This is a genomic window from Vibrio pectenicida, from assembly GCA_024347015.1.
GTDB classification, from domain to species: domain Bacteria; phylum Pseudomonadota; class Gammaproteobacteria; order Enterobacterales; family Vibrionaceae; genus Vibrio; species Vibrio pectenicida.
In genome coordinates this window covers 1,614,802-1,845,487 of the sequence record AP024889.1, presented here as the reverse complement: position 1 = coordinate 1,845,487, position 230,686 = coordinate 1,614,802, and the positions used below count along the sequence as shown (strand labels likewise).

The window sequence follows — 230,686 nt, the reverse complement described above, 5'->3', positions numbered from 1 at the left end:
TGAAATTAACCCCACCAGTGGCGCCATCAGCTTAACCGCCGCGGGGGTCTCGGCCTTTGCTAATGACTTTGAGCTTAACCCCAACGTGCACAACTTGGTGGTGACCGCGACTGAAGACGCCGGCCTTGGCAGCGTGCAAACCGCCACCGTCAATGTGGCGCTGACCGAATTAAACCTCGACGACAACGCGCCCGAGTTTGGGCAAGCGAGCTACGCCTTTAGTTACAACGAAAACCGCGTTGACAGCGATGTGCTGGGCTCTGTCTCAGCCAGTGACGCCGATGGCGAAAACGTCACCTACAGCATCAGCACCAACGTCAGCAGCGGCGGCAACGATCTGTTTGAAATCGATGCAACCTCAGGCGCCATCAGTCTCACCGCGGCTGGCGTGAGCGCCTTTGCTAATGACTTTGAGCTTAACCCCAATGTGCACAACTTAGTCGTCACGGCCACTGAAGACGCGGGCCTTGACAGCGTGCAAACCGCCACCGTCAATGTGGCGCTGACTGAATTGAACCTCGACGACAACGCGCCCGAGTTTGGGCAAGCGAACTACGCCTTTAGTTACAATGAAAATTCAACCGACTCGGCGGTGATTGGTACCGTCTCGGCCAGTGACGCCGATGGCGAAAATGTCACCTACAGCATCAGCACCAACGTCAGCAGTGGCGGCAACGCGCTGTTTGAAATTAACCCCACCAGTGGCGCCATCAGTTTAACCGCCGCGGGGGTCTCGGCTTTTGCTAATGACTTTGAGCTTAACCCCAATGTGCACAATTTAGTGGTGACGGCCACTGAAGACGCCGGCCTTGGCAGCGTGCAAACCGCCACCGTCAGTGTGGCGCTGACCGAATTGAACCTCGATGACAACGCGCCCGAGTTTGGGCAAGCGAGTTACGCCTTTAGTTACAATGAAAATTCAACCGACTCGGCGGTGATTGGTACCGTCTCAGCCAGTGACGCCGATGGTGAAAACGTCACCTACAGCATCAGCACCAACGTCAGCAGCGGCGGCAACGATCTGTTTGAAATCGATGCAACCTCAGGCGCCATCAGTCTCACCGCGGCTGGCGTGAGCGCCTTTGCCAACGACTTTGAGCTCAACCCCAACGTGCACAACTTAGTCGTCACCGCGACTGAAGACGCGGGCCTTGGCAGTGTGCAAACCGCCACCGTCAATGTGGCGTTGACCGAGTTGAACCTCGACGACAACGCGCCCGAGTTTGGGCAAGCGAGCTACGCCTTTAGTTACAATGAAAATTCAACCGACTCGGCGGTGATTGGTACCGTCTCAGCCAGTGACGCCGATGGCGAGAATGTCACCTACAGCATCAGCACCAATGTTAGCAGCGGCGGCAACGCGCTGTTTGAAATTAACCCCACCAGTGGCGCCATCAGTTTAACCGCCGCGGGGGTCTCGGCCTTTGCTAACGACTTTGAGCTTAACCCCAACGTGCACAACTTAGTGGTGACCGCGACTGAAGACGCGGGCCTTGGCAGCGTGCAAACCGCCACCGTCAATGTGGCGCTGACCGAATTGAACCTCGACGACAACGCGCCCGAGTTTAATCAGGCGAGCTACGCTTTTAGTTACAATGAAAACCGCGCAGCTACCGATGTGCTGGGCACGGTGTCCGCCAGTGACGCCGATGGCGAGAATGTTACTTACAGCATCAGCACCAATGTCAGCAGTGGCGGCAACGCGCTGTTTGAAATTAACCCCATCAGTGGCGCCATCAGTTTAACCGCCGCGGGGGTCTCGGCCTTTGCTAACGACTTTGAGCTCAACCCCAACGTGCACAACTTAGTGGTGACCGCGACTGAAGATGCGGGCCTTGGCAGCGTGCAAACCGCCACCGTCAATGTGGCGCTGACCGAGTTGAACCTCGACGACAACGCGCCCGAGTTTGGGCAAGCGAGCTACGCCTTTAGTTACAACGAAAACCGCGTTGACAGTGATGTGCTGGGCACGGTGTCCGCCAGTGACGCCGATGGCGAAAACGTCACCTACAGCATCAGCACCAACGTCAGCAGCGGCGGCAACGCGCTGTTTGAGATTGATGAAAATTCGGGTGACATCAGTTTAACCGCGGCTGGCGTGAGCGCCTTTGCCAACGACTTTGAGCTTAACCCCAACGTGCACAACTTAGTGGTGACCGCGACTGAAGACGCGGGCCTTGGCAGCGTGCAAACCGCCACCGTCAATGTGGCGCTGACCGAGTTGAACCTCGATGACAACGCGCCCGAGTTTGGGCAAGCGAGCTACGCCTTTAGTTACAACGAAAACCGCGTTGACAGTGATGTGCTGGGCACGGTGTCCGCCAGTGACGCCGATGGCGAAAACGTCACCTACAGCATCAGCACCAACGTCAGCAGCGGCGGCAACGATCTGTTTGAAATCGATGCAACCTCAGGCGCCATCAGTTTAACCGCGGCTGGCGTGAGCGCCTTTGCCAACGACTTTGAGCTTAACCCCAACGTGCACAACTTAGTGGTGACCGCGACTGAAGACGCGGGCCTTGGCAGCATGCAAACCGCCACCGTCAATGTGGCGCTGACCGAGTTGAACCTCGATGACAACGCGCCCGAGTTTGGGCAAGCGAGTTACGCCTTTAGCTACAACGAGAACCGCGTTGACAGTGATGTGCTGGGCACGGTGTCCGCCAGTGACGCCGATGGCGAAAACGTCACCTACAGCATCAGCACCAACGTCAGCAGCGGCGGCAACGCGCTGTTTGAGATTGATGAAAATTCGGGTGACATCAGTTTAACCGCGGCTGGCGTGAGCGCCTTTGCCAACGACTTTGAGCTTAACCCCAACGTGCACAACTTAGTCGTCACGGCCACTGAAGACGCGGGCCTTGGCAGCGTGCAAACCGCCACCGTCAATGTGGCGTTGACCGAATTGAACCTCGACGATAACGCGCCCGAGTTTGCTCAGGCGAACTACGCCTTTAGTTACAACGAGAACCGCGTTGACAGTGATGTGCTGGGCACGGTGTCCGCCAGTGACGCCGATGGCGAAAACGTCACCTACAGCATCAGCACCAACGTCAGCAGCGGCGGCAACGCGCTGTTTGAGATTGATGAAAATTCGGGTGACATCAGTTTAACCGCGGCTGGCGTGAGCGCCTTTGCCAACGACTTTGAGCTTAACCCCAACGTGCACAACTTAGTCGTCACGGCCACTGAAGACGCGGGCCTTGGCAGCGTGCAAACCGCCACCGTCAATGTGGCGCTGACCGAGTTGAACCTCGACGATAACGCGCCCGAGTTTGGGCAAGCGAACTACGCCTTTAGCTACAACGAGAACCGCGTTGACAGTGATGTGCTGGGCTCTGTCTCAGCCAGTGACGCCGATGGCGAAAACGTCACTTACAGCATCAGCACCAATGTCAGCAGCGGCGGCAACGCGCTGTTTGAAATTAACCCCACCAGTGGCGCCATCAGTTTAACCGCCGCGGGGGTCACAGCGTTTACCAATAATTTTGAGGCTCTTTCAAATATCCATAATATTGTAGTGACAGCAACAGAAGCTACTGGGTTTGGTGCTCAAAAATCTACAGATGTTAACGTTATGTTGTCAGAGGACAACGTTAATGAGTTACCCATTGCCGAAAGTTTTAGTATTGATGCTGACAATTTAATAACAGTGCCTGTTATTTTCGATTCAAATGACGTTGCTTTGGACCGTATTTCGGACGAAGATGATGACTTTAACAGTGTTAAACTGAATGTGATGATCACATCGTTACCAACCTATGGTACTTTGCTTTACACAGAACAATCAGGTGATACTAGAGTGCTGACTGCGTCAGATCTTCACACAATTGGTCAGTCAGTTGATAATGCAAAATTATTGAATCCAGATAACATCAGCTATGTCCCCGGTGCTGGTCCTTCATTTGAAATAGGCTATAGTGGTGATACTGCTAATATTATGCTTAATAATGGTTTTTTCGGTTGGGGTGTTTATGTCAGTGATACAGAAAGACTGATAACTTTAGATAATGGTAATACTGTTGGAGTGAGTATTACTGGTAATAATGGCAAGCCGCTAAAACAGTACACAGGTAACGGTGGACATGTTGGTTGGGGGATTGGTGATACAGATGGTTCAGGTATGAATAAACAAGAAACCCTGATCGTTGATTTGTCAGGTAATCCTCTTGATGTTGTGACATTTGGCTTAGATGGGTTAGGCGGAGCATTTACGGCCAATAGTAACGTTTATGTCGAAGTGACTTATACTTTTGCTGATAATACGACTCACGTTGAGCAATACCAAAAAGATCCAGGCCATACGGGCAACAGTCAAATTTTGTATGATTTTACCTATTCATCACCAAACAACCCTATAGTGTCTATGGAGCTTACATCTACAGGTGGTAGTTGGGAGCTTAGGTATCTTTCAGGAAGCCAACAAATAACAGAAGATGTAACTTTTGATTACATAGCAGTAGATTCTAATTCTTCAGTGAGTAGTGAAGCTACAGTAACTATTGATGTTAATGATTCTCCTCAATACGGAGTGATACCAGCTGATAATGAGATAACTGCACAACTCGGGAATCAAATTTTGTTAGGTGATAGTAGTGATAATGTATTTAAGTGGCTAGACTCTACTTTAGATAGTGGTACTGACGTGATTAAAAACTTTGATCTTGGAACTGATTTGCTTGATTTTAGAGACATCTTAAATGATAACGATGTTGAAGTTGCAGACTTGATTAATAATATTGAACTTTCTGTTGATGAAAATGATGTAGTCTTAACAGTCAGTGATGACGGTACAGATCAAACTGTTATTCTAGAGGGGGTAATATCTTCATTTGAAGCTGCCGGTTTGATTGTCAATGATACTATTGTTAATGAACTCAATACGCTTACTCAAATTTTGAAAGTTGACAGTTGATTTAGCGTCTAGGGCTCTACACATTTACCATTTTTGAATAAAGCGCATAATTTTTTTGTTCGAATGTAACAAAAATCTTGCTTAGAGTTTTTAATATATGGTAGTTTCGCGCGCAATCTCGGATCTGTCTTAACTTTGATACACTGGGGGATACGCGTGGTAAATATTCAGGCTGAGTGTTTATCGCGTAGGGTAGGTATCGACAAGTTCTTTTGTCGATAGACGGGATACTATTGTCGCCAACGCGGCATGTTGATGGGAAACCCAACATTGAACACACATAAAAAACACGCACTAATCAGCTTTGTTCTTCCTCAATGCCCTGTATTACAAAACAGTAGCATTACTGAACCTTGATTGTCTCTCGATAAACTACAGCCCATCTAAACGATGGAATACATTCGCATTGTCGTCATTTGATGGATCTGATGCGAAGAGATCACTGTATCTGTTATTCCGCTCTATGATTATAGAGGATATACAGAATATCGAAGGAGCTAGTTATGAGCACTGCCTTTGAAGTCGATAATTCGTTGAATAATAACAATATCGCAACCCCATTTTTGTCACAAATTCCAGCTGTTAACGGAGTCTATGATCTCACTCTAGATACTATTTTACAGGAGCAAGAGGATCATGAATCTGCGGTACGTTCATATCCTCGTCGTCTGCCTATTGCAATTAGGCAAGCCTATGGCGCACTTGTTGAAGATACCCGAGGACAGATCTTCTTAGATTGTTTAGCGGGTGCTGGTACGCTTGCTCTTGGCTACAACCATCCAGAGATTAATCAAGCACTAAAACATCAGCTTGATTCAGGCCTTCCTTATCAGACTCTGGATATTACTACCCAAGTAAAGACACATTTTATCCAGTCAGTAAAACGCTTTCTTCCTCAAAAATTGGGAGAAAATTGTGTTATTCAGTTCTGTGGCCCTTCAGGTGCCGATGCTGTTGAAGCGGCGATTAAACTGGCTAAACAAACGACGGGTAGAAATACCATGTTTTCTTTCCGTGGTGCATATCATGGGATGACGAATGGTACTATGGGAATGATGGGCAATTTAGATACCAAAGCTCGCCGAACAGGTTTGATGTCTGATGTCCACTTTATGCCATTTCCATATGATTTGCGCTGCCCATTTGGCTTGGGAGGTGATGAGGGTGCGCGAGCTGGCATTCGTTATATTGAACGTTTATTGAGCGATGATGAGGCTGGGATTATGAAGCCTGCAGCTATAATTGTCGAACCTGTTCAAGGTGAAGGTGGCGTTATTCCAGCTCCTGTATTCTGGCTACAAGAGCTTCGTCGAGTTTGTGACGAGCATAATATTCTACTGATTTTTGATGAAATCCAATGTGGAGTTGGTAAATCTGGTTACAACTTTGCTTTTGAAGAGGCAGAGATAGTCCCTGATATTCTGTGTTTATCGAAAGCAATTGGTGGAGGTTTACCCATGTCTTTGCTTGTAATAAATAAAAAATATGATACTTGGCTGCCCGGTGAACATACGGGGACTTTCCGTGGCAATCAATTAGCTATGGTATCAGGATCTAAAGCGCTTGAAATTATTGAACGAGATAACCTTGTTGAGCATGCCAATATTGCAGGTCAATATTTACGTTTAGGCTTGGAACATATCCAAAAGCGTGTCAGTTGTATTGCCGATGTACGCGGTAAAGGTCTAATGTTGGGTGTTGAAATTTGCAAACCAAATCAAGAGCGAAACAAATTTGGTGAACCCGCATCAGATGGAGATCTCACTTTAGCTATTCAGCGAGCTGCACTTGAAAGAGGGTTAATGGTTGAAAAAGGTGGACGCGATGGCTCAGTCATCCGCTTCCTGCCTCCATTAATCATTACTTTTGAACAGATTGACTTTGCTTTGCGTGTTCTTGAGGAAGCTATTCTCGCATCTGGCGGTAAAAATCAGCATACGAAAGAGTTCAATCAAAGCTGGAAGAAATACTTTATTCAGACTGGTTCTGGCGAATTAGAGAATGACGAATTTACTAAAGTCATGAATCATACTAATGCGACGATGAAAAAAGTGTTTGAGAAGGTTAGTGCGCCATATTCTGGTATCGATCCCCAGCGACTTGAGCAAGAGATCAACGCTGTTGATCTTAATAACCAACAATCAACTTTGATTGATGTAATTGGCCATACTGCTGAACTTGTTGCTAAGAATTCAATTTTTACTCAGCACCCCAATTGTATTGCTCACCTTCATACTCCTCCATTAATGTCTTCAGTAGTGGCGGAAACGATCATTGCCTCATTGAATCAGTCTATGGACTCGTGGGATCAGGCTCCAGCTGCAACTTATGTCGAACAGAAAGTGATTAGCTGGCTTTGTGATAAATATGAATTGGGTGAAGAGTCTGATGGTGTTTTCACCAGTGGTGGGACTCAGAGTAATCAAATGGGCTTAATGTTGGCTCGTGACTGGATTGCGGACAAAGTATCTGGCCATTCAGTTCGTCAACTTGGGCTTCCTGATTATGCAGACAAACTGAGAATTATTTGTTCGGATAAATCGCATTTTACCGTACATAAGTCAGCATCTTGGATGGGGCTTGGCGAGCAATCTATTTTGACCGTAGTAACAACTCCAGATGGCACCATGGATATCACCCAACTAGAAAAAGTAGTTTTAGAGGCAAAATCGGATGGCCTGATCCCATTTGCTATTGTGGGTACGGCGGGTACGACTGATCATGGTGCAATTGATGATTTGAATGCTATTGCAGATATAGCTGAAAGTCACCAAATGTGGATGCATGTTGATGGCGCTTATGGAGGGGCTCTTATTTTAAGTAGTCACAAAGAGCGTTTATCGGGTATTGAACGAGCACATTCTGTAAGTGTTGATTTTCATAAACTATTCTATCAAACCATAAGTTGTGGTTCTTTATTGGTTAAAGATAAGGCTAATTTTAAGTACTTACTTCATCATGCTGACTACCTTAATCGAGAGCATGACGAGTTACCAAACTTGGTCGACAAATCAATTGCAACGACGAAACGATTTGATGCGCTGAAAGTATTTATGACTATGCAAAATGTTGGCCCTGACACGCTAGGAGCTATGTATGACCATCTTCTAGAGCAAACTCAGATGGTTGCAGAGTTAATTAACCGAGAAGAAAACTTAGAACTTCTATCTAAGCCATTATTGTCGACCGTGTTATTTAGAGTCAGCAATAAAAGCTCCGCAGATTTAAATGAGTTGAATAAAGTTGTACGACTAGAGGCTTTAACTCGTGGTGTCGCTGTATTAGGTGAAACTATTGTTGATGACAAAGTAGCACTCAAGTTTACGATTCTAAATCCGTGTTTAGTTATGTCCGACTTTGAATCTTTAATTTCAAAAATTAATAAACTAGCTAATGAACTAGTATAACTTAGGTAATAGAAAATTATGGCAATTTTACAGATTGGTGCAGGTGGTGTTGGCTGGGTAGTAGCACACAAAGCAGCGCAAAATAATAAGGTGTTGGGCGATATTACGATTGCCTCACGAACGGTGAGTAAGTGTGAAAAAATCATTGCTTCAATTGATAAGAAAAATAACTTACAAGATCCAAATAAAAAACTTACAGCGCGTACAGTCAATGCAGACGACGTAGATGCTCTCGTTACTTTAATTCAAGAAGTCAATCCAGACTTGGTTATTAATGCTGGTCCTCCTTGGGTTAATATGACGATTATGGAGGCTTGTTATCAAGCAAAGGTGTCTTACCTAGATACATCTGTTGCCGTAGATTTATGTTCTGAAGGGCAGCAAGTACCGCAAGCTTATGATTGGCAGTGGGGTTACCGTGAGAAGTTTGTTGAGGCAGGAATCACTGGGATTTTGGGGGCAGGTTTTGACCCAGGTGTTGTTTCGGTGTTTGCAGCATATGCAATGAAGCATTTGTTTGATGAGATCGATACGATTGATGTTATGGACGTAAATGCTGGCGATCATGGTAAAAAGTTTGCTACTAACTTCGATCCAGAAACTAACATGCTGGAAATTCAAGGTGACTCTTTCTATTGGGAAAATGAACAGTGGAAGCAAGTTCCTTGTCACTCTCGAATGTTAGAGTTTGATTTCCCATTAGTTGGTAAGCATAAAGTTTACTCTATGGCTCATGATGAAGTGAGATCAATGCAAGAGTTCATACCCGCTAAGCGGATTGAGTTCTGGATGGGCTTTGGTGATCAATACCTGAATTATTTTAACTGTATGCGAGATATTGGGTTGCTAAGCCCTGAGCCACTGACCTTACATGATGGAACTAGTGTTCAGCCGTTACATGTTCTAAAAGCACTGCTACCAGATCCGACATCTCTTGCTCCTGGATATATAGGAAAAACGTGTATCGGTACTTGGGTACAAGGCAATAAGGATGGTAAAGAACGTAGCGTGTTCATTTATAACAATGCTGACCACCAAGTAGCGTATGAGGATGTAGAACATCAGGCAATCTCTTATACGACAGGTGTGCCAGCGATTACAGCCGCATTACAGTTTTTCCGTGGTGAATGGGCAGATAAGGGCGTGTTTAATATGGAGCAACTTGATCCTGATCCATTTTTGGAATCCATGCCTGAGATTGGTCTTGATTGGCATGTTCAGGAATTGGAAGTTGGGCAGCCAGATATTCAAATTTTGAAATAATTCCAAGCCCCATTTATTTACCCCAAAGCCGGTAATTAGTTATCGGCTTTATTCGATTCTATGGTAATTAGAAATGCAAAAAAGTGAATTAAAAACACCTTATTTTATTATCAATGAAGCTAAATTGATTGAGAATTTAGAACATGCCAAGAAACTAAAAGAGATATCGGGCGTTAAATTGGTATTGGCTCTTAAATGTTTTTCAACTTGGGGTGTTTTTGACATCATTAAACCATATTTAGATGGCACTACCAGTTCTGGTCCTTATGAAGTAAAGCTCGGACATGAGACATTTGGTGGAGAAACGCATGCTTATAGTGTGGGTTACAGCGAGGATGATGTTCGTGAGGTGGTAGACATTTGTGATAAGCTGATTTTTAATTCGCATAGTCAGTTAGCTGCTTATCATCATATTGTTGAAAGTAAGACGTCAATTGGCCTTCGAATCAATCCAGGTGTTAGTTATGCAGGTCAGGATTTGGCGAATCCAGCAAGGCAGTTTTCTCGTTTAGGTGTGCAGTCGGATCATATAAACCCCGAAGTTTTTAAAAGTATAGATGGCGTAATGTTCCACATGAATTGTGAGAACAAAGACGTGGATGCTTTCATTGGTTTACTAGATTCAGTCTCTAAAACGTTTGGCCAATATCTAGATGAGCTATCTTGGGTTAGTTTAGGCGGGGGGGTATTCTTTACATGGCCGGGTTATGATATTGAAAAGCTAGGTCTAGCTCTTAAAGCTTTTGCACAAAGGCATGATATACAAGTTTATTTAGAGCCAGGTGAGGCGATAATTACCAATACAACTGATTTGGTCGTGACTGTGGTTGATGTTGTTGAGAATGGTATGAAAACGGCTATCGTTGACTCAGCAACAGAAGCACACCGCTTAGATACCCTGATTTACAATGAACCTGCATCTGTTCGGGAAGCTTCAAAGAGTGGTATTTATGAATATGTGATTGGGTCATGTTCATGTCTTGCAGGCGATCAGTTTTGTATTGCCAATTTTGATCAGCCACTTAATGTTGGCCAGCGGTTACACATTATAGATAGTGCTGGATACACCATGGTAAAGCTTAACTGGTTTAATGGCTTGAGAATGCCCTCTGTGTATTGTGAGCGTTCAAATGGTCAGCTCCAAACGCTTAATGAGTTTGATTACTCAGATTTTAAGCGCTCTCTATCACAGTGGAGTGTAAAATAAGCTTAAATATAATGGGTAGCAGTATAGAGCTACCCTAGTTATGATTCAACAATGACACGAATTTCGACACTAAGGGCTTCCAAATCTTTTACCACATCATCGATGATAATATTTTTAGGAATCCTAATAGTAATAGTAGAGGTGAACAAGCTTGAACTTACTCCACCGCCATCTGCAATAAAAACCCGTTGACAATCCATATCCAATATATTGATACCTTGTTTATCAAGCGTATGACTAATTTCGTTGACGATACCAGGTCGGTCGGTAGAGTCTAAACGTAGTTTATAGGTGGTTTCAATATTGTGGTCGTGGTTTTTAGATTCACTAAACTTAACAAGCAGGTCCTTGTTATTACAAAAAGCATTTTTAACTAACTCTTCGTTTTCCTGTGGTAATTCTACTTTTATTACAGCAGCAACTTGATTTTCAATAAAGTTCACTTTACTTACAAGCCACTTTCCGCCCTGTTCATGGGTAATACTAGCGAGCTGCCTGATTGTTGCAGGTGTTGCCTTCCCTGAAAAACTGACGATAAAGATACTGTTCATAAAACCACCTGAGTAACAACCTATCTTATCTATATAGTTTGATTGTAGAAGTCGCTCGCAAGTGGGGGTTGATTTAGATCAATATTTGAAGTCGAATTTATCTTATTTGACAAAAACGCCGTCTAATAAAGATATATATCACACCACTTAACTAGATAAATGATTGATCTGATTTTGGTAAGAATTTTCATGATTTTTCTGGTGATATTTACATTGGAATTGGCAATGTAAATTAATTGTTAAATTTCAATTAAGGATGATGATATGAAGTTGTCGGCACTAGGAAGAGTTTTTATTTCACCACTCTATAATAAGAACTTAGCTGAGAGAAAACTTGAGGTTTTGTCTGTTTCACAAGCATCGGAGCACGGTAAAAGCCGCTCTGCTTCTCTACCATCCTTTAAGTTAGAGATTTTGCCTGAGAGTAGCCATAAACCTATACAGCCAGAATTATTGAACATTACTTCGCCCGATAAATCAGCTTCAAAGAGCCAAGCGTATGAACTTGCGATACGTGATCATCAAGAAACAGCAGCGCTTAAAAAACACGCTGAAAGTAAATCATTAGATGGTATAAAGCGCTTAGTGGTTATCGGTGATAGCCTATCGGATTCACATGGACGTATGAAGTCAAAGACGTTGGGTATTATGCTGTCTTCGAGGCAGTACCATGAAGGGCGCTTTACGAATGGGTTTGTTTGGCCAGATTTTATATCCTCAGATGCCTACTTAAAAAAACATATCAAAGATAAAGATGTGCGCGATAACTTCAAATTATTCAATTATGCAGAGGGTGGGGCAGTCACGGCACGTTATTCAAAGCTGGACCCTACGTTTATTCTTATTTCCCATATGAGTCGGCAAATCCGAAAGCATGAAAAAAAGGAAGGATTTAAGGAAGGAGATATGGTGGTGCTATCGCTCAGTGCTAACGATTATATGACCTTTTCAAAAAGGGATATTAGAAAAGTGTTGAATTGCTACAGAAATCAAATAACAAAATTAGTTGAGCAGAAAGGGGTAAGACATATTCTAGTCACCGGGGTGCCTGATTTATCAAAGACCGCTTTAGCCCAGAGAAAAGGGCAAGATTATCAAGATACGATGTCTAATATTTCTTATGAACATAATACAGCAATGCAAGCTATGTTAAATGAGATGAACGAGAAATATGAAGAAAAGAGAGTAGCAATAAAGTTTTTTGACTTTGGTGGCGAGTTGAGCAAGCTTGTTACAGTGGCTCATAAAGTCGGATATAACACAGTAACAGAAGAGCAAGCTGGTTATGTTGATTTACGGCGCTACTTTGGATTTAAAGGGAGTAGCCAGACATTTGATCCGGCACATCGGCATGTATTTCATGATCAAGTTCATCCTAGCCAAGAAGTTCACCAAATCCTTGCTTCACGTATGTGTGACTTCATTGTCAAAGAATTTGGACAATGAAGTCACAGAGTTTTATCTAATGTTTTATTCTACCTGGTTTAAATGCTCAATGGTTATTTCTTAGATGAATTGAAGGGTAATTTACTATTCAGCTTAACTAGGATACATATCAAAGCTCGCAATATTGGTGGTTTTTATTGAGTCTAAATTGTTGTGGCGTGAGATCAAAATAGGACTTAAATGCTTTAATATAGGAAGAATCATTCTTGTATCCAATGTTGTCTGCAATAACTTGGATGGGTAGCTTTTCGTCTAATAATGGCAGAGAGTATATAAGTCTTAAGTGTTGTCGCCAGCGTGGAAATGAGGTGTTGAACTCCTTAAAAAATAGCCGAGACAAGGTTCGCTCTGAAGCGCCAACTTTATCTCCCCAAATTTTCAGGGACCAGTCTAACGTTGGTTTTTCTGAGAGTTGGTTAAAGATAAATCTTAGCCGTCTATCATGGGGCAATAGCAACTGAAACGTCATCACTTCATCTGTATAAACTTGATCGTGTAATACATCGAGTAATCGAAGTATCTTCTCGTGCATATTTGTATATGAGTATGTTCTACGTATTTTTTGTAGAAGCTCTTTGAGAAAGGGCGTTAGATATAAGGTCCTTAGCCTGTTTTTATAGTTTCTGCTAAACGCAGGGTTGATATAAATGCCAATGAAAGTCGTGTCAGATAAAGCAATAGATTCATGATCTAGAGTAGCCGGTACGAACAAAGCTGAAGTATGAGGCAGCAGGTATTGATAGTTATCGGACTGTGTTTGCAGTAACCCTTTAATCGGAAAAATGATTTGATGCCAATTGTGGCTATGCATTTTGTCTACATATCCTTTGGTCATTTGTATTGTTTTTACCAGCACTGGTGCGTCTGGCTGAGTAGCGATAATTTCGTTGGCCGATTGCTGATATGTCTGTGGCTCATTTTGGCGGTTTGGCATTATAAAATGTCTTTTTGTCTTTATCCCGTCATTGATGAGTGAGGTTAGCATAGTATCACTAACTATCACAGGAGAGGCTATGCATATTCATTTTGTTATCCATGAGTCATTTGAGGGGCCGGGTTATTTTGAGTATTGGTTGTTAAAAAATGGTTTCTCGATGGATTGATAGAAAAATATTTGCAGAAGGACTGTCATTGATATGAGATATCGGGTAGATATATACCAGCAAGAAAAACTACTTTTTAGTGTGAACATCGAACATATAGATAAAAACAAAAGAGAGAGACATTTAGAGTTACTGATAGTGAAGTTTCCTTCAGAAGAAGGGTATCAGTTAAAAGCTTTCTATTCAGATCATGAAATTCGTTATCTTAAAAGTACTGGAGACAGTGTTGAATTGCTTGCTGCATTGCCTGTCTACCAATTGGTTCCACATAGCTGAAATTAGGCAACTTCTTTCGAGGAGACTATGAAAAGTTCAGGGAAAGTAAAATCTGTGCTGACAGGTAAGGCAGTGTCGTTTGCTCATGGTTCAAAAAGCGCAATTGATAAGAAAGTTGTTGATGGGCGTCAATCCGTCTCGTTTTTGGGGCTTAATGGTGATGAGCAAGGAGACTTACGTTTCCACGGTGGAGTAGAAAAGGCTCTCCACATATACCCTACTGAGCATTATAACCAGTGGGTGGAAGAGCTCGGTGAGCGGGATGTTTTTCGCCATATTGGGGCGTTTGGTGAGAACATAAGTTCCGTCGGTGTTACCGAAGAAGACATGTGTCTAGGAGATATAGTACGTATTGGCTCAACGCTTTTAGAGGTTTCTCAGGGCAGAATGCCTTGTTGGAAATTGAACGTACGCTTTGACCAAAACGATATGGCAAAGCGGTTACAAGACTCATTACGAACAGGTTGGTACTTCAGAGTGCTGCAAGAGGGAGATATTGGGCAAGGTGACGACATCATATTGTGCGATAGACCCTATCCAGAATGGTCGCTTGCTAGGATTATGAGTGTAATTTTTGAGGGCTGTCTTGAAACGTCAGAGTTACAAAAATTGGCACAATTACCTTTGGTCGAATCATGGAAAAAATTAGTTGATCGAAGAATAAGTGATGGTGTTGTGGAGGATTGGTCACCTAGGATCGAAGGCCCCTGTGATAAAGATAAATAAAGGTGTTGGTGTAAGCCTGCTTGAAGCGCAACCAAGCTTACAAATAGAAGTTATTTCTAAAAAGTAATCTTCATTTCGACGCCATAAAAAAGATCGTCGTAGCTAGCGCCTGAATCTAGGGCAAATTTAGCAACATCTTGATTACCAAACCAAGGTTTAGTGTTGAATTGGAATTCAGCTGAGCCGCCCCATGCGTTGCTAACCCAACCATGGATGTGGCCAACAGGGTTAAGGAAGAACAAGGTAACGCCACCCATTGTTTCAGAGCCCCAGACTTCACCACCATTGGCGACAATGTCTTGCTCGGCACCAAACATCATCTCGCCTACAACGGCGCCAAAGAAAGGCGTGATAAAAATATCTTGCCATGAAGGTACTTCAGCAAATGCTTCAACGCCGTACTCCCAGAAGAAAGTGGATAATGTAGCAGAGTAGAGGAAAGATTCGAATTCATTAAAACCAGCATGACGAGCTGCTGTGTAGTAAACGCCGCCAAAGTAGGGATGCATGACATAGTTAAGAAAGTGGTCGTCTCTGTCCCATTTTGGCCCTGAAGTGACATTATCTTTCCATTTAGAACCTAGGCCACTTAAATCCCGATCCTCTTCATCCCACTTGGTAATGGATTCAGGGAGTAATGTCATTAAGCCTACTGTCGCAACACTGAGACCCAAAATAGTGTATGTTTGACCTTTAAGATAGCCCCAGTCTTTTTCACTTTGTACCGTGAGATATTTAGGTAATTCAGGCTCCTCAAGTTTTAAATTACTCTCAGTTAGGCCTAAGTTATAGGTGCTAAGGGAGTGGTATGAGTATGAGTTGTCGAAAAGGCTATAATCTTGTGCGTTTTCTGCCGTGTATGAGAGCTCGATAGTCTTAGGAGTTTCGTAGTTATTGGCATTTGTATAAGCAGAAGCCGATAACATCAAAATCGTGATGTATTTTTTGTACACGGATAAACTCCATAGTATCGTTCTTAATATGTCCTAGTTCGCGATTATCTAATAAAGTAACTGGAATGAAAACCGTAACTTGTGCTAATTAAGAAAGTAATACTCTTAGCTACACTCAAACTATGACGGCGGTCGTCTATTATTGTTGTCAACTATGAGTAGAGACTCTGAATTTCGATATCAAAGTCTGTTTGTCTTTAGAACTAACATCAACATCAATAAATGCTACACCGTGAAGTTGGTGGGTTACCAAAGTGATTCAGATTTCCTAAGAAGGAAAATAAATATGTTGAAAATAGCGATGTTAAGTACTGGTGAAGAGGTACTTCATGGGGATATCGTTGATACTAATGCGGCTTGGTTATCTGAGCAATTTTTCAAACATGGCTTTTCTTTGTCGAAGCGTTCCACTGTCGGTGACAGTAAGTCAGCAATGGTTGAAGAGTTGATGATGTTGAGTTTCAACTGTGACATAGTGGTGGTTAATGGTGGACTCGGCCCTACTACGGATGATGTGAGTTCTGAAGCAGCAGCACAGGCAGCAGGAGTCGAATTGGAACTTTATTCACAATGGATGGATAAATTAGAGATTTTTTTTGCAAATCGTGGTGTGGACATGCCTGAGAGTAATCGTAAACAGGCCATGCTACCTAAAGGGGCAGTTATTATCGACAATCCAATCGGTACTGCTTGTGGGTTCTCATTTACCTTTAATGACTGCGACTTTTATTTTACACCGGGCGTTCCAAGCGAGTTTCAACTGATGGTTGAGTCGCAAATTTTACCTCAACTGACTGAGCTTCATAGTGATGTTGTTGGTTATGATTGTAGTAAATTATATACGTTTGGCCTGTCAGAATCTTATTTGTCGGATACGCTAGATAAAATTGATTTGCCAGCAGGATATGTCTTAGGTTATCGCTCTCACTTACCCTATATCGAAGTAAAACTATTTGGGCCGAAAGGAGATGTTGATACTAGGGTTAAGCTTCTTCAAATAATCCATAACTTGATAGAAACTAATGTTGTCAGTGTTGATGAGTCGATGGAAGAGTATGTGGCTCACCTAATTGCCGATAGGGCTCAATCAATTTCTACAGCAGAACAATCTACTTATGGCCATCTTACAAGGTTGTTAAACACCAGTTACGAGGCGGCTTATTATTGTGAACATGGTTGGATTTTGGGAGAAAGTATGGATGTGGGGGACAGTAACAATGATTCTTTGGCGGCCATACTTGCTCTTGCAGGAGCCACTAAAGAGAAATGTCATACTGGTATTGCGCTTGCAACTGGAAAGGTAAAAGAACAAACATTTTCTGTTGCTATTGCCACCAAAGAAGGTGAGTGGGGACAGACATTAACCTTCAATCGTTCCTTCTCTCGAGATGATAAAGTGACATTTATCACCACAGTTGCTGCTGATATGCTTCGACGTTACTTTCTAGGTAAAGATATGTTTCCTAAGTACGGCTCTCTCGTTCGAAACAAAGAAATCTATGTCCCTAGAGAGTTTATCAATAATGTGGAGCCCGATAGCTAGGTCGATAGCTTAATCTGGTAATTCTGTCAAACTGCCACCGTGTAGTATGCAGTAATAAGTGAATGAATATGTTTCTTATTACATGAGTGCTTCGGTAAATCTTTCTTAGAAGAAAATCATCTAAAGCTTAAAGTGATGATTTTAAATAAATGGCAGAAGAGTCCAATAATTGAAACGTGCATTTGTTGTAATAGTGCTTAAAATGAAAGTTCGTCAGGGGTTTTACCTAGGGAGGTTAGCATGTACCAACATTCGAAAATTGTAGTGTGGTATCAAGTTGCAGGCCAAAAAGTTGTGCTAGGAGAATCAGTTAGTGAAGGTGGGCAAGATGTAATCTCGATTTGGCTCAGTGTTCCAGAAGAGGAAAATCAAGGGAATTCATTGGGCTATCGTATGTCTCTATTTGACGATGGTGGGAGAGAAATTGCAAACAAAGCCGTGTCTATGGTGACCGCGGACGAATTTTTAGCACGTATTAATGTTCGAGCTTAACCCAAATCCTTAAATAACTCAGCATGGTATACCGAGTTATTTAAGGGTGAATAACTATGCACTTTTGTCTTTTAGAGTATAAGTGACTTCTTCAATCTCTATATCAGATTTTGCTTTGCAAATACAAGGCAAAATCTCATTATCTTGAGTATATGCCATAGCAAAACCAACGTACTCTACCTCTCCTTTCACCAACTTGCAGCGGCAAGAGCCACAGTGACCATCTCGGCAGTTGTACTCAGGTATTATGCCTGCGTTTTCCATTGTTTCAAGAATGGTATTAGATGGGTTTGATTGGATAGAGGTAATATCGTTGATTTTAATATTGGGCATTAGAGTTCGAAGTCCTTAAAGTCATCAGCTTGAACATCGCTATCGATTTGACCGACTAGATAAGAAGAGATTTCGGCTTCTTGTGGTGCAACCTGCACATTGTCTGATGACAACCATGCATTAATCCATGGAATTGGGTTAGAAGTTGCTTCTGGGTAAGCTGCGCCTAAACCGACGGCTTGCATGCGAATATTAGTGATATACTCTACGTATTGGCAAAGGATGTCTTTATTAAGGCCTATCATAGAACCATCTTTAAACAAGTACTCAGCCCATTCTTTTTCTTGTTCAGCGGCTGCTTTAAACAAGTCGAAGCATTCTTGTCTACATTCTTCCGCGATCTGCATAAATGAGAAGTCATCTTGGCCATTACGCAAGATGTTGATCATATGCTGTGTCCCCGTAAGATGAAGGGCTTCATCACGAGCAATCAGCTTGATAATTTTTGCATTACCTTCCATAAGCTCACGTTCTGCAAAAGCAAAAGAACATGCAAAGCTAACGTAAAATCGAATCGCTTCTAGCGCGTTTACTGACATAAGACAGACGTAGAGCTTTTTCTTTAGATCGTGCAACCTAATTGTGACTTGTTCGCCATTCACAGAATGGGTACCTTCACCATAGCGATGGTAGTCACTCGTTAGTTGAATCAAGTCATCGTAATATTGCGAGATATCTTCAGCTCGCTTAAGGATATGCTCATTCTCAACGATGTCATCGAAAACAATCGCGGGATCGTTGATGATGTTACGGATAATATGAGTGTATGAGCGCGAGTGAATAGTTTCAGAAAACGACCAAGTTTCTATCCAGGTTTCGACTTCTGGCAATGAAACTAAGGGTAGTAAAGCTACATTTGGGCTACGCCCTTGAATCGAATCAAGCAGAGTCTGATATTTTAGATTAGAGATAAAAATATGCTTCTCGTGCTCAGGTAGTTTGTTGTAGTCAATACGGTCACTAGAAACATCCACCTCTTCTGGACGCCAGAAAAAAGAAAGCTGTTTCTCAATGAGTTTTTCAAATATTTCAAATTTTTGTTGGTCATAACGAGCAACGTTAACGGATTGACCTAAGAACATTGGTTCTTTTAATTGGTCATTTTTATTTCGGTTAAAAGTGCTGTAAGCCATGATGTCTCAATCCCTTTTAAGCCCCTCGTTAGAGAGGCAAATAATCTGTTAATTCTTTCTAATCACATAGGTGATTAGAGGTTAGATTTTACAACCACCGCCAGCGCAATCATCATCTTGCTCTTGGATAGCGTCTTTCTGGTCATCACTCGCACCATCACGCGTGTTGTGATAATAAAGTGTCTTTACACCGTATTTGTACGCTGTTAGCAGATCCTGTAGTAATTTTTTCATCGGGACCTTACCTTTATCAAAACGAGTCGGGTCATAGTTAGTGTTTGCAGAGATGGCTTGGTCAACAAACTTCTGCATAATCCCAACTAGGTGCAAATAGCCATCATTAGAACCGATGTCCCACAGCAGTTCATAGTTTTCCTTGTACTTGCTATATTCAGGCACTACTTGTTTTAGGATGCCGTCCTTAGATGCTTTAATGGATACATAGCCTCTAGGTGGCTCAATTCCATTGGTTGCGTTGGAAATCTGAGAAGAGGTTTCTGATGGCATTAAAGCTGTGAGTGTTGAGTTACGAAGTCCATGTAACATGATTTCTTCGCGTAATGTATCCCAATCGTAATGTAGCGGCTCATCACAGACAGAATCGATGTCTTTTTTGTAAGTATCTATTGGTAATAAGCCTTTGGCATAGTTTGTTTCATCAAATGCAGGACACTTACCTTGTTCTTTAGCTAGCTCCACAGAAGCTTTTAATAGGTAATATTGAATTGCTTCAAAAGTGCGGTGAGTCAAACCACTCGCACTACCATCAGAGTACTTGACCCCATTTTTAGCTAAATAGTATGCATAATTGATGACACCGACACCCAGGGTACGTCGATTCATGGTTGATCTTTTTGCTGCTGGCAGAGGATAATTTTGGTAATCAAGTAGGGCATCGAGTGCTCTTACTACCAAATCCGACAGTTCTTCAAAATCATCAAGAGACTGAATTGCGCCAAGGTTAAATGCAGAAAGAGTACACAATGCAATCTCGCCAGATTCATCTTCAACATTAGTTAGTGGCTTAGTCGGTAGTGCAATTTCTAAGCATAAATTAGATTGACGTACTGGAGCGACTTTAGGATCAAAAGGACTATGAGTATTACAGTGATCTACATTTTGGATATAGATACGGCCAGTAGAAGCTCTTTCTTGCATCAAAATAGAGAAGAGTTCAATAGCTTTCACAGTTTCTTTTTTAATCGATGAATCATTTTCATATTGAGTATATAAACGCTCAAATTCATCTTGATCTTCAAAGAATGCGTCGTACAAGTCCGGAACGTCTGAAGGTGAGAATAGGGTAATGTTTCCGCCTTCAACCAGACGCTGATACATGAGCCGGTTTAGTTGAACACCATAGTCCATGTGGCGTACACGGTTTTCTTCTACTCCTCGATTGTTTTTCAATACCATTAAGGCTTGAGATTCACCGTGCCATAGTGGGTAGAAAACAGTTGCTGCACCACCACGAACACCACCTTGAGAACAGCATTTAACCGCGGTTTGGAAGTATTTATAGAACGGAATACAGCCAGTGTGAAAAGCCTCTCCGCGGCGGATCTCTGAGCCTATAGCACGGATACGTCCAGCGTTAACACCGATACCTGCTCGTTGAGAGACATAGCGAACTATGGAGCTTGCTGTGGCATTGATAGAGTCTAAGCTATCGCCACATTCAATTAACACACAGGAGCTAAATTGACGCGTTGGTGTGCGGACACCTGACATAATTGGCGTTGGTAAGGAAATTTTAAATGTCGATGTTGCGTCGTAAAAACGTTTTATGTAGTTAAGACGTGTCGATTGAGGGTATTTTGCAAACAAACACGCCGCTACGAGAATGTAAAGAAACTGAGCACTCTCGTATATTTTACCTGAGACGCGATTTTGAACAAAGTACTTACCTTCAAGCTGTTTAACGGCAGCATAGGAAAAATTTAGGTCACGTTTGTGATCAATGTAAGTATTGAGTTCATCCAATTCTGCTTTGGTATAGTCTTGCAAAATATTCTGATCATATTTGCCCAAATCGACTAGACGAGCGACATGATCATAAAGCTTAGGTGGCTCGTATTGGCCGTAGGCTTTCTTGCGCAAGTGGAAAACAGCGAGTCGTGCGGCAAGATATTGATAATCTGGAGTGTCTTCTGAGATTAAGTCGGCTGCTGACTTGATGATAGTTTCATGAATATCTGAAGTCGTGATTCCATCATAGAACTGAATGTGAGCGCGAAGTTCCACTTGAGATACAGAGACATTGTCTAGGCCTTCTGCAGCCCAAGTTATTACTCTGTGGATCTTGTCCAGATCAATACTTTCTTTGCGTCCATCACGTTTAGTAACGGTGAGTTGTTGGTTCATTCTGCTTAATTTCCCTAACAAAACTGATAAAAGCCGTGTTTCTATGCAAATTGCTTCAAAAACGTTACAGCTTTGTGATCAAAGTCTATCTACATATTGTAGTACAAACACAACATATAGGGGTGCATTGCTATTCGACTTACAAGATAGTGCTATCTAGAAAGCTTTTCAAGTTGAAGAACTTGGATGACTTGTGGATAACTAACAAAATTAAAAATTTCAGTAAGTGGGTACTAACCGATGGAGATAGGAGCCAATTGATTGTAAAAAAATGCTATTTTAGGATTGGTTTATTAGTAACCATATTTAAAAAAAAATTCCTTGATCTTTCGAACATTCTGAGCGTGAATTCTAAGTGCTCATTTTGGAACCAAAACAGTAAAAATAACCTTGAAATAAAAACAAAAACGGTAGCATATGTGTGCTACCGCTTTGAGCATATCGTACTGGCGCTTGATGGAGAGTTGGTTAAAACTTACTGGTGTAGACTATGTAGTTGACGTCCACGTTTGTTCCAAGTTTGTAAGTGTCAGTGATGGGGTTGTACCCTAAGCCAGTTATTCCCATATCAGTTAAGTCAGTAGTATCGATCATTTTAAGCAGCTCAGCAGGTCGAATAAATCTATCGTGATCGTGAGTCCCTTCCGGCACAATACGCAACAACTTTTCAGCTCCCATTATCGCAAATAAATACGATTTAAAGTTGCGATTGAGCGTTGAAAAAAACACATGCCCGCCTTGTTTTACTAGGGCAGAGCAAGCAGTAATAACAGAGTGCGGGTCAGGTACATGTTCTAGCATTTCCATACAGGTAACAACATCATATTTACCTTGGTTTTCTTGTGCATGATCTTCAATAGTGCTTTGGATATAGGTGAGTTTTGTGCCAGTTTCGAGTGCATGCAACCTAGCCACCTCCAAAGGTTCTTTACCCATGTCTAAGCCCGTTACTATAGCGCCTTCTTTTGCCATACTTTCAGCCAAAATACCGCCACCGCACCCTACATCAAGAACTTTTTTACCAAACAAGCCACCAGCATTATCCAAGACATAATTCAAGCGTAGCGGATTGATTTGGTGAAGAGGTTTGAATTCTCCTTCTTTATCCCACCAGCGCGAGGCCATATCTTCAAATTTTTTAATTTCATTTGGATCGACATTTTTTGAAAGAGTCATAAGTGGTGTCTTTTCTCAGTAACTTCCATGAATAGGATAATATTATACTCTCTAACTGACTACACTCCATAGCTTGGGAGACTTTTCTGATGGAGTGGTGAAAATCTAGCCACTAAATCAGCGAGATAAAATAACAGTGTTTAATTTCTCAGCGTTTGATTCACTACCAAGCTCACAACCTGATAAAAGGTGAGGGAAAGTAATGCCGAACTTGGCATTTGTGTGTTATATTTTTGCGACTTAAACGTATTGTACATACGATCTACAAATAGAGGGATATTGGCTCTATGAGCGATCTAGCTAAAGAGATCACGCCCGTAAACATTGAAGATGAGCTAAGAGGTTCATACCTTGACTATGCGATGTCCGTTATCGTTGGTCGTGCTCTTCCAGATGTGCGTGATGGCCTAAAGCCTGTGCACCGTCGCGTATTGTTCGCGATGAATGTATTGGGCAATGACTGGAATAAACCATATAAAAAATCTGCCCGTGTTGTGGGTGACGTTATCGGTAAATATCACCCCCATGGTGATAGTGCAGTATATGATACGATTGTACGTATGGCTCAGCCGTTTTCACTGCGTTATATGCTTGTTGATGGTCAAGGTAACTTTGGTTCCATTGATGGTGATTCAGCAGCGGCAATGCGTTATACCGAAGTTCGAATGTCAAAAATTGCTCATGAGCTTTTGGCTGACCTCGAAAAGGAAACCGTTGATTACGTACCAAACTATGATGGCACTGAGCAAATCCCTGCGGTTTTGCCAACCAAGGTTCCTAATCTACTAGTCAATGGTGCTTCCGGTATCGCGGTAGGTATGGCAACCAACATCCCTCCACATAACCTTAGTGAAGTGATTGATGGCTGTTTTGCATATATCAATAATGAAGATATCACTATTGATGAGTTGATGGATTACATTCCAGGCCCTGACTTCCCAACGGCTGCGCTAATCAGCGGTCGTAAAGGTATAGTTGATGCGTATAAAACGGGTCGCGGTAAAGTTTACATGCGCTCCAAAGCCAGTGTTGAAGCTGACAAAAACGGTAAAGAAACGATCATCGTTACTGAGATCCCCTACCAAGTTAACAAAGCTCGACTGGTTGAAAAAATTGCTGAGTTAGTTAAAGACAAGAAAGTTGAAGGTATTAGTGCACTGCGTGATGAGTCTGACAAAGACGGTATGCGCATTGTTGTTGAATGTAAACGTGATGCTGTCGGTGAGGTTGTGCTAAACAACCTTTATACGCATACTCAATTGCAGACTACTTTTGGTATTAATATGGTTGCGCTGAACAATGGTCAGCCACAACTGTTTAATCTCAAAGAGATGATCAAGTGCTTTGTTGATCATCGCCGCGAAGTGGTGACTCGTCGTACTATCTTTGAACTGCGTAAAGCTCGTGATCGCGCCCATATCCTTGAAGGCCTTGCTCTTGCACTGGCAAATATTGACGAAATTATCGAGCTTATTCGCCGTGCACCTTCACCTGCTGAAGCGAAAGCAGGCTTAGTTGCCCGTGGTTGGGATTTAGGTAATGTTACGACCATGCTTGAGCGTGCTGGTACAGATGCCGCTCGTCCTGATTGGCTAGAGCCTCAATTCGGTATTCGTAACAACCAATATTTTTTAACTGAGCAGCAAGCACAAGCTATTTTAGATCTACGCCTTCAAAAATTGACAGGCCTAGAGCATGAGAAAATTCTTGATGAATACAAACAGCTTCTAGAAGAAATTGCTGAGTTGATGCATATTCTGGCGAGTACTGAACGCTTGATGGAAGTGATTCGTGAAGAACTAGAAGCGGTTCGCAATGCCTTTGGTGATACACGTCGTACTGAGATTACTACGGCTATCCATGATATCGATATGGAAGAGCTTATTGCTCGTGAAGATGTTGTTGTGACACTGTCTCATGAAGGCTACGTTAAGTATCAGCTGCTTCGTGACTATGAGTCTCAACGTCGTGGAGGAAAAGGTAAGAGTGCAACTAGGATGAAAGATGAAGACTACATTGAACGTCTTTTAGTTGCTAATACTCACGATAACATTTTATGTTTCTCCACTCGTGGTAAGACTTACCGTCTTAAAGTTTATCAACTGCCACAAGCATCGCGTACTGCTCGTGGTAAGCCCATTGTCAATGTGTTGCCTTTGGAAGAGAATGAACGCATTACGGCCATTTTGCCCGTTAGTGAGTTTTCCCCTGACAAGTTTATCTTTATGGCAACAGGTGATGGTACCGTTAAGAAAACCTCTTTAGATCAATTTTCTAATGTTCGTTCAAATGGCCTTATTGCAGTAAACTTGCGTGATGATGATTCGCTGATCGGCGTTGATATTACAAACGGTGAGAGTGATATCATGTTGTTCTCGAAAGCGGGTAAAGTGGTCCGCTTCACCGAAGACAAGGTTAGAGCAATGGGACGTACCGCTGCTGGTGTACGCGGTATGAAGTTAGCTAATGACGATCAAGTCGTATCACTGATTGTTCCTTCTAATGAAGGTGATATCTTGACGGTGACACAAAACGGCTATGGTAAACGTACTGAGTTGGCTGAATATCCAACTAAAGGACGTGCAACTCAAGGTGTTGTCTCGATTAAGGTTTCTGAGAGAAATGGCAGTGTTGTTGGTGCTGTTCAAGTCGAAGAAGGTGATGAGATGATGATGATCACTGACGCAGGAACCTTAGTCCGTACTCGAGTTGCAGAAGTGAGTCAAGTTGGACGTAATACCTTAGGTGTGACCTTGATTCGAACTGCTGCCGATGAAAATGTTGTTGGTCTTCAGCGAATTGATGAGATTGAAGAATCTGAATTGCTGCAGGATGAAGGAGAGGAGGCGAGTGCTAGCGTAGAGCTGACTGAGCCAGAATCAAATTCAGATAGTGAAGAACAGCAGTAATATATTTGCTTTATTAGAAAAAAGCCGAGCGTTAAGCTCGGCTTTTTGTTTTCTATCATTCAATAGATTAGTTAATATACCCCTTCCGCTGGCAATCAGAAAAAATATTTAAGTGATCAGGAAAATCGGTCGCTTATATATAAAAGTGGCTAAGAAATATAGCCATTATAGCGGCTCAAAAAATACTTTATTACAAATAGTTACAAGTAAGTGATATTTTAATAATATTACGTGCAACGAGAAAAGTTTGTCGATAAAATTAAAGACTTCAGTCTATTCCTATATGAATATAAAAATCATGAAATTGTCTCTAAAACAAAAACTCATAGGTGCCAGCTTATTAGCTGTATTGCTAATGGCTGGAGTACTTACTTGGCTTTCCGCTGATCAACTTTTTAAACAAACTCGTAATGGCGTTATTGCTAGGGCAGATAGCTTGACCAAAACCGCCTCAGAAGGTATTTCGGATTGGATTAAAATTCGTAAAGATATCGCCCAAGCATTTAATGGCAATGCCCAACAAAGTGATGTAGTACCTTTTTTACAACAAGCGCGCCAGGCTGGTGGGTTTGATGACATTTTCCTAGGCACGCCCAGGGGAGAGATGCTCCGTTCACATCCTGAGAGAAATCGTGCAGATTATGATCCTCGAGTTCGTCCTTGGTATCAAGATGCGAATAATGCCGGCCACCAGATTATTACTACAGCTTATCAAGACGCCATAACTAATGCATTGCTTGTCACTATTGCCGAACCCGTTCGTCAAAATGGCGCCTTTATTGGCGTAGTTGGGGCTGATGTGCTGATTGATCAGTTGATCAATGATGTGATTAATCTTGATGCAGGTGATAACGCTTATGCAATGCTTATTGATACCCAAGATGGAACATTTTTAGCGCACCCCAATAAAGAGCTGTTACTAAAACCCGTCTCAACTCTTGCAGGCGAGTTAACCATGGCTTCAATTACGCGATCGGCTAAAGAAGGTTCAATGAGCATTGTTGAACGTAATGGCCAAGACAAGTTTTACTTCTTCAAAAGGGTGCCAGGTACTGAATGGATTTTCGCTCTAGAAATGGACCGTCAAACAGAAGAAGCCAGTCATTCAGCATTACTTCAAGACTTGATACTAACAGCGCTTATCGTCACTCTTTTGGTTATTGCTGTTGTCTCTTGGTTAGTAAACTTCTTATTTCGCGATCTTGGGCGGGTATCTAAGGCTCTTGAAGAGATTGCTTCAGGTGAAGGGGATTTAACGCAACGTCTTGAACCGAGAAGTGATGATGAAGTGGGTCAATTGGCCGAAAACTTTAACACCTTCGTTGGTCACATGCATGCTATGGTCTCAAAATTGAGCAAGGTCTCAGCATCCCTGTCTGATCAGTCGAAGCAAACGGCTTCACAAGCAGAAGAACGTAGTGCGCGGATTCGTTTGCAACAGGATGAAATCAACATGGTTGCGACAGCTATCAATGAAATGGCTGCTGCGACTCAAGAAATTGCGGGCAATGCAGATAACACCGCTCAGAATTCGACAGAAGCTGTGACGGCGTGTGTTCATGGTGGACAGAAGGTGGTACAAACGCAGAGTTCGATTCAGAATCTAGCGCAGGAGGTCGAAGTTGCCACTGAAGTTATTCAGGAACTTGAAGTGCATGGCAATAGCATCAGCACCATTCTTTCTACCATCCAAAACATTGCTGAACAAACAAACTTACTCGCATTGAATGCAGCAATTGAAGCCGCACGTGCAGGAGAGCAAGGACGTGGATTCGCAGTGGTTGCCGATGAAGTTAGAGTACTGAGTCAACGCACTCATGCCTCAACCAAAGAAATCCAGCAAATGATTGAAACATTACAAAGTACAACAGGCAAAGCAGTCACTATCATGAGTGATAGCCGCCAGTTGGCTGATACTAGTGTTAGCGATGCGGACTCTGCGGCAATTAGTCTTAATCAAATTCAGTCGGCCGTAGAGCAAATTAGTGATATGGCGACGCAAATAGCCTCTGCCGCGGAAGAGCAAGCCTCTGTGACCTCGGAAGTTACTCGCAATACCGTTGGTATACGAGATGTTTCTGATGAGTTAGCAGGTGAAGCGCACGACGCTGCTGCGCAAGCAGCCCAGCTTTCTGAGCTTTCTTACCAATTGGAGCAAGAAATTGGTCGCTTTAAGCTTTAACAACTTAGCTAAATAAAGCGATTAACTCAGAGTGTCGATATAAAGTGGCTTAACTAAAGGTAAGTTATGCCACTTTAGTTTTAACCAAAAATGGACTATTAGTCTCTTTTTTCACATTGAACTAACACTATTGAAAGGGGTTGTACTGTATTGTTAGAGCGACCGTAAGAATGAATGAAGTTTATGTTTAAAATTACTTTAGCGTTTTTAAGTGCTGCTATCAGCTTTCATGCTTTTGCATCGGATGATGTAGTAAAACCTCTCCAATTTGAAAAAATTACTAATAATGTTTTTTTAGTAAAATCTTTCCGTGAATTTAAAAATCTACAGGATCCAGATAAACCTATTTTAATGGACGCTAACTCATTATTGTATGTTGATGGAAAGGATGCGTATTTAATTGATACACCATGGAATGCATCCAATATGCCCCAAATGATGATGTGGATTGAAAACAAAGGTCTAGAGCTAAAGAAAACAGTATTTTCTCACTTTCATGAAGATCGAACCGGTGGTTTAGAATACCTACAAGCGCATAACTTTGAGACATATGCTTCTGTATTAACGAATACATTTTTACGATCTGATCATAAAAAAGCCACTAATCATCAATTTTCAGATGATAACTTTGTGCTGCTAGAAAATAAGATTGAAGTATTTTACCCAGGGGCTGGCCATACCAAAGACAATACGGTTATTTGGCTGCCAAAAGAGCAGGTGTTACTTGGTGGGTGTTTAATTCGAGCCGGTGAAGTTAACACTATCGGATGGACTGGTGATGCTGTTAAAAAAGAATGGGCAAACTCGGCTAAAAAAGTACTAAGTAAGTACCCTGAGGCTCGATTCGTTGTTCCTGGGCATGGCAGTGTTGGTGAGGGGACAGACAGTATTACCCATACTATCGGTATCGCAGAAAGTTTATAATATGCTAGGTATAAATATTGGCAACAAATCATTTTCATTATGGTTCAGTTAGATTTGGGGTAAATCCTGCATTAAACAGTATTGAAGTAAGTAATTTCCGCAGATATAGTTTTTAGAAAGCACAATTACGACACATTGTCTCCGGTAGAATATTATCTCCGCAATCCTTACAAACCGAAGGGTGTAGTAAGGAATATCGTGAATGATTAATAAGGACGACCTTTATGCAGTTACTGACAGGTACTTTGACGCACTATGTTAACCCTAAAGCACATCCTGAACGGGAGTATTCAAGTAAGCAACGTGATATTCTTTGCGTCGCGACATCTGAGCAGGGAATTAAGGATATTTCTCAATGGCCGGGTTATTCTGTTACTCCTTTACATTCACTTAATGATATCGCTGATGCTGTGGGGGTTAGTCAGTTTTGGTACAAAGATGAATCGCAGCGTTTTGGCTTAAAGAGCTTTAAAGCATTAGGTGGCGCATATGCCGTAGCTCGACAGCTTCAGATTGAGATGATGAGTCGTTACGGTAAGAACGCGACGATAAATCAATTACTAAACGGTGAGTGGAAATCAGAAGTCGCTGAAATTGTCGTTAGTTGTGCGACAGATGGAAACCATGGTCGCTCTGTCGCATGGGGTGCGCAAATGTTTGGTTGTGGTTGTATTATTTACATTCATCGCGATGTATCAAAAGGACGTAAGCAAGCGATGGAAGCGTTTGGCGCTGAAGTCATACGTATTAGTGGTAATTATGACGAATCTGTTCGGTTAGCCGATTCAGAAGCAAGAGCAAATAACCGTGTGATTGTATCAGATACTTCTTATGAAGGTTATTTGGAGATTCCTAAAGACGTCGCTTTAGGTTATACCGCTATGTTGGCTGAAATTGTCGAGCAACTTGATGGCGAAATTCCCACACATGTCTTCGTGCAGGGCGGGGTAGGTGGTTTAGCATCAGCGGTATGCGGTTACTTCTGGGATCTTTGGGGAGTGCATCGTCCACGTTTTATTATTGTAGAGCCTGAGCAAGCTAACTGTTTACAGAAAAGTGCTCAAGCAGGTGAACCTGTTGTGGTTACAGGTGATCTAGAGACGATTATGGCGGGCCTCGCATGTGGCGAAGTTTCAAGTTTAGCTTGGACTATTTTGCAAAATGGCGCTGATGATTTTATGACGCTGAGTGAAGATGCGATCCCACAAGCTATGCGAATGCTGGCGAGTGGCGAGCAAACGGCAGTGACGATAGAAGCTGGTGAGTCGGCAGTACCTGGTTTTGCTGCAGCGATTATCGCGAAGCAAGATGAGGTTTATGCTCAAAAGTTGAACTTAACCCAAGATAGCCAAATTTTAGTGATTGGTACTGAAGGCGCCACTGATCCAGAGTTGTACCAGCACATTATTGGCAATTAATTACACTAAGTTGACGGTATAGATGCTGCTTTATACGAGGTGGTATCATACCGTATTTCCTTTTTATTATTGTTAACCACGCTGATCATCAAGAGGAATTGTCAAGCCGACTTTAACGTTATCCATCACCACATTAGTTTGAAAACTCTTGATATTCGCGTTATCGAAGAAAGCCTCACGAGTAAAATTATCGTACCCTTCCATGTCTGCAGCTGTAACTATCAAAATAAAATCAGAGCTACCCGTTACGTAATAACATTGTTGTACTGAACGATTAGCACTCATCTCTTTTTTGAAGTTATGCATCAAGTCAACACGCTCGCGCTCTAGTGTTACTTGCACGATGAAAGTCATCGCCTGACCAACTGCTTTTGGGTTGATGATCGAGACATCTGCTTGTATCACTCCATGTGAGCGCATTCGTTTTAAACGGCGTTGAACAGCTGCGGGTGAAAGCCCGACTTTTTCCGCGATGTTGTCCGAGGTCGCTCGATTTGAGTTCTGAACGATGTTGAGGATATTTCTATCAAAGCTATCGATCAGCATTTCAGATTGTTGTGTCATACCTGTTTTCCCATATCTATTTATAAGTTACTTGTTGCTCTCTTTGAAGTCATGGTGTGACCAAGATAAGGTATTTTTCTCTTATCAATGAGAGGTCTGATGCTAAGAATAAAAAATCACTATAACGTAATAAAATGCGGAATTTCCACACAATGTGGTTGTTATTTAATGAAAATCCTTAAACTTATCGAGGCATTATTAATCTTGTAAAAAAAATGTAAAGAGTTAATTTGTGGGGGTGGCAATCTGCTCTCTACAGTTCAACAACATTTAATGAACTTAAGGGATCGGTGAGCATAGTATATTCAGGTGATCGTTATCTTTAGGTTCGAGTTGTAAAGCAATACCAAATATTTAATTTTTAGGAATAGCTATTATGTCATCTACTTTCTCGATACAACCGGATCAACTTAGCTCTCAGCTTATTCAAGATATGACGGAGTGGCGTCAACATTTACATCGTTTCCCAGAGTGTGGCTTTGATGTCAATCTGACCTCAGATTACATCGCTAGTAAGTTAGAAAGTTTTGGTATCGATGTGGTACGTAATATTGGCAAAACTGGGTTAGTCGGCATACTCCGTTCTGGTTACGGGGACGCGAGTATTGGCCTTAGGGCTGATATGGATGCGTTACACATTCATGAGCAGAACAACTTTGCCCACTGCTCGCAATATGATGGAAAGATGCATGCCTGTGGACATGATGGTCATTCGGCAATGTTGCTTGGTGCGGCAAGTTATTTAGCTAAACACCAAACCTTTGACGGGACTGTCTATTTCATTTTTCAACCAGATGAAGAGCATGGGTGTGGTGCTCAAGCGATGATAGATGATGGGCTATTTGAGTGTTTCTCAATTGATGAAGTGTATGGTGTTCACAACTTTCTCGGTTTAGCGGAAGGAGAATTGATGGTGCGCCCCGGTTCTTTTATGGCCAGTGAGAGCAGTTTTGAAATCACCATTCATGGTGTGGGCGGTCATGCAGCTCTGCCACATCAAGGTGTTGATCCGCTGGTGGTTGGTTCTCAGGTGATCCTTGGCATACAGACGATCGTTTCCCGAAATTTAAGTGCTATTTATGATACAGCGGTTGTATCTGCAACTGAATTTATTACCGATGGAACTGTCAATGTTATCCCGACTCAAGTTGTTATTAAGGGTGACTGTCGCAGCTTCACGGAAGTCACTCTAGACCAAATTAAGCAGAGTATGGAGCGAATTGTTGCGGGTATTTGCCAAGCTGCAGGCGCTACTTATGTCTTTGAATTCACTAATACCTTTTACCCGACCATCAATAGTGTTCAACAAACTCATTATGCTGTTGAAGCTGCCAAGCAGGTACTTGGAGAAGATAAGGTCAATGATGCCTGTGATCCGCTAACGATTTCAGAGGATTTCTCCAGTATGTTACGAGTTAGGCCGGGTTGTTATGTGTTGCTTGGTAATGGTATCGAATCGATTGGTGGCTGCGCTTTACATAACCCTAGATACGATTTCAATGACCGTATCTTGAAGTTTGGGACGAGCTACTGGATTCAATTGGTAAACGATCGATTAGCAAATATCGTTTGAACGAAAAATGTAAGTAAAACGGATGATTTTATTTACCAGGGTGTAATGAATATAATACAAAAGTAAAATTACTTAGTCTGGTTGCGAGATATTACACCAAGGGAGTGGAGATTAGTGCCGATCATTAATTAAATCTGTTCTTACCATAAATTGATAACAGAAAAATGACAATTACTGACAAGCACCATATATAAAACTAATCATTTTAAAAATAAGATGCTCCTAATAAGTATACATTGTGGAGTTACCTTGAAATCTTTATTCCCAGTCTTTATTTCTGCGATAGCTATGGCAGGCTGCCAGTCTAGCCCTGAATATCGTGCGCCTTATGTGTTTCAATCCGATTGTATTGAGGCGAGAGAAGGTAATGTGATGCCACTAACTTTTGTGGTTGATCAAAACTTATCGCAAGCGAAAGTCAATGGAGTGATTTGTTCAGGGTCTTATCAAGCATTTCAGTCAATGAATGAATTTTACCCTGATATCAAGTTACTTCGATTGCAAAATATACCGGGTTCATTGGATGATGAAACCAACATACGTTTGTCATCAATGGTACATGAGATGGGTATAAGCACTTTGCTTGAAAGTGGAGGTAAAGTGGAGTCTGGTGGAACGGACTTATTTTTGTCTGGTGTTGAACGCAAAACTGAGCAAGATGTTACAGTCGGGGTTCATTCGTGGGCAAGTGGCGATGATGATGGCAATATTGTCGAAGGTTCGGATGTGTCAGTTGATAACCTCCAACACCAAAAATACATCAACTATTACCAGAATATCAACTTAGACAAACCAGAAGAATTTTATTGGTTTACGGTGTATTCAGCCTCATCTGAAGGAATACACTACTTATCTGAAGATGAACTGAAATACTTTGGTTTTAATACACCCACTTTTGATTTCTAGATTTTCGTCTGTTGTCGAAAGCTTTAATATCAATATAAGAAGCATTATAAACAGCAGGGCGCACTCCATCATGGAGCGTGCCTTTTTGCGGTGGTAAATTGTTATGCTTAACATTTATATTAATTAAAATATTTGCTCGGTGTTATTCCAAAGCGAGCTTTGAATGCAGTGATATAACTGCTGGTATTGCTATAACCGCACGATAGGGCAGTTGATGTAACACTCATACCTTGGCTAAGCATAGTGAGCGAACTAATTAAACGAGCTTGCTGTCGCCAAAATCCAAAATTGATACCTGTTTCACTTTTAAACACTCGACTTAATGTTCTGCTACTGGTAGCAAAATCGGCTGCTAACTGACTCTGTGAGCGTGGGTCGTCTGGGTGGGACATTAACCAATAAGTAAGACGGCGTATGTTGTTTTTATTGGGTAGTGGTAGATAGAGGTTACAGGGTTTTGCTGCGTTGACTTCATCAATCAATACGTCAATTAATCTCTGCTGCGACAGGGTTAGGTGTGTAAAATCGAAACCTTTAATACGTTCAATCAAAGCCGCTATTAGAGCGTTAGACGCGATTACCTTGGCCTGGCTAGTAGGTGAGTACACATCATTAACTGGCAAATAAATGATAAAGGCTTCCATATCAGAAACTACGTTGGATTTGTGTTCTAGGCAGGCTGGGATCCAGCCAATGGATGCGGGTGTCATTGTCCACTGGTGGTCAAGGGTTTCTATGGTGGCAGTGCCTTGGTTAATCCAATACATTTGAGCCGTGTCGTGTTGATGCCACTCTGTTTCTGAACCTGAAGTGTGACGTATTGGATGTGATGTCAGGTTATTCATTCTGGCTTACACCATTTACCGTTGCGAATTTATTGTGTTACTGAACATACCCTCCCCTATAGAAAATACCGCGAATTCCCAAAATTGTTTTTATAAAAATTGAGGTAGACCTTAGAGCCTACATCAATTTTTATTTCTACACAGTACGGACTTTGAATCTAATACTGGTTATTTAGTCTATTAGTCCGTATGCGTTGCTTAGTATATTAATAATTTCTTGCTTTGGATTGTTAGATAAAGAAATGGCTTTGCCGGTTATTTTTTCTGCAATATTAATATAAGTTTTAGAGATATTCATCAGGGCTTCAGATGGTAGTTCGTTATTTCTTGCTAGAGCTTCTCTCTCAGTCATTCGTTCTTTGTTGAGCAAAATGTCTGGGTCAGGGAAGTAGTTTAGTAGAAATTGACGGAAATCTTCTTTGGAGTTTTCAACAATATGACCATTTTGATACTCGTATTCATCCCAGATACGTGATGAATCAGGAGTACCAACTTCATCCATGTAAATGAGTTTCTCATTACCTGACGCATCTTGAACATAACCAAATTCAAACTTGGTATCAACGAAGATTTGGTTAACTTCCGCAAGAGCTTGGTTGATCACGTTAAACCCTTCACTGAGTAGCTTTTCATAGAGTCTAATATCGCTAATACTAGAGAAGTTGAACGCAGCAAAGTTATCTTCGATGTTTTGCCTAGTAATATTTACATCGTCAGCTTCTGGTACTCCTGGGATGTTTTTCAGGATCCCCTTAGTTGAAGGTGTCATCAGTAGTTCAGGTAGGCGGGTATCTTTTTTCAGCCCCTCTGGCAACTCTATCCCACAGAAATGACGTTCGCCTTTCTCATATGCGCGCCACATTGATCCGGTAATGTATTGACGACAAATAGCTTCAATCTTAATGGGCTTAGCTTTTTGAACGATCCACACTAGCGGATGAGGGATATCTAGTATGTGGCTGTCGGCAAGGTTATTTTGTTTAAACAAACTAAACCAGTGATTTGATATAGCATTAAGTGCTGCACCTTTGCCCGGTATACCTTTTAAACCTTCTTGTCCGTGCCAAATGCAGTCAAATGCAGAAATGCGGTCGCTGATCACCATGATAGCAAGCGGGGCATCAGGTGCGACATCATAATCTTTCTCTTCAATCAGGCGGCGGCTGTCTTGTTCTGTTAACCAGTATACGGACCGAACTTTACCGTTGTGCACTGGTTGATTAGTACGAATTGGGAGGTCATCATTTATAGCAAGAACTTGATCAGCAAGCGTCATCTGGATAATCCTATCTGAGTCAGAAACCTGAGGCCGTAATAATAGATACAACCTTTTGGGATTGAATCATACCAGAAAAAATGCAAGCTGCCACAAAAAGCAAACGTTTGCATTGCAAGGGCAAATATTAGCAGGAGCGTTAAGAACTGGATAGGTTGCAGAACTTAGTGATAGTGGTCAGTTTCTTTTTCAATGAATAAGACTTCACAATGATACTCAACAGCTAAATGACGCAGTACGTTTTGATCAAATCGGCTGACTTTATTAGAAGCGACAATGGCACTTGCATTACGTGATTTGATCGCTTTTTCAACAATGTCACGTTCACACAAAGTCTTTGAAGGCTTCATCTGGATAATATTGTTACAGCTAACCTTATAAGCCATGAATAATTCTAGGCTTGGTCTGGGGCATTCAGAAGTAAACAAGATCCATTGTCTTTGGCTAGATAGCCCAGCTAACCGTTTAATAGATTCTTTCTGGTTTTGCCAATGAAAATGAGTAGTAGCCAAGATATTGGCTGTGTGTAAATGAAACATAAATACTGTCCTCACATGCATGCTGTATGTATGTACAGTAGTTGTTTTATTTACACTGATCAAGAAAAACCTCATGATATTGATTATGCTCTATCCAAAAGGTGTCATAAAAATAACTAAATCAACCATTTATAATAACCATATTGTTATGATGGGAAGATAATAAAAAGAATCAGCGATAATGTTATCTTACACAGTGCTTTATACTGTGTTAACTGATGAGGAAGTCACAAACGAATCATGACTTTACCTATTGCTCTAAAAAACGTGCGGGAAAATCACTGAAAATTCCATCCAAATAGTCAAGGTGCTGGATGTCTGAAGGTTGATTAACAGTATAACACCAGACTTGAAAACCTTGTTTTTGAAGAAGACTAACATCCCTTTGGCTTGCAAACTTGTAATTAAGATTACAGCCAAATGCCGAAATTGTTTGTAGCAATTGGGTATCTTTTGGGCTTAGTTTTTCAGTCAGTACAGCAATTCGATAGTTGGGTAATACGGCATGTAACTCAAGTAAAGTGTCGTGGTCAAAACTGGAGAGCAGGATTGACTGACAGCTGAGTTGAGAAGATTGTAGATCACGTTTTAAGAGCTGAGCCACGTGGGTTTTGTCATGTTGGTCGACTTTTAATTCCAAATTGAGTTTTAGGTTTAAATCACTAGCCAGCGATAGTAGCTCGGAAAGTGTCATAATGGATTGTGTATAGGTTTTATCACAAAATTTGGCAGCAAAGTTAAATTGACGGAGTTCTTCTAGTGTTTTTTCATCAATGCGTCCAGAGCCGTTACTGCATCGATCAATGGTATGATCATGACAAATAACAAGAATATTGTCTTTGGTGGGTTGTACATCGACCTCGACCCACTCAACTCCCAGTTTAGCCGCTGCTTCTATACTTACTCTGGTGTTTTCAGGGTAATTACCTGCTGCACCACGATGACCAATAATCTTCATTAATATACCTTTATTCAATCACATTCAAATCAGGCTTTTTCATCGCAATTACAAGCCAAATCTGACACTATCAGAAATCATAATTTAGCAGATTAGCTGTCAAAGAGTAGAGATATTGAACGCAGAGAATAAAGCGATTTGGATTTTAGTGGTGACGACTGCATTAGCGGGCTTAGGGTGGATTTTTTCTAAGCAGACAATTCAAGGTTTGCCGCCATTTGGTTTTGTTGGACTCAGGTTTTTAGTTGCGTCTGTTTGTCTGTTACCATTTTGCTACAAGTCACTATTACAATTTACTGCGAGACAAGTTTTACACGCGCTAGGTGCGGGCAGTATATTGGCAGCTGCGCTGCTAGCTTGGATCCACGCGATTACTGTAAGCGCTACTCTTGGTGAGGGAGCATTTATCGTAAGCTTGTCGATGATAATCGTGCCGATTGTTGCGTGGGCAATATACAAAGAACGACCCAAACGAGCATTCTGGATTTCTATGCCAATTGCTGTTTCAGGGCTGGCATTTTTATCTTTACAAGGTGGATGGAAGAGTTCACCCGGGCAGCTTTGGTTCTTAACTAATGCCTGTTTATTGGCTTTACATTTTAATGTTAACAGTCGCTTGGTTCAAAAACTTCCAGTACTCATGCTGACGTGTATACAACTATTTGCTACTGGGGTTATTGCTTTGCTGGTATCGGCTTGTGTGGAGACAATGCCTAAAAATGTTGATATTAATATTTGGGGATGGTTTGCAGCAAGTGCAATACTTGCAACCAGCCTCCGTTATGTTATGCAAACACTTGGTCAAAAGCACTGTAATCCAGCGAATGCCGCGCTGATTATGTTACTTGAACCGATCTGGACCGTTATACTGAGTATTCTTTGGTATGGTGAACAATTATCTATCAATAAATTATTAGGCTGTGGCCTTATCTTGCTCTCGTTGATCTTTTATCGGACCGACGGGCGATTATTCAGTTTTAAAGTCTCTAAGTACCGTAAGTAATAACTGGTCTGACTTCACGATATGGGCCTTACAAGCTTCTCAATTAAGCACGGGTTGCTAAATTGAATAGATTGATATTTGTTATCATCGTGTTAATAAAATGAAGTTACATGCCATTAATGGTTATATTCAAAAAATTTATCTTGTCGAATACTCGGGCAAACTCTTGTTACTTGATGGGGCGAGTAGGGCCGATATTCCTTATATAAAACACTATATCACAGAGGTAATTAAGCAGCCTTTTACTAACTTAAAAGTTGTTATCGTGACACACATGCACCCTGATCATGCTGGTGCGGCACATAAGCTGAGGGACTTAACTGGTTGTATTTTAGTGTCGGCAGATAAAAGCAAGCAATGGTATGGTGGACTTGATGGAATGCTAATGCATTTCACTGATTTGATTCTTGCAAGGTGGGTTGCAGGAAGGTTAAAAAAGCCCAAAAGGAGACTTTGGTATCCGAGATATTTGCAACCCGATGTGACCTTAAATGATGGACAGCCAATCCCTTACTTTGAAGATTGGGTAGTATTGGAAACGCCTGGGCATACAGACCGAGATTTATCTGTCTATCATAAGCAACAAGGTATTCTCTATGTTGCTGACTTGATTGTTGAAGTTAAACAGCGTCTCATCGCGCCTTTCCCTATTTTTCACCCCAATAAATACCGTCAATCACTGCAACGAGTTTACGATATGGCGCCCACTACTTTGTTACTTGCACACGGAGGTGAGGTGACTTTAGATGAAAGTGCATACCAACACCTTGTCAATATTGCTCCTTGCACGCCAACAACTCACTGGCGGGCCATTAAAGTAAAACTTCGTAGCTTGCTCAGTTCTGTTTGGTCATTTGGGCTGGTGGATAAGTGATGAACTTTTTATTACTGATGTAAACCGCTATTTTATATTTGCCATCATTTTGTCCTTAATTAAAAAATTGAGGTAAAATTGTCCATTTTTGTGCATTTGAACATTTATATTGAGTAGTAAGCAGATAGTTGATTGAATTTTTAGATAATCACGTTAATATGTCCTCAGATGTAAATGAGATTGCGTCTCAATAGTAAATTGGCAACCTTAAAAATAGACATACTATGAATTTAATAAAACCTTGCTTTGCGTTGCTCGTGGCATCATTTAGCACAAATACTGTCGCTACAAATTTTGATAATGCGCAGTCCATCCAACGTAGCACCAATGCTACTTCGGCTTCCAGTCAGAAACGTATAAATACGGTTGCAGAAAATTCATTAAACCTGCAAGCGCAAGTCGAACAACTTAAGGAAGAGATTAAAAATTTAGAGATTTATCAAGATCATCTTTTGGCATTGATGGACAGCCAGTCAAAAGAGGCATCAAATCTTGAATCTCAGATTGAAGAGATAAATAATACGCGTCAAGGTATCGTACCTTTGATGTACCAAATGATATCTGGGTTAAAAGTATTAGTAGAAGAAGATCTTCCCATAAAACATGAAGCTCGATTAGAGCGTATTGCTAAGCTCGATAACATGATTGTACGCGCAGACGTAAGTGATGCTGAGAAATATCGTCGTATTCTTGAAGCGTATCAGATAGAGCTTGATTACGGTGTCAAACTTGGGGTTTACCAAAGTAAAATCTCTATTGAAGAAAGTGTTCGTGAAGCGCAAGTTCTTCACCTTGGACGCGTCTCTTTAGTTGCACGTAGTTTAGACGGAAATAAGTCTTGGTCATGGGATCAGTCACAAAAACATTGGCAGTCTCTTGATAGTGCGCTAAAACCGGATCTGGATAGAGCATTTAATGTTGCTAATAAACAAGCAACACCAAGCTTACTTACTTTACCTCTTACGCTAAATGTAATGGAGGTAAAATAAATGAAATTCCCAATGATTATTTGTCTTTTAAGCCTATCGATTTTGCCTTTTACTGCTCATTCGAGCGATGACCTTATTACTAAAGCAAAAACTGAAAGTGTTCGACAAGGGCAGCATAACCTTGAACGTGAATCAGCTTTCCAACAAACAGAAAATGAGCTCAAATCAATTAAAGCCTCTCTTCTTAAACAGCGGAATGGTTTACAAGCTCGCAATGACCAGCTTGCTGCTCAATTTTCAGAAAATGAAAAAAAACTCGCCCAGTTAGAAGAAAAGCTTCGACTTGAAACGGGAAGTCTTGGAGAAGTATTTGGCGTAGTTCGGCAAAATGCCAAGCAGTTAGAATCTGAGTTAGATAGTTCAGTCACTTCCGCCGATGCGCAACATTATACAGAGCTTGTCAAAAATGTAGTAGCAGCAACTGAATTACCTTCAATGCAACAGCTCACAGGTTTGTGGAAAGCACTTGAAGAGCAAATACAAGCAAGTAGACAACTTGTGCCTACTATGGTGAATTTTGTTAATGGTGAAGGAATAATTAAAACTGAACCGGCTCTTAGAGTTGGTTCATTAGGTTTGATTTCAGAAGCAGGGTATTTAAAGTGGAATGCAATAAAGGCAGAGGCGCAGCTTTATTCAAAGCAACCTGAAAATACTCCGGCTCTATCTTTACTAAGCTCTGGTCAGATAAATAACATCGTACTTGATCCAACTCGTGGTGTGTTACTTGAGCAACTAGCTCATAGCCCAAGCTTCATGGACAGGCTTGCCTCGGCTGGTGTTGTAGGGCAAGTTATTCTTGGTTTACTTTTGGTTGGTCTTGTCATTGCTATTGTGCGTGGCGCGAGTTTATTGACCACTCGACAAAAGATTTGTGCTCAACTCAAATCCCCGCAAATACCGGGTAATAATCCACTTGGCCGTATTTTGTCTGTATACACAAAAGATCAACGCTTGACTGTTGAAGCTCTGGAGTTGCGTTTACTTGAGGCGGTGGTTGATGAGCAAGCTCGACTTGAAAAGGGTTTATCCATGCTCAAGTTGTTAGCTGCTTTAGCGCCTATGTTGGGGCTACTAGGTACTGTAATTGGTATGATTGAAACATTCCAGGTAATTACTCAATTTGGAAATGGTGACCCCAAAGTAATGGCTGGTGGAATTTCAATGGCTCTAATGACAACAGTCCTTGGTTTAATTGCCGCTATGCCACTTTTGCTTGCGCACAATATTCTTAGTTCACAGGCAGAGCTTATTCGCAACATTCTCGAAAAGCAGGGTATTTCTTTGGTTGCTCAGCAAGCCGAGAAAGACTCTGTGGCGAATGAGGCACCTCTGGAGAGAGTGGCTTAATGGATTCATTCATCACAATGCTGCCTGATTTAATCATTGAAAATCAGTGGACTATATCTTTGCAGGGCTTTATGCAGCAGGGAGGCCAATTACTGTGGTGGTTATTTTGGGTGGTTGCTTTGTGTTGGCTACTGATGATTGAGCGGGTGATTTACCTGTTTGTTGAGTTTCCCACCCAAAAATCAAATTGGATTAGAGCTTGGCACGAAAGGTCTGAGCAACATTCATGGTACGCACGGTCAATACGAGAAGGGTGGCTGGCTCAAGCACATACCAAACTCTATAAAAACTTAAATATAATTAAAGTGTTAGTTGCAATTTGTCCAATGCTAGGGCTTTTGGGAACCGTGACAGGAATGATTTCAGTATTTGATGTAATGGCAAACCAGGGAAGTAGTAATCCGAAGTTAATGGCTTCGGGGATTTCATTAGCGACTTTACCCACTATGGCAGGAATGGTGGCAGCCTTGTTTGGTATGTTTTTCCATGCTCGTTTACTTAAAGCCTGCCAAGTAAGAGAAATTAAATTAGAAAAGTCATTAAGGAGTCAGCGATGAGACTGGGCCGACGCCACCATAAACAGGAAGAAGCTCAAGTTGATCTGACTTCTATGCTTGATATCGTATTTATTATGCTGATTTTCTTTATTGTTACCAGTTCATTTGTCAGGGAATCTGGTGTTGAAGTTAACCGTCCGCAGGCAAGCAGCGCTGTTAGTCAAAAAGATGCTGGCATTTTTGCCGCAGTGACTTCGTCTAACGACATATACATTGATAAGCGAATTGTCGACGTGGAACGGGTTCAAGCTGTACTAGAACATTTGCTTTTGGATAAACCTGATGCGGCACTTGTCATTCAGGCTGATGAGCACGCTTTTAGTGGAACGGTAGTCAAAGTTATGGATGCTGCTAAAGAAGCAGGGGTTAAAAATATCGCACTGGCAGCGGAGAAAAAGTAATGCTGCGTTGGTTAATAGCTGTTCCAATGGCCGGAGTATGTACTTTAACCGTTTTCGCCTTAATGGCATGGATGGTTAATATTAGTGACAGACAGGCCTTAGGTGATGATGCACCGTTACGCTTTGATATGCTTGTTGTTGAAAACGATACAGATACTCAACGTCGCCAGCGCAGCATCCCAGAACAGCCTAAGATGCCCAAATTGCCGGAACAAATGCCAGTTTCGAGTGTGAATAACAATATCACTAGTGTCTCTGATACGTTGAAGCCAGCGCTTGGTCTTGATACTAGTATTGATGGTTTGGCAATTAGCGCGCCTGAATTTGGTGACTTTGGTATTCAGCAGCAAGCGATGCCTATATATCGTGTTGAACCTCGTTACCCTGCCAAAGCTGAAAAGCGCCAAGTGGAAGGTTATGTGTTAATTAGGTTCACTATAGACCCAACAGGTAAGCCCGTTGATATTCAAGTTCAAAAATCACAGCCTAAGTATATGTTCGATCGAGAGGCAATATATGCGATTAAAAAGTGGAAATATCAGCCAAAAATCGTTGACGGGAAATCGGTTTCTCAGCAAGGGCAGACGGTAAAATTGGAGTTCACACTATCAAAATGATTAAACAATTTGCTCTGATTGCTATGTTTTTGTTCTCATCGCTAGCTGTTGCTCGTGATCTTAGCCACTACACTGCTGGTCGTTTGCAGCAGGCAAACCAGCTAGCTCAGAACGATAAGCTCAAACAAGCAATTGAGGTCTTACGAGAGACCGAGACATCATTTGATTATGACAAAGCCTTTGTTGCACGAGTTATGGCTGTGTTTTATTGGCAAGAAGGAAAAACCAAGCAAGCGATTGAACAAATGAGGTACGCTGTTGCCAGTGGTTTATTGCAAGATGAGCAGGCATGGGTGAGTCAGCGTATGCTCGCAGACCTTTATCTTACGGAGCGTGATTTTACTCAAGCATTAAAGCATTATTACCAACTGGTTAAAGTCGTTCCACCAACTCAGCAGAAAGTCGACATTTGGCTGCGTATTGCTCAATCTCACTATCAGCTTGAGCAGTGGCGTGATGTAATAGTGGCAACTGATCGTTATTTGAGTGCTGATAGTAATGATCGCCTGCAACCGCTTTCTCTCAAGTTAGGGGCTCAATTAGCGCTAAAATTTTCACATGATGCGATCGGTACACTCGGGCAGCTCATTGCGATAGAACCTAATAAGCTCCAATGGTGGCGACAATTATTTGTGTTACAAATTCAAATAGGGCAAGGAAAACAGGCTCTTGGAACGCTTTCATTGGCTAAACTTAAAGGACTGCCTATTAGTCAATACGATCGCCGTATATTAGCTCAACTTTATTCCAAGCAAGGTATACCTGAAAAAGCTGCAATCGAAATTAGTGAGCTAGAAGAAGCTCAAACGGATATCAAACTACTTGTCGAGCAGGCAACATATTGGCAACTTGCGAAAGAGTGGGATTCAGCGATTTCAGTCTGGAAAAAAGCTGCGCGAATAGAACCAAAATATAATTGGAATCTTGCTCAGCTTCTTGTTCAGCAAGGGCACTATAAGGCATCCATCTCTGCTCTTGATAAGATTGAAGATAATAAGGCGGATGTCGCTCTAGTCAAAACTCGTGCTTTTTATAAGCTCAATCAGTTAGATAAAGCTTTATATCAAGCCAAGCAATCTGATAGTTTTGAACCTTCAATTCAGGCTAAAAACTGGATAAGGTTCTTATCTCAGATTCGTGCATCATCAAACCATGATCGAACTGCTGCGTAGAAAAGGAGAGCACGAGATGTGCTCCTTTTGTTTATCATTTTACTTGGCTTGGGCATATAAACTCAGCTCGCCACAACAAACTTCTAGAAGACTTAATAGTTGTAAGCAGCTCTTCTCCAGATAGCTGCGGGTACGAGCACATGACTTTTACACCATCACTGTATTTAGACTTTTTATAAGCTCTAACATGAGTGAAAGTGCTGGACAAGTTGTGCGATAGCATAGATTTAGACAGGCAAATACCGAACATATCCCGTTTCATTTTCCTTCCTTCTGACATTGTTTAAATATTATTTTTTAGTTTTATTCTTATAAGTTACTTGGTGCATATATATTATACATCAAAGATTGCATTTGATTAAATAATGAACAAAATGAAATTGATCTTGATCTAAAATATTACCAATTCTGATGTTTCACCAACCATGCACCATTTTTTATTTTTACTGTACTCAATATGTGGTTTTTCGATAAATATTATTTTATATGAATTTAGTATCGTAACTTTTGCTGTTTGGATCGTTTTGGTTTTCGAGAGAGAGGTTAAGGTAATGAAAAAATATCAGTTTTACTTGGACCAATAGCTTGCATAGTAATATGAATACTGTTTAGTATCTCCTCTGGAGTAAGGATCACACCGGATTTCCTAAATGTGGTATGGAATGTGCTTGGTTGCATTTATGTCATACCTTTGACTGGCTAGAGATTAGTAAGAATTGGAGGTGTCATGGATGTCAAGCCGTATCTAGCGACGAATAAATTGGCGGCAGGTCAGACAGTTATCATTGGTCGAGATGGTAATGTTCGTGTAGCAAGTACAACTGATGAAACGTCACCAGGTGAGGTATTCATATCTAGTTCTCAATTTGATTCTGAAATTAAAAATATTAACATTGGATTTGCTGACGATGATTCAAATATTTTGGATATCACTTCAGATATAGATGATATTATTGATGCTTTAGAGTCGGGAGAAGATCCTACTGAATTAGGTGATGAATTCGCTACTGCATCTGGGAGCCAGGTTGGCTCCAGTCCATCGGCAATTGGTTCTGTGGCGAGAACAGCAGATCAAACATCCCCCAGAACAGCGTTTGATACTGAAGGTTTATTCGGTGAGCTTGGTTTAAGCCGAACTCAGAGTTTATCAATTGTTGAGCAGTTTCGCGCATTTCAGCAATCTCCTACTTTAACAGATGCAAATCAATCTCCTTTAGCTGATAACCTCTCTGTTGTAACCGATGAAGACAATGCAGTTAGCGGTCAGATTTTTGCAACTGATCCAAATCCTCAAGATGCATTATCTTTCGTAATTTCAACGAGCCCCATAAATGGAGAAGTCTTCATCAACCCAATCAGTGGTATTTGGGTTTACACTCCAAATACAAATTTTGATGGTGCAGACTCATTTGAGATAACTGTTGATGATGGCAATGGTGGAGCAGATACAGCCATTGTGAATGTTGAGGTTACACCTATTCCGGAGGTTTCTCTTACGGGGCCGAGCCAAGTAAATGAAGGTGATTCTGCAATCTATGTAGCTACTTTTGATAAGCCATCCACGCAAGAGACACAGATAAACTTATCATTGTCGCTTAACTCTGCCGAAATAGGTGATCTTTCATCGATTACGGTCACAACAGCTGGTGGTTTAATACTTATTGTTGGATCTGACGGAACCGTAAATGTACCTGCAGGAGTGACTTCACTAAATATTACACTTGCTACCACAGCTGATGATGTATTTGAAGGCAGCGAAGACTTTCAGCTAGACCTAACGTCTGGATCTGGCACCGTAGGTGGCGGAGAACTAATAACGATCATCCAAGATGATGATACGCCAGAGTTAAGCGTCAGCTCAGACAGTGTGGTGGAAGGCGGCGGCGCGGTATTTGATGTTGAGCTTTCAAATGATGTCGATGGGGATGTGACGTATGAGTTTGCATTGAGCCTAGATGGTCAAAACGCGGAGTGGGACGACTTTGCCTCAAACCCACTTAGTGTGAGTTATCAGCTTGATGGTGTGACGTATTCGGCGGCGGCCAACAATGATGGCAGTTATACCATTGCTGGTAATGCGACCGATATTCAGGTGTCGGTTCAAACCCAAGACGACAGTATTTTTGAAGGGTCAGAAACCTTCACGCTAAGCGCCAATGCCAGCGCAACGGTGGGCGGTGACCGTTTTAATCTAGCCGATTCAGGTACTGGCACTATTACCGATGATAGAGATGGGGCTAATAATGCTGATACGCCAGCGTTAAGCGTCAGCTCGGACAGTGTGGTGGAAGGCGGCGGCGCGGTATTTGATGTTGAGCTTTCAAATGATGTCGATGGGGATGTGACGTATGAGTTTGCATTGAGCCTAGATGGTCAAAACGCGGAGTGGGACGACTTTGCCTCAAACCCACTTAGTGTGAGTTATCAGCTTGATGGTGTGACGTATTCGGCGGCGGCCAACAATGATGGCAGTTATACCATTGCTGGTAATGCGACCGATATTCAGGTGTCGGTTCAAACTCAAGACGACAGTATTTTTGAAGGGTCAGAAAGCTTCACATTAAGCGCTAATGCCAGCGCAACGGTGGGCGGTGACCGTTTTAATCTAACTGATACAGGTACCGGTACTATTACCGACGATAGAGATGGGGCTAATAATGCTGATACGCCAGAGTTAAGCGTCAGCTCGGACAGTGTGGTGGAAGGCGGCGCCGCGGTATTTAATGTTGAGCTTTCAAATGATGTCGATGGGGATGTGACGTATGAGTTTGCATTGAGCCTAGATGGTCAAAACGCGGAGTGGGACGACTTTGCCTCAAACCCACTCAGTGTGAGTTATCAGCTTGATGGTGTGACGTATTCGGCGACGGCCAACAATGATGGCAGTTATACCATTGCTGGTAATGCGACCGATATTCAGGTGTCGGTTCAAACTCAAGACGACAGTATTTTTGAAGGGTCAGAAAGCTTCACATTAAGCGCTAATGCCAGCGCAACGGTGGGCGGTGACCGTTTTAATCTAACTGATACAGGTACCGGTACTATTACCGACGATAGAGATCGCCCACAGGTATCCATTGTTGGTGGTGGTGATGTGGCAGAAGGTGATACCGCGAACTTTACTGTCCAGCTCTCCAATACGGCCACTTCCGCGGTGTCTTTCTTCTTAGCGTTGAATGCCGGTGATACCTCATCGCAAGATTTGTCTGCTTATCAATATCAAACGACGGATGGGACTTGGCAGGATGTCCCTGACTCTGGCGAGATTGTTGTTCCGGCGGGCTCTGATTCTGTGAATGTAAAAGTGGTTACCGAGCAAGACAGTGTCTATGAAGGTGATGAAAGCTTCAGCCTGTCGGTCAGCGCTGGTAACGGGACGGTATTAGCGCCAACCTCGACCAGTGCTAGTGCAACGATTTTAGATTTTGCTGATAATCCACCTCAAGCGGAAGACTTTACTGTCACATTGGATCCAAGCGGCAATGCAGACATCTTCTTCAACAGCAATGATGCTGCTCAAGATCATATCTCTGATAGTGAAGACGACTCAACTCATACCCCATTGGGTGTGGTGATCACTGAGCTGCCTCAGTCAGGACAGCTTTATTATGATAATCAGCTTATAAATACGGGCGATCTCACCACATTTTCGGCCAATGGCGAAGTGATTCATCAAGGGACGGTCTTCGCTGATCCTAATCTCATTCGATACGTTAATGACACTGAGTCTACAGGGTTTGTACTCGGCGTTAAGCAAGCGCCTGAAGGTATGGATGGGGCAACCAGCCAGAGCGACTTCCTCAATTGGGGGGAGCCCGTTCAAGGCAATAGTGCCCAGCGTGTTATGCAATTTGAAAATGGTGACACGATCACCATCACCTCATCGGGTCAGTCGCTTACTCAATACTTTGGTGACGCTAACCACATAGGTTACGGACTGGGTGTGGGTAATGATGGTGGTATACAGCAAGGTGAGATCATCACCCTCGATTTCAGTGACCGGCCATCCACTTCGGTTGAAGTGGGCTTGGATGGGTTGGGAGGCTGGTTTGAAGAAGGACATAATAAAGAAACGGCAGCAGTCATACAGGCGAGACTTGATGATGGCTCTCTTATTGAAGTCCCTGTGACTAAAGAGACGTCGGGTAATTCAAACTTATTCCATATTGCGACAATTGATGCTCCGGAAGGACGGCAAATCGATGCACTGATAGTGACAACCGATGGGCCAGGAAATTGGGAGCTGCGCTATTTGGAGGCGTCGTCCAACGATACGTTCGAGTATCGTGCGGTTGATAGTGACAATAATTACAGCGATGAGCACAGCGTCACCTTGGTTGAGAGTAACGATGCCCCTGTCGCAACGGATGATCCTGTGGCGTTTGATGTGGCATTAGGGACATTCAATTCGGACTCATGGTCTCATGATGGGGTTAGCGTCAGTGCCAGTTACCAAGGTCAAGATAAGTCGATTACGCAAAGTGGCGTAAAACGTGGCGTGTCAGGCGATGAAAATGGTGGTCCAGGTGCTCAAATCCAATACAATCGAGAGGAAGGTGAGTCAGAGCAGTTAAAAGTCTCGCTCGATAAACCCGCCACAGAATTCAGTTTTGCGATCTCGAACTTGTATAAAGATGAAGGTGGTAGTGGTAACCATGAGCAGGGTAAATGGGTCGCTTATTTAGGCGATAACCCAGTGGCCAGCGGAACCTTTGTGGCGAATGAGAGCAATAATCGAGGTTCTTACCATTTCGATGAGCAGGACTTAGGCGGGATTGCTTTTGATAGTGTTGTCTTTGAGGCGATAGATTTTACTCATATTCCCGCTCGCGGCAGTGATGCTTCAGATTATTTCTTAACGGGTTTTAAAGCGTCAGGTGAGGGGGCTTATGCTGCCAATCAAGGCGATGTTGTTGAGATACCGTTGACAGCGCTATTGGGTAATGATGTCGACCCTAATGGTGATAATATTCGTATTACCCATTTGTCAGAAGTAAACCATGCGGATGCACGGATTGAAAACGGCATTGTGTATATAGATTTAGACGATGACTTTGTTGGCGATACAAGCTTTGATTATGTGATTACTGATGATAAAGGTGGGTACGCCGAGGCGACGGTTTCGATGGTGGTCAATCCATTGCCCCAAGATGTGGCGGTCAATTCCATATCGATGTTTGAAGACTCGGTCATTGAAGGGGAAGATCTTGTTTATCAGGTGAGCTTAGACGAGGGTGTGCTGCAAGAAACGCGATACAGTGTGACGTTTGGTCAACTTGGATTTGACAGTGCAGATAATACGGATGTTGATTTGAGCAACGTGATGTTCACTCATGGTGTCACCTATGATGCGGCGGCTCAACAGGTGGTGGTTCCGGTTGGTGTTAATGCTTTCTCTGTAGTGATCCCTACGGTACTTGATGGTACGTATGAACACACCGAAGCGTACACATTGACACTTGGTGGGCAGCAAGCGACCGGTACGATTGAAAATGTGGATATCCCACAGGTATCTGTCTCAGAAGGAGGCAGTATTAGTGAAGGCTCTGCGGCAGAGTTTACGGTTTCATTAAGTAAAAATACAGCGGAAGCGGTCACAGTGAATGTGTCCTTGGCTCATTTGGATACCGATAGCGCGGATATCAGTGTGATGGAAGCGGCTTATCAAAATGGTGAAAGTTGGCAAGCCATATCGATTGCCCCCAATGGCGATGTTATTCTGCCCGCAGGAGTGACTCAGGTTCGCGTAATCGTCCAAACAATGGATGATAACGCACAGCCGGTATATGAAGGGCCAGAGCGATTCGAACTTACTGTGACGGGTGTGGATGGCGCCGAAGGCTCAGCCTCAAGTATTTCGACGATAGTTGATGATGGCAGTGTTGGCTCAGATGATGATCGCCCAATTATTGAAAGTGTCAGTGATGTAACTGTCGCTGAAGGTAATGATGCTATCTTTAATGTCACTTTGTCTAGTGAAAGTAACACAGATACACATGTTATATTAGAGCTAAAAGAAAGAAAGGCCTCATCACCTGAGGATTATGATGGTAGTCTCGTTACTGTAACCTACGGTGATCCACAGCAAGTCCAAACACTCCCTATTCTCAACGGATTGTTTGAGTTTGATTTACCTGCGGGAGAAACGGATTTCTCAGTGGCTGTTAAAACTGTCGATGATGAAGTTTCAGAGAATAACGAGACGTTTTTACTTGTTGCGAAAACGGAGTATCAATCAAATCAAGTAAGTGCCAAAGCAACAATTGAGGACAACGAAAAACCAGTAATTGATTTAGATGGTAGCCAATATCAAATTGAATTTGTCAGTGAAGATGCTGGCTATCGAAATGTATTTGGCTATTACGTTTACGATCCTGACTCAGAGACACAACAACTCCAAATTTTAATGTCAGATTCTCATGACTCTCGCCAAAGTAGTTTTGAACCAGTCCTTGCTACCCTAGGTAGCTTAGATAACGTTGAATATTTCCTCATTGCCGATGGAGCGGGCTTGGTTGATAGCGTAACGCCAGGGGCAAGTTTTGAGGTTGATGCTGATGGCAGGCTTATTATCAACGGCAATATTCAACCTAATACCAAGGTATTGCTAAGCCATGATGAAGCGTCACTAATGAGAACGTCTGTGAACGATAATGGCGATACCATCATCAATTTTGATGACCAAGTCGATCACGCACATGATGACAATGATTATGACGATCTTGTTATCAAAATTGCTAAGCAAGATACCAACATTGACTATAGTACTGATTTTGTTGAGGGGGATGGAGCAGTTTCTATTGTGGATACTGATGCCGATATCTTCGATGATAAAGACTCGATTCAGTCTATGCACGTTTTATTAAATAAAGTTTATGAGGGTGACCAACTTACGTGGTCAACTATGTCTGGTTTCAGTGTAAATCAAACTAATACTGCAACAGGGTTGAGTTTACTTATTACTAGTAATGTTTCCGGTGGCGTTTCTGCCGCAGAGTTTGAGGCTTTCCTTGAAGGAATTAAATATGAAAATATTAGCGAAAACCCTGATGAAACAGTGCGAGAAATAGATGTTTATGTGACAGACTCATATGGTCAAAGTTCAGAGACTGCAACAACGATTATTACTGTTAGTAAAGTCGCTGATTTAATAGTAGAGCAGAATTCTGTTGGTATAGAAGATGGCGATATTGTACTAAATGTTACGGTCCCACAGGGTAGCTCGGTAACTGACGTTGTACTCAATAACTTACCACAGGGTGTAGTTTTAAAGTCAGGTAATGATCTTGTCCCTATTAACAATGGAGAGGCAAGATTAACTTCGCAGCAGTTGTCACAACTCACTATAACACCACCCAATGACAGTGATGATAACTTCATAGTCAATGTGAATGGATACACTTCTTCCAATGAACTTATAGAAGAACATACAATAAATGTTCAAGTTGATGCGGTTACAGACATACCAACTATTACTGTATCCGACGCGGAAGTCATCTCACAGCAAGATTTTGATTCTATCGAATTGGGTAATAGTTCATGGCGTGGGAATGTTACGTCTAGCGAGTTGACCCAAGCTGATGGTGTTGAAGGTACATGGGGTACTGATAATAGTAATAATTACAATGAAGTTGGTAAAGAAACGGTTTACCGCGGTGGTGTTTTAGATAAGACTAATCATATATACGAGCTAGAAGGGCGTAATGGCGATGACCAACTGTTTACTCAGTTTAACGCTGAGGCTGGGCAATTTTATACGCTCTCATTTGATGTTGTTGCTCGTAGGGTCAATGACTCACCAATGACAGTTTTCCTTGAAGATGAGAGTGGTCATCGTGAAGTACTGTTTGAATACACCGACCAACAAAGTATTAATTGGCAAACCGAGAGCATAAATTTCCAAACATCGTCTGACGGCGACTATAAAGTTGTTTTTGAGTCAGAGACCTCTTCAAATAGTTATGGTGCCTTACTAGATGATATTAGGCTAGAAAAAGCAGATAACATTGGATTTGAAAATAGCTATATACCTCTGAGCGATATTTTAGTCAGTTTAAGTGATAGTGATGGTTCAGAAACGCTTTCTCTTATTTTAAACGGGCTGCCTGAAGATACGATAATTCGTGATGGCAATGGCAACTCTATGACTGTTGTAGCCACAGTTGATGGGAAAAACAGTACTGACCTTTCAGCATGGAGTGATGATCTAACTGAGCTAGAAGTGTATGTATCTAATGATGGAGTTTACCCGCTCGAATTTATTGTCTCGGCTCAGGATAATGTACCCGCAAATACAGAGTCGGTAAGTAAAGTAGTTAATCTTACGGTATTACCTTCATTTATAACTTATGAGTTTGAGTCAGGATCTCATGGTAATGATGTTATTACCGGTAATGATGATCATGAAGTCATTGTTGGTGATGTTCAGGGTATTCAGATTATCGCAGGCCAAGACTATAATATTGCGTTTGTGCTCGATACCTCTGGCAGTATGCGGAATACAGTTGGTCAAGCAAAATCTGAAATACTAGAGGTATTCGATCAATTACACAGTACAGTCAATTCTGGCCCTAACGCAGGCAAGGTAAATATACTCCTAACTGAGTTTTCAACAAGCACAGGTGTAACTATATCGGTTGATTTGAATTCGTCAACTGCACGTGAAGACTTCGTTGCTCAACTAAGTGATATTGAAGATTCAGGTAGCGGTTTCACAAACTATGAAGCGAGCTTTGATGCGACTATTGAGTGGTTCGATGCAAGTACCAATAGTCAGGCTGAGAACATCACCTATTTTATCACCGATGGAAACCCTAACTATATTCAAAGGAGTAAAATTGGTGAAAGTCAATTTGATGAGCTTGTTTTAGACTTTGATACGTCAACTAAAAATTTAGTAACACTAGAAGATATATTACCTCCTGATTATATTCTTGGATCATCTGTAACTTACAAAGGGCAAGAAATCATTTCTAATACAGGAATGGTTAAGTCTCCTTTGACAGGTGCTGGTTTAGGTAATCTTACCAATTCAAACGGCCTTAGATACAGTGATAGTAATTCAATAACTATTCAGACCCGCCATATGTACCAATTATTGGCACTGGTTTCTTCGATTGAAGCAATCGGTATCGGTAATGGAATAAATGCTGCGACTCTATCGCAGTACGATACGGATGGTGCAGTAGTATCAAATATAAACGTTGATAAATTAGCGGAGACAGTTCTTGGTCACGAGATCGCTTTAGAGCAAGGTGAAGATCAGATTCTTGGAGGACATGGTGACGATATATTATTCGGAGATCTTATCAACTTTGATAACATAGATGGACAAGGCGTTTCTGCACTTCAGAAATACGTTGCTACTGAGACTAGTAGCCCATTAGCAGAGGTGTCTGCCAAAGAAGTAAGTAATTTTGTTCGCCAAAACTACTCCGACTTTGATGTTTCACGTGATGGTGACCAAAACGATATTCTTTCAGGCGGTGTTGGTGATGATGTTCTGTTTGGTCAAGGTGGAAATGATATACTAGACGGTGGTTCTGGAAATGATATTCTTCTCGGAGGAGAAGGAGATGATATTTTGATCGGTGGTCTAGGCAGTGACATATTGTCTGGCGGTGCAGGTCATGACCAATTTGTTTGGCGAGATAATGAACTTGATGGAGGCACAGATGTTATCACAGACTTCCATGTTTCTGAAGATAAAATCGATATCTCTGATCTGCTTACCGCAGGGGAAACGATGGATGACCTTCTTCCTGATATATCAGCCGATGCTATAGATAATAATATTGAGTTGACTATTCATAGAGATAGTGGCCAGTATCAGTCCATTAAGCTAGAGAATGTTGCAGATCAACTCAGTGGTCTTAACATTAATCATGGTAATATAGTCGGTAATGATCTTACGGATCTCCTTAATGAAATAATTGTTATGTAAGCTTAATAAGGGCTGTAAGGCCCTTTACTACCTATCATTTTTAACGTTTTCTGTTATTTGCAAGAGCTGTTAACATGCTTACACCTTAGTTGATAATTTTACAAAATTAATACTTTACGAGTGTTTCCAACCTAGACGAATGATACATACGACTCTACAGTTTATTGATATACATAATCATTAATGAATGATGGTCGATATGAAATTGTTTAGATTTTTAATAACCATGCTACTCCCTTTTTCAACGGTTGCGGCGGAGCTGAATGAGCTGCGTTTTCTTACCGAAGAATACCCACCATACAATTATACCCAAGATGGAAAAAAAAAGGGTATCTCCATTGATTTGCTTATTGCGGCTGCAAAGTCTCAGGAAATCGATATTAAGTTGGAAGATATTGAGGTCCAGCCATGGGCAAGGGCTTATCGCACAACTTTGATTAAGCCTGATGTAGTCCTGTTTTCTACCACACGTACAAGGTTACGCGAACATTTATTTAAGTGGGTAGGCCCTCTTAGCAGTACAAGAATTGTTGCTATGGCGAAAAAATCACGTGGAATTAAAATTCAGGCAGCACTTGATTTTGTCAAATACCGTATTGGAGTAATACGGGATGATGTTGGTGAGCAATTGATGCTTGAACTGGGTGTTCCTAGAGATGGTATGCACGAAGCTATATTACCCGAGGACCTCGCTGACCAACTTGCGAAAGAGCGTATCGATATATGGGCTTATGAAGAGAATGTATCTAAATGGTGGTTGAAGAAAAAAGGCTACAATACGGATGACTATGAGCCAGTTTTTGTCCTTAGCGATGGAGAACTCTATTATGCTTTCAATAAGGAGGTAGATAATAAATTAATAGAGCAGTTACAACTTGGTATTGACGAAATTAAGAATACCAAGGGTGAGACGGGAGTTTCTAAATACCAAGAAATTATTGATAAGTATCGTTGATAGAATCTGAAGCTTTTCTTCAAGGAAATGAAATATGCATCTGCTAGCAATCCTTTTTTTCATATTGTGTTTGCCGTTATATGCACAAGATAATATGACGCTCATATTACCTTCACAAAAAGATGGAGGTCACCGTTTCTATCACGAATTATTATATGCATCCTTAACTAATTTAGGTTACGTTGTCACAATCGATGTTCCTAAAGAACATATACCACAAAAACGTGCGATAAAAATGGTTGAAAGTGAGCAGCTGACTTTGACATGGTTGATCGGGACAGAAGAAAGAAATCAAAAGTTCATTCCAGTAAAAGTGCCACTTACCGATGGTATGATAGGCAAACGAATTCTACTAATCCCTACTGAGCTTAAAAGTAGATTTAGTCAAATTAATAGCTTAGAGGGTCTTCGGCAGTCAGGGATGGTCGCGGGACTTGGTGTGAATTGGTATGACGTAAATGTGTGGCAAACCAATCAATTGCCTGTTTATTTGGAAGATGGAGAGTGGAGGACTTTGTATTCTAAGTTAACGACAGACGGTGAAGTGAATTATTTTCCAAGGGGAATGACGGAGGTTATTGGAGAAGCTAAGCAAAATCCTCACCTCTCAATTGAACAGCATTTAATGCTCGTCTATGATAAAGACTTTTATTTTTACCTTTCTAAAGCAGCAGCTAGCTATCAACCGGCCATAGAAAAAGCTCTAAAAGAGGCTAAAAAAAGCGGTTTACTCAATGAGCTTATCAAAAAACATTGGCAACATACCTTTGAACAAATCAAGCCTGAGCAAAGAGTAATCATAAATCTTAGTTTACCTCAAGCTAGCTCCCACAAATAATGTTGAATTCTTATAAAAACCTGACTTATTCACTAAGTTAGCGTATAAATTCAAAAACGTACAATATGTTTCCCCTACTAGCTAGAGTGATTATAACGGATTATGGAAAGTGTTTTTATCATTGTTGCTTTACTTGTTCTGTTCTTTTTCTTCGTTCAAAAACGTTATTCGAAACAGGATGAGTTAAAAGACAGTCAGTATAAGAAGAAGGGCGCTTTACTCAATATGCAAGAGACTGCGTTTTATAATGCTTTGCTAAGTGCTGTGGGGCAGCATGGTGTTGTTATGTCTAAGGTTAATATGACTAGTGTGTTGACGCCTATGGAAACGAATAAGAAGCAATGGTTTATAGCCAATAATCGAATCTCTAAGAGCTACTTTGATTATGTTGTGTGTGATCCTAGGACTTTACATGTCCGTGTTGCCATAGAGTTAGATGATGGTCGAGAGCTTGATAAAGGTAAGGTCGAGCGGCAAAAACTGCTTATGCATGTGTGTAAGTCTTCTGGTATTCCACTAATTGGTACATCAGTGAAGCATAGCTATCAAGTTAGTCGCCTGAGGCGTTTACTCGCAACACATATTGATTTAATTGAGCCGGATAAAGAGGTACGCTTTTGTAAGCGTTGCGGTAGCCCTATGGTGATAAAAACTGCCTCACAAGGAGAGTTTAAGGGACGACGTTTTTTTACGTGCAGTCGACAGCCTCAATGTACTTATACGGAAAACTACAATGTTATTTTTGATGAGGAAGACTTTGTTTAAGAACTATTGGCTAATGCTTGTTCTTGTTGATGACATACCATAACTTGATTGCGACCATTTTTCTTCGCTTTGTAGAGCTCTTTATCAGCATTTCTAAGCACACTGTCTAGGCCATTAAATAAATCACACTGATAAATCCCAATACTTGCCGTTAAAGCAATGGGCTGCTCATTAGTATTAAATTTGTAGCTTTCGATAGCGGCTCGAATTTCCTCAGCTTTAATCATGGCATCCTGAATAGCAGTATTGTGCAATGCAATGCAAAACTCTTCCCCACCAATTCTGTATACCAAGTGCTCATCACATAACTGATCGACTAGAGCAGCGGTTTGTATGAGTACTTTATCGCCAACATCATGGCCATATTTGTCATTAACTTGCTTAAAGTAATCAAGGTCTAGCACTAAGAGTGAAAGTGGAAGCTGTTTGCTTTCTTGCCGGTAGCGTTCAAAATTATGAACTAATGCATGCCTGTTATATACGCTAGTTAAAGCGTCACGGGAAGCAAGCTGACCTAGTGATGCTTCTGATGTTTTTCTTTTGACTTCTAGTACGTGGCTGGCCAACCAAACACTTAGATAGGCTGTTGCAAAGTTAAGTGGCAGCTCCCAGTTAATTTCATCACTATCTACCATGCACTTATCAATAATTAAACTCAACTGTATGATATAACCGACCATAGTAGCGATCACACCATACCTTTTACCCAAAATAAGGTAAGACAAAACGGGGTAGAGAAAGCTCCAAACAAATACCCCATTATCAATGGTATAAACAAAGGTATTAAAAGAAATTAAAGCTATAAAAGAATATATATAACAGTTTGATAGTAGAAGTGAGGTATTGCTGTTGTAAGTTCTGAAGGCTACATAGCAAGAGAAACCACAGAAAAAAGATTGTGCTATTGCCACTTGAGGGTAATCATCTAAAAATCCATTGATTGTAATACCTGTAAGGGAAAGAGATCCTAGTAAAGTACTTAGCCAAAACAAGACTGCACGACGTACGTGCCTTGAGGGGTTAAATATATCAAGCTCCATTTAATAAGCCTTGTATTAGTGTACGTTCATATTAATATCGAATAATAGTATGCTTTTCGTATGGGGAATCAAGCATGATATTGAACCAGTGTCACACATTTGTAACTCTCTATGATTTTATAAAGGTGTTTTCTATGATTTTATGAATATAAGTTATTTTAATTACTGAAGTTTCTTGATTTTTCCTAGCTGGGAACCTCACTCTATTCGGAAATAGATTTGTTCTGTATTGGAATTTGCTTCACGTTAATAATAATTTTGATATGTTTCTCTTTGATGCTCGCCTTTAGCTTTGAAGCAATGATAAGCTTTAGTAAATTTTATGCAGTAGGTTTACGGAGAATCCAGTGGAGAAAGTGGCTATTTTTGTTGATGTTCAGAATATTTACTACACAACGAGGGATAAATACCAAGCAAATTTTGACTACAATCAGTTTTGGTATGTGGCGACTCAAGGGCGAGAGGTATTAGAGGCCAATGCTTATGCTATTTCTTCTCAGGATCCAAAGCAAAGGCAGTTTCACCATATTCTTCGAGGTATTGGTTTCAACGTTAAACTGAAACCATTTATCCAAAGAAGGGATGGCAGTTCCAAAGGTGATTGGGATGTTGGTATTGCTTTAGATATCTATGAAGTGGCAAGTCAAGTTGATCGAGTGATACTCTTGTCTGGGGATGGCGACTTTGAAATCTTAGTGCAAAGGGTACAGCAACGATTTGGTACTAAAGTTGATGTGTTTGCCGTTCCTGGGCTTAGTGCACAATCACTCATTGATGCATGCGACAACTATATCCCGATTGAAAGAGATCTGCTACTCAGAGCTATCTAGATTAGGAACGACGGTGGTATTACTTTCGCAAGTTTCTGAAGTTTGGGTTTCAGCCTCAGCGCGATCTGCTTTTGATATATAGCGAGGCTGGTTCTTTTTGTGTAACTTAGAATTCATCTTCTTTTGCTTCGCTTTTAAGATTTGATTGATTTTTTTCTTACGGTTCATATCTAACCCCTTTCATTAGTCGAATGGATAATAACAAATCTCGCATTACTGTTCATCTAAAATAAAGTGTTTTTAGATATTCATACTAAGTGGTACAGATGGCATGGTTTAGTGAATCACAAGTACAGTTGATAGTTATGACACTTATAAATCTTAGTTTAATTGAATGGTGTTCAAAATATAGAGTCTACGTACATTATTCATACAGTATTTTGTCAGTGTTTACGCTATTATTAGGTCACTTCAAACTAAGAACTTTGGCTGAATGGTAGATGAGCCCTTTACAATCCTTATTTATCGTTGAAGATGACGCAAAACTACGTTCAATGCTTGCTGAATATTTCGTAAAGCATGATTTTGATGTAACGACATTCGAAGATGGAAATAGTGCGGTTGATGCTATTGTAGAGCAACAACCTAAAATTTTATTACTTGATCTTATGTTGCCCGGAACTGATGGCTTGACGATTTGTAGACAAATAAGAACTAAGTACTCTGGTCAAGTGTTAATGTTAACCGCAAGTGATGATGATTTTGATCATGTTGCTGCATTAGAAATAGGAGCTGATGACTTTGTTAGTAAGCCGATCAAGCCTCGGGTATTACTTGCTCGGATAAGAATGCTTTTGAGGCGATCTGTAAATAATGAGCTATCTTTCGATAGTGAATCAAAGACAGTAAACACCTTAAGCTATGGTGAACTTAGTTTGAATCGAGATCGTAAAATTTGCTTATTGAATGGTGAACAAATCAACATGCCAGATAGTGATTTTGATTTGCTTTGGCTATTGGCTAGCTCGCCAGATCAAGTGTTATCTCGTGATACCTTAACTAAGACATTAAGAGGAATTGAGTACGATGGTTTAGATCGTACCATTGATAACAAAATTGTCAGCCTACGCAAGAAGCTAGGCGATAGTTCAGCAACACCTAAGCGTATTATAACCGTAAGAGGTAAAGGTTATTTGTTTGTACCTGACAGCTGGTAACCTTGGGGATAGAGTGTTATGCGCCGGTTCTACATAGAAGCTTTTGCTGGGCTATTGTTACTATTTACGTTAAGCCTCATGGCATATGAAGTTCTAGTTTATCAAATTAATACCGATTACGACTATGTTCTTGAGGATCTTGAGGGGGCGGCATTCAGAGAGATTTTGATGTCTATTTCTGAGACGCAGGGGGAAAAGGAAGCATTGGGAATTCTGCGTGACTTCACCAATCAAACGGCAAAAACGCTAAAAGTCTTCCCCTTATCAAAGGTACCCACTGGTGTAAAAGAGTATTTTAGTCGTGAAAGGACTCACTTGTTTACTTTTTATGATGATGAGCGCGAATTTTGGTTTATGCTTTCATCCCCAGATGTCGTATATAGAGTAAAACCGGATGTTGAATCCAGTTTACGTAGGGCGATCGCTTTTGATGATGATTTATTGTGGGGGTTTATTGTCGGTGGTTTTTTCATTTATACCTCTGGGCTGATCTGGTTTCTAAGTCGAAGAGTTAGGGTACTTGAAGAAGTTACAGTAAAATTTGCTCAAGGCGATTTTAACTCACGAGCTCCAACAGGAAGCCGTCATCGAGTAGGTTCTTTGAATTATAGCTTTAATTACATGGCCGATAAGATTTCTGATCTTATTACAAGTAACCGTTCCTTAACGAACTCAATTGCTCATGATTTGAGAACGCCTATTTTCAGAATTCAGTGGCAAGCTGAGATGTTACAGGATGAAAACTTAACTCAAGCACAGCATGACAAGATAGCCAGTATCATAGAAGATACTGAAGAAATGGAACAAATGGCTGATGAATTGTTGTATTTTGCAAGAGTAGAGAGGCCAGATTCTGTCTTAAATATCGAATCTATTGAATTGTTGGCGTATATAACAGGGTTGGTCAGTAAACTTCCGAGTAATGATTACAATATTGTTGAAATTGATGTTCCTGATTCTATGGTAGTTGAAATAGACAGTGCGCTTATAAAGCGAGCTATTAATAACCTTGTTTCTAATGCTTTACGTTATGTGAATCGGAAAATTCGTGTGACTGCCCAGAAAGATATGGGTGATGTTTTAATTGTTGTAGAAGATGATGGCCCTGGTATTCCGGTGGAGCATTGGAGCGCTATCTTTGATCCATTCTATAGTGCGGATCCTTCCAGAAATAAATCAAATGCTGGGTTTGGTCTTGGTCTTGCAATCGTAAAACTTATAATTGACCGCCATGGTGGTAGCTCTCAGGTTGGCGTGAGTTCTCTAGGGGGAGCTAAATTCACCTTGCGGATCCCTTGCTTGTCAGTGTCACCTGACAATTCGTGACATTTGTGTGACAAAGTCGTCATATTTACAAATCTAATAATTTTGTACAGTGTTCACTATAAGTTAACACGAGGACAAAATAATGAAAAAGCTCACTCTGGTAATTACAGCATTGATAGCAGCCAATGCTGTATATGCAAATGACGCATATATTCGCAATGGTAATATTTATACCCAAGAAAACAGCTGGGTTGCTGAGCTTGGTGCTGCGGGTATGACAGATTTATACAAAGGTCAAAAGCATAACCTAGCTCCAGTTGCTAACTTTGGTTACCAAGGAGAAGACTTTAACGTTACTTTGCAAAGCATTAACTACCGTTTTCTCGGTAACACTGGTGATGTATTCAATCTAAGTGGCTACTTGGGTACTTCTGGTCTTATGTACGACAAAGATACTTCAGATTTCCTAAAAGGTATGGATAAACGCCGCCTTAGTTTAGATGTTGGTATTAATGCTGATTTCCACCTAACTCAAGGCACCATCTCAACTTATTATCAACATGATGTAGTAGATACATATGGCGGTTACCTAACTGGGGTGAAGTACTTCTTACCTTTGACTATCGGCAAGGCAGATTTTGTTCCATTTGCTGGTATTTCATACCAAAGCAAAGATTATGTTGACTACTACTTTGGTGTACAAGATAAAGAAGCGACCCAAAAACGCAACGCTTACAAAGGTAGTGGCGATGTATCTTACGATGTAGGTTACAAAGTTATTTTGCCACTCAGTGATAATTGGCAGTTGACTCAAACGACGAGTTATACACGCCTTGGCGACGAAATTGCTGACTCACCTATCGTAGATAGTGCCAATCAGTGGTTGGTTGGAGCGGCTGTTTCTTACAGCTTTTAATTTCTTCACCTCCTAGTTTTTAGCCTGGCCACTTGGTCAGGCTTCTTGCCTTGTGCCCAGTTTAGTCAAAGTGTCGCTATGTTTATCAATTACATTAATTTTATTCAGTCTTTACCTAAAGTGGCTAAGAGCGTATACCCAGATATTCGGGGCGCTAAAAAGCTACGTTATAACGCACGCTTTTGCATGTGGTCTATGTTTAAGCCCTCAGTGCTACAGTGCCTGCAGACATTGTTTGAGCAACCAGAATTTCGGCCGATAAGAGAACAAAATCCAAGAATTCTTGAAAAGCCTCTTAAGCCGTATGTTTGTTTAAACTGGCGTCCACACCAGAGAGCCATAAAGATTCATGAGCACTTCCATGCACTATATCAGATGTATGGTTCTGATACGGCCCGTTTTTACACCAATGATGGCTGGCGTTTACTTAGTGTACTCGATTGTTCGATCATATTATGTCCAGGCCCAGAGAGAGAAGGTTCCCTAGCTTTAAAATTGGTTGATCAAAATCAGCGTGATTTATTTACTCTCGCTTTCAATATCTCTACTACGCCAAAGCATGAAATTCATATTGGAGCATTGCAGGGTCCTAGTGATTGCATTACTGATCGTGGAGATATTATTAAGTCTCTCACCAAAGGAATGCATGGCTTGAGACCAAAAGCATTAATGCTTGAAATTCTTCTTATGTTGGCAAAGGAGTGGGGGATTAGTTCTATTTATGGTATTACCAACAGAGGGCATGTTTATCAAGCTTTGAGGTATATTGGTTCCAAGCGTTCAAGTATAAGCTATCAATACGCTGAGCTTTGGACCGAATACGGAGGCACTCAGGTATCAAAATATATGTACGATATTCCGTTAGTGCCTGTGCGCAAGGATCCTAGCAGCTTGAATAAAAACAAGCGTCGGTTATATACCAAGCGATATGCATGGCTAGATGAAGTAAGAGATAGTATTCATTCTCGGCTGGCAGATTTAAAACCAAATATATCAAAACCATAATGATAGGTCTGAAAATATCATCAGGGTTTATGTTTTTGCGAAAACTTTACACAGTTTTCACTTAAGATTGAATCGTCATGATACTGTCATTGACGTTATGCTCAAAAATGTTGTATGAGGTATGAGCGTTATGCAGGTTGGAACAAAATCAGGTTTGAAGGTCATTGCAATTTTGGAAGCATTAAAAGGCTTTCTTTCTTTTGCTGTGGTCTTAGGGATATATTTCTTTCCGAGTAAAGATTTGCGGCAATTGGCAGAGCTACTTGTTCAGCATTTTCATTTGAATCCTGTCCACCCCATTTCAGAGATGATGATTGATTTGTCGAAGCGAGTTCCTCAGTTAAATATGAATTTACTAATGGTGGTGGCCGCTGTATACACATTCGTTAGATGGATAGAGGCTTATGGTTTGTGGAATGGACTTCGTTGGACTGAGTGGCTAGCGCTAGTCAGTTGCGCAGTTTATGTGCCATTTGAGATCTATGCAGTTATTCATCATCCGGGGGGAATGTGTATAACGTTACTTGTAATTAACCTTGGGATCATTGCGTATATAGCCAGTACACTTTATAGTAAGCCCGAATCAAATTTTGCAGCACAAAATTAATCTGTGCTGAATGTCATATTTGTGTTGTAAAACCACTATAAAATACAGTGAATAGTGCAATCAGGTGTCAAAAATTGCAAACCTGAGTATGCTATGACTGGTTTGATAGTCAAAAGCAGTTAGAGTTTTAAAAGCAGGATTTTTGCTTGTATGTACAAGATAGACAACGTCAGGAGAGCGCCATGTATAAATATTGCCCGAACTGCGGAATAGAAATGATTGATAAAAATCAGGTTTCTATATGCCCGAGAAATGATATTGGAGAGTGTTCTTATGACGGGTATCAAAACTCCGTAGCAACAAAAAGTGAAGACTATTCAATCGTAGAGTTTGATAAAGTGACCAAAAAAGTGTGCTCTTCATCAGCTCAAGCATGATATATGTAAGGTAATACGATAAACAAAGCCCGCTTTTAAAAGCGGGCTTTGTTTTTCTCTGTTCAGAGGATAGAGAATTAATCAAAAATTTATACTTTATGCATCTAAACAACAAGAATGATTTCAAGCGTTTTTAGTTAAAATCTTGAGTCCAATATGACATCTTTGATGGTTTTGACCTGTCTACCCTGAATCCTATCCCCATTTTTGTACGGCGATGACCCATCACGTTTTGACAGTGACCTGCGTGACCTACCCAACTATTAAGACCTGCGTTATTAACTTGGCCGTCACTTCTCGGATTGGTATAACCGAAGATAGGGCTAACAGCTGTGTAAAAAGCAAGAACAAATGAATTTTGAGCTGCACTGTTGGCAATAAAATGACCTTGTTTGTTTGTTCGATGTTGTTCATTTGAGTTTAATTGAGCATTATTGGCAGTGGTTTCATCCCAAGCAATGGGTGAGACTGCCGGATAAATGCCAGCAGCAGATGACTTAGACATATCGCAATATCGCGGGGTAGATCTTGCACAATTAGTCGCAATGACTGACTGATACTTGATACTATTACGACTTGAGTCATCGGGGATGTTGACGATTCGACACCATCTCTCATCAGCGATGCCTTGACCTGGCATTCCCCAAATTGAACCACTGAGTATTTGGCTCTTATCCAATGATGCAAAGTCTACAATTACGTCAGTATTTATCTGGCTTAAATCCAATTTAACCTTTCCAGATGAGGCGTCTACCTGAAATATTGAAGCGCCAGCTTGTTGTAGAGCAGCGGCAATTTTGGGTCTCTGCATCTGCTCCCAAGCGTTACCGAAACTTGCTTGCGACTGATCAGCTTGCGCCAATGAGATAAATTGATAGGTGGGCAACGTTTGCTCAGAACCCTGCTGATTTCTGGATACAACGCTTCCAAGGGTTTCAAACGTTAAAGAGCTGTCGACCACGGCATTGTTAAATACATAGGTCGCTAAATGTTCATTAGAGCAGGAGTTAGTTACCATATCGTATCTATATTCAGAAAAAACACCATCAACAAGTAGTTGCTGGTTTTTCCTCTGTGCGCTTAATCCAACTGCTTGATAACAGTGCCAGTCATTAACGAAACGACTGTCGTTATCTATGATGATTGTTGGAACCGGGATAGTTATAGCAACCTTTTGGGTATCTCCGTCTTTGAATGCAGGAAGGGCTGGTTTAACAGCGATTGATGAATAGTTAGATACTACCCCTCCTTTTTCAATCAGCCCTTCTATGGCAAAGAGCACGTTGCCTGTGAGTTGCTTAGTTTTAGGCTGTATAGTAGTCAGGTTGGATTGCTGGCTAGAATTCTCATTATTCCCTGCCGATGAACCTTCTCCACCACACCCTGACATGGTGAGGGTAGTTAGTACTGCTGCTGATAAATTTTGGAGCCTCATAAGTTAATCCATAACTATATATTATTCTTTGGTTATATGATGTTGCCTCATAGTACTGATTCAAATTTCAGGTGAATGTCAAAGGTCTTAATTATTGACTGTGAATTTGCAAAGATACGACTTTTCTAACTGTATGAATACAATAGTCATTATTAATTTACAGAGCCATCAAATAGACCGTATTTGGCATGAAAGTGAGTTTAGGTGGTTTGTAGAGGTTTAGCTATTGTGTCATTCTCACCTTATGAAAGTGTTAAATGCAATTACTTAAACCCACTCTAGGAATAGCTCGATGGTCGGCTTGAGCTCATCAGCTTATCTAACTGCTTTTGTGCTTTGTTGAGGTTTTCTAGGTCTACGACCTCGATCATTTCACATTCGTCCCGAACCATTTCATTGATAAGGCTAGGGTAGTGGCGACAGTCTTCGGGCCTGTCGAGGTAAATACTGCATGTGTATTTATCTTTTTCATTTGGTTTTGCCTTGCGAGCTAACTCTAAAAATGGACAACGATTTAGTTGTTCTTTCGTGTCTGGGTCGAACCAAATCTTGCCATCTTTCACATATTCAAAGATATCAGGGTTAAATAGCTCCCATAGATCGATCTCTTCTTGTGTGGCTGCTAAATCACCATCTCCATATTTGATGCAGCATTTACCGCATTGGTTACAATCTTTCATTGTGTCTACATTGAATTATGGGCGTGGATTGAGTTTACCACTAATGGCTTAAAAGCTGAGAATTTGATATGGGAGTTCGCACACAAACAGCGATGGCATCAGTAGAGTAGGTTCTCACCTCACTGCATAGAAGAAATTGGTGGCCTCTTGTGGGGAAAGGTACTTTCTAAATCGAAAATGCCCCTTTTTGAGCTAGAGCATTTTTCTAGAACGTTTTAAGGTTGGATATTTTACATACTTTTTCTAATCAGATTAGTGTCCAGTGAAGTTGGTTCTTGCAAAGTTCTGGAGCCTCAGAAACCGAGACATAGCTATGTGTGAGGGCAACCTAGAGAGAATGATGTTATTGTTAACAAGGTGTTATAATCAGACAGTCCCTAGCTATGTTCTCAACGGTCTTTAAATTGGTCAACTGCGGAAGCCACATTTTCTGCACCTGTGTAAATCTCATCCATGGTAGAAGACACTTCTTCTATTTTGGTATTGGCTTCTTCTGCAATTTTATTGACCTCAATAATCGCTTTAGTCACTTCTGCCGTCAATGACATATTTTTTTCGACGACTTGTGTGATTTCTTCCGTAGATTCTGACGTTCTGGAAGCTAATTGACGTACCTCATCTGCCACAACCGCAAATCCTCGGCCTTGCTCACCCGCTCGGGCAGCTTCTATAGCGGCATTGAGTGCTAACAGATTGGTTTGATCGGCAATGCCACCAATGGTTTTTACTATTTCGGAAACATCGTTAGACAGCGACGCTAGCTCTTCGACCTTTGAAATTGAACCCGTAAGGTTGTCTACCATTTTTTGTGAGATACTGACTGTCCCTTTAAGTACTTGGTTACCCTCCTGAGCAACTTGAGAGGTTTCTACTGCCGTACTATAAGCAACGTTGGCGGCATCAGAGATGGCTTGCTCTCTTTCAACGTCTTGGGTGATGTCAGAGGCGAACTTAACAATCTTGTAGACCTCACCCTTGGCATTACGTATTGGACTATATGAAGCCTGTATCCATAAATTATCGCCATGCTGTGTTTTTCTCAAAAATCGCCCAGAGGAGGCTTGACCGCTACTCAGTTGCTTCCAGAAGTTTGGATTTGCTTGATAGAAGTCGTCAAAACAAAACATTTTGTGGTGTTGGCCGACTATTTGATCAGCATTATATCCTAGGCCCTGAAGAAAGTTTTCATTGGCATTGATAATGGTCCCATCAGTTTCAAACTCAATGACCGCAAAGTTTTGATTGAGCGCGGCGATGATGTCTTTTTGTGAACGAGCTTGAGTTACTTGTTCAGTGACATCGCTGGCAATTTTCATTACCCTTTCAATCTTTCCGTCACTATTCGTGATAGGGAAATAGGTGGCCTCGATGACTACTAAGTCTCCCGATTTGTTATAGCGTTCAAACGTCCCTGATTTAAACTGGCCCTGAGCAAGAGAGGCCCAAAATTGACGATACTCCTTGCTTTGTGCGTAACTTGATTCGCAGAATATTCGATGATGTTGGCCTTCTATCTCTTTTAATCCGTATCCCATGGCTTTTAAAAAGTGAGGGCTGGCTGATAATATATGCCCTTTCGGGTCAAACTCTATTGTTGCCAACGATTGTTTGAGCGAAGCAACAATGAAGTCATTAAGAGTGGGGGGCGGGTTGTTTGAGTTTTGAAGATTGGATGGAAATGGCCACATACGACACCTTACCTAATGATACAAATGTAACTATAAATATCTAGTATCATATGTGGTTTTCAAGGGAAAATTGAAATTTTCTTTAACAACCTAATTTTTAGACAGTTAATTTGATACTCAACGACTTTTACTCGTTTTAATGATCACTGAAGTTTGTTTCCTTTCGAGTCATGTGCACTGTTATGCACTTTTAATTAATAAAAATTGTTTGATTCATCTTATCCTGATAACTTTGTTATCCCGAATCCCATTGATGGGGCTCGTTAACTATCACTTGCCGTAATCTGAATTTAAAAAGCTTGATGTAATGAATCTGGCCCAAGCTCCGATTGTGTTTTCAGACATTGCTTTTAATCACAGTAGCTGTCACCACCAAACTGAGTGTAGAGGCTTCCATCATTAACCAAACCATCCTCTTTAGCGAACAAATACCAATTATTATTTAACCCCCAAGCGGGTCTTGGAATATTAACATCCGGTATTCCACCTAATTCAGCGGCATCACGACAAAGGATTGAAAACCTGTTGTAATCACTGTCTCTTATTTTGAAGTACTCAACAAAATTACCATTGAGTATAGGCACAGCACCTTTCAGCCCTCGTACTGTGTAAATTTCTTGATCAATGTATCTTAGGTATCCCCATGTGTCTCCAGTGGTATTGGTGCAATAGACTTTTACCGTGGATGGACTTGTCTCTTGACAGGCTAGTAGGAAACGAGAAAAAAGGAGTGATACGAGAAGTAAGCTGTAGGTAATACATTGTTTCATGTGTAGTGATATCGTGTTGATTTTTCGGCATTTAACACTTTTAACATGAAAAAGTATTTTTATTTCAATATTCCTTGAATAAGCATCACAATGGATATGATTAGTTGAGTCTACTTATAAGGTCAATCTAGATGCGTAATGAATCACTTATCTGTGAAACGCCGTTGTAAAATGCCTAAATAGTCCGCAATTTATCACCGCAGGCAGCCCCTCATACTATACTCTATTAACAACTTCTCCTTTGGCTAGGAATTGTATGTCTAATACCTCTTTCGGTCGTTTGCAATATTTTCCCATCATTGCTCTCACGCTCTCTATGATTGTTGGAGGGTACTACTACGACAGAATATTGGATAACTGGTTGACCAATATCGTCAGTAACTACATGTCTAATTTGGTTGATGACGTCGACCATCAGATTCATCAGCGTGGTCTGGTACTCAACGATATGGATCAATCAGAGATTGACAACTTCTTGGATAACTTATCTCAAGCAAAGGTAGAGCAACGTTTTTCCATCATAGACAGTCAGGGTCAAGTCTTGGGGGATTCACAGCTCACACATAAGCAAGTTCTCAAGCTGGAAGATCATAGCCTCAGACCCGAAGTCGTCAGTGCGTTTTCAACTGGGTGGGGACAGTCTAAACGGTTTAGCGCCTCGATGAATCAAGAGCTGTTATATATTGCCAAACGGTTAACACTGCGCGGTGAGGCTGATACGGGAGAAGAGTATGTGCTCAGATTGTCTATGCCGATGACGGCATTGTATGCCATGTCGTCGGATCTCAAACTGATTGAACATCTTCTGATGTTATTGTCTTTAGGTATTTTAGTGCTGTCGACTTGGGTAAGCCACCGCAAAATCTTTAACTCTGTCAGGGCAGAGCAAGACCTTCAGGAATACCGTATACAGAAAAGTATGAGGGAAATCGAACACCTTCACCAATTAGCGAATATGTTAGCCGCTTGTAGTAACCTTAAAGAAGCCCAAACGGTGATATCGGACATTATCCCGAGGCTACTTGGACCCATCAATGGCTGTGTCGCAGTCATGAAAGAATCACGCAATCAGTTGGAAGTGAGCTTAGATTGGGGAGGTACATGGCCGGCTGATAAAGTCTATGGGACCAATGAGTGTTGGGCCTTGCGGAAAGGGCGTTACCATTTGTCTAAAGATGACAGTCATCAACTGCCTTGCCCTCATATGGCGTGTTGTCAAAACGATTTAACCTTATGTATTCCTTTGACGGCTCATGGTAATACGGTGGGTATGTTTCATTTGTATCTCGACACCAGTACTGACACTCTATCAGAAGAAAGAAAGCAGCTGGCCTTTACAATTGCAGAGCATTTGGGGTTAGCGCTGGCGAACTTGAGTTTACAAGATAAATTACGCTCTCAAGCGATGCGAGATCCTCTAACGGGTTTGTACAACCGCCGATATTTTGAAGAAACGTTCGAAAAAGCCTGGTTGAATGCGTCCCAAAAAGATTTAGATATGTCATTGCTTATGCTGGATCTCGATCACTTTAAGCGCTTTAACGATAATTATGGTCACGATGCTGGCGATTACGTACTGAAAGAGGTGGCCAGCTTGCTGACGCATCAAATTGGTGAGCACAATACGGCCTGCCGGTTGGGGGGAGAAGAGTTGGCGATAATCTGTCCTCGCTGTTCAGTGGAGCCGGCAATGAAGTTAGCCGACCAGATTGTGGAGGCTGTTGGAAGCTTGCACCTGAGCATGCAGGGAATTTCCTTGGGTCAATTAGGGGTATCGATTGGGGTGGCGACGTATCCTGATTTACCCAGCTCTCCGACAGAGCTCATCAAAGCGGCAGATATTGCACTTTATGAAGCGAAAAATAACGGCCGTAATCAAGCGATTCACGAGAGGGGAGCGGTGGGGACATCGCTCTCTATTGTGCCGGATGTCGAACATCAGAAAACGCGCGTTCATGAAGAATCATAGGTCGATTCAAAAAGCTAAGCCTATTCCTAGCCTTTTGGACCTGAACCCTTACAGATTTTAAAGTTTATCTAAAGTGAACGAAAATAGTGGTTACTGGTGACCTGATTGGTTGTGATGGAATAGTAGGTTTTGTAGCCATCAATCAAATAACGGGATCCGTCTTGCCTTACGATTTCAAATATTTCCCAACGGGAAGTGCCACTTTCTGCAGGGTGAGGGATGTACCCAGCTGGACATCTGAATGCTTTTGACTGAAATTCTGCCTCACTGACACGGAACACATTGAAATATCGGTGGTTTACCTCCGTCATTCGTGCCCACTGTCCGTGAATCGTTTCGTAGTTGTCATAAGTGTCGAGAAGCCAATCCCAATCGCTCCCGTCGGGGCGGCCACAGTAAACAAAAGTTGAAGCATTGACAAACGTTGCGGATGTAATCAGTAGAGCGCCGAGAGTGATAATAGACTTATTTTTCATAATGTTATACGTATGTTGGAGAAAAGTTGGTTTATATCACAACCAATAGATAGGTAAAACTATTGAATTAAATATAATGTAAATGGTTAATAATATTGACACTATTTATGATGTTGATTCCGTTGATTGTTTTTGCTTGGCTTTACTCTTAAGTTAGTTAATAAGGTATGGTTGAATAGACGCTTAATTTAAAAATAACACGAATACAACGTACTGTTTGTAGGCGACCTTTAACTCAGCTTTCAAACAGCAGTGAGGAACATAATGCTTAAATCTTTCCCTTCTGTTACCGCATCGTCCTTGATTTTGTTCTCATCTATGGCCTTCGCGAGCCTAGATGAGGTACCCAAGCGCTGCAGCGATAAATTCCAACCATGGTGCAGTGATAGAAACTTGAAAACGAATATAGAAGCCATTCAATCGCCAATTGAAAAAATACGCACCATCCAAGGTGTTCGTTACCAATTAAAAGGCTCAGACCAAACAGAGTTTGGGTTCATAGCTCAAGACTTACAAGGTATCTATCCAGAAATGGTTCGAGATGACGGCCAGTCAGGATATCTCAGGGTAGACTATCGTTCTATGATCCCAATCTTACTAGAAGCCATCAAGGAGCAGCAGACACGTATCGATACGTTACAGTTGATGCTTGCTGAATCCTCAAATCCAAAGCTGAATGCTAAATAAACCGGTGAACTTGTTCAGAAAATTAAGGAAAAGGAAATGAATTTCAGATTGATAACCATTATTGGTGCTTTGTTGTATTCAGCCCATTCTGTCAGTGAAAGTCCACCAAACTTACCCACTCCCAGTAGTCAACAGTGTGACCGCACCTGTCACAAAGCATGGGAAGACTACTGGTCCAGAATGTAGGTGAAATAGAGGGTTTACATCTCTTTACATTAGGGTAATGAACATTTTTATTATGCTCCTTGCTAAAATGATGTGCATGTATGCACCTATAAAGGTAAAAAACCCTGCACTCTCAATAAAGGTCAGTTCAGTGAAAAATCAATCAATATTGTCGCTCGCTAAGCCAGTTGTTGCCATTCGCACAATGGCCCTGTTGAAGAGTGTTTCCTTGTTAGGATGATGCCGAATAAGTGGAGGAGAACATCATTTGACAAAGCAATATGGGGTTCACTTTGATTGAAATGATACCCGTTATCTTGTGTAGAGAATTTCTTTAATTGATGGTTTCTCCTTTGTTAGTCGACTAGGGGCATCGATACTATCAAGAAAAGAAGAAACCACCTTGCTATAGTTTATGCTAGAGGAATGAATCCACCATTTTAGAGGCAAGTTTTGAATTCAATGTCTCTGCGTTGTAACGGTACGTGAATAGTTCCATATTCACTCTATCGCCAGGTTTTTTTATAGCGACTATACTCTTGCTTACTCCGTAACCAAGTAATTTGAATGACGCCGTTTGGTTAGCTGCATAGCCTCCAATTAATACTGTCCAATCTGACTTTTTAATTTTATTAAGCACACCAGGATTGTCGTAGTTAACTGATGGGTTTAATGTATTGATTAGTAGTACTTCAACCTTGTCGTTGCCTTGACAATTAATTTCTACTTTGTTGCCACAATCGCCAACTATCATATTTTTATTGTGGTACTTCTTCAACTCATTAACAACTTGGTGCTCGGATCCATCCATCCCAATTGTTTTTACTTGAATTTTTGCACTATGAGCCCAGAGAGGACATACCATTAATAATGCGGTCATCGCCTTTACTATCTTCATAATCTAACTTCCTTATTAGTTGTATAAATTACCGAGTGCGACAGCTTTGACTGTTTGGTTTTCACTATCGGTTTCACAGACCATATTAATCAATGTACCGTAATCAAAGCGATAATTTACAGTCTGAGTATCATCTGAATCTATACTGCCATTATCTATATCGATTGTAGAACGTGCTAAGTTAAGAGTATGAGCAATGACAATAGGCTCATCAGTACAATTTGAGTTATTTACATTTTCTGTCCAAACATCGATAGATTCAAGGTCATGCTTTCTCCAAGTATTTGACCCGTATGCTTCATCTGCATTATCAACTCTGTAGTTCCACTCATCATCTTTATATGAAATCACATTGCTGTCTTCAACAGCTAACACGGCATTAGCTGATACTTGGTATTCTTTTACGCTAGAAACATCATTCTGACCAGCAAAATTACTTACGAAAAACATAGCTAGGTCTTGAGACTGCGACGTTGATGTTTCATAGCCTATATCGACGGACATCCCCGCTGTTAAACTTCCTGTTTCGTCAGCTTCAAAAGATCCTCCTATATTGAAACTCATACCTTGAGATGTTGCCACGTTAACGTATTTATCCTCATAGGTATCACCCGGATAGGACTCTTCATAAATAAGGTAGCCTGAATTACCCGAACCTCCTCCGGGAATACAGTTAGAGTTTCCTAAATTTGTACACTCATCTGACAAAAACTCTAATACTTTCGTATTGTATTCTTCTTCAGTTGGTGATTGACCTTGGAAAAAATCATCTGCATCTTCTTTGGCATTATTTAAAGCTATCTCTCCGGATATATAGCTCTTTTGGTTGGTACCGTGCCAATTGTTACCGAACCAATGATCTCGCTGGTAATGGAACGGTGCCATATCAATACCAGTCCAAGAATCCCAACCTGGCTCCAAAATATCCTGCTCAACTAAGTCTGCTCCACCATTGATGATCATCATGTAGTTGGTCTTTCCAGTACCTGAAAAAACTAGGATATCTATCGTCCTTGCCATATCTACAGAGTCAATAATGCTATAGTCGGGATAAGCTGCTACCCACGTAATGTAGTCTACCGAATCTTCAACTTGAATCTCATTGACACGAAAGCTAGTACACAACTGTTCGTACATTTGTGCTGAACCAGAAGGATAGTTTGCGGCAATGTGAGCATTTATCAAAGCAACGTTGTCGTTGAAAGATTGACACGCCGATATCGGATTACTGAGGATATAATCCTGATTTCCTTGGTACCATTGTGGCGGAGTATCAGGGATTGGTGTTGAGTTAGCCAAGTTCGGGATTAAAAAAGATTGAAATCCTATAATTGCCAACGTTGTTCTAGTTAACTTATACATAGATCTTCCTTTATTATTCAATGAAAGGCATCAGCCTTCAAAATAATAGAAGTGGATATGCATCAATATTCATATTTTTATATTCTATTTTGTTATATCATATTCCTTTATTGATTATTGATTATTGATTATTGATTATTGATTATTGATTATTGATTAGTGATCACTCTGATTGAAAAGCCAGTGATTGGTGTATTTTTGTACTTAAGTTGGGTACACAAGAATTTCCTAGTACACTTTGTCCCCGTTCAGTCTATATTAAACATTGCTCATAATGATAAGCCTGATCTTAGAAAGTTTGCTGACTAGTAAGATAAGGATTATAGATAGCGACTATCTAGCACTAGTGACTGTCGGCATGTTTAACAAAAGGATAATGCTATGTGGAATTTATCTCGTAGAAAATTTTTGAAAGTGTCTTCAGCCACCCTCTTTACGACTGCATTACCACTAAATTCACCTTCGGTATACGCTAAAAAATCATTGGGTATTGAACCCAGAGAGTTGCCGGGATTTGAGGGCAAGTTCCCTGCAGCGGTAGCAATATCTGGCGAAGGTAAAATATTTGGTTTGATCAAAGATGAAAATATTGGAATCATTGATTCAGAAGGGCAACTTTTATCAGGAATGGATAGAGCGGTTAGATGGAATGAAGATCTATCGTATGAGATTCTAGACGGGCCTAACAACTCAACCAATGCACAAATGTCTCAGGCTTTGGGAACGAGTCCTTTAGGAGTAGCGTGCGGTGTATATCAAAATAAAAAAGGTGTATTAAATGCCTCCCTCTGGACTGCCGGTAAACTAGAAGTTTTGTCAGGATTAAAAAACAATGAGCGCAGCAAAGCTTTAGGGTGCAATGATAAAGATTTAGTTGTTGGCGTATCTACGGAAAATAAATTTGACTTTCCTGTGTACTGGAATCTAAAAAATAGTGTGAAAGCTAAGAAACTTCTTACTCCAGAGGGGTTTTCTGGAAGCGCTAATGGTGTAAATGATACAGGAATAATTGTGGGGCAAATTACGCAAATTAATGGAGTATTTGGGCAAGCCGCTATCTGGGAAAATTTTGAAGATAGTCCAGTTGTGCTGACAGTTCCTAGAGGCGTCGAAGAATCTTTGGCCGTGGGCATGTCTGCTGGGGGGACTATTTTTGGAGCCGTAAAAAATAGCCAAGGAAGGTACCAAGCTTCATACTGGGACGGAGATAACTTTAATTTAGTTACAGGGCTGGGGAACTCTTTTTCTAAGTTTTTATCTGTCAATACTTTTGGTGTTGCCGTGGGCAACTATATTACAGGAGCAAGAGATATAGGGGCATTCGTGTACAAGGATGGCAGGGTGAGATTTTTAAAGGGACTTGGAGGCAATAAAGGATCAGTAATATCTATTAATGACAATAACATAGCTTGCGGGGTAAGTGAAAAATCTAATGGTGAAATTAGAGCAGCTACGTGGGATGTCAGCAATGTATAGGTAAACTAGGAGGTTTATCATGTCACATACAGTAAAAATTTATGATACTTGTATTGGGTGTACTCAATGTGTAAGAGCATGTCCGACGGATGTTTTGGAAATGGTAGTATGGGATAATAATGGTTCTGGTCAAATTGCTTCTGCACCTAGAGTGGAAGACTGCGTGGGGTGCAAACGCTGTGAGACCGCATGTCCAACTGATTTCTTGTCTGTTCGAGTATATCTAGGGGCAGAGACAACTCGTTCACTGGGATTGGCTTATTAAAGATGAAAGATTTGAACATTTGGAGAGTACCCAAAGCTCTGAGGCAAGATGAAAGTGTGGTAGTTCATCACGGTAGTTATGTTTCCTTGGAAACTCTATTCCCTGGTAAAGGCATTGGTTTTGCGTGGAAAAATGACCATTTAAGGCTTAAGCTACGCCATGCTCTTAAGTGTTTTTTTTTGAACGTAAACGCAATAAAAAAATTAAATATATCAGACCAGTTCTCTTTTATGGTGTATAAAGATGAGCTTAATAATGAAACACTCAATTCAATAACGAAAATATTTTATAGCTCTGGAGTTAATATCTCAGGAAAAGAGTTTTTATACAAAATATGGTCATTATGTGGAAATAATGTGACAGGCTCTGTGATGGAGATAACACAACCAAATAGAAGGTTAACTCACTCATGGCATCAAGACTCAGGTAAAGTGTCGAATATTGTTTTGTTAGGTTTTCCATTGGAAGGTAATTATATCGGTGAGGGTGTTTTTTCTCATCAAGTGATGCTTTCTCACAGAATTAAACAACGTCATTCAGATAAAAAACCTTCATCAGCAATTGTTATGGAAGAGTTTGGAGAATGGTACATTCCAATAAAAAACATATACAAACCTATTTATTCGGCTGGCTCTGAATTGTGGGTTAGTGACGACTCTACTCATTTTCATTCGGTTCCAGATGTACAAAATCGACAGTGTATTTGGCGTTTTATGTAAGAAAGAGGCTCTTCATCAATGGCAACACCCCAATCACGGTATAAGCATCACCATCAATAAGCCCACATCAATTTCATGCATGTGGGTAAAAATTATTCATTAGCTCGATTTGATAGTTTAATTTGCGGTGCTAAACCACGTAAAATCAGTAAATAGTTATAATTCAGTGAGGCTGTATTTGTAGCTCCGCTCATTCAATATAGACTCCTCGTTTATAGCAAACTTAAAAGAGGGTAATTAGTATAGAGAATCAAGCATCTCAAGCATCTCAAGCATTCTGGAGATGTCAATACCACAAAGCGTGGATACAATAGAAACCCTGATCAAGCGGAGTATGTACTTTGGTACAATTCACGTTCGGGCGTCGTCTCGACCACATCATCCTAGCAATGCCTGCTGCCATCAAATGCATCATCGACAATATCTAACTTTGCACGCTTTCTTAGAGCCGACTAAGCAATCTAGTCTTAATTAGACAGCAGTGGTATAAGTTCGCAGAATGAAAAAAGGCCACAGAGACAGTGGCCACTAAACATAAAGAGAGCATGCACTTACAGTATTAAGGAGACGTGTTGGCTCTCTTAATATGAGTCTAGCCAAAAAAACTAAATGTTGCTGAAGAAATGAGAGCTATCGCTGACTGGCGGGCTGCGTGCCTATTGAATAAAAAAAGCCCACATTCCGTTTCACTTCACTCCTGACCGACTATTTTTATTAAAGACTCAAAATAATAATGGCTAGGCTTTCTATGAAAAAGACACATCGGTACTTGAGTATTAACAAAAAACTATTGTTCACCGTAACCTTAATGAGTGTGCTGCTCGCCATCGCCACAACCAGTTATAACCTTCACCATCGGTTGCAACTGGATATTCAGTACATTAACGAAAAATTAAGCCATATCAAAACCAGTCAGCTATCGAGCATAATAGAGAGCTTGTGGGTTGAAGACAGGGATTTACTCGCTGCTCAACTGAAAGGACTGCTAACCTTACCGGGAGTAGATTATGTACACATTTCATCAAGTAACCAGTCGGTGATTGAACAAGGTAAACGGTTGTCTGATAATGCTGTGACTCAGGTGTGGCCCTTAAACTATGAGTTTGGCAACAAGCGTTATTCACTCGGAGACCTGACAGTTCAGTCAGACTTAACGCGCATTTATCACAACCTTTGGTCTCAGTTTCTCTATATACTCTCAGCCGAAAGCATTCGCATTGTCTTGCTTCTTTCTGCTGTACTCACCCTCACTTGGTTATTCATCATTAGACGCATCAACGTGATGAAACAAGCCGTGAGTGAACATAATGTCTTAGCAACGAATCGGATTTCTCTGCCATCTTCTTGGTTTCATGATGAAATCACGGTGCTTGCGGATAAGTTTAATGAGTTCAGTGACGCCAGTGATGCGCACTATACAGAGCTTAACCAAGCGAAAGACGAAGCCGAGAAAGCCAAAGAGTGGGCCATCAAGGCCAGTAAAGCCAAAAGTAGCTTTCTCGCAAATATGTCACATGAAATTCGAACTCCTCTTAATGGCGTCATTGGGATTTCAGAAATATTGTCTGACACAGCCCTTACCGCAACCCAGCGTGACTATGTCGACACCATCGAAACCTCATCACAACTTCTTCTGACTTTGATTAATGACATTTTAGACTTTTCCAAAATTGAGTCAGGGATGTTGGTCATTACCCCCCATTCCACCAATGTTCGAGAATCTATTTATGACATTGCTTCGATAGTCTCACCCAAAGCAAAAGAGAAACGTATTGACCTTCAGGTATCCATCAGCCCCAATACTCCGTATTGTGTCATGGTTGATGACCATCGTCTTCGCCAAATCATCATGAACTTTGTGTCCAACGCCGTGAAGTTCACTGACTCAGGAAGAGTTGAGCTCACGGTCACCACCACCCAAATCGAATCTTCTCAGGCCACTATCGAGTTCTCAGTGCAAGATTCAGGCATTGGTATTGATGAGCAGCAACAAAAAAATATTTTCGAGCCATTTGCCCAAGAAGATGACTCAACCACTCGTCAATTTGGAGGCACAGGTCTGGGGCTCGCCATTAGCACGCAGTTGGTTGAATTAATGGGAGGGAGAATTCAATTAGACTCGAAAAAAGGGCTAGGGAGTAGATTCTACTTTACCCTCTCTTTACCTATTTCTCAGCAAAATGTTGACGCCAGAAGTCCCTCAATGTTTAGCCAGTTGTATTTAGTGTGTGATGATAACAAACGAGAACATATCATTCGTGAAGCGCTGAGCTTCTACCATATCCCTGTTCACCAGTCTGTTGCTAGGTTGGACGACTTACCTCAGTGGGCGAAAAATCAGCGCAATGCCATCGTCGTGTATGTCGAAACTAAGCCAGATACCGCGCAGCATCATAATGAGCATTTTCGACATATCGTTTCCCAATCCATTCCTGTTTGTGTGATGAAGCACCTCTACAGCAGGGCTTACGATTTTGGTGATAATGTCAGTGCAATAATTACCCAACCACTTCTGGGCCAGCGCTTAATCAAAGTCATTGAACGGTTTGAGCAAGACTCTCACGAGCATTCTTCACAAACGATTGAAGAGGCAAACAGTGAGAGGTATTCGAAGAAGATACTGATAGTAGATGATAACGGTGTGAACCGAAAAGTGGCGAGCCTACATGTTGAAAAAACGGGCTTTTGTTTTGATGTGGCCGAAAATGGCCAAGTGGCCGTTGAGATGTATAGCAAAGAGCGTTATGGGCTTATCTTGATGGATTGCATGATGCCCATCATAAATGGCTTTGAAGCAACGCAATCCATTCGCCAAATCGAGCAGGAAGATACTGATAGAGGGCGTGTGCCTATCATTGCGCTCACCGCCAGTGTGGCTGATGACGACATTCAGAAGTGTTATAAGGTTGGGATGGACGACTATATGCCCAAGCCGTTCAAAGCCGATGTACTCAAAGAAAAGATAACAGCATGGATGGCTAAGGATGAAAAAGCGGCCCCGTCTCTATCTAGTGAGAACTCTTTGTGTCACATACCTAAACAAGCTCCAACTACTCAGGATAGTCATCGCAAAGCTGAACGCATTTTATTAGTGGAAGATAATAATGTGAATCAAAAAGTGGCATCACTCATGCTGGGTAAAGCGGGGTATCAATTTGATATTGCAGAAAATGGTCAAGTGGCCGTGGAGATGTATAAGCAAGATAACAGCTTTGACATCATTTTGATGGATTGCATGATGCCGATTATGGATGGCTTTGAAGCGACACAAAAGATACGAGCACATGAATGCGTGTCAGGACTGCCAAAAACCCCGATTATAGCGCTAACAGCGAGCGTACTTGATGATGATATCCAACGCTGCTTTGACTCTGGGATGGACGCTTATCTTCCTAAGCCACTTAAAACCGACACTTTACTTCAACAAATGGAGAAGATTGCTTGCTAGCCAGTAAGAGCGTGTTGATTAATACGAAATACGACAAAATAGACTACTGACTTATTTTTAAAATAAGCATTATAAATCATGTGATTATGATGAATGAGCCTGTGCATACAGACTCATGAAAGCGGAGAAGAGCCGTTGAAGTAATCCATAGATCACTAAATTAGCAAAAGCACTGGCAAACTTTTGTCCAGAGGCGTGCTGAAGTAGCATGACATTCGATAGTGGAAAACTGTGATCACCACAGCTCTTACTTTTATCTCTTTCTAGTTAACACACCATCGGTTCTGTGGTGGGTATGATGTTACTGATAACAATAATGCAAGCGACAGAATCCTTGTTCGATAAAAGGTCGATATCCTAAAGTTGGAACGCATGTATAAATAAGCCATTGTTATATAAGTATTATCATTATAAGTCAACAAATATGCATGTATGATGTATTAAACAAAGTTAATATGTTAAGGATATGTATAAGTGAAGTTGCTAATTAAACTTATTTTTTCAACTGCCATTGTCACATTTCTCACTATTTCATCGGCGAGTTTTGCTGGCCTGAAATATAACAAAGGATATTACTCGAAAGCAGAAATTAAGGATTTAATAGAAAAACTAGACAACCCTTTTACAAAAGAAAGTGTCGATGAGTATTACCAAATAATGTCAAGGCTTCAGCCTTCATCAATGCAGCAGCAATATTCTTTATCTTATGAATCCATTGATGCTCTTAATTATTATCAACAAAATGGGTATCAAGCTATTCGACGAGCAATACTCAATGGCGAAAATACCGAGGAAATAAACCCCATCATTGAGCATATTGATTCAGCGTTTGAACAAGGAATTAAATTTACAGGTGAAACCTACCGTGGTGAGTCGTTAATAAAGGCCTACAGTGATGGTTTAATTAAAGTGGGTGATATTGTTAGCCCTAGCACTTTTCTATCGACCTCTGTGTCTGCCAGATCAACCGAGGGTTTTTACGGTGGCCAAAGATCTATGTTTGAACTTAGCAATGGAGAAGCGTCCATAATTATGCCTGATATGAGAACAGACGAATTAGAAGTCTTAGTCAATAGAAACACTTTCTTTGAAGTGACAGCAATCGATGCCAACCCTGAAATGGGAATGAATAATGTGATCTATAGAGAAATAGCGGCAAGCGATATAGGAAATAGACCCATCAAAGATATGCACACCGGAGAGAATATATCAGCGCTTGAAGCGTGTGAATTTTAATAACTTTTTGATACGAACACATAGTTTAACACTTTCAGTAAACCTAAGAATAATCAAACAATATGAAGTTAAGACATTTAATACTATTTTTTGCCATACTATCAACAAACGTTTTGGCAGCCGGATTTTGTACTATTGGCGATGAGTTTACTATTCTCGATAAAGAAGCATTTAATCGCTTGAGTGAGAAGAGCTATACATCTTTTAGTGAAGGTATAACGCCGGAAGAGCTGTTTCCAACCGCACCGAACCATTTCTCAGCCGAGTCAACGAACTTAAGCGAAACAAAATACGTATACAATGAGACCTCCTCTTTGCTTGAAGCTGGTCCAGAAAGTTCTGTTGCTCTAGAAGCTGAAGAAGCTTCACGCCTGCTATCTTCTATTGGCCGCACTGCCTCTGAAGTGGGCGGTGCTGCACTTGAGGTATTAGGACCAATTGGAGGCGCGGTTGCTGTGGGCTTTTGGGCCCGTGATGTCGCCCAAGCCTTTGAGGATGAATCAAGAACATCCTATGACCGTTTTGCCACCGTTATGGAACTCGTCGATTGGTTTGGTGTTCTCAAGCTGCCTCAGCGCAGTATTGATCGACATATTCTGATTAACCGGTGGAATAATATGGCTGCTGGTGACCATTACAGCTTCACCATCCATGACGATATCGTTACTCGGCAAGATTTAAGAGACAAAAGACATTGGGCATCTTTGGCTGCTAACCAACATAAAACCATAGAAGCGATCGTAAAAAGTTACGCGTCTGATGTTGCTTTGAAATATCAAGCTTACTATCAAGAGTCGGTAAGAACCCAAACCGTTTTCTCAAACCAATTGATAACCAATGTTGATAAAGAACTTAATAAAACCTTATTTTTTCAGCTAGGCATTAATAAAGACAGAAATCGGTTGTTTTCATCGGATATAAGAAGTGTTTGCCAGCCTGAAGTTGATGCAGTTTATGCTCTTTATTCTCAGCAAAGAAGCAATAGCCTCACATCTGCATCTCCCTCTACTCGCGCAGCCGTTAATGCTTTATCAGCGCTGCAACACTGCCAAAACTCAGTGCTTGAGCAAATGATTACCAAACTTGATCAACTGCGCAGTAATAACTTAAGTGGTTTGGATCGCAACTCCCTCACGCAACTTTACGTTCGGACATTAAACGCAAAGAAAAAAATTGCTGAAACGGCCGATAATCATGTTCGCATTATCAGCACAAAACTGCAGAGTTTGATGAGAGGGGAAGGGTTGCAGTTAATCGATAAATTATTTGATTCAGGTGTAATCACAAACACCAATGATTTCTTCAAAGAGCAAGCAAGTCGGTATGCTGTCGATGAAATGGCAAGAAGCCTGCTTTATAGGCCTGCCACAGCAAGAGAGCTATCTTCTAAGGTTTTGGTGCTACAAGCCAGCTATCAGTCTTGTTCTCGCTTGGGAATTTTGGGAGGTGATCCTAACTTTCGTGGCTGTGTAGAATACACTCGAGTTCCAGCAGAAACTCGTCGTTTTGAACCATCACAAGATGAGGTTGTGCGTGAAATAAAAGTACCAGTGCGAGAGCACTATTACTCGATATTTAATGAAACACTAAACACATTAATACAAAATGGCTGGAATCCTGAAACCGAAGAACAGTGGCTAGAGCAGCAAATATTGTCTTATTCTGAGCACCAGCGCAATATCAAACAAAATGTGACGACCAAGGCACAAGTGTATCGTTGGCTGTTTGACTCTCGCCAGCAGCTTGGTAGTGATTGTATTGGTGAACAATCCTGTGCGGGATGGAGTGCATCATATTTAGCTAAAGAAAATCTATCTCGAACCAGTTCCCTTGATGACATTGCGCGTTGGTTGGCTAGTTATTCAGGTCGTGGCCAATATGTTCATCGTAAACGAGTCGAACAGCTGGATGAGTTGATTGAACCTGCGTTAGAAAGTGAATGGAAAGCGACACAGGGCCGTCAATTTTACAGTTATGTTTATCCGAACAGCTTTGATATAGAAAAATATGCACCTTTTATCGCATCAGCGTTACAAAATTCAACCCTTGATGTGGCGAATCTATCAGGTAATGCCCTTCCATTAGCGAAAGGCATAGTAAAATCTCATATGGCTGAGGCACTTGAGCTAAGTAAACAAAACGGAGCGAACTGGTTACATTCTCAGTTGGGTGATTTTCAACGTTATATGGCAATAGTTCATTCACAACGTACCAGTGTTGGCCGCCATGTTTCTGAAATGCAAGACAATGCACCTGTCTTGTTTTCTGAAATATTACCCGCTCATATTTTAAGATATCTAATTTCTGACTTAATTCCAGATAGTTATGATGCTAGATTGCTTAGTTCTATTGATGCACTTTATAACCCTTACTCAGAACTGGGTCAAAAAATCACAACACTTGTGAGTATGAGTCGAATGTTTAATGAAGTGTCTAATAGTGGCTGTGAGTCCAATTTCATTGCTTGGAAAGAGGCGTTACTGGCTATTTCTAAAGATCCTTCTCTATATTGGTTATCACCCATATCAACTTGGTTAAATAATGTTACGTATCAAAAACTAACCAATCAAGCTATCGTTGAATGGGGAATCATGAAACAAAGCGACTTAGGGCAAGGTATCCACTGCAATATGCTTTAGATAGGGTTTGAATGTGAAATAAAAAAGAAGATATGGTAGTCTTTCCCATATCTTCTTTTTTATCTTTGAGAAAAATAATATGGAAATAATATCGGACACACACCAATAAAGAGAAAATAAATTATCCACGTCACCTTGAATTTTGTTTTGATGAACCGCCAAATTTGAGAAATGTTGTTGTCGACTTAGACTAAAGGAAGGCATTTTTATTGAATATCGGTAAGTCTATTTCAAAGCCGTTTCAGCCATCAAGCTGTGGGTATCCATTTCCGGAAAGTCTTTGAGTGACTGCTATTCAAATGCGAATAAATGAAGCTTTTTCTTATTAAGAGCAGTTTTTGCAATCATCGCCTGTGCTGGGCTGCCTACCGCAGTGACGTGGAATTTCTCCAATTGTGTACAAACCTTTAGCCAGTTATTTATGTTTCCCCCAAGCCTGTCTAGTATGGGAGGCATGTTCGTATTCATAAATGCTTTATTCGGCCGAATTTGGCGGGCTGTCCAGTCAACTAATTCAATATAATCCATCAATCGAAAAGGAATGCCGTCTTGTTTTAAGTTGCTCCCGTTACCGATAAAAGGATGAAGACAAGGGGCTGTGGTAAGCTGTTTATCTAAGGCGTCGATTCGAGCTTTGATGGAGGTAAATTCGGAGTCTTCTGGCTTAGTGGCAATGCCTGCGCGAATAGGATTTAGGTCTACGTACGCCATTGCAGCGGCGAGGGCTTTTTCATCAAGCAGGGCTTGGCTTTTAAATCGGCTTTCCCAAAAATGGCCAGTACAGCTGTCTTCTTTGTTAGCTTTGCAAGCAATCTCGTAGTTAAGCTCTTTCATATACCAGCTCAAATTCCACAAACGTTCTCGCCAAACCTCAATGATCTCAATACATTTTTCGTGTTCAATTGGGTTTGTGAGTTGGGCACGAAGCCAGCGTTGAATAATAAGTGGTAACTTATGAGCCATTCTCCAGCGCTCAACTATCTGATGATGTGACAAGGCTAAAGCTTTCTCTCGATTGATATTGACGACTAAGTGGTAGTGATTACTCATGATGGCGTAAGCACAAATATCAATGCAGTAGAGCTTAGAAAGGGAGTGAATTTTATTGACGATCCATTCTCTGCGATGCTCATAACTCACTTGGTTTTGGCTGTCTTCACCACACAAAAAACTGCGCCTAACACAACGAGAAACGCAGTGGTAATAGGATGTCGCTTCAATCGAGATAAGTTGCTTGCGTGCAGTCGTCATGAATATGTCTCCTTATTGGAATAATAAGAAGTTAGCAATCATTCAAACAAGAGGTTGCTATCAGTCCCTCGAAAAGGAGTAAATCATACTTATTTAGTCCTTTTGGTGTGTGTCCTGAGTTTAAGTCCTTTTGGTGTGTGTCCCGAATTTATTGTTCATCGACGACTTGTTGAGCCACTTCGAGTCTAAATTCAGGGGAGTAAGTTGGACGAGTTCTTTTTTCATATTCACACCTAATTATTTACAGTGATTCTATCACCTCTAATCAGGTGGCACAAATTTATTGTGCCACTACAGTTGGCTGGTATGCGGAATTTACATATCAGCAATTGGAGTTATCTTTAAAAAATTAGTTTAGAAACCAAGGATAAATTAGCGAGCGTTCTAAATTAGTTTCACTATGATTTTCATCAATTACATCTTTCGTTTCGGGCTAAATTGGCTATGATAACCCTCTATTAAGTGGTTAGAAGTGTGAGGGTGATATGTTAGTAGAAAAATGGTTAGATATCGATGGTGATCAGCTTTATTGTTTGGCTACTGAGCGCAAAGAGTCTAAAGAAACGCTGGTGTTGATTCATGGTTTGGGTGAATCGCATCTCTGTTTTGCGGATGCATTCGACTGGCTGCCGAATTACAACCTGATCATGTTTGATCTATGTGGTTATGGCGCTTCTCCTGCTTCAGTTACTTCTCATTCAACGGAAACTCAAGCGAAGCGCATATTAAAAGCGCTTGAGCAATTAAAGATTGATGATTGCTTTCTCCTTGGGCACTCTTGGGGAGGCGATACGTCTACCTTGGTTTGCCAACACGATACAAAAGGTATTGTGCGTGGTTTTATTAATGCCGAAGGTGGCGTCCATGCAGAAAATATAATTTTGTCTCAGATAATTGCTGAACAATATTCTCAGTTAAGTCCTGATGAATTTTCCAAGTGGTTGAAAGGTAATGGTTTTTCGCAACTTTTTTCTATGTCTTGGGGCCACGGGGCTGGTATTAAGTATTTATGGTCTGTTCGGCGTTGTGACCCTGTCGTTCTTGGCAATACAGCAAGTGAAATTTATGCTCAGCACCCCACTCAAGATGTGCGGGGTGTTGTTAGTTGGGGAAAAATCTATGAAAGCTTGCAGATACCTAAAGTTTACTTTTGGGGTACACAGAGCTTAAGTGGTTGTGAACGCGCTGAAAAATTCATTTCGACATTAAATAATGTTTCGTTCGAAGGAGCCAATCATTGGGTTCAAAATGAACCATCTAAGTTTTACCAAGAAGTGGATAAATTCATTACTAAGGTTGCCAAAATATAACCAGTATTTAAGGCTTTCAGGGACTTTTTCTAATCAGGCAGAAGCTTGATATAGCTTTATTTTTGGCACCCGAAAATAGCTAATAGATTAAAAATATAAGATTTTTCAAAGGGGGAATGAAACCAGAAGATATAAAAAAGGCTTACAACCAAATTACTCACATTTGGGATAATGAAAAGGTTGATATGAATAATGGTATTGTTCAGCATAAGAAAGCAATAAGTTTTGTTAAAAATAGAGGTAATGCATTAGAAATTGGTTGCGGTTGTACGGGGCGTTTTATAGATTTTCTGGCTGAAGAAGGCTTCAAACCATCTGGTATAGATATTTCAGATGAAATGCTAAATATCGCTAGGAAAAAACACCCAAACATTCAGTTTATGAAAGGCGCTGACGGATCCCCTCATAATTTCCCCAGTCCTGCATTGTGTGTGAGCCTTTGATATTCGAACATCCCCCATCGGTATTGATAGGTCTCGGCGGTGTTTAATGCTGTTGGCTTTGAAGTCAAAATGCCATTTGGCTTGTACTGCAATTAGGCCATTCCACCACATCAAGATTTCAGCGAGCAACGCAATAAGAAGTAAGATATCTAACCGCTTAGTACAGCGAGTTCTGTTGTGACGAAGTGCGATCCCATAAGCGGTACTCTTTAGATCGCGGAATGCCTCTTCTCCGCTTTAATGAGTCTGTATTCACAGGCTCAATTATCATAATTACATGATTTATAATGCTTATTTTAAAAATAAGTCAGTAGTCTATTTTGTCGTCTTTGTCTTCCTCGTTATTTTGCTTTAAAGGCCAGTGTGTTGAATCTTGTTCAATAGAAGAAATGTCCCAAAGCGTATTCGTTAGCTGTCGTCGAGACCGTAGGTATAAAGTCAAAGAGCCAATATCAGGGGCTTCCTGTACCGTCGATCACTACGTTAAAAGGCGTCTTCAAGATTTACCTGTGAGTGGGCTACCTTGTACGATTGAAGTTGAGCTGGCTAAAACTAGAGACAAAGAAGGACGACGGTTGATCGAAGAGACTGAATATGTGGCTAAAGGTGGTCGTTATACCGCTCGCTTTTGCAAGTTCATCAGTGGCTTATGTCGCCATATGAGCATACATGCCGTCTCCCAACATTTAGGAATTCGCTGGGAAACAGTAAAAAATATCGATAGGGAATACTTGCATTCAAGCTTACCAGCATTAGACCCCGAGAAACTGAATAACTTGGTTCATATTGGCGTCGATGAAGTTGCCATAGCCAAGAGACACGATTATATGACGGTTGTTTATGACCTTGTCTCGGGGCATTTGATTTGGGTTGAACATGGCCGAAAAGCAGAAGTTCTGATCCCCTTCTTTGAGCAACTATCAGAAGAAACCAAATCAGGAATCAAAGCAGTATCAATGGATATGGGTCAGTCTTACCAGTCGGCGGTCAGGAAAATGCTTCCCAATGCTGATATTGTTTTTGACCTATTCCATGTCATGCAGAACTACTGCATCTTAATCAAAAAAGAGAGAACAAAAGCGTTTAGAAATGGCTCTCACGACGAGAAAAAGATGTTGAAAGGAACGCTCTTCCTCCTACTGAAAAACGCTCATAAATTGGATGATAGACAGTCTGACAGACTTGATGACTTACTTGAGAGCAACAAGACTTTGTGCGTTGTTTACATGCTCAAAGAGCAGCTACAAGCCATATGGGATGAAGCCGATTACGAAACAATGGTGGCAGCTCTAGAAGCTTGGTGCCGTCTTGCCAAATCGACCAGAATACTGTCCTTAATTAATTTTGCCGATGCTTTATTGGAAAGAAAAGTGGGTATTTGTAACTACGGAAAATACAAGCTGACTAACGCTCGGGTAGAAGCAGGTAATGTCTCGATTGGCTTACTCAGACGAAGAGCAAGAGGGGTGAGAGATACAGACTATTTCAAATTAAAGATCAGACAAACATCGGTTCCCGATACACACTCAACTTTTTACCCAAATATCAAGTTCACCTAAGCGGAGAAGAGCCGCAAAAAAAATTTATCCGAAAGTCCGACATTCACCAGAAATCGTAACGTGGAATTGTCCACTGTTGAGTTACATGCTTGATTATGGTTTGCCGAATTCTGGGGTAGGGAAGGGAATTTTAGGTACAAAAAATCCCAGTTTAACTGGGATTTTTCAAAATTTGGTGGGTCCGGGCGAACTCGAATCGCCGACCCCCGCCATGTCAAGGCGGTACTCTAACCAACTGAGCTACGGACCCAAATTTTTGTTTTTGGCAATTTAATGCTTTAAGGATTGGTGGGTCCGGGCGAACTCGAATCGCCGACCCCCGCCATGTCAAGGCGGTACTCTAACCAACTGAGCTACGGACCCAATCCTTAAGAACGAGACGGATATTACCGAGACTTTGGTTGGTGTGCAAGTCCAAATTATTGGTTTTCAAGTTGTTTGCTTCACAACTAGACAGTTTGGTGTTTTTTTACTCTTGAAAGGCCCGGAATTCTTGAAAGAAACTCCGGGTTATTGAAGGTTTTATCTACCGCGACCATCAACCATTACAATGAGAGTCTTAGTAATGATGCTAAAGTCCATCATTATCCATGATTTCAATGAACGAAGAGATAGGGCATAGCTGTGATCGTAGCCTACTTTTTTCCTAACATCATCGATACAAGTATCATAGCCTTGATTAACTTGAGCTAGTCCTGTGATACCTGGCATTACTCCATAGGTTCTATCCGCAAAGTAAGGGATTTCTGATTCAAGTTTGTTGTAGAAGCCAGGACGTTCAGGTCTAGGGCCGATGATAGACATTTCACCTCGAACAACATTAAACAGTTGAGGGATTTCGTCTAAGCGAGTTTTGCGGAGAAAACGTCCTACTTTGGTGATGCGAGGGTCATTTTCTGTTGCCCATACAGCGCCAGTTCGTGTCTCTGCATCAATATACATGGTGCGGAACTTTACGATTTCAAAGAACATCATTTGTTTGGGGGTCGACTTTCCTACGCGTAGCTGTTTGTAGAAAACAGGTCCTTTTGAATCAAGTTTTATGGCGAGTGCGATAACTGGCATCACAGGCGATAAAATGATAAGTCCAAGCAAAGCAGAGATAAAATCAAAGATACGCTTTGCTAACCAGATTGAATATAAAGAAGATACATTACTCATAAGATGCTCCTTTTATTGAACTCGTGTCCAGCGGGTGGACTCTAAGCCTAACAAATAACGTAGGCCACCGATTAGGTTGGCAGTATGGCCAGCAACAATGTATGTCACTAACCGAAAGTACTTGTGACAAAATATTCGTGGGAAAAGGTGTCCCAAAGCAGCAATGGTGTAAATTGAGGCTTGTGTAACTGTCCCCAGTAAAAATATTGGATTGTTGATAAGGGCTATGGACAGAGCCAAGCAAGCAATCATCAGATAAGGTGCGATGAGTCTTAGTCCTTTACCAGAGAAGAAAGCAAATGCAACGCCTTTGTATTTAGGCAAGAAGAGCTCAGCTAAAAGTAAAGTTTGCTGCATGTTGCCAGCAGAAATTCTTAGTCTGCGTTTGAAGTCGTTGTCAGTGGAGGTAGCTTCTAGCTCCAATGCAATCATGTTCTGGTCATAGTGAACCTTAAATCCTTTACGGATGATTTCCATAGGGATAATAAAGTCATCGTTAATTGTGTTGGCTTGTAGAGGCTCGAATAATTTAGTTCTGAATAGGTAGAGTGCTCCATGGGCACCTAAAGTACTGCCTAAACTTGCTTCACTATGTTTCATTTCACTCTGGTAATGCCAATATTTCTCTTCGCCTGCACTACCGCAGGTTAGTAACTGATAGTGTCCGTTGACTGCGCCAACACTAGCATCTTGAAAATGCTGGTTAGCGATAAGCAAAGTATCAATTGATATGAGTGCCGATACATCACTCATTGCTGTAATCTCAGAAGAAATAGTATTCATTTGGTCATTGACTAATGCCACTTTTCCTCGATTTTCTTCGAATACTCGTATTTCAAAATGAGTGTCACAGCAAATGGCCTCTTGAATTGTATCTTGAGCTATCTGTACTGTGCTGTCAGTACAACCGTCACAAGCAATGATAACTTGATAGTGTTTTTTGGGGTAATCAATCGAAGCTAGGTTACGAATCTTTTCAGCGATCCACTTTTCTTCATTGAAGGCAGGTACAAGTATTGTTACATCTAAACACTCAACATCATCTTGACCAATTTTGTATCCACGTTCGACATGCTTGACATCAGCAGCGGGGTGGCGTTTTGAGTACCATGAAAGAATCAATGGGTAACCTACATGATGATAAATAATCAAAGCGGCGCTTATGGTGAAACAAGCTGCGATAGTAAAGTCGATCATGCGAATTCCCCCTGTGAAAGTGCATTGTATGCTTCAACCATTTTCTTAATATCGTTATTGCTAGTGACAAAGTGGCGTGGTGAATGGCTAGATTCAAAATTTAATTGCTTGTTTATATTGATAGCAAGCTCTTGGTGATTTCCTGCTTTTGAAAGTAGCCCTGTGTCAGGGCATAGTGTTTCGTTAGCTCCGCCAACATCATGGGCGACGGTCGGAATACCGCAGGCTTGTGCTTCTAATGGCGCAAGTGGAAAACCTTCACAACGAGATGGAAGGCAAAACACATCAAGCGCACGGTAAAAGTTTGGCATATCATCAACCAGACCTAAGAAGCAGACTCTGTCAGTAATTGAAAGATCTTGAGCTAGTTTCATAAGGCAAGTACGCTGACTTCCGTTTCCTGCGATGACAAGTTTGGCACCTTGGTGAATAAATGGCATCGCTTTTAAAAGTAAATCATGTCCTTTAACTTCTTCTAAGCGGCCAGCTGAGCCAATAATCAGGTCACTCACAGGTAAGCCTAACTTAATTCTCGCGTGCTTCTTTTCGCCAGGGGAAAACTGCTCACAGTCGATGCCATTTTTAATCACCATAACGTTTTGGTAGTTAAGTTTTTCAGTAAACTGCTTTTTAACTACATCAGCATCAGCAACCACATAAGGGTTGGATAGTTTGAGGATCAAGTTTTGTACCAAGCGTCTTTTGGTATTGTTCAGGTGCCATGCATCATGCTCAGTGTGAATAATATTATTAATGCCTGCTAATCGTGCAGCGGTTGAACCATAGATTAGTGGGCCAATATGATGAGTATGAACAACTTTGGGATTTATCTGACGAATTAGGCGATATAGCTGAAAAATGGTGCTAGTACTAACCCCAGGTGGCTTACCTAGAAAAATGAGCTTATCGCTGATGTTTTGCAGTAATGGCCAGTTCTTAATTGCGCTTTCTTTGTTACCTTCAAGGCTTACAATGAAGACGTTGGAATCAGATGAAGAAAACTTAAGCATGTTAATCGCTAACGTTTCTAAGCCACCTGGTGATAGGTGCTGAACAATATGTATAATGGTGTTTGAATTGTTCTTCATTACTAATCCCTAAGTTGGCGAGTCTAGTAACGTAAAGCACATCCTGTGCCAATAAAAAAAGCACAATTAAACATATAGTTAACATTGCCTTTTCAGGTTATGTCATTTTGAGATTCTTTATGAATGAAATGGTTTTATTTTGGGAATGATGGCGATGACTTGAGTTCCTGTTAGTGCTTCTAATTCGATTGGGCTTCTGACCGCGGTGTTGAAAATCTCAATTAAAGTCGCAATACCACTACCTAGTGCTACACCAGCAAAAAGACCAGCCACAATAAAAATTATGATTGGAAGATTAGAAGGAGCGCTTGGTGTATATGGAAGATCGATAATTTTTACTCGCTTATTTTGCTCAAATATTCCAAGTGAGCCAGTAAGCTGGGCCATCTCATATCGTTGGATCAATTCATCATAGAGTTGCCTTTTAATTCTTACATCGCTCTGTAGTTGAAACATTTCTTTGGAGTTGTCGCCAAAATTATTAGCTTGTTGTTCTAGGTCAGCTATCATTTTTGTTAAGCTTTTTGTTTCTTCACTTAATGATTCAAATTTGCTTCGAACAACTTGTAAAGTGTGTAATTGCGTAACGAGTAAAGGTTGTATCTTACTAATGTCTGAGAGTGTGTTGCTACTAGCAATGTCCCAAAGTTGATCACTACTCATAATGGGCTGTTCAACTTTTAACAGCGCTGTGCGTTCTCTTTCAAGGCGAGTAAGCTCGCGTTGTTTTCCGAGCACCGAGCTGTGGCTATCTGTATATCTGGCTCTTAATAGAGTGAGTTCACTTCTTATTTCAATGATCTGTTCTTCAATTTTCCCAACCACGGGATTCGTTCTAGATAACTGTTGGTCCAAAGTTCCTAGACTACGTTCAACACCCGATAACTCGGCTTCTTTCTCAGCGAGACTTTGCTTTAGAGTGGCTAGACGAGTAAGGCTTTGATTTTGCATTTCAGGTGTGACGGATGCGTTTTCATTTTTGAAATTGGCGAGGGCATTTTCGGCTTCATTCAAGGCGTCTCGACGCTTTTCAATATGGAGGCTTAGAAATTCACTTGAGTCTTTTATTGATGAGCGTTCAGGTGCAAGCATTTGTTCAATAAAATGCTCACTGATTGATTCAAGTAACTCTTTCATCCCTTCCGGTTTAGATGCCTTTAATTGAATTTTAAGAAAGTCTTTTCCAGGTTGGCTCACGGTTAAATTGGCAGCAAGTCTAGCAATGATACTGTCTATTTGTTGAGGCGACATTGTGTCGTTAGTTAGGCCACGTTCACTGGCAACGGATCTAAGAATATGTCTACTTTTTAATAAGGTACGCAGGGCAGTTAAACGTTCTTTTAGCATGGTAGAGACAGCAATGTCTTCTAAAAAAGGATTCATTTTTGCTGTTTCTTGAATCAGCATACTGGTGTGCGAAACATATTTTTCAGGGGCCATTTTGCCAACAAAGTAACCTGCAAACGGCATGATTAAAATTGGTAACACGATAACATAGCGCTGACGCCAAGCAGCATTTAAAATGACGATGAAGCGGATTTTTAGCTTATTCATAGAGACTCCAGAAGCTGACTGACTGCTAAGGAACGAGCGTCCCAACTGTCGCAACGGACTATTTCTGAATTAACTTGCTGTTTTAGAACCACATCATTGAGGCTAAGGCTAAATTGCTCAGCGTTATGAACAAGGTTTATGTACTGCTTGTATGGTTCCATCGCTGGGAACGGAGTAGTTATAACAGGTGTACCAGTTGCTAGATATTCCATCAACTTTAATGGGCTGCATGCGAGAATCTGTTGGTTTAGTTTAAAAGGCAGTAAGCTTGCATCCCAATGCTGGCTGTAACCTGGTAATTCGTCGTGAGGTTTTGGGCCTAAATAATGAACATTGGATAAATTAGGAAGTGGATTGTAGTCTAACTCTACTGGCCCAATAAAAACAAAGTCCCAATCAGAATTATTAAGACATACTTTAGCGATAAGCTCATAATCTAACCAATTTGATATGCTGCCATAGAATCCTGCAACCGGGCGACCATTGTTAGGAAGATCTAGTGCTCGAATAGCTGGTTGACTGAATAATTCGTAATCGACGCCATGAGGGATCAATGTGGTTTTATGTGCGTCAAATTTACCGCAGATGGTTGGGCTTGCTCCCAAAATAAGATCGGCTAAAGTGGCAAGCTTATTCTCATGGGATACGATTGTATCATGATCAACACCTGCCAGAGATGCAAAGTCATCACCGCAGTAATATACTACAGCGGCTTCATTGAGGTGCCCACAAAGATCTGCAGCAGTTGGTAGTGAGGTCCAAAAAATAGGTTCAACCAAATTAAGCGTATCAATAATAGGTTTAAGTTGTCTGAGTAGCATGGTTTTAGCGACTTCTCTTGCCCATGATGATTTTGGAGCAGGGATTGTTTTTAAATTAACTACCGTAATATTGCTTGAAGGCGGCCGAGAGTTTGATGAGTAGCCTTTTTTACTCCGGCCAAGAAGTTTATTAAAAGTGCGCGTTATGTCGTTTTTGCTGAGCTTGGGTTGACGTAAGCCTATCGAGTTAACCCATAGTACCTTTCTATCAGCGGCTAGCCTGGATACTATATGTTGGGTACTAGAAGGTAATCCACCAAAATCTTCTCCAAATACGATTAAATCACGACTCATAAAGCCTCCTCGTTAGTTAACTTCCGTACTACTTTTGCTGGGTTACCCGCAGCTACAACAAACGGGGGTAAACTTTTAGTAACGACGCTTCCTGCACCAACTATTGTGCCTTGGCCGATAGTTACGTTGGGGCATACAGTGACATTGGTCCCTAACCAGACGTTGTTTTCAAGTATAATGTTGCCAACATCACTGTCATTGTCACCGACTCCAGCGGCTCGTTCCTGTGCGTTTAGCGAATGTCCAGAATAGCCAAATAAAAAAACTCGGCCGGCCATTCTTACGTTATCACCAATGACTACTCGTTTGCCTATCGCAATAGTTGTTTGCCAGCCTACGTCAACATTGTTGCCGATAATAAGTTCTGGTTGTGATGTTTGAGGCCGTCCACTGAATGTTGTATGCCCTGAAATTCGACAATCATTACCTACTACCAGGTTTAATGGGCCGGTGATTAATGGTACGCCTCCAAATAGATACAATCGTTTGCCAAGTTTAGTCACTCGTGCCTTGAACGCGGGTGTATAGACAAAAATCCTCATAAGAGTGCTAATGCATAATGTCAGAGTGGTGTAGATGAATGCAACAATTTTATTGAATATATAAGGTGTAGGAAGGTCGCACGCTCGAATGTATTTCAGAATGAAAAATAGTTTGCGACAAGTAGGGTTTGGGTTTTCTTTAAGCCATATTTTTATTTCATTGATGTGAGTAGCCAGCATGTGAATCTCCTAGTGTCTCTTTAATATAGGAGGTATTACATGTTGTGTGCCAAAATAAAAATCAATTTAAAACATAACTTTAAGTTTTTTTCTGTCCGGGTTTTGGGATATTCTCATTTTGAGAACTATTTTGAACAATATGATTTAGCGCTATGCATAGTGCTGCCAATATATAAATGGGCCAAGTAAAACCTTGGGTGAGGAAAGTACCAGACACAATCGTCCCCATTATGCCAGCATATACAGCGGTGGCAGTACCATGTAAGTAAGGAGAGTAATGTGTTGGATTGGAATCAAGTAACTGTAATGTATTTTTGCTGGTTTTAACCAGAGAATAAATGCAACCGATAAATACGAAAAGTCCGAGAAAGCCAGTTTCAGCAAGGACACCAAACCATGTGGAATGCACAGCATGATTGAGGCCATCCCAATGTGGGCTATAGAAGAAGTAATTAGAGTAAAAGTTGTTTATTCCTACACCAGTTAATGGATTATCTACAGCCATCCCAAATGCAGCTTCCCATGCATAAATACGGCCCATTGCAGAAGCGTCAATACCTTCTTCTTCTGCCCCTCCAGATTTTCGGTCTGAAATTCCAGCAGCTGCTGCTAGAACCATCAAGGCTAACGTCCCTATGATAGCCAATAAAGCTTTGGAGCGTATTATTCTCAAGCCAAAGATACCGAATACGGCAACAGAACCCAGCAAACCTCCACGGCTTTGAGTAGCAATTACGGCTGATAATGATAGAACTGTTCCGATTAGCCCTAAAACTCGCATACTTCCAAGGTTCTTAGTAACCATTAAGCTTATAGCGAAAGCGAGGGGAAACATAAGGACCAGAGATAGATCGTTTGGATCTCCGAGGACTGAACCTAAATGTCTGCCGATAGTCACTCGAGTTCCTTCAACTAATCCTATTCCATTAATTGAGTTAGAAAGTGCGACACATGCGATTAAGCCACCTGCGAGAACGATAAGTATACTGATGCGTTGTACGTTAAGTGCACTATTTACCAGCCAAGCGATGGCAAATGTCATTATGATAATTTTCCAGTAAATAGCTTTAAAGTATTTGATTGCTAGACCAGGGTTTGATGAAAATAGTATACCAATGAAGACAAGGAACCAAAAAACCGAAAACCATGTGAGACTTGGATGCCAGAAAGTATCTAGTTGTTTACTAATTAAACTATGCCAAAGGAGTGCACTCAGAGCACCCAGTGACAAGAGTAAGGGAATTTTTAACGAGTAGAGTGCAGGTAGCGCTTCATGGATGCGGAAAAATGAAAACAGTACAAATAAACTTACTAGCCAGAAAGTTTGATTCAGAACAAACAATACACCAAGCGGCAACATACAGAGCACAATTGCGACTAAGGGATGCGGGATAAATTTCCAAATCAGCGTTATGAGAAAGCAGACGCCTAGAGTGACAACCAATGGGTAAAGTGCCCGTGGTCCCGTCATAGTATCCGCCCTATATCCTTTTCTGAAGTGTTATCTTTAAGATAAATTTTATGGAATTTTATTAAGTTTAGTTTTTGCAGTAAGGCTAAAAATATAATTGGTTGGACGACTAGCATCAACCCCGCAATTTGAGTCGAATTATTGTACCAACCACTTGAGGTAAATAACAGACTGACAAGAACTATAGACAATAATGCTTTTACTTTATAGGGCATGGAATGAAGAGATTCACTAAAGTATGCTACCAAAATTAGCCGAATGAGTTGCCCTAAACATAGGCATAATAGTATGGCTGGTACTCCAGTGTCTTTGATAATCCATGCAAGGGAAAGAGCGATACTAGTGGCAAAAACATTGATATAAAAGAGATAATTGGTTTTTTTAGCGTACAATACACCAATATTCAATAGTTCGACCATTTCTTTTAGCAGCATAATGATTATGCAAATAACGACTAGCTGACTCGCCGCATGGTAGGTGCTAGGTAATGTCGCCATGATGAAACATTGGCTAATCCAAGTGACAAGAATACTTAATAGACAGAGTGCAGCAATACCTTGCTGTGTATGGTATACGACTTTATTCGTTCCTTGATTCTCCAATACCTCGAACCGCTTTGGCATCCACCACATATGGAAAGGTTGAATCAAAATACCGAGTGCCAGAGCAAACTTGGCTGCAACGGCATAAATGCCGAGTGTTTCGAGTGGATGTGATTCTGCGATTACCCATCGCTCTGCTCCGCTTAAGCCAAATGCAACAATAGAAGAAAGCATTAGGGGAGAGGAGTACCGAAGATATTTTTTATAGTCTGCATTCGATGGTAGTTTGAAAGAAAACTTGTTATGTAAATAAAGATATACCGTTTGCATTAAAGAACAGAGTGCACCCACCCCAAAAAGTAAAGTTACACTTGGGTTTGTGACTAAAATCCAGACAATGAGCGAAATTTGTATTATCAAAGTCACAAAGCTGACCTTAAAAAAAGTCAACGCTTTATTATTAAGCCTTAACCAAGCTAAACATATCGCCAATGGTGCTTCGAAAGAGATGACAATGGCTATTAAAATAGCTTGATGGTGACTGATCGAAGTGCTTGCTGAAAATAAAATAAAATAGCAAATAGCAAATAAAACAGCGAGTAACATAGATGTAATTAACGAGCCTGAACACAATTCACACACTCTTGTAAAACGTACACTAGGTTGCTTGATAGTGCCAATAAAACGATACAGATTTTCATGCATTGCCAGACCAACCAAGAGACTGAAAAATACAGTAGTGATTGATAAGAGTTCGAGATGACCAAACTGACTAGGGGTCAGGTAAGCTGCCATAAATGGCAACATTATCAGAGATGTTCCCTTCATCATCAGAAGGCTAGCCGCGTAAAGTGACATGCTTTTTACATTCTCTTGCTTCAACCATGCGTGTATTTTTTTTCGCATAATTATTCCTTATTGCCCTAACGGGTTTGGCGCACGAGATACCTTTAGATATGGATTACTGTCCATTGTTTTTACAAAATCGAGATAGCGAATTTCCGCTTTATACTTTTGTGCTACATTCAAGCCATTTTCGACACAGCGCTGAAAGTTAGCTGTATCCTTAGCTGCGTAGAGTAATGCGTCACAAAGAGAGTTTGAGTCATTGGGTAAGTATTTGATACAATTTTTGTTGTGAATTAGACGCTTATCCCAGTATGAACCATCTTGGGGGATTACAACACACATGCCAGCCGCAAGAGCTTCAAGAATTGAAAGACCAAAAGGCTCATTATGGCTTGTTGAGACAAAAATGCTTGATTGACTGCGTATAAGATCCAGTTCCTGGGGATCTTGATACCAATTAACATGTTGAATTGAAATAGGTGCCGTACTTGTTGGTATGGATGTATCAACCGGCCGGATATAACAGATATTCGCTGCTATTGGCCTGAGCTTTGCGGCATGCTGTAAAGCTTCAACAAACACATCTAGCCCTTTCCACTTTAATAAAGATGCAGCCCAATAAAAAATTGGGACATCTGCTTGCGAGCGTGTCGGCCAGTTTTCTTCTGCAAGACCATTAACAAATTCATGGTAAGCAGAAGATATCAAATAGGACTCTACCAAGGCTTGGCAGTCCTGAATGCCAGTTTTGTGTTTTAAATATGTCTCTAAAGCTTTGGCCAAAGTTGGCCTACATGAAGGCAAATGAAATACTTTGTCGGCGACAGTAAGACAGTATCCAATTGAGCGTGAATTACCTACTGGGCCATGAACAAATTGGATAATTTCAATATCCTTAACCATTTTAACAAGATAAAGAGCCATATCCATACCAGGGCCAGATGCGCCTATGGCTCTTGTAATACTTCGATGCTTCATAAGAATAAATAACAGGTATAAGCAAGTATAAAGCTGGTTTAACCAATAGAGAACGCCATAATGTACTTTTGCCAAAGCTTTTGATAAGGGGAGGGTGACTACTTCAGTGGAATGAAATTGGCTTAGCTTACCTTCTTTCCAAAAATCAGGTTGAACTGTTGCAATGATAAAGTGATTACTATCTTTTTTACACAGTCTCAAAGCTTCAGTAGTGGCGAGCTTTGAACCACCTTTAAAGGTAATAGGATCAAATATCAAAGTCTTGTTTACACTTGATTTACCCATGCTCACCTCCAAGAAAAAAGCGCTTTGTTAAGTAGGTTTTTAAAGGTACGAAAGTGCGCCAAAAAGATACAGAAGTTTGATGGTCAACTAATAATTTCTTATATACTCCAACAATGTGTTGGCTTGATAAGTTGATATTAAAATTGTCAGTAATGTCTTTTTGAGCCTCGGTGGAAAGCTGTTGGCCAAATTTTTTGTGCTCGATGAGTACAGCCATCATTTTGGTTAGGGGAGCTGTCCCATGATTTGGGTAAAGTAGCCCAGTTGTGCCGTGATGGATAAACTCTGGTATGCCACCCTCGCGTGGAGCAACAACAGGTATACCAGCTATCGCGGCTTCAGCAATAACAAGCCCAAAAGCTTCACTTCTTGCTCCACTAGCAAATGCGTCGCAGCCCTTAAGCCAGCCAATAACGTTATTCTGCTCTCCAATGAAATGGACTTTGTTTTCAACATAGAGTGTTTTGGCCATACGTTCTAATTCACATCGCAATGGACCATCGCCAATGATGAGTAAATGTGTGTTTGAATGCTCCGTATTGAGGCTCTGTATAGCGATAATGAGTCGATCTATCCCTTTGCGATGGATGAGTGAACCGACCGTTGCATATATAAAACTGCTTTCATTCAAACTCAGAATACTTCTGACATTGACTTTGCTCTGATTGCATAGCTTCGATACATCGAGCCCATTGTGAATGATTGATAAACGTTCTTTAGGGTATCCTTCTAGGGTCAATTGCTGTCCTACGTAACGGCTTACCGCGATAGTATGCGGGGACAAATGTAGTCCTAACGTAAGGCGGTCACGGGCAGGATAGGGGCTATGTAATTGAGTGACCAGAGGAATGTTCATTATCCTTGCCGCTAAAACCATCCACTGACAAGGTGCGCCGCTATTGACATGAACAATGTCAATTTTATGTTGCTTGATTATCCGGCAAGCTTTGACAATTAAACGCAGCCAGCCGACAACATTGAATCTAGGCTTTAGCCAGCCCAAAAGTATAGGGAAAGAATCTTTTTGAGTACTGATACCATGCTCTTTTGCATAGCTGTGAAGCGATGGATTGTTTGTCCATAAATGTGCTTCAAACCCTTGTTTGGGAGAGTGATGGATTAGGTCAAGTAAACAGTGTTCGCTTCCCCTAATCCAGTCGTTTCCATAGTGAACAAACAGTATCTTTTTTTTCATTTTAGCCTCTCCTGATGTCTGCTAAGTAATAACAACGCAAATGAGATGCCAATAAAATAAATGTCTTATATCACTGTTAAATAAAGGGAATAAAAAGTTATCTATTCAGAGGATGGATTTTTATCAAATTGAGAATCAGATTGCACATCAGAACCAAAATAAATGTTCAGTATTTTGGGAATGACTGAAGAGGTCGAGAAACCCTGCTGGATAGTGTCAGTAGCTTCTTTTTGTATTACTTGCTTTTCATTCTCACTTAATTGAGTGACGTTTTGTAAAGTATCTACAAGTGATTTTAAATTATTCACGATAAAACCATTTTTGCCATTACTAATGAGTTTAGGCAGATCACCAACGTCATAAGCGATAACAATACAACCTTTTGCCATGGCTTCGAGGACTGCCATTGGCATACCTTCAAAGCGGGAACAAATTACAAGGACGAAGACTTTTTCCCAAACCTTGTCCATATCTGTTTGATGGCCATGTAAAGTTATGTTGTTAGGCACACTTTGGATGATCTCGGTTTCCATCGGGCCCGATCCATAGATATGAAAGTCTAGTTTTGAGCAACATTCAGCACACTGAATAAATCTATCCGGAGCTTTTTCATAACTCAAACGGCCAACAAAAGCGATTTGATTACCTTGATTGGGTCTAACTTGGCTATCATGGATAAAGTTGTTTATTTTGTGTGTTTTCGCTGGGATCCTTGAGCTTACTTGTTCACTGACAGAGAGGGAAACAGAAGAAAAAAATGCAGTGTAACGGTCAATTAAATCGTAAAGCTTAACTTTACCTTTAGGTACCTCACCTGCATGATATGTGGATACTTGAGTAATTCCCGTAAAAATACGTGCGCACTTAGCGAGTAAACTGGATTTGTACCCATGCGCGTGAATTATATCACCACCTCGGTGGTTAATGCGTTTAAGCAAAGTCAGCAGTGGGAAACTGTTTGTAGAAGAAAGATAGCTAAACTTTATTTTATTTCCTTCAAGTTTTTCGACTATTGGCGACAAAGCTGCGTAGCGTTTTACCAACAGTACTTCAACATCCACATTATGCTGCTTGAGGCCTTTAGCAAGCTCAATTACATAAGCATCGATACCACCAAAGGCCAGGCTATCAATGAGCAGCCAGACTTTACTCGGCATATTGTTGTTCATCTTCTGCGGTTTCCCAAGCCTGTTTTTTTCTATAGACAGTTGATGGGCTAAGCTCTAGTAATACTGCTGCATTGAGTACATTACCATCACAATAGTCAATGGCTTGCTGAATAGTTTCACGTTCAACGATCCACATGGGACGTATGGTAATGTTTGTTGCTTGAGACTTAGATATATCCTCACTTGCTAAAGGCGTAGGTTCAGATTGTGCAGCCGCGATGTCCTGCATAACTGAATGAGAATGTTGTGAGGGTATAGATTGGAGCGGCTTTGATTTGGGCGCTTTAGGGCCGCGTGAAATTTGCTCGGGAAGGTGTTCTATCGATAACTTTGCATCATTGTTGAGCACGACAATATTTCTTATTACGTTTTGTAATTGACGAACATTACCAGGCCATGAATAGCGTTTGAGTAATGACTCAGCATCTCTGTTGATACCATTGAATTTTTTACTATCTTCTTTAGCAAATACTTTCAGAAAATGGGTCGCTAGGGTTGTGATATCGTTACCACGCTCTTTTAGAGGTGGCATTTCTATGGGAACAACGTGCACTCGATAATATAAGTCTTCTCTGAATCGTCCTTCCTCAACCTCAAGTAAAGGGTCACGATTAGTTGCGCAGATAATTCTTACATCAACCTTTAGCTCTCTTGAACCACCTAGAGGAGTGAAAGTGCCAGTTTGCAGGAAGCGCAGAAGCTTTTTCTGCATATCGAGTTCCATCTCACAAAGTTCATCTAAGAAAAGAGTCCCGCCGTTTGCAAGGGATGCTGCGCCTTTTCTGTCAGCTGTTGCACCTGTAAATGCTCCTTTGAGGTGACCAAATATTTCACTCTCCATGAGATCTTTCGGTATTGCACCGCAGTTGATGGCGACAAAAGGCTTATCTTTGCGCTTACTTTCTTGGTGAACGGCCTCTGCACAAACTTCCTTACCTGTGCCGCTCTCGCCAATAATAAATACACTTGCATTAGTTGGAGCGACTGAATCAATGATCTTATACACACCTTGCATTGGTAGACAAGAGCCAATAAAACCATGAAAGCGATTTCTGTCAAATTTAGCCTCAATATCTTCGACTAAGTTTTCAAGCTTAACTTGTTGTAGGTGTAAGTTTATTGAGGTTTTTAATCGGTCTGCCTGAATCGGCTTTTCTAGAAAGTCTTTTGCGCCTTTTTGCAGCAAGTTAACAGCAATATCGACTGAACCATGAGCTGTTGCTACAACTACTGAAGTGGGTACTTGGTTCTCGTTGACCCAGTCTAGAATATCTTCGCCATTCATATCGGGTAACTTGAGATCTAATATAACAAGCTGCGGCACATTTCTTTCGATAAAAGTAATGGCGTCTCGCCCAGTTTCGACATGAAAGAGATCGAATGACTCGTCTTTCACATATTGCTTATACAAAATAGCCAGAGATGTAGAGTCTTCAATTAGTAATACTTTTGCTCTCATTTGACGTTATCCTTTTTATATCTAGCCAGCAGGTTCTATAAAGCCCTGTGTTTTTCTATATGCTAATGCAGAGAGAGAGTTATCAGCCAGCTCCTTCAAATCATCACGTAGTTTATAGGCTTGTTCTTCCTGATTTTCTATGCATAAGTGTTCGATTTTCCGAGCAAGATTAGACAATACTCTATTACCAAGAGCTAGTGCTGAACTACCTAGTGTATGAGTTTCGAATTCAAGTGTATCCTTATCATGATCGTCCATCGCTTGATAGATTTTTTGTAAGCGTTGTTGAGATTCATCAAGGTAATGATCAATGAGCATGGGTAACACGTCGACACTTGTGTCTTCTATCATTTGTCCTAAGACAGTTTCATCAACCAATTCTAAATTCACCTGTGTATCCTGAATATCCATTTCTGCATCATTATTGTCTGGGTTAACTTGTGATTCAAGTGAAGAATCTATACGTTTGCTAGGGCACTCACGTGAGTCATCACTTAAGAATAGATTAATTTTTTCAATTAGTTGAGATAATCGAACAGGTTTTGCTAAATAGTCATCCATGCCAGCACTTAAGAACATTTCTTTATCGCCTGTTAATGAGTGAGCGGTGAGTGCGATAACAGGAATTTGGTTAATTGCTGGGTCTATGTTTGAGCGAATTTGTTTACAGGTTTGTATTCCATCAAGCTCTGGCATAGAAATATCCATAAAAATTAAATCATAGTGATATAGCTCAATCATTTCTAAAGCACGCTGCCCATTTTCAGCAATATCGACGTTTAAATTCAGCCTATTAAACATCTCTTGGATAACGAGCTGATTTGCTTTGTTATCCTCTGCTACCAGTATACTAACGTCTGATACTTTTAGTTCAGAGTTATTGTATGGTTTAAGAGGTACGCCTATGTATTTGTCTGCAAGTTCTAAACTGATCGAAAATGAGAAGGTACTGCCTATAGATGGGGTGCTTTCTACCTTAATATGTCCATCCATCAGCTTACATAGACGTTTGCAGATTGCCAGACCGAGCCCCGAACCTTCATGGCTGCGTGAGTATGTTTGGTCGGCCATGGTAAACTCTTCAAATAGGTAATCCATAGCGTTGCGATTAATTCCTATTCCAGTATCGATGACTTTACAGGTGATCTCAGATTTCCCGACATTTAAAGACTTAGCCTCGATTTGTAAGGCTACACTGCCATCTTTGGTAAATTTTATGGCATTACCAATTAGGTTATGTAGAACCTGTTTCACACGGTTTTCATCCCCGTAAACATCAGATGGCACGGAACCGTCAATAGTGCAACTTAAGTCTAACGATCGTGCTCTAGCGGTTGGCAAGAAAACTTCTACAATACTTTCAACACAACGACGGAATTGGAAAGGTTTGTGTTCCAGTCTTAATGTATTTGATTCCATTCTCGTAAAGTCTAAAATATCGTTAATAACACTGAGTAAAAACCGTCCAGATTCTGTTGCTGTATTGACTAACTTTTTTTGTTCAGGTGAGAGTTTTGATTCCTCAAGAATATCTAAAATACCCAGTACACCATTCATTGGTGTACGAATTTCATGTGACATTGAAGCCAAAAAGCGGCTCTTAGAATCATTGGCCTCATCTGCTTCACATCTTGCAGTTTTTAGATCTTTATAACTTTTCTCAAGTTTTTTAGACATATCATCGAATGCCCGAGCAACATCACCAAGCTCATCTTTTGAATTATCATTGATTTGAAAACCCGGGCCTTTTTCACTTACCGTATTTGCTGCTTGTATCAACTTGACTAAGCTTTTTGTTAGGTAGGTTCCTAAGAAAAAAGAAAATATGGAGACTAATAACACTTCTATAGAGGCAATACCTATGATTGAATGCTGGGCATTGGTAAGCATAGAGTTGATCTCTGAGACTTCGAATCCGATGTCTATCGTTCCATAATAAACTCCTGCGTTTTTTACTTCTCTACGAGTATCAAAAATACCGTCATTAACTGAACCTAAGGTAAAGTCTTCATTCATTGATCGATCGAGTAATGCCTTGTCGCCAGCACAGGAAAGCTCCTTATCGCCATGCATGACTTTTATATAAGAAATGTCTTCGACAGTCATAAACTCTTTTACTAAATTATCTAAGGTTGAAATATCCGTTGATATCATTGCATCCTTTGCTGCGAGAGCGAACATTTCAGCGGTAGAATGTGCTCGTTGCAGCAACTGCTTTTCATTCGATGCGGATAAAAAGCTCATGGCGCTATATGTCAGAGCAATAAGCATGACAGCTTCAATGAAAGCAATACCTAATATGGTTTTTACTCTAAAAGACATATAATAGCCTCCTAAGGGCAATCTAGTACCTACCTCATTTCTTTAAGCAGAATGAGCGAGGAATTCATTAGTGATCAGCCATCTACACCATTTTTCACGCCACGATTTTGGTAAAAATTTTAGTCGATTTAACTCTCTGGCCATCTCTTGACCGAGTGTTGCTTGATTTTTGAGATTTAGTACTGAGCCTAAAAAGGAAATTTTGGGGTTATCTAACATTTCTTGAGATTTCTCAATTTGTCCCGTTGAAGTTTTTCCACCCATAACAACTAAAACCGTTTGGTCACAGGCACTTGCTACAACCTGAGCTGGGATGTTGCCACGATTAATATGCAGTAATGGAGAAGTATCACAAATGACGCGATCATAATGTTGCAGCCACTGGTCAACAGTAGAACTGAGTACAGCAGGATCTTTGTACGCTAGTAAGGTTGATGTGGTTTTTGGTACAGGCATACCAGTGAATAATTGATGCGATGACTTGTGTTCTAATAGTACACCAACGTCACCTTCCAAATCGTTGTCATTAAGTACTGGTTCAAAGGCGGGGTGGAATAAGTTAAGGTCAACTAATAATGTTTTATGTCCACCCAACAAGTACCTTTCAGCAATAGCAGACGCAACAGATGTTACGCCGTCACCTGAATTGCAGCCTGTTATGCAAAGTGAGCGAGCTTCACTAAACTCTGCAGCTAAGTATATTTGTTCTACTTCAGTCAACGTTGCAGGAATAGTCATCACAGAGCTCCTATTACAACAATGGTTGTGGTAAGGCGTAAAATGTCCTCTAATCCAACGCGCAGTCTTTCTAATAGACCTTCGCTGCGGTCAGGAATATAGATAGTATCTCCAGCTCTAAGAACAGGCAGCGTATAGACATTGGCTGTTTTACTAAAATCAATCAAATCAAAAGTTCGTGCTTGACCTTGGCAACATGACATATTGACGATTGAAATTTTCTCGAGATAGGCCCGTTCTGAAGGACCTCCAGCTTCAGCAAGGATGTCTAGAATAGTCATGTTGTCATCGAATACGTACCGGCCAGGACTATTAATTGCTCCAAGTATACGTACTGTTGATTCTTTACTTCTATCCAACCAAATCTTGTCTTTTTCGGGGATATAAATGGTATCACCCATGGTAACATTTGGTAGTAAGCTTTCATCGCCAGTTTCAAAATAAAGTGACAAGTTCAACTTGCTGACTTTTGAATAGGTTTTATCACGGTGAGTGATTTTTATGTTGTGAATATCAGCATCTTTGGTTGGGCCGTCTGCCGCAGATAAAATATCTAAGAAATGCATTTCTTTAGTGAAACGATAACGCCCTGGAGAGTTGACTTGGCCGAAGACATAAATCGAGGCGTCCGAGCTTTGGCGTACCCATTGGGACTTGTTATCACTGGGATCTTGAGGGAGGTCGTGAATACGGATAATGGTCCCTGCTTTGATCACTGGAAGATCGGCCGAAGGAGCGCCATTTATAATGAATTCGTCGAGGTTAAAAGTATGCATTTGTCCATCGGGCTCGACTACTTCAATTTTTGAAGTGTCTGCTCTTAGCGTTGGTCCCCCAACATGTGCCAATAAGTGAATCATGTCCATCTCATCAGACCATTCTATACGCCCAGGCCTTACCACTTCTCCAATGACACTTACTGCTCTGTCAGGAGAGATTTTAAGCCATGACTTTTCATTCATGTCTGTTTTCTCAGGAACAAAGATTGCATCACCAGCAATAATTTCTGGAGGAGGAAGCGCAGTATTTAGTCCCTCAGTATATGCAGTCAAGTCAAACTTAACGACTTTGCCATCAGCTTTAATAATACGAATTTGACGAGATTCAGCATATCGTGTTGGACCACCTGCATTGGCAAGAATGTCCATAAATGAAGCGCCTTTTTTCCCTTCGTAAGCACCGGGTTGATCTACTTCCCCCATTATGTAAATAACATTAGAGCCAGCCCGAATTTCTTCTTCTTGTTTAGGGACAAAAATAGTAGTGCCAGGTTGAAGCTTGGGTAGCAGTGAAATATCGCCACTATCAAGATACTCTTTAAGATTGAAAATCTGAGGTTTGTTATTGCTGATCACACGGATTTGCTCAACCGATGCATAGCGGGTAACGCCACCTGCTCGCATTAGGATATCTACTAAGTCAGAGTTCTCTTTAAAACTAAAAGAGCCTGGGGCATTGACTTCACCAAAGACTTTGACAGCAGTACGACCATCAGCACTGTCACCTGAGTTTGCAAGTTTGCTGGCATCAAATTGCTGCTCTATGTTACCGACCAAAGGAGATGCAGGTACGAATATAGTATCGAGTGATTTGAGTTGTGGTAACAAATCTTCATCGCCTGTATCGAGAAAGCTTTTGTAATTGAATGGTAATTTTTCCTTACCACGTTTGAGCAGAAAATTGTTCAGTTGAGCACCAGAGCGTAAACCACCAGCGGCGTGTATGGCCATTTGCACGTCTGAAGTTTTAGATAGAGTGTATTCACCAGGTGAGTTCACGTAGCCTTGAATTGATATGAGAATTTGTTGTTCGGCGATATAAACCGATGCAGTTGAAAGATCTCGGTATACTTTGCTTAGTGTTTCTATGACGGTTTTTTCGAGCTGCTCCTCGGTGTAACCTGCCACATACAGTGCGCCAACTTCTGGCAGATTAATACGGCCTCTTTTGTCTACTTGGAATCCTTTGTTAAGTGTTTCTTCTCCTGGTAGGTTCACCTGAACCATATCACCCACTTGTACACGTTCTTGTTCAGAATATGCTGGGGCAGTAAGGCTAAAAAGCAATATAATGAGTATGAATCTATTCCATATCATAGTAGCCTCCATTCAACTTTTTCTCGGCAAGGTCTTTTGTTTCAATGATCTCAATACTAACTCTTCGGTTAGTGAGTTTGACTCCTTCAGAATTGCCTTCAAAAAGTGGCAGGCTTTCCCCTAAGGATTTTGCCTCTACTCGGTTTGGCTCCAAGCCGAATATCGTCAAATAGCGCTTAACCTGTTTTGCTCTAGCCATTGCGAGTTTTCTATTACTTAGTTCATTACCGACTGCGTCGGCGTGTCCTGTAACTATGAGGTTAAGAGTTTTATGTTCGCGTAAGATATTGGCTGCTTGAGCCAAATGCCCCATGTACTTTGGATTAACTTCACTTGATTTAAAGGCAAACTGGTTGTCTATATTTAAAAGGTTGTAAAGTTTATCTATGATAGCCAGTTGCTGCTGAAAACTGAATTGATCATGTGGAGGCACACATTTGGCTTGAGAAGTTACGTAGTCGAGCTGCCTTTCAAGTTCGTCTAGCCGCTTTCTTTGGATCACAATGTCATTAGCAGCATCGAGTAGCAAACCGCCTTCTAATTCACGAGCAATCCTATTTTGTTTCTCGATTGCCTGTACAACCGCTGCGGGAAAGCACCAACGAGCCCCTTCTCTGATCAGCGAGTCTAAGTGGAGTTTTGCGAGTTGCCAATCGAAGCGAAGTCCGTGTTCAGGACCAAGAGGTTCATCAGGCATGACGGGAGTAAAGCTTGACTGAATATACTGTTCAGCTAATCCTCCGCGACTTTCTTCAGGGTAGCTGCTGCAACCCACACACAGTAATGCTGTGGGTACAACTAGTGCTATGTGTTTAAAAAAGTTAACCATGCCAACGTCCTTTGTTAGTGTGCGAACTACCGCTTATAGATTTAATGAGTGCGGGAGTTCACAGGGATAGCCTTATCTATTCTTAAAAGATTAATGATTTCAAGTGGCTGTCCAGTTACATTTTCTATACGCATTTGACGTTCACGTTCTACCAAACGCTTATAGAGATAAACTAAAGCACCAACCCCAGAAGAATCTAAGAAACCGACATTGCGAAAATCAATCTCAACCTCTAAATGTTGATCTGCAATGATTTCATCAATGTGTTTTTGAGCATAGCGACTTCCGTCGGCATCAAGGTTTCCGTTAATTTCAAGAGTTAGCATTTCAGTAGTTTCAATTTTGCGTAATTCCATGGTCGTATCTCCTAACGTAGTTTAATTGTTTAGAGCAGTTTACGTGCCAAGAAATAAACGCTTAATTTTCAATATTATAATAAGAATTTAGGTGTAATTCTCACATTGACAACTGGATTTTCTCAATATGAGAGGCACTACGACGATTTAACCTTGTTATGTGAAAGTGAGTAAGTAAAAGTCAATTAATTGATAGTTTTGTTATATTTTAATGTTTTGGAAGGTATTCAAATCATAGACCTTTGAGATTGAATTTTGTGTCATTTAACCAACAATCAAGTTTGTTAAAATAATAGTGGATGAAACATATGCATATCAAACTGAGTTGTTTAGCTATCGTATTTTTATCAGTGTTTCCTTGTCGGGCTGAACTGACAGATAAAACAAGTAGACAATTTCCATTAATGTTGGCAGGCATGTACGATCACAATATTGATGTGAGTTTATATTGGAAAAGTGAAAAACTTGATGGGATTCGAGCGATATGGGACGGAAACAAGCTCATGACTCGAAGTGGCCGAAAAATATATGCACCAGTTTGGTTTATAAAAAAGTTACCTAATTATCCTTTGGAAGGCGAGCTATGGGCTGGTAGAGGTAATTTTCATCTAGTGCAAACCACTGTGCTAGATAAAACGCCGATAGAAGCATCTTGGTCGAAAATACACTTTATGTTGTTTGATATGCCATTGGCACCTGGTAGCTACCCCCAACGTTACGCACACATTGTTCAGTTGGTTGATTCACTCCAAGTTGAGCATATTAAATTTATTGAGCATACGTCTATCTCTTCTGAACAAGAACTCACTTCATACTTTGACCAAATTGATAAATCTAAAGGCGAAGGTGTGATGTTGAGGAAGCTTTACGGTGACTACCACCATGGGAGAGGAGAGCAATTACTTAAAATGAAGAAGCACCATGATGCTGAGGCTAAAGTTGTGGGTTACAAAGCTGGTAAAGGGCAACTAGAGGGCATGGTAGGATCTTTATTAGTTCAGACAGAGTCTGGCAGTCAATTCTATATAGGAAGTGGGTTGACTGAGCAACTCAGGAAGAGACCACCACAACTCGGTAGTACGATTACTTTTAGGTATAATGGCTATACGCATACTGGTATTCCTAAATTTGCCCGATTTTTACGAGAAAAGGTAGACCATGTTATTGAATAGGGCTTGTTCCACAGCGTTTAAAGAGATCTTGCCAATATTTTACGTGATCTAGGATGGCTTTTCTAAACACTCGGTGATATTCCCTTATTGGGTAGTGGTATTTAGGGTGGCCTGTATTGGTGAAGTCTAAATAGGGGTTTAAGTCATTATAGACACTATCTACTTTGGCCATATAAGGTTGTATTTTCCCGATGAAAAACTCGTTAAATACATTGCGTAGATAATTAAATTGAGTTCTGTCCCTATTGCTTTTGCACAATATGACATCGTCGTGCTCTCTAAGCTGTTTCGTTACTATTTGCAACTTTAAACTAGTATTAAGCATTGTATAGCTGAGCATACCTAATATAGGTTGTTTATCTAACACTTCTTGGTAGGGTGTCAGCGGAGATAAAACTACTAAGGATTTTTGGTTATTGCTAACAGAAAACGCACTATCGATTTGTTTGATCGCCTCTAGAATAATAGAACTTTCTTTTGGACCTTGAATAGACAGCTCATGAGATGACTGTAGCTGCCTTCTCATCGCATCACTGCTAAAGAGAAGGTTTGAGAAATGATTAGGCAGTTGTGAAAGTTTCTCTGCTTGGATCTCAATGAGTTGAGATCTTAATGATTCAGACAGGTTTGGGCTTTGTATACAACCATTAAGACCATAATTGAGCTTGATTTGGTAATCATAGTTACGAAATTGGTCCTGAACTTTTCCTAATATAGAGTTGCGTTCAGCAATAAGGGAAAACAGGCCACATTTTCTCAATTCATAGCTATCAATCAGGCTAATGCTTACTCTGGGAATATCTATAAAAAGCGCCTGTTTACTGGGTAAAGTGATACTTTGGTCATCGGGTAGAACAAAAGTTGAACGTTCTTGTACATTGGCAATTCGAGATAAATATGTTTGTAGAGTTTGCTCAATGTGATTTCTATTGAAATTACAAGATGTGAGCATAGTTATAGAAAGACAAATTAGCTGAATTCGCATAATTTTAAAATTAACTCAACTTTCCAACGGCTTAATGATAGATCTTAGCAAAATTTAATAAAGTTGAATTTAGTTCTGCTATTTATTCGCAAAATTTAGTTGAGTTTTGTCCGGTTGTTTATGCATCCATTGAAGGCGAATCCCAAGCATTAATGCCGCCGAGGATAGCCCAATGATAAAGCCAATCCAAAACCCCTTGGCTCCCATTGGTTCACAAAGCCAATCTGTCATCGCCAGAACATAGCCTATTGGTAGCCCTAATACCCAATAGGCTATAAAGGTACGGTTGAAGATCGCCGCCATATCTTTGTATCCGCGCAATGCACCTGCGGCGACCACTTGGATGGCATCTGTTACTTGATATAAAGCAGCAAATAATAGCAGTTGCTTCGCAATGCTTATAACAGCACGGTTGTCTGTATAAAGTAGAGCGATGAATTCTCTAAATGATACTGTAAATAGAGCTGTTACTAGAGCTAAAGCAACAGATATGCCGATAGCAACATGTGAGGCAATAGTGGCTCCTCGAACATTACCTTCGCCCAAACTATGGCCAATGCGGATACTAGTGGCAACACCGATACTCATTGGGAGCATAAAAATCAATGAAGAAAAATTCATGGTTACTTGATGAGCAGCAACTATCAGTGAACCAAGTGGAGCAATGAGTATTGAGACAACGGCAAATAAAGTGACTTCAAAAAAGAGTGCAGCAGCAACAGGGAAACCTAGCTTGAATAATCGTACTAGTGAATGAAGGTGAGGGCGATGAAAATGTCCAAACAAGTTAATATTAGCCACTCTTTTAGAGGTGACAACGTAAATCAGGAGTAAAATGAACATTAGCCAATATACAATTGCCGTTGCAACACCACAACCGACTCCCCCAAGAGCAGGCGCACCAAATTTGCCATATACAAATATCCAATTAAGCAGGATGTTGAATACTAACCCAATAAAGCCAATGACCATGGCGGGTTGTGTTAAGGACATACCATCGGTGAAACTGCGTAAAGTTTGGAAAAGTAAGAAGGCTGGAACAGCGTAAACAACAGCATACATGTAACCTGCTGTTTTATCGGCCATTAATGTCTCTACATTCATCCATTCCATTATTGTCGGTGTTTGCAGTAAGATAGCAATGATTGGAATAGAAATTAGCAAGGCCATTGCAGCACCTTGTTGAACTTCAAACGGAATTTTTACTTGTCTACCAGATCCGTTGAGTTGGGCAACGACTGGAATTAGGACCATCAGTAACCCGACTCCAAATAATATAGAAGGCAACCAAATACTGGATGCAATCGATACAGCCGCCATATCAATTGCACTTACACCACCTGCCATTACAGTATCAACAAAACCCATTCCCGTTTGCGCTACAGATGCAATTAATACAGGTGTTGAGAGTTTGACTAGCTTGATTACTTCTTGTCTGTAGAGGTGCACTTTAACTCCAAAAGTATTGGTCACGTGGTTTGTGCTAAGCCAGATAAAGAAATCAGCGGTAGAGATGATACTGATGAAATGTGTATGGCTGGGCAGTCATAAGGTTGTAATCTTGGATAATAATTAATTGTGATGCAATCTACCACTAAAACATGGTGGTTAATTAATGTTTTCAGTGGCGGGTGCTACGAATAAATGTTCCCAGAGTAGTTAAATTTGAGTCGCCATACAGATTGACACGTCAGAGGTCTTCAGTAATGTAAAAGAGTTTTTTGTTAGGTTTACCATACACAAATAAAGGTAATTACAGTTTAAAAATAAGAGCTATTGATAGTTAGGTTATTTTTAGTCAAGTCTGAGTAGTTTGTTAAACTAATATGTCAGGATATTATTAATTGCAGTCTCACATTGATCCAAGTAAGCACCACCAAACTGATTGTAATGGTTTAGTAAATGGTAAAGATTATATATATCTTTGCGCTGATGATAGCCAGCGTCGAGTGGGAATGCGTTTTCATATCCTTGGTAAAACTCAGGCAGAAATCTACCAAATAGCTCTGCCATCGCAAGATCGCATTCTCTATCCCCCCAATATGATGCAGGGTCGTAACATATTGGCCCAAAAACTGAGTTAGCAACGTTTCCATACCAAAGATCACCATGTAATAGAGATGCTTGAGGTTGATGATGAGCCAGTTTATCTTGGATTAGGTGAGTAAAGTCACCAATATCGACCAAGGTTATGCCTTTTTCTTTCATAAGTTGTAGTTGCCAACCTATGCGTTGCTCAGCAAAAAATCGTCCCCACCTTCTATCCCATTTGTTAGGCTGCAAAGTCGAACCAATATAATTGTCTTGATCGAAACCATATTCTTTTTGTTCGCCCCATTGGTGTAATATGGCAAGTTGTTGACCAAATTCGTAGCTATTTGGGGGGGCATCAAGAGGCTTGATTGGGAAATAATTAAGAATAAGAAATGCGTGGTCTTTAGTTTTTCCTGTAAGGATATGTTCAGGAACTGACACACTAGAACTCTGTCTCAGAATGTTAATATTTTCTGCTTCAATTTCAAATTTAGAGTAAAAGTCTCGTTGGTTTATTTTAACAAAATAGCGCTGCTCACCGTCATTTATCATATAACAATGGTTTATGTCACCTCCAGTGATAACATTTTTTTCGATAATATCAAAAGAAAACATAAGGGTTTCAGACAATTGATCAGCAATGGCTTGCCACATATTTTGTTCCATACTTATGAGGAGTTCAATATTGATATTGTAGATTAAGGCATTACTCAATTCTTAATCAGACAGCAAAAAATTCAATCGTTTAGCTGAGCTTTTCGATAAAATAACTTTTATGTGATCTTCATCATGCTTGTGGGTAGCCAATTCACGATTATTGGGCGAAATGATCTAACAATGTAGGAGCCGCCGAGCTGGTCTTGATGTGTTGTAAAGTATAGTCTTATGGGACATGTATAAATTTTAGAATTTATACATGTATCTGAATCGAGTTGGGTTGTGAAAAATCAATCATATGTCTTAGTATTAGATAGTGACTCGTAAACATAAAAACGAATGGAGAACGACAGTGGTAGTTGAAACCGATGGCTATCTTGCACTTATTGAGCACTTGGCTTTTAATCTCGACATATTTTCATCAGATGATGGTGATGTAGGATCTGAGAGTGTTGAAGATGTTGTTACCGATATGGTGGCGAGTAATATCATGACCATTTTTGAGCAAAATCCAGAGCTACATTCCACTGTTCGTTTTCAGTTGTTAAAAGAAGTAGATGCTGTTGTTGAAGATTTGGGTGAAGTTCTTGCTGGAGTTTGGTCAAAACCTGCAACAAACGGACAGATTACTTTTCTCGATGAATTGATTGCTCTTCTCAAAAACTTATTTGATTCCGCAGTTGCAAAATACGATTAAAGTCAGTCCAAATCAGACGGGAGAGTAACCCGTCTAAAGTGCCAAAATTTTGAAGCCCAGTACGGATTATCTAACCTAGAAATGACCACACCTTCTGATGTTGAAGCGTTTGCAAACTGTTTATCTCCAATATAAATGCCTACATGTCTTACAGAAGGAGACGTTTTGAAAAACACTAAGTCTCCTATTTGGGCGTTCTGATAATTAACTTGATATCCTAGTTTTACTTGTAAGCTGGTGGTTCGGGGTAAACGTATATTAAGGACACCGAGATATACCAGCTGCACAAAAGCTGAGCAATCAACCCCGTATTGATTACTGCCTCCCAATCGGTATGGAACACCTTTCCAATCACGGTAGAAACTTAGCAATTTGTGTTTGAGTTCATTAGTACTTGGCGAAACTAATGTATTAGTACTTAGCTCTTCCTCTCCTACAAATTGATTTTCAGTGGGAGAAGAGCATCCAGTGATGATGAGGATTAAAAGTACTACTTGTACCTGTCGTATCAGCCTATCCATGGTATCAATTATTATTTATTCCTAAACGGTTGAGTGATCATCCTATCAATTCTTTGTTCACTTTCTGTTTGAAACAATGGGATGCCAATTTTTATATCCTGATGCCCAAATTCTGGTTGAGCGATGTAAGTGTTAAAACACCTATCCCAAATGGACAAAAAGAAGCCAAAATTCGAGTGTGTTTCTCGCGGCGTTTTAGAGTGATGTACTCGATGCATATCAGGTGTGACAATGACTTTACGTATCAATGAGTCGAATCTTAACGGTAAGCGAGCATTGCTGTGATTAAACATGGCGCTTGCATTGAGTAAGATTTCAAAAACAACCACTGCAATGGGGGAGATACCCAATGACATAACGGCAGCAATCTTTATACCCATTGAAATCATAATTTCAATGGGATGAAATCGAGTTCCTGTGGTGACATCAATGTCTTGATCGCTATGATGCATTCTATGTAACCTCCAAAGCCACGGTATTTTGTGAAAGGCAATATGTTGAACATAGATTACAAAATCAAGGAGTAGGATGCATAGGATAAACTCAGCAAGTTTTGGCAATTGAATAAAATTCAATAACCCAAAGTGATTTTGTTGCGCAATATGTGCAGCTTCAAAGGCGAGGATTGGCATGAATAAGCTAAGGCATATTGAGTTAAATGAGACCAAACCAAGGTTGTTTACCCAACGAAAGCTCTTGCTTTGGCTAAGTTGCCTTTTCGGCATCGTCCATTCCCATAATGCACATGCCAATAAAACGGCAATAAATATACTCAGCCGAATGATATCTAAATTATTCATAGAGTAATTTTCCTCCAGTCTTGCGTTTGCAACATGTCTATCACAGTGTAAACTTGTGCCTTTTCATCATTATCCACCAATATCAATGAGAATCCACGCGTATCATCGCTTGTATAAACAGCGCTTATTATGTTCAACTCGATCCTTTAAAGCTAGGGGCAGTAAAGTTAATCGGTGTCTATTTTGTCAAGTTGAACAAAACCTCTGCCTATGCCCATATCAACCTGAAGTTGATTCAGATATTGCAATCATACTACTATTTTCGAGTAACGAAGTGTTTAAACCCAGTAACACAGGGCGTTTAATTCTAGATACGATAAGGGAAGGGTATGCGTATCAGTGGAGTCGTACTAATCCAGACAAGCAAATGTTGGAGCTTTTGAACAAGCCACAGTACCAGCCGATTGTGGTTTTTCCAAAAGATAACGTCGAGTCTAAATTTCGTGTATTGGATTTAAATTGCACATGGCTTAATAATGGTAAAAAACCATTATTGATCTTTTTGGATGGAAGTTGGAGAGAAGCGAGACGAATGTTAAGACAATCCCCTTATCTAGATAGTTTACCGGTACTTTCAATTTCACCACAATCTCTTTCACAGTATGCTATGAGGCGTAGTAATAACACTCAGCACCTCGCAACAGCAGAAGTTGCGAGCATAGTGTTTAGTCAGTTGGGTGAGGAATTGGCGGCACAAACTTTGGCATTATGGTTTGATGTATTTAAAGAGACTTACCTGATGAGTAAAAGCCAGAGTAAATCAGATCTTCAAAGGCCAAAATTACACGACTATCTTAACCGCGGCAACCTAGCATAGGTTGTTCTTGGCTACAAAGTGGAACAGTTCAAGCTTATTTGTGGTGATACTCTAATCAATCAGACTTGGACGGTGTACAAATAGGTGTGGTGTCACGGATTGCAGGTCTATTGATGTAGATAATGAGGAAATTACAATGTTTTGTCTAAGTGTTAGGAGAAGTTAATGTATTACGGTTTTGATGTTGGAGGAACAAAGATTGAATTTGGCGCCTTTAATAATCAACTGGAACGCGTAGCGACTGAACGAGTTCCGACGCCAACGGATGATTACAGCTTGCTAGTCAGGACTATTACCGAATTGGTGGGAAAATATGACAAACAATTTGGATGTCAAGGAAGTATAGGGCTTGGACTACCTGGAATGGAAAATGCTGAGGTTCAGACGTTATTAACAGTAAATATTCCTGCTGCAAAAGATAAACCTTTACGTGCAGATTTGGAAGCGAGTATTGGCCGTCGAGTTAGAATTGAAAATGATGCGAATTGTTTTGCCTTATCTGAAGCATGGGATAAAAGTCTTGCAGAAGAAGAATCCGTACTTGGATTGATTCTTGGTACCGGATTTGGCGGTGGTATTGTTTACGACGGCAAGATCTTCTCTGGTCGAAACCATGTTGCTGGAGAGGTTGGGCATATGCGATTGCCGCTTGATGCTTGGCTTTATCTCGGAGAGAACGCACCTCTGCTAAGTTGTGGATGTGGTAAAAGCGGCTGCCTAGATAATTACCTTTCAGGTCGCGGCTTTGAATTGCTTTATCAGCACTATTATGGAGAAGTAAAAAAGGCTACAGATATCATTAGTGCATATCAGAGTGAAGAGTTCAAAGCAGTAGAGCATGTCGATCGCTTTATGGAATTGTTGGCAATTTGTTTAGCCAATATTTTTACCATTAATGATCCTCATACTGTGGTCTTAGGTGGTGGACTTTCAAATTTTGAGGTAATTTATGAAGAGATGCCTAAACGTATCCCAAAATATCTGCTTTCTGTTGCTAAGTGTCCAAGAATTATTAAAGCTCAACATGGAGATTCCGGCGGGGTGCGTGGCGCAGCATTTCTCAATATCAAGTAAAAAAGAGCTTGCCAAGGTAAGCTCTTATTAAGTATTTAAATGAAAATTGTAATTTACATTCGGTTGGTGATTATAAGTCGACTACGCAAGAAACATATTTAGCTTCGTCAGCTGTAGCTTTTTGCAGTGGAAAAAGTGAAGGGTCGAGTAGTTTAACTGTTTCAAACTGGTTACTAAATGATTGCCAAGATTGATATGAACGATTTACTGGCCAACCGAAACGTATAAACATAGAACCTGAAGCAGCATTGTACTTGTTCATATGATCAAGTTCTGTCCAAGTCGGTATATGCCAACCAACTTTACCGGCAAATTCTATTTCATTTAGTTTTTGACACCAACGGTATGCTTGTCCGTCTTTTCCTGCATCAATAGTGGTAGAATTTGTCTGTGAGGGTGGTGTAGCACCATCACCATCTTGACGAAATGCAGCAAAATCGGTTCCATTTATACTAACCTCACGTTCACTTTGTGCATAGCTATCGCCTGAGTTAGTTGGAAAGTCCTCAATTCCATAACCTAGTTGATGCATAAATTCCAATGAGGGAGTGCTTGTAAACCACTTACGTTTTAGGTCAGTGGAATCTAACACTTCTCTTATCTTCAAACATTCACCTGATGCAGAACTTCTGCTGTCGTCATCAACACCACCACCGGGGTTCTTGTCGAGAAGCTTCCCTGTAGTATGCCCACATACCAAAGTTGGTACGACATCAAGAGTTACCGGTGCACTTGTCACACCATTAAGAGTTGCAGTGACTTCAGTTGTGCCTAGTGTATTAGGTAATGCAACACCTTCATCATCAAACGATACTATGTTATTTGTGACTTCAAACTTGACCAGACTAGTAATATCTTGCTCACTGCCATCGTCGTATTTACCAGAAACTTGATATTGAAGAGAAGAATAAATTTCTCTATTTCCTGTCTTAATGGTGAGTTCATAGACTCGAGCTTCTGGATTCACGGTAACTTGATTAGAGCCTCCCGTATTTTGGTTATTAGAGCTCGCGGTTTCACCTTCGAAAGCGCCTCCGGAGCCGCAACCCACCAGTAGTATCATTGTTGCTGCTAAAGTGGTCAGTTGTATAGTGTGTTTTACTTTGTTCATTTTGGGCTCCTAATTACTCTGAAACAAAAACAGTGATATCAACACGTCGGTTTAAAGCTCGACCTTCAATGGTTTCGTTGCTCGCAATAGGCGCCATTTCTCCATATCCTTGTACTATAATGCGCTCTTTTTCTACACCGTTATGTTCGAGTTTCGTTGCGATATATTCTGCTCGTTTTTCAGAAAGCTTTTGGTTGTAGGCTTCAGAACCCGAAGAATCTGTGTGGCCTATTACTTTCACCTTGGATGTAGGGTTGTCAGCAAGTAGCAGAGCAATATGCTGAATTTCCTTTTGTTGAAGAGACAACTCTGCTTGATCTATCCCAAACGTTTTCATTTCTTTCGAAAGCTGAGTCGAGAAGTGATAAATCGTGCGAGGTTCTACAATTTCTGGCTCACATTCTTCTTCATGAGTTTTTATAGGCGTGGGAATTATTATTTGAGGTTCGTCAGCGCGACCAAAATGGTAAGTCAGTCCGACAAGAGCACCATGACTATCAAATTTACCAGTGCTCTGACTACCAATACTATCAACATATTGATAACCAATATCTAGATATAAGTTTTTGGCTACGGGAGTGGTGACACCAAACTTGTAAATAGGAGAGAATCCATCATCACTGACATTGGTATGAATAGATGATTTGTCAAGTGACCAATAAGCGGCTCCAGCGTATCCGTACACAGATAACTGCTTATAAACTGGGTAGGAATAGCGCAGGCCTGTACGTAGAAAAGAAGTATCCACAGTGATTGAATTATAAGCACTATCCATTTGGCCTAAATATTGATAACCCAAATCCCAACTTAGAGTGTCTGTTAGGTTAATACCTCCATAGATGCCTCCAATGGCACTGTGTGGGTCGCTTTGAGCATAGTTATTATCAGATGAAACCTGATAACCACCTTCAACACCAATATAATAATTAATATTACTATCGTTAGTGTTGTTATCAGTATTTTCTGCAAAACTTAGAGCAGGTATAACAAGCAATATACTTGATAGTGGATAGAATCTTGTAATAGAACGCATAATGTTTATGAATCTCACCTGTGTAAAACTGGTGCGGATGTTATCGTCGCTCTAAAAAAACACAAATGAAATATTAATGAACTTATCAATTAATTGTGAATTATTGCTTGATTTATTAATTCATTAAGATTCAAAAGATACCATAATTCTTATGTTATTGAATTTTAATGAATTATAATGTGTTTTTTTGTTTTTTATGATATTAGATTACTTGCCAATATTTAGCTTTATAGATATTTTTAATTGAAGCTGATTATTCTAGCCTAGGTGCATTGTGTATTTTTGTTTATAAGTGTCGGCGCTTTTAGCTAATAATAGGGCTAGATAAAGTATATTTTGAATGGTTAAACGATAAGCAACTAAGGTGATGTTTAGAAATTCTAGTTATAGGTATTTTAAACTTGGCCCTATTATGTTCCATAAGGAATGCTAAAATTAAGTAAATGTTAGGAGTTATTGCAAGGTGCTTCTTAACACCTCTAATCAGGTGGCTAAATTCACTATGACACTACAATAACCCATAAACTATTTTATTCGCTCTTAGAACCAATACCGCGATTTTCTTTTTGAGCAAGAGTTATTTTATCAAAACCTAACTTTCTAAAATGGTTATCTCGAAAGTTTCGTACAGCCTTTGTATCTGATACGGCTTCAATTTGTTGTTCCATTTTTAGATAGTCAGAGATATCGATGCCTTCTGCTTGTGCAACGGCTTCATGAATGTTGTGATATTGCTGATAAGAAAACGTCAGTGTTTTGTTTTTACCTTTGTATGTGTATTCGATTGTACGTGTCATAAGTATCTCTGCTGTCTGTAGAGCGGTAATAATTCACTCATAATAAGGAGTATTTTGCACTTATGGGAGCTAATTGTCACCTGCTGTTAAAGTCTGCTTAAACCCTATAGCCCATTTGTATTATTAGTGCCCAAATAACAGACCTATTCAACTGATGAACCATTAGTCGTAAAGTGAGTTAGTTCGCTTGGTGTATTTAGGTTAATAAAGCAGTCTGGTGTATCACTGAAGTCTACAAAGTGAGTGGTGCATTCTTGATAAAAACCTGCCATTCTTCTCTCCCCGCGTTCTAAATATGAAACTAATCTAGGCAGTACTTTTTTATGATAGAGGGAGAATACAGGTTGTGCGGATTGACCATCGTGAGCAACTAATATTTCTGATTTTTCCGTTACAGCTGAACAAAAGCGTTCAACTAACTTTGTTGTTAATTGAGGGCAGTCACAAGGGACAAACCCAACCCAATTTTTGTCTGATGTACATAAAGCGGCATGAACTCCCCCCATTGGGCCGGGGAAATCTTTAAAATGGTCTTTTATGACATTAGCAAACTGCGCATAAAATTCGTGATTTTGATTAGCGCTAATCGATATATCTTGGGCTTGAGCTGATAGTCGCTCAAAGACGTGTCCTATAAGTGGTTGGCCGTTTAGCATGACAAGACCTTTATCTTGCTTACCCATACGTTTACCTTGCCCGCCAGCTAAAATAACCCAGCAGGTGTCTTTTTGAAGAAGCATGATGATCCTTTTATTGTCATGAGTTTACTGGTATCAACTCAAAATTACTTCATAAAGCGCTCGGAAACCGAGTTTAACACCCATCAACCGATAATTTATTGATACTAATTAATAATAGCCTGATTATCATTAATGTTAGAGCGTGTAGATCTTTCGGGATGCATTTTTACGGTGTGTAAAAACGTTATAATTTGCTTCGACAAAAGTAAAAAGATAATCAATATCATGCCAAGAACTATGTTAACTGATATCTGATGGGGACTGCCACTATGAGTCCGATTGTAAAGGATTTATATGTATAACCAGCTGAAATTAAAGATAATTATCATTTTTTGTTAATTATTTACTTTCTTTCTGTCTACTTAAGATCTGCATAGTGTCTATCTTTTGTTACTTTTGCCAATAATTCAGGGTTTTACCTGATACAAGCCACACAATTATTACTATAGTCTTCAATTTATTCCTTATCTAACTATCTGATTTACAATCATTAAGAGTACTTATATTGCTATTCATGATTGTATGCTTCTTACGGTAAAACGGGGTTTAAAATGAGTATTGATATAGTTGTTCCAGTATTTAATCAGTTTGAGAAAACCAAGCTCTTTATCAATTCATTGTCGAGACAGATACCATATAGATTAATTATCATTGACAATGGAAGTGATACAGAGACCCAAAAATATATAAATAGCATTGGTGCAGAGGTGATAACAAATCGAAAGAATCTAGGATACACCAAAGCAATGAATCAGGGGCTTTCGATTTGCACTAGCGAATACGTCTTATTTAGTAATAATGACGTTATTATGCCCAATGGCTTACTTTCCAAGCTCAAATCACATCTTGAGTATTATGACATAGTTACCCCTCTTTCTAACTTAGACCCGAATGACTGTGAGAATAAAGACAACTCATTATTAGTTGCTTTTGATCCAAACAAAGATGATATCCAAAGTTTTAGTGATGCCTTATATAGAGAGAATAAGGGGGCACGCACTCCAATTTCAATGGCTTATGGCCATTGTATTTTGATGAAGCGAGAAGTGCTTGAAAAGGTGGGATTGTTAGATGAAACATTTGAATCCGGATATCACACGGATGATGACTTTTGTTACCGAGCAATTCAGTGCGGATTTGATATAGGCCTTGCTCTAGATAGCTTTATTTTTCATTTCTGTCATTCAACCTTTAAAAGTCTTGGTATTGACTCTAAGAAAGAAATTGAGTTGTCAAAGCAGCTCTTTGGGGAGAAATATCAATGATATTTATTGAAGGCTTGCCATGCGCAGGGAAAAGCTTATTGATTAAAGAAATGGAAGCTTCCGGTGACAAAGTAACTTATGAAATTGGGAAAGTCTTACACCGCAGCCAATTTCCTGGAAATGCTTTTTCTTTTGAGGAAGCAATGTCAATTAATCGATGGTTTATTGGTAAAGAACAAGAAAGAATGCACAAGTCTGATTCACTCTTTTTTGATCGTTCCTACTTGACTCATTTTTGCTACGCCTATGCGTATGAAAAACATAAAAATATTACCATATTCGAAAAAACAGTAGAAATGTACAGAAATGAGGTTGAGCAGGGTCGGCTAGAAGTTCCTAAAGGTATTGTTTATCTAAACATATCTAGTGAGGATTCGGTTAAAAGGCAGGGGGAAAAAATTGAGAAGAAGATATCAAAGGGGCTCCCAGAGTTCTGGAGAAACCAGCAATTTCTTGAAGATACAAGAGACGCGTACAAAGCATTATTTTCTTCAGTAGTAGATATCCCATGGATTGAAATCGATGCGACCCTGAGTACTTATGATAAATATAATCTTATAAAGAAATGGTCAAATAGAATAGAAAATACCAAGTATGGATACTTTTCTTTTGATGACTTTGTAAATACATGTCTGAAGGCCTAATATGTTAGAGATTATTATTTATATAGCTACTATGTTTTTTTTATTTCTGGTTGTAAGACAGTATTTAAACATAAAAAAAAGTTTAGAGTTTTTATCAAAACAAGAAACATATAAAAACTCCATATTAAATGGAAGTAAATTCACATTATTAATTCCTGTTCTTGATGAATCATCTATCATTATTGAGACAATAAAACACTTTGAAAAATTTATTGTTAATTATCCTGATATGAAACTTGTTTTAATTACAACAGATAAGGAAAATAGCATAGAAAACAACAAAACCTATCAAGCTATACTACCTTTTGTCTCACAGCAAATACAGTTAGTCAATTACCCTTATAAAACTGGGAATAAAGCTAGTCAAATAAACTATTTTATTGAACAAAGTAATAATTCTAGTTTAGAAGAGTCTAATTCATATTACGCAATATTCGATGCTGATTCTCGACCAGACTTTCGCGCATTTTACTACATTTATAACGATGATGAAAAATGTAGAATATACCAGATGCCACCAATGTACTCGTCTAACTTTGAACAATTAAATATGTTTTCAAAAGCGGCTGCTATTTTCCAAACTCGATGGATGTTAAGTTATGAGTTGCCGTCGTTAGTTAAAAACTATAATGCGAAGAAATCGATATGCTTGTCCTATTGTATAGGCCATGGGTTATTTATTCGTAAAGACTATTTAGAAAGACATCCGTTTTCAACTGAGACGGTAACAGAAGATCTACATTATGGTTATCAAGCTGTCGTTAATAGAGTGTACGCAAAACCGGTGCCTTATTTTGATACCTGCTCGATAGCATTGGGAAGAAAAAATGCGACTCGTCAATCTGCTCGTTGGTTTTCTGGTGACCTCTCATCTATCTTTATGGCATATTTGCACCATGAGCCCCAAGAAGAGAATTTCAAACTCATCTTTGTTAAGAGATTGTTTAGGATATTACTTTGGCTATTAGGAACTATTTTATCAGCCTCTATCATTCTTGCGACTGTGGTACTCAAAATGCCTTTTGCATTATTTTTATTTTTTACCACTGGATTGGCTTATATATTTTTAATTCATAAATCTACAATTGAAGAATATTTCTATGTTAATGAAAATAAAAAAATATATTGGTACATATTCTTAAAAAGCATATCTAACTGCTTAGGGCCACTTTATAGTTTTTATGCTAAATTGAAATCTAAGGGAGACCTTTGGTTTAAAACTCAGAGATAATATTAAATTATTTATTTCTCTATCTAATTCTATGTAATTAATTTTCACTAAATGGAATTTAACCTTAACTGATATACATGAGATGTATTCATGAATAAAATTGATACAAGTTATAAAGAGGTTATACTCTTTGTTTTTTATCACTGGTGTACGAAGCCTAAACATACGTTATTTCTAGTATCATTAGCAATTTTATCTTCCTTTAGTGATATTCTGATGCCTCTAATGGCAGCAAATTTTACCAAAGAATTATTATCTGACGGTTCAGTATATGAGGCATTCATACTGATTACTGTTGTTGGCCTGTTGGGAATTATATTACGTCAACGTTTAAGTATAAATTTAGCTAGATATACACTTCTAATGATGGATGAGCTTGGTAGGGGAGCTTTTCAGCGAGTACAAGCATTTACTTCAGATTGGCATGCGAGTGGCTTCTCTGGTACGACGGTGAGGAAGATTACCCGTGGTATGTGGGCATTAGTATCACTTAATGACACTGTTTTCGTTGGCTTAATACCAATAGTTGTCATGTTGGTTGGAAGTACAGTAACGGTATGGTTGCATTGGCCTATAGTAGGAACAGCACTTGGCGTTATTGCTTTGCTATTTTGTTGTGTTACTGCCTTATTAACCATTGCTTATGTTGCTCCAGTGGCCAAAGTTGGTAATGCCTCAGACAGTCGGTTATCTGGTGTTCTATCTGATTCCCTTTCTTGCAACTCAGTAGTTAAAGCGTTTGCGGCTGAGCAAAGGGAAGAGCAGCGTTTAAGTACAGCGATGGAATCATGGAAAAGATTGACATTTGAGTCTTGGCGTCGAAGCAATATTAATGGTGGTGTACAAGAAGGTCTTCTCTTGCTTCTACAAACAACTATATTTGGTTTGCTTATCTGGTTGTCTGCTAGTGGTGCACTCAGCATGACAGACATTACGTTTCTCATTACTACTTTATTTATGTTGCAAGGATATTTACGTCGAGTCGGGAGCAATATTCGTCATTTACAGCGAGCGGTGAGCGAGCTAGAAGCTATGGTTGAGTTTTCTAACTTACCGATTGAAAGTGGGCAGCTAAGTGAGGGGTCTCAGGTCATTCATTGCCAAGGAGACATTGTTTTTAAGCGGGTTAACTTTGGATACCTGAAGGAACCTACGGCCTTATTATTTCGAAACCTTAATCTTCATATCAAAGCTGGTGAACGTGTTGGCCTTGTCGGTTACTCAGGATCTGGAAAGTCAACTTTTATTAAGCTCATACAAAGGCTTTATCAAGTCAACAGTGGGTGCATTATGCTTGATGGTAATGATATCAATACACTAGACTTACAGTCACTCCGGAGCCAAATAGCTCTGGTTCCACAAGAACCTATATTGTTTCATCGAACATTGGCAGAGAATATTGCGTATTCTAAGCCTGAAGCTTCACAAGAATCGGTACAAGCTGCAGCAGAGTTTGCTGGAATTCATCAGCGGATTTGTAGCTTACCTGATGGATATTCAACCTTGGTCGGAGAAAGAGGAGTTAAGCTATCAGGAGGTGAAAGGCAGCGGGTAGCAATTGCTCGAGCATTTCTTCTTGATGCTCCTATTTTGATCTTGGATGAAGCGACTTCTAGCTTAGATAGCGAGAGTGAAATGCATATTCAGCAATCTATGGAAAAATTGATGGAGGGGCGTACAACATTAATTGTTGCACATCGCCTTTCAACTATTCAGTCAATGGATAGAATTCTTGTATTTGATAAAGGAGAAATCGTCGAACAAGGCACACATAAACAACTTATCAGCAATAGTGGGCTCTATTCAAGGCTGTGTCAAAGTCAGGTGCAGAAGAATACTCAATACCGAAATACTTAATTAATTTTCAGCTGTTTCTTCCCGTCGTTAGATTGAAATTGATTTTATTAACTAAAGTAGTGAATTGATATGAATATCGATGTATCCCCTTGCCTTATTCTTGGCAATAATGAATATCATCACCTTAAGAAAATGCTATTTTCCATATTGGATCAGGTGGAAAATATTAATACGTTATTTGTTGGTGTAGGTAGAACACCGATACCCTTGATGTCATTAATAGAGTGTTATTGTGGCAAAGAAAAGGTTATCCATTTACCTCTTAGTGGCTTTAGACATAATTACCCTGGGGAAAACCATGAGTTACTTAGATCACCGCTTAATAAGCAGCATATGCTCTCACTGGATGAGCACTTCAAAAATTTTGTTCCTGTTCATAGATTGAAAGATATTGACCAAATTCTATTGATTGACTTTGTGGACTCTGGCGCATCACTTGCTGCGGTTGCTAGGTACCTAAGCCAGTATATTAAGAACGCCAAATTGGATTGTCGAGTCCATCCAATAGCCTTATATAAATCAAAGATTTCCACTGATTTTCGACAAACGTTAGATGCGATAAATTTGTCATTTACTGCAGTTGAGATTCCTTCATTTTCAAATCATATAACTGACGGTGAATTCAAGTTTGGTAGAGGCAAGTATTATGATGTTATCTCTCCTTACAATCGAAGCTTCAGTATTGAAGCAGGTGACCAAACACATCAATTAGTCTCAGATTTTACTCAATACCATCACTATCAGGTACAGCTAATTCAGCGTATGTTGGTTGATGAAGAGATTGAAAACCCCTTAGTCGGTGAGATGAGTCTAGAGTTTGTTTCTAATGGAACTGTCATAAAGCATTGCAGCTCTTCTGTTGAAAGTAACCGACTGTGTCGCCTATTTAATAGTTTTCCTTATCACGTAAAAGCTAATCAGTTGGAAAAAGAAGTTCAGTACTCATTTGTTTCTGGAATGACTCTTGAGAAGCAAGTTTTCTCGGAGCAAAAAGGTGCATTCAAGTCAATCGCACAGTTGGCACATTATCTTGGTGAAATTCATTGGCATTCACCCATTTTATTTCCCGACTACGCTAATATTTGTCATCAGCGCGGAGCGACAGTCATTAAGAATAATCACTGTTATGGGTACTTTTCTCAGATTCATGGCGATTTGCATTTTCGCAACATGATTGTTGACGATAATAATAAACTTATTTTCATCGATAGGATGAGAGCTTGTGGTGATATCTACTACGATTTCCCGTTTGTCGTTTCTTTGTTAGGTCAAGCACGCCAAACCAAAAAAGCATTCTATGTCGATCTTGTCGAAGTCTTTTTCTGTAATTACGAGTTGTATGTTGATAAAAAAGATAATTTCTATCAGGCTTTTCTGGTTAATTTTATTCACTATTGCCATATCGCTAGCCGTACACATAAAAATATTATCCCCGCATTTCAAGAATGGTCTGATGCAGATAAAATTGCTGAAATAGCTTCAAAATATTCCTGTTTCAAGGAGTTTTTAAGGCAGGAATATAACCTATTTAGCCCACAAAAAATTGCTAAATTATCGTCTGTAAACAAGGATGATTTCCATGTGTAGAGATCTGCCCCTTGTCCTGATGAAATGCTGGCCCTTATTGAGGTGGCGTATTAGGAACATATCCTTGTATGAGCAGTAAGGCTTTATTTAATGTATCAACAGAGTTGAGTGGCTTTGTATTTTAACCAACCAAAATGGAAAATAAAATGAAAATACTGATTACAGGTGGAGCTGGGTTTATTGGTAGTGCGGTTATTCGTTATGTTCTAGCTCATCATCAGGACTATGTAATAAACGTCGATTCACTGACCTATGCCGCCAATAAAGAATGGGAAAATTACTCAAATAATAGTGGTCGATATTCGTTTGAGAATGTTGATATTTGTGATGTGGAAGCATTAAATAGAGTCTTTAAAACACATCAGCCAGATGTCGTGATGCATTTAGCTGCAGAGTCTCATGTTGACCGCTCGATAGACGTTCCTGATAAATTTATTCGTACCAATATTGTTGGGACATACCATTTATTGGAAGCTGCGAAACACTACTGGTTGTCACTACCAGAGGAAAGGAAGGCTTGTTTTCGTTTTCACCATATTTCTACTGATGAAGTCTATGGTGATCTTACCGCTGAAGATAATCCATTTACTGAAGAATGTCGTTATGTACCAAGTAGTCCTTACTCTGCGAGTAAAGCCAGTTCAGACCATCTGGTTCGTGCTTGGGCAAGAACCTATGGATTACCGACATTAATTAGTCACTGCTCGAATAACTATGGTCCTGGTCAATTTTCTGAGAAGTTTATTCCCCGTATGATTTCCAATGCTTATCAAGGCCTGCAATTGCCAGTATATGGCGATGGTCAACAAATAAGAGATTGGCTGTTTGTGGATGATCATGCAAGTGCATTGTACAAGGTGTTAACCCAAGGAAATCTGGGAGAAACTTACAATATTGGGGGGAGTAATCAACGATCAAACATTGATGTTGTGAAAAAAATATGCTTGCTTTTGGAAAAACGTTTACCTAATAAACCGGTAGGTATCCAAAGGTACGAAGATCTTATTACTCGAGTGGAAGATAGGCCAGGTCATGATCGGCGCTATGTAGTTGATGCATCCAAGATAGAGCGAGAGCTGAACTGGATACCAAAAGAAAGTTTTGAGTCAGGTTTGAATAAAACCCTAGACTGGTATCTAACCCAATTGCAGTCCGACCCTTTAAATGAAGAAAGTAACTTAAATAGCTTAGAGGTATCGAAATGAAAGGTATAGTTCTAGCAGGTGGAACTGGTTCTCGCCTATATCCATTAACCTACGGCACCTCCAAGCAAATGCTGCCGCTCTATGACAAGCCTATGATCTACTATCCGATATCGACTCTTATGCTGGCGGGCATAAGGGATATCCTGTTGATTGTTTGTCCTGAAGATCAAAATCGCTTTGAACGACTTCTAGGTGATGGCTCTCGATTCGGCATTCGCTTACATTATAAAGTTCAGCCTTACCCAGAAGGAATCGCACAAGCATTTACCATCGGTGAAGATTTCATCGGTGAAGATTCGGTTTGTTTGGTTCTAGGCGACAATATTTTCTATGGGAATGCATTTTCCGAAGTCTTGAAAAGAGCGGCACAGCAAACATTAGGTGCAACTGTGTTTGGGTCTAAAGTGAAGGACCCACAACGATTCGGCGTTATTGAATTTGATAGTAGCAACAGGGTATTATCAATAGAAGAAAAGCCAGAAGTGCCCAAATCTGATTATGCTGTGACTGGATTATATTTTTACGATAATCGAGTGGTTCAATGGGCGAAAGAAGTTGAACGATCTTATCGAGGTGAACTTGAAATCACTTCGATCAATCAACGTTATTTAGAGGATAAGTCACTCAATGTCGAGCTACTGGGGAGAGGATTTGCATGGTTGGATACAGGGACGCATGAAAGTCTTCATGAGGCATCATCCTTTGTTCAGACTCTTGAGCACGTTCAAGGAGTGAAGGTCGCGTGCCTTGAGGAAATTGCTTGGAGAAATGGTTGGTTGAGCTCACAAGATATTGAGTACATTGCGCAACCTTTGCTTAACAATGGCTATGGCCAATATTTAGTTTCACTTATTGGTTAGAAGGCTAGTTCAATGAAAAAAGTCATGATTACCGGATGTCGTGGACAGGTAGGTCGTTGTTTAGTTGAAGAATTAGAAGGCAAAGTTGAATTACTAGCGTTGGATTCAAGTCAGCTTGATATTACAGACAGTGACAAAATCAACGCCAGTGTTGAAGCCTTTGTTCCAGATTATATTATCAATACGGCTGCTTACACAGCTGTAGAACTAGCCGAAAATAACCCTGAACAAGCTTATGCTGTGAATTCAGATGGCCCGAATAACTTAGCACTAGCAGCTGAGCGGTATGGGTCGGTTTTGATACATCTTTCAACCGACTATGTCTTTAATGGGAAACAAGATGGAGAGAAATGCGAGTCTGATACTGTTGACCCATTGAATATCTACGGCGCATCAAAGTTAAAAGGTGAGCGTGCAGTCATGGACGCTTGCACGAAGCATATTATTTTGCGCACGAGTTGGGTTTTTAGCCAGCAAGAAAATAACTTCGTTAGCGCCATGCTGAACTTGCGTTCTCAGCTGAACATTAGCGTGGTTTCGGATCAGATAGGAGGGCCAACCTATGTAGGGTGTATAGCTAAGACTTTGGTCCAAATCATCAAGGGTATAGATGCAGGACTCATGGTTGAGTGGGGTATTTATCATTATTCGGGTCGACCTAATGTTAGCTGGTTCGAGTTTGCTCAAAGTATTTTTGCCCAAGCTAAACATGCCCGATGGATTGATTCTATTCCATGCTTACATCCAGTTTCATCAGCTCATTATTTAACAAATGTAGAACGTCCAAAGAATACGTGCTTAGCCAATTACAAAATCTATCAGGTGTTTGGTGTTAAGTCTTGCAATTGGGAACTTGGATTAAAAAGCATATTTAATAAGAGGTGAATTATGGTTGTCATTACAACAGACTTACCAGAGGTAAAAATCATCGAACCAACAATTTTTGGTGATGAACGAGGTTTTTTTATGGAAACATGGAACCATAAGCTTTTTGAACAGCAAGTTTCAGGTATATCAACTCAATTTGTACAAGATAATCATTCCAAATCGAAACAGGGTAGTCTTCGCGGCTTACATTATCAGAGTGAGAATGCTCAAGGAAAATTGGTGCGAGTAGTTAGTGGAGAAATCTTTGACGTTGCGGTAGATATTAGAAAGCACTCCCCAACATACAGCTGTTGGGTGGGTGTCAAATTATCACACAAGAATCGTCGCCAGTTATGGATACCAGAAGGTTTTGCACATGGTTTTTACGTACTGAGCGAGACTGCCGAAGTTGTGTATAAATGCACTGACTTTTATAACCCGGGCGCAGAAGTTTCCATTCATTGGCAAGACCCGATGCTTAATATTGATTGGCCGCTGATAGAAGGCGTACCAGTTATTTTATCAGATAAGGATAAGAACGCCCAAGGTTTTTAGTTAACATAGTTTTTGGCATGGTATTGGTTATCTTTTTACTTTTGGTGAAGCAAATTATAACGTTTTATCATACTGTTCAAAAGCATTACGAAAGGTAAAAACGCCTTAGTCAATTACATTTATATATGCAGATGTGTAAATTTTTTTTTAAAGTTGTATTTTTGATGCATCCAAAACTCACCCTAGCACGTCTCTTGTATGAAACCTTTTAAAACTAGGAGAATACATGAAGCGTCATATTAGAGTAGCCGCTTTAACATTGGCTGTTGTGAGTACATTTTCTACTGCATCGCCAAAACTTGACTCGACTATCAAGCACCAACCAAAAGATGGGGTTATTAATGTGTATGGTCCAGGTGGTCCTGATACTGCACTGCGTAATGCAGCGAAAGCATACAGTAAGAAAACGGGAGTACCTGTAGAGGTTATTGCTGGTCCAGAATCTAAATGGACTCGTGATGCACAGAAAAATGCTGATTTAATCTTTGGTTCGTCGGAGCAATCCATGAGCGCTTTTGTTGAAACCTATCCGTTTATCACTGATAAGGATGTCCAACCTGTATATCTGCGTAGGGCAGTCATTGCGGTACCGAAGGGAAACCCGAAAAAAATTACTGGCATTCAAGATTTGCTCGATCGCCCTTCGCGTATCGTGGTAACTGAAGGATTAGGGGTGTACAACACATCAGGTACAGGAGTATGGGAAGATATTGCCGGGCGTAAAGGTTCTTTGGCTGATGTACAAAACTTTCGCAGTAAAATTATTGCCTATGCCAAAGGCAGTGGTGCGAGCTTCAAAGCATTTCAATCGCAGAAGGCGGATGCTTGGATAACGTGGATACACTGGCCTCTTAACCATTTAGATAAAGTTGATTATGTTGAAATCGAACCTGAGAGACAGATATACCGCGATCTGAACTTGGCAAAAACACAGGGTGCAGAGCCTCAAACTCAGGACTTTATCAATTTTGTAAATAGTGAAGAAGGCAGGCCATTTTTTACACGCGAAGGCTGGACTCAATAGTAAAGGAAACTAAATAATGAAAAAATTAATTCTATCAACACTTATTCTTGCACCTATGGCTTATGCATCTACAAATATAACTGATACCTCAATCGGTGAAATTTACGTAGATGGAGCAGGGAAATCTCTTTATACCTTTACCAAAGACCCGGCTGGAAAATCTGTATGTACTGATGATTGCGAAACCCTTTGGCCACCTTTATTGAGCAGTGATAAAGTAAGCTCACAACTTTCGAGTAACTCAGAGTTTAGTCAAGTTACTCGTAATGATGGAAGTAAGCAATGGGCACTAAATGGTAAGCCGCTTTATAGATGGTTTAAAGATAAGAAAGAGGGAGACATTTATGGGGCTGGTGTTAAAGGTGTATGGCCACTAGCTCGTGCCGATGATGTTGCGGTTAAGCTTTATAATGATGGTTCTCGTCGATACTTGGTTGATGACAATAACTTGAGTCTTTACACTTTTGAAAAAGATAAAGAAAATCAATCTGTTTGCTACAGTGACTGTGAGGTTAAGTGGCCACCAGCTTATGTAAACTCGGATTTAACACAAAAGGGTATTGATAATATCAAGGTTACTGGTGGGTTTGGTGTGATACAACGCAAGGATGACACATATCAGTGGACTTTTGAGGGTAAACCGCTATATCGTTGGTTTAAAGACACCCAAGTTGGTGAAACGACTGGCGATGGTGTGAAAAACGTTTGGCACCTAATCACTCAATGAGGAAAAAGTGAGCAACGATAAACATCAGATAGGTTTACTGCTCTCCAAGATAGCGCTTCGAGACCGAGAGGCTTTCGAAGCGCTTTATCAGTTAACCAGTTCAAGGTTATTTAGTCTTATATGTAACGTGGTCAAAGATGAGCATATTGCAGCTGACATTTTGCAAGAAGGTTATATAAAACTTTGGTATAGCCACCAAGAGTGTGTTTTAGATTACCCATGGGCCTGGCTCTGTCAAACTATGAGAAATATGGCTATTGATGAGGTCAGAAAGCGAAATCGTCTAAGAGAAGAACAAACAGACAAGTTATTAGAAGAAGCGAGTGAAATTTCTGAATCTAATCCTGATTCTGGGCTAACACATTGTCTCGAATCTTTAGGGGAAGAGAAACGAAATGCAATCGTATTGGCGTATCAGCACGGAATGAGCCATCAAGAGATAGTGCAGCATGTAAAGACACCGCTTGGTACTGTTAAATCATGGATTCGCCGCGGGTTACAGGAATTGAAACGATGCTTAACACAATAAAGAGCCAGCGTTATCAAAACTCCGAGTTGAGAGACAGGCTCGCTGGTGAATATTTACTTGGTACACAAACACTCAGAGTACGCCGTAGGATGGAAGCTTTAATGAAAGCGGATCCCAGTTGGTGGGAACATATTGAGCAATGGCAGCAACACTTATCAGGATTAAATCCAAGCTCCGATCTTAATGTTTCTTCAACAGAGCTTAAAAATCCTCCCAAACGAATTTGGAAAAAGATTGCAAACAGTACTTTTGGCCTTAGAAAACGTGAAACAAGCGTACGCTGGTGGTGGCTACCTACAGGTATGGCCTTCTCAATGTTTGTTGGTATATTTCTTCAGCCCATACTTATGCATGGTTCCTCAGGGGTAAACATAGTAGAAGTGCGTCCGGCAAATTATCTTGCAATGATGTCTTCGGGTGCGCAAAAAAATCATTTTGCACTTGTTGCTTATCAAGGAGATAAGCCTGGGCAATCTAGTCTACGTATGCAAAGAAACTTGTCTATGGACAAAATAGCTGAAAGCAAAGCTATGGTATGGATGCGTGATGAAGTAACAGGTGAGTTAAAACTCATTGATAGTCTTAAAAATATTAACGATATTCGTTATATGTCTCCGAATGAATGGAAAATGTTGAAGAGTAGCTCAGAGCTGCTAGTAACTGCAAATAGAGATCCCGAAAGTGAAATTCTATACCGCGGGAGGTGTGTTGAGTTGAGTGATTGGAGAGCAATTTAAATCCAAATTTATGAGTAACAGAAATTTTAACTTCTTAGTCGGATTATAACTCATATCATGACATACAAATCATTACAGAATCAATAGCTAACGAATAGAGATGAACAATTGATGTAGTTCATAGTTCTAATTTGATACAATCCCTCGCAAATTTTTTTCAAACAAAATTTCTCTAGCAAAATGAGTTAGAGAGGGGGATAGTCTTATCATAAGTACCAATAATATTACGCAACAATTTGGGTCTAAACCGTTATTCGAAAATATTTCTGTCAAATTTGGTGATGGAAATCGTTACGGTTTGATAGGTGCAAATGGATGCGGTAAGTCTACCTTCATGAAAATTTTAAGTGGTGAACTCGAACCTTCGGGCGGCAACGTGAGCTACGATCCTAATGAACGTGTAGCAAAGCTGAATCAGAATCAGTTTGCGTATGAAGAGTTTTCTGTCATTGATACTGTCATCATGGGTTATAAGGAGTTATGGCAAATAAAGCAAGAACGTGATCGTATCTATTCACTACCTGAAATGACAGAAGAGGAAGGCATTAAAGTTGCTGAACTCGAAGTTGAGTTTGCTGAAATGGATGGCTATATGGCGGACGCGAAAGCGGGCGAATTATTATTAGCCGTGGGCATTCCTGTAGAGCAGCACTATGGATTGATGAGTGAGATTGCACCTGGTTGGAAACTTCGAGTTTTGTTGGCACAGGTTTTATTTGCTGACCCACACATTATGTTGCTTGATGAGCCAACCAACAACCTTGATATGGATACAATTCGCTGGTTAGAAGACACACTTAATCAGAAAAATTGTACCATGATTATTATATCTCACGATCGTCATTTTCTTAATTCAGTATGTACTCATATGGCAGATTTAGATTATGGTGAGTTACGAGTTTACCCTGGTAACTATGATGAGTATATGACAGCTGCTACTCAGGTTAGAGAGCGCTTATTGTCTGACAATGCAAAGAAAAAAGCACAAATAGCTGAACTGCAAACCTTCGTTGCTCGCTTCTCTGCTAATGCATCTAAGGCCAAACAAGCGACTTCACGAGCGAAGAAAATTGACAAAATTCAGCTTGATGAAGTCAAGGCTTCAAGCCGACAAAATCCGTTCATTAGATTTGAGCAGTCCAAAGAACTGTTCAGAAATTCTTTAACTGTAGAAAATTTATCTCAGGGATTTGACGAAGATTTATTTTCTGGATTTGATGCTATTTTTGAAGTTGGTGAGCGGGTTGCTATCATTGGTGAAAATGGCGTAGGTAAAACAACATTACTCAATACATTAGCTGGTGCTATTCAGGCACGTTCTGGTGAATTCAAATGGTCAGAGAATGCTAATATTGGTTACTACGCTCAAGATCATGCTGCTGACTTTGCACAAGATCTCAACTTGATGGAATGGATGGGCCAATGGCGTCAGGCTGGGGATGACGAACAAGTCATTCGCGGTTTCTTAGGGCGTATGTTGTTTGGCCAAGACGACATTAAAAAGTCTGTTAAAGTTCTTTCGGGTGGTGAGCAAGGGCGAATGCTTCTTGGAAAACTGATGATGCATCAGCCCAATATATTACTCATGGATGAGCCTACCAACCACATGGATATGGAATCTATTGAATCTCTCAATGCAGCTCTTGAACAATATAAGGGAACCTTATTTTTTGTTTCGCATGATCGTGTGTTTGTGGATTCACTAGCAACCAGAATCATAGAAATTAAAAATAATAAAATCACCGATTTTAAAGGGACCTATGCTGAGTTTCTTAAGTCTCGTGGTATAGCGGCATAGTACGACTTTATTATGCCCCTCATTGGGTTGTTCATATCGACCTCTGGGGCATAGTATTCTAGGTAGCAACTTTGTCCGCAATAAGCTGAGCCGTCTGAGCTAGAATTCGGCAGCATTGTGCAAGCGCTTCTTTTTCGTTTGTTGTGAGTTGATCACCATCGGAGGGGATTGCAGATCGTTGCACAATTTCAACCCAGCGTTTTAACTCATTTAAGTCATTCATAGTAAACTTCCTCACAGTGAAAGTCATAGGTGATTGATATAGTCGATGATCAATAATTCATGTTTGGCACATTTCATCTTAAATGCGAGAATATCCTCTAGATATCATCACAAAGAGAAACTAATAGTAGCCATTCAACCTATTTGACTTTTTTGTAAATATTATTGGTTTAGTTCTCAATCAATGTGATGAATACTTTGACAAAATATTCAGTAACATTATATATAAATATTGTAAAATTAATGCCTTGTCTAAAAAATGCGACAGACAATATTTGTCTAGATATTGTTCGATTTTTTAAGTGGAAGAGTTGAATGTTTATTATTAATGCTAATATATTGATTGATATGTAATAAGCAATAAGTTCTTATTTTTAATTGTGTTTATTGTATGTTTATTTTTTTAGATGTGTATTAAAGTAACTACATGGCATTACTAGTTATAGTAATAATATAGTAGTTAACGCATATTATTATCATTTTTATTAATAATTAAAGTTGTTAATTAAAATATAAGCTAATTGTATTGAATATCTTCTTTTTCTTAGCGGATTAAATCAGCTCTGTTGAATTAATTAAGTTGGTAATACGTTGAAGCATCTTTAATGAATACTGGTAAGTTTCTTCTGAGGAAGAAGCACAAAAATAGCTAAAATGTACATGTTATAGTCTCTGTCATGCCCATCTCTTACCGTCGTTTTAATTGCCCATTCAGTACTATTGGCACAACATTAGCGTTAAATGGTGTAAGTTTCTCTGTAAACTAGGGGTGTATTATTGTTATATTTGTTGGATGTAATGGAAAAATCACGTTGGAGATTTGATGATGTATAACATACCTGTTTTGAATGAGAAAGGTAAGGTATCTGAAATTGAATGGCAGACAAGAGTAGAGCTAGCAGCAGCTTATCGTCTTTTTGTGATACACGGTTGGGACGATCTTATTCATACACATATTTCTGCACGTATTCCCGGGACGGAGCTTTTACTAATTAATGCATTTGGACTTTCATTTGATGAGATCACAGCATCTAACTTAGTGAAGATAGACATTGATGGTAATATTGTTGACCCGGATACTCCATTCGATATTAATCCAGCGGGCTTTACTATTCATAGCGCGGTGCATGAAGCAAGGCCAGAGGATCAATGTGCTCTTCATGTACATACAGACGCAACTGTAGCGATTGCGAGTTTAAAGGAGGGACTACTTCCATTAAGTCAATATTCAATGTTTGCGCTTGCGTCCATGAGTTATCATGATTACGAAGGACTAGCGGTTAATCATGAAGAAAGAATCCGCCTTCAGGAAGATCTTGGACAAGCAAATTTTATGTTGTTACGAAATCATGGTGCCTTAACCATGGGAAAGACAATTGGTGACGCATTTATGCACATGTATGATTTAACAAGAGCGTGCCAAATACAATTGCAAATTCAATCGACAGGACAAAAATACCATCTAGTAGATCAATCCATTGTTGATGGAATTAAAGCTCAAGCAAATGTGGTTCATTCTGGTTTAACTGGCGGTCAAAAAGCTTGGCCTGCCATGATGAGAAGTGTAAAGCAGCTTTACCCTGACTTTGATGTATAGTTGTTTGGTTATTGATAATTGAGTGTGTTGCGATGAAAATCACTAAAGTAGAAATTTTTGATATCCACTGTCCTAAAAGACCGCCTTGGAATCCGGTATTTATTCGTATCCACACGGATGAAGGTATTTCTGGCGTAGGGGAGGCTGGTCTAGCTTATGATTGGGGACATAGTGCAGCGGCGGCTATGATTAAAGAGATAGCGGAAGCTGTTCTGATAGGTTTTGACCCTTTTAGTACTGAAAAGCTATGGTCAAGAATGCTCAGGGAGAGTTTCTGGGGACTTGGTGGTGGTCCTGTCTTGTATGCTGCGATGAGTGCTATTGACACTGCTTTATGGGATATTAAGGGCAAAGCACTAGGGTTACCTGTTTATCAGCTCTTAGGTGGTAAGACGAATGACAAACTTCGGACTTATGCTAGTCAGTTACAATTTGATTGGGACAAGGAGTGTAAAAAACTCATTCATCCTGCGGAGTATGCAGAAGCAGCTCTTAAAGCTGTGGCAGAAGGATATGATGCAGTTAAGGTTGATCCCATAGTTTACGATTACAATGGTGAGTCGTCTTTTGATAGAACGAAACTATTTACTCAACCTCAAATGCGCTTATTTGGTGATCGATTAAAGGCAATACGAGATGCCGTGGGACCAGATGTCGATATCATATTCGAGTCACATTCTTTGATGGGAGCGGCTTCGGCAATTCAAATGGGCGAAGTCGTTAAAGAAGTCGCTTGTATGATGTATGAGGAACCTGTCAATTACCTAAACTCTGCAATTCATAAAAAAGTGGCGGATAACGTCAATGTTCCGATAGCTGGTGGTGAACGGCTATATCATCGTTGGGATGTTAGGCCTTACTTTGAAGATCAAAGTATTGATGTATTACAGCCAGATGTTGGTCTATGTGGCGGGTTTACTGAAGCAAAAAAAGTTTGTGACTATGCTGATGTTTATGATATTCGAATACAGGCGCATGTTTGTGGAGGGCCTGTTGCTACAGCCGCTGCATTGCATTTAGAAACGGCAATTCCAAACTTTCTGATTCATGAACATCATACATATGCGATTAAAGAATGGAACCGAGAACTTTGTATTCAGGATCCACAACCTAAAGATGGCTTTTTTCAAGCCCCTGATACTCCGGGAATAGGCATTGAACTTAATGATGAGGTAATCAAACGATCACCCCATGTTTGCGTAAAGTAGTAAGCTAAAACTTATACCAGTAGCAGGCGTTGTCATAGAGAAGCGCCTGCATAGTATCTGGTGACATCTGCAAAAATTGCTCCCAAAAAGATTGGTAACTTTCTGAAAAAAGGCATAAAGGAAAGTTGCTAGCTAGCATCACTCTATCATGGCTGAAGGCTTTGATGCATTCATAGATAACGTCATTAACCCAATTTAAATTATAGTCTCTGCATTTCATTTCCCAACCCGAACATTTAATGGCCACATTAGGATACTTTGCAACAGAATTGATGCTAGAAAGCCATGTTTCCCAAGCGGGATCATTAGTCAGTGGAGGAAACCCTGCATGGTTAATGATAACTCTCAATTGTGATAACGAGCCCATGCAACTCAATAGACAGTTAGTGGCTTTTGAATCATTGAATGGCATCTGTAAATCGAAGGATAAGCTATTTGCTGCTAACTGTTCGAGGTTTTTAAGGACATAAGAGTTATTCAGTAAGCTTAACGTTTGTTCATCGAAAATATGTCTGACACCAGTAACAGAACGATATTGCTTTAGTTTGATGATATCTTTAGCAAACTTTTCGGGTGAGCGGGTAAGGTCAGCAGAGGCGACGGCTTTAAAGGGTAGAGTATTATTCTTTTCTAGCCATTCTATTTCACGCCAGAAGGCGTCATTATCATATCCAGCCTCAATATGCACATAACCACTTAGTTCAAATGTTGGGCTAAGTTGTAAATCACCTTGTGTAAAACTACGAGCTATGCAGCTTTTGTCCTGCCAGAATGGTGGATTATCAGGTTTGAGCCAGTGATAATCTCCATTTTCAAAATCAAAAAAATGCAGGTGAGAGTCTATTAATTTAAACATTACTTCAATTAACCTGTCGTGTATCCACCGTCAATGACTGGTGTGCTTCCCGTGATAAAGGACGCGTTTTTGCTTGCAAGAAAAAGCGCATAATGAGCAACTTCTTCAGGTTGCCCTAGTCGGCCTAGAGGTTGCAGTCGAGCTTCATTTTTGTGAGCTTCGTTAATATCACTACCTGAAATATCACAATAGCGCTCAATAGCTTTATGATATAGAGGTGTTTCAATTGTTCCCGGGCATAATGCATTTGCTCGAATATTATATTTTGCGTAATCTAAGGCGGTAGTTTTTGCTAGTGAAGCAAGCGCAGTTTTACTTAAGTTGTAAGCAAAAGAGTTTGGCTTAGCGACTAATGCCTGATCGGAGGATATGATTATAATTGCACCTGAGTTATGCTTTTTCATATTTGGTAAAACAGCTTGTACAGCTGAATAAGCACCTTTTACATTGATATCAAAAACTCGTTGTAGATCATGCTCAGAAGTATTTTCAATGTTTGCAGAAAAATGAATTCCTGCACTTGTTATTAAGACATCGATAGGACCTTCTTTACCTATATTATTAATATGCTGCTGTACATTATCATGATCTGTGATATCACAGTGAACATAGATGCCTAAGTCACTTCTGCTGATATCTAAGTTATAAACGCAGTATCCATTGTCTATAAAAAGAGCAGTGATTGCTCGACCAATACCGGAGCTTCCTCCAGTAATTACACAGGTTTTTTTCATTTGAATTTCTCCGTTCAAAGTTACAAACTGGGTCGATAACTTTTTTGATTGTTTGTAGTCAATACGGTGGTGGTTATGTGCCAATTGAAGTCGTAGATGTCAACGGAAAGAGCGTTATTGATGAACTCATTACTTTTGATAATTCTATCACATCCATTCGATAGGCCAATAATTAGGTGATTTGGTTTGTCGGTATTAACAGTTAGTTGAATTAGTACTCCATCATTGTACAGTGACTATGTGCTCTTGCTTACTGAGTTGTTATGACAAAATGTAAAATGTTCTAAAGATGTAACTTGGTAAGAGAATATAGTTGAAAAATATTTAGACGGCCTTCCTCATAGGAGAAAATACCCAATAATTTATATGAAATTACGGGCTCATCTAGCTCCTAGTAATTTTAAATGACAGATCTATTGGTTTTTAGTTGGTGAAATCAGAGTTACGACTCTCATCCTTAAACCAAATTAATTGGAAATAGTCGGCTATATTGAACAAATCAGCCGAACAAAATAGAAATATTAAAACTGATTGGAGCAGCAGGATGGGTGAGTTTTTTATCATAGGTATCGATTTGTTTTCAGGACTTTTTACTCTGGTCATAGGTGTGGGAGTCATTGGTATTATCTACATGTATATTGTCGATAAACGTCAACATACACATGCTATAAGGCATAACTACCCCGTTATTGGAAGGTTTCGTTATTTGTTTGAGAAGCAGGGTGAATTCTTTAGGCAGTATTTTTTTGCGATGGATAGAGAGGAGATGCCATTTAATCGAGCAGAAAGAAGCTGGGTGTATAAGGCAGCGAAAAATGTTGATCGGACTATCGCATTTGGTTCTACACGTAATTTAGACGCGACAGGCACGATCATGTTCATGAATTGTGCATTTCCAACTCTTGAAGAAGACGCTGTTGCCCCTGCACCAGTGACTATAGGGTCCGATTGTCGTATTCCTTATGTCACGTCATCAATTTTTAACATATCAGCAATGAGCTTTGGTGCCTTATCTAAACCTGCGGTGAGGGCATTGTCCAAAGGTGCCAAATTGGCAGGGTGTTGGTTGAATACAGGGGAAGGAGGTCTTAGTACTTACCATTTGGAAGGGGGGTGCGATATTGTCTTTCAAGTCGGTACAGCTAAATATGGTGTACGTGATGAACAAGGACACCTATCTGATGAGAAGTTGTTAGAAATTGCATTACATGACAACGTTAAGATGTTTGAGATCAAAATGAGCCAAGGTGCAAAGCCGGGAAAAGGAGGGATCTTGCCCGGTCGAAAAGTGACTGATGAAATTGCTAAAATACGAGGGATTCCTCAGGGACAGGATTCAATAAGCCCTAATGGGCATCCAGATGTTCGTAGTGTTGGCGATTTACTTGACATGATTAGTCGAATTCGCAACGTCACCGGTAAACCAGTTGGCTTCAAAGCAGTACTTGGCTCGCAAGCTTGGTTAAACGAACTTTTGAATGAAATCGACAAACGAGGCCATGATAGTGCCCCTGACTTTATAACTATCGATAGCGCTGATGGTGGTACAGGAGCTGCTCCACAGCCACTTATGGACTATGTTGGACTACCTCTCAAAGAAAGTTTACCTATTGTAGTTAATCTTCTAAACGAACACGGGCTTAAACCTAGAATAAAATTGATTGCATCCGGTAAGCTAATTACACCATCTAAGGTTGCATGGGCTATAGCATTAGGTGCTGATTTTGTTGTATCTGCACGAGGTCACATGTTTGCACTGGGGTGTATACAAGCTTTGCAATGTAATAAAGACACTTGTCCTACGGGAATAACGACTCACGACAAACGACTTCAGCAAGGGCTTCATGTCGAAGATAAAATGGTGCGTGTCGCGAACTATAACAAATATATCCACTACGGGATTGGTTTGATCGCACACTCATGTGGACTAAAGAATGCTAGAGGTTTAAAACGTGAACACATAAGAATTGTTAAAGAAGATGGGCTGTCAATTGCGCTAGATGAGTTATACAGGCATCACAGTTAAGCCTAAACACAAAATAATAATGCCCCTTATAGGCTTATGTTCTATCAAATTAGCCCATAAAAATAATATGGTTAATGTTTGCATCTCGTTTTGCTAAATACATTCAAGTTCTTGATGTGTGTGTTGTTTGATATTTGATTTGTGACATAATCCGCTTCCATTTTGATAGCGTGCCTTAAGAAAGGAAGGCTTAAGAAAAATCAACCATATACATATCAATGAAGGAGCATGTTTTGTTTTGTGTTGAAGAAAAGGATTTCTGTGTTAAAGGGGTAGAAGTTCATAGTGGTCTCGGTAAGCATTCATGTACCATTTCTGAAGTATTTAAGCCAAAAAATGATCTACAACTTAAGCGATTTATTGGACAAGCTTATATCGATAAACAGCCATTTTATCCAATAAGTAAAGGAAATAACTGGGGATATGGCTATAAATCCCCTGCGAGTGATGGCTGCATTTTGCTGGATATGAGTGAAATGAATCGCATTCTGAATTTTGACGAGGAACTCGGAGTTGTAGAAATTGAGCCAGGAGTGACGCAAGGCCAGTTAGCTGAGTACCTAAAACATTCAAAATGGATGTTGGATTGTACTGGTGCAGGGCCAGACACAAGCTTAGTAGGAAATATATTAGAACGAGGGTTCGGCCATGGCCCTGTTGGGAATAGAAGTCGACATTTCACCATAAGTGAACTGATCTTATCGACTGGGGAGGTATTTGGACTCAATCATAGTATTCGGTATTGTGGCAGAGCCGGTTTGTCGGCTAATCTGCATGAGTTATTCACTCAAAACAACATTGCAGTGATAAGTAAAATGAAGTTTGAATTGATGTTAAGACCTCAATCTAGCTTACGTTGCTTAGTCCGTCTTAATTCTCCAAACGATTTGTGTGAATACATTGAGATAATGCGCCAACTTAAATCGGAAGGTAGTATTGACGGTTTACCTCACCTAGCAAACAGTTATCGTATATTAACTATGATGGAACGTTTCAATTTTGATAAATGGGACCCATCAGTAGGCATTAGTGATCACCATATAGCCCCACTTTGCAAGAAACATGGAATTACACCTTGGTCTGGTGCATTTTTGATTGCTGGTACTAGAGAAGTGGCGAAAGCGAAAGCTAAGCGAGTTAAAAAGCTTTTGAAGCCCATAGCTCAAGTCAATATAGTTAGTTTTAATAACCTTAATAGGTCCAATATTTTAGTACAGGGTGCAGGTAAGTTATTTGGACGAATAGCTTTATATCGGCGTTTACAAAATAGCCTTAACGATTTTACGAAAATGATGGATATGTTCGAAGGTAACCCAAAAGATCTGGCGTTAAAAGGATGTTATTGGCGCTATGATGGAGAGATTCCAGAAAAAATGGACCCGGTTATTGATGGGGCAGGTTTTTTTTGGATAGCGCCTTCTCTACCAATGTTGGGTGATGAAGTTGAAAAGTGTATGCGCTTAACAAAACAAGCATTTGATAAAGCAGGTTTTGAGTTCGGTGTGACTATAACAGCAGTTAGCCCCCATATGTGTCAGGCAATTATAAGTATTTACTACAATGCAAATAACTCAGAAGAAACTGATAAAGCGGCAGAACTAAGGCAAAAGTTGAGTTCTCTATATCAACGTTATCAATGGCCTTGTTATCGACGCTCTGTTGATGAGATGCCTTTTGATAGTGAACACGAGCTGGAACCTGAAGCATTAATCCTGCGAAAGAGAATTAAGCTTGCACTGGACACTGATAATATTTTAGCTCCCGGACGGTATCAAATGTCAAATACATATCAAATTGGCGAGGCTAAATAATATGATTAATAAAGCTAAGCAAATCAAAATTGATACGGAGTTCAGTGAGTTTGCAATCAATTATCAAGCAATATCAGGAAATATTATAACTGTCCAAGAGTTACGACGACGGACCTATGTTGGGGCTCTTTTTGACCAAGATGGAGAAATGTGCGCTGGATTTACAGTTAATTGCGAACAGCCCTTGGTTTATTTATCTGATTTGCCACAAGCCATGACCACGCACACACTATGCAAGTCGAAAAACGACATGGTAGAAGGTGGAAGTATATGGGTTAAAGACAATCTATCTGATTTTACTCGTGGTTACGTTTTTTTAGTTGCAAGTTGGAGAGCATATGCAATGAAAAAACGTTATTACATGGCCGGAGCTCGAAACTCTAAAATTGCGAAGCGTCAGAAATTTTTGTTTCCTAATGTATTGTTTGAAGGTAAAACAGAAAAATTTGACTATTTGTGTGTTCTTTACTGCCGAAGAGAATATATATTCGTTCAGATTGGTTTAATCTTATTGAGGTATTGGTGTGTTCAACCATTTAAAAAATGGATGAGTGGGGTAAAAGGTATCGCAATGAACTTTGCTTCCAAGTTTTAAATCGCAAACCAACGAAAGAGTCTCCTTATTATGTCAGGAGACTCTTTCGAGTGAGTATGCTATGGATTATCTATACGAGACCAAAAACATTGTTTATTGTTGACTCGGCTATCCGTCATCCATGTATAACGGCAATTGTTATCATAACTATATCGCCCAACATCAATACGATAAGGGCCAAGGGATAAATCTTGTAATGATTTGAAGCGTCCGTTAAATAGTACTGAAAAATGCAAATGAGGGCCTGTTGAGGAGCCACCTTGACAAAGAGCTACGTTCTTTTGGCTTGCATATCTGCCAATCCTTTGGTTTTTATTAACCCATTCACCATCTTGGATGTCTATTCCATCCATATGATAGTAATTTGTCGCCCAGCCGTCAGGGTGAGTGACTCTTACCTGACATCGTGAAAATACCGAAACATAACCATCGTGTGCTGCAGTTACACTGTAAGTTTGCCCACCCCAACGAGGCCAATCATAAGAAACGTCAACGGATGAGAGAGGAAAACCTGAACCTGTGTGTGAATGTGGTCCGTTAGGTATCCAATTATAACCAGCTCTCCAAGGCCATTGCATATTGGGTTGTGCTGATTCGGCTTTACTTTGATTAGAAATTGGCTCACCGAACCATTCAATGTAAAAGCTTTGCCATTGAGACAATGATGTATTGGAATCAAGTGACGATAAAATGGAATAAGCTACCGTTTGGTTAATAGATAAATTTTGGTCTACGGCGTAATAAAAAAGCTGAGAAAGGAGATTTGCAAGATATTTTATGTCACGTTTGAAGTCTATAACAGTGGAATCAGTGGCTTCAGATTCTGGAGACCAACCAGATGTTGTGGCTAATGTAGTTAATATGATTCTTGGGTCTACTCCCATAGAGCCGCTCCAATGCAACAAGTCTTCTTCCAGTACTATCCAGTCAGAATAGTCTGAGAAATACGTTTGCATAGAAAAAGGGTGTTGAATTGGGCGATAGACAAAATTGTCTTCAGAAATGAAGGGGGCTTCAGCGTATGACTCTATGATGCTTTGATCGATTTTTACTATATCAATGGGCGGCATAAGTGATTGGGCAAAGCTATGTGTATTCCATAATAAAAATACTATTTGAAGTAGTGCTTTCATTGTTTTCTCCAAGCAACTGTGTTCGGCAAGTCCATATAACTATTTTCCGAGCGACAGCAAGCTTCGGTTTAATAACTGCCTTTAGTTTCTACTACCTCATGCATGACTTGCGCATCTCTACCGCTTTGTTTACGGCGGCTAACTAAGTCATCAGACTCTAGTACTTAAATTGTGCAACGATTTTTTCTAGTTTCTGACTGACATTAGATACTTGCTCACTGCAATATACTGAACTTGATACAATTTGGTGCGTGTTGCCGGCAAGGTGAGCTATTTCTGTAATATTTCGGTCGATTTCTGCTGAAACCATAGACTGTTGTTCTGATGCAGCTGCAATTTGCGTATTCATATCTGACATTTCATTAATACGGCTCACCATGGCTTCAATAGCGCTTACTACATCTCTTGTCGTATCTTTTGTGTGTTGAGCCAATTTTATGCTGGACGTCATTTTCGATACTGTATCTTGAATACCTGATGTTAACTCCTGAATGGTTGTCTCAATTTGATGAGTGGAGTTATTTGTCATTAAAGATAGCTGTCGAACTTCGTCTGCTACCACAGAAAAACCTCGCCCATACTCGCCAGCTCGTGCCGCTTCAATCGCTGCATTTAGCGCAAGAAGATTTGTTTGTTCGGCAATGTTTTGAATGGCTGTGATAACTTGGTTTATTTCTTTACTTTGCTCAGCTAAATCTATGGTAAGGGCTTGCGAGTCTGAAATATTTGAAGACAAGGACTGTATAGATTCGCTTGTAGAGTGTGTGACATTTAATGCGCTGCTAGCTTCGATTTTCATCTTTTCTGCATTACTTGCGGCACATTCTATATTGGAGGTAATTTCATTACTGGTCATGACCAGCTCATTTACAGCAGTTGCAACCGATTCAGATTGAATTTTTTGTTGTTCTGCATTGTTCATACTTTTTCGCGCACTGTCTTTTGAACTTTCGGAGCTTTCGCTGAGTACTGACATCACCTTTGCAACTTCTTGAATGTTGCAGTGTAATTTGGAAATAAATTGGTCAAAAGAGTTGGCTAGTTGAGCTAGTTCATCACTACCTTTTGCATTCATTCGCACAGTGAGATCACCATCTCCACTAGCAATTTCTTTCATCAGACTATTTATAGCTGATATACGACCTAGAATACTCCTACCTATAAAAAACAAAAGTATTGATAGTAATATGACAATAGCACTACCAAAGGTTAAAAGCTGGCTACGAATTTGATCTGACTTTATATTTATTGCGTGGCTGATTTCAGTTTGTAACGTTTTAATATCATTCTCGGCGTTTTGAACATTGTTTCTCAGATCTGCTCTTAATCCTTCAGTTGATGAATGGCCTAAGGTTACAGATGCATTGAGCAAATTTCCCACATCATTTCGATACTGATCAAGCACAGTTTTTAATGAACTTGGTACATGCTCACTTGACGAAAATTTAGAGACGGCTGAGAGTAAAGCGTTACTTGTATCTGAGGTCGAATTAGCTAGGTAACGATAATCCGTTTCCATAAGTTCTAAAAGCTCAACTTCTAGCTTAAAACTATCAAAGTTGGATACCTCATTTTTTAACACTTTTCTTGAAACTTCTAATTGACGCTTATAGTTGTTTGGATTTTGTTGCCCTTCAATGATATTTACTTTCTCAACGAGTAGGTGAAATTGTTCTTGGTACCTATTTAAAGTGTTAATGATATTTGTTGTTTGTTCTTCTAGGTGAAGGTTGTGAGATTTCAATAATATATTGAGCTTTAGTAACCTTTGAGAGAGCTCTTCAAATACTTGGTCGAATCGTTGTGGGTACTTCAAGTCTTTTCTCGCCAAGAAATCCTTTTCGTGGCGTCGTAACATTAATAAGTCTACTGATCCTTGGAGGTTTTCTGTTGCAGCATGTTCGAGAGACTCAAAATTAGAAAAGCTGGCATGTTCAAAAAATGCATACAAGCTGACGCATACTAATAAGGTAAGGTTGATCAAAACCAACTTAGCGTGTATTGACAAAGTAAAAGAGGATTGCTGTCGATTATATGATTCTTTCATCTGGATCTCTCCAAGGGCAATAGCATCATAATGCTTTTATGCAACTAGTTTGTTATGTGAATACAGACATAAAACATATAGCACTAAATAAGTATTTTGCAAGTTATAGATGAAAATACTCTAATCACATGGAGGTCGTATCTAGAGTGAAAGAATGAGATTGACTGCCAAGGTAGTCTTTATAAAGGCATTCAATAAAAATCTACTCATAAGGTATTTTTGCATTAGTTCACATAAAAGCATAATAAATTAATAACTTAGACCATGGTCTAATCAGGTTGTATTATGAAATTAGAGTGGCGATGTTAATCTAGGATAGAAAAATAAAGGAATGCTGGATGAATTTTCCCTATAGAAATATTGTTGTACTAACAGGAGCTGGCATATCAGCAGAATCAGGAATTCAAACTTTTAGGGCTCAAGATGGTTTGTGGGAGGACCACTGTATCGAAGATGTTGCTACTCCAGAGGGATTTGAGCGTGCTCCCGAATTGGTTCAGAATTTTTATAACCAACGGCGGAAAAAACTTCAAGAAACCTGGGTTAAGCCTAATTCTGCGCACCTTGCTTTAGCACGCTTAGAAAAAGAATTGAAAGGCAAGGTGATGATTGTTACTCAAAATATAGATAATTTGCATGAGCTCGGTGGAAGCAAGGATGTAATTCATATGCACGGTGAGCTTTTGAAAGCAAGATGCAGTGAGTCTAATCAGACCATCGAAGAACATGGCAATATCCATACAGGAGATTTATGTCACTGTTGTCAGTTCCCTGCTCAGATGCGTCCCCATATTGTTTGGTTTGGTGAGATGCCATTAAGAATGGGCGAGATATACGAGTCGCTAGAGAAAGCAGATTTATTTATATCAATAGGTACTTCAGGGTTAGTTTATCCTGCGGCGGGATTCGTTCATGATGCGAAGTTAAGTGGAGCACATACTGTGGAAATAAACCTTGAACCGAGCGCAGTTGAAAGTGAGTTTGTTGAAAAGCGCTATGGTAAGGCGAGTATTGAGGTGCCTAAGTTGGTTGATGAGTTGCTTAAGGACGATTAACTTGATAAAAATAGCTCTATTAGTTTAAGGGACCAAAAAAGCGGCTAGAAGTTAGCCGCTTTTTTGGTATTAAGTGAAGCTGATTAAATGATGTATTAATTGCCTACTTTTAACTTTTGGAAGTATTCGTCATAAATAACACTTGCTTCACCGACGCCATCAGTCCACGTTCCACTTTCCATAACTGCTTGCGGGGGGAAGATGCTTGGGTCATTAGCAAACTTTTTCGGCAATAATTTATGAGCTGCTGCCACTGGCGTTGGGTAGCCAATTTTAAGCGCAATTTTGGCTGCATTTTCTGGTCGAATAAGGAAGTCTATCATCTTGTGCGCAGCTTCAATGTTTTTTGCACCGGATGGAATGGATAGGCTATCCATCCACAATACAGCCCCTTTTTCTGGCCAGATAATATCGATAGGAGCGCCTTCTTGGCGCGCCATGTATGCTGAGCCATTCCAAAGCATACCTAGCGATACTTCACCTGCTAAATATGGGTTAGCGGGGAAGTCTGAATTAAACACTAGCACATTCGGCATTAGTTTTTGCAGCTCTTGATAAGCTGCTTTTATTTCTTCTGGGTTGGTGGTATTGGGTGAGTAACCCAGCTTAGTAAGAGCAATATGGAAGACTTCTCTTGAGTCATCCATAAGCATTAGTTGGCCTTCCCATTTGCTGTCCCATAAATCATCCCATTTTGTGATAGATGATTTATCTAGCATTTCGGAATTGACTCCAATACCTGTCGCACCCCAGATATAAGGGATAGAATAACTGTTGTTAGGGTCGAAAGGTTTGTTTAAAAAGTTGTTATCGAGGCCATCATAATTGGGTATCTTTTTATGGTCGATTTGTTGTAGCATCCCTTCCTTGCGCATTTTAGATACAAAATAGGTAGAAGGAACTACCAAGTCATAGCCAGAAGCTTGTGTTTTAAGCTTGGCATACATACTCTCGTTTGACTCGTAAGTAGAATATATGACTTTGATGCCAGTTTCCTTGGTAAAGTCTTTAAGTACTTCATTAGGTATGTATTCAGACCAATTGTAAAAATAAAGTTCTTGGTCCGTAGCCATTACTGGAGATGCGATTAAAGACGCGGCGCATAAAACGCTAGTAAAAAGTTTATTTTTCATTGTTATAGGTGTTGCCTTTGAGTAATTAGCCAATGTGGCTTTATTGAACATTAAGCCTTCTTAAAGAGTCGATTGAATTCAATCGACTCTACTCGGCATTATATCAGTCAAACTGTTGAATAGGCATAAAATGATTCCAAATTATGAGAATTGACAGTGACTTTTTATGCATCAAAGTGATATTCATGGTATGGCTTTGTCAATATTGATATTCTAAGCTTTTTCGCTGAATGGAAACATTCAAATGTTCACACTTAATGACCATGTGGATACTAGAATTTAGCATTTACGCATAATATTATTCGTATGACTATTTCTGTCTAACTAATAATTGGGAGATCACGACTAAAATAAGTGACATTATCAGCATGATTGTAGCTAAGGCATTTACTTCTGGTGAAATACCAACTTTAACCATGGAATATATTTTTAGAGGCAAAATTTCATAAGTTGGACCAGTGACGAAGGAACTTATGATTACGTCGTCCAAAGAGAGAGTGAAACTGAGAAGCCAACCACCAGCTACTGCAGGCTTAGCTAAAGCCAGAATAATCTGTTTGAGTATTACCCATTCATTTGCTCCAAGATCTTTAGCAGCCTCAAGTATTTTGACATCAAAGCCATTCAATCGACTGTAAACGGTTACCACGACAAAAGGCAGGCAAAATGTTATGTGTGCTACCAACAGGGTAAAGAAGCCGAGTTGAGCCCCCAAAAATAAAAATAACGCCAATAATGATATTGCCATTACAATATCGGGGGACATCATGACAACAAACAATAACCCATTGACCAACGTTTTTCCTTTGAACGAATAGCGAAATAATGCAACTGCAGTCAAACTTCCAATAACGGTTGCGGCGGTAGCTGAAAATATGGCGACATTGAGTGAATGCCAAGCAGCTTGAACTAAGCTGTCATTGTGGATAAGCGCCTGGTACCATTGGGTTGTAAAACCACCCCATTTCATACCATATTTACTGGCATTAAAGGAGTTGACTATCAAGACAATAATCGGCAAATACAAGAAGGCGTAAACAAGACAGACAAAGCCGAATCTAATACTTTTTCTCATTAGTCTAGGTCCACTTTTTTATTTAATAGTTTACCGGCTCGGTAGTAGGCATAAAGCATTATTGCCATTGCTATAGTCAGTGAAATACTAGTTGCTGAACCAAACGGCCAGTCTCTAGCGTTGAGAACTTGGCTTTTGATTACATTGCCAATTAAAAGGTTTTTGGCACCACCAAGTAAGTCAGAAATATAGAACATACCTAAGGCTGGGAGGAGCACGAGCAAGCACCCCCCAATAATACCGGGCATAGTAAGAGGTAGTATGACCTTAGTAAAAATATAAAATTTATTCGCGCCAAGATCTCTTGCGGCCTCTATAAAGGTTGTATCCAATTTTTCAATTGCTGAATAAAGCGGAAGAATCATAAAAGGCAGCAGTATGTACACAAGGCCAATCATGACTGCGGTCTCTGTGTACATTAGACGGATAGGTTTATCTATGATGTCTAGAGTCAGCAACATTTTATTCAAAATCCCATGCGTGCCAAGTACTATCTTTAGTCCATAAGTGCGAATTAGAGAATTTGTCCAGAAAGGAACAATCACTAAAAACAACATAATAGGGCGTACTCTAGCAGGCATTTTGGCCATGATATAGGCAAATGGATAGCCGATAACTAGACACAATAAAGTTGCGGTGATTGCCATATAAAATGAATGCCAAACCACTTTAGCATAGAGAGGATCGATCAGGCGTGTATAATTGCCAAGGGTAAATGTCAGCTCAATAAGGTTTGTTTCATCCCTAGTAAGAAAGCTGGTACCTATGATCATTATGTTGGGAATTAGCACGAATAGCGCAAGCCATCCAACTACAAGAAAGATAATCGAATTTTGAAGGTTAAACTTCTTGCCTATCATCCAGGACGACCTCCCAATTCTCAACCCAAGTGACGGCAACTTTTTGTCCAAGCGAATGATCGACATCAGGATCGTCCTCATTAAAGAACTCGCTAACCATAACACGCATACCAGACGCAAGTTGTACGATCGAATCTAAAGTCATACCTTTGTATGTGCGCTCTGTAATATGGCCTACAATCCCTTTTTGTTCTGATTCACATATTTCTTCAAGCCTAAGATCTTCAGGGCGCAGAAGAACTTTGAGTTTATCTCCTTTATGTGCTGTTGGATTATCATGATAAACAATGGATTCAACACCTTCTATTGTGGCGAGAATACGCTTTTGATCTAAACGCTCAATCATAGTTGCTTCAAACACATTAATTTCACCAATAAACCTAGCAACAAAAAGATTTTTTGGTTCTTCATAGATCTCTTTTGGTGAGCCGTCTTGTTCGATAACACCATCACGTAGCACTAGTATACGATCCGACATTGATAGTGCTTCTTCTTGATCGTGTGTAACAAAGATGAATGTGATACCTAACTGGCGTTGAAGTTGTTTCAATTCAACTTGCATTTGCTTGCGTAGCTTATAGTCTAACGCCGATAGTGATTCATCTAGTAGAAGAACTTTAGGTTTATTGACGACAGCCCGAGCAATTGCGATACGCTGCTGTTGGCCACCTGAAAGTTGATGAGGCTTACGTTGTGCTAGGTTTTCTAAACGGACCATTTTTAATGCTTCGATGACTCTGAAATTGATGTCAGAGGAGGGCACTTTTTGCATGCGAAGGCCAAATCCAACATTATCGTAAACTGTCATATGAGGGAATAATGCATAACTTTGGAAAACAGTATTGACGTGCCTTTGCTCTGCAGGTATTCGGGTAACATCCTGTTTGTCTAAAATAATTGTTCCTTCATCTGCATCTTCAAACCCTGCAATCATTCTCAGAACAGTTGTTTTTCCACAACCGGATGGGCCTAATATTGTAAGGAATTCGCCATGATTAACATCAAGGTCTAGATTTTTGATGATTTGTTTACCATCGAAGCTTTTACTTACCCCGCGTAAGTGAATGACGGGTTGTGCTTCAAGCTGTTTATTGTTCAACGTCTGTTTTCCTCCCAATGGTCAACAGAAATTAGCCAGTAGTTACAAAGATAGAGGCGCGCATAATAATAAGCCACGGTATGAATTCAAAGTGTTTTCTCACATTCATGCGTTAAAATTTTGTAGGTATTAGTCAATATCTCTGACCATACTGTTGTAATGAAACATTAATCGTTAACTAATAGAACATGATTAAAACATGAGTTTTTGATATGCTTTGTGATTGATTATCAATCACTTGGTGGATAAATCAAGCAGATAAGCAAAATTGGGCTTTGGGCAAAGTGAGGTTTAGGTATAATGTTGGGATGTAGTAACGTAACTATATTTTTTAGCAAATTTGCTTAGTCAAACGTTAACCTAAGCACCGGAATTACAAATGAACGATGATATAGAAAAAGAATTTAATTTAGGTGGTAGTGTTGAGCAAGCACTTTCAGGAAACTATGAACTAAAAGTGAGTGCTGTTTTCAAGGAGGCTTGGGGACATACAATGCAACATTTTATTTCTTTTTCACCCAGCATAGTGTTGTTGATAATAGCTCAAGTATTGATTTTTTATGTGGCATTCAAGCTACAGATTGGCGATTTGTCCGTTATTGCTAATGCATTATCTAACCCTGAAGGTTTAGACCCACGAATTGTGCAGGCAGTTTTTGTCGCTAACTTTAGTTATGAAGTTATCAGTGCACCAGTTGTAGCTGGCGTGAGTTTAATGGCGATGAGTCATGCCGCTGGTTTACCGACTCACCCCCGTCACATAGGTAAAGGTCTGCAATTTACAGTACCTGTCATTATAGTCACAATAATTAGTTTACTAATGCAGCTCATTGCAGGGATGATTTTGCCTTTTATATCAATGTATTTGTCACTAGCATTTAGTAATGCCGTTCTACTCATATGTGAGAAGAAAATCTCGCCGTTGCAGTCCTTGTTACTATCTTTACGTGCGGTAAATAAGAAGTTTTTTGTCTTAGCCGGAATATACGCATTAATTGTGTTAATGTTTTTTTTGGGAGCCATGTTTTATGGGCTAGGTTTAATTTTAGTTATCCCTTTTTACTTTCATGTTAAAGGTATAATTTATCGAGAAATGTTTGGTATTAGGTTAAAGGTAGTGGCAAAAGATAAGCCAAACGATGAGGATGATAATGGCAACAATTCACAAATGTTCAATGCGTAAAAGCGAAGTCCTCGCAATCGCTGCAGCTAGTTTAATTGCTGGCTGTAGCCTTTATGATTATCAAAATCGTAAACAACCAACCGATAAGCAGCCGAAGCAGGTTTATCAGCCTGCATCTTCACCTTCACAATCATTTAGTGGTTATTCTATTGGTGAGGCTCCAGACTTTTCTGCTATTAACAATGTAACCACAAAAAAAAGAGCTTTTTTTAACTATTTACGACCTGGAATCGCGTTTGAAAATCAACGTGTTTTGAAAGAGCGCAGACGGCTTGACACTATCAGTGATGACTTTCTTGCGGGAGAAATTTCACTACAAGACCAAGAATATGCGGTCACTCTTTCAAATCGGTATAGAGTAAAACTGACATCATCAGGTATCAATCAACAATGGCTTGATCAAATGTTTCATCGTGTAGATGTTATCCCTGAAGCTTTAGTGCTGGTGCAAGGGGCGAATGAATCTGCATGGGGAACCTCCCGATTTGCAACCCAAGCGAATAATTATTTTGGGCAATGGTGCTACAGCAACGGTTGCGGTGTGATTCCTTTACAAAGAGGAGAGGGGATGACACACGAAGTTGCAAAATTTTCCTCGGTTCAACAGTCAATTGAAGGCTATTTTATGAATGTGAATCGTAATAAAGCGTATGAAGAATTACGTGAAATACGTTACCAGCGTCATTTACGGGGTGAAAGCTTAACTGATACAACTGCGGCCATCGCTCTAACACAAGGCTTACTCAAATATTCCGAAAGGGGCGAGGCATATGTCAAGGACTTACAAACAATGATCAGGCACAATAAGTCTTTCTGGAAAAACCACTAAAAATAAGTTATCCACTGAAATGAATAAACTATCTTTCGCCTTCTTTATAGGAGTTGCTCTATCGGTTTTGTCCTTATCAATAAAGGCTCAAGAGTACATGTTTACCTATTCGAAGCTGTTCAGCCACATGAAACAAAATGTTAAGGAAGGCCACGAGGACGTTAAAGTCGGCTTTTTTTTTCTTAATGCAGATACAAAAAAAAATTGTATTATTCAGAAAGCTTGGATGGAAAAAGAAAAGCATTATGAAGAGCTAAAGTCCACACATTATCATGAATTGTTAGTCCCTTTAGATGATAACCTTAAATCAGCAAATCCGTTAGTCTTTGTCAGGACACCACAAAACGAGCGATGTGATTTCTCTATGGTTGTTATGACCAAACAGCCACTTAGCGGAAAAGTCTCCTATGCTGAGATTGAAAAACTCATGCCTCAAATGCAAACCATACTCGAAGACTTAGGTGGCATGTTTGCTAGCTGGTTTACGCCAGATGTCGAAGGTGTCACCTTGGAATTTGCCAATGAGCTAGATGGCCAAGTTCATTTTTCGAATGGTCAAGCTAAGCCTATTATAGGTGGAAAAGTACAAGTTTCACTATCGGATATAGGTAAAGGGGGAACAATGACGCTTCCTCAAAAAACTAGTAGAGTCTTACCATACTTACCCAAAGCGAATTAATTTTGTCGCTGGTTCCTATTAGACGATGCGTCTGCTCCAGCAAGAATTAGATAAGCATTTCATACCGACAGAAAAGTGCGTATAATATTGCCCCCTAGCAACAGCATAGACATTTTATAGTTACGATAGCTATTTGTGAGTAGGTAATGAGTCAAGTAGATACAAGAAAAGAGAAGCTAGAATATAACAAACTTCAAAAACGTCTTAGACGTAATGTTGGTAATGCGATTATAGATTACAACATGGTAGAAGACGGTGACGTTGTAATGGCATGCATTAGTGGTGGAAAGGATTCTTTCGCAATGCTTGATATTCTTTTACAGTTGCAAAAATCAGCGCCTATCAAGTTTGAGGTCATTGCTGTAAACCTTGACCAAAAGCAACCTGGCTTTCCTGAGCATATTTTACCTGAATATTTTGAAACTCTAGACATCCCTTATTATATAGTTGACAAAGATACTTATTCAGTAGTGAAAGAAAAAATACCAGATGGCAAAACCACGTGTGGTCTCTGCTCTCGTTTACGTCGGGGTACTTTGTATTCATTTGCCGAGAAAATAGGTGCGACTAAAATAGCGCTTGGGCACCATATGGATGATATTGTTGAAACTCTTTTTCTCAACATGTTCCATGGTGCAAGGTTAAAAGCCATGCCTCCCAAATTGCGATCTGATGATGGGCGAAATGTCGTCATTCGCCCACTTACGTATTGCCGTGAAAATGATCTCATCGCGTATGCAGAACATAAAAGCTTTCCAATTATTCCTTGTAATTTATGTGGCTCTCAAGAAAAGCTAGAGCGCAAATCAGTTAAAGCTATGCTCATTGATTGGGATAAAAAAACTCCCGGAAGAGTAGAAAAGGTGTTTAAGTCTATTCAGAATGTGAGCCCAAGTCAGCTCGCTGATAGAGCTTTATTCGATTTTGTTAATCTTCCTTTGTCCCGTGAGGGAGACCGAAAAGAGTATGAGTTTACTGAAGCCAGTGTCTCCTCTACTAACATAGACGAATCGATGTTTATTGATATTACCAATATTTAGAATTTTTTATAGTCCACTTAGTCTAATATACTCTATGTGTAATTTTGTTTAGAGTATTGAATTGATTCTTAAGTTATAACAACAACGCCCTCAGCAATTGAGGGCGTTGTTGTTTATTATAGGGTCAATTTGTGAAGTTAAAATTATTATTTTGGGCAACGTGTTTGTGCTTACTCTTTCCTAGGCCGAAGAAAGGGTAAATTTTCCTGTCGTCATCATTACTTGTTTGTTAAAGGCCACTTTGGTGGCCTTTAACAATAGTGTTAGACAGCTGTTTTAGGGTCAAGTGGACTTATGTAACCTTTAGGCTTTAGTGCCAGTACATCACAGTTAATTTTATCTATAACGTGCTCAGCGGTATTACCAATAAATACTGCAGATAATCCTGTTCGACCTGTTGTTCCTACAATCACCATAGCAGCGTTTAATTTCTCAGCAGACTCGGGAATTACATCCTCAGGTAGCCCTTGTTCAACAATGGTTTGCTGTTCATCATATCCGTGTTTCTGACGTAAGGCTTTCATTGCTGTTAGATGATGCCCTCGTACTGCATCGGTATAGGTGTTTGGATCGAACTCTGGCAATTCAATAGTAATATTTGCTGGTGTTATAGGGTATGCATTAACCAGATAAGGTTTAGCTCCTAATCGTTCACTTAGGCTATTTAACTGTTCCACCATGTTGTCGTTTAAACCAAGATGAGTGTCATTCTCTGACCCAACATGAACAGATGCCAATATACTAGCGTTATCTGGCCAATTGGAGTTTTTTACCAGTAAGACAGGAGAAGGGCATTTACGCAATAAGTGCCAATCCGTAGGGGTAAATATTACGGATTCTAGAACGTCATGCTTGCGAGTCCCCTTGATCACGATATCGTGACTACCAGCAAATGTTTCAGCGATAATTGCTTCATATGGACGGTTGTGCCACACCACTTTTACTTCGAAGTCTATGCTTTGATCAAGGTAAGATTTGGCAACTTTGTGCATCCATTGCTCACGTTGTCCTATAACGCCTCTACGCATAGCATCACGTTCATCAACCGATAGCATCGAGGTCATGTCGTAAGAAAAATCATAAATAGACAAAAAGAAACACACTTTACTACGAGAACGACTTTGAGCCGCAAGTTGCATAGCGCGAGCTAAGGCTGGCTGTTCATCTTTATTAATGTCGGCAACGACAAGTATTTTGTTGTAGATACTCATAGTAACTCCTTAAGTGTAGGGAGAGTTATATGACTAATGTAGCTCAGCTAGATGAAGATTTTTAGCAAAATAAGAGGATAGTGCTCAAAAGTATGACGTAGCTCAGTTTTGAACTACGTCATTGAACTTATTAGGAATCTGATGAAACTCCAGCAAGTTCCATTAGAGTATTATGATCTAAGATAGTGATATATTTACCTTTTACACTTAACATTTCCGACTTTTGGAAACGACCAAGTAATCGAGAAATTGTTTCAACGGTAAGACCAAGGTAGTTACCGATATCACCTCTTGTCATGGTAAGACGAAATTCTCTTGGGCTAAAGCCGCGTTGGGAAAAGCGTGTCGATAGATTGTATAAGAAGGCGGCCAAGCGTTCTTCAGCATTTTTTTTAGAGAGTAGTAATATCATATCTTGATCACCTTTGATTTCGCTACTCATCAAACGCATAATTTGTTGTCGAAGTTTAGGCATTTTTCCCGATAGGTCATCAAGAGTTTCGTATGGAATTTCGCACACCATAGAGGTTTCCAAAGCTTGAGCAAAACTTGGGTGGGAGTCTTCCGTAATTGCATCAAATCCTACCAGATCGCCTGCTAAATGGAATGCGGTGATCTGCTCGTCACCTTGCTCAGTTATTGTGAAGCTCTTGATTGTCCCTGAGCGGATAGCATATAGAGACTTTAGAGCATCTCCAGCTTTAAACAGCTCTTGTCCTTTTTGGATTGGACGTTTTCGTTCAATTATTTGGTCCAGCTGATCGAGTTCGGTTTCATTTAGTGTGAAAGGGATACACAATTGACTGATACTGCAGTCTTGGCAGTGAATTGCACACCCACCAGATTGGATACGTTTTGTCGCAGGCTTTTCAGGAATCATAACAAACTTCACAAGTTGACATACCTCAAGATTTTAGCACTCATTGGTCTAAAAAGGTAGTATAAAAAGCCTAGCTAAAACAAGGTTATATCAAGTTAATGATAATAGTGTTACTGATTCGACGGCCGTATAGATCCCGTAGAATAAGATCAATATAGCGCCTATCTGGCGAAAAACGTTTGACTGTTTAAGTTTGTTTAAGTGAGTCGTCCCAAACCCGATGAATAACATAGCTGGAAGGGTCCCGATTCCAAATGATGCCATGATAAGAGCTCCATTTAACGCACTTCCAGAGACTGCAGCCCAAGTTAATGTAGAATACACTAGGCCACATGGAAGCCAGCCCCATATGAACCCAAACGGAAGTGCGTAAAGAGGCGCTTTAAGTGGTAGAAGTGAATGGCCAGCAGGGGCGATTAACTTCCATAGCTTTTGGCCGACAGTTTCAACATAGACTAAGCCATGCCACCAGCGGCCGATATAAAAAGCGAGTAATATCATGAAGAAAGCTGCGAAGATCCTCAACCAAATTAATGCGTTATTTACCAAGCTAAATTCGGCTACAGTCGCAATTGTGCCGCCGACTATAGCTCCGGTTATTGAGTAACTTAATATTCTTCCTAGGTTGTAAAAAACAGGTATCCATTTAGAGTGATAAGATGTATTTGAGCTCAGTAGAGATGCAATACCACCGCACATTCCCATACAATGACCAGCTCCTATTACACCAATCAAAAATGCGCCAAGCCAATCTGGTGTCATTTGGGATTATTCTCATTTTTGTCATCGTCTTCGAACAAAATATTATGGCCTTGTCGTTCTAAATCCTCAAACTGATCGCTCTTTACTGCCCAGATAAAAATTGCTATTGCAATACAGACTAGAACAATGGCAATTGGTATTAAAATATAAAGGCTTTCCATGCTTACGACCCTTATTCTTTCAGTAAACGAAGAGAATTAGATACTACAATAATCGAGCTTGCAGACATACCAATAACTGCAAAGTAGGGGGCAACAAGGCCAGTAACGGCTAGAGGAAGAATTAAGGCGTTGTAGCCGAGAGACCAAGCAAGGTTTTCACGAATAATATTACGTGTTTGTATCGCTAGTTCCCTAGCTGCTAATACTCTATCTAACTGATCGCCTAAAAGGACCATATCAGAAGAAGCCTTGGCGGTATCCGTCCCACCCCCCATGGCAACGGAAACGTGGGCACCCGCAAGAGTTGGCGCGTCATTAATACCATCACCGACCATCATTGTAATACTGCTATGATTAAGACCCTTTAGGTAGGCAAGTTTATCTTCTGGTTTTGCGCCTGCTATTACTTGTTCAATTCCAATTTCTTGTGCAACCGCATTGGCGTTTAGAGCAGAATCACCAGTGAGTAATGAGACAGATATACCGGCTTGTTTAAAGCGATTAATGAAAGCTTTTGATTCTGTTCGAATGGGGTCTTGATAGGAAAAAGTAGCGACATGTTCATCGTCGATAGATAAGTATATTTGGTTAGGCTTCGAACTAATATCTTTTCCCAGAACAAAGGCAGCACTGCCTATTTTAACGCTAGTATTAAGATAACTGCCAATCAGCCCCGAGCCTATAATGTTCTCCACATTTAATACCTGAATTTCAGGGTTGCTGTAGACATCAAATGCTCTTGCAAGAGGGTGATTTGCATATGACTCAAGTGATGAAGCAATGGCTGTAACCTCACTTTCACAATAGTGAGAAAATACTTTTATATTACCAATAGCAATATTGCCATGGGTTAAGGTACCTGTTTTATCTACGATGAGGTGGTTGATTTTACATAGGGTTTCGAATACATGCCCTTTACGAAGAAGGATACCCAGATTACCAAGTCGAGTTGTGGCACATGTTAGGGCGGTTGGTGTTGCGAGTGAAAGAGCGCATGGACAAGTTGCAACTAAAACCGATAGCATAATCCAAAATGCATCATCTGGCTTGGTTTGGTGCCAATAAAGCCAAGTTCCGCTAGCTATTATAAGGATAACTGCGACAAAATAGCGCGCAACAACGTCTGCAAGCTGTGCTATCTTAGGCTTGGAAAGCTGGGTCTCATCCTGAAGCTTTATAATTTTAGAAATCATCGAGTCTGCTTTTTTTGATCTTACTTCAAGTTCGAATGATTCTTCACCATTTAATGTTCCAGCGTAAACATAGTCATCAATGTTTTTCACCACTGGAATAGATTCTCCCGTCAGCATTGACTCATCAATATGAATTCTGCCTTGAATTATCACTCCATCCGATGGGACATGCTCTCCTGGCAGAACACGAATACGATCACCAACCTTAAGTGTTTTTACTGGAACTTGCTGACCGTCTTGTTTGGTCGCCATTGCTGGGATTAACTTGAGTAAGTTACCACTTGCAGCGGCAGCTTTACGCCTAGCTCGTATTTCAAGGAATCTACCAAGTAGAAGAAAAAAGGCAAACATGGAGATTGATTCGAAAAATACTTCTCCTGTTTCTGTCACGGTGGCAACTAAGCTGGCGATATAGGCAAATATCATCGCAAGTGACACAGGAACGTCCATACCTAGTGTCTTACTCCTTATGCTACGCCAAGCGTTAATATAAAAGGGCAGAGCTGAATAGAGCATTACCGGAGTGGCAAAAATTAAACTAACCCAGCGAAAGTAGTTTTTAAATTCAGGTTCTAGATCACCAAAGACTTCAAGATAAAGAGCTACAGCCAACATCATTACTTGCATAGTCGCAAGTCCAGCAATACCAAGCCGATTGAGATATTGTTTCATTTGTTTGTGATAAGCGGCTTCTTGTTTATCTGCTTCAAAGGGGGCGGCTTTATATCCAAGCTTGTGTATAACAGCGAGTAGCTTACTTAATTGAGTTTGAGTTTTATCCCAAACAAGAATAGCTCGATTAGTTGTGGTGTTAACTCGGATAGAGATAACTCCCTTCTGCCGAGCGGTTCTTTTTTCTATTAGCCATGCACAAGCCGCGCAGGAAACTCCTTCAAGTGACAGTGTCACTTCTGCAAAATTATCTTTATTCCGCACAAACTCTGATTGTACATCGTCATTATCGTAATGAGTTAATGCTTGAAGCTGCTCAGGTACTAAGTTGGCTTTTTCTGCAGTGGTGGTTCGATATTGATAGTAAGATACTAAGCCACTATCGATGATTGTCTGCGCCACACTCTCGCACCCTGGGCAACACATGGCCCTTTCTTTACCTAGAATTTCGACTTTAAATTCTATGTCGTTCGGTACTTCTTCTCCGCAGTGATAACATGATTTAGGCTTAAGTAAGCTATTTTTAGAGTTCAACATTGGCCTCGGTAGGGAAGGTCACACGGCCTTGAATAAGCCATTGTTGATCATGTGGCGTTAATTCAATAAACCAAGGGCCTTGAAGCTTGCTATCAAGCTTTAATTTATATTGTCCATTGGCATCTGAAGTTAACAGTTTAGTAAAATCTCTATCGGGCAATGTTCTATGAGCGAATAAAGCTGTGATTGCTGGAAAATGTTTTAACCGGCCTTTATCAAAGGTGATAATGATATCGCTACTAAACGAAGCTATGGTAGCGGATAATCCAAGGTCGTTGGCAATGTTTATTTTAGAGATATCGATGTTTATACCTTTGCCTTTTTTATAGTAATCCTCTGTTACAAGAGAAACCGAATTATTTGAAAAAATGATAACAGTAATAATGGTCCAAATTACGACAGTAAGCGGTAGTGCGATTAAGAACCAGGGCCAAAACTGCTTATACCAAGGTTTTACCATAAGAAATTCTCATATATTTAAAAAAACTAGGCTCAATCAATCGGAAAGGCAGCCCCTCAAAAAGGGGCTGTTATTGGATATTTACTCTTTTTCTGAATCTGAATTACTCAAGCTCCAAACATAGGATGCAACAAGCTGGATTTTATCTTCTCCCAGAATGTCTTTCCAAGCTGGCATAACACCGGAACGGCCATTCATTAGTGTTTCAGTGACGTCAGAACGAGAACCACCATATAACCAATTTTGGTCAGTTAGGTCAGGAGCTCCTACTGCAGGGTTCCCTTTACCATCGGTACCATGGCATGCTGCACATACAACAAAACGTGCTTTACCTGCTTCTGCTTCTCGAGCGTTCACTGAGCGACCTGACAGACTAAGCGTATAGCTAACTACCTCTTTTACTCCTTGCTCACCAAGGGCATCTTTCCAAGAAGGCATTTGACCAACACGACCATACATGAGTGTGGTCACTATAGCTTCAGGTTCACCTCCATAGAGCCAAGCATCATCTGTCAGGTTAGGGAAGCCTTTCTGACCTCTAGCGTCAGAGCCATGGCACTGAGAACAATTCTGCAAAAATAAGCGTTGGCCTACTTTGACAGCTTCACTGTCTGTAGCAATCTCTGGGATAGAACGCAATTCAGTTCCCCCATCAACATATGCTAGGCGCTTAAATGCTTTGCCAAAATAGGCATCAGCGTCATCCAATTCTTTTGCATACTGAACCAAGCGTTTATTTTTCTGAGCTTCTGTAATGGACGCTTTGGATTGCTCCAAAGTAGTAACCATTTGGTCAGAGCTTTCCCAGCCGAGTAAGCCTTTGAAGCTACCCATTCCAGGATAGAGAGCGAAATATACTGCAGCGAATACGAAAGTACCGATAAACAGATATGTCCACCACTTAGGTAGCGGGTTATTTAATTCACGGATACCATCGTACTCGTGCCCCATGTCTGCACCTTCTTCGATGCCTGTCTTATCTTTAAGACACCAAGACAGTATTGCGGCACAGCCTACTAATGTGCCGACTGTAATAATGATTATCCAAAGACTCCAAAATGTCGTCATTGCTTAGTCACTCCCTGTTCTTTTGAGGGTGCTTGCTCTTCATCAGCAAAAACAAGGTTTGCAGCTTCATCGAAGCGGGCTTTTCGACTTTTACCAAACGCCCACCACACTACACCTATAAAGCACACAAACAGCACTATGGTCCAAATACCATGAATAGTACCTATATCCATAACTTCCCCCTTTATTACTTCATTGCGTGGCCAAGAGACTGAAGGTAAGCAATGATGGCATCCATCTCTGTTTTACCTTCTACATCTTTAGACGCATTTGCAATTTGTTCGTCTGTGTAAGGAACACCAAACTGATCTCGGAAGATTGTTAGTTTCTTTTGTGTGTACTTACCGTCGAGAACGTTGTCAGCTAACCATGGAAACCCGGGCATATTTGATTCAGGGACCAATTCACGGGGATCAAGCAGATGAACTCTGTGCCACTCATCAGAGTAACGGCCACCCACACGCGCTAAATCTGGACCTGTACGCTTAGAGCCCCATAGGAAAGGGTGTTCCCAAACGCTTTCTCCAGCGATGGAATAGTGTCCATAGCGTTCGGTCTCAGAGCGAAATGGTCGAATCATCTGGCTATGACATACGTTACAACCTTCACGAATGTATATATCTCGACCTTCGAGTTGTAATGCCGTATATGGGCGCAAGTTCTCAACAGGTTCAGTAGTTTGTTTTTGAAAAATAAGCGGTGTGATCTCCACAAGAGCACCTAAGCTGATTGCAATCACTATAAGAATAGCGAGTAAGCCGACATTGCGTTCAACGATTTCGTGGCGATTGCTAGAATTAGAACTCATTCTTTTCATCTCCTTATGCCGGTTGAGGAACAGCTTTAAGGCTGTCTTTAGGGGCAGTCACAGTTTTGTACGTATTGTATGCCATCAGAAGCATCCCGGTCAGGAAAATAGCGCCTCCAAGGAAACGAACAAAATAGAATGGATAAGATGCCTGCACAGACTCAACAAAACTGTAAGTCAACGTTCCGTCTGAGTTTACTGCTCGCCACATCAAACCTTGCATAACACCTGAAATCCACATGGCAACTATATAGAGGACGGTACCAATTGTCGCTAACCAGAAATGTACATTAACCATGCTTACAGAATACATCCGTTCCTGATCAAACAGCTTTGGAACTAGGTGGTAGACAGAGCCAATAGTCACCATAGCAACCCAACCTAGAGCTCCGGAGTGTACGTGTCCTATCGTCCAGTCAGTGTAATGCGATAGAGCGTTTACAGTTTTGATAGACATCATAGGGCCTTCGAACGTTGACATACCGTAGAAGGACAGAGAAACAATTAGGAACCTAAGAATTGGATCATAACGAAGCTTATGCCAAGCCCCTGAAAGCGTCATGATACCATTTATCATACCACCCCAAGAAGGAGCAAACAGTACTAAAGACATTACCATACCAACAGACTGCGTCCAATCTGGAAGTGCCGTATAGTGTAAGTGGTGTGGCCCAGCCCATATGTATAAGGATATAAGTGCCCAAAAGTGAACGATAGAAAGACGGTAAGAATAAACAGGGCGCTCAGCTTGCTTAGGAACAAAGTAATACATCATGCCAAGGAAACCAGCAGTCAACAGGAAGCCTACGGCGTTGTGCCCATACCACCACTGTACCATGGCATCAACAGCACCAGAATAAATTGAATAAGATTTACCCATGGAGACAGGAATGACCATACTGTTAACAATATGAAGAACAGCGACTGTTATGATGAAGGCTCCAAAGAACCAGTTAGCAACATAGATGTGAGATGTCTTACGTTTAACGAGTGTTCCAAAGAACACCACAGCGTAAGAAACCCATACAAGTGTTATTGCTATGTCGATAGGCCATTCAAGTTCAGCATACTCTTTACCTGAAGTCATTCCTAAAGGCAAAGTTATCGCTGCGGATAAAATTATTGCTTGCCAACCCCAAAAGGTGAAGGCGACAAGAGGGCCACCGAATAAACGAGTTTGACACGTGCGCTGCACAACATAGTAAGATGCTGCGAACAATGCACTTGTACCAAACGCAAAAATAACCGCATTAGTATGCAGGGGACGTAAACGACTGTACGTCAGCCACGGCGTATCAAAGTTTAGCTGTGGCCAAACTAATTGAGCGGCAATCAAAACACCAACGCCCATACCGACAATACCCCACAAAATAGTTACGAGGGTAAATTGACGTACGACCGTATAGTTGTAGTTTTGTTCAAGCTGCTTTTCTTGGCTCATTTGCATGCTTCCAATTTTCTAATTAACTACACTTTACTTCCAACACGACTCATGTCGTAATGCCACCAAAATTATCTAGAAAGTTATGGCTAAACAAATGGTTAAACTTTCTTATAAATTTTTTAAAAAGTGGCATTTTCAGCCGGCAACTATACTGCATTTAATATACCAATGACAGTATAGTAACCTTACTCTTGGTCTGGTATTGACCTTTTATTTAAAAACTTTGAAGTTAGTTACACGGAGAACATTACCGCATGGCAGCCGAAAAACTTACCCCTACTCGTTTTGCTCAAATTATCATTATGTTAACTCTTTTAATTGTAGCGTTTACATGGCGTACATTGACCTATATTGAGCCAGATAAACTCGAGTGCAACTTAACCCCAAAGTGTACGGTTAATGTTAATGATAGTTCTCTAATCGCGTATTTAGAAGGTTCAATATTAATCGTTAATAAACCAGCGGGTAACTGGACGATGACAAGCACGGATCCATCTTTAATAGTGAAGGTCGATGATAACAGCTGGAAGGTCGAACATTTTTCTCTACAAGAGATTGATTTTTATTTCAAAAGTTCCAAACATGATGAACCAATTAAAGTTTCGTTTCGTCATTAGATAGTGGATAAAAACTCTATATTATTGAAATATGTTTTGTGGGTGTTTTTCTTTTTATTAATCTCAGGTCCTCACCTGATATTATCAAAGTGCCATATGTAGCAAACTCTCTCTGTAAGTGTAAAGGGAGGTGTATATGGCCTTATTGGATAACCCGATTCAACTCATCGTTGTTTTATTCTGTCTGTCTTTACTGCCTTTGTTTGCGGTAATGGGGACATCATTTTTAAAACTATCAATCGTTCTTTCGATGCTACGAAATGCTCTAGGGATTCAACAGATCCCACCTAACATGGCGATATATGGTCTGTCTTTAATTTTAACCATGTTTATCATGGCGCCTGTTGGCCTTGCGATTCGAGATAACCTATTAGCGCATCCTATTGATTGGGCTTCGCCTGATCTATTTACATTGGTTTCAGATCAGATTATTGCACCATATCATCAGTTTTTGAGCCATAACACCAGTGATACACAAATTCAGTTTTTCTCTGAAGTAGGGCATAAAATATGGCCAGAACAATACCAAAGCGAACTGTCGAAAGATTCACTCTTTGTTATGCTTCCTGCGTTCACTATGAGTCAGTTGATAGAAGCATTTAAAATTGGTTTTTTGCTTTATTTGCCTTTTGTTGCAATCGATTTAATCGTATCCAATATCTTGCTAGCAATGGGGATGATGATGGTGTCACCAATGACTATTGCGCTACCATTCAAGCTTTTAATTTTCATACTGATGGGAGGCTGGGATAAATTAATTGGTCAGCTTATGGGGTCTTTCTCATGAATGAAGCTGTCATCGTACACTTTACATCTGAGTTACTGTGGATAGTCCTTATATTGTCTATGCCAGTGGTATTAGTTGCATCTGTCGTAGGTATTTTAGTTAGCTTATTTCAAGCGTTGACTCAGATTCAAGACCAGTCATTACAGTTTCTTATTAAATTAGTTGCTGTTTGTATAACACTTGCCGTTAGTTACCATTGGATGGGTAGTACATTACTTAACTATGCAGGTTTGGCGTTTGACCAAATTGGCTATGTGGGAGGGTAAATGTCTGCCCTAGTAGAATACGTTCCTATTCTCGCTCTATGCATGATGCGTCCTCTAGGCATGATGTTGATGCTGCCGCTTTTTAAAGGCGGAGCCATGGGGAGTGGGTTAATTCGTAATTCCCTAGTGCTTATGTTTGCTCTCCCTATAATCCCTATGATGCAAGCACATCCGGTAGATTTCTCTTCTAAGCCACTGATAGAGTTAATTTTGATATACGGCGAGGAACTGTTGATCGGTATTATTGTAGGTTTTTGTGCCGCGATACCTTTTTGGGCGATTGATATGGCGGGATTTGTGATCGATACGATGCGTGGTGCTTCGATGTCGACAGTTTTAAACCCGTTAATGGGACTCCAGTCATCCGTTTTTGGGATGTTGTTTACTCAGATTCTAGGAGTACTTTTCTTAGTATCTGGAGGGTTCAATTCGCTATTAACGGCTTTGTATCAGTCTTATTCGTCACTACCGCCAGAGTCTGCTTTGTCCTTTGATAAGGAACTGCTAGTTTTTATTAGCCAACAATGGCAAATGATGTCCGACATGTGCCTAAGTTTTGCACTGCCATCGATGGTCGTTATGATCATGGTGGATGTAGCTCTTGGCTTAGTCAATCGATCAGTTGAACAACTCAACGTATTTTTCTTATCTATGCCGATTAAGAGTGTATTGGTTGTATTTCTTTTATTGGTGACTATGCATTTCGCTTTGTCTCATTATTTGGAGCAGATTAATCAATTTGAAGGGAAAATTTCTACTTTATTTCAATTGATGAAGGGCTAAATATGGCTGAGAAAACGGAAAAACCTACGCAGAAACGCTTAAGAGATGCGCGTAAAAAAGGACAGGTGGTTAAAAGTCCAGAAATTGTGACTGGTTTTCAAATGGCTGTCATTCTTGGCTACTTCATTGTTGAGGGGCAAGGGATGATGGAGGCAATCTGGAAAATGATCGATATTGCGATTAACTCGATAAACCTTCCAATCAAAGTCGCAGCGGAAACAGTTTTAGCAGCCTTCGTGTTTATTATGATACGCTTTATGGCTGGGCTAATCTTTATTCTTGTTATTACCATAGTTTTTAGTTGTATGGTGCAAACAGGGCCAGTTTGGGCTTCAGAAAGCCTGAATCCTAGCTTCAATAAAATCAATATAGTCAACAATGCAAAGAATATTTTTTCAATGAAAAGTGTGTTTTCGTTGTTAAAAAATATATTGAAGATTTTGGTTTTGAGTTTGGTCTTCTATTACCTGTTACATCAGCATGTTAATATGTTTCAATATTTACCGACTTGTGGAGCAGAGTGTGGTGTTGAAGTGACTTTCACTTTAGTGAAATGGCTGTGGGGCGCTTTTTTAATCTGCTATTTAATATTCTCTGTTGCTGATTATGCGTTTGTTCACTTCCAGACTATGAAAGAACTTAAAATGTCAAAGGATGATACTAAGCAAGAGTATAAGGAAACAGAAGGTAATCCAGAAGTAAAACAGAAACGTCGCGAGTTGCAAAGAGAAACAGCTAACGGCTCTCTTGCGTCGAATGTTAAAAAGTCAACCGTAATTGTTCGAAATCCGACTCATATTGCAGTGTGCTTGTACTATCAACCTGATGAAACTCCATTGCCAGTAGTGTTGGATAAAGCACAAGATCATATGGCGCTACATGTTGTCGAAATGGCAGAAAAACATACAATTCCTTTGGTTGAAAATATTCCTTTGGCTAGAGCTTTATTTAAGGATGTTGAATCTGGCCAGGCGATCCCTGAATCTTTATTCGAGCCTGTGGCAGAACTGCTTCGAGTAATCATGAGCGTATCTTACGATGGGAGTGATGACTAAAGTTTGTTTAATCCTACCTATCATTTATTAATGAGAGTCCATGCTGTTTGTAAAGTAAGTAGTGTTGTCTACACACAACCCAAATAGTCTAATCTCACCCACCCATACCTGTATTTATATTCGTATTTTATTTTCGCCGCTAAAACATACATTGATAAAAGTATATTGATGCACATAATCGACTAAACTTGTCTTATAGATTGTTTTTTGACCGTTATGGGTTGAATTTCATCACTTAGTCGAATCTACATCACTTAAATGAAAAACATTCTTGATAAGTTGCTGGTGGGTGATAAATTAATTATCAATATCATCAATAAATTTGTAGCCATTTGGTTATAGTAAATCTGATTCGTATCGGTTTATGATGTGGGGGAAGACAATGACATTTGGTGAATACTCACAGCTGAAAATTTTGGTTGTAGATGATCATGATCTTATATTTGACGGTTTACAAAGTTGTCTTGCACCTTATCCGAATTTAGAATTGGTTGGCTTTGTTAATGATGGATTGAGAGTCTATGAAGAGTGTTTGAAGCTTAAACCTGACATGGTTTTTATGGATCTTAATTTACCAGGTATGTCTGGTGTAGAGGCTATACGGCAATTACGTAAGCGTTGGCCTGAGATGATGGTTATTGTGTTAACTGCGTCGGAAGAGGAAAGGAAAGCGCGTGAGGCTTTAGATGCCGGGTCAAATGGATATGTGCTTAAAAATGGTTCAAAGAGCACTTTGTTAGCAGCGATTAAGAGTGTCACCAGAGGAAAAAATTTCCTTGATCCAGCTTTAGATGCGAAGCATATTGAAGCGTTAAGTCAAGTTGATGATGGCGATATTCCCGTATTAACGCCACGTGAAAAGCAAGTGCTTAAGCTAATTTTCGAAGGTAAGCGAAATCGTGATATTGCAGAAGCTCTGTTGATTGGACTGAAGACAGTAGAAACGCATCGAATGAATATAATGCGCAAACTGGATGCTCATAATGTGGCTGATTTGATGAAGTGGGCACATAGAATGGGTATATAATAGAGTTATACTTTTTAATCGCTTTATTATCAAAAAAAAAGCTACCAGTTATTTTGGTAGCTTTTTCATTATTAGAGTCTCAAGGTTTGTAATTTTTGAGAGCATTGATTAAAGTTTGCAACTCTTTGTTTTCAATTTTATCATTTTTTTCAAGCTGATGCTCTAGAGTGCTCACAACTTCATAAACATCTGTTGCACCGGCAAGCCCCGCACTACCTTTGACATTATGTAAAATATCCCTCAGTTCAGGCCAATTTTTATCCACCAAACTTTCCTTTGCCGCTTGTGCCATATCTTTAAAGTGGTTGGCTAATCGGTGGGTAAACTCGTCTTCACTAAAATCCATAATAGGAATATCAGAATTCAAATTTACATCTGGTTGCATATCTCTGTCAATTTGCATCTCTGCAGCGTTATCCAACACTTTAGCCAGTTCTTTCATAGACACAGGCTTAGTTAGATAACCGTTCATTAAGTGCATTGATTGGTCGTGTTCTGAAGGGTTGGCATTAGCAGTCAATGCCATTATTGTGCAGTCTGTATCGAGAATTGATTCACTTTCTCGCCATAACTTAGTGGTTTGATAGCCATCTAAGCCTGGCATACGTATATCCATCAGTACTAAGTCGAATACATGTTTTTCACCGGTTTGCAAAGCTTGTTGACCACTGCCAACGCAAATCACTTCTTGACCCAATTCAAGTAACATCTTACTTACAATATCTCGGTTCGTCTCTACATCATCAACTAATAAAACCTTCAGTTTCCATACAATCATTTCAATCGGCGGTACGTGAGCTTTTTGAGTAGAGATACCATGTTGCAACTCATAAAGGCGTTTCCATAAACGCCAAGGTAAATAGTTGAACTCTTCGTTTCTGAGAGATTCAACGTCTCTAGTTATACATTTACCACCCCAGTCATTAATTTGTTGATTAAGGGACGTGGGCGCTTCAATTGGTTCAGGATTAAGACGCAAGAGCATCCCAGGTTTAATCAAGGGCATATAAAATACAAATATTGAACCTTTACCTAATTGGCTTTTAAGCGTTAAATCACCGCCCATTTTATTAGCTAGCTTACGTGAAATAGGCAAACCTAAGCCGGTCCCAACTTGGTGCTGGGAAGATTGGCGAAATGGTTCAAAAACTTCATTTAACTTACTCTCTTCAATGCCAGGTCCGGTATCTTCGACAGAAATATAGATTTTATGGTCGAAAGTTTCAATTGATAGAGTAATTTGACCGTATTGGGTAAACTTTGCTGCATTACCTAATAAATTTACCAATATCTGACGAACACGGATAGGGTCGAATGCACATGTTTCGGGTATGGTGTTACTAACAATAGTTTTGAGCTTTATAGGTTTATCTATGACGTTTGACTGTATAGTCAGCATTGCTTCATCAACTACTTTAAGTAATGAACTGTCACTTATGTTCAGTTCAATTTGATCGGCTTCAATGCGAGAAAAGTCAAGCAGGTTATTGATAATACTTAGAAGTGACTTAGCACAAGTGTATGCCGTATTTCTCAGATCAGCTTGCTGTTCTGTCATTTGAGTGTTGCGTAGTAGCTCAAGAGAGCCTGTGATTCCGTTTAGTGGTGTCCTAATCTCATGGCTAATGTTAGTCAGATGCTCACTTTTCCTAGCTGTTGCTTTTTCAGCAATCTGTTTTGCATGAGCTAACTCAACCGTTCGTCGTTCTACTTTCGACTCGAGTTCATCATAGCTGGATTTAATCGTGTCGAGTAGCATGTTATATGCCCTAGCAATATCTCCAAGTTCATCTTTTCTCGATTCGGGGAGCCTTCTTGCAAAAGTTGGTTGCTGGTCACTATTAATAATGGCGACGAAATTACGAATTGTTTTAGCTAGTGATTTCCATAGTATACCTAACATAACAACCGACATAATGGCAAAAGATACTAAAGACCATTTCAGTTCATTATAAAATGGCGCATAAGCTAGCATTTCTATAGTTGATTTTGGGATAAGGGAAATTTGGATCCAATTTGGTCCATTAATATACTTACTTATAACATAGTAGTCATTTAGCTGGATGGACTCGTGGGTATTTGGGATATTACCGAAGTCTTTTGTACCAGAAAGGTATATATCTAACTGTTGCTTTGTTGGGGTATCAAGCTCTGATTGGTCATGCACAGGGATAATCCCGTCACGGGTAATGAATAAGTTTTTATCATCTTTTGCATAGACGCTGGAAACGGTAAGCACATCCTCTATATCAATGGCAAAGCCAACTTGACGTGCCATGCTGTTATCCGGTTCGAGAGAATAACTAAGTAGAATATATACGCTGTCGCGCGTACTATCATACTTTGGTCCACTCCAACGAAAACCATCTACTACTGGTAGCTTGGCAAGATCAACAATCTCTTTAACTCGCTGATCGAGATGTTCGCGCTCTAGCTCTGATGCCGCATATATTGATACATGCTTCTTTGGTTCAATGATGAAACTATCCACATAGCGTTGCTGGCCTGCAATGCCAAATGTTTGAAGAGCCCAAAGCTGCTTGTGTTGAGTTACTGACGCAGATTGTCCTATATTAAATTGATGAGCAACTAATTCTATATTTGGATCAATTTTCAGCATTTTAAACTGTTCGAGTTTTTGTTCAAACTGTTGAGTATCTTCCATGGCTTGCCGGAACAGGTTCCTGTTCATTTGTGCGCGAATTTCCCCCATTTCGTTATAACTCTTAAGCGTTTGCTTTAGAGTTCCATTATAGGTGTTATCAAATGCACTAATTTGTATTAGGACCCAGAGACCAATAAAAACGGAGATAAATGCAATAGTGAGTTTGGTCACTAGTGAGGAATTCCAGCGAGTTTTCATGTCTAGTCCTGTAGTCATATATACACGTTTACGAGAGCTCATGGCTCTATCTACCTTAGCCTGAATCATTATGTAAGATCCATCATTACCTTATGACGATATTAATACTTTTATGTCAACGTTAGACTAAGGTGTTCACCTGATAGCTAATAATAAGTTAACTATTGATAATGGCTTCATAATCGGAGAAAGAGGTTTTCAATGGTTGAACGTTTATTAGCATTAGGTTATTTGGACACAAATGGCTTACCCCCTAATAGTCAATGGCAAGGGTTTTGTGCAAGTCGACTGCTTCGCTGGCTGAAATCTGAACATTACGTCACGATCGGAATCAAGATGTCACCTCCAAACCATCCCAGTTGGTCGAAGCAAGCTACCCTTGTGTTGGCCGCATTTGAATACGGTTGGGACTGTTCTATAGAGCACTGTGGTGATGACTGGGTTTTATGGTATTGCTACTCGAATACAATAGATGATGAAGTTCTTGTGTCATCAATGAAGATGCAATTAGCTTTGGCTCATTACTTAGAACAGGAAATGTTGACATCATTCCCAGCTAATAGGCCTCGTATCTGGAGGAGTAAGTTATGAAAAAATTAATATGTTGGTTACTGCTTTTTACGATTAACTTTGCCCATGCAGCACCAATATCTGCAGTTCAGTGGCATGGTGAACCTTTTATATTCTATAGCCGTGGAACACCATTAAAATCTGTTATTGAACATGTTGGAAAAAACTATGGGATCCCAATTGAAGTCAGCGATCAAGTCACAGATACTTTCAGTGGACAGATTGATGGAAAAACACCAAAACAGATTTTAACTATGCTAGCTCAACAATACGGCTTAGTTTGGTACTACGATGGTGATTTATTGCATGTGTATAAAGCTCGTCAGGTCGCTAATGATATTGTGTCACTCTCTTCTCTGTCAAATGACCAAGCAATACGTTATATCGCAAAAGCCAACTTACTAGATAAAGTTGCATGTGAAGTGACCTCCATATCAGGGCTTCACGCGGTGCAAGTTAACGGAGTGCCAGCGTGTGTAAGCTCAGTTACTAAGTTTGTGCAGCAGCTAGACAGTGATTCTCAGGAGCATGCAAAGTCTCAAAAAGCAGTTCGTATATTTCCTCTTAAATACGCATCGGCTACTGATACGGTATATAGCTATAGAAGCCAAGATGTTACCGTACCTGGTGTTGTTTCTGTTCTAAAACAAATTGAGCAGGAAGATAATTCAGACCCCAAAAATAGCAGTACAACCAGTTTTTCAGCAGATTCAAGACAAAATGCAGTCATCATTCGCGCAAGTAAGTTAGACATGACAATGTATGCTTCTTTAATTAAACAACTTGATATCACTCCGACTATGATTGAAGTCTCTGTCACTATTATTGATGTTGATACGTCTAATTTTAATCAGTTAGGTATTGATTGGTCTGCCGCCGCTAAGATAGGAGGTGGAAGCGTGACATTCAACCAAGGTAGTTTGAGCAGCGATAATTTTTCGACTGTTATTGGTAATACTGGAAACTTTATGGTCCGATTAAATGCGTTAGAGCAAAACTCTAAAGCCAAAGTATTGTCCAGACCTTCAGTAGTCACCTTAAACAATATTCAAGCTGTATTAGACAAAAACGTTACTTTCTACACCAAAGTAGAAGGTGAAAAAGTGGCTAAACTCGAATCTGTCACAACGGGTTCTCTGCTTAGAGTGACACCAAGGTTAGTTGATGAAAAGAATCATAAGAAAGTGATGTTGTCACTTAACATTCAAGATGGACAACAATCTAAACCGCTTAGTAGTAAGGATCCTCTTCCACAGGTTGAAAACTCAGAGATTGCGACACAGGCTACTTTAAAAACTGGAGAAAGTTTATTGCTTGGCGGCTTTGTTCAAGATAAAGATCATACTATAGAGAATAAAATTCCGTTACTTGGTGATATTCCATTACTCGGTGGTTTATTCCGAAGTACCGACCACAGTAAACAAAGTGTGATGCGTTTGTTCCTAATCAAAGCAGAACCCGTTAATCAATAACGAGGAGTGACTATGGAACCTAGTATCAAACTCTTATGGCTTACAGGCCCGATGCAAGGGAGAGAACTAAAACTACCTCTGGGTCGACTTTCAATAGGGCCAAGTGGTGACATCATGATCCCTCTTGCTGAGCATGAAATAATAAACATCAATGTTGATGACAAAGGTGTTGTTGTAAAAGACGATATAAATATCTGGGTGAAAGGAAGATTGGTTAATTCATCTGAACCATTACCAATGGGGCAACCTATAGAGATGTGTGGTATTGGATTGATTCTTGGCAATTGCGACCAACAACTCGAATGGCAAAAGTTGCCAATACGTTCAAGTAACTTGAGTAAGAGCTGGAGTAATATAGCTTTACTCGGAACCACATTATTTGCCTTGGTTTTGATGGCGTTTGTGCTTATGTTACCTGCGAAAAGTCAACCTATATTTAACCCACAATTATGGCTTCAAAGTCAACTCAATGTACCAGCATTACATCAAGTAGATGCTAGTTGGGGGCAAGACGGTGTTGTGACTTTAACAGGATACTGTGATAACTCAACTTCGATGGCTAAGTTAAAAGAAGGACTAAAACAGCATTCGATTCGTTTTAACGCCCAAGCGATCTGTACAGATAAACTAGTAGGTAATATTGAATCTGTTTTAACGGCAAATGGCTATCAGGATGTTCACGTAATGCCAACTCGTCGAATGGGAGAGGTTAGGATTTCTGGTGCGATACAGTCCGGGGAACAGTGGGATAAGGTTACAACGGAGTTAGAACAAATCCAAGGGTTAAAACATTGGCAGGTTGCAAATGATTTGGGTGGATATGTTCATAAACTCATTAATGTACTGCGACAAAATGGTTTGTTAAAAGGGCTGATGGTAGAAAGGCGGCAAGAAAGCATAATGGTTACTGGCCAAACTTCCAATGAAATACGTAGTCAGATTCGTCAGGTGAATAAAGAACTCATATCCAGCACAGGTCAAATGGTTGATCTTAGGTTTGAAAATATTCCAGTTAGAGACAATTTAACGCGTTATTTGTCTGGTCAAATAGTCAGCTTCGGCGGTAATGCAACTCATCCGTTCGTTGAATTAAGTAATGGTACTAGGCTTCAGATGAATAGCAAACTTGAAAGTGGTTATATTGTTAGCCACATAGACTTAAAAGGATTGGACTTAAGCCGTGATGGTGAGGTCATCCACATACCATTCATTCTTTAGGAGGCACTATGGCACGTATTACGAACTTAGAGACATGTCTAAAAAATGATCCTCAAGTTAAAGATGTTCTGATTCGTCAGTTAGAGCGTACTAAAACGGAATTGAGTAATGAACCACATAAAGAGATCCAAGCACTCAATGGAGCAATTGATGCTGCTAAGGATGTAATTAGTATTCTAGCGAAACGCTATAAGTAAAAACGTAAGCATATTAATTTAAACAATTTGTTGAGGAGAAAATTATGAATGCATTTGATGATATCAAAGCAGTTATGGATGACTTGAACAACCGAAAAAGTATATTTTCTGAACACATGAAGGAATTCCAACAACTTCAAGGTGAAATTAAAGTTTTAGTTGAACAGTCAACGAATGATCCTAAAGCTCGTGCCAAACTTGAAAAGCTTAATCAAGCATTTCCTGAAGGAATTCAGAGTTCTCAGCAAGCTATTATGTCAAAGGTAGCTATACTTGAAGAAAACTTTAAGCAGTTACAAAATGGTTTTAAAACAATGGGTGATTCAGATGTAGTAAGTTCAGAAAATAACCCTAAACCAAAGACAAAAAAACTAAGAAATTATATGTAGATTATTATTTTTCACTTATCCATATTCATATTGATCTAAAAACCGATATAACAGATTTGTTATATCGGTTTTTTATTTTCAATAAACATTAAAGAAAACTGGTCATACCACATGATTGTGTTTGTTTTTAATATTAGAAATTAAAAGTCTAAAAACGGACGTAATATAAGAATACAAACTGAGATACTAAATAGTAAATTCTCATTTAGAGCCCAGCTTGTAGTAATAATCTAACAATTAGAGGAATATATTATGGCTGTAAATCTTAATGATACATCAGGTACTCAAGGTACTAGCATCATCAACACCCAACAAAGTGACGACATTAAAAATACTATAGCCTCAAGAGGTGACAGTGTACTTTCTGGAGGTATTGCTGTGCTTTATATGTTTATGAATCTTCTTTCAGAAATGGCTAATGCAAAATATACCCAAATGCAGCAAAAATCAGAAGTTTCACGTACCGCTCAAGATATGGCAAATCGGGTAGATGAAAAGGTTGCTGAAGCCGCAAAAGAAGGAGATAAGGCAACACGTGATCTGCCTGAAGATGTCGTTAACTATATGAGAAATAATGGTTTCAAGGTGGATGGAAAAACTATTGATCAATATTTAAAAGAAAATGGGAATCATCTTGATCAAGGTAAATTAAAAGCAGTTAAAGCATCCTTGGAAACCGTATCAAATCGTGCGTCTGACTTTGTATCGCAATCACAATTACAATTACAGAAATTAATGCAAACATACAATGTAACGGTGAGCTTATTAAATAGTATGCAAACTATGTTGGCTGAAATGAATAAATCAATAGCACAAAACATTCGATAGAAATTAATTATATATCTCATTATTGAATAATAGGGAGTTTATATGCTTCAAGTTGATCAAAAAGTTAATGCTCCTTTGTCTAAAAATAACGACAAAGTTGAGCTTGGAAATGCAATAAAAGGTGATAGCGTATTATCTGGCGGAGTAGCGGTACTGTATTTATTTATGAATCTACTGTCTGAGTTGGCGGAGGCAAAATATAGTCAAATGCAGGCTAAGGCAGACGTTTCACGCAATACTCAAGATATGGCAAACCGAGTGGATGAAGTAATAGCCCAGGTTGCCAAAGAAGGTGATAAATCTACAGGTAAACTTCCACCTGAAGTTGTTAAGTACATGAAAGATAATGGCTTTTCAGTCGATGGTATGTCGATAAGTGATTATTTGAAAGAAAATGACCCTTCATCTAAATACTTAGAAAAGCTTCAAGCCAAAATAAACGCTAGTGGTCCTGAAGGTATGCAGTCATACAGTTGGCAAGATGTGGTGACTTATATGGATCAGCATGGGATTAAAGTTGATGGTAAGAGAGCTTGTGATTACATATGGAGCTTACCTGAAGTGGGCTATATGTCAGGCCAGCAAGTCAGTAAGGAACATATGCAGCATATAGCGAATGCACTTCAAGCTGCAGGAGGTTTAGATCAGGGCAAACTTAAAGCAGTTAAAGCAGCACTTGAAACCGTATCAAACCGTGCTTCTGATTTTGTATCACAGTCACAGCTACAGTTGCAGAAAATTATGCAGACTTACAATGTTACAGTCAGCCTACTAAATAGTATGCAGACCATGCTAGCTGAAATGAACAAATCCATCGCACAGAACATACGTTAGGAGGATTTATGGAACAGAGAGATTTTGAAACATTGCAAACGTTCCTCCAGCAAGGTGGTTCTCTAAAAATGTTAGCGGATGTCGAACAAAAAGATTTAGATCTTCTATTCCGTTACGGTACACAGTTGATGAACTATGGCGACTATGAAGGGGCAAAAAAAATATTCTATTTATTGATGAAAATTGATCAATGGAGTTTTGACTACTTCTTTTCGTTAGGCACATGTTGCCATCAGCTTAAAGAGCATGAAGAAGCCATTTTTTGCTTCGGCCGCGCTGGCATAATAAAGATTGAGGATCCTCGCAGTCCTTACTATGCGGCGAGTAACTATCTCGCCGTCCACAATAAAGAATATGCAATTAAATCCTATAAAGCAGCATTAAGAGTGTGTGATTGCCATGTTGACGGGATATGGGATGAAATAGCAGAAAAGTCTAAACAGAGCTTATCTCAACTCATTCAGGAGGTGCATCATGACTAGTATTAATTTTAATACTCAAACAGCAGTGAGTCGTACATCTGAGACTGACCATCTTGACAATGTTCAGGGATCTAAAGCACGTTTACCTTTGTCTGGTTCTTCGGATGGCTTAGTTGATGTTATTGCTCCAGAAAGTAAAAGTGGGGTTGTCAACTCTGAAGCTGCAAGCCAGGCACTACAACGAGTTCTATTAGCATTTCATCAAGATGACAGCGCTACAGTAACTCAGCTTGAAAAGGCCTCGATGACTGACATGGTGTTGATGTCCGCTAATCTAGGACTCAAGACTTTTGGTGACACTGCTAATGCGGCAGCGAAAGCGGCTAGGCTGATGACGGATACACAAGCTGTTCTTCGTGATCAGCAAGTAAAAGAGTTTCAAGAACAGTTGAGTAAGCGTATTGAGCAATCAGACAAAGCTCAAAAAGGTGGAATTTTTGCCGCTATATTCGATTGGATTGTCGGAGCAGTTGAAGCTGTCATCGGAGTATTCAAACTTATTGAAGGGGCAGCACGAGTCGCTGTGGGCGATGTTGTTGGCGGTGCAATGGATATGGCAAGTGGTGCTGCATATCTCACTGCTGGTATAGCTGGTATGGTCAAAGCAGCGGCTGAGACGGCTATTTTATGTGGTGCTGACAAAGAAAAATGCCAACAAGTAATTGATGTGGCAGGTAAAGTTCAGCTTGGCGCAGAAGTCGTAGCAATGGCTTTGGATATTTTCCAAGCTGGTAGAGCCATTTCTGCGACACGTTCAATTGCCAAAGGCACTGAAACAGCAATGCAGGAGGCGGCGCCAAAGTTAGTTGAAAGCATTGCAAAAGGTTCGACTCAGGAAGTAACAAATATTGCTCAGCAAGTCGGTAAACAAGTTTCTGAGCAGGTTGCCGAACAAGTCAGCAAGCAGTTAATGAGCGGTGTGACTAAAGGTGTTGAACAAGTGGCTGAACGGGGTGGTCAAATCGCCAAATCGCTGACTAAAGCGTTCAGTGAAGAGGCTATTCAGCAATTAGTGACTAAATCCGTAGAAAAAGCTGCCACTGCTGCAATTGAAAAGGGTGTACAAGTAACAGCTCAAGAAATTACAAAGCAGGTTACTACTGCAGTACGAAATGAGGTGATTAAAACCATCATTAAAGCTTGCACATACACATCACTTGATTTGATACGAGCATCTGCAGGTTCTGGTAAAGCTATTACTAGTGGGATTGTTACCGAAGAAAAAGCCAAGCTTCAAAAACAGATTGAGGACTTGATCCTCAAACAAAATCTAATGGAATTTTGCTATGACTGGTACGACAAAGCCAAAGAGCAGCAATCAAAAACCATTAAAGATCTGGTAGACAAGCAAGGTGACTCACTAGATGGCGCGAATAAAGTTATTAATGAATCCGGTATGTTACAAGCTCGTATTGCGACTTCAGCAGTATAGCTAAGGGGAAAATTATGAATGATGTACAAGTTCAAAATAATACAACAGTCCAGCCTAATCATGACATAGGTTACGCTCACGATGTTTCTGGAAGCGAAGCAATGGATGCAATTTCTCAATTGAATGAGCTTATTGTTAAACTTGCAGAAATTTTTAAAAAACTCAGAAACATCTTGCAAGAATACAACCAAAAGCAGCAATTGCTTGGTTGGGATGTACAAAAAGCGTCAATGGACTCCAAACGAGATTCAATAGAGAGTGCCTTCGAATCTGCGGCATGGGCTGGCGGTTTACAAATACTATCTGGTGTTATTGGTATGGCCGGAGTTGGCGCAACTGGGAAGTTTGGCGAGGGGGCAACCCATTTGGGACAGGCTTTTGGTAAAGGTGTTGATGGCGTTGGTTCTACGGTTTCAGCTTCCATGACAAAAAACGCTGAAATGGAAAAAATGGACGGGGAATTTAAAGCAATGAATTCCCAGAATTATGCTAAAAACGTTAATGAATTGAGTGACAAAGCACGTCAGATATCTGATCAAATGCGTGCTCTTGTCAAAGAGTTAGTTGAACTACATGGACGCATTACCTCAGCTGTTCGAAATTAGAATTAAACCAAATTATGAGGGCACCAATCATACTGTGCCCTCGAAATGATGGAGATTTTTGATGGATAATGGTGATATTTCCGTTGATATTGGTCAAGTTATCAAATCGATAGATAAAGTGATTAATGGTCATCAAACATTGGCTCAGTTGAATAATGTCGATGATCAAACATTGGCTAATACCTATAAAAATGCTGTGGAAGAATATCAAAACGAACACATGAGTGTAGCTCTGACGCACTTTACATATTTAGTCATGAATAACCCTTGGCGTAGAGAATATCTGTTTGGATTGGCATCGACTTTACATGCATTAGAGCAATTTGAAAATGCGCTGATATTTTATGGCTACGTTACGCTAATGAATGCGTGTGATGCTGGTGTTACTTTTAGAATTGGCCAGTGCTATTTATCACTTGGTAAACAGACTGAAGCATTCGATGCGCTCCAAACAAGCATTACGCAGAGCTTTTTGTCCCCTGAGCAACCAGAAATACGACAACTTGCTCAGTCTTTGATTGACGAAAGTGTTAAATAAAACTTATAGGAGATAAGGTGATGGTTATGTCTTCAAATGTATTAAATTCAAGATTATCTCATGTAAGCAGTTACCTTGATGTTGAAGGGGCTAGGCCGACGTCTCATCGAACTGCAAAAGAATTTAATGTGTCACAAGTGCCTTTGCCAAAACCACATGATGTTGTTTCTAATTTGGATCTAGCGGTTAGTGCTAACCAAGAAAAGTATTTGTCCCATCATGATGATCGTAATTTAGATTCTAAGGAGCTTGTCGATAAGTCAGCCAAATTATATAAACAGGCTGAAAAATCTGGGGTCGATGTAGCTAAGAGTACTTTTTTTAAAGAATTGTTTAATGTTGCTATTGCGGGTGTCGGACTTGGACTTGCTATAGCGGCGACCGTTATCAGCGGCGGTCTAGGTATTCCGTTGACGGCCGCTGCGGGTGTGGCCTTCGCACTCGCCGTTTCTGATGCTGGATGTGCAGCGGCAAACTGGTACAAAGCCTCTCATGGTGGAGAAGGTCTCAGGATGGGCACAGATACGTTATCGAATGTAGTCTATGCACTGCTTGAAAAAATGGGAGTACAAGATGATCGTGCGGAGTTTTGGGCACGTGCAACATCATCAACACTTCGCTTGGGACTCACGATAGGAACACTGTTCGCAAGTACTGTATCTGTTCCTTCAACCCTAGGAGCTGCCACTAGTGCAATCTCAACAACTAAATTGGCAAAAGCAGGTGTTTCTGCCACCGGGAGTGAAATACTAGGCTTTAATTTAGGAAGTACTCACATTGCGTATGGAAAAGCTAAAAATGAACTAAATAACCATAAGAAGAAAGTGGTTGAAACTCTAGATAAATCACTTATGTCGATGAAAGAGGCTGCGTATAAAAGTGAAATAACAAAATTAAACGAATTTATGTCGAGTAAAGAGGCAGCGCATAAAAATGACATTACAAAATTTAGTGAAGGCCAGCGTGAGCTTTGGAATCAGAAAATAAGTGCTGTGCGAGAGCAATTCGACAGTAATTTTAAAAATGTGTCAGAGCAAATTGAACAACTTAGCAATAAACTCAAATCTGTAGAAGGCGGAAAAAAAGACGTTAGCGACAAGGTTAAACTGCTAATGGGTGAAAACGAGCGTCTTAAGAGGGAACTTGAGGTTTTGAAAGCGAGCCCCATCGTTCCTCAAGAAGCTTCCAAACCGAGCTTGGATACTACACGCTCTGGAGATTTACAAAGCCCCAAGATCGAAACATCTAGGGTTAATCCTATAAGCCTTGAGTATACTTTTGGTGGTAAAAATAAGGAAGTAAATAGGGAACACGGCTATCTACATGCGATAAGTGAGACAGGAAAAAAAGATTTTGCATTGGAAGCTAAGTTAAGTAAATACTGCGCGGGGGAGAAAGATCTTGAGGCTATAGTCTCATTACAAAAGCCAATTGCCGGCTTACCTGAAGATGTCCAATCTGATTACGCCCAATTTGATGTTTACGGTGAAGGTGTGAAGACTAATGAACTTCGTAAATACATGGAGTCAAATGATCTTCGTCTTGGTACAGAACAAAAACAACAACTGGCTAATCAGTTAATCGATATGTTAAAAATCATGTTCACTAGTAAGGTATCTCACCGTGACCTTCATATGGAGAACATTATCATTCGACAATTTGATTCTGAAGTACGTATGCAGTTTATAGACTTCGGTCGTACGGTTTTTGGGGACGACTTCAATAAACATAAATACGATGACATAAATTATCTATTTTGCAAAAAAGGGGCGCACCTCGGTGAAACAGTAGGAAGAAATCTATTTGCTCCAGTATTTTCTACACTGAGCCCCAAAAATGAGGAAATTCGAGCAAAACATTATCCGTTGCATAAACTTATTAAGCACGGTAATGGAACGAAAAGCGTTGCTGATGAGCTAGAGGAAATTGGTAATAGTATGATTAAAAAATTAGATAATGGTCAGGATGTGGGAGCTGTTTTTCATAGTGCTCAACAAGCGGTGTCTAATTTGATCAACGAGGCTGATCAGAAGTCTTAATTCTGCAGTTAGTAATATCAAGTTATTATGGTAAGCCCTCTCACCTATAGAGGGCTTTTTATATGGAAGTATTTTTCATACAGTAAGGTTTAAAAGATCTTTGTGACATACAAATACTATTCCCATCAATCTTATTTCTATTAATGAGTCACAACTCAGGTAAAGACCTGATACCACATATCACTTGATGTTGGCAAACTAATTCTATGCTCAGAAATAGAAGGTCATTGATATGAAAGCATTACAAGTTGTATTGTTCAATAAACAAGGTCATATCGATTATCAAGGTCAGCGCACAGAAGTTGGCGCTCATCAATTGGTTATTGTGACAGAAGAAGCCGAGATACATGCGGCGAGCCGCAATGACTGGATGAGTGTGTTCTTTTATCCTGGAGAGATATGCCAAATATATCATCTTCTTACAGATCTTATTAACCATAATTACGTCGACAACCATACTGTAAGTAAATCAGTAAAAGCAGTACCTATTTTTGATGAACTTGTTAACGTTATTATGCAACTGCACAAAGTAAGCAAAAGTATCATGCTTCGTTTTGTATTCACTTATTGCTTAGAAATGGATAAGCCATATTTTTCTAATCTGCTAAATCAGTACTCAGACCCTAATGAAAAAATATTTGAATTTGTTAATAAGCATCTTTATGAGCAATGGTCTGTGACACGTTATGCCGAATTGTTAGAGATGGATGTTACTAAACTAAACACCGCTTTTTATAAATATTATGGACAATCAACAAAGGCATGGATTACAGAACAAAGACTATGTTTTGCCAAGCAAACTATTCTGGAAACAGATCGAAAAATTGCGGATGTCGCTTTTGATGCCGGGTTTAGTAGTCACTCTCACTTTATTGGTGCATTTAAAAAACGTTATCACTGCAGTCCTTCTGATCTAAGAGTGGCAAGAAAATAGGAGTTTATTATGGATCTCAATGCAATTATTAATCATTTATCTCAAATGTCGGCTCAATCAGCACAAGACATAAAAACTAAAATGACCCAGGCTGACCCCAATAATCCTGATGAAATGCTAAAGGCCCAGTTTGCTGTACAGCAATATTCAAATTTTATGGGATATGAGAGTGCTTTAATCAAAGCGGTCAAGGACATGGTGCAGGGGATCATTTCGAAAATATGAAAAGTTCAGATAAACAACTTCTTGTTGAAGCTGCGCTAGCAGCAGCCAATCATCGGCTGGAGAAACATGCAGTAAGTATAATGACTGCTTTTCCTCATCTTATTACAGATGAAACCGATAGGCGTATTTGTGAAAGCTTGATTTATTTTGCTTTGGATAAAAGAGCGCAGGCAGTTCGTTCTCTTAATGGTTTGCATACAGCTCAAGCGGAAGGATTACGTTTTCTTTATACCTCGTCGGCTGAGAATGCGGACACGAAAACAATTTGTTCACTCATTACTGGAGGCCACGATGGAGATTAGTGCAATAGCTAGAGCGACATCCGCTGCATTGGAAAAACAGACAGAACCCGTTAACCCGGATAAGGGATTAGTGGATAAATTCAGTCAGCTGATGCAACAGGGAACACAAGAAACTTCAAAACTAAGTGAATTGGTTGGTCCTTCGCAAATGACGGGATCTTCGGTGGGTATTTCACCTGAGCAAGTGATCGAAAGTCAAAAGTTAGTGACACGTGCGTTAGTAGAAGTGGATTTAGCAGCCAAAACAGCAGGAAGCCTTTCTCAATCGATCAATAAACTGGTGACAATGCAATGAAGAAATTCAGATGGTTAACTCTAGTTTTAGCTCTTTTTTTGGCAGGCTGTAAGGTCGAGCTTTATCAAAACCTTCCTCAGTCAGAAGCAAACCAAATGGTTGCATTACTTATGCTCAACCATATTGAGGTTGGCTCAGATACGGATGCTAAAACAGGTAAAGTAACCCTAAAAATTGAAAAAGATCAATTCATTAATGCTGTCGAAATATTGAGACAAAATGGATATCCGAAAGCTGATTATGTGGGTATTGAGCAGTTATTTCCATCTGGGCAACTTGTTTCTTCTCCTGCACAGGAAGAAGCAAAAATGAGCTATCTAAAAGAGCAACAACTAGAACGAACTTTATCTAGTATGGATGGAGTTATCAGCGCTCGAGTTTCTATCGCTCAAAATATTAAAAGTGGTTCAAGTAACCATTCAACTAATACGGATAAGTCCGCTGCTATATATATAAAGTATTCGCCAGAAGCGAACTTAAGTAGCTCAGAAGCTCAAATACGTAATTTGATAAAAAATTCTGTACCAGATCTTCACTATGAAAATATTAGTTTGTTCTTACAACCAGCCGATTTTCGTTATCAACCTGTTGTTCAGCCAAACAATGGCTCTGATTGGGGTGATATTCAAAACTGGTTTGTCGCTAACAAAACGCCAGTTACGATTAGTCTTGGAAGTATATTTATTGCTGGTGTTGCTTGCTTGGCATTAAGCCGTAGAAGGGAAAGCTAAGTATGAATGTAGAAGTTATCCAACTTAATAAATCCTTGCGTCAAGTAAGTTCCAGGCTTCACTCTCAGTGGTGGACAAAGCTTGACCTTGAACCTTGGCAAGACATAGCAAAAAACAATGAATTAATTAGTCAAAGGTTGGATAACGTAATATTAAGCCGTTTAGGGCATGAGCAATTGTGGCTAACAGAGGACAGTGAAGTTGTCCTGAAGTCGTTGTCATTATTACATAGGTTACCTTTGCTATTAACCGCTGCTGGTTTGATAGTCCAAAACTGCCCAGACTACATCTGGGATAATCACTATCGTAAGGTAATGCAAAGCATATTTAGCCAATCTCAGATAGAACAGCTAATTGCATTATGGCCATTTACTAATGAGCCGCCAGTATGGACACCAAATAATATGTTGGAAAAAGCCGAATATTTTTCAGCTAGTGCGCTATATCATTCTTGGAGTTCACATCCATTTTGGCCAATGTTATCACTTAGCTTGCCAGTATTAGAAAAGCCTATTGAATTGTCTGAGATTGAGAGTGCAAATGTTGTGAGTTGGATATTCAGATTGGAGAAATTTCTATGAATCCGTTTTGTATCTCTGTAACGCACTGTGATCTTGAAAAAACAGCAGAGACAGTATCAAAACATAGTATTGAATCAGCTATTCGTACTGTAAAAAATGAAAGTAAAGCGCGTCGTCGTATAGCAGCGAGTATTCTTCATGCGCGAATTAAGCGAGATCAGGCTTATCAACGAGCAGAACAAATACTTGAGGAAGCTAACCAAAAAGCAGAACAATTGGAAAATACATGGAAAGAAGATGCTCAGCGACAAGCAATTAATGAGTCTCTTACTTGGTATGTTGAGCAAGCTGATTTAGAACGAAGTCTAATTGATAACATGAAAGATAGGATACGTCAGCAAGTACGCAATGTTATCGAGAAGTGGTCAACTGAACAGGATATTAGCCAGTTTATGATTAAACGACTTAGTGATCAGATTGCGCTACAAAGCTGTCAACAAAGTTTAATCTTGTTCGTTTCTCACGAGCATTATTCAGCGATGCAGCAAACATTTGGTGAGTATCTAACTGTTAAAATAAAAACTGAATTAAACCACAGCCAAGCACAGTTAGTGTCAGAACATTTGATTGTTCGACTTGACCTCGAGCAGCACTTACAAACCCTGCTTGACTCTTTTTCACACAGTAATAGCTTGCAATCTACAGTATGCGGGGAGTAATTAATGAGAGTTGATGGAAACATGCATGCGGAATTTCAGACTTTTTCTCACAACACAACTAGTACAGGCGTTACCAACGAATCGACAGCTGCTTTAGCAAGTGAAGCACTGGCTGAAGTGAGAGAAGAAGCATTAGAAGAAACGATGGAAGGATTAAGCCTTGGGCTAAGTAGCATAATGAAAAAGCTTAATCTGGCAGATAAGGCCCAGGATTCTATGCTCAATGGTATGGAGAAACTTCTCCAGCAAATGGACAAAATGGCACTTCAATCGATCAATCGTATGTGCGAGCAACTGTCTCAGTTAAAAAATGCCAATCAAGTTTTCACTGCATTAGAACAGTCAGGGTTAGATAAAGGAAAAATCGCGCTGATTTTAACGTCTTTGATGAGCTTTAAAGGCTTAGACCCGACAATGAAGAAAGAGCTGAAGAAGCGTTTGAATGAAATATTGGCTGAGGAAGGCATTGAGCTTGAAATTATAGCGGCAGCGCAAGGTATGAATGTTGATAAAGAAGGATTACGGGCACTTCGTCAATTATATCAGCATGCTAAACGCGGCGAGCAAGGGCTAGCGCATTGGTTTGAATTATTAAAACAGCATCAGGATAGATGCCAATATATCCGTATTCTTATTCGGTCAATGTCTGAACCACTTGACGAAGGCCAAAAACGTGATGATATGGTAATGATTGCTGCTGCAATAGTCGACTTAAAAAGATTATTGCTTTTTCTGACATTTGAAGATCATTGTAGTGCACTTTCCCGGTCTATGGGCTTAGATATTTCCCTCGTCATGTCTAAAACAATTGAACTACTTGAGCAGTCATGGGTTTATCCTGATGCTTTGTCACTCATGATTAGTCAATTAAATTTACCTGATGAGCGCAAAGTTGTTTTTTTACGCCGCTGGAAAGACTTAATGGCAGTAATGTCGGAAATATGTTACCGCGATCCAGAACAAAAAGAGCACGTACAAGAAGCCATGCTTGAACTTCTAGACCAATGGAACGAATGATAAAAGGTTGGGAGAGAACAAAAATGAATCATGAATTACTGCTTCGTCGGCTATTTGATGAGTGCCAAACTACCGCGCCAAATAGCGATTTAGATAAAGTTGACTCTGCATTAACACTTGTTGAAGAATATAAAAATGATTGGAAGGTTAATTCGAATGAGTATAAGGCATTTCAACAGTTTTATTCATCATCATCAGTAGCACTTAAATCATCGATGACACTAGAGATGGCAAGGCTATGCTTTGACTTAATTATTGAGTGTCCAGAATTGAATAGTGAAAACCTAGCCAATTGTTTATCTGAAAAGCTTGTTCAGTATGCCTCGGATATGTCGATGGCAAATATGCGAATACTCTCAGAAATATTGGCTGAAAAAATTCCTACACTTGGCGATAGTGTGGAAGTTTCATTCCCAAAATCAGAGCAAAAAGCGCAGCTTGGTGCAATTCAACTTATCACACAAGCATTGAGAAAAAGCCAAGTACAATTAAGTGATGAACAAAATGGTATAGATGAACGTTTAGATTTCTCTAGGAAGATGAGTAATCTTCATTTTGGTGCAGCTGTATTTAAGGACTATTTTCAGCAATTAATGGATTCGGATGCTAACCAAGAAGATCAGTTTGAAGCAACTATATGGGCTATTACTGGGCAGGAATGGAAAGTATCAAAAAATGATAAATTGGTACCAAGCGACTATAAAGATTACGATGATCTTAACTTCAACACTATTGTTAAAAAAGAATTGCAAGAATATCAACCGATTAACGATATTCAACAAATAGCTCAAAATGTTGTCCAAGCGCAGCATCGTGTATTTTGGCTTGACCAACGAAATACCGTTAGTTATGAATTAAACAATAATGCTGGGGTTGATATTTACTCTGATGTTGAAAGCAATCGACTAGTAGATAGTATTATCCAAAATCTTCCAAGTTATTCGGATTACATAGAAGAAAAAAAATCTGCACTATTAGCTTATGTCACTGCCTTAGAAGTACTACTAAATCAGATCAAGGCTGTAGGTCATGAGGTAACAAATCAGGTCGTATCGATAAGTCGTAAAGCAAAGCAGCAATTAGAGTGCTTCACTGAGCTACAGAGGCACTGTTACGCTGTGCAGCAAGTACTGGATACCAAAGTACTATTGGGTAATAAGTTAATCCGAATAGAAACCATGTTAGATCATACTATAGTTTCTATTGCTAAGCGTATAAATTTAAAGGGTTTCCTGTCGTTTCTACCTCCTTTGCGAACAAACAATGAGAGGGTTAGAGAGTTAGTCAAAGAGCGAACGGACCTTCAAAGCAAACTAAAAAAGCAAGAGTGCAGTCATATTAAATCGAGCATAGAGTTAATTAATGAAGAGATTAATTTTCTCGATGATGATTATCAAAGACGATTACTACAGTTGACTCAGTTTGATCGACAGGTAAAACAGAAAAAAGGTTATCCGGATGTTAGTGGGAACAGTCTTGAATCATGGGCTGCATGGGTCAAACAGAATGTCTCAGGTAGTTTGTCAGGGGATTATCGTCCTGACAAGAGCATACTACTTTTAGATCGTCAGATGGCCAAGTCTGGTATAAATAGTTATACGGAAGCGTACAAAAAACTCTTTGTAAGGTTATCGTCTAGTCAGGAAACGAGTAGCTATAGTGGTGTTAAAAAAGTTTTTGTTGATTTACACTACTGGGCTACATCTCACTCAATTGAGTCACAAGTTTTTGCTGGTAATCTAACCCATGCATTTCAAATAATTGGCACAAACAGTTGCTGGTTTGGTAACGACTTAGCTACGACGGCTTCAACCATATGGAGTGCTGGGACGGTTGAAAAACAGGTCAAGGATATCCTTCAAGGACACCGAGAGTATTTACCTAGCCAAGGGACTTTATTCATGACTCCAGAGATGATTGCATTACTGCACCTTGCTCAGAGTGCACCCTATATGGCTGCTGCAATGAAAGGGCTTACTGGAGGAAGCGTCATGGCTAATGGTGCAGGATTACTTGTATCCGCTTTAATGCCAGCAGTCGCTATTGCTCAACCAATGGAAAAAATGTTGGATAGCATGGTGCAATCATGGTCTGAAAATAAAGTGGCGAATATTGTTACTCAACAAAGAACTACTGAAGTCATGGTTAATGCACTGATGAAAGGAATAATAAAACCAGAATGTTATAAAAATTGTGCGCAGCTGATCGAATGTTATTCGATACAACGTCAGGCGTTACAAAATATTGAAGAGCTCTCAAAAGGTTGTTTTAAAAATAATAAGTTAGGAATAATACGTCGCATTTGGCAGAGTGTGAGTAATACATGGTCTGAGATGGATTGGAAAGCAAAATTTTTTGCTGTGATAACTACTACCGCACTATCCATCGGTACAGCTACAATTTCAGCACTTGTTGTTATCTCCATTGTCGGTACTGCAGGCATTTCTTTTGCAGTAGCAGTTCTTGCCGGGTTTGGATCAATGTGTATGGGGGGCTACTTTGCTAGAAGAGTGATAAATATCATAGTAGCCAGTGATTTTCTGGGAATGAATAATGCTAATGAAATAGCCAGACAGAAAATGACTCAACAACGTATTGACCAAGCACTTAAACGGTTGGGATCTAAGTCAAATAGTAAGCACTTGATTGAGTTGCTTAGAAGTTCACTTAAAGATACTGGAAAGTCACTTGATCTCAATGCTGTACCGGTTGAACAACAAGAACAATCGCTGCGTGATGAGTTTATTAAAGCTGCTAAGGAGATAGATACAGGTTTAGCGAGTCAATATAAAAAAATACGTGAAAAAGATGTCGCGTCTGCACAAGCTATTACGCCACAAACTATCGACCGAGCCAAATGGTACGAGTGTTATGATGATATTATGAAATTCATAGCAAAGTATGCCGTTACCTAGCGATCTCTGCCCCAACATAGTCTGGGGCTATTTTCAGGTGTAGACCTGATATTTTTCTAATCCAAATCACGACATCATATGGTTATAGGCTAGATAGGAGTGATTATGGACCTACAAGTGTTAAGAAACGTAGAGCAACTGGTTTCTTTACTTCGGCTTCCTCAAACAGAGGTAGCCGAAATCCTCGAGATACATCAATCACCTTATGGTTTGAGACTTGAAGTGATAGGTGAGCGCTTGATGCTAACCTCATGGCTACTTGAAATTGATAGCCTGGAATTAGATTACGCCCTTAAACAAAATCAACCAGAACGCTTTAAGGGCTTACCTCAACGCTTATTCATTATTAAAAATAAACTTTTTATAAGCGCATTGTGTCCATCTCAATTTGATGCACGTCAGTGGTTTTGGGTATGTAAGAAACAACGTGAGTTTCTTATACAGCTTGTGGGAGGAAAGAACGTATGTCAGTAGCAACTCGTTGGCTGGCTAAAGCTGCTGGTAGGCAAGATATTGTTTTAAGTGCGATGTTAATTATTGCGGTTTTCATGATGATTCTACCGCTACCGACTACATTGGTCGACGTATTGATTGCTCTTAATCTTGGTATGTCGATTATCTTACTGATGATAGCAATCTATATTCGAGATCCACTCGAGTTTTCCGCATTTCCTTCAATGTTATTGATAACAACTCTGTATCGTTTAGCATTGACTATTAGCACTAGTCGATTAATTTTGCTGCAGCATGATGCTGGTGAAATCGTCTACACCTTTGGTGACTTTGTGGTAGGAGGCAATCTCGCAGTTGGTATCATTGTCTTTGCCATCATTACCATAGTTCAGTTTATTGTAATTACTAAAGGCTCAGAGCGTGTAGCTGAGGTAAGTGCAAGATTCTCTCTCGATGGGATGCCAGGCAAACAGATGAGTATCGACGGTGATATGCGTGCTGGAATCATCGATGCCAAAGAAGCGAAACGTCAGCGTTCTGTGGTTCAAAAAGAAAGTCAACTTTATGGTGCAATGGATGGTGCGATGAAGTTTGTTAAAGGTGATGCGATTGCAAGTGTTATCGTTATTTTAACAAATATTTTTGGTGGTATTGCAGTAGGTGTATTACAACATAATATGTCTGCATCTGAGGCAATTAGTACGTATGCTATTTTATCTGTGGGCGATGGACTTATAGCTCAAATTCCTTCGCTTCTTATCTCAATTACAGCAGGCTTAATTGTCACGCGTGTTCCTGGTGAAACAAAAAATAACCTTGCTAATGAGCTTGTCGAACAAATTTGCCGCCAACCTTCTTCACTTCAAATGGCAGCTGCAGTAATGTTTGTATTTGCCATTATTCCAGGATTTCCTTGGTTTGTATTTGCGCCACTAGGCATGGCTGTTATGGGAGCTTCGTTTTGGATTACACGGGAAAATAAGAGCAAAGAAAATAACCAAGGATTTTCATCTCCGGCGGCAAAAGATGAAGGTAATGATCAAGAGATGACACCAGGCGCTGTGCCCTTAATGCTAGCGATAGGTAGTAAGGTTATGGAAGATAATCTCGCCAAATCGTTACAGACTCTTAGATGGAAATTATTCGAAAAGCTTGGATTGCCACTACCGGAAATTCAGCTCCAGATCTTACGAAATGAAAAAAGTGATGAATTTGAATTGTTCCTATACCAAGAGCCAATCGTCAAGCTCAATATTCCAGAACAAACACTGTTAGTTTTGACAAAGATTGATGGAATAGAAGGTCAACAAAGCAAATTGGCTTTTAACCAGCAAATATTGCATTGGTATTCATTCGATTCTATGGCGAATATTGAGCAGTCTGGGGTCGAATATTATCAAGGTAATGAAATAGCTAACTATCTTGTTGAAGCTGCTACACAGCACTATGCAAAAGAATTCCTTGGTGTACAGGAAACTCGTTATCTTATGGATTCTATGGAGATGCGTTACTCTGAGCTGGTAAAGGAGTTACAGCGGTTATTGCCAGTAAGCAAAATAACAGAAATATTACAACGTCTTGTAGAAGAGAATATATCTATTCGAGATCTGCGAACAATATTTGAAACACTAGTTGAATGGGCATCTAAAGAAAAAGACACGATTATGTTAACAGAGTATGTGCGCGTAGCTTTAAGAAGACATATCAGGCGTAAGTTCACTGCCAAAGAAGGTTGGATACCAATGATTTTAATTGGTGATGCAATAGAAAATCAGATTCGTGAATCGATACGCCAGTCTGCGGTTGGGTCATATAGTGCTCTTGATCCTGAAGATGAACAAAAAATCATTGCTTTGATTAAAGATAAGTTACCCAATCATATCCCATGCGTTGTATCTACATCTTTAGATGTAAGACGATTCCTGAGAAAGATTATTGAACCATCAATGCCAATGACGCCTGTACTTTCATTTCAAGAAATTGGTGAAGATGCAAGCATTAAAGTTATTGCACAGGTTGATATTTTAGCGGAGGTCCCAAATGCAATTGCCGGATAGCACTCAATTGACAGAAACACTTGAGAAAGAGCTTTTTCCCGCGTTACCTGATGCGAAGCCTTTTCGTCGTTTCGGTAAAATCCTCGAAGTTACATCGACTTTAATTCGTTCGACCTTACCTGAAGCTAAATTGGGAGAGCTTTGTTTAATAGGTAGTCATCTTCAAGCTGAAGTAGTCGCAATTAAAGGGGAGGAAGCGTGGCTTTCTCCATTTCAAAGTACAACAGGTATTGGTATTGAAATGCATGTTGAACCTCTGGGGCACGGACACAGAGTGAAAGTTAGTTCAGAGCTCTTAGGACGAGTTGTGGATGGGCTAGGTCGACCAATGGAGCAAGAAGATTGGTTAGGTCAATGGCGTGATAATCAAGGAGAAGCACCAGATCCGCTTAAACGTAAACTCATTAGCAAAGTGATGCGAACAGGAGTTAGAGCAATAGACTCGACACTAACTTTGGGTGTCGGACAGCGGATGGGTATTTTTGCCGCCGCTGGTGGAGGAAAAAGTACCCTTTTAGGAATGCTTGCCGGAAACTGTGAAGCTGATGTCATCGTTTTAGCATTGGTTGGAGAACGAGGCAGAGAAGTTCGTGAATTTATTGAATATTGTTTACCCCCTGAAGTAAGAAAAAAGACAGTGCTTGTAGTAGCAACGTCTGACAAACCACCTCTTGAGCGCATGAAAGCAGCATTAACAGCAACAACAATTGCTGAATTTTTTAGGGATCGGGGTGGCAATGTATTACTAATGGTTGACTCGGTGACTCGTTTTGCACGAGCAGGAAGAGAGATAGGCCTGGCTGCGGGAGAACCTCCTGTAGCAAATGGCTTTCCGCCTAGTGTATTTGTTCAATTAGCTTCACTACTTGAACGTGCAGGTCCTTCCCCAGTAGGGAGTATTACAGGGATATACACAGTATTGGTTGAAGGTGACAATATGAATGAACCTGTTGCTGATGAAGTGCGTTCTATTTTAGATGGTCATATTGTCTTATCACGTAAACTTGCTGGTGCTGGCCATTACCCAGCAATTGATGTTAACGCAAGTGTAAGCCGGGTTATGGATCAGATTGTAACTGCGCAGCACAAAAATGACGCAAAACATGTAAGACATCTGCTTGCTTTGTATCAAGATGTTCAGCTGTTAATTCGAGTTGGAGAATATCAACGTGGCCAAGATCCGATGACAGATGAAGCTGTGGATAAATTTTCTGAAATAGAACGGTTTCTGTGTCAAGAAACTACTGAGGTGGCACAGTTTAAAGATACGTTAAATAATTTGAATTATTTATGTGCGAGTTAACGAGTTATGTTACTCACTCCCGAAGAAAATACGTTTATAAAGCAGCTTATTGCTCTTCGTAAACGTAAAGAAGAAAGGCTACAAATCCGGTGGAATAAACTAGATGAAGAACAAATTAACTGTAAAAATGAGCGTCAAATCGCTTATCAATTATGGTCTGAGTCTCGAGAGTTACTTGTTATTTCAGAGCACCCTCAACAGCCACTAAGCCGTAATGAGCTTAATCAGTTGCTTAGTGATAGGCGTAGCCAATATGCACAGGAAAGGGCGAGAGCCGAGAAAATAGATTATTGGGATCGACGTGTTGAGCAACTTGATACTGAAAAAGCTGAATTAGTCCGTCAGAAATCAGTGTTAATTAAGGGGCAAGAAAAGCTAAAAGGGGTCCTAAATGAGTAATAAAATTGAACCATGTTCTTCACGAAGTTGGCGTATTGAAGGTGTAACTTCTAGGCGAGATTCTGATCCTGAATTACGACAAAAGTTTTTTTCTTTATTTGCCAGTAGAGATGGAATAGATAAACGCGATGGTAAAAATGAACTTTCTACTAGTTTGACTCAGTCAGTTGTGAATCAACTGTCTGAAGTTAATCACATAGTGAGATGGCGAAATACTGAGATACTAAGGGGCGAAAATAGCCTTACATTTCGTTTGTTGAATGGACCAATGATGGGGTTAACTATTACTGCTTCATGGGAAAACCAGATTGTTATACTGAGACTAAAGCCTAAAAATAACAAACAAAATGAAGCCATTACACGTATGACGCCCAAGATTTCCGCTCGTTTATCTCAATCAAAAATCCCATTTAAAATGGAGATAATAAATTATGAATAACTTAATTGATTTGGCAAAAGTCATAGGCTCGGGTTTGACCAATCAGAATTGTTACTTGTCCCTTCAGAAAGTTAATCAGCAAGAAGGAACGTTTTGGCCATATCGTGGGGATGCTAAAAGTGGAATTTGGTGTAGCCACTCTGACTGGGCTGCGGCTGTCATGCAAATTTCATCATTGAGTACAGTTCCTGATGACTTAATGCCAGCAATGATTGCAGGCGTTTTTTCTATAGTGAGTGTTCCATTTGTCAGAGACATTAATACTCAAGGAGAGGCTACTAGTTTACCAAGTGATATATATCCGGTGGTTCAGTGTGACGGTTATCAATTTGTCCTGGTGGGCTTTTCGTCAGCGTGGATAAAACGCCTTACAGTCAGCTGGACTACCTATTCTGCTCCCCCTATTAAAGTCAAGGTACCATTAATATCTGGTTATATGCTTGATCCTAAACCAGCGTTGGAAGGTGAGGGGATATGGTTGAAAGATGGCCACAACCCAGATACAGGCACAGCAATTTTGTGGTGGGGAAAGCCCGTTGCAAGTGTTCAATATCATGAAGAAAAGAGTTGGTTTGTGCGTAACATATATGCTCCTTATTCTCTATCAGAGCAAGTCAGCTACGTTCAGATCGCGACTCTTGATATGGACTTACAAGATATAATGTTACTTGATACTAATCAGGAATTCGAAGCAGATTTAATTTGTGAAGCAGAAAGTAAACTTATTTCAAATGGTCAATGTGTTGCCAGAGGAGAGTTACTAGTTAGTCAAGATGGAATCGTATTCTACACTAATGAGTTATTTGAAAATGTAGCTTAGTATCCTCTAATGTTTGGCTTATATACTACTTATATTTCAGGTTATACATTTATGTAGGAGAAGCGGAAAGCATACTTTCCGCTGTCTGCTCTATGGTTTAATTAGGTAGTGCGTCACAATAAAATGGACCACTGAATTCCAATAACGCTTGGTCCATAGAAATAGACTCTTCTAATTGGCCGAATTCGTAAAGAGAGAATTGAACATTTGCCATCATTGATTTCATATATTTTTGTTCCCCACCAAAGATGATGACTGAAGGAAACTCCAAAGGATAAAAACTCTCAAATGGCGATGTTATTTCCATAATCATCTTATACCGTATTTTATTCATCTCGAGTTTGAAATAGCCTGTACAAGAATCATACTCGCGCTTCACCGATAGGTTGCCAACTGCAGGATAGAAGATGAGGTCATACTTGTCAGAAATATACCTACCAGCCCAAAGTTCAATGTTAGATGTACCGACCTTAGCACCTGTAAACATATAGTAGAGCTCATCAGATAGTCCCATGCTGTATATCATACCCGCGCTTGATTCCTTGTCATACCAACCTTTATCAACTTGCGCATGACCTGAACCAAATAGTGAACGTATACCATCAGAAAAAGTGTATTGAATCGGCGTCCCAACAGTGTAAAGGAACCACTTTCCTCCAACCCCAGGTATTTCTGGGATGATACCAAATGGTGTCTGCCCAGGGTTTGAACCTCGCCAGTAGTAAGCATGTTCACCATCCCATCTCATGGTAAAATTAAAATCATTATAAGTAACTTCTAGCTGATCTTGGTTGGCCATCACTACTCCGGGAATTTCATAGTGAAACTGCTCAACATCATTAAATCCCTTTAAGATAAGATCATCTCGAAAAATATCGTATTTTACAGTTTTGCCATTGAGTGGGGTGAAAGCTAAATGAACATAAGCCTTAGGAGTGGGAGTATTAAAATTTGGAGCAATGTATGTTTGCAAACTTATTTTAAAATAGCCGACATCTGGTACCGCAATATTGTAAAACCATTGCTCTGCCCATGTTTTATCCGAGCTTGGGGCATGTGGTCTAAGATCATCCAATGTAGTGGCATGCAACGTTGAGCAAAATAAGGTGAAAATAGTTATAAAAATAGTCGGTATGACTTTAAAACTCATAATCAAATGTTCCGTTAATTTCATTAAAAGTTGACGAACTAGGAATCAGCCGTACATCCACTACGGCTGATCATTAAATCCTACTTGCGACATATACGCGCTTGGTTGAAATAAAGTCCTTCTTGGCATTGACTACCTGACTGGCAGTGCTCATCTTCCTGACAGTAACATTCGCCGCGAACATTACATTCTGGTGTCAAATAGTCCTCCATTGGTATATCACCACTAACTCGCTCCCAGAATGGATTGGTGAACACATTGTGAGGGTCCAACTCAGCTTTGGCCTGTAAAAACTCGGGCCACATTGGAAATCGAGAAGGCATATCCTCAAATATCGCGATTGAGTTTTTCCCCCAGTGAGGACGAGCATTATATTTTCGTAGTGACATCTGCTCGATTTCAAGGTTGACGAAGTAATTTTTGGGCTCTTTTTTACCTTCTTGTCTCAGCGTATATTCAATACCGACAAAAGCACTTTCACGCCCAGAGCTCATTCCTAGATAGCTGTTCGATGCTTTTCCAAATCGAAAATAAATACCATTTAGCGGAAAACAAGTCCTAGGGTGCTCCGCAACAATCTTTCTTACGTCACTTATCCAATCAGGTAGTCGCTCAATATCAATTGCCACTTCTTGAAGGGCAATAGGGAGTCTATCCCAGATACACTTATTAGGATCTTTACATTTGAAATATTGCATTTGATCCGAAAAGCCTACAGGATTGTCAACTTTTTTACCTGTGATACTATCTTTGAAATAGGATTTGGCTCGGGCGTTATAGCGAGCGGTGGCTGCAAGACATTGCAAGCCTGCTCCTGGGAATTCATGCGCCGCGTTGAACAATAAGCCAAAGAAAAATTCTTCTGCGTCCGAGACATCGGCCTGAGCATTGTATGCTTGTCCTTGAGTTTCAAGTGGCACGGGATTGTAGAGAGTCGTGGTATATCTGCCAAGGCCTGGGAACCAAGCAATGTTAGCAGAATAATTATTTCGAGCGATATCTATTACGTTATCCTCTAGTCCACTGTCGTCACGGTATCCTGTTACTTCCGCTTTAACTTTGAACGCATCTTCTATCGCTAGAGTTACTTCAACGACCACACCTAATACACCCAAATTGACTCGTGCGGCATCAAGTAAATCTCCGTTCAAAATACGGACATTACCTTCACCGTCGACAATTTTAATTTGTGTTACATAGTCAGCGAGCATGTTGCTTGGTTTTTCCAAAGTAGAGCCATGAGTACCACTACCAAGCATTCCGCCTATGGTGAAAATAGCCAGCTCCGTGACCATGTTGATAGCATAACCTTGCTCACGAAGAAAATAATTTAAATCATTAAATCTCATTCCGGCTTCAACAGTAACGCGGTGACTATTCGCATCGAAATGAACGATTTTATCCATATTTTTAAGGGTTAATTGTACCTGTCCATTACCCGCGCAAGCTGCATCAATTTGACTAGCAAACTTACGATTCCCCGTCATGACTTTCTTTCCTCGCATTAGGGCATCTTTAACAACCTCTTGTACTCCCTCAATTGAATGAGGGTCATAGATAACCTCCGGATAACAGGTATGAGTTCCTTGGTAGTTAGAAATCTCATTTTCAGGTTCTTCGCTTTGTAGAGCATATGCTGTTCCAAAAGCGGCTAATATTAACGTTGTACTTAACGCTAAAGTTTTAACTTTCATCAAATATTCCTTTTTAAGCTTAGTTCCATTGGGCATTTACAATTTCAAACTTAACGTTATAAATACATCAGCCAAATCTGGGTAGGATTTGCTGCTCAATCACTTGACGAACAGCACGACGATGCTTGGGAGCTCGACGAGTAAAAAATTCTGCGATGTCAGCTTTATAAGCATTCATCGGCCTTGGGCCAATACTGGGGACCCAAAGTGCATGATTAGTGGTAGCAAAGTTCAATTCTGGGTGACCTAATATAGCTAAAGGTCCTTGGGCGAGATTTTGCGCATCAAACAGCCATATCTCTTTGCCGTTACCAGTATTATTGCTTGGGTTCTTACGCACCACAGCAGTAAAAACATACCCTTGATCTTGTCCATGGCTATTAGGTTTGGCCATAAACTGTGGAGTTCTCATTACACAGTCAGCAGGAAACTGGTAGGCGTCGGTTACAGACATCTGACGACAATCCATATGTATTAATGCTGAAGGCTGATCCTGTTGTGGTAATGAGCTATTAGTGAAAAACCGATTAGGGTAATCCTCATAAGCGTCTGCAACACGTTCTATGACATGCCCCTTTCTGTAGCCGACCGCAGCCCAATAAATATGGTCAAATTGCTCTGGAAACTGAAAATGCCCTCGATAGGCAGGGTCATTCATATCCCAAAAAAGTTGGTCATCTCTAATAAGCCTGAAATCACTCTTGATTTCATTTACAGAGTTACCTCTAACCTGAATTCTTGCCCGCACAAGCCCTCCAACATCGACAGGAGCAGCTGGATAACCCGCTAGATTATTAGCTACTCGTCCACCAAACAATAACTTATCTCTAATATATTGGGGCTCTGATTTATCCATCGCTCCTAGGTATTGGCCGTAAATAGTGATTTCATTTTCATGATCATCGTAATTACACATTACATCTGAGGTATCAAAATCGAGCTCAATATAATCAGCCGTGACAATGTCACGTCTTTCCTGTAAGTCTTTTTTACGGATTACCCAAACAGGCGTTCGATGCTGCTGAGCGTAGACGGAGCGAATACCAATCATTCTTAGTGGCTCAACTTGAGCGGCTGTTTCGAAAATAAGTACGTGGTTACGTGTCACTCCCAACGAGTGTGCTGTTGAGGCAATAAATGCTGGTCGGCCATCACGGCCGACAACTCTCCAACCACGTAGCTTACTTTGTTTATCCCATTTTAACAGACGGATGAAGCCATCCTTTGTACCTGTATTTGAGACATTTCCACCATAATTAATGGTATAGCATTCATCTGAATCGAGATCGAAGTAGGGGTGCCCTGTGGTACGTACTTGTGGAAATAGCCATTTATCAGGTGTCAAAGCGTCCATCCACGGAGGTAGGCTACTTTGCCACTCATCGTAATGACCAATTGGTGTAATAAGATCTAGAGTCATGGCATCAAACTCATAAGGAACACCGCCCTCATAACTGAGTGCAAATCTATTGTCACCAAGGTAGTTAGGCGCAGTATTGCAATAATTTACAAACCCCATAGTAGGGCTATGGTAAGCCATACCTCCGAGGAGGCTGAATTTATCGGGCCAGTAATCAATATGATTTTGCATAATTGCTGAAGGAGTATCGATCATTTTGCGAATAAACGACGATTTCTCTGGTGAAAAATCAATTCGACTCAACGCACCTCTACCGCTAGGAGTTAGATGATCTTGCTCAAGAGGAATGCCTTCAGCAAAAAAAACATGGCCTGTAATGTCATCAGGCAGTTGCCCATATAATAAATGCAGCTCCCCGTTAGAAGGGGTGAAGTTAGCGTGCATAATAGATTCAGGAAACAGAAAGCTTTCAGGCCCTGTAGAAGCAAACAATTGACTGGGTACAAACGCAGCTCCAGCCAAGCTTTTAAGAAATGTACGTCTTTGCATATTGTGGGTTTACATGTTTTAGAGTGAATACATTTGACAGTAGGAGAAATTTATAGACCTTATCGGGAAAAGTAGGGAACTATGAATTGTGGCAGATAAACACTGAAATATGCCCTTTAATTACACAGGTTTAAGTCAATAAAAAGATGTTTTTTTGAGGGGATATTGGCAGTGCTTTATGTCATCTACTAACTAAAGAATAAATGCAAATATACAGAAGATTCGCTATCCATACTACCATTGCTTATCTTTGTTGAGTGTTTGATTAATATTGAGTGCGATTAACCTCACTCAATATTAGGTTGTAAGAGTACGCTTCAGGATCTTCGCTTTAAGGATAAAAGCACCTGAACAAGGTAAGTAACTTATGTATATCAAAAACCTTTCAATTGGTAAAAAAATCGCGTTTTCGTTTGGGATCATTGCTGCTATGAATCTTGGGTTTGGTCTCATGATTTTGAGCGAGCTAAAAAATAATAGGGCCGAGCTTCTCAACTATACCGGCTCTTGAGCAAGTAGCCTTTGTTCGAGGCATAATGTCTCTTTGGCTGCGAGCCCAGTTCGCTGTATTTTCTATGAGCGATCAGAATAAGGTCCAGTCTACGATTGCCTCTAATTAAAAAATCCTAGATCAAATCAACACAGAGCTTGCCTCTACGGTAAAACCGTTTGGCCTGGTGAAGAAGAGCAGACATACAATCGCTTACAAAAGAAATTGTAATTTTTAACATTAATATCTAAGTTGAGCATCGTTAGATGAACTAATTAGATATTAGGTATTTTATGGTAAATATGATTATATTGAATGTCGTTATAAAAACCACTCATAAAACCAGAATAGAGCAAGGGTGCAGTCGAACTCTTTAATGTCAACTACGTAATTTAACATAACATACATAATGCGCACTTATAGAGGCAAAAAATAAAGGCATCTTTTCTAATTAAATCAATTAGATACCTTTACTTTTGGTCTCAAATAATTATGCTATTTTTTGGTTGTCTTCTAAACGTCTTAACGCTTCAATTGCACGGTTGTTTTTAGAACGTTCGGCAATGATTGCTAGCAATGTTAAATCTACATCTAACCTAAGCATATCTGCTATTTCACAAGCTATATCATCACTCATTGTGCCGCCTGTGCGCCACTTTTGAACTGAAGCTTGGCTAATATCTAAGTATCTAGCAACTTGGCGGTCACTAAGTAATTGTTTTTCAACTCTTAATCGGTTCAACAAGTCTAATGTTGTTATCATGTTTTCAACCTCCTAAGGCGAGTATATTGCACCCTGCGTGCGACATCCAAACAGTTGTCATGTGTCGAGTTAAAGTATTTAATATATTTCGTTCAAGTTGAAGTGGATTTTGTGAAGGCCGGTGATATTTGAACAAGTCAAGTCGGGAGACTTTACGATCCTTTTACAGCCCCCAAAGTGATTCGAAGCGCTACGGGGGCTATCTGATTAAAAGGATTTGAACAGCTTCTAAGTATTGACCAGAGAAAAAAAATAGGATCAAGATTATGTCAGTTACACGTCAAACCAAGCGCCAACAAGAAAAAGTAAGAACCCTCTCACTCGATATCATGCATCGTGCAATGGAAATCTCACAAACAACACAACACAACGAGTTCTTGGAACGCGCTAATAAGGCCGCTTAGTCCATGATGAAGCGCGAGCAGCATACAAACAAGCTAGATTATATTTGTGCCACATCCGGTTGTGATGAGTTGGCCGATGAAATAGGTGCTGTTTGTCAAAGCTGCGAGTCCTCATATCAACAAGTGGTTAGTTGTCCGTTAACCAAACTACTCGATCCCCTACTCGGCTACTCTGACGCACAAGAAAGCCCAGAACAAGCCCAAAGCCGGAAAGGTCGTGCTCATCGTGGCTTCTGTCAGTACCACAGAAAAATCATGTACCGTACCGCGGTGCATCCTAGTTCTAATGTAGCGTTCCTGACAGAGAACGGACGAGCGACTCAAGAAAGCATGGTCAAAGACGCATGCCTGTTTATGGCCGCGGTTGTCAATGAAATGTGCTTAGTTTCGCGCAAACTGGGAATCCGTACTCAGCAAGGCTTTTTGTTGGATACTTGGAAGCACTTTGAACAGATGACAGGCCTTCCTGATTGGCGGATTAAGCAGTGCCATAAGTGGGTTCAAAAACGCGGGTGGTTATCTTCCAAGCAACCCCGCGAAAGTTACACAGGTAAAGACAACATCCAGAAATGGCGTGGGCTTGCGTCTATTAAGCGTGTTGAGCTGAAATACTTTGAAGACCTAGGTATCTTGGATAAGTTCTTAGACGTCCAAAAAAAGGCTAAGAGCCGCCTTAAAAAGCAATCCACTGAATGGAAGATGCCGATTAAGTACATCCTAACCCCTATTACACTTCTACGTCGCCGACGTAAAGAGGCCGCAGAACGTAAAGCCGCGGCTAATGCTCAGCCAGACTTTGCATTTGGGTTCGATTCGAATCCGCCCCCTATCCCTATATAGTGACACTTTATCTGTATGCCCCTTAGTTGGGGTTTTCTGCGTTGGTTTAAGCTCAGGATGAGCTACACAGCGCGATAATCATCCCTGTTTTTACCACTGTGACACGTCAGTGTGACCAGTTTTCTATCCGTAACTCCTCATTTTTGCCTTGAAAATTAGAAGTGTGCATTTTTTAACCCGTGAAGTGCTCCATACTTTACTCTATAGCTCTACTCCATAGTCTGACTCCATACCCTTACTTCTCCTAGTCTTCGACTAGAACGCCTTCGGTTAGAGATAGTAAAGATCTTAAAGAATACTGCCTGAAGGCAGTTGAGAATGAAGCGGCTCTTCTTGTCAGCAAGCTGACTGGAGCCTAAGAACTGCACCACTCCAACACAGTCGATTGACACCATACACGCGGTAAGTATGACCTTCATTTATCGCTTCGCGATGGTCTAGTAAGGTGAAGGGAAAACTTTAAGGTTTAACGTTAAATAAGCTTCTATGAAGATTGACGAGTTCTAAAGAGCCAGTTTTACTCAAATCGTTTCTCATGGCCTGTATAATCTCTGTAAAGGCGAGCTCTGCCTCTGTTGAAGATAAAACTCCGTATCTAGTAAAAAACACTTCCAGTTTTGATACCACGGATTGGCTACCTATCAAAATTACTCTAGTTTTAGCTTGATTAAGATTCTCTAACTTAACTGCATGTTCGGATGGCTCACATACTGCGATACTAGATACGGAATCAACGAATTTGCAATATGCGTCTGTTCTTAGCTCCATGACCCTCTTTGTGACAGCGGCTTTTCCAGCAAGAACGTATTGCACTAAAGCCCCAAGAAAAACACCGGATATGCCGATTAGCGCAGCGATTAGATTTAATTCCATTTAAATCACCTGATATCTTATAACTAAACGTTACCTAAATTCGATTTCAGCTGAGCCGACACCATCACTTTTTGTATTTTGAAATAATTGATGGTGGTCATCAAAATATAAGTTCGCAACAGCTCTTCCAGTAAAGTGACCATCAACTTTTAGTGCTTCTAGGACCACTTTGTATTCGTAGTTATTTTTTCCGGATCGAATGTTGTACTTTTCCCCATTGGATACAAGATCCGATATGACTAAATTTTTTGAATTGAGTCTTATTTTACCCTTATAAGAGGGGTCCTTATGGTAATATATTTCTATTGCCAATTTACCCTCTAACTTGGCTTCTAGTAGCTTGATAGAGCTTTTTAGGCGTTTATACTTAGACTCAATTAGTTTAAGGTCACCAGATAGTTTAGTTATTTTATTTTGGGTGCGACCTTGAGCAGTTTTTGAGTGAGATTCAATATCTTCTTTCACTGTATCGAGATTAGATTGCAATACGTATTCTTTATTCTTGAGATGAATTAATATCTCTGAATCCACCGTATGATTTGAGTTGAACGCATTTTTGTTTGTGCTTACGTATCTTCCAGATTTCAAGTCATCGTTTAGATAACCTTCACTTTCTAGCTGTTCAATAACAGAAGGTACAATGAAGTTATTAATCAAAGCATCACTAAAGAAAAATTGTCCTGACACTAAGACTAAAGCGGTTGCGACACTAATGAATATTTCTTTTTTCATTTTGATCCTCAGGGTTAGGGATATAATGAGCACCTAGTTTAATATATACTCGCTCTCGATGATTCCGTAAACCCTTCCGGCTTGTATCCCAACGTCAGTATAAGGATATAAGCCAATGAATATTGTTATTCAGCAATTTACAAAACTAGAAACGTCACTCAGTGACTACCTGAAAGAGCTGAACCAAACCCCGCCTTTTGGGGTTGGACAGTGTTTGAAACCTCTAAACCAATCTTTTCAATTTTGATTTATGTTACAATTTTCATAAAGCCTACATGCCAGTATGGTTGCGGTTAAAACAAAGTCGAGATATACACAATCGGCAATAATCGCGTACAATAAAAATATGAATAGCTCTCTCATTGGAGGAAGTATGAGCACAAGCACATTAAAAAAAGAATTCGATAAAGCTGTAGAGGCTCGAAAAAACCAAGAAGTTGTATTTGAACGTGCTCCGAAAAAGGCACTTCGTAAAGCAGTGAAAACCATTATGGAAAAGCACAGACAGACCATTGAAGAGCTTGCTCATCGATGAGTAAATTGTATTTTTTAGAGCCCGAGGATGTAATAGAAATTCATGAGGACATTTTAGCCCAAGAGCCGGGGCTTCATGGTGTACATCATGACAAGGTGGATGCTGTTGTTGGAAGAATAAAGAACATTTCTATCTACGGAAACGACTGCAATACAGCGGTAGAGCTGGCCGCACATTATTGTGTAGCGCTAGCCAGAGGCCACGCGTTTAATGATGCAAATAAGCGAACAGCCTTTGTTTGTATGATGACAGTTCTAGACGTAAATGATTTCTCAACTCCAGATCAATTTACGGCAGAACTCATTGGGAATAATACATGGGCTGATATCATGGTAACGGTTGCCGAAGGTTTAATTCAAGCCAATGAGCTTTCAAAAATTATTGCTATCTCTATTATGCTAGTTGGATCAGGTTTGAGCCTTACTCAGTTAGCCTCTATACTTGCTGAACAAAAGCTGATTTAGAATTTTGCATCAACGTCTTTAACGAAACCAAATCATTGTGAAATTGATCTTTAGACTTCTCATCTAACCGCTTGTACATTTCTACAATTTGCGCGAAATCTTCGGCTATTGTTCCAGGGACTCTGACAACCTTACTTGGCTTTTTCGCCTTCTTTCGTCCGGACCCAGCCCTTTTACCACCGTGACCTAGCGCTAAATCACCAAAGAGTGCTAGTTGATGCTCTTTTTTCTTAATTGGGGCTGTAGGGTGTTCAATCTCTTTGATATTTGTTACAGATTTCATGTTGCGGCATTCGTTATATATGGTAAGTGGTGTCCCCCATCCCTCTATACAACAAAAATCAGGGTGCCTATCCATATATGATTTAGCGATACGGCTAGAAACATCGGGATTATCTTGATAGTTATAGCCTTCGTTAAATAGCCCTACCTGGTGCTGGAATTCTGAAAGAAGGGCTTTAACGTCCTTACTCAATGCCACTTTGCATGATGTGCTCATTTTAACGTCCTTAGCGTATTTCACAACTTGAATATTGTAACGAATTTCAACTTATGAATAGGTGATGGCATTCAAGATTTATATAAAATCAGTGCCTTATTGTTATGAAATGGGTATAATTGCTATCGGATTCGTAAATTTCTTCGGCTTGTTCCTATTAACGTCAGTTAAGGTAACGAGCTATATGCCATATAAACATAAAAAATTAGTTGTCCTTCCCCTATTCCTATCTGTATTGCTTATCTGCCTCTATCTCTTCATACCGATAGAGTTCATTGATTTAATCATTTCCTCTATATCGAAAGGGGTTTATCTCCTACTCCTCGCCATTATGTTTTTCTTGGGTTGTTGGGCTAATAACAGTCCACGGCCGCCTAAAACAGAAAAGCAGAAGCTTGACGTCATCGTTTACGCTTGGGCTTTTGTCGGTCTGTTCTCTGTCATGATTGAGTGGTGATTGCATGGAACAGAAAACACTCCAAAGCGAAACCACACGCTTGCTCAACGAAATGGACACCGAATCACAAGCCTATAAACCGCCTATGGGGTTTGGGTTTGTTAAGCCTTGGCTAACCAAAACGATTTGGCTATTTAAGGCTTTCAATCGCCGATTAAATGCATTGGAAAAGGAACGCGGATAATGGAAAAGGAAATCTTAGGCTATGTCACTTGCCGCACTTGTATGACGCCCAAAGCCATTATGCAAGGCTCAGGTAAGCGCAAAGAGTATGTATATGGCCGCTGTGAATGTGGTCCTGACAATCGTTGTGGTAAGCCAGCACAGCTAGAAATGAAAGGCTTTAAAACTCTTGAAGAGATTCAAGCAGATATTGAAGCCCTCACCCACCCTACGCCGGAACCCCAATCAGAGCCTAAGCCCGTTGTGAATGAGCCACAACAGGATAGTGAATCAAAGCCAATGGGAACGGCAGCATGTATGGGTATTGGTGCGGTAACAGGGTTTGTATTAGGTGGAATGTTTAAATTCTTAAAGGCGGTGGCGTAATGGATGAGCAAGTATTAGAAAACAATCAAATTGACGTGGAAGACATCGAGCAGTTAGAACAGCACAGCGAGCTAGACGAAAAAGCATTACTGGCCGAGCTTAACGGCGACGACTTCGATCCAGATAGCGTTATTAAGCGCAAAGATCCCAAACAAGCGGCAGCACTCGAAGCAGGGAAACAAACTGCAAGCGTTGTACTTGGTGTATTTGAGCAAGGGCTTAAAATGTTTGGTCATCAGTCGTTTGAGTTTGATCCTGATGGCGCGGAAGGTGTCGCGCAAGCGGCCGCCCCTCTTTTTGTGAAATATAACGGCGAGCTTCCACCTTGGCTAGCCGAGTACAAAGAGGAAATTGCATTTATTGGCGCTGCAGGAGCACTTGGCTTTAGCTCATTCCAGCAAATCAAAGCCCTTAAAGCCTTTGATAAAGCCAAAGAGATAGAGCAAATGGAAAGTGAATCAGAGGCATCGGAGGAAGCGCAATAAATGCAACCTATTAACCCGAATAATGCCCTAAAAAATGGTCATGTGTTTGCGGTTGGGATGAGTGGCAGCGGCAAAACGTCCGCTGCTAAGAAACTCTTTATCAAGGCGACGGATCAAGTCGCCATTTTTGACCCAATGGGCGACTACACCGGAAAGCTGGCGGGACGTGTGGTGCGTGGCTATAGCGATATCAAAGAGTTCGCCGCCGCATTGATTGCTGGGCGTAAGACTATGCAAGGCTTTAAGATTGCCTATCAGCCCACGTTTGAAACCACAACAAAGGACTTTGACAAGTTTTGTCAGGTGGCATGGGCGATGGGGAACGGAAAGCACACTAAGGCGCTTAACATCATTTGTGAGGAAGTAGCAGAGCACAGCGACAATGCGGGTAAGGCGACAGGTTACCACGGAAAAATATTGCGCCTAGGCCGTAAGTTTAACTTACATACCATTAATCTATTCCAACGTGGCCAAGAGGTGTCAAAGACCATCATTGATAACTGTCAGTATGCGTGTGTGATGATGCAAAAGACTAAAGCCAGTGCCCAATATTTGGAAAAAATGACCGGAATACCCGCTGATGAGATTGACCAACTCGACAGACTTGAGTACTTGCTGCAGGACGGTAAGCAATTCAAAAAGGGAGTGATTCGCTGGTAATATGTGAACCAAATCAAACTTATTGCCAACCCATTCACAATAACTATTAGGTATCGATTGTGAATCCCTTGCTTAAGTGAAAGCCGTCCAATGTTGGGCGGTTTTTTATTTGGAGCAAACAATGAAATTAGATGCTAAGAACATCGGCATTATTGCGGGCATTGCGGCACTGGTCGCGGCTGGCGTGGTTTGGGCATCAAACAACGTTGATGCCGTTGAAGACACAATCGGTTAAGGGGTTGTGACATGAATTCAGTAATGAAAATCAATTCCTTTACGGGTATTAAATGGGGTGAGAAAGCAATCGTGACCCTATCGACGGGGCCAGTCTATGAAGAAATCTTTCTGGAAACGAACCTAACACCTGAGCAAATCAAGCGTGTCTCTATCACGCTCAATGCTGATGAAATTATCACGCTAGATGGTCAGCTTATGAAATCTCTAGAAGCGTACAAAGGTATGCCGTCTATTGAAGGTTTCTATCATATCCCATTGGCTGACATTACGGCCAAAACCAAAAACGGTATGCGCTATACAGCCCTTGTGACAGAGACAGGCGATAACATCACGTTAGAAGTCGAAATCGTGGATAAACCCGCTGACGATTCGCCGGATGTACAATTGAAAGGTCATGCGACGGTCTCCCCTGCGCAACCTGCAAGAATCGTTGTTCCCATGATCCAAAAGCAGACCATGCAAGCGGGTTCAACGGAAAACGAGTTTCTAGATCTAAAAAGTGGTCCGTTGGTGCACGTTCGCCGCATGCACTTTTTGAGCGCTGAAATTAACGGGCTGGAAATTCACAAAGACTATGTAAAGCTTTACGACTCAACGCGAGCGGTGGAAACCATGCGTGCAAAACGTAATCGCCGTTTTTGGCAAGCGGGCGTGTTTCATTTTGACCCTATCATGCGCGGTTATTATCTAGATGAACTGTTCCCCACCTACCACAGTAATGAACTCAAGCTCACTGTAAAAACAGATTCAGCGGTTGGTACGATCCCAATCTTGGTTGAGTCGGTCAAAGTGGTGCGTCCTGATCTCATTCAATAAGGGGGCGTTATGTCTTTATGGGATGACTTGAGCGACTTTGGTTCTGGTGCGCTTGATAGTGTTGGTGAAGGGTTTGACAGCCTCGTTAAAACCGCCACGACCTCAGAGCAACAAACTGTGAATTCAGGCACCACGGCGCAGACAGTCAAACAAGCTGACAACCACGGCAATAAGGTGACACCTGTATCGCAGAAAGAAGATAAAACACTTCTCTATGCGGGTATTGGATTCGCGGCGTTATTGGGTGTGGGTTTGCTTGTCGTGTTGGCCAAAAAATAGGGAGAGACGATGCCATTAATATGGGTTGCTCTTGCCGCTGGCGGGGCGGGGTTTGGGGGCGGATTCTTTGCGGGATCGGCTGCAACGAAAGTGATTAAGTTAGCCGCTCTTGGGGGCGGCGGTTATATCGCCTACAAGGTAATTAAGGGGGGCAAATGATACCGAATGGGCTAACTAATAGCGGTTCGATGCCTATCAGTGCGGGAGGTGGTGCTGCGGGTCCTAGCCAAGCCGACGCGAGAAACTCGATTGGCGGTATCCGAAACGGTGCGATCAACTTTGGTGGCAGTGCTTGGCAAAGCTTAGCGAGCAATGCCCCGCTTATTTTACTTGGGATTGGTGCGGTGATATGGGCGGTGAAAAGAAAATGAAATTCAATTTGATTCGCCCTAACCGCCCTGACCTATCGGCGCAATTTAAGCTGATTAAACGTGCGTTTAATGGAGTGGATAACGCTAAGGCTGAGTTTGAGTTTTGCTGTGATGCGGTCATCGATAAACGAGCGAGCTTGTATCACCTAGTTAGCCGCAAGCAAGGCGTATCATTGCGGTTTGTCGGTTACGTCACCAGTGACAATGACTATTTGATTTTAGCGATGACGGGCAAAGGCTTACAACAAGGTGCGCCCGCGATCATTGATGCAGTTAAATCTCAAGGTTATCGCGCTATCAAATATCACACGGTGCGCACGGGCATGACTCGAATTCTTAAAGGGTTTGGGTTCGTGTTAACGGGCCAGTCAGAACGTGATGCTGTGTTGTCTTTGAATTTGGGGGGGTGCTAATGGGCGGCGGCGGTTCAAGTTCAAGTAAAAACACCACGCAAACCACCAACACCAACGGCACAAGCGCGGTTAGCGGTGACAACCTTGGTGTAATGATTTCAGGTGTTAATGGCAACATTGGCAGTGTCACCATGACTGACCACGGCGCTATGAAAGCAGCCGAGAATATGGCTAAGGCGGCAATGGCAAGCAATACGGAAGCCATGAAGCAAGCGGGTAATCTCAGCTCAGAAGCGATAAAAAGCAATGAGCGGGTCATTGATAAGTCCTTTGACTTTGGCGAGAAGTCATTGAATGCCGTATCAAAAACTAACTCAGAAGCCATTGATGCAATGAAAGTGCTGGCCGCGCAAAGCAGTGAAAACACACGCACGGCGCTAAAAGTGGCAGAAAAGGCGAAAACTCATGAGCAAACAGGCACGGCCCCGCAAATGACGAAAATTGCACTGGGTGTGTCGGGTGCGCTTGCTGTGGGTATGGTGGCGTTAGCATGGAGTAAGAAATAATGGAATTACAACCAGGGACACAGACGCCAATTTCCGTTGGTGGCAAAGGCAAATATTTGATTGTGCGCTCGACCAGTGCCCCTGTATTTATCAGTGCTGACAACCTGAGACCGCAGCGGCTGGAATCGGGCGACCGGATCAATGTGTCTGAGTTCGATAAGATGTTTTTAGAGCACAAAGCGCCGCAGACCGTGGCCTTTGATTATCAAATTTCAGATCTTGAGGTACGGCCCGCCTCAACCAGTGGCTTAGTGGTCCAGCGCATTATTGAGCCAATCGAGTTTTCGGCAACGGTGCACGTTGGTGATGGGCTGAAAGTCGAACCGCTTTCACCTGACGCCATGACCACTAAGCCAGATGTTGAAATTGCGCCCAATGCGAAGGTAAAAATCTGCAATAGCGGTTTTCGTCAAGTGTCGATCCAAGTCATTAGTGACAAGGTAACGAGTTTGCGTATTGGTGATTTTAATATTGCCTCAAATCGCGGGCTTATGGTGATGGGGAGCAAGCACGCGACAGGCTCCCTATCGTTGGACTACACAGGTGAGCTTTATGCCGTCAATACCAGCGCATCAACTGCTCGCCTATCGATTGTGGGGGTGAAATAATGCACGTCTATAACCCATTTTTTAACACGAAAACAACGATTTCAGACGTTGACCAACTGGCCGACCGCTTGCTGGCGTTGTCTGATACAGATGCTCAGGTGATTAACGATTTGCTGAATCTAACTCAGCAAGATGCTTCACTACTGAGTAAGTTAAATCAACAAGCGTCATTGATTGACCAACAGGCAAGCTTACTGACTCAGCAAAGCAAAGATATTGCGGAACTGAAAACGGATGTAAACCACGCGCAAGCCCTAGCCAATGCAAGCAGTGAGAACCTATTGATTAACCCTCGCGGCAAAATTAATCAAGCGGATGAATCAGCCGGCGTATTATCAGCGGGTGTGTATTTCTGTGACGGTTGGAAAGCGGGCGAAAACGGTGCCGAAGTGTATCGAGATGCCGACGGTTTTCGTTTGCTCAGTGGCTCAATTATTCAGCTTGTGCCAAACATCGGCGAACCCAATCAAACCCTACGCGGCAACATGACCATTGTTAGCGGCGCACCACAAATCAAAGTTAACGGTGAGATGGATACAGCACAAAGTGACAGTGCCGAGTACATTCAGTTTGAAGTCAGTGGCGACAACTCAAAATTTACTAAGTTGGTGCTGGCGCAAAGTGAATCTTTGCCTTTCTATCGACAAGTAGCCGATGAGCTTACACCGTGTTTACGGTTTTATGAGATAACCACTTTTGGCATGGGTTATGAACTTCGAGGGGGGAAAGGCGCAGACGGTACAGGCCCTTACGCGATTCGAAATATCTATTTTACTCATAAACATAGGGATCCTGCTATCTCAATTAAATCTGCAAATCATGCGGGTACGGGTACTTACTTTGCAAATGCTCAAATGGTAAGCAAAACGAGCCTATCAGCGTTATTTCGTTCATCCGGAGGCTTTTATATAACGGCTGAATTTGTTGTTGATGCAAGGCCATAAGAGGACATTATGAAATATTCTAATCCAGAAAAAACAATGGTGAGTTGTCATCATCCAGTCAATGGCCAGTTGTATATCGTGCCTCGTGGAAACCGACTATGGTCTGAATTTGGTATTGATATTGCCGAGCAGGAACACCGAATTGACGAAGCCGATCCGCAACCAGAGCTAGCGCAGTAATGCGCCCGCTCTATCTATCTCTCACACTAGGAGCCGTTGGAGGGCTTATTTATATGGCATACAAACAAACATTGCCTCGCGGCGTTCGGAACAATAACCCATTAAACATCCGCGAAAGCAAAGGTGATACCACACAGTGGCAAGGTGAATCACTGTTAGACACTGACAAATCATTTGAAGAGTTCACTAATCCCGCTTATGGATTTCGTGCCGGTGCGCGGGTACTTCGCTCTTATGAGCGACAAGGCTTCAGCACGTTAAAAGAGATGATCAATCGATTCGCTCCCTCTCATGAGAATGACACGGACAACTACACCAAGTTCGTGAGCAAGGAAACAGGCATAGCGCCCAATCAGCGTGTTGACGTGAATGACAATGACCAATTAGCGAAATTGCTGCATACCATGTCACGTATGGAAGTGGGTGATTATTATTCGCTGAAAATGGCGCAAAAAGGAGTGTCATTGGCATGACAAAAGAAGACTGGAAAAAACTTGGAATAACCATTGTGGGTGGCGTTGCGGCGGCCTACACCATTAAATTTTTAAAAGCGAGTAAATTACTATGAAAAAACTATTAGAGAAAATGGGTATCAATTTAGATGAGCCTTCCACACAAAAAGGTCTCGCGTTAGTTGGGGCGGGTGCGGCATTAGCCATCGGTCATCCAGAGTTATTAACGGCAAGCGTGACGCCTGAAGGCGTCCAATACGGCGGCATTATTGGTGTTGCCATGCCCGTAGCTATTGGTCTTTGGGAAACCATCCGTAAAGAGTTTCAATAATGGATTACCAAGCACTAGTTATTTTCGCGATCAGCTCTTTGTGCTCAGGTATTGGTGTTGGGGTGACACTCAAAACAGATGTGAAGTGGTTGCGGCTCATGCTTGAAAAGATAGATGAGCGTGTTACAAGGCTTGAAAATGGGAATTCGTGATGAGGACAAATCAGCGTTGGCCCTTGGTTGTGCTTCCTACTCTATTGCTGATGTCTTGGTATGCTTATGCACGAACGAGCAAAGAGAAAGATAGGTTAACACCGGTTCCCCCACCCACCCGGTCAAAGATTGCGAACTTGGGTAATTTAATTGACCAGTTCTAAAGCTTATGAAGAGTTAACAGGGCGTTTTACGCCCTGTTTAGTTTTTAATCTATAACGTTTCTTTTTTTTGCGCCTAAATTGGATGACGTTTGAGGTTGTTTTAAGACACACTCTGATATCCAGTTCCATCAAGTCATAAGCGGTTAATTCCCTACCGCCTGGCGTAAATAATTTATCCCCACGAATTTTAAAGCCTCTCCACTCTTTAGACGTTGGTAAATAACCACGATGCATGATGAGCAGTAGACGCACGACTGATAGTGGCCATGTGCCTTTTTTCTTCCAGTTTTTGATTGTTTGGGGAGTGACGCCGAAATAGTCGGCCGCTTCTTTAATCGAATCAAAATGCCAAAGCATTAAGTCTGATATTTGGTTGCCATACAGATTATTTTGGAATAGTTCTTCTTTTATTTGTCTTTTCATATGATCCATGTCTCATTATTATTAATGAAGCAAAAATCATATTTTTCATAGTGCTCAGCCACAAATGCTAATAAACTAGGCATTAATAAAACTTTCCTAATCTGTGATAATAGTTCAGCGATACCTCTTTTATTAATATAACTATATATTAATCAGTGACTTATTTTTACATAAGACAGCATAATGCGCACCAAGGTTGTAGGAGCAAAGTTGTAATGTCTTATGGAAAAGCCCGCTCAATGTCGGGCTGGAAAATAAGTATGTACAATTAGCTTAGCTTCATAAAACTAGGAGATTGAAGAGTCGTTCTGTCGCCCCAACCTGTAATCGCTCTGCTCAATCGCGCAACCTCATTATAATTATAATTATTTTGATAAACACTACGTACTGGCGTAGGTTGCTGATGTTGGTTACTTTTTTGCACCAATTTTTTTATTTCTGTCATGTTGTAATCATTGCGATAGGCACAATTACGGATTCGTTTAGCCGGTAACTGATCATCTCTTCTTGTAGAAGCAGCCTTGTTATTAGCTACTGATAAATCATTAAACATTGCAATTTTGTTGGATACACTCATCATTAAGTTTCTCATATGAAGTTATTAATAAGTTAAAATTATTCAACAGATTAAACTGCCATGTCACAAGATTATTGTTGAAATATTCTGTGGAATTCTTCCTTCAACTAGAAAACAATATAGAACTTGTTTCTGGTCAAGACCTGATAAATGAATCTGGGGTTAACATACTAAATAAGTATAATACTTCTGATATCAACGATTTGAAGTCATAAATCACATAATTCGCATTAAGGTGTGGGCCAGTTAAATTTTATCAAAGTCGTCTGAGAACTGGCAAAGCCAAGGTTTATTCCAAGGATACGTTTTAGACCAATTTGATTTAGTGTTCGTTATCTTAACTGCCCCTCCCTCGTTGTCAAAATCCTCACCGTCCGAAATATAATAGGCTTCAATTGAAAAGTCAGTCTTGTTAAAACCTTTTTCGATGATGATTTTATTGAAGTCTTCCTGTTCAGTGTTACCTATGTTGACACGCATTAGTTCATTCATGACGCTTCCTTTTAGTGATGGATTATTAATCAATAATTAGGATGCATTTAAATATTAACTTTGTAAAGTAGAGCCAACTACGACCTGAAAGGCTTCCCCAATCCTTATAGATTAAACCTTTGTAACATAATCAGTTGGTACCACATTGGGACTATAAGCCACTATTAAAGAATGTGGCTTCCGCCATCCCCTGCTCCCTGCTAGTCTCGCGACTCTCAGGGTCAGGGCTGGAGAAGCTATTTGAAAGCAGTCAGGTTATTTGGGCTATTTAATAGGGTAATGGTATTCTAAGGATGCTAAATAAGCTTTCTCAAAATCCTCTTGAATAACAAATGTTTTAGAGCCTACTTGGTCCACCCAGTCAGTATTGGGCTCACAAAGTCGGTCTTTAGGTATGAAGTAGTTGGTATATGAACCAGTATAAAGCAAACCATCGTTAGTCACTGCCCACTCAAAGAACTGATGAACAATTTCCCTAGACATCCTATGACCCTCTTATCCTTCTCAGATAAGTAAATAATAGTCCACAGTTCAGAAAAACCTTAATGCGCATTATCCGACATTATATTACGGGCTTGCATTGTAAAGCGGTGCTTACTCAGAGCATGTACGCCGCAAGCGGCGACAATGAGCCATTCGCTCACTCTGCCTTTGCTGCTTCAAGGGCGTCTGTGCTGGCGCAATGGTACTGACCCCAAACCACTCAACATAATGACGTGCCACATAATGTGCACCAAGATATGGCCCAGATAGAAATGTCCTGTTATCTTGCTGGACACTTGAAACTATCAAGAAAATGCTATAGCTTTTTGCTTTTTAATTAGGCTAAGCTAGAACTCCAACAGGAGGTTTAGCTGGCCTTAGAGGAAATGTTACGTAATATATTTTTCTTTCTTTGTCCCCGACGAAAGCTCCCGCAAAATCTTTAATCTGTTCTTGGCATACAGACATGTAGTTACGAGCCTCTTCGAGACATTCAAACTCTACGGACTCTTGCTTTCTTGATTTCCTAACGACGACCAATCTATACAATGTGTTCATGGTACACCTAGCTAATTAATATTATTATACAGTATGATTATAGTTGCTTATTGCGTTAGTGATAATCCGAATGTTCAACCTGCAATCCATAAAGGGACCAAGTTTCATCCTTGGTCTCTAGCCTTTAACCAGGTGTTGAGTGGTAGTGATTCCTATCATTTACAATTAAATCAGACAGATATTTTTTAGTCTCGAATAATCAGACTAACTTTTATTATGTGTAACTCGCTCAACCCCCTTCTGTCAGATGAAACGCAACACCCTTGAGGAAGTTCATTCTTAACGTAAACTCTTCCTCGTTTCGTTTCATCTTTGATAGAGAGTGATTTTGTGGGAAAGCCTAAATTAACCAGTGAGCAGCGTTTTTACATTGAAAAAAGATTGGGTGAGGATATCTCTAAAAGAAAGATTGCTAGAGAACTTAATGTCTCACCCAGTACGATCTCAAGGGAAACAAACAACAATACTCTGGATGATTTCAAGGGTATTTATTGTTGGAGGATCGCCGACAATATAGCGAAAGAAAGATGCGCTCAGGCTAAATCAGAGCACACCTTTAGCCCCTCCGTCGCCTGAAACGCAACACCTGTTATAAACTAAGCAGCCATCAAATGCTCTAAAAAAACATCATTCGGTGACCGGTACCCTAACGAAGCTCGGCCTCGAGTATTTAATATATGTTCCAGCTCCGCAATTTCCTCTTCACTCACCTTATTAAAATCAGTGCCCTTTGGATAGAAACGCCGGATTAAACCGTTCGTATGTTCGTTTAATCCACGCTCCCAAGAATGATAAGGCCGTGCAAAAAAGAAATCGGACCCTGTGATATCTGCAATATCTTCATGGGCTGCAAACTCAGAGCCGTTATCAGACGTGAGGGTTTTGAAATCATAAAATGTCGAACCGTGGACGTCTTTAAATGCTTCTACCACCGTATTCGCTTGTTTATTGGCGAGTTTCCGAATGACAACAGACTTCGACATTTTATCGACCAATGTCAGTAAAAATGATTTCTGACCTGCACCAAAGATGGTGTCTATTTCAAAGTGACCGAGCTCAGTTTTTTCATCCGCAATCTCAGGTCTATTTTCAATACCAACACGATTTTTAATATTGACGCGATCACCAGAGCCACTGTGCGTTTTATACGGTTTACCTCGATGAGGGAGAAGCTGATAAAGCAGGCCTCCTTGCTCTCTATCTCTTTGAATATAGCGATAAATTGTACTTTCACTGATTTGAATATCATGTTTCAGATTCAGTTCACCACTGATGACATCTGGAGGGGCACAGGAAATTGAAAAGAGCCGAGAAAAGGCGGCCGTAGCCGCCGATATTTATATCCAGCCACGCTCAGAAAACCATTACAATATGATTTCACCTGATGTAAGGTCAAAGACATTGCTTCCAGCAGGTATTGTAGACTCCTCAGATAAGCCAACTTCTATAAATGGCTGTAATTTACCACCAAAGTTAGTCGTGGAATCATTAACATAATCTATATGAAACTTTTGATTAGGTGTATACAACGACTCAGCTTCACCAACATTATTTCTCCATGAATAAGGAGCAAAGACTCTCGCAGACTTGGGATCAGTAATTTTAAAAATTACTGTTGATTCGTCAAAAACCTCTTCGAATTCCCCAGCCAATATAGGGTTTTTAACCACAGCAAAATTCTTAAGTACCCCTGGATTTTCAGTAAAAGATAGAAAGTCTCTATTAGTCAAATAATCCCCTGCTTCTATCTCTCCATTTCGAAATGAGATACCGGAAGTCCCTCGAGATGAGCTTCCTCCTCTATACAGAGTTACTTCTCCGGTATTAGGAAGCTTATTGACCGCAGTGGTTATTTTTTGAACTCTAATAGGTGCAGTGTCAGGAAACTCTCCAGATAGACCCATTGGTAAAGGTTTATCCTCCCCGTATCTTAAGAAATCATTTGCTAAAGCATTAGAGTCGTATGAATACAAATTTAAATACTTCTCCTCCTCCTCTGTTAGATTCACCTCACTGGAGTTTACAATTAGGCTTTGTCGTTCAAGTGCTTTAGGTCCCAAAGTAGCATTATCATATTCAACACCTTCACTTAGAAGCTCTTCAAGTGGCCGTTCTAGTAAAGGAAGGGCACAGGCACCATCTTTCAAGCCGGACCATGCAGCCATAGAGTTGACGAGCAAAATTGCTAGAAAACTGGATAAAAAAAGTTTATTATTATTCATAATGAAGTACCATAGCTCAATATATACATTTTATTATGTTGATGTTTATTAACAGGTGTTGCGTTTCAGGCGACGGAGGGGCAACAGCTTCAATTACTCGCTTATTCTTGGAGCGTTCAACAATATTAGTTTTGTGGGTTATCTAATAAGAAAACTCCTACCGATGATGAATAACTATCGTCAAAGTGCCACTGAGTATCTAATTGGCCTAACATTCCATCTAAGTAATAAGTTCTATTGCCATAAAACTCACTTAGACAAGCTTCGTCAAAAGCAAAGTTATCCGGCTTGTAACACGATGACCTAGACTTTGTCTGTTTTACACCTGAGGCAAATCCAGAGCTATTATAATTAGGCGCAAAACTTCCGTATTCACCCTGATTAAACTTAACCACATTAAAGCGAATTTCATACGATTGATTTAAAAAAATTGTATTACAATTGATATTGTGTGAGCCTAAATAGCTGCTATCAAGCATTTCAATTACTTCAAAGCGAACTGCTTTTTCAAGTAGGTTGCCAGAAAATTGATGATTTCCCACAGTGCAGTGTACCTGCATTGTTTTGTCTAATTCTCCGTTGATTGTTGGGTAGATAAAATCAATGCTAGTACCTGAATGAGCTACGATTGAAATGGTTAAAAATGGTAAAGCCATTAACGTCGAAATATTCATTTTTATTCTCACATATGTTATCAATAGACGAGTTCTTGTATGCGCTTTATTTTATATCATTAATTGATCGCTTTTGTCTCGAAAGTAATATGACAATAATTTTGATGAAGTTGCATGAATTAAACTCTGATTATTAATTAAGGAAAAATAGAATAACGAGGCCCCCTACTCTAATTACATCTTTATTCCTTTCTATTAAACATAAAATTGAGACAATGTCTTTTCTATTAGCCCTTAGATAGATAAGTTCTTAAGCCAGTAATTTAAGGTTTGATGGAGTGTTGCTAATTGTTCAATAATTGAATTAACTTCGTCTAGTTCTTTATCTGTTAGAACTCTAGAGATAGTATCTACTAAAATACTGTTTAAGAATTCAGGTGATACCTGTGTCCCAATATCAAAGTCAAGTATTCCGTCAGACTGCATACTTTCCAATTTTTTAGATAAATTTTTAATGCATTTAGCCAGAGCGAGCGCGATAGAATCATTTGGAATATTACTGAGTATAGTCAGTATAACCTGCGTTTTAAGCTTAGCTAGAAGCATAAGTAAAGTCAGCAAATTAGCATTTTTTTCCAGTCCGTTTATAAAAGCAATAATTATATCGATTTGTTCAAGATCGTTTTCAACTTGTTGAATTATTGTAATATTTGCTTTGGTGTTTACTGACTCAAAATCATTGGATATCGAGTTAGTCCAAGTAGTTGGTATTGTGGAAATGCTATTGGCCATAGGTCTTTGATTATTAACAACGTGGTGATGTGGCCATGATAAAGATGTGAGGCAGATTTTCAAGTAGATTGAATGTTAGGTCTTGTTTAATCAAGAAATTTCACAATTTACTTCCTTGAAAGGAAGAATGAAAAGACCGCTTATTTGACGATCTTTTTCATACTATAACATTACTTATTTAACAGATTGGCTCGCTAAACTGTTTAATACACCACTTATCTTAGTGAGTATTTTGTCACACCCTTCTATATCGTGACGTTTTTTTAGATACATTGGATTATTGTATGCAATCCAAGTTTTTCCTTTATCATCCTCATAAATGAGTGCTTTTTGTGGGAGATCGATTGCTACCTCTTGAGCACATTGCATAAGTTCAGTACCAACTTTTGGCTTGCCAAAAATTACCACTTCTGTTGGCCTTAGTGACATATTTACTTTTTCAGCATTTTCTTGATGGTCTACACGAGCAAAAACGTTAAACCCTTTTTCTTGGATATTAGCAACGAATTGATTGGTAGTGTGAGTTACTGAGTGTGGGCTAGATAGTTTAATGACACTATCTTCAGCCCATGTGTAAAAGGAGAGCATGGAAACACTTAATATGGCCGTTGCAGTTTTGAACATACATTGTCTCACTTAATGTTTTGGCTATAATTCATCATTTTCGCTTTGATTTGAAACGAAAGCAATACTCAGCTTTTAACTTCTTCAGAAAGGTAACGTTTTTCAGCTGATTCTATCCCAAGGTCCAGCCGAGAAAGATGAGGTGTTATTTTTAATGATATCGACTCCATAGCCAATACTGGGTTGAACAAAAGAATTAGAGCTCGACAGTATTGCGGCAATCGATAGTATTTTTATTATTTTCATAGGGATAGAACCTTAATTATTGGTATGAATAAGAAAAACACTAATAACATTAATCTCAAATACTCAAAATATGTATCATCATCGCTCTGAAGAAAGATCACTGAATAAACAGTAAAAGCCTACTGGGTTGACTGTAAAATACTGATTTTAAAATGCGTTATTTCTTTGGTTTACAATTGGTAATCAAAAACTAAAACACCAACATAATCGCTGCCATCTACATTCTTTCCAACTTTCAACAAAGGTCCGACAAAGTCTTTAAATTTTTGATGGTTATTGTCAAAATAATCAGAGTCAGAAATTGCGGGTGTACCAACATAATAATTAAGATTTCCCTTAGATGTGAAGCTCACGATAAATGCAAGATCATAACCTTTACCCTGCCCTTCTTTGCTGATGTTTTTAGCACCGACTTCTATGTTTTCTATATAAAACTCACCATTGCGCTTAGAATTTTTCAAGGCTAAGAATCGGTTAACAATCTCCTGTTTCTGTTGTTGCGTTACGCCTTCTTTTAAGTCAAAAAGAACAATGTGTCTTGTTATGCCTTTTTCAAAATCAGGTTGAGTTTTTTGTACATAGCTTTCAGTTAAAATGGTTTTAGGGCTACTGGCATATCCATTTTGATTATCATTCATATGAGCCAAACTAGAAAAAGAAATCGAACCTATAATGGCTATAGTTAAAGCAGTTTTCATTAATGTTTTCCTGAACTTATTGCAACATAAACTGATAAGACCTGATGTTTTTGTTATTAATTTCAAACTATGACAAAAAAGATTTTGATGGGCTGCATGAAGGATCAACGTTTATCTCAACTAACAACATAACCCACATTAAAAGTAAGAGTTAACTTGAGCAATATTTCATAAACAAAAGTCCGTTTATAAATGCGTTGGTAGTCATGAATGAAAGTGTTTAAATGATTTCATTGATTGTATTTTCAGTATTTCTAGGGAATAGGAATTATGTTATTACTCGTTTGTATCATCATCGTGTCAGCCATCATCTTTATCGTATCGTTGTTTACTCGGTCAAAAAAAACACCTGCAGAGATTTTGTCATCTAGTGAACAAAATATTTATCAGTATGACTCTCATACATTGTTTGCATGCCCTGAAGAGCTTGAATTTTATCGTGCATTAACAATAGCTGTAAAAGGTAGAGAAATAATTTTTGTCAAAGTCAGAGCTGTTGATTTGTTGAAACCTAAAAAAGGACTATACAGTGGTGGTGACTTGCAGCGAGCTTATAATAAACTGTTACGCAAGAATGTCGATTTTGTGCTTTGTGACCCAATGACACTTGAAGTACAAACTCTTATTCAATTGGCTAATGACAAACACAAAACTGGCATAAAAGAAGAAAATTATGTAAAAAAAGCAGCTAAAACTGCTGGTATAAAGGTGAAACGATTCTCGAGTGAAGAGTCTTATAATTATGCCGAAATAGAACAAAAACTATATGGTGAGCAAGTAGAAATTAAAAGCTTGTACGCCACACGATAGGCTCTGTTCTAACTCTATACCTTGCTGATAGTTAATTTTTGGTACAGGTTTGATAGTTTTCTTGGGTGCAATATGTCATAGGTATATATTGTATCTCATCAATATCTTGTTTGTTTGCCAGCTTATAAAGAGTCAATATTGCTTGCCTGCCCATTTCATAGGGGTTTTGGCCTATATTGGCATTAGCAAGCCCGTCTTTTAAGTACACCAATTGTTCATCTGCTGTATCTGCGGTAATTATAAGTATTTCTTTGTCATTTATTGCCTGCTTATATGGTCCAGCTACATTTCTGTACTCAGACAAGTATTGACTCCACCCTCCGACAGCGACTACTGCGTGTATGTTTCTTTCTTTATACGAGTTGAGAACATTTTGAAGATCTTCTAATGCCTGCTCAAATGAACCCAAGTTATAAAGTGGTTTCCCTGATTCTTTCCAACCGTTTTCTCCCATCAAACGTTTGCCTGGTGAAGTATCGTATTTTTTCCCAGATAATGCAGAGCGTATACCCATAACTCTTAAATTGAGATTTGGAGAATCTGAGCGTCCGCTTTGGATAATAATGGTACCACCACTTGGTCTTTGAGCTTTTAAGGCTTCTCCAAGAGATTTACCTAGTTCAAAATTATTAGTACCTATATAAGCGGCTCTCAGATTAGGGTTTCTAATAATAGCTTCTGAAGGAAAGTCAGAGTCATATGTTATTATCGGAATACCAGCAGAAAGCGCCCTTTTTATACTGTTTTCTAAGATAAATTTTGATTGAACTACGGCTATCGCTATTCCATCTACCCCTTCAGATATAAGTTCTGTAATTATTCTATCTTGTTTACGGACATCGACCCCTTTGGTACCGCGAAAAACGCATTCAACATTACCCAACTCTTTGGCGGCGGCTTCACATCCTTCCCTACTTGCTTGAAAAAATGGATTGTTTTCTTCTTTGGGTACCACTGCAAATTTGTATTGTTTTGCCACAGCAAGATCTACAGTAAAGAAGGTAAGAATTAAAACAACGCTAGATTTTACCCAGGACATAATGCGGGCCTCTTCCATTAGTTTGTAAACAAGTTTGTCTTTAATTGTATAAACAATAGCCTAAAATTTGTGCCTTTGGAACTAAGTTCAAATTCTACGTCAGGGTAATGTCATGAATGCAAAAATGCCAAATGATCACTTTTTGATATTCAATTATTTTGATAGAGTTTCATCACAGATCAATCTTACTTTCTGTATGGCTACAATTATCCATATCGCTACCTAAAAAGGTTAACTCTAAATGGACACTGAAAACCTTCCAAGTAGTAAAACAATCGCTTGTGAAGATCACTTGATTATTTGGTTCTGGGAAACCTATATGCATAATAAGGGACTAGAACAAAGTGCTATTTTAGTTGAATTAATGAATCTTGGTGATTTACTTGTTAAAGTTCGACAAACGCAGCCGGGTTTTCTACTAAAAAGTTCTAGTTCTGAACTCGTTTGTGAGGCGGTTAGTCAGACGGTAATTACTGGGGATGTTTTTTATCATAAAAACAAGCATTTTATTAATGAAATAAAAATGCTTATAAAAAATAACATAGCTTCCACTGTGTTAAAACGATGTTTGTAATTAAAAACTTAATTGTTCCAATAACCTAAGTTCATTATAAACAACTATATGTCAGTTACTCTGTTGTTATTTTTTCTATATTATTTAACGAGCATGACTCTGTGCCAGAAGGAGAAGTAACCACCATTTTTTGAAAACCAATAACTAGGTTATGCTGAACAGTTCCACTTTTATAGGTAATAATTTCCGCACTGTTGATGCCCTGTGCTTTTACATTACTTTTGCCATCTGAGGTTGTACAAACCATTTTACAGCCTCCAATCTTGCATGAAGCTTTACTAATAAACTCAATATTTGGATTTGTTGCTGCTACGGCAGAGCTCATGAGTAATATCATACTTACCATAGTCGTAATAATGACTGGGTTCATCTATGTCCTCCTTTGAATATTAGGGATTATATTGTTGTAGAGTTTACTTTTCGAGTAAAAAATTAGCAATAGCACAACAGTAAGTGAACTTCAATTTTATCTATAATTGAAGTAGTTAGGACCTTGATTTTGAACAATATCTTCTCTGGTATCTTCAATTTTTTGCCAAATATTTTGTGCTATCTGTGAATTATTCTCTATGAATTTATGACTCAAAACTAAAAAATAGTCCTTTGTTTTTATGGCTGGCTGAATTTGCTTTATGGTCAAAATTTCGTGATTAAGTAAAAACTGTTGAGCAGTAGTATCTTGTAGTGCAATAACAGGTAAACGTTTAAGTTCTAACATACTAAATAATTGCTCTGTGGTTTTCACTTCATGAACCTTTAGCTGTTTTTCTTGCAGATCTTTTACTATTGAATATCCAAGGTGTGCACCAATTTTGTAGTTTGAATTAGCAAGTTTTTCGCCATCCCAATTCACTGGTTGTTCATTTAATGCATAGAAGTAATAGCCAATAGTTGCAATACGTTTACTACTGTCTGGCTTATCTTCATTCATTGGGTATTGAGCATATTGGGCACGTTGTTGGTTATAAGAAAAAATAAAACCGCCATCTACTTTACCGGCAGCGATTTCTTGTAAAACTCGTTTACCAGGTAAACGCAAATATTCAATCTCCAGTTTTAGTTTTGCGGCAACATGGTTGAGTATATCTATTGCTAGGCCTGGAGGGCTAGCGATCTCTGCACCGTTACCCATCTGAAACGGATACGATTCAATGTCAGAATATGCTAATTTTATAGTTAGACACCATGCCTTCATGGGAACAATTAACATGAAAAAAATGTATACACTGGATGTTAATCTCGTCATATCATTATCTCCTGCTGTACTCTTGAAAGAATAGGAAGACTTTTACTGATAGATCGAAATTATGATGATATTTATTGTGATTAGTGAAAATAAAAAGAACCGACTCTATTAGAGTCGGCCTGTTACCCGAAACAGCAAACGTAAGACATTGGGACATGTTCCCAAAGCGCGGCTAAGGTAACAAATTATAAATTTTATGAAACCTAGATTGCTCGTGTATGTGATGCATTACCAATAATTAGCATCACTTATGGATACTTGAGTATATATACAACATTAAACAGCTTTTTTTATGAGCATAACTGGGTTTTTATTTGGTTTAACTACTCTTAAGTTTATTTAAAAAAATTCATGATGCCAAAAAATTCAATGACTTACAATGTTAATTTATTTTGAGATGCGTTTTTTCTTTTTTATTCTCACAATCTATTTATGTTGATAGTTCATGGTTTTGTGAAGTGTGTAATTTTTAGCATAAAGCTATTCTCGTGCCACAGATAAGTATTAACGACGATAATCTTAGGTTTCAGTTTTAGTAGGTGCACAACATGATCTATATCAGTATTGTTAAAGATAGGTTCACAAGTCATTGACAAGAGAGGTCGAGATGAAAGTACTTATTCAATATACTCAGACTGGTAAATATCGAGATCAAGCGTGGGAAGCTTACACATTAAGAGCAAAAGGCGACCTACATGCAGTCACGCCCTCTTATGCAGCTCAGCTAATTAAACAAAACAAAGCTAATCTATTTACAACGGAAGATTCTGATATTGTAATAGAGTCATAAACATACTTATTTGAGCTCTCTGTACGATCAGAGAGCTATTTTATCGATTAGCGACAAGAAAATCTCAAACATTCATATAATGGTTATTTCAATAGAATTGAAACTAGTACTATTTTTCAATTCCAATTCTACCGGGATGGCAATCTCTAATACTTTTAGTTTGCTGTAGCTTACCGACTAAGAGCGTTAACTTATCTTTTTTTTACCTTTGGAGCGAAAGCTTTGATGTGGGAATACATTTCGAATGCGTTGCTGTACTGGTTTAGGTGTGTGCTTAGAGAATACCAGTTTTGCCCCACTACGTTGCTGGTAAACTTTGAATTCGCCGTCAAAAGGGTTTTGCTTGGCTATTTCAATCACGTTATGGCGAAAAGTCGCTGGTAAGTGCCCTTTTTGTTTAACGACTTGACCAGACTTAAATTTAATAAGTAAAACGGGCCTATCTATTGCTACAAGCCAAAAGATAAGCGATGCTGCAACCAAAATAGCATAGAACATATCGTCTCCTTAATCTAGAAGTTTACTCAAATCCTCTTTTAAACTACTCACAGCTTTACTAGCCTTCTCACTTCGTGAAGCTTCTGAGAGTAGATATTCGATAGCGTCTGACAAAGTACATCCTAGTTCGTTAGAACGAGTGGATAATTTCTCCCAAACGCGATAATCAAGATCTATGGATTTCTTCTTAGTGTGAAGCTGCTCCGCGTTAAAGTGACGTTTACGCTTTGCTCGAATTGCTTGTTTGAGCTTATTATCTAGCTCTTGTGACATGTGCTGTTCTATCCAACCCTGTATTTTTGTAGGCTCAGATTCAAGCTTTTTTAGCTCATTAACTGCACTTTGTGCTTCACTTGAATCTAGATGACAAGTAATGGGTTCACCATTTTTCCATTTACTTATCAAATAGCTCCATTTCCAGCCACATTCTAAATTTTCAAGCTGTTGGTATTTCATAATTAAATCAATTCCACTTCAACTATGGTTACAGCGTAACTCAGCTTAATTAGAGTTACAACATCAATTATAGAATTAATCGACTTGGATCATTAGATAAATTTGCAGTGTCATCCTTAACAGATTTTTTATATAATCTAAAACCTTACCAAGCATATGAATACTATTGATGAAGCAAGAAAACTGGCAAGCACTCACCCCACAATATACCGAGTTTGACGACACAATATCTAATTTTGAGAATTTATCCGAAGTCAGTTTTTTAGACATACAGCCTCGTCTTAAACAAGCACTCTCTACATTGGTAGCCGTTGAGGGTTTTACTAAAATGCTTGTTGTTAATTCTCCTGATAATGCCTTCTATCGGTCAAGTATTCAGCGTGCTTTATCAAGCTTAACCGACAAGCCAGTGCTTGGGACTGAAAGTATTAATATGAATGAGTTGCTGGGTTGTTACTCATGTAATAAAGCTGGACAAATTACAGTGCAGAGAACTGGCTTAGTCGAAAGAATCAATGACGGATTTCTTATTGTTTCAGCAAATATGTTACTAGCAAACCCAAGTAGCTGGCCGATATTTAAAGCTATTTTCTTGGGGGAACCAATCAGCCCCATTTCCACAACACCTAAATATCTAGCTGACGATGTACCAAGATCCTCCTTTTCTGTAAAGCTCGTAGTAGTAGGAAATAGAGATCAAATTGCAGATTTGGAATATATGGATGGCGATCTCTACAGTGGTATTGCGAACTACACTGAGATTGAAGATGATATGAATGTTACCAAGAATTCTGTAGAGCACTATTTAGGTTTTTTATCGTCTTTGATCAAAGCGTTTAACCTACCGAGTCTATCTTTTGATGCCATACATAGGGTAATGGTTGCAGGTGCTCGTTATAGTGAAGATCAGCGTTATATGCCAATTGAACCACTGTGGTATTTGTCTATCTTTCAGGAGGCTAGTTTATACACTGATGGTAAAATAATCGATGAGCAGGCAATTGACCAAGCACTTAATGCTAAATACCAGCGTGAATCTTATCTGCCAGAAAGAGCCCTCTCTGATATTTTAGATGGGCAAGTCATTATCGAGACTCAGGGTGAGTGTATTGGTCAGGTTAATGGACTGACCGTAATTGATGTGTCAGGACACCCTTTATCTTATGGAGAGCCCGCTCGTATATCTTGTGTTATCCATTTTGGTGATGGTGATATATCTGATGTAGAGCGTAAAGCAGAACTTGGAGGCAATCTCCATGCTAAAGGCATGATGATAATGCAGGCGTTTGTTTCAAGTGCGTTAAAGTTAGATGAGCCACTCCCTTATTCAGCTTCCGTAGTTTTTGAACAGTCATATTGCGAAGTGGATGGAGATAGCGCAACCCTTGCAGAGCTTTGTTCATTTGTTAGTGCATTATCTGATTATCCAATAAATCAGCAGATCGCAGTCACTGGGGCTGTAGACCAGTTTGGCCGTGTTCAAGCTGTAGGCGGGCTAAATGAAAAA

At 40.2% G+C, this 230,686-nt stretch carries 226 protein-coding genes, 2 tRNA genes and 3 pseudogenes (2 of these 231 running past the window's edge); 134 read left to right on the top strand and 97 right to left on the bottom strand.

What is annotated here, in order from left to right:
• The 4 genes from OCV27_RS08695 to nspC form a co-directional block, all read left to right on the top strand.
• A protein-coding gene (locus OCV27_RS08695) for a cadherin domain-containing protein (protein ID WP_337969045.1) crosses the window boundary here: on the top strand, positions 1 to 4,915 show its end. 16,691 nt of this gene lie to the left of the window's left edge; 4,915 of the gene's 21,606 nt are visible here — the last part of the coding sequence; the start codon falls outside the window, past its left edge; its stop codon occupies positions 4,913 to 4,915.
• A 503-nt stretch (positions 4,916 to 5,418) separates the two neighbouring features.
• Positions 5,419 to 8,322, top strand: coding sequence for a pyridoxal phosphate-dependent class III aminotransferase (locus OCV27_RS08690; RefSeq protein WP_125320812.1), 2,904 nt, complete (start codon positions 5,419 to 5,421; stop codon positions 8,320 to 8,322).
• A gap of 18 nt (positions 8,323 to 8,340) precedes the next feature.
• Positions 8,341 to 9,585, top strand: a complete 1,245-nt coding sequence (locus OCV27_RS08685; protein ID WP_125320813.1) for a carboxynorspermidine synthase — start codon at positions 8,341 to 8,343, stop codon at positions 9,583 to 9,585.
• 73 nt (positions 9,586 to 9,658) lie between these two features.
• Positions 9,659 to 10,792, top strand: a complete 1,134-nt coding sequence (gene nspC / locus OCV27_RS08680) for a carboxynorspermidine decarboxylase (protein ID WP_125320814.1) — start codon at positions 9,659 to 9,661, stop codon at positions 10,790 to 10,792.
• Between the two features lie 38 nt (positions 10,793 to 10,830).
• On the opposite strand, the gene OCV27_RS08675 is transcribed toward nspC, so the two are convergent.
• The gene (locus OCV27_RS08675; protein WP_125320815.1) at positions 10,831 to 11,343 is read right to left on the bottom strand and encodes a glycine cleavage system transcriptional repressor; all 513 of its coding nucleotides are present in this window, start codon (positions 11,341 to 11,343) and stop codon (positions 10,831 to 10,833) included.
• 264 nt (positions 11,344 to 11,607) lie between these two features.
• On the opposite strand from OCV27_RS08675, the gene OCV27_RS08670 reads away from it, so the two are divergent.
• Positions 11,608 to 12,789: an SGNH/GDSL hydrolase family protein gene (locus OCV27_RS08670; RefSeq protein ID WP_125320816.1), complete on the top strand. Its 1,182-nt coding sequence runs from the start codon at positions 11,608 to 11,610 to the stop codon at positions 12,787 to 12,789.
• A 109-nt stretch (positions 12,790 to 12,898) separates the two neighbouring features.
• Here OCV27_RS08670 and OCV27_RS08665 read toward each other — a convergent pair whose 3' ends face one another.
• Entirely contained in the window at positions 12,899 to 13,723 is an 825-nt protein-coding gene (locus OCV27_RS08665; protein WP_125320817.1) for an AraC family transcriptional regulator, read from the bottom strand.
• A gap of 202 nt (positions 13,724 to 13,925) precedes the next feature.
• Between OCV27_RS08665 and OCV27_RS08660 the strand changes: the two genes are divergently transcribed.
• Positions 13,926 to 14,168 (top strand): hypothetical protein, encoded by a 243-nt coding sequence (locus OCV27_RS08660; RefSeq protein WP_125320818.1) that lies wholly within the window; start codon positions 13,926 to 13,928, stop codon positions 14,166 to 14,168.
• A 27-nt stretch (positions 14,169 to 14,195) separates the two neighbouring features.
• The gene (locus tag OCV27_RS08655; RefSeq protein ID WP_125320819.1) at positions 14,196 to 14,894 is read left to right on the top strand and encodes an MOSC domain-containing protein; all 699 of its coding nucleotides are present in this window, start codon (positions 14,196 to 14,198) and stop codon (positions 14,892 to 14,894) included.
• A 56-nt stretch (positions 14,895 to 14,950) separates the two neighbouring features.
• On the opposite strand, the gene OCV27_RS08650 is transcribed toward OCV27_RS08655, so the two are convergent.
• On the bottom strand, positions 14,951 to 15,847 hold the full coding sequence (locus tag OCV27_RS08650; protein WP_125320820.1) for a DUF3943 domain-containing protein: 897 nt from the start codon (positions 15,845 to 15,847) through the stop codon (positions 14,951 to 14,953).
• A 286-nt stretch (positions 15,848 to 16,133) separates the two neighbouring features.
• Between OCV27_RS08650 and OCV27_RS08645 the strand changes: the two genes are divergently transcribed.
• Together OCV27_RS08645 and OCV27_RS08640 are read left to right on the top strand one after the other, a co-directional pair.
• Positions 16,134 to 17,390, top strand: coding sequence for a CinA family nicotinamide mononucleotide deamidase-related protein (locus OCV27_RS08645; protein ID WP_125320821.1), 1,257 nt, complete (start codon positions 16,134 to 16,136; stop codon positions 17,388 to 17,390).
• A 240-nt stretch (positions 17,391 to 17,630) separates the two neighbouring features.
• On the top strand, positions 17,631 to 17,882 hold the full coding sequence (locus OCV27_RS08640) for a 30S ribosomal protein S6 modification protein (RefSeq protein ID WP_125320822.1): 252 nt from the start codon (positions 17,631 to 17,633) through the stop codon (positions 17,880 to 17,882).
• A gap of 54 nt (positions 17,883 to 17,936) precedes the next feature.
• Here the strand turns inward: OCV27_RS08640 and yfaE are convergent, their stop codons facing one another.
• From yfaE to ubiG, 4 genes are all read right to left on the bottom strand, one after another.
• On the bottom strand, positions 17,937 to 18,215 hold the full coding sequence (yfaE, locus tag OCV27_RS08635) for a class I ribonucleotide reductase maintenance protein YfaE (protein WP_125320823.1): 279 nt from the start codon (positions 18,213 to 18,215) through the stop codon (positions 17,937 to 17,939).
• Positions 18,215 to 19,348: a class Ia ribonucleoside-diphosphate reductase subunit beta gene (gene nrdB / locus OCV27_RS08630; protein ID WP_125320824.1), complete on the bottom strand. Its 1,134-nt coding sequence runs from the start codon at positions 19,346 to 19,348 to the stop codon at positions 18,215 to 18,217. Before nrdB ends, yfaE begins: the two co-directional genes overlap by 1 nt.
• 81 nt (positions 19,349 to 19,429) lie before the next feature.
• On the bottom strand, positions 19,430 to 21,712 hold the full coding sequence (nrdA, locus tag OCV27_RS08625) for a class 1a ribonucleoside-diphosphate reductase subunit alpha (RefSeq protein WP_125320825.1): 2,283 nt from the start codon (positions 21,710 to 21,712) through the stop codon (positions 19,430 to 19,432).
• 468 nt (positions 21,713 to 22,180) lie between these two features.
• On the bottom strand, positions 22,181 to 22,888 hold the full coding sequence (ubiG, locus tag OCV27_RS08620; protein ID WP_125320827.1) for a bifunctional 2-polyprenyl-6-hydroxyphenol methylase/3-demethylubiquinol 3-O-methyltransferase UbiG: 708 nt from the start codon (positions 22,886 to 22,888) through the stop codon (positions 22,181 to 22,183).
• Positions 22,889 to 23,175: 287 nt separating this feature from the next.
• Between ubiG and gyrA the strand changes: the two genes are divergently transcribed.
• From gyrA to OCV27_RS08600, 4 genes are all read left to right on the top strand, one after another.
• Positions 23,176 to 25,797, top strand: coding sequence for a DNA topoisomerase (ATP-hydrolyzing) subunit A (gene gyrA, locus OCV27_RS08615; RefSeq protein ID WP_125320828.1), 2,622 nt, complete (start codon positions 23,176 to 23,178; stop codon positions 25,795 to 25,797).
• 298 nt (positions 25,798 to 26,095) lie between these two features.
• Complete coding sequence (locus OCV27_RS08610) at positions 26,096 to 27,979, top strand: methyl-accepting chemotaxis protein (RefSeq protein ID WP_125320829.1); 1,884 nt, start codon at positions 26,096 to 26,098, stop codon at positions 27,977 to 27,979.
• A gap of 183 nt (positions 27,980 to 28,162) precedes the next feature.
• Entirely contained in the window at positions 28,163 to 28,903 is a 741-nt protein-coding gene (gene blaALI, locus OCV27_RS08605) for an ALI family subclass B1 metallo-beta-lactamase (RefSeq protein WP_245986703.1), read from the top strand.
• 224 nt (positions 28,904 to 29,127) lie between these two features.
• The gene (locus tag OCV27_RS08600; RefSeq protein WP_125320831.1) at positions 29,128 to 30,321 is read left to right on the top strand and encodes a diaminopropionate ammonia-lyase; all 1,194 of its coding nucleotides are present in this window, start codon (positions 29,128 to 29,130) and stop codon (positions 30,319 to 30,321) included.
• Positions 30,322 to 30,393: 72 nt separating this feature from the next.
• Here the strand turns inward: OCV27_RS08600 and OCV27_RS08595 are convergent, their stop codons facing one another.
• Positions 30,394 to 30,885: an Lrp/AsnC family transcriptional regulator gene (locus tag OCV27_RS08595; protein WP_125320832.1), complete on the bottom strand. Its 492-nt coding sequence runs from the start codon at positions 30,883 to 30,885 to the stop codon at positions 30,394 to 30,396.
• A gap of 376 nt (positions 30,886 to 31,261) precedes the next feature.
• Here OCV27_RS08595 and OCV27_RS08590 point away from each other — a divergent pair, with 376 nt between their 5' ends.
• Both OCV27_RS08590 and OCV27_RS08585 read left to right on the top strand, forming a co-directional pair.
• The gene (locus OCV27_RS08590) at positions 31,262 to 32,458 is read left to right on the top strand and encodes a M20 aminoacylase family protein (RefSeq protein WP_125320833.1); all 1,197 of its coding nucleotides are present in this window, start codon (positions 31,262 to 31,264) and stop codon (positions 32,456 to 32,458) included.
• Positions 32,459 to 32,707: 249 nt separating this feature from the next.
• Positions 32,708 to 33,364 (top strand): hypothetical protein, encoded by a 657-nt coding sequence (locus OCV27_RS08585; RefSeq protein ID WP_245986705.1) that lies wholly within the window; start codon positions 32,708 to 32,710, stop codon positions 33,362 to 33,364.
• 119 nt (positions 33,365 to 33,483) lie between these two features.
• Here OCV27_RS08585 and OCV27_RS08580 read toward each other — a convergent pair whose 3' ends face one another.
• From OCV27_RS08580 to OCV27_RS08565, 4 genes are all read right to left on the bottom strand, one after another.
• The gene (locus tag OCV27_RS08580; RefSeq protein WP_125320834.1) at positions 33,484 to 34,209 is read right to left on the bottom strand and encodes an AraC family transcriptional regulator; all 726 of its coding nucleotides are present in this window, start codon (positions 34,207 to 34,209) and stop codon (positions 33,484 to 33,486) included.
• A 172-nt stretch (positions 34,210 to 34,381) separates the two neighbouring features.
• Positions 34,382 to 35,485, bottom strand: coding sequence for a phosphoribosylaminoimidazolesuccinocarboxamide synthase (locus tag OCV27_RS08575; protein ID WP_337969044.1), 1,104 nt, complete (start codon positions 35,483 to 35,485; stop codon positions 34,382 to 34,384).
• 164 nt (positions 35,486 to 35,649) lie between these two features.
• On the bottom strand, positions 35,650 to 36,024 hold the full coding sequence (locus OCV27_RS08570) for a hypothetical protein (protein WP_125320835.1): 375 nt from the start codon (positions 36,022 to 36,024) through the stop codon (positions 35,650 to 35,652).
• A 250-nt stretch (positions 36,025 to 36,274) separates the two neighbouring features.
• On the bottom strand, positions 36,275 to 36,982 hold the full coding sequence (locus OCV27_RS08565) for a glycerophosphodiester phosphodiesterase family protein (protein ID WP_125320836.1): 708 nt from the start codon (positions 36,980 to 36,982) through the stop codon (positions 36,275 to 36,277).
• Between the two features lie 115 nt (positions 36,983 to 37,097).
• On the opposite strand from OCV27_RS08565, the gene OCV27_RS08560 reads away from it, so the two are divergent.
• From OCV27_RS08560 to OCV27_RS08525, 8 genes are all read left to right on the top strand, one after another.
• Positions 37,098 to 37,985 (top strand): DMT family transporter, encoded by an 888-nt coding sequence (locus OCV27_RS08560; RefSeq protein ID WP_125320837.1) that lies wholly within the window; start codon positions 37,098 to 37,100, stop codon positions 37,983 to 37,985.
• 100 nt (positions 37,986 to 38,085) lie between these two features.
• Complete coding sequence (locus tag OCV27_RS08555) at positions 38,086 to 38,859, top strand: MBL fold metallo-hydrolase (RefSeq protein WP_125320838.1); 774 nt, start codon at positions 38,086 to 38,088, stop codon at positions 38,857 to 38,859.
• Positions 38,860 to 39,083: 224 nt separating this feature from the next.
• Positions 39,084 to 39,848: a DUF3450 domain-containing protein gene (locus OCV27_RS08550; RefSeq protein ID WP_125320839.1), complete on the top strand. Its 765-nt coding sequence runs from the start codon at positions 39,084 to 39,086 to the stop codon at positions 39,846 to 39,848.
• Complete coding sequence (locus OCV27_RS08545; RefSeq protein WP_125320840.1) at positions 39,849 to 41,198, top strand: MotA/TolQ/ExbB proton channel family protein; 1,350 nt, start codon at positions 39,849 to 39,851, stop codon at positions 41,196 to 41,198.
• Entirely contained in the window at positions 41,198 to 41,755 is a 558-nt protein-coding gene (locus OCV27_RS08540; protein WP_125320841.1) for a MotA/TolQ/ExbB proton channel family protein, read from the top strand. Before OCV27_RS08545 ends, OCV27_RS08540 begins: the two co-directional genes overlap by 1 nt.
• Entirely contained in the window at positions 41,752 to 42,156 is a 405-nt protein-coding gene (locus OCV27_RS08535) for an ExbD/TolR family protein (protein ID WP_125320842.1), read from the top strand. The genes OCV27_RS08540 and OCV27_RS08535 overlap by 4 nt, the downstream gene beginning before the upstream one ends.
• The gene (locus tag OCV27_RS08530) at positions 42,156 to 42,773 is read left to right on the top strand and encodes an energy transducer TonB (protein ID WP_125320843.1); all 618 of its coding nucleotides are present in this window, start codon (positions 42,156 to 42,158) and stop codon (positions 42,771 to 42,773) included. Before OCV27_RS08535 ends, OCV27_RS08530 begins: the two co-directional genes overlap by 1 nt.
• The gene (locus OCV27_RS08525; protein ID WP_125320844.1) at positions 42,770 to 43,945 is read left to right on the top strand and encodes a tetratricopeptide repeat protein; all 1,176 of its coding nucleotides are present in this window, start codon (positions 42,770 to 42,772) and stop codon (positions 43,943 to 43,945) included. Before OCV27_RS08530 ends, OCV27_RS08525 begins: the two co-directional genes overlap by 4 nt.
• A gap of 34 nt (positions 43,946 to 43,979) precedes the next feature.
• On the opposite strand, the gene OCV27_RS08520 is transcribed toward OCV27_RS08525, so the two are convergent.
• Together OCV27_RS08520 and OCV27_RS08515 are read right to left on the bottom strand one after the other, a co-directional pair.
• Entirely contained in the window at positions 43,980 to 44,207 is a 228-nt protein-coding gene (locus tag OCV27_RS08520; RefSeq protein ID WP_125320845.1) for a hypothetical protein, read from the bottom strand.
• A gap of 281 nt (positions 44,208 to 44,488) precedes the next feature.
• Complete coding sequence (locus tag OCV27_RS08515) at positions 44,489 to 44,623, bottom strand: hypothetical protein (RefSeq protein ID WP_281272862.1); 135 nt, start codon at positions 44,621 to 44,623, stop codon at positions 44,489 to 44,491.
• Between the two features lie 49 nt (positions 44,624 to 44,672).
• Between OCV27_RS08515 and OCV27_RS08510 the strand changes: the two genes are divergently transcribed.
• The 4 genes from OCV27_RS08510 to OCV27_RS08495 all read left to right on the top strand — a co-directional run bounded on the left by OCV27_RS08510 (position 44,673) and on the right by OCV27_RS08495 (position 56,446).
• Complete coding sequence (locus OCV27_RS08510; protein WP_125320697.1) at positions 44,673 to 53,888, top strand: Ig-like domain-containing protein; 9,216 nt, start codon at positions 44,673 to 44,675, stop codon at positions 53,886 to 53,888.
• A 199-nt stretch (positions 53,889 to 54,087) separates the two neighbouring features.
• Complete coding sequence (locus OCV27_RS08505; protein WP_125320698.1) at positions 54,088 to 54,843, top strand: substrate-binding periplasmic protein; 756 nt, start codon at positions 54,088 to 54,090, stop codon at positions 54,841 to 54,843.
• A gap of 34 nt (positions 54,844 to 54,877) precedes the next feature.
• Positions 54,878 to 55,681 (top strand): hypothetical protein, encoded by an 804-nt coding sequence (locus OCV27_RS08500; protein WP_125320699.1) that lies wholly within the window; start codon positions 54,878 to 54,880, stop codon positions 55,679 to 55,681.
• A gap of 102 nt (positions 55,682 to 55,783) precedes the next feature.
• The gene (locus OCV27_RS08495) at positions 55,784 to 56,446 is read left to right on the top strand and encodes a DUF2726 domain-containing protein (RefSeq protein WP_125320700.1); all 663 of its coding nucleotides are present in this window, start codon (positions 55,784 to 55,786) and stop codon (positions 56,444 to 56,446) included.
• Here the strand turns inward: OCV27_RS08495 and OCV27_RS08490 are convergent.
• Positions 56,443 to 57,486 (bottom strand): GGDEF domain-containing protein, encoded by a 1,044-nt coding sequence (locus tag OCV27_RS08490; protein ID WP_125320701.1) that lies wholly within the window; start codon positions 57,484 to 57,486, stop codon positions 56,443 to 56,445. The genes OCV27_RS08495 and OCV27_RS08490 overlap by 4 nt on opposite strands.
• Positions 57,487 to 57,833: 347 nt before the next feature.
• Between OCV27_RS08490 and OCV27_RS08485 the strand changes: the two genes are divergently transcribed.
• Positions 57,834 to 58,316 (top strand): LabA-like NYN domain-containing protein, encoded by a 483-nt coding sequence (locus tag OCV27_RS08485; RefSeq protein WP_125320702.1) that lies wholly within the window; start codon positions 57,834 to 57,836, stop codon positions 58,314 to 58,316.
• Here the strand turns inward: OCV27_RS08485 and OCV27_RS08480 are convergent.
• Complete coding sequence (locus tag OCV27_RS08480) at positions 58,299 to 58,484, bottom strand: DUF2986 domain-containing protein (RefSeq protein ID WP_125320703.1); 186 nt, start codon at positions 58,482 to 58,484, stop codon at positions 58,299 to 58,301. The two genes, OCV27_RS08485 and OCV27_RS08480, sit on opposite strands and share 18 nt — an antisense overlap.
• 272 nt (positions 58,485 to 58,756) lie before the next feature.
• Between OCV27_RS08480 and OCV27_RS08475 the strand changes: the two genes are divergently transcribed.
• The 6 genes from OCV27_RS08475 to OCV27_RS08450 all read left to right on the top strand — a co-directional run bounded on the left by OCV27_RS08475 (position 58,757) and on the right by OCV27_RS08450 (position 63,644).
• Complete coding sequence (locus tag OCV27_RS08475; RefSeq protein ID WP_125320704.1) at positions 58,757 to 59,473, top strand: response regulator; 717 nt, start codon at positions 58,757 to 58,759, stop codon at positions 59,471 to 59,473.
• A gap of 18 nt (positions 59,474 to 59,491) precedes the next feature.
• Entirely contained in the window at positions 59,492 to 60,799 is a 1,308-nt protein-coding gene (locus OCV27_RS08470; protein WP_125320705.1) for an ATP-binding protein, read from the top strand.
• Positions 60,800 to 60,881: 82 nt separating this feature from the next.
• Positions 60,882 to 61,655, top strand: a complete 774-nt coding sequence (gene ompV, locus OCV27_RS08465) for an outer membrane protein OmpV (RefSeq protein ID WP_125320706.1) — start codon at positions 60,882 to 60,884, stop codon at positions 61,653 to 61,655.
• A gap of 78 nt (positions 61,656 to 61,733) precedes the next feature.
• The gene (locus OCV27_RS08460) at positions 61,734 to 62,660 is read left to right on the top strand and encodes a VirK/YbjX family protein (protein WP_125320707.1); all 927 of its coding nucleotides are present in this window, start codon (positions 61,734 to 61,736) and stop codon (positions 62,658 to 62,660) included.
• 130 nt (positions 62,661 to 62,790) lie between these two features.
• Positions 62,791 to 63,267: a DUF2127 domain-containing protein gene (locus OCV27_RS08455; RefSeq protein WP_125320708.1), complete on the top strand. Its 477-nt coding sequence runs from the start codon at positions 62,791 to 62,793 to the stop codon at positions 63,265 to 63,267.
• A gap of 182 nt (positions 63,268 to 63,449) precedes the next feature.
• The gene (locus tag OCV27_RS08450) at positions 63,450 to 63,644 is read left to right on the top strand and encodes a hypothetical protein (RefSeq protein WP_125320709.1); all 195 of its coding nucleotides are present in this window, start codon (positions 63,450 to 63,452) and stop codon (positions 63,642 to 63,644) included.
• A gap of 133 nt (positions 63,645 to 63,777) precedes the next feature.
• Here the strand turns inward: OCV27_RS08450 and OCV27_RS08445 are convergent, their stop codons facing one another.
• From OCV27_RS08445 to OCV27_RS08430, 4 genes are all read right to left on the bottom strand, one after another.
• Positions 63,778 to 65,079 carry a CAP domain-containing protein gene (locus OCV27_RS08445; RefSeq protein ID WP_125320710.1) on the bottom strand — a complete coding sequence of 434 codons (1,302 nt, stop codon included), beginning with the start codon at positions 65,077 to 65,079 and terminating at the stop codon, positions 63,778 to 63,780.
• A 278-nt stretch (positions 65,080 to 65,357) separates the two neighbouring features.
• On the bottom strand, positions 65,358 to 65,759 hold the full coding sequence (locus tag OCV27_RS08440) for a YkgJ family cysteine cluster protein (RefSeq protein WP_125320711.1): 402 nt from the start codon (positions 65,757 to 65,759) through the stop codon (positions 65,358 to 65,360).
• Positions 65,760 to 66,148: 389 nt separating this feature from the next.
• Positions 66,149 to 67,447, bottom strand: coding sequence for a methyl-accepting chemotaxis protein (locus OCV27_RS08435; protein ID WP_125320712.1), 1,299 nt, complete (start codon positions 67,445 to 67,447; stop codon positions 66,149 to 66,151).
• A 350-nt stretch (positions 67,448 to 67,797) separates the two neighbouring features.
• The gene (locus OCV27_RS08430; protein ID WP_125320713.1) at positions 67,798 to 68,217 is read right to left on the bottom strand and encodes a hypothetical protein; all 420 of its coding nucleotides are present in this window, start codon (positions 68,215 to 68,217) and stop codon (positions 67,798 to 67,800) included.
• A 256-nt stretch (positions 68,218 to 68,473) separates the two neighbouring features.
• Here OCV27_RS08430 and OCV27_RS08425 point away from each other — a divergent pair, with 256 nt between their 5' ends.
• Complete coding sequence (locus OCV27_RS08425; RefSeq protein WP_125320714.1) at positions 68,474 to 70,186, top strand: sensor domain-containing diguanylate cyclase; 1,713 nt, start codon at positions 68,474 to 68,476, stop codon at positions 70,184 to 70,186.
• A gap of 68 nt (positions 70,187 to 70,254) precedes the next feature.
• Here the strand turns inward: OCV27_RS08425 and OCV27_RS08420 are convergent, their stop codons facing one another.
• Positions 70,255 to 70,662: a hypothetical protein gene (locus OCV27_RS08420; RefSeq protein ID WP_125320715.1), complete on the bottom strand. Its 408-nt coding sequence runs from the start codon at positions 70,660 to 70,662 to the stop codon at positions 70,255 to 70,257.
• A gap of 264 nt (positions 70,663 to 70,926) precedes the next feature.
• Here OCV27_RS08420 and OCV27_RS08415 point away from each other — a divergent pair, with 264 nt between their 5' ends.
• Both OCV27_RS08415 and OCV27_RS08410 read left to right on the top strand, forming a co-directional pair.
• Positions 70,927 to 71,349 carry a tail fiber domain-containing protein gene (locus OCV27_RS08415; RefSeq protein WP_125320716.1) on the top strand — a complete coding sequence of 141 codons (423 nt, stop codon included), beginning with the start codon at positions 70,927 to 70,929 and terminating at the stop codon, positions 71,347 to 71,349.
• A 36-nt stretch (positions 71,350 to 71,385) separates the two neighbouring features.
• Positions 71,386 to 71,535 (top strand): hypothetical protein, encoded by a 150-nt coding sequence (locus OCV27_RS08410; protein ID WP_185759761.1) that lies wholly within the window; start codon positions 71,386 to 71,388, stop codon positions 71,533 to 71,535.
• A 397-nt stretch (positions 71,536 to 71,932) separates the two neighbouring features.
• Here OCV27_RS08410 and OCV27_RS08405 read toward each other — a convergent pair whose 3' ends face one another.
• Positions 71,933 to 72,412 carry a hypothetical protein gene (locus tag OCV27_RS08405; RefSeq protein WP_125320717.1) on the bottom strand — a complete coding sequence of 160 codons (480 nt, stop codon included), beginning with the start codon at positions 72,410 to 72,412 and terminating at the stop codon, positions 71,933 to 71,935.
• A 15-nt stretch (positions 72,413 to 72,427) separates the two neighbouring features.
• The gene (locus OCV27_RS08400) at positions 72,428 to 73,774 is read right to left on the bottom strand and encodes a hypothetical protein (protein WP_125320718.1); all 1,347 of its coding nucleotides are present in this window, start codon (positions 73,772 to 73,774) and stop codon (positions 72,428 to 72,430) included.
• Between the two features lie 381 nt (positions 73,775 to 74,155).
• Here OCV27_RS08400 and OCV27_RS08395 point away from each other — a divergent pair, with 381 nt between their 5' ends.
• The 7 genes and pseudogenes from OCV27_RS08395 (at position 74,156) to OCV27_RS08370 (ending at position 83,557) form a co-directional block, all read left to right on the top strand.
• Positions 74,156 to 75,250 carry a hypothetical protein gene (locus OCV27_RS08395; protein ID WP_125320719.1) on the top strand — a complete coding sequence of 365 codons (1,095 nt, stop codon included), beginning with the start codon at positions 74,156 to 74,158 and terminating at the stop codon, positions 75,248 to 75,250.
• 19 nt (positions 75,251 to 75,269) lie between these two features.
• Positions 75,270 to 75,515 (top strand): photosystem I iron-sulfur center protein PsaC, encoded by a 246-nt coding sequence (gene psaC, locus OCV27_RS08390; RefSeq protein ID WP_125320720.1) that lies wholly within the window; start codon positions 75,270 to 75,272, stop codon positions 75,513 to 75,515.
• A gap of 2 nt (positions 75,516 to 75,517) precedes the next feature.
• On the top strand, positions 75,518 to 76,234 hold the full coding sequence (locus tag OCV27_RS08385; protein ID WP_125320721.1) for a hypothetical protein: 717 nt from the start codon (positions 75,518 to 75,520) through the stop codon (positions 76,232 to 76,234).
• A 733-nt stretch (positions 76,235 to 76,967) separates the two neighbouring features.
• A pseudogene (locus OCV27_RS20920) lies at positions 76,968 to 77,348 on the top strand (hypothetical protein); the annotation flags it as partial.
• Between the two features lie 309 nt (positions 77,349 to 77,657).
• Positions 77,658 to 79,682, top strand: a pseudogene (locus OCV27_RS08380) (response regulator); the annotation flags it as partial.
• A gap of 474 nt (positions 79,683 to 80,156) precedes the next feature.
• A complete protein-coding gene (locus OCV27_RS08375; RefSeq protein ID WP_245986694.1) occupies positions 80,157 to 80,918 on the top strand; it encodes an ADP-ribosyltransferase in 762 nt (253 codons plus the stop codon).
• Between the two features lie 62 nt (positions 80,919 to 80,980).
• A complete protein-coding gene (locus tag OCV27_RS08370) occupies positions 80,981 to 83,557 on the top strand; it encodes a hypothetical protein (protein ID WP_125320723.1) in 2,577 nt (858 codons plus the stop codon).
• Positions 83,558 to 83,848: 291 nt separating this feature from the next.
• Here the strand turns inward: OCV27_RS08370 and OCV27_RS08365 are convergent, their stop codons facing one another.
• Complete coding sequence (locus tag OCV27_RS08365) at positions 83,849 to 84,808, bottom strand: transposase (RefSeq protein ID WP_337969043.1); 960 nt, start codon at positions 84,806 to 84,808, stop codon at positions 83,849 to 83,851.
• Positions 84,809 to 85,293: 485 nt separating this feature from the next.
• Between OCV27_RS08365 and OCV27_RS08360 the strand changes: the two genes are divergently transcribed.
• Complete coding sequence (locus tag OCV27_RS08360; RefSeq protein ID WP_125322062.1) at positions 85,294 to 86,118, top strand: alpha/beta fold hydrolase; 825 nt, start codon at positions 85,294 to 85,296, stop codon at positions 86,116 to 86,118.
• Between the two features lie 116 nt (positions 86,119 to 86,234).
• The gene (locus OCV27_RS08355; protein WP_337969042.1) at positions 86,235 to 86,561 is read left to right on the top strand and encodes a methyltransferase domain-containing protein; all 327 of its coding nucleotides are present in this window, start codon (positions 86,235 to 86,237) and stop codon (positions 86,559 to 86,561) included.
• Here the strand turns inward: OCV27_RS08355 and OCV27_RS08350 are convergent.
• A pseudogene (locus tag OCV27_RS08350) lies at positions 86,522 to 86,792 on the bottom strand (IS4 family transposase); the annotation flags it as partial. The gene OCV27_RS08355 and the pseudogene OCV27_RS08350 sit on opposite strands and share 40 nt — an antisense overlap.
• A gap of 89 nt (positions 86,793 to 86,881) precedes the next feature.
• On the opposite strand from OCV27_RS08350, the gene OCV27_RS08345 reads away from it, so the two are divergent.
• Entirely contained in the window at positions 86,882 to 88,120 is a 1,239-nt protein-coding gene (locus OCV27_RS08345) for an ISL3 family transposase (RefSeq protein WP_420919464.1), read from the top strand.
• A gap of 173 nt (positions 88,121 to 88,293) precedes the next feature.
• Here the strand turns inward: OCV27_RS08345 and OCV27_RS08340 are convergent.
• The 19 genes from OCV27_RS08340 to OCV27_RS08250 all read right to left on the bottom strand — a co-directional run bounded on the left by OCV27_RS08340 (position 88,294) and on the right by OCV27_RS08250 (position 109,246).
• Positions 88,294 to 88,370 (bottom strand) — tRNA-Val (locus OCV27_RS08340).
• A 36-nt stretch (positions 88,371 to 88,406) separates the two neighbouring features.
• Positions 88,407 to 88,483 (bottom strand) — tRNA-Val (locus tag OCV27_RS08335).
• Positions 88,484 to 88,642: 159 nt separating this feature from the next.
• The gene (locus OCV27_RS08330) at positions 88,643 to 89,281 is read right to left on the bottom strand and encodes a sugar transferase (RefSeq protein WP_125322069.1); all 639 of its coding nucleotides are present in this window, start codon (positions 89,279 to 89,281) and stop codon (positions 88,643 to 88,645) included.
• A 12-nt stretch (positions 89,282 to 89,293) separates the two neighbouring features.
• Positions 89,294 to 90,478 (bottom strand): glycosyltransferase family 2 protein, encoded by a 1,185-nt coding sequence (locus tag OCV27_RS08325; protein WP_125322070.1) that lies wholly within the window; start codon positions 90,476 to 90,478, stop codon positions 89,294 to 89,296.
• Positions 90,475 to 91,566, bottom strand: a complete 1,092-nt coding sequence (locus OCV27_RS08320) for a glycosyltransferase (RefSeq protein ID WP_125322073.1) — start codon at positions 91,564 to 91,566, stop codon at positions 90,475 to 90,477. Before OCV27_RS08320 ends, OCV27_RS08325 begins: the two co-directional genes overlap by 4 nt.
• A 117-nt stretch (positions 91,567 to 91,683) precedes the next feature.
• Complete coding sequence (locus OCV27_RS08315) at positions 91,684 to 93,120, bottom strand: GumC family protein (RefSeq protein ID WP_125322077.1); 1,437 nt, start codon at positions 93,118 to 93,120, stop codon at positions 91,684 to 91,686.
• Positions 93,117 to 94,235 (bottom strand): glycosyltransferase, encoded by a 1,119-nt coding sequence (locus OCV27_RS08310; RefSeq protein WP_125322080.1) that lies wholly within the window; start codon positions 94,233 to 94,235, stop codon positions 93,117 to 93,119. The genes OCV27_RS08315 and OCV27_RS08310 overlap by 4 nt, the downstream gene beginning before the upstream one ends.
• Positions 94,232 to 94,957, bottom strand: a complete 726-nt coding sequence (locus tag OCV27_RS08305; RefSeq protein ID WP_125322083.1) for an acyltransferase — start codon at positions 94,955 to 94,957, stop codon at positions 94,232 to 94,234. The genes OCV27_RS08310 and OCV27_RS08305 overlap by 4 nt, the downstream gene beginning before the upstream one ends.
• A gap of 79 nt (positions 94,958 to 95,036) precedes the next feature.
• A complete protein-coding gene (locus OCV27_RS08300) occupies positions 95,037 to 96,428 on the bottom strand; it encodes an O-antigen ligase family protein (RefSeq protein ID WP_125322085.1) in 1,392 nt (463 codons plus the stop codon).
• Positions 96,425 to 97,876 (bottom strand): lipopolysaccharide biosynthesis protein, encoded by a 1,452-nt coding sequence (locus tag OCV27_RS08295; protein ID WP_337969041.1) that lies wholly within the window; start codon positions 97,874 to 97,876, stop codon positions 96,425 to 96,427. The genes OCV27_RS08300 and OCV27_RS08295 overlap by 4 nt, the downstream gene beginning before the upstream one ends.
• Before the next feature lie 9 nt (positions 97,877 to 97,885).
• Complete coding sequence (locus OCV27_RS08290) at positions 97,886 to 99,082, bottom strand: glycosyltransferase (RefSeq protein WP_125322974.1); 1,197 nt, start codon at positions 99,080 to 99,082, stop codon at positions 97,886 to 97,888.
• A complete protein-coding gene (locus OCV27_RS08285; protein ID WP_125322973.1) occupies positions 99,075 to 100,277 on the bottom strand; it encodes a glycosyltransferase in 1,203 nt (400 codons plus the stop codon). Before OCV27_RS08285 ends, OCV27_RS08290 begins: the two co-directional genes overlap by 8 nt.
• A gap of 101 nt (positions 100,278 to 100,378) precedes the next feature.
• Positions 100,379 to 101,446 carry a glycosyltransferase family 4 protein gene (locus tag OCV27_RS08280; protein ID WP_125322972.1) on the bottom strand — a complete coding sequence of 356 codons (1,068 nt, stop codon included), beginning with the start codon at positions 101,444 to 101,446 and terminating at the stop codon, positions 100,379 to 100,381.
• Complete coding sequence (locus OCV27_RS08275; protein ID WP_125322971.1) at positions 101,424 to 102,905, bottom strand: sigma-54-dependent transcriptional regulator; 1,482 nt, start codon at positions 102,903 to 102,905, stop codon at positions 101,424 to 101,426. Before OCV27_RS08275 ends, OCV27_RS08280 begins: the two co-directional genes overlap by 23 nt.
• A gap of 21 nt (positions 102,906 to 102,926) precedes the next feature.
• Positions 102,927 to 105,227, bottom strand: coding sequence for a response regulator (locus OCV27_RS08270; protein ID WP_125322970.1), 2,301 nt, complete (start codon positions 105,225 to 105,227; stop codon positions 102,927 to 102,929).
• A gap of 42 nt (positions 105,228 to 105,269) precedes the next feature.
• Positions 105,270 to 105,965 carry a CpsD/CapB family tyrosine-protein kinase gene (locus OCV27_RS08265; protein WP_125322969.1) on the bottom strand — a complete coding sequence of 232 codons (696 nt, stop codon included), beginning with the start codon at positions 105,963 to 105,965 and terminating at the stop codon, positions 105,270 to 105,272.
• The gene (locus OCV27_RS08260; protein WP_125322968.1) at positions 105,965 to 108,061 is read right to left on the bottom strand and encodes an SLBB domain-containing protein; all 2,097 of its coding nucleotides are present in this window, start codon (positions 108,059 to 108,061) and stop codon (positions 105,965 to 105,967) included. The genes OCV27_RS08265 and OCV27_RS08260 overlap by 1 nt, the downstream gene beginning before the upstream one ends.
• Positions 108,048 to 108,890, bottom strand: a complete 843-nt coding sequence (locus OCV27_RS08255; RefSeq protein WP_125322967.1) for an OmpA family protein — start codon at positions 108,888 to 108,890, stop codon at positions 108,048 to 108,050. The genes OCV27_RS08260 and OCV27_RS08255 overlap by 14 nt, the downstream gene beginning before the upstream one ends.
• A 41-nt stretch (positions 108,891 to 108,931) precedes the next feature.
• On the bottom strand, positions 108,932 to 109,246 hold the full coding sequence (locus OCV27_RS08250) for an STAS domain-containing protein (RefSeq protein ID WP_125322966.1): 315 nt from the start codon (positions 109,244 to 109,246) through the stop codon (positions 108,932 to 108,934).
• A 308-nt stretch (positions 109,247 to 109,554) separates the two neighbouring features.
• On the opposite strand from OCV27_RS08250, the gene OCV27_RS08245 reads away from it, so the two are divergent.
• A complete protein-coding gene (locus OCV27_RS08245; RefSeq protein WP_337969040.1) occupies positions 109,555 to 110,418 on the top strand; it encodes a DNA ligase in 864 nt (287 codons plus the stop codon).
• On the opposite strand, the gene OCV27_RS08240 is transcribed toward OCV27_RS08245, so the two are convergent.
• From OCV27_RS08240 to OCV27_RS08230, 3 genes are all read right to left on the bottom strand, one after another.
• On the bottom strand, positions 110,408 to 111,403 hold the full coding sequence (locus tag OCV27_RS08240; RefSeq protein ID WP_245986886.1) for a DUF3080 domain-containing protein: 996 nt from the start codon (positions 111,401 to 111,403) through the stop codon (positions 110,408 to 110,410). The two genes, OCV27_RS08245 and OCV27_RS08240, sit on opposite strands and share 11 nt — an antisense overlap.
• A 78-nt stretch (positions 111,404 to 111,481) precedes the next feature.
• Positions 111,482 to 112,852, bottom strand: a complete 1,371-nt coding sequence (locus OCV27_RS08235) for an MATE family efflux transporter (protein ID WP_125323387.1) — start codon at positions 112,850 to 112,852, stop codon at positions 111,482 to 111,484.
• Between the two features lie 372 nt (positions 112,853 to 113,224).
• Complete coding sequence (locus OCV27_RS08230) at positions 113,225 to 114,091, bottom strand: fructosamine kinase family protein (RefSeq protein WP_171361764.1); 867 nt, start codon at positions 114,089 to 114,091, stop codon at positions 113,225 to 113,227.
• A gap of 355 nt (positions 114,092 to 114,446) precedes the next feature.
• Between OCV27_RS08230 and OCV27_RS08225 the strand changes: the two genes are divergently transcribed.
• Complete coding sequence (locus OCV27_RS08225; RefSeq protein ID WP_125323290.1) at positions 114,447 to 114,791, top strand: DUF3802 family protein; 345 nt, start codon at positions 114,447 to 114,449, stop codon at positions 114,789 to 114,791.
• Between the two features lie 2 nt (positions 114,792 to 114,793).
• Here the strand turns inward: OCV27_RS08225 and OCV27_RS08220 are convergent, their stop codons facing one another.
• Both OCV27_RS08220 and OCV27_RS08215 read right to left on the bottom strand, forming a co-directional pair.
• Positions 114,794 to 115,312: a C40 family peptidase gene (locus OCV27_RS08220; protein WP_125323289.1), complete on the bottom strand. Its 519-nt coding sequence runs from the start codon at positions 115,310 to 115,312 to the stop codon at positions 114,794 to 114,796.
• Between the two features lie 11 nt (positions 115,313 to 115,323).
• A complete protein-coding gene (locus OCV27_RS08215; RefSeq protein ID WP_125323288.1) occupies positions 115,324 to 116,112 on the bottom strand; it encodes a sterol desaturase family protein in 789 nt (262 codons plus the stop codon).
• An 85-nt stretch (positions 116,113 to 116,197) separates the two neighbouring features.
• Here OCV27_RS08215 and OCV27_RS08210 point away from each other — a divergent pair, with 85 nt between their 5' ends.
• Positions 116,198 to 116,929, top strand: a complete 732-nt coding sequence (locus OCV27_RS08210) for a tRNA-uridine aminocarboxypropyltransferase (RefSeq protein ID WP_125323287.1) — start codon at positions 116,198 to 116,200, stop codon at positions 116,927 to 116,929.
• 165 nt (positions 116,930 to 117,094) lie between these two features.
• Positions 117,095 to 118,003 (top strand): N-acetylglucosamine kinase, encoded by a 909-nt coding sequence (nagK, locus tag OCV27_RS08205; RefSeq protein WP_125323286.1) that lies wholly within the window; start codon positions 117,095 to 117,097, stop codon positions 118,001 to 118,003.
• A gap of 70 nt (positions 118,004 to 118,073) precedes the next feature.
• On the opposite strand, the gene OCV27_RS08200 is transcribed toward nagK, so the two are convergent.
• The 4 genes from OCV27_RS08200 to mobA all read right to left on the bottom strand — a co-directional run bounded on the left by OCV27_RS08200 (position 118,074) and on the right by mobA (position 121,684).
• Positions 118,074 to 119,114 carry a hypothetical protein gene (locus OCV27_RS08200; protein WP_125323285.1) on the bottom strand — a complete coding sequence of 347 codons (1,041 nt, stop codon included), beginning with the start codon at positions 119,112 to 119,114 and terminating at the stop codon, positions 118,074 to 118,076.
• Positions 119,115 to 119,127: 13 nt separating this feature from the next.
• Positions 119,128 to 120,147, bottom strand: coding sequence for an OmpA family protein (locus OCV27_RS08195; protein WP_125323284.1), 1,020 nt, complete (start codon positions 120,145 to 120,147; stop codon positions 119,128 to 119,130).
• Positions 120,148 to 120,677: 530 nt separating this feature from the next.
• Positions 120,678 to 120,944: a DUF2960 domain-containing protein gene (locus OCV27_RS08190; protein WP_125323469.1), complete on the bottom strand. Its 267-nt coding sequence runs from the start codon at positions 120,942 to 120,944 to the stop codon at positions 120,678 to 120,680.
• A 143-nt stretch (positions 120,945 to 121,087) separates the two neighbouring features.
• The gene (gene mobA / locus OCV27_RS08185; protein ID WP_125323470.1) at positions 121,088 to 121,684 is read right to left on the bottom strand and encodes a molybdenum cofactor guanylyltransferase MobA; all 597 of its coding nucleotides are present in this window, start codon (positions 121,682 to 121,684) and stop codon (positions 121,088 to 121,090) included.
• A gap of 551 nt (positions 121,685 to 122,235) precedes the next feature.
• On the opposite strand from mobA, the gene OCV27_RS08180 reads away from it, so the two are divergent.
• From OCV27_RS08180 to OCV27_RS08115, 14 genes are all read left to right on the top strand, one after another.
• Positions 122,236 to 122,949: a glycosyltransferase family 2 protein gene (locus OCV27_RS08180; protein ID WP_125323472.1), complete on the top strand. Its 714-nt coding sequence runs from the start codon at positions 122,236 to 122,238 to the stop codon at positions 122,947 to 122,949.
• Entirely contained in the window at positions 122,946 to 123,593 is a 648-nt protein-coding gene (locus OCV27_RS08175; protein ID WP_337969039.1) for an AAA family ATPase, read from the top strand. Before OCV27_RS08180 ends, OCV27_RS08175 begins: the two co-directional genes overlap by 4 nt.
• A gap of 1 nt (position 123,594) precedes the next feature.
• Positions 123,595 to 124,824 (top strand): glycosyltransferase family 2 protein, encoded by a 1,230-nt coding sequence (locus OCV27_RS08170; RefSeq protein WP_337969038.1) that lies wholly within the window; start codon positions 123,595 to 123,597, stop codon positions 124,822 to 124,824.
• 90 nt (positions 124,825 to 124,914) lie between these two features.
• Complete coding sequence (locus OCV27_RS08165) at positions 124,915 to 126,681, top strand: ABC transporter ATP-binding protein (protein ID WP_125323160.1); 1,767 nt, start codon at positions 124,915 to 124,917, stop codon at positions 126,679 to 126,681.
• A gap of 69 nt (positions 126,682 to 126,750) precedes the next feature.
• Positions 126,751 to 128,268 carry an aminoglycoside phosphotransferase family protein gene (locus OCV27_RS08160; protein ID WP_125323159.1) on the top strand — a complete coding sequence of 506 codons (1,518 nt, stop codon included), beginning with the start codon at positions 126,751 to 126,753 and terminating at the stop codon, positions 128,266 to 128,268.
• 146 nt (positions 128,269 to 128,414) lie between these two features.
• On the top strand, positions 128,415 to 129,473 hold the full coding sequence (gene rfbB / locus OCV27_RS08155; protein WP_125323158.1) for a dTDP-glucose 4,6-dehydratase: 1,059 nt from the start codon (positions 128,415 to 128,417) through the stop codon (positions 129,471 to 129,473).
• Positions 129,470 to 130,333: a glucose-1-phosphate thymidylyltransferase RfbA gene (gene rfbA / locus OCV27_RS08150; RefSeq protein ID WP_125323157.1), complete on the top strand. Its 864-nt coding sequence runs from the start codon at positions 129,470 to 129,472 to the stop codon at positions 130,331 to 130,333. The genes rfbB and rfbA overlap by 4 nt, the downstream gene beginning before the upstream one ends.
• Positions 130,334 to 130,345: 12 nt before the next feature.
• The gene (gene rfbD, locus OCV27_RS08145) at positions 130,346 to 131,218 is read left to right on the top strand and encodes a dTDP-4-dehydrorhamnose reductase (RefSeq protein WP_125323156.1); all 873 of its coding nucleotides are present in this window, start codon (positions 130,346 to 130,348) and stop codon (positions 131,216 to 131,218) included.
• A 3-nt stretch (positions 131,219 to 131,221) separates the two neighbouring features.
• Positions 131,222 to 131,755, top strand: coding sequence for a dTDP-4-dehydrorhamnose 3,5-epimerase (gene rfbC / locus OCV27_RS08140; protein WP_125323155.1), 534 nt, complete (start codon positions 131,222 to 131,224; stop codon positions 131,753 to 131,755).
• Between the two features lie 226 nt (positions 131,756 to 131,981).
• Positions 131,982 to 132,779 (top strand): substrate-binding domain-containing protein, encoded by a 798-nt coding sequence (locus OCV27_RS08135; protein ID WP_125323154.1) that lies wholly within the window; start codon positions 131,982 to 131,984, stop codon positions 132,777 to 132,779.
• 16 nt (positions 132,780 to 132,795) lie between these two features.
• The gene (locus tag OCV27_RS08130) at positions 132,796 to 133,506 is read left to right on the top strand and encodes a hypothetical protein (protein WP_125323153.1); all 711 of its coding nucleotides are present in this window, start codon (positions 132,796 to 132,798) and stop codon (positions 133,504 to 133,506) included.
• A gap of 7 nt (positions 133,507 to 133,513) precedes the next feature.
• Positions 133,514 to 134,035, top strand: a complete 522-nt coding sequence (locus OCV27_RS08125) for an RNA polymerase sigma factor (protein ID WP_125323152.1) — start codon at positions 133,514 to 133,516, stop codon at positions 134,033 to 134,035.
• Positions 134,020 to 134,772, top strand: coding sequence for a hypothetical protein (locus tag OCV27_RS08120; protein WP_125323151.1), 753 nt, complete (start codon positions 134,020 to 134,022; stop codon positions 134,770 to 134,772). Before OCV27_RS08125 ends, OCV27_RS08120 begins: the two co-directional genes overlap by 16 nt.
• Positions 134,773 to 134,977: 205 nt before the next feature.
• Entirely contained in the window at positions 134,978 to 136,570 is a 1,593-nt protein-coding gene (locus OCV27_RS08115; RefSeq protein ID WP_125323457.1) for an ABC-F family ATPase, read from the top strand.
• Positions 136,571 to 136,628: 58 nt separating this feature from the next.
• On the opposite strand, the gene OCV27_RS08110 is transcribed toward OCV27_RS08115, so the two are convergent.
• The gene (locus OCV27_RS08110; protein ID WP_185759862.1) at positions 136,629 to 136,793 is read right to left on the bottom strand and encodes a hypothetical protein; all 165 of its coding nucleotides are present in this window, start codon (positions 136,791 to 136,793) and stop codon (positions 136,629 to 136,631) included.
• Positions 136,794 to 137,615: 822 nt separating this feature from the next.
• Here OCV27_RS08110 and OCV27_RS08105 point away from each other — a divergent pair.
• Together OCV27_RS08105 and OCV27_RS08100 are read left to right on the top strand one after the other, a co-directional pair.
• Complete coding sequence (locus OCV27_RS08105; RefSeq protein WP_245986715.1) at positions 137,616 to 138,389, top strand: class II aldolase/adducin family protein; 774 nt, start codon at positions 137,616 to 137,618, stop codon at positions 138,387 to 138,389.
• 32 nt (positions 138,390 to 138,421) lie between these two features.
• A complete protein-coding gene (locus OCV27_RS08100) occupies positions 138,422 to 139,597 on the top strand; it encodes a mandelate racemase/muconate lactonizing enzyme family protein (RefSeq protein WP_125320947.1) in 1,176 nt (391 codons plus the stop codon).
• 4 nt (positions 139,598 to 139,601) lie between these two features.
• Here OCV27_RS08100 and OCV27_RS08095 read toward each other — a convergent pair whose 3' ends face one another.
• Both OCV27_RS08095 and OCV27_RS08090 read right to left on the bottom strand, forming a co-directional pair.
• Positions 139,602 to 140,453, bottom strand: a complete 852-nt coding sequence (locus OCV27_RS08095; RefSeq protein WP_125320946.1) for an amidohydrolase family protein — start codon at positions 140,451 to 140,453, stop codon at positions 139,602 to 139,604.
• 8 nt (positions 140,454 to 140,461) lie between these two features.
• Entirely contained in the window at positions 140,462 to 141,187 is a 726-nt protein-coding gene (locus tag OCV27_RS08090; RefSeq protein ID WP_125320945.1) for an SDR family NAD(P)-dependent oxidoreductase, read from the bottom strand.
• A 544-nt stretch (positions 141,188 to 141,731) separates the two neighbouring features.
• Between OCV27_RS08090 and OCV27_RS08085 the strand changes: the two genes are divergently transcribed.
• From OCV27_RS08085 to OCV27_RS08075, 3 genes are all read left to right on the top strand, one after another.
• Positions 141,732 to 143,213, top strand: coding sequence for an FMN-binding glutamate synthase family protein (locus OCV27_RS08085; protein ID WP_125320944.1), 1,482 nt, complete (start codon positions 141,732 to 141,734; stop codon positions 143,211 to 143,213).
• Between the two features lie 233 nt (positions 143,214 to 143,446).
• Positions 143,447 to 145,024, top strand: a complete 1,578-nt coding sequence (locus OCV27_RS08080) for an FAD-binding oxidoreductase (protein ID WP_245986713.1) — start codon at positions 143,447 to 143,449, stop codon at positions 145,022 to 145,024.
• A gap of 1 nt (position 145,025) precedes the next feature.
• A complete protein-coding gene (locus OCV27_RS08075; protein WP_125320942.1) occupies positions 145,026 to 145,619 on the top strand; it encodes a hypothetical protein in 594 nt (197 codons plus the stop codon).
• 59 nt (positions 145,620 to 145,678) lie between these two features.
• On the opposite strand, the gene OCV27_RS08070 is transcribed toward OCV27_RS08075, so the two are convergent.
• Positions 145,679 to 146,752: a M23 family metallopeptidase gene (locus OCV27_RS08070; RefSeq protein WP_125320941.1), complete on the bottom strand. Its 1,074-nt coding sequence runs from the start codon at positions 146,750 to 146,752 to the stop codon at positions 145,679 to 145,681.
• 157 nt (positions 146,753 to 146,909) lie between these two features.
• Entirely contained in the window at positions 146,910 to 148,799 is a 1,890-nt protein-coding gene (locus tag OCV27_RS08065) for a methyl-accepting chemotaxis protein (protein WP_125320940.1), read from the bottom strand.
• A 338-nt stretch (positions 148,800 to 149,137) separates the two neighbouring features.
• On the opposite strand from OCV27_RS08065, the gene cobB reads away from it, so the two are divergent.
• Complete coding sequence (gene cobB / locus OCV27_RS08060; RefSeq protein ID WP_125320939.1) at positions 149,138 to 149,854, top strand: Sir2 family NAD+-dependent deacetylase; 717 nt, start codon at positions 149,138 to 149,140, stop codon at positions 149,852 to 149,854.
• Positions 149,855 to 149,949: 95 nt separating this feature from the next.
• Here cobB and OCV27_RS08055 read toward each other — a convergent pair whose 3' ends face one another.
• The 4 genes from OCV27_RS08055 to potA all read right to left on the bottom strand — a co-directional run bounded on the left by OCV27_RS08055 (position 149,950) and on the right by potA (position 154,039).
• Positions 149,950 to 150,987, bottom strand: coding sequence for an extracellular solute-binding protein (locus OCV27_RS08055; RefSeq protein WP_125320938.1), 1,038 nt, complete (start codon positions 150,985 to 150,987; stop codon positions 149,950 to 149,952).
• 310 nt (positions 150,988 to 151,297) lie between these two features.
• Entirely contained in the window at positions 151,298 to 152,062 is a 765-nt protein-coding gene (gene potC, locus OCV27_RS08050) for a spermidine/putrescine ABC transporter permease PotC (protein ID WP_125320937.1), read from the bottom strand.
• Complete coding sequence (potB, locus tag OCV27_RS08045) at positions 152,062 to 152,922, bottom strand: spermidine/putrescine ABC transporter permease PotB (protein ID WP_125320936.1); 861 nt, start codon at positions 152,920 to 152,922, stop codon at positions 152,062 to 152,064. The genes potC and potB overlap by 1 nt, the downstream gene beginning before the upstream one ends.
• Complete coding sequence (gene potA / locus OCV27_RS08040) at positions 152,903 to 154,039, bottom strand: spermidine/putrescine ABC transporter ATP-binding protein PotA (protein WP_125320935.1); 1,137 nt, start codon at positions 154,037 to 154,039, stop codon at positions 152,903 to 152,905. The genes potB and potA overlap by 20 nt, the downstream gene beginning before the upstream one ends.
• 361 nt (positions 154,040 to 154,400) lie before the next feature.
• Here potA and OCV27_RS08035 point away from each other — a divergent pair, with 361 nt between their 5' ends.
• The 4 genes from OCV27_RS08035 (at position 154,401) to ttcA (ending at position 157,752) form a co-directional block, all read left to right on the top strand.
• A complete protein-coding gene (locus OCV27_RS08035; protein ID WP_125320934.1) occupies positions 154,401 to 155,204 on the top strand; it encodes a hypothetical protein in 804 nt (267 codons plus the stop codon).
• Positions 155,173 to 156,033, top strand: coding sequence for a glucosaminidase domain-containing protein (locus tag OCV27_RS08030; RefSeq protein WP_420919463.1), 861 nt, complete (start codon positions 155,173 to 155,175; stop codon positions 156,031 to 156,033). The genes OCV27_RS08035 and OCV27_RS08030 overlap by 32 nt, the downstream gene beginning before the upstream one ends.
• A gap of 19 nt (positions 156,034 to 156,052) precedes the next feature.
• Complete coding sequence (locus tag OCV27_RS08025) at positions 156,053 to 156,712, top strand: DUF2987 domain-containing protein (RefSeq protein WP_125320933.1); 660 nt, start codon at positions 156,053 to 156,055, stop codon at positions 156,710 to 156,712.
• A 146-nt stretch (positions 156,713 to 156,858) separates the two neighbouring features.
• A complete protein-coding gene (gene ttcA / locus OCV27_RS08020) occupies positions 156,859 to 157,752 on the top strand; it encodes a tRNA 2-thiocytidine(32) synthetase TtcA (protein ID WP_125320932.1) in 894 nt (297 codons plus the stop codon).
• Between the two features lie 263 nt (positions 157,753 to 158,015).
• Here ttcA and uspE read toward each other — a convergent pair whose 3' ends face one another.
• The 10 genes from uspE to ccoN form a co-directional block, all read right to left on the bottom strand.
• The gene (gene uspE, locus OCV27_RS08015; protein WP_125320931.1) at positions 158,016 to 158,963 is read right to left on the bottom strand and encodes a universal stress protein UspE; all 948 of its coding nucleotides are present in this window, start codon (positions 158,961 to 158,963) and stop codon (positions 158,016 to 158,018) included.
• 130 nt (positions 158,964 to 159,093) lie between these two features.
• Positions 159,094 to 159,843, bottom strand: a complete 750-nt coding sequence (locus tag OCV27_RS08010; protein ID WP_125320949.1) for an FNR family transcription factor — start codon at positions 159,841 to 159,843, stop codon at positions 159,094 to 159,096.
• Between the two features lie 90 nt (positions 159,844 to 159,933).
• Positions 159,934 to 160,605 carry a sulfite exporter TauE/SafE family protein gene (locus tag OCV27_RS08005; RefSeq protein ID WP_125320930.1) on the bottom strand — a complete coding sequence of 224 codons (672 nt, stop codon included), beginning with the start codon at positions 160,603 to 160,605 and terminating at the stop codon, positions 159,934 to 159,936.
• Positions 160,602 to 160,766 (bottom strand): cbb3-type cytochrome oxidase assembly protein CcoS, encoded by a 165-nt coding sequence (ccoS, locus tag OCV27_RS08000; protein ID WP_125320929.1) that lies wholly within the window; start codon positions 160,764 to 160,766, stop codon positions 160,602 to 160,604. The genes OCV27_RS08005 and ccoS overlap by 4 nt, the downstream gene beginning before the upstream one ends.
• An 11-nt stretch (positions 160,767 to 160,777) precedes the next feature.
• Positions 160,778 to 163,168 (bottom strand): heavy metal translocating P-type ATPase, encoded by a 2,391-nt coding sequence (locus OCV27_RS07995; protein ID WP_125320928.1) that lies wholly within the window; start codon positions 163,166 to 163,168, stop codon positions 160,778 to 160,780.
• Positions 163,155 to 163,628, bottom strand: a complete 474-nt coding sequence (locus OCV27_RS07990; protein WP_125320927.1) for a FixH family protein — start codon at positions 163,626 to 163,628, stop codon at positions 163,155 to 163,157. Before OCV27_RS07990 ends, OCV27_RS07995 begins: the two co-directional genes overlap by 14 nt.
• Positions 163,629 to 163,709: 81 nt before the next feature.
• Positions 163,710 to 164,696 (bottom strand): cytochrome-c oxidase, cbb3-type subunit III, encoded by a 987-nt coding sequence (gene ccoP / locus OCV27_RS07985; RefSeq protein ID WP_125320926.1) that lies wholly within the window; start codon positions 164,694 to 164,696, stop codon positions 163,710 to 163,712.
• The gene (locus OCV27_RS07980) at positions 164,693 to 164,869 is read right to left on the bottom strand and encodes a cbb3-type cytochrome oxidase subunit 3 (protein ID WP_125320925.1); all 177 of its coding nucleotides are present in this window, start codon (positions 164,867 to 164,869) and stop codon (positions 164,693 to 164,695) included. Before OCV27_RS07980 ends, ccoP begins: the two co-directional genes overlap by 4 nt.
• A 14-nt stretch (positions 164,870 to 164,883) precedes the next feature.
• Positions 164,884 to 165,504 (bottom strand): cytochrome-c oxidase, cbb3-type subunit II, encoded by a 621-nt coding sequence (ccoO, locus tag OCV27_RS07975; RefSeq protein WP_125320924.1) that lies wholly within the window; start codon positions 165,502 to 165,504, stop codon positions 164,884 to 164,886.
• A 13-nt stretch (positions 165,505 to 165,517) separates the two neighbouring features.
• Positions 165,518 to 166,951 (bottom strand): cytochrome-c oxidase, cbb3-type subunit I, encoded by a 1,434-nt coding sequence (gene ccoN, locus OCV27_RS07970; protein ID WP_125320923.1) that lies wholly within the window; start codon positions 166,949 to 166,951, stop codon positions 165,518 to 165,520.
• A gap of 251 nt (positions 166,952 to 167,202) precedes the next feature.
• On the opposite strand from ccoN, the gene OCV27_RS07965 reads away from it, so the two are divergent.
• The 6 genes from OCV27_RS07965 (at position 167,203) to OCV27_RS07940 (ending at position 171,483) form a co-directional block, all read left to right on the top strand.
• Positions 167,203 to 167,565, top strand: a complete 363-nt coding sequence (locus OCV27_RS07965; protein ID WP_125320922.1) for a hypothetical protein — start codon at positions 167,203 to 167,205, stop codon at positions 167,563 to 167,565.
• Between the two features lie 136 nt (positions 167,566 to 167,701).
• Entirely contained in the window at positions 167,702 to 168,352 is a 651-nt protein-coding gene (gene sctR, locus OCV27_RS07960; RefSeq protein ID WP_125320921.1) for a type III secretion system export apparatus subunit SctR, read from the top strand.
• A complete protein-coding gene (locus tag OCV27_RS07955; protein WP_125320920.1) occupies positions 168,349 to 168,618 on the top strand; it encodes an EscS/YscS/HrcS family type III secretion system export apparatus protein in 270 nt (89 codons plus the stop codon). The genes sctR and OCV27_RS07955 overlap by 4 nt, the downstream gene beginning before the upstream one ends.
• Positions 168,619 to 169,401, top strand: a complete 783-nt coding sequence (sctT, locus tag OCV27_RS07950) for a type III secretion system export apparatus subunit SctT (RefSeq protein ID WP_125320919.1) — start codon at positions 168,619 to 168,621, stop codon at positions 169,399 to 169,401.
• 2 nt (positions 169,402 to 169,403) lie between these two features.
• Entirely contained in the window at positions 169,404 to 170,456 is a 1,053-nt protein-coding gene (locus OCV27_RS07945; RefSeq protein ID WP_125320918.1) for an EscU/YscU/HrcU family type III secretion system export apparatus switch protein, read from the top strand.
• Between the two features lie 382 nt (positions 170,457 to 170,838).
• Positions 170,839 to 171,483 (top strand): two component system response regulator, encoded by a 645-nt coding sequence (locus OCV27_RS07940; protein ID WP_125320917.1) that lies wholly within the window; start codon positions 170,839 to 170,841, stop codon positions 171,481 to 171,483.
• 79 nt (positions 171,484 to 171,562) lie between these two features.
• On the opposite strand, the gene OCV27_RS07935 is transcribed toward OCV27_RS07940, so the two are convergent.
• Positions 171,563 to 174,388 (bottom strand): two component system sensor kinase, encoded by a 2,826-nt coding sequence (locus OCV27_RS07935; RefSeq protein ID WP_245986711.1) that lies wholly within the window; start codon positions 174,386 to 174,388, stop codon positions 171,563 to 171,565.
• A 159-nt stretch (positions 174,389 to 174,547) separates the two neighbouring features.
• On the opposite strand from OCV27_RS07935, the gene OCV27_RS07930 reads away from it, so the two are divergent.
• The 27 genes from OCV27_RS07930 to OCV27_RS07800 all read left to right on the top strand — a co-directional run bounded on the left by OCV27_RS07930 (position 174,548) and on the right by OCV27_RS07800 (position 198,080).
• A complete protein-coding gene (locus OCV27_RS07930; protein WP_125320916.1) occupies positions 174,548 to 174,937 on the top strand; it encodes a hypothetical protein in 390 nt (129 codons plus the stop codon).
• Positions 174,934 to 176,388, top strand: coding sequence for an EscC/YscC/HrcC family type III secretion system outer membrane ring protein (locus OCV27_RS07925; RefSeq protein WP_125320915.1), 1,455 nt, complete (start codon positions 174,934 to 174,936; stop codon positions 176,386 to 176,388). Before OCV27_RS07930 ends, OCV27_RS07925 begins: the two co-directional genes overlap by 4 nt.
• Before the next feature lie 12 nt (positions 176,389 to 176,400).
• Positions 176,401 to 177,606, top strand: coding sequence for a type III secretion system inner membrane ring subunit SctD (sctD, locus tag OCV27_RS07920; RefSeq protein WP_125320914.1), 1,206 nt, complete (start codon positions 176,401 to 176,403; stop codon positions 177,604 to 177,606).
• A gap of 8 nt (positions 177,607 to 177,614) precedes the next feature.
• Positions 177,615 to 177,803, top strand: coding sequence for an EscE/YscE/SsaE family type III secretion system needle protein co-chaperone (locus OCV27_RS07915; protein WP_125320913.1), 189 nt, complete (start codon positions 177,615 to 177,617; stop codon positions 177,801 to 177,803).
• A 44-nt stretch (positions 177,804 to 177,847) separates the two neighbouring features.
• A complete protein-coding gene (locus tag OCV27_RS07910) occupies positions 177,848 to 178,192 on the top strand; it encodes a hypothetical protein (RefSeq protein ID WP_337969037.1) in 345 nt (114 codons plus the stop codon).
• A 252-nt stretch (positions 178,193 to 178,444) separates the two neighbouring features.
• A complete protein-coding gene (gene sseB / locus OCV27_RS07905; RefSeq protein ID WP_125321575.1) occupies positions 178,445 to 179,020 on the top strand; it encodes a type III secretion system translocon protein SseB in 576 nt (191 codons plus the stop codon).
• Positions 179,021 to 179,062: 42 nt separating this feature from the next.
• A complete protein-coding gene (locus OCV27_RS07900; protein WP_125321577.1) occupies positions 179,063 to 179,854 on the top strand; it encodes a secretion protein EspA in 792 nt (263 codons plus the stop codon).
• 8 nt (positions 179,855 to 179,862) lie between these two features.
• The gene (locus tag OCV27_RS07895; protein ID WP_125321579.1) at positions 179,863 to 180,336 is read left to right on the top strand and encodes a SycD/LcrH family type III secretion system chaperone; all 474 of its coding nucleotides are present in this window, start codon (positions 179,863 to 179,865) and stop codon (positions 180,334 to 180,336) included.
• Positions 180,329 to 181,768 carry a type III secretion system translocon protein gene (locus OCV27_RS07890; RefSeq protein WP_125321581.1) on the top strand — a complete coding sequence of 480 codons (1,440 nt, stop codon included), beginning with the start codon at positions 180,329 to 180,331 and terminating at the stop codon, positions 181,766 to 181,768. Before OCV27_RS07895 ends, OCV27_RS07890 begins: the two co-directional genes overlap by 8 nt.
• 14 nt (positions 181,769 to 181,782) lie before the next feature.
• Positions 181,783 to 182,373 (top strand): type III secretion system translocon protein SseD, encoded by a 591-nt coding sequence (gene sseD / locus OCV27_RS07885; RefSeq protein WP_125321583.1) that lies wholly within the window; start codon positions 181,783 to 181,785, stop codon positions 182,371 to 182,373.
• 61 nt (positions 182,374 to 182,434) lie between these two features.
• Complete coding sequence (locus OCV27_RS07880; RefSeq protein ID WP_125321585.1) at positions 182,435 to 182,911, top strand: type III secretion protein; 477 nt, start codon at positions 182,435 to 182,437, stop codon at positions 182,909 to 182,911.
• Between the two features lie 26 nt (positions 182,912 to 182,937).
• Complete coding sequence (locus tag OCV27_RS07875; RefSeq protein WP_125321587.1) at positions 182,938 to 184,950, top strand: lipopolysaccharide kinase InaA family protein; 2,013 nt, start codon at positions 182,938 to 182,940, stop codon at positions 184,948 to 184,950.
• A 232-nt stretch (positions 184,951 to 185,182) separates the two neighbouring features.
• The gene (locus OCV27_RS07870) at positions 185,183 to 185,884 is read left to right on the top strand and encodes a helix-turn-helix transcriptional regulator (RefSeq protein ID WP_125321589.1); all 702 of its coding nucleotides are present in this window, start codon (positions 185,183 to 185,185) and stop codon (positions 185,882 to 185,884) included.
• Between the two features lie 9 nt (positions 185,885 to 185,893).
• Positions 185,894 to 186,109, top strand: coding sequence for a type III secretion system needle filament subunit SctF (gene sctF / locus OCV27_RS07865; RefSeq protein WP_125321591.1), 216 nt, complete (start codon positions 185,894 to 185,896; stop codon positions 186,107 to 186,109).
• A complete protein-coding gene (locus tag OCV27_RS07860; protein ID WP_125321593.1) occupies positions 186,106 to 186,411 on the top strand; it encodes an EscG/YscG/SsaH family type III secretion system needle protein co-chaperone in 306 nt (101 codons plus the stop codon). The genes sctF and OCV27_RS07860 overlap by 4 nt, the downstream gene beginning before the upstream one ends.
• Positions 186,401 to 186,706: a type III secretion system inner rod subunit SctI gene (gene sctI / locus OCV27_RS07855; RefSeq protein WP_125321594.1), complete on the top strand. Its 306-nt coding sequence runs from the start codon at positions 186,401 to 186,403 to the stop codon at positions 186,704 to 186,706. Before OCV27_RS07860 ends, sctI begins: the two co-directional genes overlap by 11 nt.
• Complete coding sequence (sctJ, locus tag OCV27_RS07850) at positions 186,703 to 187,437, top strand: type III secretion system inner membrane ring lipoprotein SctJ (protein ID WP_125321596.1); 735 nt, start codon at positions 186,703 to 186,705, stop codon at positions 187,435 to 187,437. Before sctI ends, sctJ begins: the two co-directional genes overlap by 4 nt.
• A gap of 2 nt (positions 187,438 to 187,439) precedes the next feature.
• On the top strand, positions 187,440 to 188,018 hold the full coding sequence (locus OCV27_RS07845) for a type III secretion system domain-containing protein (RefSeq protein ID WP_125321598.1): 579 nt from the start codon (positions 187,440 to 187,442) through the stop codon (positions 188,016 to 188,018).
• Entirely contained in the window at positions 188,015 to 188,677 is a 663-nt protein-coding gene (locus OCV27_RS07840; RefSeq protein WP_125321600.1) for a type III secretion protein, read from the top strand. The genes OCV27_RS07845 and OCV27_RS07840 overlap by 4 nt, the downstream gene beginning before the upstream one ends.
• A gap of 3 nt (positions 188,678 to 188,680) precedes the next feature.
• Positions 188,681 to 189,694 carry an HrpJ domain-containing protein gene (locus OCV27_RS07835; protein ID WP_125321602.1) on the top strand — a complete coding sequence of 338 codons (1,014 nt, stop codon included), beginning with the start codon at positions 188,681 to 188,683 and terminating at the stop codon, positions 189,692 to 189,694.
• A gap of 23 nt (positions 189,695 to 189,717) precedes the next feature.
• Positions 189,718 to 192,609, top strand: coding sequence for a hypothetical protein (locus OCV27_RS07830; RefSeq protein WP_125321604.1), 2,892 nt, complete (start codon positions 189,718 to 189,720; stop codon positions 192,607 to 192,609).
• 105 nt (positions 192,610 to 192,714) lie between these two features.
• A complete protein-coding gene (locus tag OCV27_RS07825) occupies positions 192,715 to 193,083 on the top strand; it encodes a hypothetical protein (RefSeq protein ID WP_125321606.1) in 369 nt (122 codons plus the stop codon).
• Entirely contained in the window at positions 193,074 to 195,119 is a 2,046-nt protein-coding gene (locus tag OCV27_RS07820) for an EscV/YscV/HrcV family type III secretion system export apparatus protein (protein ID WP_125321608.1), read from the top strand. The genes OCV27_RS07825 and OCV27_RS07820 overlap by 10 nt, the downstream gene beginning before the upstream one ends.
• The gene (locus OCV27_RS07815; RefSeq protein ID WP_125321610.1) at positions 195,103 to 196,422 is read left to right on the top strand and encodes a FliI/YscN family ATPase; all 1,320 of its coding nucleotides are present in this window, start codon (positions 195,103 to 195,105) and stop codon (positions 196,420 to 196,422) included. The genes OCV27_RS07820 and OCV27_RS07815 overlap by 17 nt, the downstream gene beginning before the upstream one ends.
• Before the next feature lie 6 nt (positions 196,423 to 196,428).
• On the top strand, positions 196,429 to 196,821 hold the full coding sequence (locus OCV27_RS07810) for a hypothetical protein (RefSeq protein WP_125321612.1): 393 nt from the start codon (positions 196,429 to 196,431) through the stop codon (positions 196,819 to 196,821).
• Positions 196,814 to 197,260: a hypothetical protein gene (locus OCV27_RS07805; RefSeq protein WP_125321613.1), complete on the top strand. Its 447-nt coding sequence runs from the start codon at positions 196,814 to 196,816 to the stop codon at positions 197,258 to 197,260. Before OCV27_RS07810 ends, OCV27_RS07805 begins: the two co-directional genes overlap by 8 nt.
• On the top strand, positions 197,253 to 198,080 hold the full coding sequence (locus OCV27_RS07800; protein WP_125321615.1) for a hypothetical protein: 828 nt from the start codon (positions 197,253 to 197,255) through the stop codon (positions 198,078 to 198,080). The genes OCV27_RS07805 and OCV27_RS07800 overlap by 8 nt, the downstream gene beginning before the upstream one ends.
• 97 nt (positions 198,081 to 198,177) lie before the next feature.
• Here OCV27_RS07800 and OCV27_RS07795 read toward each other — a convergent pair whose 3' ends face one another.
• The 4 genes from OCV27_RS07795 to OCV27_RS07780 all read right to left on the bottom strand — a co-directional run bounded on the left by OCV27_RS07795 (position 198,178) and on the right by OCV27_RS07780 (position 204,086).
• A complete protein-coding gene (locus OCV27_RS07795; protein ID WP_125321616.1) occupies positions 198,178 to 199,230 on the bottom strand; it encodes a hypothetical protein in 1,053 nt (350 codons plus the stop codon).
• Between the two features lie 80 nt (positions 199,231 to 199,310).
• The gene (locus OCV27_RS07790; protein ID WP_125321618.1) at positions 199,311 to 200,924 is read right to left on the bottom strand and encodes a D-arabinono-1,4-lactone oxidase; all 1,614 of its coding nucleotides are present in this window, start codon (positions 200,922 to 200,924) and stop codon (positions 199,311 to 199,313) included.
• A 67-nt stretch (positions 200,925 to 200,991) separates the two neighbouring features.
• Positions 200,992 to 202,833 carry a carotenoid oxygenase family protein gene (locus OCV27_RS07785; protein ID WP_125321620.1) on the bottom strand — a complete coding sequence of 614 codons (1,842 nt, stop codon included), beginning with the start codon at positions 202,831 to 202,833 and terminating at the stop codon, positions 200,992 to 200,994.
• Positions 202,834 to 203,813: 980 nt separating this feature from the next.
• Entirely contained in the window at positions 203,814 to 204,086 is a 273-nt protein-coding gene (locus tag OCV27_RS07780; protein WP_125321622.1) for a helix-turn-helix domain-containing protein, read from the bottom strand.
• A gap of 266 nt (positions 204,087 to 204,352) precedes the next feature.
• Between OCV27_RS07780 and OCV27_RS07775 the strand changes: the two genes are divergently transcribed.
• Together OCV27_RS07775 and OCV27_RS07770 are read left to right on the top strand one after the other, a co-directional pair.
• Positions 204,353 to 204,490, top strand: coding sequence for a hypothetical protein (locus OCV27_RS07775; protein WP_185759789.1), 138 nt, complete (start codon positions 204,353 to 204,355; stop codon positions 204,488 to 204,490).
• A gap of 3 nt (positions 204,491 to 204,493) precedes the next feature.
• A complete protein-coding gene (locus OCV27_RS07770) occupies positions 204,494 to 205,330 on the top strand; it encodes a hypothetical protein (RefSeq protein WP_337969036.1) in 837 nt (278 codons plus the stop codon).
• A gap of 459 nt (positions 205,331 to 205,789) precedes the next feature.
• On the opposite strand, the gene OCV27_RS07765 is transcribed toward OCV27_RS07770, so the two are convergent.
• Positions 205,790 to 206,203, bottom strand: a complete 414-nt coding sequence (locus OCV27_RS07765; RefSeq protein WP_125321555.1) for a hypothetical protein — start codon at positions 206,201 to 206,203, stop codon at positions 205,790 to 205,792.
• Positions 206,204 to 206,233: 30 nt separating this feature from the next.
• A complete protein-coding gene (locus OCV27_RS07760) occupies positions 206,234 to 206,935 on the bottom strand; it encodes a hypothetical protein (RefSeq protein WP_125321557.1) in 702 nt (233 codons plus the stop codon).
• A gap of 373 nt (positions 206,936 to 207,308) precedes the next feature.
• Here OCV27_RS07760 and OCV27_RS07755 point away from each other — a divergent pair, with 373 nt between their 5' ends.
• Positions 207,309 to 207,470 (top strand): hypothetical protein, encoded by a 162-nt coding sequence (locus OCV27_RS07755; RefSeq protein WP_185759787.1) that lies wholly within the window; start codon positions 207,309 to 207,311, stop codon positions 207,468 to 207,470.
• The gene (locus OCV27_RS07750; RefSeq protein ID WP_125321559.1) at positions 207,467 to 207,934 is read left to right on the top strand and encodes a type II toxin-antitoxin system death-on-curing family toxin; all 468 of its coding nucleotides are present in this window, start codon (positions 207,467 to 207,469) and stop codon (positions 207,932 to 207,934) included. Before OCV27_RS07755 ends, OCV27_RS07750 begins: the two co-directional genes overlap by 4 nt.
• Here the strand turns inward: OCV27_RS07750 and OCV27_RS07745 are convergent.
• Positions 207,906 to 208,433 carry a hypothetical protein gene (locus OCV27_RS07745; protein WP_125321562.1) on the bottom strand — a complete coding sequence of 176 codons (528 nt, stop codon included), beginning with the start codon at positions 208,431 to 208,433 and terminating at the stop codon, positions 207,906 to 207,908. The genes OCV27_RS07750 and OCV27_RS07745 overlap by 29 nt on opposite strands.
• A gap of 184 nt (positions 208,434 to 208,617) precedes the next feature.
• Between OCV27_RS07745 and OCV27_RS07740 the strand changes: the two genes are divergently transcribed.
• The 17 genes from OCV27_RS07740 (at position 208,618) to OCV27_RS07660 (ending at position 215,873) form a co-directional block, all read left to right on the top strand.
• Entirely contained in the window at positions 208,618 to 208,890 is a 273-nt protein-coding gene (locus OCV27_RS07740; protein WP_125321564.1) for a hypothetical protein, read from the top strand.
• A gap of 4 nt (positions 208,891 to 208,894) precedes the next feature.
• Positions 208,895 to 209,074, top strand: a complete 180-nt coding sequence (locus OCV27_RS07735; RefSeq protein WP_125321567.1) for a hypothetical protein — start codon at positions 208,895 to 208,897, stop codon at positions 209,072 to 209,074.
• Positions 209,074 to 209,439: a hypothetical protein gene (locus tag OCV27_RS07730; RefSeq protein WP_125321569.1), complete on the top strand. Its 366-nt coding sequence runs from the start codon at positions 209,074 to 209,076 to the stop codon at positions 209,437 to 209,439. The genes OCV27_RS07735 and OCV27_RS07730 overlap by 1 nt, the downstream gene beginning before the upstream one ends.
• Positions 209,439 to 209,924 (top strand): hypothetical protein, encoded by a 486-nt coding sequence (locus OCV27_RS07725; protein WP_125321571.1) that lies wholly within the window; start codon positions 209,439 to 209,441, stop codon positions 209,922 to 209,924. The genes OCV27_RS07730 and OCV27_RS07725 overlap by 1 nt, the downstream gene beginning before the upstream one ends.
• A complete protein-coding gene (locus OCV27_RS07720) occupies positions 209,925 to 210,584 on the top strand; it encodes a P-loop NTPase family protein (protein WP_125321573.1) in 660 nt (219 codons plus the stop codon).
• A 246-nt stretch (positions 210,585 to 210,830) separates the two neighbouring features.
• A complete protein-coding gene (locus tag OCV27_RS07715) occupies positions 210,831 to 211,637 on the top strand; it encodes a major capsid protein P2 (protein ID WP_125323489.1) in 807 nt (268 codons plus the stop codon).
• Between the two features lie 9 nt (positions 211,638 to 211,646).
• Positions 211,647 to 211,916 carry a hypothetical protein gene (locus tag OCV27_RS07710; protein WP_337969035.1) on the top strand — a complete coding sequence of 90 codons (270 nt, stop codon included), beginning with the start codon at positions 211,647 to 211,649 and terminating at the stop codon, positions 211,914 to 211,916.
• 9 nt (positions 211,917 to 211,925) lie between these two features.
• Positions 211,926 to 212,075 carry a hypothetical protein gene (locus OCV27_RS07705; protein WP_185759874.1) on the top strand — a complete coding sequence of 50 codons (150 nt, stop codon included), beginning with the start codon at positions 211,926 to 211,928 and terminating at the stop codon, positions 212,073 to 212,075.
• Positions 212,072 to 212,287 (top strand): hypothetical protein, encoded by a 216-nt coding sequence (locus OCV27_RS07700; RefSeq protein WP_337969034.1) that lies wholly within the window; start codon positions 212,072 to 212,074, stop codon positions 212,285 to 212,287. The genes OCV27_RS07705 and OCV27_RS07700 overlap by 4 nt, the downstream gene beginning before the upstream one ends.
• On the top strand, positions 212,284 to 212,700 hold the full coding sequence (locus OCV27_RS07695; RefSeq protein WP_337969033.1) for a hypothetical protein: 417 nt from the start codon (positions 212,284 to 212,286) through the stop codon (positions 212,698 to 212,700). The genes OCV27_RS07700 and OCV27_RS07695 overlap by 4 nt, the downstream gene beginning before the upstream one ends.
• The gene (locus tag OCV27_RS07690) at positions 212,700 to 213,206 is read left to right on the top strand and encodes a hypothetical protein (protein WP_337969032.1); all 507 of its coding nucleotides are present in this window, start codon (positions 212,700 to 212,702) and stop codon (positions 213,204 to 213,206) included. The genes OCV27_RS07695 and OCV27_RS07690 overlap by 1 nt, the downstream gene beginning before the upstream one ends.
• A 62-nt stretch (positions 213,207 to 213,268) precedes the next feature.
• A complete protein-coding gene (locus OCV27_RS07685) occupies positions 213,269 to 213,814 on the top strand; it encodes a hypothetical protein (RefSeq protein ID WP_337969031.1) in 546 nt (181 codons plus the stop codon).
• Positions 213,814 to 214,758, top strand: coding sequence for a hypothetical protein (locus OCV27_RS07680; protein WP_337969030.1), 945 nt, complete (start codon positions 213,814 to 213,816; stop codon positions 214,756 to 214,758). The genes OCV27_RS07685 and OCV27_RS07680 overlap by 1 nt, the downstream gene beginning before the upstream one ends.
• A gap of 9 nt (positions 214,759 to 214,767) precedes the next feature.
• Positions 214,768 to 214,938, top strand: coding sequence for a hypothetical protein (locus tag OCV27_RS07675; RefSeq protein WP_185759870.1), 171 nt, complete (start codon positions 214,768 to 214,770; stop codon positions 214,936 to 214,938).
• A gap of 53 nt (positions 214,939 to 214,991) precedes the next feature.
• Positions 214,992 to 215,411 (top strand): virion protein, encoded by a 420-nt coding sequence (locus OCV27_RS07670; RefSeq protein WP_337969029.1) that lies wholly within the window; start codon positions 214,992 to 214,994, stop codon positions 215,409 to 215,411.
• A 91-nt stretch (positions 215,412 to 215,502) separates the two neighbouring features.
• Entirely contained in the window at positions 215,503 to 215,721 is a 219-nt protein-coding gene (locus OCV27_RS07665; protein WP_337969028.1) for a hypothetical protein, read from the top strand.
• Complete coding sequence (locus OCV27_RS07660) at positions 215,721 to 215,873, top strand: hypothetical protein (RefSeq protein ID WP_337969027.1); 153 nt, start codon at positions 215,721 to 215,723, stop codon at positions 215,871 to 215,873. Before OCV27_RS07665 ends, OCV27_RS07660 begins: the two co-directional genes overlap by 1 nt.
• A 167-nt stretch (positions 215,874 to 216,040) precedes the next feature.
• On the opposite strand, the gene OCV27_RS07655 is transcribed toward OCV27_RS07660, so the two are convergent.
• From OCV27_RS07655 to OCV27_RS07635, 5 genes are all read right to left on the bottom strand, one after another.
• Positions 216,041 to 216,460, bottom strand: coding sequence for a DUF3653 domain-containing protein (locus OCV27_RS07655; RefSeq protein ID WP_337969026.1), 420 nt, complete (start codon positions 216,458 to 216,460; stop codon positions 216,041 to 216,043).
• 268 nt (positions 216,461 to 216,728) lie between these two features.
• On the bottom strand, positions 216,729 to 217,040 hold the full coding sequence (locus tag OCV27_RS07650; protein WP_125323353.1) for a hypothetical protein: 312 nt from the start codon (positions 217,038 to 217,040) through the stop codon (positions 216,729 to 216,731).
• 243 nt (positions 217,041 to 217,283) lie between these two features.
• Entirely contained in the window at positions 217,284 to 217,529 is a 246-nt protein-coding gene (locus tag OCV27_RS07645; protein ID WP_125323297.1) for a hypothetical protein, read from the bottom strand.
• 264 nt (positions 217,530 to 217,793) lie between these two features.
• Complete coding sequence (locus tag OCV27_RS07640) at positions 217,794 to 218,012, bottom strand: hypothetical protein (RefSeq protein WP_125323298.1); 219 nt, start codon at positions 218,010 to 218,012, stop codon at positions 217,794 to 217,796.
• 342 nt (positions 218,013 to 218,354) lie between these two features.
• Complete coding sequence (locus OCV27_RS07635; RefSeq protein ID WP_125323299.1) at positions 218,355 to 218,570, bottom strand: hypothetical protein; 216 nt, start codon at positions 218,568 to 218,570, stop codon at positions 218,355 to 218,357.
• A 330-nt stretch (positions 218,571 to 218,900) separates the two neighbouring features.
• On the opposite strand from OCV27_RS07635, the gene OCV27_RS07630 reads away from it, so the two are divergent.
• On the top strand, positions 218,901 to 219,146 hold the full coding sequence (locus tag OCV27_RS07630) for a helix-turn-helix domain-containing protein (protein WP_125323300.1): 246 nt from the start codon (positions 218,901 to 218,903) through the stop codon (positions 219,144 to 219,146).
• 20 nt (positions 219,147 to 219,166) lie between these two features.
• Here the strand turns inward: OCV27_RS07630 and OCV27_RS07625 are convergent, their stop codons facing one another.
• The 7 genes from OCV27_RS07625 to OCV27_RS07595 all read right to left on the bottom strand — a co-directional run bounded on the left by OCV27_RS07625 (position 219,167) and on the right by OCV27_RS07595 (position 223,766).
• Positions 219,167 to 219,793: an IS30 family transposase gene (locus OCV27_RS07625; protein ID WP_245986879.1), complete on the bottom strand. Its 627-nt coding sequence runs from the start codon at positions 219,791 to 219,793 to the stop codon at positions 219,167 to 219,169.
• 141 nt (positions 219,794 to 219,934) lie between these two features.
• Positions 219,935 to 220,792 carry a hypothetical protein gene (locus OCV27_RS07620; protein WP_125323302.1) on the bottom strand — a complete coding sequence of 286 codons (858 nt, stop codon included), beginning with the start codon at positions 220,790 to 220,792 and terminating at the stop codon, positions 219,935 to 219,937.
• A gap of 125 nt (positions 220,793 to 220,917) precedes the next feature.
• Positions 220,918 to 221,466, bottom strand: a complete 549-nt coding sequence (locus OCV27_RS07615; RefSeq protein ID WP_125323303.1) for a hypothetical protein — start codon at positions 221,464 to 221,466, stop codon at positions 220,918 to 220,920.
• A gap of 234 nt (positions 221,467 to 221,700) precedes the next feature.
• The gene (locus OCV27_RS07610; RefSeq protein WP_125323304.1) at positions 221,701 to 222,198 is read right to left on the bottom strand and encodes a hypothetical protein; all 498 of its coding nucleotides are present in this window, start codon (positions 222,196 to 222,198) and stop codon (positions 221,701 to 221,703) included.
• A gap of 174 nt (positions 222,199 to 222,372) precedes the next feature.
• On the bottom strand, positions 222,373 to 222,822 hold the full coding sequence (locus OCV27_RS07605) for a DUF302 domain-containing protein (RefSeq protein ID WP_125323305.1): 450 nt from the start codon (positions 222,820 to 222,822) through the stop codon (positions 222,373 to 222,375).
• Positions 222,823 to 222,924: 102 nt separating this feature from the next.
• Positions 222,925 to 223,068: a hypothetical protein gene (locus OCV27_RS07600; RefSeq protein ID WP_337969025.1), complete on the bottom strand. Its 144-nt coding sequence runs from the start codon at positions 223,066 to 223,068 to the stop codon at positions 222,925 to 222,927.
• 170 nt (positions 223,069 to 223,238) lie between these two features.
• Positions 223,239 to 223,766 (bottom strand): Dabb family protein, encoded by a 528-nt coding sequence (locus OCV27_RS07595; protein ID WP_337969024.1) that lies wholly within the window; start codon positions 223,764 to 223,766, stop codon positions 223,239 to 223,241.
• 270 nt (positions 223,767 to 224,036) lie between these two features.
• On the opposite strand from OCV27_RS07595, the gene OCV27_RS07590 reads away from it, so the two are divergent.
• Positions 224,037 to 224,576, top strand: a complete 540-nt coding sequence (locus tag OCV27_RS07590; protein ID WP_125323456.1) for a DUF2726 domain-containing protein — start codon at positions 224,037 to 224,039, stop codon at positions 224,574 to 224,576.
• Between the two features lie 31 nt (positions 224,577 to 224,607).
• Here OCV27_RS07590 and OCV27_RS07585 read toward each other — a convergent pair whose 3' ends face one another.
• Positions 224,608 to 225,615, bottom strand: coding sequence for a substrate-binding domain-containing protein (locus OCV27_RS07585; RefSeq protein ID WP_125323455.1), 1,008 nt, complete (start codon positions 225,613 to 225,615; stop codon positions 224,608 to 224,610).
• Positions 225,616 to 225,856: 241 nt separating this feature from the next.
• Between OCV27_RS07585 and OCV27_RS07580 the strand changes: the two genes are divergently transcribed.
• On the top strand, positions 225,857 to 226,189 hold the full coding sequence (locus OCV27_RS07580) for a hypothetical protein (protein WP_337969023.1): 333 nt from the start codon (positions 225,857 to 225,859) through the stop codon (positions 226,187 to 226,189).
• A 55-nt stretch (positions 226,190 to 226,244) separates the two neighbouring features.
• On the opposite strand, the gene OCV27_RS07575 is transcribed toward OCV27_RS07580, so the two are convergent.
• Both OCV27_RS07575 and OCV27_RS07570 read right to left on the bottom strand, forming a co-directional pair.
• A complete protein-coding gene (locus tag OCV27_RS07575) occupies positions 226,245 to 226,559 on the bottom strand; it encodes a hypothetical protein (protein WP_125323503.1) in 315 nt (104 codons plus the stop codon).
• Between the two features lie 96 nt (positions 226,560 to 226,655).
• Positions 226,656 to 227,435, bottom strand: coding sequence for a substrate-binding periplasmic protein (locus tag OCV27_RS07570; protein WP_337969022.1), 780 nt, complete (start codon positions 227,433 to 227,435; stop codon positions 226,656 to 226,658).
• Positions 227,436 to 228,042: 607 nt separating this feature from the next.
• Between OCV27_RS07570 and OCV27_RS07565 the strand changes: the two genes are divergently transcribed.
• The gene (locus OCV27_RS07565; protein ID WP_125321347.1) at positions 228,043 to 228,225 is read left to right on the top strand and encodes a hypothetical protein; all 183 of its coding nucleotides are present in this window, start codon (positions 228,043 to 228,045) and stop codon (positions 228,223 to 228,225) included.
• A 186-nt stretch (positions 228,226 to 228,411) separates the two neighbouring features.
• Here OCV27_RS07565 and OCV27_RS07560 read toward each other — a convergent pair whose 3' ends face one another.
• Both OCV27_RS07560 and matP read right to left on the bottom strand, forming a co-directional pair.
• Positions 228,412 to 228,723: a DUF3634 family protein gene (locus tag OCV27_RS07560; RefSeq protein ID WP_125321349.1), complete on the bottom strand. Its 312-nt coding sequence runs from the start codon at positions 228,721 to 228,723 to the stop codon at positions 228,412 to 228,414.
• A gap of 9 nt (positions 228,724 to 228,732) precedes the next feature.
• Positions 228,733 to 229,179, bottom strand: coding sequence for a macrodomain Ter protein MatP (gene matP / locus OCV27_RS07555; RefSeq protein WP_125321351.1), 447 nt, complete (start codon positions 229,177 to 229,179; stop codon positions 228,733 to 228,735).
• Between the two features lie 169 nt (positions 229,180 to 229,348).
• On the opposite strand from matP, the gene OCV27_RS07550 reads away from it, so the two are divergent.
• A protein-coding gene (locus tag OCV27_RS07550; RefSeq protein ID WP_125321353.1) for a S16 family serine protease crosses the window boundary here: on the top strand, positions 229,349 to 230,686 show its 5' portion. 306 nt of this gene lie beyond the right edge of the window; the window shows 1,338 of its 1,644 coding nt (coding positions 1-1,338); the start codon lies at positions 229,349 to 229,351; the stop codon falls past the right edge of the window.

What these genes read in the sequence shown, in the direction of transcription:
- OCV27_RS08690 (WP_125320812.1), top strand. Translation starts at nt 5,419, where the DNA reads ATGAGCACTGCCTTTGAAGTCGATAATTCGTTGAATAATAACAATATC.
- OCV27_RS08685 (WP_125320813.1), top strand. Translation starts at nt 8,341, where the DNA reads ATGGCAATTTTACAGATTGGTGCAGGTGGTGTTGGCTGGGTAGTAGCA.
- nspC (WP_125320814.1), top strand. Translation starts at nt 9,659, where the DNA reads ATGCAAAAAAGTGAATTAAAAACACCTTATTTTATTATCAATGAAGCT.
- OCV27_RS08675 (WP_125320815.1), bottom strand. Translation starts at nt 11,343, where the DNA reads ATGAACAGTATCTTTATCGTCAGTTTTTCAGGGAAGGCAACACCTGCA.
- OCV27_RS08670 (WP_125320816.1), top strand. Translation starts at nt 11,608, where the DNA reads ATGAAGTTGTCGGCACTAGGAAGAGTTTTTATTTCACCACTCTATAAT.
- OCV27_RS08665 (WP_125320817.1), bottom strand. Translation starts at nt 13,723, where the DNA reads ATGCCAAACCGCCAAAATGAGCCACAGACATATCAGCAATCGGCCAAC.
- OCV27_RS08660 (WP_125320818.1), top strand. Translation starts at nt 13,926, where the DNA reads ATGAGATATCGGGTAGATATATACCAGCAAGAAAAACTACTTTTTAGT.
- OCV27_RS08655 (WP_125320819.1), top strand. Translation starts at nt 14,196, where the DNA reads ATGAAAAGTTCAGGGAAAGTAAAATCTGTGCTGACAGGTAAGGCAGTG.
- OCV27_RS08645 (WP_125320821.1), top strand. Translation starts at nt 16,134, where the DNA reads ATGTTGAAAATAGCGATGTTAAGTACTGGTGAAGAGGTACTTCATGGG.
- OCV27_RS08640 (WP_125320822.1), top strand. Translation starts at nt 17,631, where the DNA reads ATGTACCAACATTCGAAAATTGTAGTGTGGTATCAAGTTGCAGGCCAA.
- yfaE (WP_125320823.1), bottom strand. Translation starts at nt 18,215, where the DNA reads ATGCCCAATATTAAAATCAACGATATTACCTCTATCCAATCAAACCCA.
- nrdB (WP_125320824.1), bottom strand. Translation starts at nt 19,348, where the DNA reads ATGGCTTACAGCACTTTTAACCGAAATAAAAATGACCAATTAAAAGAA.
- nrdA (WP_125320825.1), bottom strand. Translation starts at nt 21,712, where the DNA reads ATGAACCAACAACTCACCGTTACTAAACGTGATGGACGCAAAGAAAGT.
- ubiG (WP_125320827.1), bottom strand. Translation starts at nt 22,888, where the DNA reads ATGACTCTTTCAAAAAATGTCGATCCAAATGAAATTAAAAAATTTGAA.
- gyrA (WP_125320828.1), top strand. Translation starts at nt 23,176, where the DNA reads ATGAGCGATCTAGCTAAAGAGATCACGCCCGTAAACATTGAAGATGAG.
- OCV27_RS08610 (WP_125320829.1), top strand. Translation starts at nt 26,096, where the DNA reads ATGAAATTGTCTCTAAAACAAAAACTCATAGGTGCCAGCTTATTAGCT.
- blaALI (WP_245986703.1), top strand. Translation starts at nt 28,163, where the DNA reads ATGTTTAAAATTACTTTAGCGTTTTTAAGTGCTGCTATCAGCTTTCAT.
- OCV27_RS08600 (WP_125320831.1), top strand. Translation starts at nt 29,128, where the DNA reads ATGCAGTTACTGACAGGTACTTTGACGCACTATGTTAACCCTAAAGCA.
- OCV27_RS08595 (WP_125320832.1), bottom strand. Translation starts at nt 30,885, where the DNA reads ATGACACAACAATCTGAAATGCTGATCGATAGCTTTGATAGAAATATC.
- OCV27_RS08590 (WP_125320833.1), top strand. Translation starts at nt 31,262, where the DNA reads ATGTCATCTACTTTCTCGATACAACCGGATCAACTTAGCTCTCAGCTT.
- OCV27_RS08580 (WP_125320834.1), bottom strand. Translation starts at nt 34,209, where the DNA reads ATGAATAACCTGACATCACATCCAATACGTCACACTTCAGGTTCAGAA.
- OCV27_RS08575 (WP_337969044.1), bottom strand. Translation starts at nt 35,485, where the DNA reads ATGACGCTTGCTGATCAAGTTCTTGCTATAAATGATGACCTCCCAATT.
- OCV27_RS08570 (WP_125320835.1), bottom strand. Translation starts at nt 36,024, where the DNA reads ATGTTTCATTTACACACAGCCAATATCTTGGCTACTACTCATTTTCAT.
- OCV27_RS08565 (WP_125320836.1), bottom strand. Translation starts at nt 36,982, where the DNA reads ATGAAGATTATTGGTCATCGTGGTGCAGCAGGTAATTACCCTGAAAAC.
- OCV27_RS08555 (WP_125320838.1), top strand. Translation starts at nt 38,086, where the DNA reads ATGAAGTTACATGCCATTAATGGTTATATTCAAAAAATTTATCTTGTC.
- OCV27_RS08550 (WP_125320839.1), top strand. Translation starts at nt 39,084, where the DNA reads ATGAATTTAATAAAACCTTGCTTTGCGTTGCTCGTGGCATCATTTAGC.
- OCV27_RS08545 (WP_125320840.1), top strand. Translation starts at nt 39,849, where the DNA reads ATGAAATTCCCAATGATTATTTGTCTTTTAAGCCTATCGATTTTGCCT.
- OCV27_RS08540 (WP_125320841.1), top strand. Translation starts at nt 41,198, where the DNA reads ATGGATTCATTCATCACAATGCTGCCTGATTTAATCATTGAAAATCAG.
- OCV27_RS08535 (WP_125320842.1), top strand. Translation starts at nt 41,752, where the DNA reads ATGAGACTGGGCCGACGCCACCATAAACAGGAAGAAGCTCAAGTTGAT.
- OCV27_RS08530 (WP_125320843.1), top strand. Translation starts at nt 42,156, where the DNA reads ATGCTGCGTTGGTTAATAGCTGTTCCAATGGCCGGAGTATGTACTTTA.
- OCV27_RS08525 (WP_125320844.1), top strand. Translation starts at nt 42,770, where the DNA reads ATGATTAAACAATTTGCTCTGATTGCTATGTTTTTGTTCTCATCGCTA.
- OCV27_RS08520 (WP_125320845.1), bottom strand. Translation starts at nt 44,207, where the DNA reads ATGAAACGGGATATGTTCGGTATTTGCCTGTCTAAATCTATGCTATCG.
- OCV27_RS08515 (WP_281272862.1), bottom strand. Translation starts at nt 44,623, where the DNA reads ATGCAACCAAGCACATTCCATACCACATTTAGGAAATCCGGTGTGATC.
- OCV27_RS08510 (WP_125320697.1), top strand. Translation starts at nt 44,673, where the DNA reads ATGGATGTCAAGCCGTATCTAGCGACGAATAAATTGGCGGCAGGTCAG.
- OCV27_RS08505 (WP_125320698.1), top strand. Translation starts at nt 54,088, where the DNA reads ATGAAATTGTTTAGATTTTTAATAACCATGCTACTCCCTTTTTCAACG.
- OCV27_RS08500 (WP_125320699.1), top strand. Translation starts at nt 54,878, where the DNA reads ATGCATCTGCTAGCAATCCTTTTTTTCATATTGTGTTTGCCGTTATAT.
- OCV27_RS08495 (WP_125320700.1), top strand. Translation starts at nt 55,784, where the DNA reads ATGGAAAGTGTTTTTATCATTGTTGCTTTACTTGTTCTGTTCTTTTTC.
- OCV27_RS08490 (WP_125320701.1), bottom strand. Translation starts at nt 57,486, where the DNA reads ATGGAGCTTGATATATTTAACCCCTCAAGGCACGTACGTCGTGCAGTC.
- OCV27_RS08480 (WP_125320703.1), bottom strand. Translation starts at nt 58,484, where the DNA reads ATGAACCGTAAGAAAAAAATCAATCAAATCTTAAAAGCGAAGCAAAAG.
- OCV27_RS08475 (WP_125320704.1), top strand. Translation starts at nt 58,757, where the DNA reads ATGAGCCCTTTACAATCCTTATTTATCGTTGAAGATGACGCAAAACTA.
- OCV27_RS08470 (WP_125320705.1), top strand. Translation starts at nt 59,492, where the DNA reads ATGCGCCGGTTCTACATAGAAGCTTTTGCTGGGCTATTGTTACTATTT.
- ompV (WP_125320706.1), top strand. Translation starts at nt 60,882, where the DNA reads ATGAAAAAGCTCACTCTGGTAATTACAGCATTGATAGCAGCCAATGCT.
- OCV27_RS08460 (WP_125320707.1), top strand. Translation starts at nt 61,734, where the DNA reads ATGTTTATCAATTACATTAATTTTATTCAGTCTTTACCTAAAGTGGCT.
- OCV27_RS08455 (WP_125320708.1), top strand. Translation starts at nt 62,791, where the DNA reads ATGCAGGTTGGAACAAAATCAGGTTTGAAGGTCATTGCAATTTTGGAA.
- OCV27_RS08450 (WP_125320709.1), top strand. Translation starts at nt 63,450, where the DNA reads ATGTATAAATATTGCCCGAACTGCGGAATAGAAATGATTGATAAAAAT.
- OCV27_RS08445 (WP_125320710.1), bottom strand. Translation starts at nt 65,079, where the DNA reads ATGAGGCTCCAAAATTTATCAGCAGCAGTACTAACTACCCTCACCATG.
- OCV27_RS08440 (WP_125320711.1), bottom strand. Translation starts at nt 65,759, where the DNA reads ATGAAAGATTGTAACCAATGCGGTAAATGCTGCATCAAATATGGAGAT.
- OCV27_RS08435 (WP_125320712.1), bottom strand. Translation starts at nt 67,447, where the DNA reads ATGTGGCCATTTCCATCCAATCTTCAAAACTCAAACAACCCGCCCCCC.
- OCV27_RS08430 (WP_125320713.1), bottom strand. Translation starts at nt 68,217, where the DNA reads ATGAAACAATGTATTACCTACAGCTTACTTCTCGTATCACTCCTTTTT.
- OCV27_RS08425 (WP_125320714.1), top strand. Translation starts at nt 68,474, where the DNA reads ATGTCTAATACCTCTTTCGGTCGTTTGCAATATTTTCCCATCATTGCT.
- OCV27_RS08420 (WP_125320715.1), bottom strand. Translation starts at nt 70,662, where the DNA reads ATGAAAAATAAGTCTATTATCACTCTCGGCGCTCTACTGATTACATCC.
- OCV27_RS08415 (WP_125320716.1), top strand. Translation starts at nt 70,927, where the DNA reads ATGCTTAAATCTTTCCCTTCTGTTACCGCATCGTCCTTGATTTTGTTC.
- OCV27_RS08410 (WP_185759761.1), top strand. Translation starts at nt 71,386, where the DNA reads ATGAATTTCAGATTGATAACCATTATTGGTGCTTTGTTGTATTCAGCC.
- OCV27_RS08405 (WP_125320717.1), bottom strand. Translation starts at nt 72,412, where the DNA reads ATGAAGATAGTAAAGGCGATGACCGCATTATTAATGGTATGTCCTCTC.
- OCV27_RS08400 (WP_125320718.1), bottom strand. Translation starts at nt 73,774, where the DNA reads ATGTATAAGTTAACTAGAACAACGTTGGCAATTATAGGATTTCAATCT.
- OCV27_RS08395 (WP_125320719.1), top strand. Translation starts at nt 74,156, where the DNA reads ATGTGGAATTTATCTCGTAGAAAATTTTTGAAAGTGTCTTCAGCCACC.
- psaC (WP_125320720.1), top strand. Translation starts at nt 75,270, where the DNA reads ATGTCACATACAGTAAAAATTTATGATACTTGTATTGGGTGTACTCAA.
- OCV27_RS08385 (WP_125320721.1), top strand. Translation starts at nt 75,518, where the DNA reads ATGAAAGATTTGAACATTTGGAGAGTACCCAAAGCTCTGAGGCAAGAT.
- OCV27_RS08370 (WP_125320723.1), top strand. Translation starts at nt 80,981, where the DNA reads ATGAAGTTAAGACATTTAATACTATTTTTTGCCATACTATCAACAAAC.
- OCV27_RS08365 (WP_337969043.1), bottom strand. Translation starts at nt 84,808, where the DNA reads ATGACGACTGCACGCAAGCAACTTATCTCGATTGAAGCGACATCCTAT.
- OCV27_RS08360 (WP_125322062.1), top strand. Translation starts at nt 85,294, where the DNA reads ATGTTAGTAGAAAAATGGTTAGATATCGATGGTGATCAGCTTTATTGT.
- OCV27_RS08355 (WP_337969042.1), top strand. Translation starts at nt 86,235, where the DNA reads ATGAAACCAGAAGATATAAAAAAGGCTTACAACCAAATTACTCACATT.
- OCV27_RS08330 (WP_125322069.1), bottom strand. Translation starts at nt 89,281, where the DNA reads ATGAGTAATGTATCTTCTTTATATTCAATCTGGTTAGCAAAGCGTATC.
- OCV27_RS08325 (WP_125322070.1), bottom strand. Translation starts at nt 90,478, where the DNA reads ATGATCGACTTTACTATCGCAGCTTGTTTCACCATAAGCGCCGCTTTG.
- OCV27_RS08320 (WP_125322073.1), bottom strand. Translation starts at nt 91,566, where the DNA reads ATGAAGAACAATTCAAACACCATTATACATATTGTTCAGCACCTATCA.
- OCV27_RS08315 (WP_125322077.1), bottom strand. Translation starts at nt 93,120, where the DNA reads ATGAATAAGCTAAAAATCCGCTTCATCGTCATTTTAAATGCTGCTTGG.
- OCV27_RS08310 (WP_125322080.1), bottom strand. Translation starts at nt 94,235, where the DNA reads ATGAGTCGTGATTTAATCGTATTTGGAGAAGATTTTGGTGGATTACCT.
- OCV27_RS08305 (WP_125322083.1), bottom strand. Translation starts at nt 94,957, where the DNA reads ATGCTGGCTACTCACATCAATGAAATAAAAATATGGCTTAAAGAAAAC.
- OCV27_RS08300 (WP_125322085.1), bottom strand. Translation starts at nt 96,428, where the DNA reads ATGACGGGACCACGGGCACTTTACCCATTGGTTGTCACTCTAGGCGTC.
- OCV27_RS08295 (WP_337969041.1), bottom strand. Translation starts at nt 97,876, where the DNA reads ATGCGAAAAAAAATACACGCATGGTTGAAGCAAGAGAATGTAAAAAGC.
- OCV27_RS08290 (WP_125322974.1), bottom strand. Translation starts at nt 99,082, where the DNA reads ATGGGTAAATCAAGTGTAAACAAGACTTTGATATTTGATCCTATTACC.
- OCV27_RS08285 (WP_125322973.1), bottom strand. Translation starts at nt 100,277, where the DNA reads ATGAAAAAAAAGATACTGTTTGTTCACTATGGAAACGACTGGATTAGG.
- OCV27_RS08280 (WP_125322972.1), bottom strand. Translation starts at nt 101,446, where the DNA reads ATGAACAACAATATGCCGAGTAAAGTCTGGCTGCTCATTGATAGCCTG.
- OCV27_RS08275 (WP_125322971.1), bottom strand. Translation starts at nt 102,905, where the DNA reads ATGAGAGCAAAAGTATTACTAATTGAAGACTCTACATCTCTGGCTATT.
- OCV27_RS08270 (WP_125322970.1), bottom strand. Translation starts at nt 105,227, where the DNA reads ATGTCTTTTAGAGTAAAAACCATATTAGGTATTGCTTTCATTGAAGCT.
- OCV27_RS08265 (WP_125322969.1), bottom strand. Translation starts at nt 105,965, where the DNA reads ATGACTATTCCTGCAACGTTGACTGAAGTAGAACAAATATACTTAGCT.
- OCV27_RS08260 (WP_125322968.1), bottom strand. Translation starts at nt 108,061, where the DNA reads ATGATATGGAATAGATTCATACTCATTATATTGCTTTTTAGCCTTACT.
- OCV27_RS08255 (WP_125322967.1), bottom strand. Translation starts at nt 108,890, where the DNA reads ATGGTTAACTTTTTTAAACACATAGCACTAGTTGTACCCACAGCATTA.
- OCV27_RS08250 (WP_125322966.1), bottom strand. Translation starts at nt 109,246, where the DNA reads ATGGAATTACGCAAAATTGAAACTACTGAAATGCTAACTCTTGAAATT.
- OCV27_RS08245 (WP_337969040.1), top strand. Translation starts at nt 109,555, where the DNA reads ATGCATATCAAACTGAGTTGTTTAGCTATCGTATTTTTATCAGTGTTT.
- OCV27_RS08240 (WP_245986886.1), bottom strand. Translation starts at nt 111,403, where the DNA reads ATGCGAATTCAGCTAATTTGTCTTTCTATAACTATGCTCACATCTTGT.
- OCV27_RS08230 (WP_171361764.1), bottom strand. Translation starts at nt 114,091, where the DNA reads ATGTGGCAAGCCATTGCTGATCAATTGTCTGAAACCCTTATGTTTTCT.
- OCV27_RS08220 (WP_125323289.1), bottom strand. Translation starts at nt 115,312, where the DNA reads ATGGATAGGCTGATACGACAGGTACAAGTAGTACTTTTAATCCTCATC.
- OCV27_RS08215 (WP_125323288.1), bottom strand. Translation starts at nt 116,112, where the DNA reads ATGAATAATTTAGATATCATTCGGCTGAGTATATTTATTGCCGTTTTA.
- OCV27_RS08210 (WP_125323287.1), top strand. Translation starts at nt 116,198, where the DNA reads ATGAGAATCCACGCGTATCATCGCTTGTATAAACAGCGCTTATTATGT.
- nagK (WP_125323286.1), top strand. Translation starts at nt 117,095, where the DNA reads ATGTATTACGGTTTTGATGTTGGAGGAACAAAGATTGAATTTGGCGCC.
- OCV27_RS08200 (WP_125323285.1), bottom strand. Translation starts at nt 119,114, where the DNA reads ATGAACAAAGTAAAACACACTATACAACTGACCACTTTAGCAGCAACA.
- OCV27_RS08195 (WP_125323284.1), bottom strand. Translation starts at nt 120,147, where the DNA reads ATGCGTTCTATTACAAGATTCTATCCACTATCAAGTATATTGCTTGTT.
- OCV27_RS08190 (WP_125323469.1), bottom strand. Translation starts at nt 120,944, where the DNA reads ATGACACGTACAATCGAATACACATACAAAGGTAAAAACAAAACACTG.
- mobA (WP_125323470.1), bottom strand. Translation starts at nt 121,684, where the DNA reads ATGCTTCTTCAAAAAGACACCTGCTGGGTTATTTTAGCTGGCGGGCAA.
- OCV27_RS08180 (WP_125323472.1), top strand. Translation starts at nt 122,236, where the DNA reads ATGAGTATTGATATAGTTGTTCCAGTATTTAATCAGTTTGAGAAAACC.
- OCV27_RS08175 (WP_337969039.1), top strand. Translation starts at nt 122,946, where the DNA reads ATGATATTTATTGAAGGCTTGCCATGCGCAGGGAAAAGCTTATTGATT.
- OCV27_RS08170 (WP_337969038.1), top strand. Translation starts at nt 123,595, where the DNA reads ATGTTAGAGATTATTATTTATATAGCTACTATGTTTTTTTTATTTCTG.
- OCV27_RS08165 (WP_125323160.1), top strand. Translation starts at nt 124,915, where the DNA reads ATGAATAAAATTGATACAAGTTATAAAGAGGTTATACTCTTTGTTTTT.
- OCV27_RS08160 (WP_125323159.1), top strand. Translation starts at nt 126,751, where the DNA reads ATGAATATCGATGTATCCCCTTGCCTTATTCTTGGCAATAATGAATAT.
- rfbB (WP_125323158.1), top strand. Translation starts at nt 128,415, where the DNA reads ATGAAAATACTGATTACAGGTGGAGCTGGGTTTATTGGTAGTGCGGTT.
- rfbA (WP_125323157.1), top strand. Translation starts at nt 129,470, where the DNA reads ATGAAAGGTATAGTTCTAGCAGGTGGAACTGGTTCTCGCCTATATCCA.
- rfbD (WP_125323156.1), top strand. Translation starts at nt 130,346, where the DNA reads ATGAAAAAAGTCATGATTACCGGATGTCGTGGACAGGTAGGTCGTTGT.
- rfbC (WP_125323155.1), top strand. Translation starts at nt 131,222, where the DNA reads ATGGTTGTCATTACAACAGACTTACCAGAGGTAAAAATCATCGAACCA.
- OCV27_RS08135 (WP_125323154.1), top strand. Translation starts at nt 131,982, where the DNA reads ATGAAGCGTCATATTAGAGTAGCCGCTTTAACATTGGCTGTTGTGAGT.
- OCV27_RS08130 (WP_125323153.1), top strand. Translation starts at nt 132,796, where the DNA reads ATGAAAAAATTAATTCTATCAACACTTATTCTTGCACCTATGGCTTAT.
- OCV27_RS08120 (WP_125323151.1), top strand. Translation starts at nt 134,020, where the DNA reads ATGCTTAACACAATAAAGAGCCAGCGTTATCAAAACTCCGAGTTGAGA.
- OCV27_RS08110 (WP_185759862.1), bottom strand. Translation starts at nt 136,793, where the DNA reads ATGAATGACTTAAATGAGTTAAAACGCTGGGTTGAAATTGTGCAACGA.
- OCV27_RS08105 (WP_245986715.1), top strand. Translation starts at nt 137,616, where the DNA reads ATGATGTATAACATACCTGTTTTGAATGAGAAAGGTAAGGTATCTGAA.
- OCV27_RS08100 (WP_125320947.1), top strand. Translation starts at nt 138,422, where the DNA reads ATGAAAATCACTAAAGTAGAAATTTTTGATATCCACTGTCCTAAAAGA.
- OCV27_RS08095 (WP_125320946.1), bottom strand. Translation starts at nt 140,453, where the DNA reads ATGTTTAAATTAATAGACTCTCACCTGCATTTTTTTGATTTTGAAAAT.
- OCV27_RS08090 (WP_125320945.1), bottom strand. Translation starts at nt 141,187, where the DNA reads ATGAAAAAAACCTGTGTAATTACTGGAGGAAGCTCCGGTATTGGTCGA.
- OCV27_RS08085 (WP_125320944.1), top strand. Translation starts at nt 141,732, where the DNA reads ATGGGTGAGTTTTTTATCATAGGTATCGATTTGTTTTCAGGACTTTTT.
- OCV27_RS08075 (WP_125320942.1), top strand. Translation starts at nt 145,026, where the DNA reads ATGATTAATAAAGCTAAGCAAATCAAAATTGATACGGAGTTCAGTGAG.
- OCV27_RS08070 (WP_125320941.1), bottom strand. Translation starts at nt 146,752, where the DNA reads ATGAAAGCACTACTTCAAATAGTATTTTTATTATGGAATACACATAGC.
- OCV27_RS08065 (WP_125320940.1), bottom strand. Translation starts at nt 148,799, where the DNA reads ATGAAAGAATCATATAATCGACAGCAATCCTCTTTTACTTTGTCAATA.
- cobB (WP_125320939.1), top strand. Translation starts at nt 149,138, where the DNA reads ATGAATTTTCCCTATAGAAATATTGTTGTACTAACAGGAGCTGGCATA.
- OCV27_RS08055 (WP_125320938.1), bottom strand. Translation starts at nt 150,987, where the DNA reads ATGAAAAATAAACTTTTTACTAGCGTTTTATGCGCCGCGTCTTTAATC.
- potC (WP_125320937.1), bottom strand. Translation starts at nt 152,062, where the DNA reads ATGAGAAAAAGTATTAGATTCGGCTTTGTCTGTCTTGTTTACGCCTTC.
- potB (WP_125320936.1), bottom strand. Translation starts at nt 152,922, where the DNA reads ATGATAGGCAAGAAGTTTAACCTTCAAAATTCGATTATCTTTCTTGTA.
- OCV27_RS08035 (WP_125320934.1), top strand. Translation starts at nt 154,401, where the DNA reads ATGAACGATGATATAGAAAAAGAATTTAATTTAGGTGGTAGTGTTGAG.
- OCV27_RS08030 (WP_420919463.1), top strand. Translation starts at nt 155,173, where the DNA reads ATGGCAACAATTCACAAATGTTCAATGCGTAAAAGCGAAGTCCTCGCA.
- OCV27_RS08025 (WP_125320933.1), top strand. Translation starts at nt 156,053, where the DNA reads ATGAATAAACTATCTTTCGCCTTCTTTATAGGAGTTGCTCTATCGGTT.
- ttcA (WP_125320932.1), top strand. Translation starts at nt 156,859, where the DNA reads ATGAGTCAAGTAGATACAAGAAAAGAGAAGCTAGAATATAACAAACTT.
- uspE (WP_125320931.1), bottom strand. Translation starts at nt 158,963, where the DNA reads ATGAGTATCTACAACAAAATACTTGTCGTTGCCGACATTAATAAAGAT.
- OCV27_RS08010 (WP_125320949.1), bottom strand. Translation starts at nt 159,843, where the DNA reads ATGATTCCTGAAAAGCCTGCGACAAAACGTATCCAATCTGGTGGGTGT.
- OCV27_RS08005 (WP_125320930.1), bottom strand. Translation starts at nt 160,605, where the DNA reads ATGACACCAGATTGGCTTGGCGCATTTTTGATTGGTGTAATAGGAGCT.
- ccoS (WP_125320929.1), bottom strand. Translation starts at nt 160,766, where the DNA reads ATGGAAAGCCTTTATATTTTAATACCAATTGCCATTGTTCTAGTCTGT.
- OCV27_RS07995 (WP_125320928.1), bottom strand. Translation starts at nt 163,168, where the DNA reads ATGTTGAACTCTAAAAATAGCTTACTTAAGCCTAAATCATGTTATCAC.
- OCV27_RS07990 (WP_125320927.1), bottom strand. Translation starts at nt 163,628, where the DNA reads ATGGTAAAACCTTGGTATAAGCAGTTTTGGCCCTGGTTCTTAATCGCA.
- ccoP (WP_125320926.1), bottom strand. Translation starts at nt 164,696, where the DNA reads ATGACGACATTTTGGAGTCTTTGGATAATCATTATTACAGTCGGCACA.
- OCV27_RS07980 (WP_125320925.1), bottom strand. Translation starts at nt 164,869, where the DNA reads ATGGATATAGGTACTATTCATGGTATTTGGACCATAGTGCTGTTTGTG.
- ccoO (WP_125320924.1), bottom strand. Translation starts at nt 165,504, where the DNA reads ATGAGTTCTAATTCTAGCAATCGCCACGAAATCGTTGAACGCAATGTC.
- ccoN (WP_125320923.1), bottom strand. Translation starts at nt 166,951, where the DNA reads ATGCAAATGAGCCAAGAAAAGCAGCTTGAACAAAACTACAACTATACG.
- OCV27_RS07965 (WP_125320922.1), top strand. Translation starts at nt 167,203, where the DNA reads ATGGCAGCCGAAAAACTTACCCCTACTCGTTTTGCTCAAATTATCATT.
- sctR (WP_125320921.1), top strand. Translation starts at nt 167,702, where the DNA reads ATGGCCTTATTGGATAACCCGATTCAACTCATCGTTGTTTTATTCTGT.
- OCV27_RS07955 (WP_125320920.1), top strand. Translation starts at nt 168,349, where the DNA reads ATGAATGAAGCTGTCATCGTACACTTTACATCTGAGTTACTGTGGATA.
- sctT (WP_125320919.1), top strand. Translation starts at nt 168,619, where the DNA reads ATGTCTGCCCTAGTAGAATACGTTCCTATTCTCGCTCTATGCATGATG.
- OCV27_RS07945 (WP_125320918.1), top strand. Translation starts at nt 169,404, where the DNA reads ATGGCTGAGAAAACGGAAAAACCTACGCAGAAACGCTTAAGAGATGCG.
- OCV27_RS07940 (WP_125320917.1), top strand. Translation starts at nt 170,839, where the DNA reads ATGACATTTGGTGAATACTCACAGCTGAAAATTTTGGTTGTAGATGAT.
- OCV27_RS07935 (WP_245986711.1), bottom strand. Translation starts at nt 174,388, where the DNA reads ATGAGCTCTCGTAAACGTGTATATATGACTACAGGACTAGACATGAAA.
- OCV27_RS07930 (WP_125320916.1), top strand. Translation starts at nt 174,548, where the DNA reads ATGGTTGAACGTTTATTAGCATTAGGTTATTTGGACACAAATGGCTTA.
- OCV27_RS07925 (WP_125320915.1), top strand. Translation starts at nt 174,934, where the DNA reads ATGAAAAAATTAATATGTTGGTTACTGCTTTTTACGATTAACTTTGCC.
- sctD (WP_125320914.1), top strand. Translation starts at nt 176,401, where the DNA reads ATGGAACCTAGTATCAAACTCTTATGGCTTACAGGCCCGATGCAAGGG.
- OCV27_RS07915 (WP_125320913.1), top strand. Translation starts at nt 177,615, where the DNA reads ATGGCACGTATTACGAACTTAGAGACATGTCTAAAAAATGATCCTCAA.
- OCV27_RS07910 (WP_337969037.1), top strand. Translation starts at nt 177,848, where the DNA reads ATGAATGCATTTGATGATATCAAAGCAGTTATGGATGACTTGAACAAC.
- sseB (WP_125321575.1), top strand. Translation starts at nt 178,445, where the DNA reads ATGGCTGTAAATCTTAATGATACATCAGGTACTCAAGGTACTAGCATC.
- OCV27_RS07900 (WP_125321577.1), top strand. Translation starts at nt 179,063, where the DNA reads ATGCTTCAAGTTGATCAAAAAGTTAATGCTCCTTTGTCTAAAAATAAC.
- OCV27_RS07895 (WP_125321579.1), top strand. Translation starts at nt 179,863, where the DNA reads ATGGAACAGAGAGATTTTGAAACATTGCAAACGTTCCTCCAGCAAGGT.
- OCV27_RS07890 (WP_125321581.1), top strand. Translation starts at nt 180,329, where the DNA reads ATGACTAGTATTAATTTTAATACTCAAACAGCAGTGAGTCGTACATCT.
- sseD (WP_125321583.1), top strand. Translation starts at nt 181,783, where the DNA reads ATGAATGATGTACAAGTTCAAAATAATACAACAGTCCAGCCTAATCAT.
- OCV27_RS07880 (WP_125321585.1), top strand. Translation starts at nt 182,435, where the DNA reads ATGGATAATGGTGATATTTCCGTTGATATTGGTCAAGTTATCAAATCG.
- OCV27_RS07875 (WP_125321587.1), top strand. Translation starts at nt 182,938, where the DNA reads ATGTCTTCAAATGTATTAAATTCAAGATTATCTCATGTAAGCAGTTAC.
- OCV27_RS07870 (WP_125321589.1), top strand. Translation starts at nt 185,183, where the DNA reads ATGAAAGCATTACAAGTTGTATTGTTCAATAAACAAGGTCATATCGAT.
- sctF (WP_125321591.1), top strand. Translation starts at nt 185,894, where the DNA reads ATGGATCTCAATGCAATTATTAATCATTTATCTCAAATGTCGGCTCAA.
- OCV27_RS07860 (WP_125321593.1), top strand. Translation starts at nt 186,106, where the DNA reads ATGAAAAGTTCAGATAAACAACTTCTTGTTGAAGCTGCGCTAGCAGCA.
- sctI (WP_125321594.1), top strand. Translation starts at nt 186,401, where the DNA reads ATGGAGATTAGTGCAATAGCTAGAGCGACATCCGCTGCATTGGAAAAA.
- sctJ (WP_125321596.1), top strand. Translation starts at nt 186,703, where the DNA reads ATGAAGAAATTCAGATGGTTAACTCTAGTTTTAGCTCTTTTTTTGGCA.
- OCV27_RS07845 (WP_125321598.1), top strand. Translation starts at nt 187,440, where the DNA reads ATGAATGTAGAAGTTATCCAACTTAATAAATCCTTGCGTCAAGTAAGT.
- OCV27_RS07840 (WP_125321600.1), top strand. Translation starts at nt 188,015, where the DNA reads ATGAATCCGTTTTGTATCTCTGTAACGCACTGTGATCTTGAAAAAACA.
- OCV27_RS07835 (WP_125321602.1), top strand. Translation starts at nt 188,681, where the DNA reads ATGAGAGTTGATGGAAACATGCATGCGGAATTTCAGACTTTTTCTCAC.
- OCV27_RS07830 (WP_125321604.1), top strand. Translation starts at nt 189,718, where the DNA reads ATGAATCATGAATTACTGCTTCGTCGGCTATTTGATGAGTGCCAAACT.
- OCV27_RS07825 (WP_125321606.1), top strand. Translation starts at nt 192,715, where the DNA reads ATGGACCTACAAGTGTTAAGAAACGTAGAGCAACTGGTTTCTTTACTT.
- OCV27_RS07820 (WP_125321608.1), top strand. Translation starts at nt 193,074, where the DNA reads ATGTCAGTAGCAACTCGTTGGCTGGCTAAAGCTGCTGGTAGGCAAGAT.
- OCV27_RS07815 (WP_125321610.1), top strand. Translation starts at nt 195,103, where the DNA reads ATGCAATTGCCGGATAGCACTCAATTGACAGAAACACTTGAGAAAGAG.
- OCV27_RS07810 (WP_125321612.1), top strand. Translation starts at nt 196,429, where the DNA reads ATGTTACTCACTCCCGAAGAAAATACGTTTATAAAGCAGCTTATTGCT.
- OCV27_RS07805 (WP_125321613.1), top strand. Translation starts at nt 196,814, where the DNA reads ATGAGTAATAAAATTGAACCATGTTCTTCACGAAGTTGGCGTATTGAA.
- OCV27_RS07800 (WP_125321615.1), top strand. Translation starts at nt 197,253, where the DNA reads ATGAATAACTTAATTGATTTGGCAAAAGTCATAGGCTCGGGTTTGACC.
- OCV27_RS07795 (WP_125321616.1), bottom strand. Translation starts at nt 199,230, where the DNA reads ATGAGTTTTAAAGTCATACCGACTATTTTTATAACTATTTTCACCTTA.
- OCV27_RS07790 (WP_125321618.1), bottom strand. Translation starts at nt 200,924, where the DNA reads ATGAAAGTTAAAACTTTAGCGTTAAGTACAACGTTAATATTAGCCGCT.
- OCV27_RS07785 (WP_125321620.1), bottom strand. Translation starts at nt 202,833, where the DNA reads ATGCAAAGACGTACATTTCTTAAAAGCTTGGCTGGAGCTGCGTTTGTA.
- OCV27_RS07780 (WP_125321622.1), bottom strand. Translation starts at nt 204,086, where the DNA reads ATGATAACAACATTAGACTTGTTGAACCGATTAAGAGTTGAAAAACAA.
- OCV27_RS07775 (WP_185759789.1), top strand. Translation starts at nt 204,353, where the DNA reads ATGTCAGTTACACGTCAAACCAAGCGCCAACAAGAAAAAGTAAGAACC.
- OCV27_RS07770 (WP_337969036.1), top strand. Translation starts at nt 204,494, where the DNA reads ATGATGAAGCGCGAGCAGCATACAAACAAGCTAGATTATATTTGTGCC.
- OCV27_RS07765 (WP_125321555.1), bottom strand. Translation starts at nt 206,203, where the DNA reads ATGGAATTAAATCTAATCGCTGCGCTAATCGGCATATCCGGTGTTTTT.
- OCV27_RS07760 (WP_125321557.1), bottom strand. Translation starts at nt 206,935, where the DNA reads ATGAAAAAAGAAATATTCATTAGTGTCGCAACCGCTTTAGTCTTAGTG.
- OCV27_RS07755 (WP_185759787.1), top strand. Translation starts at nt 207,309, where the DNA reads ATGAGCACAAGCACATTAAAAAAAGAATTCGATAAAGCTGTAGAGGCT.
- OCV27_RS07750 (WP_125321559.1), top strand. Translation starts at nt 207,467, where the DNA reads ATGAGTAAATTGTATTTTTTAGAGCCCGAGGATGTAATAGAAATTCAT.
- OCV27_RS07745 (WP_125321562.1), bottom strand. Translation starts at nt 208,433, where the DNA reads ATGAGCACATCATGCAAAGTGGCATTGAGTAAGGACGTTAAAGCCCTT.
- OCV27_RS07740 (WP_125321564.1), top strand. Translation starts at nt 208,618, where the DNA reads ATGCCATATAAACATAAAAAATTAGTTGTCCTTCCCCTATTCCTATCT.
- OCV27_RS07735 (WP_125321567.1), top strand. Translation starts at nt 208,895, where the DNA reads ATGGAACAGAAAACACTCCAAAGCGAAACCACACGCTTGCTCAACGAA.
- OCV27_RS07730 (WP_125321569.1), top strand. Translation starts at nt 209,074, where the DNA reads ATGGAAAAGGAAATCTTAGGCTATGTCACTTGCCGCACTTGTATGACG.
- OCV27_RS07725 (WP_125321571.1), top strand. Translation starts at nt 209,439, where the DNA reads ATGGATGAGCAAGTATTAGAAAACAATCAAATTGACGTGGAAGACATC.
- OCV27_RS07720 (WP_125321573.1), top strand. Translation starts at nt 209,925, where the DNA reads ATGCAACCTATTAACCCGAATAATGCCCTAAAAAATGGTCATGTGTTT.
- OCV27_RS07715 (WP_125323489.1), top strand. Translation starts at nt 210,831, where the DNA reads ATGAATTCAGTAATGAAAATCAATTCCTTTACGGGTATTAAATGGGGT.
- OCV27_RS07710 (WP_337969035.1), top strand. Translation starts at nt 211,647, where the DNA reads ATGTCTTTATGGGATGACTTGAGCGACTTTGGTTCTGGTGCGCTTGAT.
- OCV27_RS07705 (WP_185759874.1), top strand. Translation starts at nt 211,926, where the DNA reads ATGCCATTAATATGGGTTGCTCTTGCCGCTGGCGGGGCGGGGTTTGGG.
- OCV27_RS07700 (WP_337969034.1), top strand. Translation starts at nt 212,072, where the DNA reads ATGATACCGAATGGGCTAACTAATAGCGGTTCGATGCCTATCAGTGCG.
- OCV27_RS07695 (WP_337969033.1), top strand. Translation starts at nt 212,284, where the DNA reads ATGAAATTCAATTTGATTCGCCCTAACCGCCCTGACCTATCGGCGCAA.
- OCV27_RS07690 (WP_337969032.1), top strand. Translation starts at nt 212,700, where the DNA reads ATGGGCGGCGGCGGTTCAAGTTCAAGTAAAAACACCACGCAAACCACC.
- OCV27_RS07680 (WP_337969030.1), top strand. Translation starts at nt 213,814, where the DNA reads ATGCACGTCTATAACCCATTTTTTAACACGAAAACAACGATTTCAGAC.
- OCV27_RS07675 (WP_185759870.1), top strand. Translation starts at nt 214,768, where the DNA reads ATGAAATATTCTAATCCAGAAAAAACAATGGTGAGTTGTCATCATCCA.
- OCV27_RS07670 (WP_337969029.1), top strand. Translation starts at nt 214,992, where the DNA reads ATGGCATACAAACAAACATTGCCTCGCGGCGTTCGGAACAATAACCCA.
- OCV27_RS07665 (WP_337969028.1), top strand. Translation starts at nt 215,503, where the DNA reads ATGAAAAAACTATTAGAGAAAATGGGTATCAATTTAGATGAGCCTTCC.
- OCV27_RS07660 (WP_337969027.1), top strand. Translation starts at nt 215,721, where the DNA reads ATGGATTACCAAGCACTAGTTATTTTCGCGATCAGCTCTTTGTGCTCA.
- OCV27_RS07655 (WP_337969026.1), bottom strand. Translation starts at nt 216,460, where the DNA reads ATGAAAAGACAAATAAAAGAAGAACTATTCCAAAATAATCTGTATGGC.
- OCV27_RS07650 (WP_125323353.1), bottom strand. Translation starts at nt 217,040, where the DNA reads ATGATGAGTGTATCCAACAAAATTGCAATGTTTAATGATTTATCAGTA.
- OCV27_RS07645 (WP_125323297.1), bottom strand. Translation starts at nt 217,529, where the DNA reads ATGAATGAACTAATGCGTGTCAACATAGGTAACACTGAACAGGAAGAC.
- OCV27_RS07640 (WP_125323298.1), bottom strand. Translation starts at nt 218,012, where the DNA reads ATGTCTAGGGAAATTGTTCATCAGTTCTTTGAGTGGGCAGTGACTAAC.
- OCV27_RS07635 (WP_125323299.1), bottom strand. Translation starts at nt 218,570, where the DNA reads ATGAACACATTGTATAGATTGGTCGTCGTTAGGAAATCAAGAAAGCAA.
- OCV27_RS07620 (WP_125323302.1), bottom strand. Translation starts at nt 220,792, where the DNA reads ATGAATAATAATAAACTTTTTTTATCCAGTTTTCTAGCAATTTTGCTC.
- OCV27_RS07615 (WP_125323303.1), bottom strand. Translation starts at nt 221,466, where the DNA reads ATGAATATTTCGACGTTAATGGCTTTACCATTTTTAACCATTTCAATC.
- OCV27_RS07610 (WP_125323304.1), bottom strand. Translation starts at nt 222,198, where the DNA reads ATGGCCAATAGCATTTCCACAATACCAACTACTTGGACTAACTCGATA.
- OCV27_RS07605 (WP_125323305.1), bottom strand. Translation starts at nt 222,822, where the DNA reads ATGTTCAAAACTGCAACGGCCATATTAAGTGTTTCCATGCTCTCCTTT.
- OCV27_RS07600 (WP_337969025.1), bottom strand. Translation starts at nt 223,068, where the DNA reads ATGAAAATAATAAAAATACTATCGATTGCCGCAATACTGTCGAGCTCT.
- OCV27_RS07595 (WP_337969024.1), bottom strand. Translation starts at nt 223,766, where the DNA reads ATGAAAACTGCTTTAACTATAGCCATTATAGGTTCGATTTCTTTTTCT.
- OCV27_RS07590 (WP_125323456.1), top strand. Translation starts at nt 224,037, where the DNA reads ATGTTATTACTCGTTTGTATCATCATCGTGTCAGCCATCATCTTTATC.
- OCV27_RS07585 (WP_125323455.1), bottom strand. Translation starts at nt 225,615, where the DNA reads ATGTCCTGGGTAAAATCTAGCGTTGTTTTAATTCTTACCTTCTTTACT.
- OCV27_RS07580 (WP_337969023.1), top strand. Translation starts at nt 225,857, where the DNA reads ATGGACACTGAAAACCTTCCAAGTAGTAAAACAATCGCTTGTGAAGAT.
- OCV27_RS07575 (WP_125323503.1), bottom strand. Translation starts at nt 226,559, where the DNA reads ATGAACCCAGTCATTATTACGACTATGGTAAGTATGATATTACTCATG.
- OCV27_RS07570 (WP_337969022.1), bottom strand. Translation starts at nt 227,435, where the DNA reads ATGACGAGATTAACATCCAGTGTATACATTTTTTTCATGTTAATTGTT.
- OCV27_RS07565 (WP_125321347.1), top strand. Translation starts at nt 228,043, where the DNA reads ATGAAAGTACTTATTCAATATACTCAGACTGGTAAATATCGAGATCAA.
- OCV27_RS07560 (WP_125321349.1), bottom strand. Translation starts at nt 228,723, where the DNA reads ATGTTCTATGCTATTTTGGTTGCAGCATCGCTTATCTTTTGGCTTGTA.
- matP (WP_125321351.1), bottom strand. Translation starts at nt 229,179, where the DNA reads ATGAAATACCAACAGCTTGAAAATTTAGAATGTGGCTGGAAATGGAGC.